210 protein-coding genes, 1 tRNA gene, 3 rRNA genes, 9 pseudogenes and 1 riboswitch (2 of these 224 only partly in view) are annotated in these 225,843 nt (G+C 70.5%); of the genes and pseudogenes, 107 read left to right on the forward strand and 116 right to left on the reverse strand.

The features are described 5' to 3' along the window. The 3 genes from ABR737_RS26275 to ABR737_RS26285 all read left to right on the forward strand — a co-directional run. A protein-coding gene (locus ABR737_RS26275) for a TetR/AcrR family transcriptional regulator (protein ID WP_350252763.1) crosses the window boundary here: on the forward strand, positions 1–132 show its end. Its footprint begins 525 nt before the window's first position; 132 of the gene's 657 nt are visible here — the last part of the coding sequence; its start codon lies off the left edge, out of view; it ends in the stop codon at positions 130–132. 321 nt (positions 133–453) lie between these two features. Next, positions 454–2,304, forward strand: a complete 1,851-nt coding sequence (gene ilvD, locus ABR737_RS26280; protein WP_350252764.1) for a dihydroxy-acid dehydratase — start codon at positions 454–456, stop codon at positions 2,302–2,304. A 164-nt stretch (positions 2,305–2,468) separates the two neighbouring features. Continuing rightward, entirely contained in the window at positions 2,469–3,185 is a 717-nt protein-coding gene (locus ABR737_RS26285) for an SDR family NAD(P)-dependent oxidoreductase (protein ID WP_350252765.1), read from the forward strand. 103 nt (positions 3,186–3,288) lie between these two features. Here the strand turns inward: ABR737_RS26285 and ABR737_RS26290 are convergent, their stop codons facing one another. From ABR737_RS26290 to ABR737_RS26300, 4 genes and pseudogenes are all read right to left on the reverse strand, one after another. Continuing rightward, a complete protein-coding gene (locus ABR737_RS26290; RefSeq protein ID WP_502964507.1) occupies positions 3,289–3,564 on the reverse strand; it encodes a DUF397 domain-containing protein in 276 nt (91 codons plus the stop codon). A 12-nt stretch (positions 3,565–3,576) separates the two neighbouring features. Next, a pseudogene (locus tag ABR737_RS43975) lies at positions 3,577–3,657 on the reverse strand (DUF397 domain-containing protein); the annotation flags it as partial. Positions 3,658–3,895: 238 nt separating this feature from the next. Continuing rightward, the gene (locus ABR737_RS26295) at positions 3,896–4,186 is read right to left on the reverse strand and encodes a DUF397 domain-containing protein (protein WP_350252769.1); all 291 of its coding nucleotides are present in this window, start codon (positions 4,184–4,186) and stop codon (positions 3,896–3,898) included. Beyond that, positions 4,168–5,010, reverse strand: coding sequence for a helix-turn-helix domain-containing protein (locus tag ABR737_RS26300; RefSeq protein ID WP_350252770.1), 843 nt, complete (start codon positions 5,008–5,010; stop codon positions 4,168–4,170). The genes ABR737_RS26295 and ABR737_RS26300 overlap by 19 nt, the downstream gene beginning before the upstream one ends. Positions 5,011–5,179: 169 nt before the next feature. Between ABR737_RS26300 and ABR737_RS26305 the strand changes: the two genes are divergently transcribed. Next, complete coding sequence (locus ABR737_RS26305; RefSeq protein WP_350252772.1) at positions 5,180–5,404, forward strand: hypothetical protein; 225 nt, start codon at positions 5,180–5,182, stop codon at positions 5,402–5,404. Between the two features lie 157 nt (positions 5,405–5,561). On the opposite strand, the gene ABR737_RS26310 is transcribed toward ABR737_RS26305, so the two are convergent. Continuing rightward, complete coding sequence (locus tag ABR737_RS26310) at positions 5,562–8,216, reverse strand: protein kinase domain-containing protein (RefSeq protein WP_350252773.1); 2,655 nt, start codon at positions 8,214–8,216, stop codon at positions 5,562–5,564. A gap of 180 nt (positions 8,217–8,396) precedes the next feature. Between ABR737_RS26310 and ABR737_RS26315 the strand changes: the two genes are divergently transcribed. The 4 genes from ABR737_RS26315 (at position 8,397) to ABR737_RS26330 (ending at position 12,055) form a co-directional block, all read left to right on the forward strand. Further along, positions 8,397–8,717, forward strand: a complete 321-nt coding sequence (locus ABR737_RS26315) for a peptidase (protein WP_350252775.1) — start codon at positions 8,397–8,399, stop codon at positions 8,715–8,717. A gap of 142 nt (positions 8,718–8,859) precedes the next feature. Continuing rightward, entirely contained in the window at positions 8,860–9,450 is a 591-nt protein-coding gene (locus tag ABR737_RS26320) for a hypothetical protein (protein ID WP_350252776.1), read from the forward strand. A gap of 208 nt (positions 9,451–9,658) precedes the next feature. Further along, entirely contained in the window at positions 9,659–10,813 is a 1,155-nt protein-coding gene (sigJ, locus tag ABR737_RS26325) for an RNA polymerase sigma factor SigJ (RefSeq protein WP_350252778.1), read from the forward strand. 90 nt (positions 10,814–10,903) lie between these two features. Next, a complete protein-coding gene (locus ABR737_RS26330; protein WP_350252780.1) occupies positions 10,904–12,055 on the forward strand; it encodes an NAD(P)/FAD-dependent oxidoreductase in 1,152 nt (383 codons plus the stop codon). A gap of 115 nt (positions 12,056–12,170) precedes the next feature. On the opposite strand, the gene ABR737_RS26335 is transcribed toward ABR737_RS26330, so the two are convergent. The 3 genes from ABR737_RS26335 to ABR737_RS26345 form a co-directional block, all read right to left on the reverse strand. After that, the gene (locus tag ABR737_RS26335) at positions 12,171–13,577 is read right to left on the reverse strand and encodes a M1 family metallopeptidase (protein ID WP_350252781.1); all 1,407 of its coding nucleotides are present in this window, start codon (positions 13,575–13,577) and stop codon (positions 12,171–12,173) included. 195 nt (positions 13,578–13,772) lie between these two features. Continuing rightward, entirely contained in the window at positions 13,773–15,491 is a 1,719-nt protein-coding gene (locus ABR737_RS26340) for a SulP family inorganic anion transporter (RefSeq protein ID WP_350252783.1), read from the reverse strand. A 409-nt stretch (positions 15,492–15,900) separates the two neighbouring features. Next, on the reverse strand, positions 15,901–16,311 hold the full coding sequence (locus tag ABR737_RS26345) for a hypothetical protein (protein ID WP_350252785.1): 411 nt from the start codon (positions 16,309–16,311) through the stop codon (positions 15,901–15,903). A 359-nt stretch (positions 16,312–16,670) separates the two neighbouring features. On the opposite strand from ABR737_RS26345, the gene ABR737_RS26350 reads away from it, so the two are divergent. The 3 genes from ABR737_RS26350 (at position 16,671) to proC (ending at position 19,308) form a co-directional block, all read left to right on the forward strand. After that, complete coding sequence (locus ABR737_RS26350; RefSeq protein ID WP_350252786.1) at positions 16,671–17,582, forward strand: ABC transporter ATP-binding protein; 912 nt, start codon at positions 16,671–16,673, stop codon at positions 17,580–17,582. Continuing rightward, complete coding sequence (locus ABR737_RS26355) at positions 17,579–18,397, forward strand: ABC transporter permease (RefSeq protein ID WP_350252788.1); 819 nt, start codon at positions 17,579–17,581, stop codon at positions 18,395–18,397. Before ABR737_RS26350 ends, ABR737_RS26355 begins: the two co-directional genes overlap by 4 nt. A 101-nt stretch (positions 18,398–18,498) precedes the next feature. Then, positions 18,499–19,308: a pyrroline-5-carboxylate reductase gene (gene proC / locus ABR737_RS26360; protein WP_350252789.1), complete on the forward strand. Its 810-nt coding sequence runs from the start codon at positions 18,499–18,501 to the stop codon at positions 19,306–19,308. Positions 19,309–19,534: 226 nt separating this feature from the next. Here proC and trpS read toward each other — a convergent pair whose 3' ends face one another. Further along, positions 19,535–20,584, reverse strand: coding sequence for a tryptophan--tRNA ligase (gene trpS, locus ABR737_RS26365; protein WP_350256928.1), 1,050 nt, complete (start codon positions 20,582–20,584; stop codon positions 19,535–19,537). Positions 20,585–21,542: 958 nt separating this feature from the next. Here trpS and ABR737_RS26370 point away from each other — a divergent pair. The 6 genes from ABR737_RS26370 to ABR737_RS26395 all read left to right on the forward strand — a co-directional run bounded on the left by ABR737_RS26370 (position 21,543) and on the right by ABR737_RS26395 (position 29,176). Further along, positions 21,543–23,071, forward strand: a 16S ribosomal RNA gene (locus tag ABR737_RS26370). Positions 23,072–23,375: 304 nt separating this feature from the next. Next, positions 23,376–26,498, forward strand: a 23S ribosomal RNA gene (locus tag ABR737_RS26375). Positions 26,499–26,572: 74 nt separating this feature from the next. Further along, positions 26,573–26,689 (forward strand): 5S ribosomal RNA (gene rrf, locus ABR737_RS26380). Together the 16S, 23S and 5S rRNA genes form the textbook arrangement of a ribosomal RNA operon. Before the next feature lie 109 nt (positions 26,690–26,798). Beyond that, positions 26,799–27,329 carry a GNAT family N-acetyltransferase gene (locus ABR737_RS26385; protein WP_350252791.1) on the forward strand — a complete coding sequence of 177 codons (531 nt, stop codon included), beginning with the start codon at positions 26,799–26,801 and terminating at the stop codon, positions 27,327–27,329. A gap of 120 nt (positions 27,330–27,449) precedes the next feature. Continuing rightward, complete coding sequence (locus ABR737_RS26390) at positions 27,450–28,514, forward strand: saccharopine dehydrogenase family protein (RefSeq protein ID WP_350252792.1); 1,065 nt, start codon at positions 27,450–27,452, stop codon at positions 28,512–28,514. 56 nt (positions 28,515–28,570) lie between these two features. Then, a complete protein-coding gene (locus tag ABR737_RS26395; protein ID WP_350252794.1) occupies positions 28,571–29,176 on the forward strand; it encodes a TetR/AcrR family transcriptional regulator in 606 nt (201 codons plus the stop codon). Between the two features lie 187 nt (positions 29,177–29,363). On the opposite strand, the gene ABR737_RS26400 is transcribed toward ABR737_RS26395, so the two are convergent. The 6 genes from ABR737_RS26400 to ABR737_RS26425 form a co-directional block, all read right to left on the reverse strand. Beyond that, positions 29,364–31,115 (reverse strand): type VI secretion protein, encoded by a 1,752-nt coding sequence (locus tag ABR737_RS26400; protein WP_350252795.1) that lies wholly within the window; start codon positions 31,113–31,115, stop codon positions 29,364–29,366. Continuing rightward, the gene (locus tag ABR737_RS26405; RefSeq protein ID WP_350256929.1) at positions 31,112–32,554 is read right to left on the reverse strand and encodes an ATP-binding protein; all 1,443 of its coding nucleotides are present in this window, start codon (positions 32,552–32,554) and stop codon (positions 31,112–31,114) included. The genes ABR737_RS26400 and ABR737_RS26405 overlap by 4 nt, the downstream gene beginning before the upstream one ends. Before the next feature lie 29 nt (positions 32,555–32,583). Continuing rightward, positions 32,584–34,146, reverse strand: a complete 1,563-nt coding sequence (locus ABR737_RS26410; protein WP_350252796.1) for an SCO6880 family protein — start codon at positions 34,144–34,146, stop codon at positions 32,584–32,586. Continuing rightward, positions 34,143–35,465: a hypothetical protein gene (locus ABR737_RS26415; RefSeq protein WP_350252797.1), complete on the reverse strand. Its 1,323-nt coding sequence runs from the start codon at positions 35,463–35,465 to the stop codon at positions 34,143–34,145. Before ABR737_RS26415 ends, ABR737_RS26410 begins: the two co-directional genes overlap by 4 nt. Then, positions 35,455–36,306, reverse strand: coding sequence for a DUF8175 domain-containg protein (locus ABR737_RS26420; RefSeq protein ID WP_350252799.1), 852 nt, complete (start codon positions 36,304–36,306; stop codon positions 35,455–35,457). The genes ABR737_RS26415 and ABR737_RS26420 overlap by 11 nt, the downstream gene beginning before the upstream one ends. 492 nt (positions 36,307–36,798) lie before the next feature. Next, positions 36,799–37,107, reverse strand: coding sequence for a DUF8827 family protein (locus tag ABR737_RS26425; protein ID WP_031067282.1), 309 nt, complete (start codon positions 37,105–37,107; stop codon positions 36,799–36,801). A 518-nt stretch (positions 37,108–37,625) separates the two neighbouring features. On the opposite strand from ABR737_RS26425, the gene ABR737_RS26430 reads away from it, so the two are divergent. Continuing rightward, the gene (locus ABR737_RS26430; protein ID WP_350252800.1) at positions 37,626–38,630 is read left to right on the forward strand and encodes a bifunctional lytic transglycosylase/C40 family peptidase; all 1,005 of its coding nucleotides are present in this window, start codon (positions 37,626–37,628) and stop codon (positions 38,628–38,630) included. Positions 38,631–38,835: 205 nt separating this feature from the next. Then, positions 38,836–39,555, forward strand: coding sequence for a phosphatase PAP2 family protein (locus ABR737_RS26435; RefSeq protein WP_350252801.1), 720 nt, complete (start codon positions 38,836–38,838; stop codon positions 39,553–39,555). 128 nt (positions 39,556–39,683) lie between these two features. On the opposite strand, the gene ABR737_RS26440 is transcribed toward ABR737_RS26435, so the two are convergent. Beyond that, positions 39,684–41,303 carry an FAD-binding oxidoreductase gene (locus tag ABR737_RS26440; RefSeq protein ID WP_350252802.1) on the reverse strand — a complete coding sequence of 540 codons (1,620 nt, stop codon included), beginning with the start codon at positions 41,301–41,303 and terminating at the stop codon, positions 39,684–39,686. 255 nt (positions 41,304–41,558) lie between these two features. Continuing rightward, positions 41,559–41,753 (reverse strand): hypothetical protein, encoded by a 195-nt coding sequence (locus tag ABR737_RS26445; RefSeq protein WP_350252804.1) that lies wholly within the window; start codon positions 41,751–41,753, stop codon positions 41,559–41,561. 172 nt (positions 41,754–41,925) lie between these two features. On the opposite strand from ABR737_RS26445, the gene ABR737_RS26450 reads away from it, so the two are divergent. Continuing rightward, positions 41,926–42,786, forward strand: coding sequence for an SCO4651 family lipoprotein (locus tag ABR737_RS26450; RefSeq protein WP_350252805.1), 861 nt, complete (start codon positions 41,926–41,928; stop codon positions 42,784–42,786). A 146-nt stretch (positions 42,787–42,932) separates the two neighbouring features. Beyond that, positions 42,933–43,151: a hypothetical protein gene (locus ABR737_RS26455; RefSeq protein WP_502964508.1), complete on the forward strand. Its 219-nt coding sequence runs from the start codon at positions 42,933–42,935 to the stop codon at positions 43,149–43,151. Positions 43,152–43,174: 23 nt separating this feature from the next. On the opposite strand, the gene ABR737_RS26460 is transcribed toward ABR737_RS26455, so the two are convergent. Continuing rightward, positions 43,175–43,591: a metal-sensitive transcriptional regulator gene (locus ABR737_RS26460; protein WP_350252808.1), complete on the reverse strand. Its 417-nt coding sequence runs from the start codon at positions 43,589–43,591 to the stop codon at positions 43,175–43,177. Positions 43,592–43,785: 194 nt separating this feature from the next. Between ABR737_RS26460 and ABR737_RS26465 the strand changes: the two genes are divergently transcribed. Next, positions 43,786–44,406 carry a DUF47 domain-containing protein gene (locus tag ABR737_RS26465; RefSeq protein WP_350252810.1) on the forward strand — a complete coding sequence of 207 codons (621 nt, stop codon included), beginning with the start codon at positions 43,786–43,788 and terminating at the stop codon, positions 44,404–44,406. Between the two features lie 9 nt (positions 44,407–44,415). Continuing rightward, entirely contained in the window at positions 44,416–45,414 is a 999-nt protein-coding gene (locus ABR737_RS26470) for an inorganic phosphate transporter (protein ID WP_260636392.1), read from the forward strand. 195 nt (positions 45,415–45,609) lie between these two features. Here ABR737_RS26470 and pstB read toward each other — a convergent pair whose 3' ends face one another. The 4 genes from pstB to pstS all read right to left on the reverse strand — a co-directional run bounded on the left by pstB (position 45,610) and on the right by pstS (position 49,819). Continuing rightward, the gene (pstB, locus tag ABR737_RS26475; RefSeq protein ID WP_328385308.1) at positions 45,610–46,386 is read right to left on the reverse strand and encodes a phosphate ABC transporter ATP-binding protein PstB; all 777 of its coding nucleotides are present in this window, start codon (positions 46,384–46,386) and stop codon (positions 45,610–45,612) included. Between the two features lie 36 nt (positions 46,387–46,422). After that, positions 46,423–47,502 (reverse strand): phosphate ABC transporter permease PstA, encoded by a 1,080-nt coding sequence (gene pstA / locus ABR737_RS26480; RefSeq protein WP_350252812.1) that lies wholly within the window; start codon positions 47,500–47,502, stop codon positions 46,423–46,425. A gap of 73 nt (positions 47,503–47,575) precedes the next feature. Beyond that, positions 47,576–48,574 carry a phosphate ABC transporter permease subunit PstC gene (pstC, locus tag ABR737_RS26485; RefSeq protein ID WP_350252813.1) on the reverse strand — a complete coding sequence of 333 codons (999 nt, stop codon included), beginning with the start codon at positions 48,572–48,574 and terminating at the stop codon, positions 47,576–47,578. Between the two features lie 132 nt (positions 48,575–48,706). Then, positions 48,707–49,819 carry a phosphate ABC transporter substrate-binding protein PstS gene (pstS, locus tag ABR737_RS26490; protein ID WP_350252815.1) on the reverse strand — a complete coding sequence of 371 codons (1,113 nt, stop codon included), beginning with the start codon at positions 49,817–49,819 and terminating at the stop codon, positions 48,707–48,709. A gap of 463 nt (positions 49,820–50,282) precedes the next feature. Between pstS and ABR737_RS26495 the strand changes: the two genes are divergently transcribed. Further along, positions 50,283–51,368 carry a C40 family peptidase gene (locus tag ABR737_RS26495; RefSeq protein ID WP_350252817.1) on the forward strand — a complete coding sequence of 362 codons (1,086 nt, stop codon included), beginning with the start codon at positions 50,283–50,285 and terminating at the stop codon, positions 51,366–51,368. A 329-nt stretch (positions 51,369–51,697) separates the two neighbouring features. Then, complete coding sequence (locus ABR737_RS26500; protein ID WP_350252818.1) at positions 51,698–53,137, forward strand: PP2C family protein-serine/threonine phosphatase; 1,440 nt, start codon at positions 51,698–51,700, stop codon at positions 53,135–53,137. Positions 53,138–53,184: 47 nt separating this feature from the next. Here the strand turns inward: ABR737_RS26500 and ABR737_RS26505 are convergent, their stop codons facing one another. The 4 genes from ABR737_RS26505 to ABR737_RS26520 form a co-directional block, all read right to left on the reverse strand. Then, positions 53,185–53,529 (reverse strand): DUF2516 family protein, encoded by a 345-nt coding sequence (locus ABR737_RS26505; RefSeq protein ID WP_350252820.1) that lies wholly within the window; start codon positions 53,527–53,529, stop codon positions 53,185–53,187. A 187-nt stretch (positions 53,530–53,716) separates the two neighbouring features. Next, on the reverse strand, positions 53,717–54,391 hold the full coding sequence (locus tag ABR737_RS26510) for a hypothetical protein (protein WP_350252822.1): 675 nt from the start codon (positions 54,389–54,391) through the stop codon (positions 53,717–53,719). Positions 54,392–54,424: 33 nt separating this feature from the next. Continuing rightward, positions 54,425–54,871, reverse strand: coding sequence for a helix-turn-helix domain-containing protein (locus tag ABR737_RS26515; RefSeq protein ID WP_350252824.1), 447 nt, complete (start codon positions 54,869–54,871; stop codon positions 54,425–54,427). 110 nt (positions 54,872–54,981) lie between these two features. Then, positions 54,982–56,040 (reverse strand): ArsR/SmtB family transcription factor, encoded by a 1,059-nt coding sequence (locus ABR737_RS26520; RefSeq protein ID WP_350252825.1) that lies wholly within the window; start codon positions 56,038–56,040, stop codon positions 54,982–54,984. A 68-nt stretch (positions 56,041–56,108) separates the two neighbouring features. Between ABR737_RS26520 and ABR737_RS26525 the strand changes: the two are divergent. Continuing rightward, positions 56,109–57,340 (forward strand): annotated as a pseudogene (locus tag ABR737_RS26525) (MFS transporter). On the opposite strand, the gene ABR737_RS26530 reads toward ABR737_RS26525, so the two are convergent. Further along, the gene (locus tag ABR737_RS26530; RefSeq protein WP_350252827.1) at positions 57,337–57,975 is read right to left on the reverse strand and encodes a TetR/AcrR family transcriptional regulator; all 639 of its coding nucleotides are present in this window, start codon (positions 57,973–57,975) and stop codon (positions 57,337–57,339) included. The pseudogene ABR737_RS26525 and the gene ABR737_RS26530 overlap by 4 nt on opposite strands. 307 nt (positions 57,976–58,282) lie before the next feature. On the opposite strand from ABR737_RS26530, the gene ABR737_RS26535 reads away from it, so the two are divergent. After that, positions 58,283–59,236, forward strand: a complete 954-nt coding sequence (locus tag ABR737_RS26535; protein WP_350252829.1) for an NAD(P)-dependent alcohol dehydrogenase — start codon at positions 58,283–58,285, stop codon at positions 59,234–59,236. 32 nt (positions 59,237–59,268) lie between these two features. On the opposite strand, the gene ABR737_RS26540 is transcribed toward ABR737_RS26535, so the two are convergent. Further along, positions 59,269–60,162 (reverse strand): putative protein N(5)-glutamine methyltransferase, encoded by an 894-nt coding sequence (locus ABR737_RS26540; protein WP_350252831.1) that lies wholly within the window; start codon positions 60,160–60,162, stop codon positions 59,269–59,271. A gap of 384 nt (positions 60,163–60,546) precedes the next feature. Here ABR737_RS26540 and ABR737_RS26545 point away from each other — a divergent pair, with 384 nt between their 5' ends. From ABR737_RS26545 to ABR737_RS26555, 3 genes are all read left to right on the forward strand, one after another. Further along, the gene (locus ABR737_RS26545; protein WP_350252832.1) at positions 60,547–60,966 is read left to right on the forward strand and encodes a hypothetical protein; all 420 of its coding nucleotides are present in this window, start codon (positions 60,547–60,549) and stop codon (positions 60,964–60,966) included. Then, on the forward strand, positions 60,963–61,280 hold the full coding sequence (locus ABR737_RS26550) for a winged helix-turn-helix domain-containing protein (RefSeq protein WP_350252833.1): 318 nt from the start codon (positions 60,963–60,965) through the stop codon (positions 61,278–61,280). The genes ABR737_RS26545 and ABR737_RS26550 overlap by 4 nt, the downstream gene beginning before the upstream one ends. 351 nt (positions 61,281–61,631) lie before the next feature. Continuing rightward, entirely contained in the window at positions 61,632–62,627 is a 996-nt protein-coding gene (locus tag ABR737_RS26555) for an aldo/keto reductase (protein ID WP_350252835.1), read from the forward strand. Positions 62,628–62,648: 21 nt separating this feature from the next. On the opposite strand, the pseudogene ABR737_RS26560 reads toward ABR737_RS26555, so the two are convergent. After that, positions 62,649–62,855, reverse strand: a pseudogene (locus ABR737_RS26560) (PaaI family thioesterase); the annotation flags it as partial. 15 nt (positions 62,856–62,870) lie between these two features. Then, positions 62,871–63,488: a LysE family translocator gene (locus ABR737_RS26565; RefSeq protein ID WP_350252836.1), complete on the reverse strand. Its 618-nt coding sequence runs from the start codon at positions 63,486–63,488 to the stop codon at positions 62,871–62,873. A 129-nt stretch (positions 63,489–63,617) separates the two neighbouring features. On the opposite strand from ABR737_RS26565, the gene ABR737_RS26570 reads away from it, so the two are divergent. The 3 genes from ABR737_RS26570 to ABR737_RS26580 all read left to right on the forward strand — a co-directional run bounded on the left by ABR737_RS26570 (position 63,618) and on the right by ABR737_RS26580 (position 65,561). After that, positions 63,618–64,070 carry an Lrp/AsnC family transcriptional regulator gene (locus tag ABR737_RS26570; protein WP_350252837.1) on the forward strand — a complete coding sequence of 151 codons (453 nt, stop codon included), beginning with the start codon at positions 63,618–63,620 and terminating at the stop codon, positions 64,068–64,070. A gap of 107 nt (positions 64,071–64,177) precedes the next feature. Next, the gene (locus tag ABR737_RS26575) at positions 64,178–64,588 is read left to right on the forward strand and encodes a VOC family protein (protein ID WP_350252839.1); all 411 of its coding nucleotides are present in this window, start codon (positions 64,178–64,180) and stop codon (positions 64,586–64,588) included. A 148-nt stretch (positions 64,589–64,736) separates the two neighbouring features. Next, positions 64,737–65,561, forward strand: a complete 825-nt coding sequence (locus ABR737_RS26580) for a class I SAM-dependent methyltransferase (protein WP_350252840.1) — start codon at positions 64,737–64,739, stop codon at positions 65,559–65,561. 23 nt (positions 65,562–65,584) lie between these two features. Here the strand turns inward: ABR737_RS26580 and ABR737_RS26585 are convergent, their stop codons facing one another. The 4 genes from ABR737_RS26585 to ABR737_RS26600 form a co-directional block, all read right to left on the reverse strand. Then, positions 65,585–66,151 (reverse strand): NADPH-dependent FMN reductase, encoded by a 567-nt coding sequence (locus ABR737_RS26585; RefSeq protein WP_350252841.1) that lies wholly within the window; start codon positions 66,149–66,151, stop codon positions 65,585–65,587. Between the two features lie 132 nt (positions 66,152–66,283). Then, positions 66,284–66,715, reverse strand: coding sequence for an ankyrin repeat domain-containing protein (locus tag ABR737_RS26590; RefSeq protein WP_350252842.1), 432 nt, complete (start codon positions 66,713–66,715; stop codon positions 66,284–66,286). Positions 66,716–67,212: 497 nt separating this feature from the next. Further along, positions 67,213–68,232: an asparaginase gene (locus ABR737_RS26595; protein ID WP_350252844.1), complete on the reverse strand. Its 1,020-nt coding sequence runs from the start codon at positions 68,230–68,232 to the stop codon at positions 67,213–67,215. Positions 68,233–68,283: 51 nt separating this feature from the next. After that, entirely contained in the window at positions 68,284–69,021 is a 738-nt protein-coding gene (locus ABR737_RS26600) for an RsiG family protein (protein WP_350252845.1), read from the reverse strand. 175 nt (positions 69,022–69,196) lie between these two features. On the opposite strand from ABR737_RS26600, the gene dtd reads away from it, so the two are divergent. After that, complete coding sequence (gene dtd / locus ABR737_RS26605) at positions 69,197–69,622, forward strand: D-aminoacyl-tRNA deacylase (RefSeq protein WP_128509918.1); 426 nt, start codon at positions 69,197–69,199, stop codon at positions 69,620–69,622. A 192-nt stretch (positions 69,623–69,814) separates the two neighbouring features. Here the strand turns inward: dtd and ygfZ are convergent, their stop codons facing one another. From ygfZ to ABR737_RS26620, 3 genes are all read right to left on the reverse strand, one after another. After that, complete coding sequence (ygfZ, locus tag ABR737_RS26610; protein ID WP_350252847.1) at positions 69,815–70,795, reverse strand: CAF17-like 4Fe-4S cluster assembly/insertion protein YgfZ; 981 nt, start codon at positions 70,793–70,795, stop codon at positions 69,815–69,817. 57 nt (positions 70,796–70,852) lie between these two features. After that, positions 70,853–71,290, reverse strand: coding sequence for a Fur family transcriptional regulator (locus tag ABR737_RS26615; RefSeq protein WP_350252849.1), 438 nt, complete (start codon positions 71,288–71,290; stop codon positions 70,853–70,855). Positions 71,291–71,381: 91 nt separating this feature from the next. Further along, entirely contained in the window at positions 71,382–71,969 is a 588-nt protein-coding gene (locus ABR737_RS26620; RefSeq protein ID WP_328385282.1) for a heme-binding beta-barrel domain-containing protein, read from the reverse strand. A 332-nt stretch (positions 71,970–72,301) separates the two neighbouring features. On the opposite strand from ABR737_RS26620, the gene ABR737_RS26625 reads away from it, so the two are divergent. Next, positions 72,302–72,667 carry a DsrE family protein gene (locus ABR737_RS26625; RefSeq protein WP_030085401.1) on the forward strand — a complete coding sequence of 122 codons (366 nt, stop codon included), beginning with the start codon at positions 72,302–72,304 and terminating at the stop codon, positions 72,665–72,667. 21 nt (positions 72,668–72,688) lie between these two features. Here ABR737_RS26625 and ABR737_RS26630 read toward each other — a convergent pair whose 3' ends face one another. From ABR737_RS26630 to ABR737_RS26660, 7 genes are all read right to left on the reverse strand, one after another. After that, positions 72,689–72,976: a DUF3099 domain-containing protein gene (locus tag ABR737_RS26630; RefSeq protein WP_086718475.1), complete on the reverse strand. Its 288-nt coding sequence runs from the start codon at positions 72,974–72,976 to the stop codon at positions 72,689–72,691. A gap of 177 nt (positions 72,977–73,153) precedes the next feature. Then, the gene (locus ABR737_RS26635; protein WP_030085405.1) at positions 73,154–73,441 is read right to left on the reverse strand and encodes a DUF1416 domain-containing protein; all 288 of its coding nucleotides are present in this window, start codon (positions 73,439–73,441) and stop codon (positions 73,154–73,156) included. 40 nt (positions 73,442–73,481) lie between these two features. Next, positions 73,482–74,327 carry a sulfurtransferase gene (locus tag ABR737_RS26640; RefSeq protein WP_350252852.1) on the reverse strand — a complete coding sequence of 282 codons (846 nt, stop codon included), beginning with the start codon at positions 74,325–74,327 and terminating at the stop codon, positions 73,482–73,484. Between the two features lie 197 nt (positions 74,328–74,524). Further along, complete coding sequence (locus ABR737_RS26645; protein ID WP_350252853.1) at positions 74,525–74,632, reverse strand: putative leader peptide; 108 nt, start codon at positions 74,630–74,632, stop codon at positions 74,525–74,527. Between the two features lie 295 nt (positions 74,633–74,927). Beyond that, positions 74,928–75,629: an LmeA family phospholipid-binding protein gene (locus tag ABR737_RS26650; protein ID WP_350252854.1), complete on the reverse strand. Its 702-nt coding sequence runs from the start codon at positions 75,627–75,629 to the stop codon at positions 74,928–74,930. Positions 75,630–75,811: 182 nt separating this feature from the next. Next, positions 75,812–77,305, reverse strand: a complete 1,494-nt coding sequence (locus tag ABR737_RS26655; RefSeq protein ID WP_350252856.1) for a hypothetical protein — start codon at positions 77,303–77,305, stop codon at positions 75,812–75,814. A gap of 10 nt (positions 77,306–77,315) precedes the next feature. Further along, entirely contained in the window at positions 77,316–77,561 is a 246-nt protein-coding gene (locus ABR737_RS26660; protein ID WP_350256930.1) for a MoaD/ThiS family protein, read from the reverse strand. A 206-nt stretch (positions 77,562–77,767) separates the two neighbouring features. On the opposite strand from ABR737_RS26660, the gene ABR737_RS26665 reads away from it, so the two are divergent. From ABR737_RS26665 to ABR737_RS26695, 7 genes are all read left to right on the forward strand, one after another. Next, positions 77,768–79,501, forward strand: coding sequence for an ABC transporter ATP-binding protein (locus ABR737_RS26665; RefSeq protein WP_350252857.1), 1,734 nt, complete (start codon positions 77,768–77,770; stop codon positions 79,499–79,501). Positions 79,502–79,614: 113 nt separating this feature from the next. Then, complete coding sequence (locus ABR737_RS26670) at positions 79,615–81,510, forward strand: ABC transporter ATP-binding protein (RefSeq protein ID WP_350256931.1); 1,896 nt, start codon at positions 79,615–79,617, stop codon at positions 81,508–81,510. Between the two features lie 1,252 nt (positions 81,511–82,762). Continuing rightward, positions 82,763–83,617 carry a response regulator transcription factor gene (locus ABR737_RS26675; protein WP_350252859.1) on the forward strand — a complete coding sequence of 285 codons (855 nt, stop codon included), beginning with the start codon at positions 82,763–82,765 and terminating at the stop codon, positions 83,615–83,617. 81 nt (positions 83,618–83,698) lie between these two features. Beyond that, positions 83,699–84,724 (forward strand): LacI family DNA-binding transcriptional regulator, encoded by a 1,026-nt coding sequence (locus ABR737_RS26680; RefSeq protein WP_350252860.1) that lies wholly within the window; start codon positions 83,699–83,701, stop codon positions 84,722–84,724. Positions 84,725–84,839: 115 nt separating this feature from the next. Beyond that, positions 84,840–85,988 carry a S1C family serine protease gene (locus ABR737_RS26685; RefSeq protein WP_350252861.1) on the forward strand — a complete coding sequence of 383 codons (1,149 nt, stop codon included), beginning with the start codon at positions 84,840–84,842 and terminating at the stop codon, positions 85,986–85,988. Positions 85,989–86,289: 301 nt separating this feature from the next. Then, on the forward strand, positions 86,290–87,027 hold the full coding sequence (locus tag ABR737_RS26690; protein WP_350252863.1) for a response regulator transcription factor: 738 nt from the start codon (positions 86,290–86,292) through the stop codon (positions 87,025–87,027). Continuing rightward, complete coding sequence (locus ABR737_RS26695; protein ID WP_350252865.1) at positions 87,024–88,547, forward strand: HAMP domain-containing sensor histidine kinase; 1,524 nt, start codon at positions 87,024–87,026, stop codon at positions 88,545–88,547. The genes ABR737_RS26690 and ABR737_RS26695 overlap by 4 nt, the downstream gene beginning before the upstream one ends. Before the next feature lie 184 nt (positions 88,548–88,731). Here the strand turns inward: ABR737_RS26695 and ABR737_RS26700 are convergent, their stop codons facing one another. Then, on the reverse strand, positions 88,732–90,135 hold the full coding sequence (locus ABR737_RS26700) for an LmeA family phospholipid-binding protein (protein WP_350252867.1): 1,404 nt from the start codon (positions 90,133–90,135) through the stop codon (positions 88,732–88,734). A 382-nt stretch (positions 90,136–90,517) separates the two neighbouring features. Between ABR737_RS26700 and ABR737_RS26705 the strand changes: the two genes are divergently transcribed. After that, complete coding sequence (locus ABR737_RS26705; RefSeq protein ID WP_350252868.1) at positions 90,518–91,375, forward strand: SDR family oxidoreductase; 858 nt, start codon at positions 90,518–90,520, stop codon at positions 91,373–91,375. Between the two features lie 44 nt (positions 91,376–91,419). Here ABR737_RS26705 and ABR737_RS26710 read toward each other — a convergent pair whose 3' ends face one another. Then, a complete protein-coding gene (locus ABR737_RS26710) occupies positions 91,420–91,962 on the reverse strand; it encodes a hypothetical protein (RefSeq protein WP_350252870.1) in 543 nt (180 codons plus the stop codon). Between the two features lie 124 nt (positions 91,963–92,086). Continuing rightward, the gene (locus ABR737_RS26715) at positions 92,087–93,895 is read right to left on the reverse strand and encodes a bifunctional metallophosphatase/5'-nucleotidase (RefSeq protein WP_350252872.1); all 1,809 of its coding nucleotides are present in this window, start codon (positions 93,893–93,895) and stop codon (positions 92,087–92,089) included. 224 nt (positions 93,896–94,119) lie between these two features. Here ABR737_RS26715 and mshD point away from each other — a divergent pair, with 224 nt between their 5' ends. After that, positions 94,120–95,058 (forward strand): mycothiol synthase, encoded by a 939-nt coding sequence (gene mshD, locus ABR737_RS26720; RefSeq protein ID WP_350252874.1) that lies wholly within the window; start codon positions 94,120–94,122, stop codon positions 95,056–95,058. Positions 95,059–95,291: 233 nt separating this feature from the next. On the opposite strand, the gene ABR737_RS26725 is transcribed toward mshD, so the two are convergent. Then, positions 95,292–95,897 (reverse strand): GNAT family N-acetyltransferase, encoded by a 606-nt coding sequence (locus ABR737_RS26725; RefSeq protein ID WP_350252875.1) that lies wholly within the window; start codon positions 95,895–95,897, stop codon positions 95,292–95,294. A 93-nt stretch (positions 95,898–95,990) separates the two neighbouring features. Here ABR737_RS26725 and ABR737_RS26730 point away from each other — a divergent pair. The 5 genes and pseudogenes from ABR737_RS26730 to ABR737_RS26750 all read left to right on the forward strand — a co-directional run. After that, a pseudogene (locus ABR737_RS26730) lies at positions 95,991–96,944 on the forward strand (ATP-binding cassette domain-containing protein); the annotation flags it as partial. A 395-nt stretch (positions 96,945–97,339) separates the two neighbouring features. Continuing rightward, positions 97,340–98,380, forward strand: coding sequence for an ABC transporter permease (locus ABR737_RS26735; RefSeq protein WP_350252879.1), 1,041 nt, complete (start codon positions 97,340–97,342; stop codon positions 98,378–98,380). A gap of 452 nt (positions 98,381–98,832) precedes the next feature. Further along, positions 98,833–101,115 carry an RNA degradosome polyphosphate kinase gene (locus tag ABR737_RS26740; RefSeq protein ID WP_350252880.1) on the forward strand — a complete coding sequence of 761 codons (2,283 nt, stop codon included), beginning with the start codon at positions 98,833–98,835 and terminating at the stop codon, positions 101,113–101,115. Then, positions 101,027–102,592, forward strand: a complete 1,566-nt coding sequence (locus ABR737_RS26745; RefSeq protein WP_350252882.1) for a CHAD domain-containing protein — start codon at positions 101,027–101,029, stop codon at positions 102,590–102,592. The genes ABR737_RS26740 and ABR737_RS26745 overlap by 89 nt, the downstream gene beginning before the upstream one ends. A 109-nt stretch (positions 102,593–102,701) precedes the next feature. After that, complete coding sequence (locus ABR737_RS26750; RefSeq protein ID WP_350252883.1) at positions 102,702–103,121, forward strand: NUDIX hydrolase; 420 nt, start codon at positions 102,702–102,704, stop codon at positions 103,119–103,121. 114 nt (positions 103,122–103,235) lie between these two features. On the opposite strand, the gene ABR737_RS26755 is transcribed toward ABR737_RS26750, so the two are convergent. Together ABR737_RS26755 and ABR737_RS26760 are read right to left on the reverse strand one after the other, a co-directional pair. After that, positions 103,236–103,433 carry a DUF397 domain-containing protein gene (locus tag ABR737_RS26755; protein WP_350252884.1) on the reverse strand — a complete coding sequence of 66 codons (198 nt, stop codon included), beginning with the start codon at positions 103,431–103,433 and terminating at the stop codon, positions 103,236–103,238. After that, a complete protein-coding gene (locus ABR737_RS26760) occupies positions 103,430–104,266 on the reverse strand; it encodes a helix-turn-helix domain-containing protein (RefSeq protein WP_350252886.1) in 837 nt (278 codons plus the stop codon). Before ABR737_RS26760 ends, ABR737_RS26755 begins: the two co-directional genes overlap by 4 nt. Before the next feature lie 107 nt (positions 104,267–104,373). On the opposite strand from ABR737_RS26760, the gene ABR737_RS26765 reads away from it, so the two are divergent. The 4 genes and pseudogenes from ABR737_RS26765 to ABR737_RS26780 all read left to right on the forward strand — a co-directional run bounded on the left by ABR737_RS26765 (position 104,374) and on the right by ABR737_RS26780 (position 106,776). Further along, positions 104,374–104,583 (forward strand): hypothetical protein, encoded by a 210-nt coding sequence (locus tag ABR737_RS26765; protein WP_350252887.1) that lies wholly within the window; start codon positions 104,374–104,376, stop codon positions 104,581–104,583. Positions 104,584–104,907: 324 nt separating this feature from the next. Then, positions 104,908–105,060: pseudogene (locus tag ABR737_RS26770) on the forward strand (ATP-grasp ribosomal peptide maturase); the annotation flags it as partial. Further along, entirely contained in the window at positions 105,053–106,222 is a 1,170-nt protein-coding gene (tgmC, locus tag ABR737_RS26775; RefSeq protein ID WP_350252889.1) for an ATP-grasp peptide maturase system methyltransferase, read from the forward strand. The pseudogene ABR737_RS26770 and the gene tgmC, both read left to right, overlap by 8 nt. Before the next feature lie 230 nt (positions 106,223–106,452). Continuing rightward, the gene (locus ABR737_RS26780; RefSeq protein ID WP_350252890.1) at positions 106,453–106,776 is read left to right on the forward strand and encodes a histone-like nucleoid-structuring protein Lsr2; all 324 of its coding nucleotides are present in this window, start codon (positions 106,453–106,455) and stop codon (positions 106,774–106,776) included. A gap of 342 nt (positions 106,777–107,118) precedes the next feature. On the opposite strand, the gene ABR737_RS26785 is transcribed toward ABR737_RS26780, so the two are convergent. Beyond that, entirely contained in the window at positions 107,119–108,126 is a 1,008-nt protein-coding gene (locus ABR737_RS26785) for an aldo/keto reductase (RefSeq protein ID WP_350252892.1), read from the reverse strand. A 242-nt stretch (positions 108,127–108,368) separates the two neighbouring features. On the opposite strand from ABR737_RS26785, the gene ABR737_RS26790 reads away from it, so the two are divergent. Further along, positions 108,369–109,256 carry a helix-turn-helix domain-containing protein gene (locus ABR737_RS26790; protein ID WP_350252894.1) on the forward strand — a complete coding sequence of 296 codons (888 nt, stop codon included), beginning with the start codon at positions 108,369–108,371 and terminating at the stop codon, positions 109,254–109,256. A gap of 168 nt (positions 109,257–109,424) precedes the next feature. Here the strand turns inward: ABR737_RS26790 and ABR737_RS26795 are convergent, their stop codons facing one another. Beyond that, positions 109,425–110,450 (reverse strand): class I SAM-dependent methyltransferase, encoded by a 1,026-nt coding sequence (locus ABR737_RS26795; RefSeq protein ID WP_350252895.1) that lies wholly within the window; start codon positions 110,448–110,450, stop codon positions 109,425–109,427. 178 nt (positions 110,451–110,628) lie between these two features. On the opposite strand from ABR737_RS26795, the gene mshA reads away from it, so the two are divergent. The 3 genes from mshA (at position 110,629) to ABR737_RS26810 (ending at position 113,839) form a co-directional block, all read left to right on the forward strand. Next, entirely contained in the window at positions 110,629–111,999 is a 1,371-nt protein-coding gene (gene mshA / locus ABR737_RS26800; RefSeq protein ID WP_350252897.1) for a D-inositol-3-phosphate glycosyltransferase, read from the forward strand. A gap of 138 nt (positions 112,000–112,137) precedes the next feature. Then, positions 112,138–112,656, forward strand: coding sequence for a type III secretion system chaperone family protein (locus ABR737_RS26805; RefSeq protein WP_350256932.1), 519 nt, complete (start codon positions 112,138–112,140; stop codon positions 112,654–112,656). Positions 112,657–112,900: 244 nt separating this feature from the next. Further along, complete coding sequence (locus ABR737_RS26810) at positions 112,901–113,839, forward strand: class I SAM-dependent methyltransferase (RefSeq protein WP_350252898.1); 939 nt, start codon at positions 112,901–112,903, stop codon at positions 113,837–113,839. A 230-nt stretch (positions 113,840–114,069) separates the two neighbouring features. On the opposite strand, the gene ABR737_RS26815 is transcribed toward ABR737_RS26810, so the two are convergent. Further along, positions 114,070–115,470 carry an alpha/beta hydrolase family protein gene (locus ABR737_RS26815; protein ID WP_350252899.1) on the reverse strand — a complete coding sequence of 467 codons (1,401 nt, stop codon included), beginning with the start codon at positions 115,468–115,470 and terminating at the stop codon, positions 114,070–114,072. 230 nt (positions 115,471–115,700) lie between these two features. Continuing rightward, positions 115,701–117,179: an MDR family MFS transporter gene (locus ABR737_RS26820; protein WP_350252901.1), complete on the reverse strand. Its 1,479-nt coding sequence runs from the start codon at positions 117,177–117,179 to the stop codon at positions 115,701–115,703. Between the two features lie 304 nt (positions 117,180–117,483). On the opposite strand from ABR737_RS26820, the gene ABR737_RS26825 reads away from it, so the two are divergent. Beyond that, positions 117,484–118,245 carry a phosphoglyceromutase gene (locus ABR737_RS26825; protein ID WP_350252903.1) on the forward strand — a complete coding sequence of 254 codons (762 nt, stop codon included), beginning with the start codon at positions 117,484–117,486 and terminating at the stop codon, positions 118,243–118,245. A gap of 137 nt (positions 118,246–118,382) precedes the next feature. Here ABR737_RS26825 and ABR737_RS26830 read toward each other — a convergent pair whose 3' ends face one another. From ABR737_RS26830 to ABR737_RS26850, 5 genes are read right to left on the reverse strand one after another with little or no spacing between them, the layout of a single operon-like run. Continuing rightward, positions 118,383–120,146 (reverse strand): WD40 repeat domain-containing protein, encoded by a 1,764-nt coding sequence (locus tag ABR737_RS26830; protein WP_350252905.1) that lies wholly within the window; start codon positions 120,144–120,146, stop codon positions 118,383–118,385. Beyond that, positions 120,143–120,994, reverse strand: a complete 852-nt coding sequence (locus ABR737_RS26835) for a nucleic acid/nucleotide deaminase domain-containing protein (RefSeq protein WP_350252907.1) — start codon at positions 120,992–120,994, stop codon at positions 120,143–120,145. The genes ABR737_RS26830 and ABR737_RS26835 overlap by 4 nt, the downstream gene beginning before the upstream one ends. Before the next feature lie 49 nt (positions 120,995–121,043). Continuing rightward, positions 121,044–121,634 (reverse strand): SUKH-4 family immunity protein, encoded by a 591-nt coding sequence (locus ABR737_RS26840; protein ID WP_350252908.1) that lies wholly within the window; start codon positions 121,632–121,634, stop codon positions 121,044–121,046. Positions 121,635–121,671: 37 nt separating this feature from the next. Continuing rightward, positions 121,672–122,544, reverse strand: coding sequence for a nucleic acid/nucleotide deaminase domain-containing protein (locus ABR737_RS26845; protein WP_350252909.1), 873 nt, complete (start codon positions 122,542–122,544; stop codon positions 121,672–121,674). After that, the gene (locus tag ABR737_RS26850; RefSeq protein ID WP_350252910.1) at positions 122,541–123,275 is read right to left on the reverse strand and encodes a WXG100 family type VII secretion target; all 735 of its coding nucleotides are present in this window, start codon (positions 123,273–123,275) and stop codon (positions 122,541–122,543) included. The genes ABR737_RS26845 and ABR737_RS26850 overlap by 4 nt, the downstream gene beginning before the upstream one ends. A 249-nt stretch (positions 123,276–123,524) precedes the next feature. Here ABR737_RS26850 and ABR737_RS26855 point away from each other — a divergent pair. Then, positions 123,525–123,695 (forward strand): annotated as a pseudogene (locus tag ABR737_RS26855) (transposase); the annotation flags it as partial. A 59-nt stretch (positions 123,696–123,754) separates the two neighbouring features. On the opposite strand, the pseudogene ABR737_RS26860 reads toward ABR737_RS26855, so the two are convergent. Next, positions 123,755–123,922: pseudogene (locus ABR737_RS26860) on the reverse strand (site-specific integrase); the annotation flags it as partial. 451 nt (positions 123,923–124,373) lie between these two features. Between ABR737_RS26860 and ABR737_RS26865 the strand changes: the two are divergent. Together ABR737_RS26865 and ABR737_RS26870 are read left to right on the forward strand one after the other, a co-directional pair. Then, a complete protein-coding gene (locus tag ABR737_RS26865; protein WP_350252911.1) occupies positions 124,374–124,781 on the forward strand; it encodes a hypothetical protein in 408 nt (135 codons plus the stop codon). 402 nt (positions 124,782–125,183) lie between these two features. Continuing rightward, the gene (locus tag ABR737_RS26870; RefSeq protein WP_350252912.1) at positions 125,184–125,816 is read left to right on the forward strand and encodes an alpha/beta hydrolase fold domain-containing protein; all 633 of its coding nucleotides are present in this window, start codon (positions 125,184–125,186) and stop codon (positions 125,814–125,816) included. A 29-nt stretch (positions 125,817–125,845) separates the two neighbouring features. On the opposite strand, the gene ABR737_RS26875 is transcribed toward ABR737_RS26870, so the two are convergent. From ABR737_RS26875 to ABR737_RS26885, 3 genes are all read right to left on the reverse strand, one after another. Beyond that, positions 125,846–126,109, reverse strand: a complete 264-nt coding sequence (locus ABR737_RS26875; protein ID WP_350252913.1) for a hypothetical protein — start codon at positions 126,107–126,109, stop codon at positions 125,846–125,848. Positions 126,110–126,674: 565 nt separating this feature from the next. Then, positions 126,675–127,385: a hypothetical protein gene (locus ABR737_RS26880; protein WP_350252915.1), complete on the reverse strand. Its 711-nt coding sequence runs from the start codon at positions 127,383–127,385 to the stop codon at positions 126,675–126,677. A gap of 187 nt (positions 127,386–127,572) precedes the next feature. Further along, a complete protein-coding gene (locus ABR737_RS26885; protein WP_350252917.1) occupies positions 127,573–128,850 on the reverse strand; it encodes a lanthionine synthetase LanC family protein in 1,278 nt (425 codons plus the stop codon). 501 nt (positions 128,851–129,351) lie between these two features. On the opposite strand from ABR737_RS26885, the gene ABR737_RS26890 reads away from it, so the two are divergent. Beyond that, positions 129,352–130,044, forward strand: a complete 693-nt coding sequence (locus tag ABR737_RS26890) for a hypothetical protein (protein ID WP_350252918.1) — start codon at positions 129,352–129,354, stop codon at positions 130,042–130,044. Positions 130,045–130,132: 88 nt separating this feature from the next. On the opposite strand, the gene ABR737_RS26895 is transcribed toward ABR737_RS26890, so the two are convergent. The 7 genes from ABR737_RS26895 to ABR737_RS26925 form a co-directional block, all read right to left on the reverse strand. Then, positions 130,133–130,345 (reverse strand): hypothetical protein, encoded by a 213-nt coding sequence (locus ABR737_RS26895; protein ID WP_350252920.1) that lies wholly within the window; start codon positions 130,343–130,345, stop codon positions 130,133–130,135. Further along, positions 130,342–130,689 (reverse strand): DUF6415 family natural product biosynthesis protein, encoded by a 348-nt coding sequence (locus ABR737_RS26900; RefSeq protein WP_350252921.1) that lies wholly within the window; start codon positions 130,687–130,689, stop codon positions 130,342–130,344. The genes ABR737_RS26895 and ABR737_RS26900 overlap by 4 nt, the downstream gene beginning before the upstream one ends. Continuing rightward, positions 130,686–130,886, reverse strand: coding sequence for a hypothetical protein (locus ABR737_RS26905; protein WP_350252923.1), 201 nt, complete (start codon positions 130,884–130,886; stop codon positions 130,686–130,688). Before ABR737_RS26905 ends, ABR737_RS26900 begins: the two co-directional genes overlap by 4 nt. Before the next feature lie 90 nt (positions 130,887–130,976). Further along, positions 130,977–132,179 carry a helix-turn-helix domain-containing protein gene (locus ABR737_RS26910; RefSeq protein ID WP_350252924.1) on the reverse strand — a complete coding sequence of 401 codons (1,203 nt, stop codon included), beginning with the start codon at positions 132,177–132,179 and terminating at the stop codon, positions 130,977–130,979. 110 nt (positions 132,180–132,289) lie between these two features. Next, the gene (locus tag ABR737_RS26915; RefSeq protein WP_350252926.1) at positions 132,290–132,928 is read right to left on the reverse strand and encodes an HAD family hydrolase; all 639 of its coding nucleotides are present in this window, start codon (positions 132,926–132,928) and stop codon (positions 132,290–132,292) included. Positions 132,929–133,489: 561 nt separating this feature from the next. Then, a complete protein-coding gene (locus ABR737_RS26920) occupies positions 133,490–133,777 on the reverse strand; it encodes a hypothetical protein (RefSeq protein WP_350252927.1) in 288 nt (95 codons plus the stop codon). Between the two features lie 340 nt (positions 133,778–134,117). After that, positions 134,118–134,867, reverse strand: coding sequence for an immunity protein CdiI family protein (locus tag ABR737_RS26925; protein WP_350252929.1), 750 nt, complete (start codon positions 134,865–134,867; stop codon positions 134,118–134,120). Positions 134,868–135,214: 347 nt separating this feature from the next. On the opposite strand from ABR737_RS26925, the gene ABR737_RS26930 reads away from it, so the two are divergent. Continuing rightward, positions 135,215–135,463, forward strand: a complete 249-nt coding sequence (locus tag ABR737_RS26930) for an SCO4226 family nickel-binding protein (RefSeq protein ID WP_086721184.1) — start codon at positions 135,215–135,217, stop codon at positions 135,461–135,463. 693 nt (positions 135,464–136,156) lie between these two features. Here the strand turns inward: ABR737_RS26930 and phoU are convergent. Beyond that, positions 136,157–136,834, reverse strand: coding sequence for a phosphate signaling complex protein PhoU (phoU, locus tag ABR737_RS26935; RefSeq protein ID WP_129294800.1), 678 nt, complete (start codon positions 136,832–136,834; stop codon positions 136,157–136,159). Positions 136,835–137,386: 552 nt separating this feature from the next. Between phoU and phoR the strand changes: the two genes are divergently transcribed. Both phoR and phoP read left to right on the forward strand, forming a co-directional pair. Beyond that, on the forward strand, positions 137,387–138,655 hold the full coding sequence (gene phoR / locus ABR737_RS26940) for a two-component system sensor histidine kinase PhoR (RefSeq protein ID WP_350252930.1): 1,269 nt from the start codon (positions 137,387–137,389) through the stop codon (positions 138,653–138,655). Positions 138,656–138,660: 5 nt separating this feature from the next. Next, positions 138,661–139,332 (forward strand): two-component system response regulator PhoP, encoded by a 672-nt coding sequence (phoP, locus tag ABR737_RS26945; RefSeq protein WP_467916441.1) that lies wholly within the window; start codon positions 138,661–138,663, stop codon positions 139,330–139,332. A gap of 388 nt (positions 139,333–139,720) precedes the next feature. Here the strand turns inward: phoP and ABR737_RS26950 are convergent, their stop codons facing one another. Further along, on the reverse strand, positions 139,721–140,365 hold the full coding sequence (locus ABR737_RS26950) for a copper chaperone PCu(A)C domain-containing protein (RefSeq protein ID WP_350252932.1): 645 nt from the start codon (positions 140,363–140,365) through the stop codon (positions 139,721–139,723). 1,064 nt (positions 140,366–141,429) lie between these two features. Between ABR737_RS26950 and ABR737_RS26955 the strand changes: the two genes are divergently transcribed. The 7 genes from ABR737_RS26955 (at position 141,430) to ABR737_RS26985 (ending at position 148,644) form a co-directional block, all read left to right on the forward strand. Further along, positions 141,430–141,912: a CarD family transcriptional regulator gene (locus ABR737_RS26955; protein ID WP_003953493.1), complete on the forward strand. Its 483-nt coding sequence runs from the start codon at positions 141,430–141,432 to the stop codon at positions 141,910–141,912. A gap of 405 nt (positions 141,913–142,317) precedes the next feature. Further along, on the forward strand, positions 142,318–143,064 hold the full coding sequence (gene ispD, locus ABR737_RS26960) for a 2-C-methyl-D-erythritol 4-phosphate cytidylyltransferase (protein ID WP_350252934.1): 747 nt from the start codon (positions 142,318–142,320) through the stop codon (positions 143,062–143,064). Continuing rightward, a complete protein-coding gene (gene ispF, locus ABR737_RS26965; RefSeq protein ID WP_350256934.1) occupies positions 143,057–143,602 on the forward strand; it encodes a 2-C-methyl-D-erythritol 2,4-cyclodiphosphate synthase in 546 nt (181 codons plus the stop codon). The genes ispD and ispF overlap by 8 nt, the downstream gene beginning before the upstream one ends. Before the next feature lie 168 nt (positions 143,603–143,770). Beyond that, positions 143,771–144,175, forward strand: coding sequence for a PPOX class F420-dependent oxidoreductase (locus ABR737_RS26970; protein ID WP_350252936.1), 405 nt, complete (start codon positions 143,771–143,773; stop codon positions 144,173–144,175). A 113-nt stretch (positions 144,176–144,288) separates the two neighbouring features. Next, positions 144,289–145,683, forward strand: coding sequence for a cysteine--tRNA ligase (cysS, locus tag ABR737_RS26975; RefSeq protein ID WP_350252937.1), 1,395 nt, complete (start codon positions 144,289–144,291; stop codon positions 145,681–145,683). A gap of 128 nt (positions 145,684–145,811) precedes the next feature. Next, the gene (gene rlmB / locus ABR737_RS26980; protein ID WP_350252938.1) at positions 145,812–146,768 is read left to right on the forward strand and encodes a 23S rRNA (guanosine(2251)-2'-O)-methyltransferase RlmB; all 957 of its coding nucleotides are present in this window, start codon (positions 145,812–145,814) and stop codon (positions 146,766–146,768) included. Positions 146,769–146,970: 202 nt separating this feature from the next. Beyond that, the gene (locus tag ABR737_RS26985; protein ID WP_350252939.1) at positions 146,971–148,644 is read left to right on the forward strand and encodes a DoxX family protein; all 1,674 of its coding nucleotides are present in this window, start codon (positions 146,971–146,973) and stop codon (positions 148,642–148,644) included. Between the two features lie 355 nt (positions 148,645–148,999). Here the strand turns inward: ABR737_RS26985 and ABR737_RS26990 are convergent, their stop codons facing one another. The 3 genes from ABR737_RS26990 to ABR737_RS27000 form a co-directional block, all read right to left on the reverse strand. Next, entirely contained in the window at positions 149,000–149,728 is a 729-nt protein-coding gene (locus ABR737_RS26990; RefSeq protein ID WP_350252940.1) for a nucleotidyltransferase family protein, read from the reverse strand. A gap of 30 nt (positions 149,729–149,758) precedes the next feature. Further along, positions 149,759–150,175 carry a hypothetical protein gene (locus tag ABR737_RS26995; RefSeq protein WP_350252942.1) on the reverse strand — a complete coding sequence of 139 codons (417 nt, stop codon included), beginning with the start codon at positions 150,173–150,175 and terminating at the stop codon, positions 149,759–149,761. A 253-nt stretch (positions 150,176–150,428) separates the two neighbouring features. Continuing rightward, a complete protein-coding gene (locus ABR737_RS27000) occupies positions 150,429–151,565 on the reverse strand; it encodes an ABC transporter ATP-binding protein (RefSeq protein ID WP_350252944.1) in 1,137 nt (378 codons plus the stop codon). A 176-nt stretch (positions 151,566–151,741) separates the two neighbouring features. Between ABR737_RS27000 and ABR737_RS27005 the strand changes: the two genes are divergently transcribed. After that, positions 151,742–151,815 (forward strand) — tRNA-Thr (locus tag ABR737_RS27005). Positions 151,816–152,312: 497 nt separating this feature from the next. On the opposite strand, the gene ABR737_RS27010 is transcribed toward ABR737_RS27005, so the two are convergent. The 8 genes and pseudogenes from ABR737_RS27010 to ABR737_RS27040 form a co-directional block, all read right to left on the reverse strand. After that, on the reverse strand, positions 152,313–152,639 hold the full coding sequence (locus tag ABR737_RS27010; RefSeq protein ID WP_350252945.1) for a MerR family transcriptional regulator: 327 nt from the start codon (positions 152,637–152,639) through the stop codon (positions 152,313–152,315). A gap of 776 nt (positions 152,640–153,415) precedes the next feature. Next, positions 153,416–153,667 carry an AdipoR/hemolysin III family protein gene (locus ABR737_RS43980; RefSeq protein WP_502964544.1) on the reverse strand — a complete coding sequence of 84 codons (252 nt, stop codon included), beginning with the start codon at positions 153,665–153,667 and terminating at the stop codon, positions 153,416–153,418. 41 nt (positions 153,668–153,708) lie between these two features. Then, a pseudogene (locus ABR737_RS43985) lies at positions 153,709–153,810 on the reverse strand (PAQR family membrane homeostasis protein TrhA); the annotation flags it as partial. Between the two features lie 658 nt (positions 153,811–154,468). Continuing rightward, positions 154,469–155,983, reverse strand: a complete 1,515-nt coding sequence (locus ABR737_RS27020; protein WP_350252947.1) for a DEAD/DEAH box helicase — start codon at positions 155,981–155,983, stop codon at positions 154,469–154,471. A 282-nt stretch (positions 155,984–156,265) separates the two neighbouring features. After that, the gene (locus tag ABR737_RS27025; RefSeq protein ID WP_069775160.1) at positions 156,266–156,469 is read right to left on the reverse strand and encodes a cold-shock protein; all 204 of its coding nucleotides are present in this window, start codon (positions 156,467–156,469) and stop codon (positions 156,266–156,268) included. Between the two features lie 683 nt (positions 156,470–157,152). Continuing rightward, entirely contained in the window at positions 157,153–157,749 is a 597-nt protein-coding gene (locus ABR737_RS27030) for a hypothetical protein (protein ID WP_350252949.1), read from the reverse strand. 142 nt (positions 157,750–157,891) lie between these two features. After that, on the reverse strand, positions 157,892–158,278 hold the full coding sequence (locus ABR737_RS27035; RefSeq protein ID WP_350252951.1) for a hypothetical protein: 387 nt from the start codon (positions 158,276–158,278) through the stop codon (positions 157,892–157,894). A gap of 499 nt (positions 158,279–158,777) precedes the next feature. Continuing rightward, positions 158,778–159,644, reverse strand: coding sequence for a LysR family transcriptional regulator (locus ABR737_RS27040; protein ID WP_350252952.1), 867 nt, complete (start codon positions 159,642–159,644; stop codon positions 158,778–158,780). Between the two features lie 259 nt (positions 159,645–159,903). Between ABR737_RS27040 and ABR737_RS27045 the strand changes: the two genes are divergently transcribed. The 4 genes from ABR737_RS27045 to ABR737_RS27060 all read left to right on the forward strand — a co-directional run bounded on the left by ABR737_RS27045 (position 159,904) and on the right by ABR737_RS27060 (position 163,492). Beyond that, a complete protein-coding gene (locus ABR737_RS27045) occupies positions 159,904–160,911 on the forward strand; it encodes an alcohol dehydrogenase catalytic domain-containing protein (protein WP_502964509.1) in 1,008 nt (335 codons plus the stop codon). A 109-nt stretch (positions 160,912–161,020) separates the two neighbouring features. Continuing rightward, positions 161,021–161,803 (forward strand): SDR family NAD(P)-dependent oxidoreductase, encoded by a 783-nt coding sequence (locus tag ABR737_RS27050; protein WP_350252956.1) that lies wholly within the window; start codon positions 161,021–161,023, stop codon positions 161,801–161,803. A gap of 42 nt (positions 161,804–161,845) precedes the next feature. Then, positions 161,846–162,949: a flavin monoamine oxidase family protein gene (locus tag ABR737_RS27055; RefSeq protein WP_350252958.1), complete on the forward strand. Its 1,104-nt coding sequence runs from the start codon at positions 161,846–161,848 to the stop codon at positions 162,947–162,949. Between the two features lie 6 nt (positions 162,950–162,955). Next, on the forward strand, positions 162,956–163,492 hold the full coding sequence (locus ABR737_RS27060; RefSeq protein WP_350252961.1) for a DinB family protein: 537 nt from the start codon (positions 162,956–162,958) through the stop codon (positions 163,490–163,492). Positions 163,493–163,954: 462 nt separating this feature from the next. On the opposite strand, the gene ABR737_RS27065 is transcribed toward ABR737_RS27060, so the two are convergent. Beyond that, complete coding sequence (locus ABR737_RS27065; protein ID WP_350252966.1) at positions 163,955–164,731, reverse strand: polysaccharide deacetylase family protein; 777 nt, start codon at positions 164,729–164,731, stop codon at positions 163,955–163,957. Between the two features lie 3 nt (positions 164,732–164,734). After that, positions 164,735–165,337, reverse strand: a complete 603-nt coding sequence (locus ABR737_RS27070) for a GNAT family N-acetyltransferase (protein ID WP_350252968.1) — start codon at positions 165,335–165,337, stop codon at positions 164,735–164,737. A 366-nt stretch (positions 165,338–165,703) separates the two neighbouring features. On the opposite strand from ABR737_RS27070, the gene ABR737_RS27075 reads away from it, so the two are divergent. Continuing rightward, a complete protein-coding gene (locus tag ABR737_RS27075; protein ID WP_350252970.1) occupies positions 165,704–167,014 on the forward strand; it encodes an MFS transporter in 1,311 nt (436 codons plus the stop codon). 7 nt (positions 167,015–167,021) lie between these two features. Continuing rightward, positions 167,022–168,029 (forward strand): glycosyltransferase family protein, encoded by a 1,008-nt coding sequence (locus tag ABR737_RS27080; RefSeq protein ID WP_350252972.1) that lies wholly within the window; start codon positions 167,022–167,024, stop codon positions 168,027–168,029. A gap of 414 nt (positions 168,030–168,443) precedes the next feature. Here the strand turns inward: ABR737_RS27080 and ABR737_RS27085 are convergent, their stop codons facing one another. The 3 genes from ABR737_RS27085 to ABR737_RS27095 form a co-directional block, all read right to left on the reverse strand. Further along, the gene (locus tag ABR737_RS27085; protein ID WP_350252974.1) at positions 168,444–169,868 is read right to left on the reverse strand and encodes an MFS transporter; all 1,425 of its coding nucleotides are present in this window, start codon (positions 169,866–169,868) and stop codon (positions 168,444–168,446) included. Further along, positions 169,868–171,442, reverse strand: coding sequence for an FAD/NAD(P)-binding protein (locus tag ABR737_RS27090; protein ID WP_350252975.1), 1,575 nt, complete (start codon positions 171,440–171,442; stop codon positions 169,868–169,870). The genes ABR737_RS27085 and ABR737_RS27090 overlap by 1 nt, the downstream gene beginning before the upstream one ends. Before the next feature lie 675 nt (positions 171,443–172,117). Further along, on the reverse strand, positions 172,118–173,569 hold the full coding sequence (locus tag ABR737_RS27095; protein WP_350252976.1) for an amidase: 1,452 nt from the start codon (positions 173,567–173,569) through the stop codon (positions 172,118–172,120). A 92-nt stretch (positions 173,570–173,661) separates the two neighbouring features. Here ABR737_RS27095 and ABR737_RS27100 point away from each other — a divergent pair, with 92 nt between their 5' ends. Beyond that, positions 173,662–174,336 (forward strand): TetR/AcrR family transcriptional regulator, encoded by a 675-nt coding sequence (locus ABR737_RS27100; RefSeq protein ID WP_350252977.1) that lies wholly within the window; start codon positions 173,662–173,664, stop codon positions 174,334–174,336. 318 nt (positions 174,337–174,654) lie between these two features. Then, entirely contained in the window at positions 174,655–175,536 is an 882-nt protein-coding gene (locus tag ABR737_RS27105; RefSeq protein WP_350252978.1) for a GNAT family N-acetyltransferase, read from the forward strand. Between the two features lie 90 nt (positions 175,537–175,626). On the opposite strand, the gene ABR737_RS27110 is transcribed toward ABR737_RS27105, so the two are convergent. From ABR737_RS27110 to ABR737_RS27160, 11 genes are all read right to left on the reverse strand, one after another. After that, the gene (locus ABR737_RS27110) at positions 175,627–176,163 is read right to left on the reverse strand and encodes a hypothetical protein (RefSeq protein ID WP_350252980.1); all 537 of its coding nucleotides are present in this window, start codon (positions 176,161–176,163) and stop codon (positions 175,627–175,629) included. Between the two features lie 92 nt (positions 176,164–176,255). Further along, complete coding sequence (locus tag ABR737_RS27115) at positions 176,256–177,149, reverse strand: phytanoyl-CoA dioxygenase family protein (RefSeq protein ID WP_350252981.1); 894 nt, start codon at positions 177,147–177,149, stop codon at positions 176,256–176,258. Between the two features lie 71 nt (positions 177,150–177,220). After that, entirely contained in the window at positions 177,221–178,507 is a 1,287-nt protein-coding gene (locus ABR737_RS27120; RefSeq protein WP_350252983.1) for an MFS transporter, read from the reverse strand. A gap of 14 nt (positions 178,508–178,521) precedes the next feature. Continuing rightward, complete coding sequence (locus ABR737_RS27125) at positions 178,522–180,081, reverse strand: amino acid adenylation domain-containing protein (protein ID WP_350252984.1); 1,560 nt, start codon at positions 180,079–180,081, stop codon at positions 178,522–178,524. Beyond that, on the reverse strand, positions 180,081–180,323 hold the full coding sequence (locus tag ABR737_RS27130) for a phosphopantetheine-binding protein (protein ID WP_350252985.1): 243 nt from the start codon (positions 180,321–180,323) through the stop codon (positions 180,081–180,083). The genes ABR737_RS27125 and ABR737_RS27130 overlap by 1 nt, the downstream gene beginning before the upstream one ends. After that, positions 180,323–181,447: an acyl-CoA dehydrogenase family protein gene (locus ABR737_RS27135; protein WP_350252986.1), complete on the reverse strand. Its 1,125-nt coding sequence runs from the start codon at positions 181,445–181,447 to the stop codon at positions 180,323–180,325. Before ABR737_RS27135 ends, ABR737_RS27130 begins: the two co-directional genes overlap by 1 nt. Next, on the reverse strand, positions 181,444–181,893 hold the full coding sequence (locus ABR737_RS27140; protein WP_350252987.1) for a GNAT family N-acetyltransferase: 450 nt from the start codon (positions 181,891–181,893) through the stop codon (positions 181,444–181,446). Before ABR737_RS27140 ends, ABR737_RS27135 begins: the two co-directional genes overlap by 4 nt. After that, positions 181,886–182,164, reverse strand: a complete 279-nt coding sequence (locus ABR737_RS27145; protein WP_350252988.1) for a MoaD/ThiS family protein — start codon at positions 182,162–182,164, stop codon at positions 181,886–181,888. Before ABR737_RS27145 ends, ABR737_RS27140 begins: the two co-directional genes overlap by 8 nt. 62 nt (positions 182,165–182,226) lie before the next feature. Further along, entirely contained in the window at positions 182,227–183,003 is a 777-nt protein-coding gene (locus ABR737_RS27150; protein ID WP_350252989.1) for a hypothetical protein, read from the reverse strand. 44 nt (positions 183,004–183,047) lie between these two features. Next, positions 183,048–184,187, reverse strand: a complete 1,140-nt coding sequence (locus ABR737_RS27155) for a YcaO-like family protein (RefSeq protein ID WP_350252991.1) — start codon at positions 184,185–184,187, stop codon at positions 183,048–183,050. Then, a complete protein-coding gene (locus tag ABR737_RS27160; RefSeq protein WP_350252993.1) occupies positions 184,180–185,550 on the reverse strand; it encodes a TfuA-like protein in 1,371 nt (456 codons plus the stop codon). Before ABR737_RS27160 ends, ABR737_RS27155 begins: the two co-directional genes overlap by 8 nt. Positions 185,551–186,392: 842 nt before the next feature. Between ABR737_RS27160 and ABR737_RS27165 the strand changes: the two genes are divergently transcribed. Beyond that, positions 186,393–187,736 (forward strand): hypothetical protein, encoded by a 1,344-nt coding sequence (locus ABR737_RS27165; RefSeq protein ID WP_350252994.1) that lies wholly within the window; start codon positions 186,393–186,395, stop codon positions 187,734–187,736. A gap of 21 nt (positions 187,737–187,757) precedes the next feature. On the opposite strand, the gene ABR737_RS27170 is transcribed toward ABR737_RS27165, so the two are convergent. Further along, complete coding sequence (locus tag ABR737_RS27170; RefSeq protein ID WP_350252995.1) at positions 187,758–189,191, reverse strand: sensor histidine kinase; 1,434 nt, start codon at positions 189,189–189,191, stop codon at positions 187,758–187,760. A gap of 1 nt (position 189,192) precedes the next feature. Next, positions 189,193–189,921: a response regulator transcription factor gene (locus ABR737_RS27175; protein ID WP_350252996.1), complete on the reverse strand. Its 729-nt coding sequence runs from the start codon at positions 189,919–189,921 to the stop codon at positions 189,193–189,195. A gap of 193 nt (positions 189,922–190,114) precedes the next feature. On the opposite strand from ABR737_RS27175, the gene ABR737_RS27180 reads away from it, so the two are divergent. From ABR737_RS27180 to ABR737_RS27205, 6 genes are all read left to right on the forward strand, one after another. Then, a complete protein-coding gene (locus ABR737_RS27180; protein ID WP_350252998.1) occupies positions 190,115–190,900 on the forward strand; it encodes a DUF3159 domain-containing protein in 786 nt (261 codons plus the stop codon). Between the two features lie 64 nt (positions 190,901–190,964). Next, complete coding sequence (locus ABR737_RS27185) at positions 190,965–192,182, forward strand: cytochrome P450 (protein ID WP_350252999.1); 1,218 nt, start codon at positions 190,965–190,967, stop codon at positions 192,180–192,182. A 51-nt stretch (positions 192,183–192,233) separates the two neighbouring features. Beyond that, positions 192,234–192,428 (forward strand): ferredoxin, encoded by a 195-nt coding sequence (locus tag ABR737_RS27190; RefSeq protein WP_350253000.1) that lies wholly within the window; start codon positions 192,234–192,236, stop codon positions 192,426–192,428. Further along, the gene (locus ABR737_RS27195; protein ID WP_350253002.1) at positions 192,428–193,609 is read left to right on the forward strand and encodes an NAD(P)/FAD-dependent oxidoreductase; all 1,182 of its coding nucleotides are present in this window, start codon (positions 192,428–192,430) and stop codon (positions 193,607–193,609) included. The genes ABR737_RS27190 and ABR737_RS27195 overlap by 1 nt, the downstream gene beginning before the upstream one ends. A gap of 149 nt (positions 193,610–193,758) precedes the next feature. After that, positions 193,759–194,862 (forward strand): M24 family metallopeptidase, encoded by a 1,104-nt coding sequence (locus tag ABR737_RS27200; RefSeq protein WP_350256935.1) that lies wholly within the window; start codon positions 193,759–193,761, stop codon positions 194,860–194,862. Between the two features lie 345 nt (positions 194,863–195,207). Then, on the forward strand, positions 195,208–195,852 hold the full coding sequence (locus tag ABR737_RS27205; protein ID WP_350256936.1) for a pentapeptide repeat-containing protein: 645 nt from the start codon (positions 195,208–195,210) through the stop codon (positions 195,850–195,852). A gap of 22 nt (positions 195,853–195,874) precedes the next feature. Here ABR737_RS27205 and ABR737_RS27210 read toward each other — a convergent pair whose 3' ends face one another. Together ABR737_RS27210 and ABR737_RS27215 are read right to left on the reverse strand one after the other, a co-directional pair. Then, positions 195,875–196,372 carry a hypothetical protein gene (locus ABR737_RS27210; RefSeq protein ID WP_093645067.1) on the reverse strand — a complete coding sequence of 166 codons (498 nt, stop codon included), beginning with the start codon at positions 196,370–196,372 and terminating at the stop codon, positions 195,875–195,877. A 183-nt stretch (positions 196,373–196,555) separates the two neighbouring features. After that, positions 196,556–196,945 (reverse strand): annotated as a pseudogene (locus ABR737_RS27215) (M24 family metallopeptidase); the annotation flags it as partial. Positions 196,946–197,090: 145 nt separating this feature from the next. Between ABR737_RS27215 and ABR737_RS27220 the strand changes: the two are divergent. Then, positions 197,091–197,360 (forward strand): helix-turn-helix domain-containing protein, encoded by a 270-nt coding sequence (locus ABR737_RS27220; RefSeq protein WP_350253004.1) that lies wholly within the window; start codon positions 197,091–197,093, stop codon positions 197,358–197,360. A 204-nt stretch (positions 197,361–197,564) separates the two neighbouring features. Here the strand turns inward: ABR737_RS27220 and ABR737_RS27225 are convergent, their stop codons facing one another. After that, entirely contained in the window at positions 197,565–198,140 is a 576-nt protein-coding gene (locus ABR737_RS27225; protein ID WP_350253006.1) for a TerD family protein, read from the reverse strand. A 203-nt stretch (positions 198,141–198,343) separates the two neighbouring features. Here ABR737_RS27225 and arfB point away from each other — a divergent pair, with 203 nt between their 5' ends. Beyond that, a complete protein-coding gene (arfB, locus tag ABR737_RS27230; protein ID WP_350253007.1) occupies positions 198,344–198,772 on the forward strand; it encodes an alternative ribosome rescue aminoacyl-tRNA hydrolase ArfB in 429 nt (142 codons plus the stop codon). An 84-nt stretch (positions 198,773–198,856) separates the two neighbouring features. Here arfB and ABR737_RS27235 read toward each other — a convergent pair whose 3' ends face one another. After that, the gene (locus tag ABR737_RS27235; RefSeq protein WP_350256937.1) at positions 198,857–199,417 is read right to left on the reverse strand and encodes a flavin reductase family protein; all 561 of its coding nucleotides are present in this window, start codon (positions 199,415–199,417) and stop codon (positions 198,857–198,859) included. 367 nt (positions 199,418–199,784) lie between these two features. On the opposite strand from ABR737_RS27235, the gene cdgB reads away from it, so the two are divergent. Together cdgB and ABR737_RS27245 are read left to right on the forward strand one after the other, a co-directional pair. Next, on the forward strand, positions 199,785–201,461 hold the full coding sequence (gene cdgB / locus ABR737_RS27240) for a diguanylate cyclase CdgB (protein ID WP_350253009.1): 1,677 nt from the start codon (positions 199,785–199,787) through the stop codon (positions 201,459–201,461). Positions 201,462–201,810: 349 nt separating this feature from the next. Then, positions 201,811–202,731, forward strand: coding sequence for a carbohydrate-binding protein (locus tag ABR737_RS27245; protein WP_350253011.1), 921 nt, complete (start codon positions 201,811–201,813; stop codon positions 202,729–202,731). Positions 202,732–202,883: 152 nt separating this feature from the next. On the opposite strand, the gene ABR737_RS27250 is transcribed toward ABR737_RS27245, so the two are convergent. The 3 genes from ABR737_RS27250 to ABR737_RS27260 all read right to left on the reverse strand — a co-directional run bounded on the left by ABR737_RS27250 (position 202,884) and on the right by ABR737_RS27260 (position 206,277). Further along, complete coding sequence (locus ABR737_RS27250; protein ID WP_350253013.1) at positions 202,884–203,822, reverse strand: 1-phosphofructokinase family hexose kinase; 939 nt, start codon at positions 203,820–203,822, stop codon at positions 202,884–202,886. Positions 203,823–204,100: 278 nt separating this feature from the next. After that, positions 204,101–205,312: an N-acetylglucosamine-6-phosphate deacetylase gene (nagA, locus tag ABR737_RS27255; RefSeq protein WP_350253014.1), complete on the reverse strand. Its 1,212-nt coding sequence runs from the start codon at positions 205,310–205,312 to the stop codon at positions 204,101–204,103. Then, complete coding sequence (locus ABR737_RS27260; RefSeq protein WP_350253016.1) at positions 205,312–206,277, reverse strand: ROK family protein; 966 nt, start codon at positions 206,275–206,277, stop codon at positions 205,312–205,314. The genes nagA and ABR737_RS27260 overlap by 1 nt, the downstream gene beginning before the upstream one ends. Before the next feature lie 372 nt (positions 206,278–206,649). On the opposite strand from ABR737_RS27260, the gene ABR737_RS27265 reads away from it, so the two are divergent. From ABR737_RS27265 to ABR737_RS27280, 4 genes are all read left to right on the forward strand, one after another. Continuing rightward, positions 206,650–207,915, forward strand: a complete 1,266-nt coding sequence (locus ABR737_RS27265; RefSeq protein WP_502964380.1) for an ABC transporter substrate-binding protein — start codon at positions 206,650–206,652, stop codon at positions 207,913–207,915. 97 nt (positions 207,916–208,012) lie between these two features. Further along, entirely contained in the window at positions 208,013–208,309 is a 297-nt protein-coding gene (locus ABR737_RS27270; RefSeq protein ID WP_350253018.1) for a DUF3263 domain-containing protein, read from the forward strand. A 99-nt stretch (positions 208,310–208,408) separates the two neighbouring features. Beyond that, positions 208,409–209,308: a trehalose-phosphatase gene (gene otsB, locus ABR737_RS27275; protein WP_350253020.1), complete on the forward strand. Its 900-nt coding sequence runs from the start codon at positions 208,409–208,411 to the stop codon at positions 209,306–209,308. Between the two features lie 190 nt (positions 209,309–209,498). After that, the gene (locus tag ABR737_RS27280) at positions 209,499–210,017 is read left to right on the forward strand and encodes a hypothetical protein (protein WP_350253022.1); all 519 of its coding nucleotides are present in this window, start codon (positions 209,499–209,501) and stop codon (positions 210,015–210,017) included. A gap of 84 nt (positions 210,018–210,101) precedes the next feature. Here the strand turns inward: ABR737_RS27280 and ABR737_RS27285 are convergent, their stop codons facing one another. Continuing rightward, the gene (locus tag ABR737_RS27285; protein ID WP_350253024.1) at positions 210,102–211,616 is read right to left on the reverse strand and encodes an alpha,alpha-trehalose-phosphate synthase (UDP-forming); all 1,515 of its coding nucleotides are present in this window, start codon (positions 211,614–211,616) and stop codon (positions 210,102–210,104) included. A gap of 75 nt (positions 211,617–211,691) precedes the next feature. Further along, on the reverse strand, positions 211,692–212,039 hold the full coding sequence (locus ABR737_RS27290; protein WP_350253025.1) for a hypothetical protein: 348 nt from the start codon (positions 212,037–212,039) through the stop codon (positions 211,692–211,694). Between the two features lie 167 nt (positions 212,040–212,206). On the opposite strand from ABR737_RS27290, the gene ABR737_RS27295 reads away from it, so the two are divergent. Beyond that, positions 212,207–212,962 carry a GntR family transcriptional regulator gene (locus tag ABR737_RS27295; RefSeq protein WP_350253027.1) on the forward strand — a complete coding sequence of 252 codons (756 nt, stop codon included), beginning with the start codon at positions 212,207–212,209 and terminating at the stop codon, positions 212,960–212,962. A 139-nt stretch (positions 212,963–213,101) separates the two neighbouring features. Here the strand turns inward: ABR737_RS27295 and ABR737_RS27300 are convergent, their stop codons facing one another. Next, on the reverse strand, positions 213,102–213,713 hold the full coding sequence (locus tag ABR737_RS27300; RefSeq protein WP_350253028.1) for a hypothetical protein: 612 nt from the start codon (positions 213,711–213,713) through the stop codon (positions 213,102–213,104). Between the two features lie 351 nt (positions 213,714–214,064). Further along, entirely contained in the window at positions 214,065–215,027 is a 963-nt protein-coding gene (locus ABR737_RS27305; protein WP_350253029.1) for a glucosyl-3-phosphoglycerate synthase, read from the reverse strand. A gap of 169 nt (positions 215,028–215,196) precedes the next feature. After that, a riboswitch (SAM riboswitch) is annotated at positions 215,197–215,355 on the forward strand. A 17-nt stretch (positions 215,356–215,372) separates the two neighbouring features. Between ABR737_RS27305 and thrC the strand changes: the two genes are divergently transcribed. The 5 genes from thrC to ABR737_RS27330 all read left to right on the forward strand — a co-directional run bounded on the left by thrC (position 215,373) and on the right by ABR737_RS27330 (position 221,041). Continuing rightward, positions 215,373–216,656: a threonine synthase gene (gene thrC / locus ABR737_RS27310; RefSeq protein ID WP_350253031.1), complete on the forward strand. Its 1,284-nt coding sequence runs from the start codon at positions 215,373–215,375 to the stop codon at positions 216,654–216,656. Between the two features lie 124 nt (positions 216,657–216,780). Beyond that, entirely contained in the window at positions 216,781–217,059 is a 279-nt protein-coding gene (locus ABR737_RS27315) for a MoaD/ThiS family protein (protein WP_350253033.1), read from the forward strand. 423 nt (positions 217,060–217,482) lie between these two features. Continuing rightward, on the forward strand, positions 217,483–217,686 hold the full coding sequence (locus ABR737_RS27320; RefSeq protein ID WP_003986833.1) for a cold-shock protein: 204 nt from the start codon (positions 217,483–217,485) through the stop codon (positions 217,684–217,686). Positions 217,687–218,212: 526 nt separating this feature from the next. Next, positions 218,213–219,838, forward strand: a complete 1,626-nt coding sequence (gene groL, locus ABR737_RS27325; protein ID WP_350253036.1) for a chaperonin GroEL — start codon at positions 218,213–218,215, stop codon at positions 219,836–219,838. A gap of 174 nt (positions 219,839–220,012) precedes the next feature. Next, entirely contained in the window at positions 220,013–221,041 is a 1,029-nt protein-coding gene (locus ABR737_RS27330; protein ID WP_350253037.1) for a S66 family peptidase, read from the forward strand. A gap of 136 nt (positions 221,042–221,177) precedes the next feature. On the opposite strand, the gene ABR737_RS27335 is transcribed toward ABR737_RS27330, so the two are convergent. Further along, a complete protein-coding gene (locus ABR737_RS27335) occupies positions 221,178–221,498 on the reverse strand; it encodes a hypothetical protein (protein ID WP_350253038.1) in 321 nt (106 codons plus the stop codon). 441 nt (positions 221,499–221,939) lie between these two features. Here ABR737_RS27335 and ABR737_RS27340 point away from each other — a divergent pair, with 441 nt between their 5' ends. Continuing rightward, positions 221,940–222,242, forward strand: coding sequence for a hypothetical protein (locus tag ABR737_RS27340; protein WP_350253040.1), 303 nt, complete (start codon positions 221,940–221,942; stop codon positions 222,240–222,242). 651 nt (positions 222,243–222,893) lie between these two features. Here the strand turns inward: ABR737_RS27340 and ABR737_RS27345 are convergent. Both ABR737_RS27345 and ABR737_RS27350 read right to left on the reverse strand, forming a co-directional pair. Further along, complete coding sequence (locus ABR737_RS27345) at positions 222,894–223,220, reverse strand: DUF397 domain-containing protein (protein WP_350253041.1); 327 nt, start codon at positions 223,218–223,220, stop codon at positions 222,894–222,896. After that, positions 223,204–224,043 (reverse strand): helix-turn-helix domain-containing protein, encoded by an 840-nt coding sequence (locus tag ABR737_RS27350; protein WP_350253043.1) that lies wholly within the window; start codon positions 224,041–224,043, stop codon positions 223,204–223,206. The genes ABR737_RS27345 and ABR737_RS27350 overlap by 17 nt, the downstream gene beginning before the upstream one ends. 120 nt (positions 224,044–224,163) lie before the next feature. Between ABR737_RS27350 and ABR737_RS27355 the strand changes: the two genes are divergently transcribed. The 4 genes from ABR737_RS27355 (at position 224,164) to ABR737_RS27370 (ending at position 225,563) form a co-directional block, all read left to right on the forward strand. After that, entirely contained in the window at positions 224,164–224,415 is a 252-nt protein-coding gene (locus ABR737_RS27355; protein WP_350253045.1) for a hypothetical protein, read from the forward strand. After that, positions 224,415–224,633, forward strand: coding sequence for a hypothetical protein (locus tag ABR737_RS27360; RefSeq protein WP_350253046.1), 219 nt, complete (start codon positions 224,415–224,417; stop codon positions 224,631–224,633). The genes ABR737_RS27355 and ABR737_RS27360 overlap by 1 nt, the downstream gene beginning before the upstream one ends. 463 nt (positions 224,634–225,096) lie before the next feature. Then, positions 225,097–225,354, forward strand: a complete 258-nt coding sequence (locus tag ABR737_RS27365; protein WP_350253048.1) for a hypothetical protein — start codon at positions 225,097–225,099, stop codon at positions 225,352–225,354. Continuing rightward, positions 225,351–225,563 carry a hypothetical protein gene (locus ABR737_RS27370; RefSeq protein WP_350253050.1) on the forward strand — a complete coding sequence of 71 codons (213 nt, stop codon included), beginning with the start codon at positions 225,351–225,353 and terminating at the stop codon, positions 225,561–225,563. The genes ABR737_RS27365 and ABR737_RS27370 overlap by 4 nt, the downstream gene beginning before the upstream one ends. 124 nt (positions 225,564–225,687) lie before the next feature. Here the strand turns inward: ABR737_RS27370 and ABR737_RS27375 are convergent, their stop codons facing one another. Further along, a protein-coding gene (locus tag ABR737_RS27375; protein ID WP_350253051.1) for a DUF8189 domain-containing protein crosses the window boundary here: on the reverse strand, positions 225,688–225,843 show its final stretch. Its footprint extends 1,191 nt past the window's final position; only the last 156 of its 1,347 coding nucleotides appear in the window; the start codon falls outside the window, past its right edge; the stop codon is at positions 225,688–225,690.

Here is a 225,843-nt window from a genome sequence, read left to right on the forward strand (position 1 = left end):
GCCGCCGGGCACCTCATCGGGATCGCCATGCTGCGCTACGTGATCAAGATGGACCCGGTCGCCTCGGCGGACGTGGAGGAGATCATCGCCATGGTCGCACCGACCCTCCAGCGGTATCTGACGCAGCCCTGACGGCCGAGGCCCGAGCCGGCTCCGGCGGCCGGATCAGGCCCGCCCCTGGCGCGGCCCTGACAACCGCCTACGGCGCCCGCTGCAGAGGCCCGATCGATACCCTGACCTGGAAGAACGCCCCGTCCCCCACTGTCCGCACTGCGGTCAGCCGTCTCACATTGCGGAGAGACTGTCCAGATCTTGGATGAGAGGCGTAATCTCGACGGGAGCTGATATATGACGCCACCCGGTACGAGGCACAGCCACGCAGCAGAGCTACGCGGCAGAGCCGGATACCGGCACCGGCGGTCGTACGGACGTAATCCCGAGGGAGTGACCATCGTGCCCGAGCTGAGGTCCCGCACCGTTACCCATGGCCGCAACATGGCCGGCGCCCGAGCCCTTATGCAGGCCTCCGGCGTAGCGCGGGAGGACTTCGGCAAGCCGATCATCGCCGTCGCCAACAGCTTCACCGAGTTCGTGCCCGGCCACACCCACCTCCAGCCGGTCGGCCGGATCGTCTCCGAGGCGATCCACGAGGCCGGGGGCATCGCCCGCGAGTTCAACACCATCGCGGTCGACGACGGTATCGCCATGGGCCACGGCGGCATGCTCTACAGCCTGCCCTCCCGCGACCTGATCGCCGACTCCGTCGAGTACATGGTCGAGGCGCACTGCGCCGACGCGCTGATCTGCATCTCCAACTGCGACAAGATCACCCCGGGCATGCTGATGGCCGCGATGCGGCTCAACATCCCGACGGTCTTCGTCTCCGGCGGCCCGATGGAGGCCGGCAAGACGACCCTCGTCGACGGCACCGTCCGCACCCTCGACCTGGTCGACGCGATCTCGGACGCCGTCAACGACAAGATCTCGGACGAGGACATCCTCCGTATCGAGGAGAACGCCTGTCCGACCTGCGGCTCCTGTTCCGGCATGTTCACCGCCAACTCCATGAACTGCCTGACCGAGGCGATCGGCCTCTCGCTGCCCGGCAACGGCTCGGTGCTGGCCACCCACACCGCCCGCAAGGCGCTGTACGAGAACGCCGGCCGCACGGTCGTCGAGATCACCAAGCGGCACTACGACGAGGACGACCACACCGTCCTGCCGCGCAACATCGGCACCCGTGCCTCCTTCGAGAACGCCATGGCCCTGGACATCGCCATGGGTGGCTCGACGAACACGATCCTGCACCTGCTCGCCGCGGCCCAGGAAGCCGGTCTCGACTTCGATCTGGACGACATCAACGCGGTCTCGCGCCGGGTGCCCTGCCTGGCCAAGGTCGCCCCGAACGTCGCCCCGGGCGGCACGTACTACATGGAGGACGTGCACCGCGCCGGCGGCATCCCCGCCATCCTCGGCGAGCTCTACCGCGCCGGACTCCTCAACGAGGACGTCCACACCGTGCACAGCGCCTCGATCGAGGAATGGCTCAAGACCTGGGACGTGCGCGGCGGTTCCCCGTCCGACGTGGCCGTCGAGCTGTGGCACGCGGCCCCCGGCTGCAAGCGCTCGGCGACCGCCTTCTCCCAGTCCGAGCGCTGGGACAGCCTCGACGTCGACGCCGAGGGCGGCTGCATCCGCGACCTGGCGCACGCCTACTCCGTCGACGGCGGCCTGGCGGTCCTCAAGGGCAACCTCGCCGAGGACGGCTGCGTCGTGAAGACCGCCGGCGTCGACGAGTCCATCTGGACCTTCGAGGGCCCGGCCGTGGTCTGCGAGTCGCAGGAAGAGGCCGTCGACAAGATCCTCAAGAAGCAGGTCAAGGAGGGCGACGTCGTCGTCATCCGCTACGAGGGCCCCAAGGGCGGCCCCGGCATGCAGGAAATGCTCTACCCGACCTCCTTCCTCAAGGGCCGCGGCCTGGGCAAGACCTGCGCACTGGTCACCGACGGCCGCTTCTCCGGCGGCACCTCCGGCCTGTCCATCGGCCACGCCTCGCCCGAGGCGGCGTCCGGCGGCACCATCGCCCTCGTCGAGGACGGCGACCGCATCAAGATCGACATCCCGAACCGCACCATCGAACTCCTCGTCGGCGAAGTGGAGCTGGAGTCCCGCCGGCTGGCCCTCGAAGGCGTCTACGCCCCGAAGAACCGCGAACGCAAGGTCTCCCAGGCGCTGCGCGCCTACGCGGCCATGGCCACCAGCGCCGACAAGGGCGCGGTGCGCGATGTGAGCAAGCTGGGCTGAGCGGCGCGACCGAGCGGCGGCTCGGTACGGCAAGCAGCGCGGCAAGCGGTGCGGCGGCCTCAGGGCCCGCCGCACCGCTTTCGTTTTCATGGCGCCGCTCCACCGCCTCGGTTGTGGTCTGACGCATGGACGCGGAGCCGGGAGCGGAGAGATCATGCTGAGCTATGACCAGTTCGGACGTAGCTGTGGTGACAGGAGCCAACCAGGGGATCGGCCGGGAAGTTGCCCGGCTGCTGGCTGCCGAGGGGATGACCGTCCACCTCGGGGCGCGCGACCAGGAACGGGGCCGCGCGGCCGCGCGTGAGCTGTCGGCCGACGGGGCCGATGTGCGGTTCGTGCCGCTCGACGTGACGGATCAGTCGCAGGTCGACGCGGTGGCGCGGCAGCTCGGGGAGGAGCACGGCCGCATCGATGTGCTGATCAACAACGCGGGGATCGGCGGCAGCCGCCCCGCGGTGGAGGACACCACGGCCGACGATTTCGCGGCTGTCATGGACGTGAATCTGCTGGGCGCGGTCCGTATGACCCACGCTCTGCTGCCCCTGCTGCGCAAGGCGGAGCACCCGCGCGTCGTCAACGTGACCAGCGGCCGGGGCTCGTTCGCCGTCAACGCGGACCCGGAGCGCATGGAGTCGCGCCTGGAGGGCTTGGTCTACCCCGTGTCGAAGACGGCCCTCAACATGCTGACGTACCAATACGCCCGTGCGCTGCCGGAGTTCCTGATCAACGCCGTCGACCCGGGCTTCACCGCGACCGCGCTGAACGGACACACAGGCACCAGCACTCCCGAGCAGAGCGCCACAACGATCGTGCGGCTCGCCCTCTCGGTGAGGGGGCCGAGCGGACGGCTCTTCGACTCCACGGGAGAGATCGGCTGGTAGCGCCTGGGCACGGAAGGGTGCCGGCGGTCGCGGGATGCGGCCGTCGGCACTGCGCCGTGGGCAGGTAGCAGAGGCCGGCCCGTGGGGCAGCCGAGGAGCTGCGTCAGGCGCCGGGCAGCGTCCCGCTCTTCACGGCGGTGACGAAGGACGACCAGGTGGTGGCGTGGAAGAGGAGCGCGGGGCCGTGGGGGTGCTTGCTGTCGCGGACGGGGACGAGGGCGGGGAAGTCGTCGGAGACCTCGACGCACTGGCCACCGTCAGAGTTGCTGTGGCTTGACTTGCGCCAGGAGGCGGTGGTCAGGAGGTCGTCGGAGACCTCGACGCACTGGCCACCGTCCTGGTTGCTGTAGCTGGACTTGCGCCAGGCGACAGTGGTCAGGAGGTCGTCGGAGACCTCGATGCAGGCCCCGCCGTCCGGATTGCTGTACGTGCTCTTGCGCCAGGTCACGGTGCTCAGGTCGATTGATCGCACGGCACTTCGCCCTCCCTCGTATGACCGCTTCCTCGATTCGGCTGGGCTGTGTGAACCGTGAGGCGGACGCCCAACCAGTTGTGCCTAGGGGCGATTTCAGCATGGAGAGTACGCGCGACACAGGCTGTGATCGGCCGTTCCGTTCCACTGCGTCGACCGCCCCGCGGTACGGCGACGGCCCCCGTCGCGGGCGAGCGGCGGGGGCCGGTATGGGGCCCGTTCTTGGAGCCGGGGTGCGTCAGGCGCTTGGGAGTTGCCCGCTCTTCACGGCGGTGACGAAGGACGACCAGGTGGTGGCGTGGAAGAGGAGCGCGGGGCCGAGAGGGTGCTTGCTGTCGCGCACGGGGACGAGGGCGGGGAAGTCGTCGGAGACTTCGAGGCAGGCGCCGCCGTCGGAGTTGCTGTAGCTGGACTTGCGCCAGGTGGCGGTGGTCAGGAGGTCGTCGGAGACTTCGATGCAGGCCCCGCCGTCCTGGTTGCTGTATGAGCTCTTGCGCCAGGTGAGGCTGCTCAGGTCGATGGCTCGCACGAGACGTCCTCCAACATCTGCCTGATGAACTTCCGTGACTCAGCCGGGGATAGGGCTAGGTCGCGAACCAGATCGTAGCTGAGCTGAAGTCGTTCGGCCGCTGCCGTTTCCTCGACGAGCTCGCCGGAATATCCGGTCTCCACCCATGCCACGGTGCGGCCGTCTGAGAGCCGCAGGAACGTGGTGTCGGTGTTCGACAGCGCATGGAGTCCGACTGCATGGCGAACGACCTGAACCATGACGTTCGGTCGCTCGCCCATGTCTAGGAGGAGTTCAAGCTGCTTCTGCCACTCCATGGAATCTTCCAACGGTGTGCGTAGTACAGCCTCGGAAAGAATCGTACGGAACCGTTGCGCGTCATCACGCTCCAGCAGTGCTCGGCGTCCTTTACGTGCTTCGACCTGCCGCGTTAGTTGTTCGCCGCTGAGGCCACCGGCCGAAAGTAGTTCGTGTGCGTAACTCGCCGTCTGGAGCAGCCCATGAATGGTGCTGACTCCGACGTGCCACATGCTCAGCGCTTCCGCTTCGAGCGTCATGTAACGCCGGTACCGCTCACGGAACTGCGTGGGATCTGCCGCCGCCAACTCCCACAACGTAAGCAGCAGATCCTTCGTCCCGTAGTACTGGTCCAGTGCCTGTGCGACCTCCGGGCTGCCGATCGTCTGGCCACCCTCCATCTTGCCGAACAGGGACCAGTCCCAACCCAGGGCTTCGCCGAGCTGTCGCAGGCTGTCGCCCTTCTGCGCACGCAGTAATCGCAGCTCTTCGATGAAGCGCTGGCGCGGCTCCTGGCTCCGACCGGTGACCGCTCGCCTCGGCGGCATCGCGACCTCCTCCGTGGAAGGTGTGGAACTAACGGTGCGTGGTTGCGAAATACGGCTCGCAAGCGGCATTCGCACCCTTTTCCGGGTCCATTCTCGTAAGGACCGGAACACACACAGTAGTTGCGCTCCGGTCCTCCAGGCAGGAAAACGGCAGACAGGAGCGGCGCAGATGGCGACGGAACCACAGGCAGCGGGCGACAAGCGGGTGGAGGCCGAGGCGGCCTGTGCCGAGCTGGCGGCCGTGCTCAAGCGGACGGGGATCGTGCTGCCGTCACTCGGCGTGGACCCCGTGTCGTACGGCTACGCGCAGCCGCGTCCGCTGATCGAGCTGGGGCGCTGCAACCTGGAGACGACGCACCGGCTCATCGCCCTGCTCGACCGGGCGGCCCGGTGACCCGGCGCGTCCCGTACGTGTCCCCGGCGTGCCATGTCGGGACGCATACGAGGTGCACCAAGGGCGGGCCGGTGCCGGAGGCCGCCGCCGTGCCGGGTGTCCGGCGGGAAGCCTGTACCTGTCGTTGCCACGCCCCGGGCGGTACGCGGCCCGGCGGTCACCAGGCGGCCGGGGCCCCGGTCGCCACGGCGAAGACCGTGCCGTTCGGGGCGGCCGCGTAGATCCGGCCGCGGGGCGCATCCACCTGCGGGGCGGGCAGCATCTGCAGGTAGCCGTTGTGGCGGCGGCCGTCGAGCCGTGGCGGGGTCTGGCCGAGCAGGCCGCCGTTGCGGGTGTCGACCGCCAGCAGCCGGCCGTCCGCCGCGGTGAAATACAGCCGGTCGCCGCTCACCACCGGCGCCGAACCCCGGCTGACCGACGTTTCGGTGTCCCACTTCCGTTCCCCGACGGCCTGCAGCGCGCCGCCCTCGGCGAGCAGATACACCGACTCGCCGTGCACCACGGCGGCCACCTGATCGAGCGGCGAGGCCAGCGGGAGACGCCTGGTGTGTCCGGTGGCGGGGTCGTAGCGGACGACGGCGGTGGTGCGGAAGGTGAACTGCGGGTCGGTGACGGTCAAATAGAGCGCCCCGGACGTACCGGTCCCGGCCACGGCGAGGGTGCCGGGCAGCCGCCGGGACCAGCGGACCGTGCCGCCCGCCGGGTCGAGGGCGGTGACCTGGGTGGCGGTCCCGTCGGGGGTGCCCTCGGCCGCATAGGCGGTGTGGGCCTCGCCGTAGGAGGAGAAGAGCGGCAGGTGGTGGCCGGGGAAGCGCTTGTGCCAGCGCTGCCGGTGGGTCGTGCTGTCCAGCGCGGTGACCGTGCCGTCCGCCGCGGTCAGCAGGATGCGGTTCCCGACGATCCTGGTCGCGCCCTCGTATCCGGAGACGTCCTTGGTCCAGCGGGTGGCGCCGCTGCCGTCGGCCGACGGGTCGAGGGCGCTGAGCTGCTTGCCGTCGGCGGAGAAGACGTACAGCAGCCCGCCGGAGAGCACCGGTGGGGTGGGGGAAGCGGCGAACTCCGCGGCGTTCTTGCCCTGGGCGCGGTGGTCCGTGCGCTGCCAGGCAGGCCGGCCGGTGTCCGGATCGAGCCGGGCGGCCGGGACGCCGGACTGGCCGCAGAAGACGGCGCCGGATCCGCTGGTGCAGAACGGCATTTCGGCGTCGTGGCCCTCGGGGCGTTCGACGAGCGAGGTCCGCCACGGGTGGAAGTCGGCCCGGCCGGTGTGCGAGGGGCGGGTCTGGAGGGCGGGGTCCGGCCCGCTCCCGCCCGGGGTCAGGGCCCGGACGCCCGTGTACGCCCCGGCACCGGTCACGACCAGGGCGAGCGCGGCCCAGAGGGGCCAGCGGCGGGAACGGGGACGGGTGGGGTGGCGGGGACCGGTTGGGGTGTCGGTGGTGGTGGGATTACCCGTGTTGGTGGGGCTGCCATTGGTGGTGGGGCTGCCGGCGTCGGTCGGACCGATGGGATCAGTGGGGCCCTTGGGCGCGGCCGAAGGCCCTGTGTCGGCGGGGCTCTCGGCGGTGCCTTGGGCGGAGCTTCCGACGGTGCCCTCGACGGAGCTTTCGACGGGCGCGGGCACGCGGACATGCGTCGTCTCGGGACGTGGCGGGGTGGCCTCGGCCCATACCGGCGAGAGCTGTTCGGGCGGGAGCTGATCCGGCTGCCGCTGCTGCCGCTGCTGCTTCCGCTGCCGCTGTTCCGGTATCCGTACCGGCGCCGCATCGCCCGCTGCCGCATCGCCCGCTGCCGCGTCGCCCGTCGCCGAGTCCGGCGACATAGCGCCCGGCGCTGCATCGCCTGCTGCCGTACCGCCCGGCGCTGCATCGCCTGCCGCCGTACCGCCCGCCGCCGTGCCGCCCGGCACCAAGCCCTCCGGCGGCATGCTCACCGGCAGCGCCGCGCCCATCGGTGCACCCAGCGGCGTACCCAGCGGGGCACCGTGTGCCGCATCCGTCCGCAGCAGCTCCATCAGCGTGCCCGGCGTCGGCCGGTCCGCCGGGGCCTTCGCCAGGCATCTCTCGATCAGCGGCACCAACTCGGCCGGTACGCCCGCCAGATCGGCGTCGTCGTGCACCACCTGGTAGGCGACGAGGTAGGGGCTGTCCGAGTCGAATGGTCCGCTTCCGGTGGCGGCGTGCACCAGGACCGAACCCAGCGCGAAGACATCCGCCGCCGGCCCCACCTCGCGCGGCCGCTGGAACTGTTCGGGCGCCATGAAGGGCGGCGTGCCGATCAACTTGCCGGTCTCGGTGCGCATTTCACTGTCGGACGGCCGGGAGATGCCGAAGTCGATGACTTTCGGCCCGTCGGCGGCCAGCAGCACATTTCCGGGCTTGAGATCGCGGTGCACCACCCCCGCGCGATGGATGTCGCGCAGCGCCTCGGCGAGCCCCGCGGCCAGCCGCCGCACCTCGTCAACCGCCAGCGGGCCCTTCCGCTTTACGTGGTCGGAGAGGGTCGGACCGGGAATGTGGAGGGTCGCCATCCAGGGGCGGTCGGCGTCCGGATCGGCGTCCACGACGGGCGCCGTGAAGGCCCCGCTGACCCGCCGGGCGGCGGCGACCTCCTGCCGGAACCGCCCGCGGAACTCCGGGTCCTGGGCGAATTCGGCATGGATGACCTTGACCGCGAGCAGCAGTCCGGACGACGAGCGCGCCAGATGGACCACGCCCATACCGCCGGAGCCGAGCCGTGCCTCCAGGCGGTACTGGCCGGCGTACTCCGGATGCTCCGCTTCCGGGCCGACCCCGGAACTGCGCAGCGATGGCATGGTTCCACCCCCGTGTTGTGCCCTTGCCATTCGGTCGCGGGTGCGACGCGCGGAGCCTAGTCGATGGCGCGTACGAAGTGAGTGAGGCTTGCTAGCGTGCCGTGGCAGAACCGCGCAGCCGCTTGGCCGCGGGCATCATCACGAGCGCCTTCACGCGCTTGGGCAACGGGGGAGAACAGCATGACGACTCAGGACGATCTCGGCTCCGTGAAACCGGCCGGGGAGCAGGTACTCGCCGCCGCGACCGGCGGCTCCACCTATCCCGTCGCACCCGGCTACCGCGTCAAGGTCCGCCAGGGCCCCGGCACCAACTACCCGGTGGTCCGCCAGCTGGCGGAGGGGGCCCGGATCCAGATCCGCTGCCAGCGGCACGGCCAGTCGGTCAGCGGCCCGTACGGCACCACGGACATCTGGGACAGCATCGGGGTCGGCCAGTATGTCTCCGACGCGTACGTCCGGACGGGCAGCAGCGGCATGGTCGCGCCGCGCTGCACGAACTGAGCTGCGGGACCGGGGCGCTGCGGGACAGGGGCACCGTGCGGCCGGAGCGCCGCGCGGCCGGGGCACGGAGTCCCGCGGCCGCGCCCGCACCACTGGCCACCGAGCCCGCCGGACACCCGACCCGCCGGGGATAATCGCTGCCATGAACGACAAGCAGACGCCCGGCGGAAATCCGGAGCCCGGCGGAGACCCGGAGCCCGCCGGAAAGCCGGAGCCCGCCGGTTCCGGGCCCGGTGCGCCCGAGCGTGGCGGCCCCGAGCCTGCGTCGATCCGGTTCTTCGGCACCACCTGGGTCCACCACGACAGCGGCTACGGCCTGCGCCGGGCCGGTGTCGCGGTGGGCTCGCTCGCGCTCGCCGCCGCCGGGGCGGTCGTGCTGCGCTTTGCGTTCCAGGGCCTGGAGATCGCCGCCGTCGGCCGGTTCGTCGGCATCCTCGTCGTCGCCGGCTTCGCCATCTGCAGCGCCCTGGCCTTCCGCCGCACCTGGGACGGCTTCGTCCGCCGCCCCGATCCGGCCGCCCGGAGCGCGGCGGACACGTCCTCCCAGGGCCTGATGCTGATCGGCTTCATCGGCTCACTGCTCGCCTATTTCTGCCGCAGCCTCGTCGAGGCCCCGGGGGAGGGGCTGCACCGCGCCGAGTACACCGCGGCCCGTGAGCGGTACGAACGCCGCCGCGGCGCCCGCACCGGCAATCCGGCCGCCAAGAAGTCCCGTCCGAAGAAGCGGCATTGAAGCAGCGCTGCTGAAGAAGCGAGATTGAAATTGAAGCAGCGTCCCTGACGAAGACTACGGTGACGGACCGGGCGCTACCGGCCGTCTTCCCGGACAGCACCGTCGAGGGGGCAGACCTGCGCGCTCGACCTGACTGTCACACTCCGGCCGCCTGCCTCGTCGTAAAGGGCGGAAGCCAACGGCCGGAACGGGAGCGGAGAAGCGGACGATGACGCAGCCGGAGACCGAGACGGGGACGAAGCCGGGGACAGGCCCCGGGCCGGGGACAGGCGCCGGGCCGGGGCCGGGGACGGTGACCGGCCCGGATGCGGGCGGAGCCAGGGCCGCGCGGGACGCCGGCCGGCTCGCGCAGTTCGAGGAGCAGCGTGGGCGGCTGTGGGCCATCGCCTACCGGATCATGGGCACGGTCACCGATGCCGACGATGCCGTGCAGGAGGCCTGGCTGCGCTGGCAGGGGCTGCCCGACGAGCCGCCGGTGGCCAGCCCGCGCGGCTTCCTCACCACCGTGGTGAGCCGCATCTGTTATGACCTGCTGGGCTCGGCCCGCGCCCGCCGCGAGACCTATGTCGGGCCCTGGCTGCCGGAGCCGCTGCTCGACGGCACCGGCGGCCGGCTGCCCCTCGGCGCGACAGGCCCCGGGAGCTCCGGGAGTGCCACCGGCCCCGAGGACCGGGTGACGCTCGACGAATCCGTCGGGATGGCGCTGCTCACCGTCATGGAACGGCTCACCCCGGCCGAGCGCACCGCCTTCATCCTCCACGACGTCTTCGCGGTCCCCTTCCCGGAGGTCGCCGAGGCGGTCGGCCGCACCCCGGAGTCCGTACGGCAGTTGGCCTCCCGCGCCCGCAAGAGGGTACGGGCCGAGGCCCCGCGCCGCACCGTCGACCGCGCGGAGCACCGCCGCACCGTCGAGGCCTTCCTGTCCGCCGTCATGGGCGGCGATCTCGATGCGCTGCTGTCCGTCCTCGACCCGGAGGTCGTCTGGCGTTCGGACGGCGGCGGCAAGGTGAGTGCCGCCCGCCGGCCGGTACTGGGCCGCGAGAAGGTCGCCCGCTATGTGCGGGGCCTGGTCACCCGAGGCACCCAACGGGCGGGGCTGCGGGTCGCGTTGGCGGAGGTCAACGGAGCCACCGGGCTGGTCTTCGTCGACCGGGTGGGCGAGCAGTCCGGGGTGTTCGCCTTCACCGTCCACGCCGGACGGATCACCGAGGTGGACGCCGTCATCAACCCCGACAAGCTCGGCCATCTCGACCTCGGCCTGCACCTCCCCGTCGACCTCGGCCCCGACGCCGACCCGGACGCCGGCCCTGAACTCGACCCTGACCTCGCCCCCGGCCCCGGCGCCGACCCTGACCGTTCGTAGAGGTGTCACACCGCGCCGCCCTGCGTCGTCCCCCTCCCGACGCGTCGCACGCAGCGGCGCGACGCCCCGTCCCCAGGAGCAGGAGGCAGCATGAAGAGCGTGGCACGGCAGCGGGTACGACAGCGGCTGCGGGTCGTGGTTCTCGGGGGTGGCTACGCGGGCACCATGGCCGCGCTCCGGCTCGCCCCGTATGCGCAGGTGACCCTGGTCGATCCCGGTGACCGGTTCACCGAACGGGTGCGCCTGCACGAACTGGCCGCCGGACGCCCCGCAGTGGACCACTCCCGGGCCGCGATGCTGCACGGCACCGGCATCGAGCATCTGGCCGCCCGCGCCACCGCGCTGGACCCGGACGCCCGTGCCGTGCACACCGACTGCGGCCGCACCCTCCTCTACGACCGGCTCGTTTACGCCCTCGGCAGCCACACCGACCTCCGCGGCGCCGGACCCTCGGGAGCCCCGGCCCGTGGGCCGTGGGAGCGGGCCTTCACCGCCGAGAGTGCCGCAGCCCTGCACAAGCGGCTGCTGGACGGCCCGGGCACGCTGGCCGTGGTGGGCGGCGGCCTGACCGGCATCGAGATGGCCGCCGAGATCGCCGAATCCCACCCGGGCTGGCAGGTCCGGCTGCTGACCGGCGGCGAGATCGGCGCAGGGCTGTCGGCCCGCGGCCGGGCGCATGTCCGTACCGTCCTCGACCGGCTGCACGTCCGCGTCGAGGAGGGCCGCCGGGTTGCCGACGGGGACGATACCGACGCCGACGCCGTGCTGTGGACCGGCGCCATGGCCGCCGCCGGGGGGCTCGCGAAGGACGCCGGGTTGGACACCGACCCGCTCACCGGCCGGATCCTGGTCGACGGGGCGCTGCGCTCGGCCAGCCACCCCGACATCTACGCCGCGGGCGACGCGGCCGCGGCCCGCACACCCCGCGCCGGCGCCCTGCGGATGGCCTGCGCCACCGCGCTGCCGACCGGCTCGCACGTGGCCGGCGCGATCATCACCGAGTCGCGCGGCGCCGCGCCCCGCCCGCTGACGTACGCGTTCTTCGTACAGTGCGTGAGCCTGGGACGGCACGACGGCCTGATCCAGTCGCTACGGCCCGACGACACCCCGCGCGAGCGCGTGCTGACGGGCCGTCCGGCCGCCCGCGTCAAGGAACAGGTGGTCCGCAACGCCGTCCGCGTCCTGCGGCTGGCGGCCCGCCGCCCGGACATCGTCGGCTGCATCCCGGGCATCGGCCGGTGAGCAGGTGTTGCTCGGCATTCCCGGGCCGGGGGACGCCGGCCGGGGGACGCCGGGTCGGGGGACACCGGCCGGGTGGCACCTAATCGGGTGCGCCTGGCCGGACGGCACCCGCCCGCTACTCCCGTTCCGGTTTCCCCTTGCCGTACAGCCACGTGTCGAACAGCCCGGTCAGATCCACATCCGTGTGTTCCTGGCAGAAGGCGATGAATTCCTTCGCGTCGGCGGTGGAGTAGCGGTACTTGGCGGGCCACTCCTTGAGGATCCGGAAGAAGGTCTTGTCGCCGACCGCGTTCCGCAGCTCCTGGAGCAGCATCGCGCCCCGCTCGTAGACGGGGGTCCCGGTCACATTCTTCGCCTTGCCCGGATTGCCCGGCGGGAAGGCCCAGCGCTGCGTGTCCTTCTTGTCCTTGTAGAGCGCGTCGAACTGCTGCTGCGGGGTCTTGCCGCCCTTGTGCTCCGTCCACAGCCACTCGGCGTAGGTCGCAAAGGCCTCGTTGAGCCAGGTGTCCTTCCAGGTCTTCGGGGTCACCGAGTCGCCGAACCACTGGTGGGCCATCTCGTGCACCACGGTCACGGTGTCCGGCGCCCCGGCGTAGACCGGCTTGGTCTGGGACTCCAGCGCCATCCACGTGATCCGGTCCGGGGTGTCATCGACGATCGCGCCCGCGGAGGAGAAGGGGTAGCGGCCGAACAGCCCGCTCTCCCACTTCAGGATCTCCGGCAGCTGGTCCAGCGGCCCCTTGCTCGCCTTGGCCTCCGCCGGGTCCACCGCGACGTACAGCGGCAGCCCGTCGGCTGTACGGGACCGGTGGACGTCGAAGCGGCCGATGGTGGCGGTGGCGAGGTAACTGGCCATGGGCTGCCCGTTGTGCCAACGGAAGGTGGTCCGGCCGCCGGCCGTTTTCTCCGACCGCAGATCCCCGTTGGCGACGGCCGTATAGCCCTTCGGCACGGTGATCGTGAAGTCGTAGGCCGCCTTGTCCTCGGGGTGGTTGTTGCCGGGGAACCAGGTCATGGACCCGGCGGGCTCGCCCGAGACGAACGCCCCGTCGGCGGTCTTGACCCACCCCTCCGTCGTACCGTCCGGGTCCTTCAGCTCCTGCGGTGTACCGCCGTAGTCGACGGTCGTACGGAACCGTGCGCCCTTCCTCAGGCCCTCGGCCGGCCGGACGACCAGCTTGTGCCCCTTACGGGAGAACGCGGCGTCCTTGCCGTCGACCCGTACGTCCGAGACCCGCAGCCCCTGCAGATCGAGCTGGAAGGACCGCAGGTCCTCGGTGGCCTCGGAGGCGATCTCGGCGGTCGCGTCCAGGTGCTTCTTCTTCACGTCGTAGCCGAGATCGAGCCCGTAATGGCGCACCTGGTAGCCGCCGTTGCCGAGCGCGGGGAAGAGCGGATCGCCCACCCCGCCGCTGCCCGCCGCCCCCCGGACGCCCATGGCGCCGTTCGTGCACGAGGAGAGCAGCAGGGCGACGGACAGGGCGGCGGTCGCACCGCAGCAGCGGAAAGGCCGGCGATTCACAGCGCTCCAGGGGTCGGCGGTCACGAGCATGCCGACCCTACGGTCATTTCCGCCGCAACGCCGGTCCTTTCCCACCGGGTTGTGTTGCCGGTCCTGGGTTGCCTTAAGGGCCCTGTGGTGCCTTACGAATCTGGGGTTCCGTTACGGGACTTGGGCCGCCTGTGGGTCTTGGGGCCCTGCGGGACTCGGTTCGCCTCACGGGGCGATGGACGGTGTCTTCTGCCGGGTGGTCCCGTCCGGTCCGCGCCGCTGCTGCTCCTCCCAGTTGCCGAGCGCCGCCGCACACGCATGGTCGAGATGCCGCAGCCCCGACAGGTCGAGCTGGATCTCCCGGTCCTTGGGCAGCGCCTCCAACTGGTCGAGCAGCTTCGGCAGGCGCAGGAAGGTGGCATGGCCCAAGGCCCTTACGAGGAGGGGGCGCCGGGGGCCGGAGCCGTCCGGCCCGCGGGTTCCGTGACCGTCCGGCCCAGGTGCCCCGGGCCCGTCCGTTCCGCGTCCGTCCGTTCCGTGTCCGTCCGCCGCGAGGCTGCCCTGGGCGCGCCCGCCCGCCCCGAGGCCGGCCGTGGCATCGCCGGCCTTGGCACCCCCGGCGCCCGGTGCCGCCGGCTCGTCCAGCCCCACGATCTCCAGGTGGACGTGCGAGGTCTCCCACGCCGACTTGGCCACCGCCATCAACAGCCCCAGCAGCACCCCCTCGAACATGTTGGTGGCCACGATCGCCACCGCCGTCGCGGCGAGCACCACGGCCTCACCCCGGTGCTCGCGCCACAGCGGACGCCACTGCTTCACCGGCAGCAACTTGCCGCCCGCATGCACCAGTACACCGGCCAGCGCCGCGAGCGGCACCACGCCCAGCGCCGCCGGGAAGGCCACCACGAAGAGCAGCAGCCAGACCCCGTGCAGCACCCGCGAGGCCTTGGTCCGGGCCCCGGCGTGCACATTCGCGGCGCTGCGGACGATCACCGCGGTCATCGGCAGCGCCCCCAGCAGGCCGCACACCGTGTTGCCCGCGCCCTGGGCCATCAGCTCCTTGTCGTAATCGGTCCGCGGCCCGTCGTGCAGCCGGTCCACCGCGGCCGCGGAGAACAGCGACTCCGCCGACGCGATCAGGGTGAACGCCAGCACGGTGCCCAGCGCACCGGCCACCGCCCCCGCCTCCGTCAGCCGCAGGAAGTCCGCGCCGCCCGGCGGCTGGACGACTTCCAGCAGGCCCGCCACCTCGACCCGGGCCACCGGCAGATCCAGCATCCACACCACGAACGTCGCCAGCGCCACCGCCACCAGCGGCGCCGGCACCACCCGCGCCGCGCGCCGCCACTTCGGCCAGAGCACCAGCAGCACAATGGTCCCCGCGCCCACCGCCAGCGCCGCGAGCGAGGCCCCGGATCCGGCGGTGTCCGCCGCCAGTTTCGGCAGCCCGCCCAGATTCGCCGGCCCGCCGCCCGGCGCCTTGGCGTCCACCAGGGCGTACAGCTGCCCGGCGATCAGCACCAGCCCGATGCCCGCGAGCATCCCCTGGACGACCGCCACGGAGATGGCCCGGAACCAGCGCCCGAGCCGCAGCGCCCCCATGGTCAGCTGCAGCACCCCGGCGATCAGCACCAGCGCACCCAGCGTGCCGAGCCCGTACTCCTGCACGGCCTCGTAGACCAGCACGGTCAGCCCCGCGGCCGGACCGCTGACCTGCAGACTGCTGCCGGGCAGTAACCCGGTGAGCAGCCCGCCGACGATCCCGGTGACCAGCCCCAGTTCGGCCGGCACCCCGGACGCGACGGCCACCCCGACACACAGCGGGACGGCGACGAGAAAGACGACGAGCGAGGCGGTGACATCGGCGCGCCAGACCGACAGCGCCTGCCGCGACGGTATGGACGGCCGGGACGGACGTTGACGGGCAACACGGAACCTACGCATGGGATGCCTCCAACGAGTACGAGATGCGGTGGCGCACGGATACACGCGGTACGCACGGACGCCAACGGACGGGATCGGACACGAGCGGACGCGAACGGGAACGGGAACGGGGACGGGGACGGACGCGCACGAGCGGACGCCGGCCCATGGCGATGCGCCCAGCGGCCGACGCTCGATGGCCCGTTGCCCGCGCTGTTCCTACCGCCGGGCATTACCGGGCGGCGCGCGCCATGAAGGGAACGAAGAGACAGGAAGAGACGCGAAGGGATACGACGGGACACGACGGGACACGACGAGCCCCGAAGGGAGATGACGGCTGGATCCGTCGGATACGCGGGCCGGGGAGGCCCATCGGAGACGCGGGCCGAGGAGGCCCTTGGGGTAGCTCCCGGCTGTCAGCTCCCGGCTCTCAGCAACGGAAGACGGCGTGCTGGAGCGGCAGTTCACCGGATCTCGTCAGAGGTACGGCCTGCCGGCCGGTCAGCGGGGCGGTCAGGCGCAGCCCGCCCTCGGTCCGCCCCCGGTCGGCGGTCGAGACGGTGGTGACCGGTGGCGTCGGCGCGGTCACCGAGGCCGTGGAACGCCCCTCGCGGCGCGGCGGGCAACGGTCACTGCCGGATTCCGGACTCTCCGCGGTCGAGGTGTCGGACGCCCGCGGTTCGGTACCTGACGGCGCCGTACGACCGGCGCCGTTCGCGGCCGGTGCGGCGGCCGGCGCGTGTTCTCCGTACACGGTGTCCGTCCCGAGGGACAGGGCCAGCACGACGGTCACGACGATCAACAGGAGCCGGCCGAGGCCGCGGACCCGGATCTTCGCCATCGTCGCCCCTCCCGGCGTGGCTGGACAGGTCACCCCCATTGTGTCCAAGCCAACGCGCAGGACCACAAGTCGGTTTGTAACCACCCTGTAAACGCGGAGTTATCGACCACGAACGGCCGGTTCTCTTCACTACGGCGCCCGCCGGTGCGCACAGTGCCTCGCCATGCGCCGTCCTCGCACCACACCCGGCCGCATCACCACCCCCACACCTCAGCCACCCCTCGCCCCCTCCTGGGCACGCCGCTCTCCCCGCCCTCCCTGTTCCACCCACCCCTCAGTACGCCCCTCGTCTCGTCCCGCCCCCACTCACCCCGTCCGATCCCTTGACGCCCCACCCCGCCCGGAGCACTATTCATCGCATGATGAATTATGGCCGCGACCCCGCCGATCCCGCCGATCCCGCCGACCCCGCGGTTCCCCACAGCACCGCCGACCCCACAGCCCCCGACGGCCGTGTCGTCCCCACCGTCCCCACCGACCCCGCCACCCCCGCCGTCCACGCCCACAACCTCACCGTCGTCCGAGGCGGCCGAACCGTCCTCGACGCCCTCGCCTTCGACGTCCCCCGCGGTCGGATCACCGGCCTCCTCGGCCCCTCCGGATGCGGCAAATCCACCCTGATGCGCGGCATCGTCGGCACCCAGGCCAAGGTCACCGGCACCCTCGACGTCCTCGGCCGGCCAGCCGGCGACCCCCGGCTACGCCCTCGCATCGGCTACGTCACCCAGAACCCGTCCGTCTACGACGACCTCACCGTCCGCCAGAACCTGGACTACTTCGCCGCCGTCCTGCACCCCGGCCGCGCGGCCCGCGCCCGGCGCCGCGAGAGCGTCACCCGCGTCATCGAGGATGTCGACCTCACCGGCCGGGCCGACGCCCTCGCCGGCAACCTCTCCGGCGGCCAGCGCAGCCGGGTCTCCCTGGCGGTCGCCCTGCTCGGCGCCCCGGAGCTCCTCGTCCTCGACGAACCCACCGTCGGCCTGGACCCGGTCCTCCGCCGCGACCTGTGGCACCTCTTCCACACCCTCGCCACCGACCGCGGCGCCACCCTCCTCGTCTCCTCGCACGTCATGGACGAGGCCGAGCGCTGCCACCGGCTGCTCCTGATGCGCGAGGGCCGCATCCTCGCCGACGGCGCACCCGACGCACTCCGTGACCGCACCGGCTCCCCGACCGTCGAGGCCGCCTTCCTCCACCTGGTCGACGAGGCCAGGGCCGCGGCCGGTCCGCCGGCACCCGGCACCGCCACCCCCAAGGAACCAGCACGATGACCACCGCACCTCTGCCCGAGCCCCGCCCCGAACCGGCATCGCTCCCCGCCACCGCGCCGCGCTCCGCCGCCGCGCCCTTCTCCCCGTCCCGCGCCCTGGCCACCGCCGCCCGGGTCCTGCGCCAGCTCCGCCACGACCCCCGCACCATCGCGCTGATGCTCGTCGTCCCCTGCGTGATGATCGCCCTGCTCCGCTACGTCTTCGACGCCCGCCCCGAGACGTTCAACAGCATCGGCGCCTCACTCCTCGGCATCTTCCCGATGATCACGATGTTCCTGGTGACCTCCATCGCCACCCTCCGCGAACGCACCTCGGGCACCCTGGAACGCCTGCTCGCCCTGCCCCTCGGCAAGGCCGACCTGATCAGCGGCTACGCCCTGGCCTTCGGCCTGCTGGCGATCGTCCAGTCGGCCCTCGCCACGGCCCTGTCCGTCTGGGTCCTCGACCTCGACATCACCGGCTCCGCCTGGCTGCTCCTGCTCGTCGCCGTCCTGGACGCTCTCCTCGGCACCGCCCTCGGCCTGTTCGTCTCGGCCTTCGCCGCCTCCGAATTCCAGGCCGTCCAGTTCATGCCCGCCGTCCTGATGCCCCAACTGCTGCTCTGCGGCCTGTTCACCCCGCGCGACACCATGCACCCGGCCCTGGAAACGCTCTCCGACATCCTCCCGATGTCCTACGCCGTCGACGGGATGAACCAGGTCCTCACCCACCCCGACCTCACCGGCGACTTCCTCCGCGACGTCCTCGTCGTCAGCGGCGGCGCCCTCCTTGTCCTCGCCCTCGGCGCCGCCACCCTCCGCCGCCGTACGACGTGACACCGTCCCGGCCCTCGATACGCCCCGGCACCGCACGCCCCCAGGTGCGAGGATGAGCGGAGTACCGACCAGGCACGCACCACGGCGAGGTGAACCGCAGCATGACCCAGAAGGTCGCCGTACTCGGCACCGGAAAAATCGGCGAAGCCCTGCTCAGCGGAATGATCCGAGGTGGCTGGGCCCCCTCCGACCTTCTGGTCACCGCCCGCCGCCGGGAACGCGCGGAGCAGCTGCACGCCCGTTACGGCGTCGAAGCGGTCAGCAACGCCGAGGCCGCCAAGTCCGCCGACACCCTCATCCTGACCGTCAAGCCCCAGGACATGGGCACCCTGCTGACCGAGCTGACCCCGCACATCCCCACCGACCGCCTGGTCATCAGCGGCGCCGCCGGCATCCCCACCTCGTACTTCGAGGAACGCCTGGCCGCCGGCACCCCGGTCGTACGGGTCATGACGAACACCCCCGCCCTCGTCGACGAGGCGATGTCCGTCATCTCCGCCGGCACCCACGCCACCGGCTCCCACCTCGCCCGCGCCGAGGAAATCTTCTCCGGCGTCGGCAAGACCCTCCGCGTCCCGGAGTCCCAGCAGGACGCCTGCACCGCGCTCTCCGGCTCGGGCCCGGCGTACTTCTTCTTCCTCGTCGAGGCCATGACCGACGCCGGCATTCTCCTCGGCCTGCCCCGCGACAAGGCCCACGACCTCATCGTCCAGGCCGCCATCGGCGCCGCGGTGATGCTCCGCGACAGCGGCGAACACCCCGTCAAGCTCCGCGAGAACGTCACGTCCCCGGCCGGCACCACCATCAATGCCATCCGCGAACTCGAAAACCACGGCGTACGCGCCGCCCTGATCGCCGCTCTGGAAGCCGCCCGCGACCGCAGCCGCGAACTCGCCTCCGGCAACGGCTGACGCGGACACCGGGACCGGCAGGAGAAGCCCGTCCGAGGACCCGACAGGAGAACCGGCGGAAGAATCCGGCGGGAGCACCGACGCGAGCACCGACGCGAGCACCGACGGGAGCACCCGGCGGAAGAAGGAACCCGCCCACGCGACGGGCGGGCCCCCTCCCCTCACACGAGCCCGGGAAGAGGCGGGCGCCCCGACGGGACGCCCGCCTCTTCCTACGGCCGGACCCTCACCCCCTGGGCAACAGCCCCACCGCCTCGTACGCGGCGTCCACCCGCGGCCTGGCCAGCTCCCGCGCCCGCTCGGCCCCGGCCAGCAGGACCGCATCGACCTGCCCCGGGTCCGCCGCCAGCTCCGCATGCCGTGCCTGCATCGGCCGGAACATCTCCACCACGGCCTCCGCGACGTCCTTCTTCAATGCCCCGCACGAGTCGTACTCCTCGGCCAACCGCTCCGGATCACCCCCGGCACACGCGGCCAGCACCTCAAGCAGATTCGCCACCCCGGGCCGCCGCTCCGGCTCGTACGAGACGTCCCGCTCCGAATCCGTCACCGCCCGCATCACCTTCTTCAGCACCGCCTCCGGCTCGTCCAGCACATAGACGACCCCCGAGGTCCGGGCGTGCGACTTCCCCATCTTCGACGTCGGCTCCTGCAGATCCTTCACCCGCGCCGCCACGGGCGGATGCACGGTCCTGGGCACCACGAACGTCGCCCCGTACCGCTGGTTGAACCGCACCGCGAGATCCCGCGTCAGCTCCACGTGCTGCGCCTGGTCCTCCCCGACCGGCACCTCATCCGTCCCGTACGCCAGGATGTCCGCCGCCATCAGCGCCGGATACGTCAGCAACGACAGCCGCACACTCCCGCCCCGCGCCTGCTCCCTGGCGGACTTCTCCTTGTACTGGATCATGCGCCGCATCTCCCCGTCGGAGGCCGTGCACTCCATCAGGTACGACAGCCGCAGATGCTCATCCACCTGGCTCTGCACAAACACCGTGCAGATCTCCGGATCCAGCCCCGAGGCCAGCAGCAACGTCGCGGCCTGCCGGCTGAGCCGCCGCACCCGCGCCGGATCGTGCTCCACGGTCAGCGCATGCAGATCCACCACGCAGAACAGCGCGTCCGCCCGGTGCTGGTCCACCTCGGCCCACCGCCGCATCGCCCCGAGGTAGTTCCCCAGCGTCAGATGCCCCGTCGGCTGCACCCCACTGAAGATCCGCGTACGCGCACCGGCCGACATCGCCATCGACATTTCTGTCGCCGTTGCCGTCACCATCTCGCTCATCCTTCGTCTCCCGAGCTCCCGCACTCCGCAAAGTGCGTGTCGAGACCGCCGACCTCGCCGGCCGGCTGCGGGAAGGAGATACGCGAACGGCCGCCGAAGCGGCGGCCGTGGTCATGCATGCGCTGCTGGTCGGCCGCCGTCAGGCGAGCCACCACAGCTGTACGAGCGCATGCGTAGTCATGGACCCAAAGTACCCGGCAAGCCCTTCCCCCGCACGGGTTTGAACAACCCCAACCCCTCGTGTAGTGTCCTCCGAGTTGCCACGGAGCCGACAGGCACCGGGCAGCCATCCCGCCGCAACAGCGGCACACCACTACTGCACGGCCCCTCACCGGGACCAATTTCTGCATGCCGAAATTCGACCGTGACGTGATTATGCGTCAACGAGGAATTCCGCTAAAGTAGTGATCACGCCGAAAGGCGCGGCAACGCAAGAAGTCGCACCCCAGGCGAACCCCCTCCGACGGGGAATCGGAAACGAATTCGGACCGGCAACGGAACGAAATCGGGTCTGCTAGAGTCGGAAAGGCCGGAAAGCGAAAGCCGGACGGCCGACCCGCTCCAACACGGGGCCGGAGACGGAAACGGATCTGGTAAGGTTGGAAACGCGAAGAAGCCGAAAGGCGGAAACGCACCGGCGAAAATCGGGCCCGCAAGGATCTGATAGAGTCGGAAACGCAAGACCGAAGGGAAGCGCCCGGAGATCCTGGTGAAACAGGAACAAAGGAAGCGTCCGTTCCTTGAGAACTCAACAGCGTGCCAAAAGTCAACGCCAGATATGTTGATACCCCGTCGACCGGAAACTTCCGGGAGATGAGGTTCCTTTGAAAAAGTCCACCACGGCCCATGCGGTCGGGGTGGCACACACAGCGAGGACGCTGTGAACGACCGGACTTATTCCGTCTGGTTGTTCCGCTCTCGTGTGTGTTCACCGGATTACCGGTAAACATTCACGGAGAGTTTGATCCTGGCTCAGGACGAACGCTGGCGGCGTGCTTAACACATGCAAGTCGAACGATGAACCTCCTTCGGGAGGGGATTAGTGGCGAACGGGTGAGTAACACGTGGGCAATCTGCCCTTCACTCTGGGACAAGCCCTGGAAACGGGGTCTAATACCGGATACGACTACCGACCGCATGGTCTGGTGGTGGAAAGCTCCGGCGGTGAAGGATGAGCCCGCGGCCTATCAGCTTGTTGGTGGGGTGATGGCCTACCAAGGCGACGACGGGTAGCCGGCCTGAGAGGGCGACCGGCCACACTGGGACTGAGACACGGCCCAGACTCCTACGGGAGGCAGCAGTGGGGAATATTGCACAATGGGCGAAAGCCTGATGCAGCGACGCCGCGTGAGGGATGACGGCCTTCGGGTTGTAAACCTCTTTCAGCAGGGAAGAAGCGAGAGTGACGGTACCTGCAGAAGAAGCGCCGGCTAACTACGTGCCAGCAGCCGCGGTAATACGTAGGGCGCAAGCGTTGTCCGGAATTATTGGGCGTAAAGAGCTCGTAGGCGGCTTGTCACGTCGGATGTGAAAGCCCGGGGCTTAACCCCGGGTCTGCATTCGATACGGGCAGGCTAGAGTTCGGTAGGGGAGATCGGAATTCCTGGTGTAGCGGTGAAATGCGCAGATATCAGGAGGAACACCGGTGGCGAAGGCGGATCTCTGGGCCGATACTGACGCTGAGGAGCGAAAGCGTGGGGAGCGAACAGGATTAGATACCCTGGTAGTCCACGCCGTAAACGTTGGGAACTAGGTGTGGGCGACATTCCACGTCGTCCGCGCCGCAGCTAACGCATTAAGTTCCCCGCCTGGGGAGTACGGCCGCAAGGCTAAAACTCAAAGGAATTGACGGGGGCCCGCACAAGCAGCGGAGCATGTGGCTTAATTCGACGCAACGCGAAGAACCTTACCAAGGCTTGACATACACCGGAAACGTCTGGAGACAGGCGCCCCCTTGTGGTCGGTGTACAGGTGGTGCATGGCTGTCGTCAGCTCGTGTCGTGAGATGTTGGGTTAAGTCCCGCAACGAGCGCAACCCTTGTTCTGTGTTGCCAGCATGCCCTTCGGGGTGATGGGGACTCACAGGAGACTGCCGGGGTCAACTCGGAGGAAGGTGGGGACGACGTCAAGTCATCATGCCCCTTATGTCTTGGGCTGCACACGTGCTACAATGGCCGGTACAATGAGCTGCGATACCGCGAGGTGGAGCGAATCTCAAAAAGCCGGTCTCAGTTCGGATTGGGGTCTGCAACTCGACCCCATGAAGTCGGAGTTGCTAGTAATCGCAGATCAGCATTGCTGCGGTGAATACGTTCCCGGGCCTTGTACACACCGCCCGTCACGTCACGAAAGTCGGTAACACCCGAAGCCGGTGGCCCAACCCCTTGTGGGAGGGAATCGTCGAAGGTGGGACTGGCGATTGGGACGAAGTCGTAACAAGGTAGCCGTACCGGAAGGTGCGGCTGGATCACCTCCTTTCTAAGGAGCACTTCTTACCAACCTCTGGTTGGTCAGAGGCCAGTACATCAGCGAATGTCTGATGCTGGTTGCTCATGGGTGGAACGTTGACTATTCGGCACGGTCAGATGAGGACTGTTAGTACTGCTTCGGCGTGGAACACAGGATTCGGCTGGTCGTGTCGGGCACGTTGTTGGGTATCTGAGGGTACGGACCGTTGAGTCTGGACCTTCGCGATGCCGGCCCCGGTGAAGCATCCTGGTAAGGGTGTGTGACGGGTGGCTGGTCGTTGCTTGAGAACTGCACAGTGGACGCGAGCATCTGTGGCCAAGTTTTTAAGGGCGCACGGTGGATGCCTTGGCACCAGGAACCGATGAAGGACGTGGGAGGCCACGATAGGCCCCGGGGAGCTGTCAACCAAGCTTTGATCCGGGGGTGTCCGAATGGGGAAACCCGGCAGTCGTCATGGGCTGTCACCCGCTGCTGAACACATAGGCAGTGTGGAGGGAACGCGGGGAAGTGAAACATCTCAGTACCCGCAGGAAGAGAAAACAACCGTGATTCCGGGAGTAGTGGCGAGCGAAACCGGATGAGGCCAAACCAGTCACGTGTGATACCCGGCAGGGGTTGCGTGGTTGGGGTTGTGGGAGTTCTCTTTCACAGTCTGCCGGCTGTGAGACGAGTCAGAAACCGTTGATGTAGGCGAAGGACATGCGAAAGGTCCGGCGTAGAGGGTAAGACCCCCGTAGCTGAAACATTAGCGGCTCGTTTGAGAACCACCCAAGTAGCACGGGGCCCGAGAAATCCCGTGTGAATCTGGCGGGACCACCCGTTAAGCCTAAATATTCCCTGGTGACCGATAGCGGATAGTACCGTGAGGGAATGGTGAAAAGTACCGCGGGAGCGGAGTGAAATAGTACCTGAAACCGTGTGCCTACAAGCCGTGGGAGCGTCGCTGTATGTGCTTGCACATGCAGTCGTGACTGCGTGCCTTTTGAAGAATGAGCCTGCGAGTTTGCGGTATGTTGCGAGGTTAACCCGTGTGGGGAAGCCGTAGCGAAAGCGAGTCCGAATAGGGCGTTGAGTAGCGTGCCCAAGACCCGAAGCGGAGTGATCTAGCCATGGGCAGGTTGAAGCGGAGGTAAGACTTCGTGGAGGACCGAACCCACCAGGGTTGAAAACCTGGGGGATGACCTGTGGTTAGGGGTGAAAGGCCAATCAAACTCCGTGATAGCTGGTTCTCCCCGAAATGCATTTAGGTGCAGCGTCGTGTGTTTCTTGCCGGAGGTAGAGCACTGGATAGGCGATGGGCCCTACCGGGTTACTGACCTTAGCCAAACTCCGAATGCCGGTAAGTGAGAGCGCGGCAGTGAGACTGTGGGGGATAAGCTCCATGGTCGAGAGGGAAACAGCCCAGAGCATCGACTAAGGCCCCTAAGCGTGTGCTAAGTGGGAAAGGATGTGGAGTCGCAGAGACAACCAGGAGGTTGGCTTAGAAGCAGCCACCCTTGAAAGAGTGCGTAATAGCTCACTGGTCAAGTGATTCCGCGCCGACAATGTAGCGGGGCTCAAGCACACCGCCGAAGTCGTGTCATTGCAGTAATACTCCCAACGGAGGCTGTGATGGGTAGGGGAGCGTCGTGTGCCGGGTGAAGCAGCCGTGGAAACGAGTTGTGGACGGTTCACGAGTGAGAATGCAGGCATGAGTAGCGATACACACGTGGGAAACGTGTGCGCCGATTGACTAAGGGTTCCTGGGTCAAGCTGATCTGCCCAGGGTAAGTCGGGACCTAAGGCGAGGCCGACAGGCGTAGTCGATGGACAACCGGTTGATATTCCGGTACCCGCTTTGAAACGCCCAGTATCGAATCCATTAATGCTAAGGCCGTGAAGCCGGCCTGGAGTCTTCGGACAAAGGGACGTGGTGGAGCCGCCGATCCAAGGTGGTAGTAGGTAAGCGATGGGGTGACGCAGGAAGGTAGTCCAGCCCGGGCGGTGGTTGTCCCGGGGTAAGGGTGTAGCCCGTCATCTAGGCAAATCCGGATGACATGCAGGGTGAGACCTGATGCCGAGCCGATTGTGGTGAAGTGGATGATCCTATGCTGTCGAGAAAAGCCTCTAGCGAGTTTCATGGCGGCCCGTACCCTAAACCGACTCAGGTGGTCAGGTAGAGAATACCGAGGCGTTCGGGTGAACTATGGTTAAGGAACTCGGCAAAATGCCCCCGTAACTTCGGGAGAAGGGGGGCCATTGCTGGTGATGAGTCTTGCACTCTGAGCTGGTGGTGGCCGCAGAGACCAGCGAGAAGCGACTGTTTACTAAAAACACAGGTCCGTGCGAAGCCGTAAGGCGATGTATACGGACTGACGCCTGCCCGGTGCTGGAACGTTAAGGGGACCGGTTAGTCACATTTCGGTGTGGCGAAGCTGAGAACTTAAGCGCCAGTAAACGGCGGTGGTAACTATAACCATCCTAAGGTAGCGAAATTCCTTGTCGGGTAAGTTCCGACCTGCACGAATGGCGTAACGACTTCTCGACTGTCTCAACCATAGGCCCGGTGAAATTGCATTACGAGTAAAGATGCTCGTTTCGCGCAGCAGGACGGAAAGACCCCGGGACCTTTACTATAGCTTGATATTGGTGTTCGGTTCGGCTTGTGTAGGATAGGTGGGAGACTTTGAAGCAGCCACGCCAGTGGTTGTGGAGTCATTGTTGAAATACCACTCTGGTCGTGCTGGATGTCTAACCTGGGTCCGTGATCCGGATCAGGGACAGTGTCTGGTGGGTAGTTTAACTGGGGCGGTTGCCTCCTAAAGAGTAACGGAGGCGCCCAAAGGTTCCCTCAGCCTGGTTGGCAATCAGGTGTTGAGTGTAAGTGCACAAGGGAGCTTGACTGTGAGACTGACGGGTCGAGCAGGTACGAAAGTAGGGACTAGTGATCCGGCGGTGGCTTGTGGAAGCGCCGTCGCTCAACGGATAAAAGGTACCCCGGGGATAACAGGCTGATCTTCCCCAAGAGTCCATATCGACGGGATGGTTTGGCACCTCGATGTCGGCTCGTCGCATCCTGGGGCTGGAGTCGGTCCCAAGGGTTGGGCTGTTCGCCCATTAAAGCGGTACGCGAGCTGGGTTTAGAACGTCGTGAGACAGTTCGGTCCCTATCCGCTGTGCGCGTAGGAGTATTGAGAAGGGCTGTCCCTAGTACGAGAGGACCGGGACGGACGAACCTCTGGTGTGCCAGTTGTCCTGCCAAGGGCATGGCTGGTTGGCTACGTTCGGAAAGGATAACCGCTGAAAGCATCTAAGCGGGAAGCCTGCTTCGAGATGAGTACTCCCACCCCCTTTGAGGGGTTAAGGCTCCCAGTAGACGACTGGGTTGATAGGCCAGATATGGAAGCCTGGTAACGGGTGGAGTTGACTGGTACTAATAGGCCGAGGGCTTGTCCTCAGTTGCTCGCGTCCACTGTGTAGGTTCTGAAGTAACGACCTGTGTTTTTGCCGGGTTGGTTAACTTCATAGTGTTTCGGTGGTCATTGCGTTAGGGAAACGCCCGGTTACATTCCGAACCCGGAAGCTAAGCCTTTCAGCGCCGATGGTACTGCAGGGGGGACCCTGTGGGAGAGTAGGACGCCGCCGAACAATCATTGTGGGAAAGCCCCGCACCTTATGGTGCGGGGCTTTTCTGCGTTCGGGGCTCGGAAAGCGGAAAGCCGGTTCGGCGGGATGGCGTGCTGGGATGCTGGGCGGCATGGGGTACGTGATCAGGCCGGTGACGGCGGATGAGTGGAAGAGGCTCAAGGAACTGCGGCTGGCGGCGTTGGCCGATCCGGTGGCCCGGGTGGCGTTCAACGAAACCCTGGCGGCGGCGGCCGGCCAACCGGATGAGTTCTGGCAACGGCGGGCCTTGTCCCCCGACGAGGGCGGTGCGGCGCTGACGCTCGTCGGGGAGGCGGAGGACGGCAGTTGGGGCGGCATGGTGGTGGTCCTGGTCGAGGAGGACCAGGAGGTGCCGCAGAGTCATGTGGTCGGGGTGTACGTGCGGCCCGAGCACCGGGGGACGGGGCTGGCGCGGGAGCTGTTCCGGGCGGCGATCGCGTGGTCGTGGGGGCTCGCCGAGCCGGCGGTGGAAGCCGTACGGCTGTGGGTGCATGAGGAGAATGCGCGGGCCGAGGCGCTGTACCGGTCGCTGGGATTCGTGGCGACGGGGCGGATCATCGCAGACCCGAAGAATGCCGCCGCCATCGAGCGGGAGATGGTGCTGACCAGGGGCAGGGGATAGCGGGGCAGGGGGCTTTCCCGTTGCGTCTGTCCCGTAGCGAGCGGTGGGCCGGCGCCGTTTGATGGGGCTGGGGCTTGGGTGTCATTGTGCTTCTAGGTCACGTGACCTAATCTCGGCGGCGTGGACGATGACATTCAGTTAGAGCTGACGGGCCCGGTGCTTGTGGTGGGCGGATACGGCACCGTCGGGGGAGAGTTGGCCCGGCTTGCGGCGCCTTGCTGGCCGCTGGTGCTGACCGGGCGTACCCCGGAGCGCGGTCGTGCGCTCGCCGAGGAGGTCGGGGCCCAGGTGCGACGGTGGGACCTGAGCGATCCGGAGCCCTTCTCGGCGAAGGTGCGGGCCGTGATCAGCGCGGTGAACGACCCAGAGGACCGGGCGCTGTTGGCGGCGATCCGGGGTGGCGTGCCATATGTGGACCTCACGCGGTGGACGACGCGGCTTCAGCGGGCCGTCGCGGTGGCGGCCGTGGAGAGGCCCAGGGCTCCGGTGCTGCTGTCGTCCGGCTGGATGGGCGGGGTGAGCGGACTGGTCTCCGCGGCGCTGGCGGCGGAGCTCGGCGGGGCCTCGGCGGTCGAGATCGCGATTCGCTACGACCTCAAGGACCGGGCGGGCGCCGACTCGGTGGAGTTCATGGACCGGCTCGGTCTCGACTATGAGGTGACCGAGGGCGGGCGGCGACGGATGATCATGCCGCTCAGTGGCGCGGGACATGTCGTGGTGGGCGGGCACCGGACCAAGGTGGCGCGGATCGATACGCCGGAGCAGTTCACGCTGCCGCTGGTGCTCGGCGTGGACACGGCCGTCACCCGGATCGGCTTCAGTGCCAACTCCTCGACATCCGTGCTGCTGGCGCTCAAGCGGACCGGGTTCTTTCGGTGGGGGCGTGGTGACCGGTTCGAGTCGGTGCGGCGGTCGATGCTGTATGCGCCGGGAGAGGGCGGGAGCGCGCTGTTGCGGATCGATGTGCGCGGGCCGAGCGGTGGCGGGCAGCGTACGGCGACCGTCTCCGATCCGGCCGGACAGGCCCATCTGACGGCTTTGGGCGGGGTGTTGGGGCTGCGCCGGGTGGTGGGAGCGGACGGTGCCACGGCGCCTCGTGGGGTGGTCTTTCCCGAGATGACGCCGACGCCGCAGGAGGTCATCCCCGCCCTGGAGAAGGCGGGCGTGCAGGTCGAGGTGTCGTGAGAGAGGGGAGGAGAGGGATGGAGGGGCAGGTCTCGGGTGAGGGGAGGGCTTCGGCGTTGACACGGCAGGGGAGTGCGCGGCGTACGCATCTGCTCGATGCGGCCGAGGCCGTACTGGTGGCCAAGGGGGCGGATGCCTCGTTGCGGGCCATTGCCGGTGCGGCGGGGGTGCGGGTCGGGCATCTGCAGCACTACTTCCCGGCCCGGGCCGATTTGATCAAGGCGGTGCTGGAGCGGGCGCTGGACCGGTCCCTGGAACGGCTGGCCAGGACGACGGGGCTGCGGGCGGTACGCGACGATCCGTCGGCCCTCGAGAGCCCGGAGGGGCTGGCGAAGCCCGACGAGGTGGTGGCGGTGCTCCTCGCAGAGCAGGATGATCCCCAGCTGGTGCGGCTTTATGTCGAGGTCTGGGCGCTGGCGGCGCGGGACGAGGACATCGCCGCGGTGGTCCGGGAGTTCTACCGGAAGTACGTCGCGTATGTGGAGGCGTTCGTCCGGCAGGGGCGGCCGGACTGGCCGGGTGAGTTCTGCCGGGCCCGGGCGGAGATCTTTGTCGCGCTCGTGGAAGGGGCGGCCTTGCTGCGGTCGGGTATCGCCGGCAGTCGGTCGGCCGCGATGGATGAGCAACTGGTGTGGTGTGCGGTGCAGTTGTTGCGGGACTGAGATCTGGGCGGGACTGAGGTCCGGACGGGGAAGGGGCGGCCCGGGCTGGGGGTGCGGGGCGGGCGCTTCCGCTGCATCAGACACTGCCGCGTCAGCGGGCACTGCCGCGTCAGCGGGCACTGCCGCCTCGTCGTGCACCAACCGGACCGGCGCAAGGTCCGCGGGCGGGCGTCCGGCCCTGGGCGGGTCAGGCCGGCAGGGAGTGGTGGGGCCAGCGGGCGCGGGCCTGTTCGCGGGAGCGCATCGTCGCCAGGGTGAGGAGTCCGCGGTGGCCGTCCCTGCCGAGGAGGCCAGGGAGCGCGGGCAGCGGGGCGAGGGCTGCGATGTCGTCCAGGACGAGGGTGAGTGGTGGGTCGAGCCGACCGTCAGATGACCGTTCGGCCATGCGGCGGCCGTGCTCGACCACGTGCGAGAGGAGTGCGGTGAGCAAGGGCATCGCACCCGGGTCGGTACGCGGATCCTCGATGGGGTCGCCTACCACGTAAAGCGTTCCCCCCTCATCGATAAATGATTCGAGGAGGGCCGAATCCGTTCGAAGTGGATTGCAGGCGTCCCGGATATGGATGGAGGAGAGGGAGGTCAGCGCCCGTCCCACCAACTGCTGGGCGGCTTCTCGGCGTTCGGGGTGGGCGGTGAGCACCGACTCCAGCTCGCCGGCCTGGCCTGCGGAGGCCTTGGCGCTGGTGCGCAGGATGCGTACGGGTTCCTGGGCGGCGCCGGTGGCGTGCGCCCAGCGGTGCAGCTGGCGGAACGGGCGGCCGTCCACCGCGGCGGCGTGCAGCCAGCAGCGCAGCAGGGTCTGGGCGGCGTCCGCGACGGCCGAGTCCAGTGCCCCGGCGGGCCGTACGGGGGCCAGCAGGGCCGTGGCGCGGGTGGTGGCGGTGGCGAGGTCCGTACAGCCGGCGGTTGGTGACCAGCGCAGCCGGGCCGGGGTGTCGAGGCGGTGCGTGGGATCGTAGGTCAGCAGCGGACCGAGCTTGGCGCGGGTGTCTTTGGTGTCGGACCAGAGGGTGGGGTCCGTCGTGGCGACGATCAGGGGGCCCGGGGCGGCGGCCGCGGTGGTGAGGGACGCCGCGAGGGCGACGGCGCGGTCGGTGGCGAACTGGAGGCGGGGGAGGGCGGGTTCGGTGCGCGGGCCGGTGCCGGGGTCGGTCGTATCGGCGCTCGGGAGGTACGGGGCGGTCGGGGGAGCGGTGCGTTGCTCGGGGACGGGGCCGGTGGCTGTGGCCGCGGTGTCGAGGGGAGGCGGGGGCGACGGCGTGACGGGTGCGGCCGGGACGGACGGACCGGTCGAACCAGCCGCATCAGGCGGACCGGTCGGCGCGTGCTCGCTGTGCGACGGGGGCTGTGTGGTGGTGCGGGCCATCCCGCGGACCTCCGCGCTCGCGCTGCTGGTGTCCGGTGCCTTCCCGGCGTACTGCGTCCCCGCGGCCTGCTGTGCGTCCCCTCCTGCCCGCTCCGCGCTCCGTTCCGTCGCGCCGTCGCCCTGCGCCGTCTCCCCGGCATACCGGGCCTCCCGGACCTCCCTGGCCTTCGCCCGCCGCGCCGCCCGTACGGCGCGATAGCGGGTGACGGTCCCCAGCGTGAAGATCGTCAGGACCAGCAGCACCATCAGCTCGCCGATGAGGATGCCCCAGAACAGGCCGTAGCCGGAGAGCTGGTCCTTGGGGGTGTCGGGCCAGGCGGCGGCCATGTCGTGGGGCGCCGAGACCAGATGCCGCAGCGCCATCGGCGTACTGGGGTAGCTGACGCCGTCGGGCCAGGCGCCGTGGGTGAACAGGCCGGCCAGGCCGGTCGCGGTCCACACCAGCAGGGTCAGGCCCAGCAGGAAGGCGAGCAGTCCGACCAGCAGGGAGTCGGGGATGCCGCGTCCCCGGCCACGGGGGGCGCGGTGGTAGTCCCGGTCGGTGCCTCGTTCGTCGTCGTATCCGCGCGTCACGCCACCGTCTCGCTCGACTCGTCTCTCCACTGCCGCTCCATCGCCATGGCTTCGGCGCGCGCCTCGGCCTCGGCGTCCGCGGCCGCCTGGAGGGCGCGCGCCTCATCCGTGGGCATGGCGGACGCCTCGGACATCGCGGAGGCCTCGGTCATCGCCCGGTCGGTGTAGACGAGGGGGCGTTCGGCCTCGGTGATGAGGTGTTTGACGACCTGGACATTGCCGTTGACGTCCCAGACCGCGATGCCGGGGGTCAGGGTCGGGATGATCTCGACGGCCCAGCGTGGCAGGCCGAGCACGCGCCCCGTGGCCCGTGCCTCGTCGGCCTTCTGGGCGTAGATGGTGCGGGTCGAGGCCATTTTGAGGATCGCCGCGGCCTCCCGGGCGGCGGCGCCGTCGACCACATCGCTGAGGTGGTGGACGACGGCCACGAACGACAGGCCGAGCCGCCGGCCGAACTTCAGCAGTCGCTGGAAGAGCTGGGCGACGAAGGGCGAGTTGATGATGTGCCAGGCCTCTTCCACCAGGAAGATGCGCTTCTTGCGGTCGGGGCGGATCCAGGTGTGTTCCAGCCAGACGCCGACGATCGCCATCAGGATCGGCATCGCGATGGAGTTGCGGTCGATGTGTGAGAGGTCGAAGACGATCAGCGGTGCGTCGAGGTCGATGCCCGCCGAGGTCGGACCGTCGAACATCCCGCGCAGGTCACCGTCGACGAGCCGGTCGAGGACCAGCGCCACGTCCAGGCCCCAGGCCCGGACGTCGTCTATGTCGACATTCATCGCCTCGGCCGACTCGGCCTCCGGGTGCCGCAGCTGCTCGACGATGTCGGTCAGGACGGGCTGGCGGTGGGTGATGGTGTCGGTGACGTAGGCGTGCGCGACCTTGAGGGCGAAGCCGGAGCGTTCGTCCAGGCCGTGGCCCATCGCGACCTCGATGATCGTGCGCAGCAGGGCCAGCTGGCCGGTGGTGGTGATCGACGGGTCGAGGGGGTTGAGGCGGATGCCGCCGTTGAGGGCGGCGGTCGGGTCCAGGCGGATGGGGGTTATCCCCAGCTCCTGGGCGATGAGGTTCCACTCGCCGACGCCGTCCTCGCCCTGGGCGTCGAGCACCACGACCTGGCGGTCACGGAACCTCAACTGCCGCAGGACGTAGGTCTTCTCCAGCGCGGACTTGCCGTTGCCGGACTCGCCGAGGACCAGCCAGTGCGGGGCCGGGAGCTGCTGCCCGTACAGCTGGAAGGGGTCGTAGATGTATCCCTTGCCGCTGTAGACCTCACGGCCGATGATCACGCCGGAGTCGCCGAGGCCGGGGGCCGCGGTGGGCAGATAGACCGCCTGTGCCTGGCCGGTGGAGGTGCGTACGGGCAGCCGGGTCGTCTCCACCTTCCCGAACAGGAAGCTGGTGAACGCGTCGGTGAGCGCTCCGAGCGGATCGAGCATGGCCATGACGTACGCGCCTCCCAGCGGCTTTAGCGGCGGATTCCGGTCGCGAACGGCAGGGTGTTGACGAACGCCCGGTGGTGCTCGCGGTCGCACCACTCCAGCTTGAGGTAGGACTTGCCGGCCGAGGCGCGGATGGTGCGCTTGTCGCGGGCGAGCGCTTCGGGCGACCGGGAGGAGACCGTGAGGTAGCCGACGAGGTTGACGCCGGCGGCGCCGGAGGCCAGGTCCTCGCCCCGCTGGTCGACGCGGCCGTGGTGGGCGACGTCCCGCGGGTCGACGACGCGGTTCATCTTGGCGGCGCGGCTGGCCTCGGCGTCGTCGTTCGTCTTCTCCGTGAGCATCCGCTCGATGGCGATCTCGGTGGGCTCCAGGTCCATGCAGACCGCGACCGTACGGATCACGTCCGGGGTGTGCACCAGGAGGGGCGCGAGGAAGTTGACGCCCACCGGGGTCAGCGGCCACTCCTTGACCCAGGCGGTGGCGTGGCACCACGGCGCGCGGGTGGTCGACTCCCGCGTCTTGGCCTGCAGATACGTCGGCTCCATCGCGTCCAGCTCGGCCGGCCAGGTGTTGCGCTTGCTCATCGCCTGGATGTGGTCGATGGGGTGGTCGGGGTCGTACATGGAGTGCACGAGGGAGGCGAGGCGGGCCTGCCCGAGGGGCTGGCGGACGCGGATGTCGGCCTCGGCGAGCCGGGCGCAGATATCGGTCAGCTCACGGGCCATGACGACGGCGAGGCCGGCGTCGCGGTCGAGCTTCTTGCGCAGCAGCCCGCCCCGGTGCATATGGGCGGCGCGCGCCATGGTGTGTGCCTCGGCGGCCAGTTCGCGGGTGTAGTGCATACAGGCGACGAGGTAGGCGCGGTGCTGCTCGGAGGAGGTGGAGACCATCGACTGGAGCTGGTCGTAGGAGTCCTGCAGCCAGTCGGGGGAGTTCCTGTCGCCGCGCTGGGCGACGTCCTTGGCGTGGGCGTCCGGGTCGGCCGGCAGCGTCCGGGCCAGCATCTGCAGCCGGGTCACGAAGCCGTCGCCGTTGGCCACATGCTTGAGCAGCGTCCCGAAGCGGTCGACCAGCGCCTCCTGGTCCTCGCTGTCGCGCAGGCCGACGCCCGGCCCCTCGATCTCGATGGCCGCCGTCACCGTCTTGCGGTCGGCGTGCAGCAGCACCGCGATCTCGTCCGGGCCGAACGGGGCGGAGAGCCAGTTGATCCGGCCGATGCCGGGCGGCGGGCCGATCTCGATCTCCCGGCCGTCCAGCCGGACGCCCGCCTCGGCGGCGCCGGAGCGGTAGGTGGCGCCGCGGCGGACCGTACGGCGGAAGCTGCGCCGGATCTCGAACCACTTGTAGAACGTACGGCCCTTGTACGGCACGTAGACGAGGGCGAGCGCCAGCACCGGGAAGCCGGTGAGGGACACGATCCGCAGCGGCAGCATGGGCACCAGCAGCCCGCACATCATGCCGAGGAACGCCCCCGCGATGATCAGCGCGATCTCACCGGTCTCGCGGTTCTTGCCGACGATCGCGTTGGGCCGGGCGCGGCCGATCAGGTATGTGCGACGTGGCGCGATCGGGTGGGACTGCGTGCTCAACGCCCCTCACCTCCTGCTGATTTGCCGGTGCGGGAGCTGCTGCCCGGGCCGGGGTTCGTACGGGGGGCGGGGGTGGCGGGGGCCGAGGAGCGGCCGCCGCCGGTGCGGGAGCTGTGCGCGGCGACACCGCCGGCCACCGCGTCGGCCGGCCGGGACTGGCCGCCCTGCGCGCCCTGTGGCTGCCCGCCGCCGTCCCCGCCCGACCGGCGGGAGCTGTGGGTCTTGATGCCCTGGGACACCAGCGCGGCGGGCGAGGAGATCATCGCGGCGGCCTGGCTGCCGTCCGTGGCCCGGCCCTTGTTCGTACGGGCCGAGACCATCTCGTCGCCGAAGCCGGGGACGAAGCGGTAGATCACCGCACTGGCGAAGATGGCGAGGACGATGATCGCGAGGCCGGAGACGACTGCGGAGAAGGCGTTCGGGCCCTTGTCGTGGGAGAGCGCACCGGCGATGCCGAGCACGATCACGATGACCGGCTTCACCATGATCACCGCGATCATGATGCCCGCCCAGCGGCGCACATGCCCCCACATGTTCTTGTCGACGAGCCCGGCGTAGACGACGGTGCCGAGCAGCGCCCCGACGTAGAGCAGCGCGGCCCGGATCACCAGCTCCAGCCACAGCACACCGGCGGCGAGCACGGAGACCAGCGACACCACGATCAGCATGATCGGGCCGCCGCCGATGTCCGTGCCCTTCGTGAGCGCCTGCGAGAACGCTCCGAAGAAGGTGTCGGTCTGCGCCCCCGTTCCCTTCGCGATGATCTCGGTGACGCCGTCGGTCGCCGAGACGATCGTGTACAGGATCAGCGGGGTGAACGCGGAGGCGAGCACCGTCAGCCAGAGGAACCCGACGGCTTCACTGATCGCCTCCGTGAGCCGCACCCCGCGCACCGCGCGCTTGGCGACCGCCAGGAGCCACAGGACGAGGGTGAGGATGGTGGAGGCGGCGAAGACGACCGCGTACTGGCGGAGGAACGCGGTGTTGGTGAAGTCCACCTGGGAGGTGGCCTTCACCGCGTCGGAGAGCTTGGTGACGATCCAGGCGGCGGCTTTGGCGCAGCCCTTGGCGAGGGAGTCGAGGGGGTCGAGGGGGTTGTTGTCGGTGAGGCCGCCGGGGGACTTGGGGGCGCCGGAGCCGGGTTTGTCGCCGGATTGGCAGTAGTTCTTGGCGGGGCCGACGATCAGGTCGCAGTTGTCCTTGGGAGACGGGCTGGGATTGGGTGCCGCCAGGACCCGTGTGGCCAGCAGGATCACAGTGGTCTGTACGGACGCCAGCGCAGCGGTGACGGTGAGGGCACGCCTTCGGTTACCGCGCATAGGTGAACCCTCCGTACTGCTCGACTGCCTTGGCGATCTGGTCGGCACCGGACGTCTTGTTGTCCCCGTTGACCGGGGCGGGGCCGTCCTGCTGGGAGAAGCCCTCGACCTTCCAGTCGCCACTTGCCCACGTCAGCTGGAGCCGCATGGTGAACCAGTCACTTGTCACCGGAGTGGTCGACTTGGCGCCGGCCGTACCGAACAGGCCCGTGCACCACACTTCGAGGTTCGCGGTGTCGCCCGTGCGTTTCACGAGCTTGGTGCCGACGGGAACCGTGCGTGAGATGTAGGTCATGCCCTGAGCCGCGTTGCCGTTCGCGTCGAGCCCGAGCTTCTTGAGGAAGGCGGTCGAGTACGCGGCGTCGAGTTTGCCCTGCATCTCGTCGACCTTGGCGGGGACGAAGGCCTGCTTGACGATCGAGTGGCGTTCGTTGGGCTTCAGGATGTTGGCGGAAACCAACGCCACCGCATAATTAGCCGCCGCCGACTGCGCCCCCTGCTCCGTCTTGGCGAAGCCCGACGCGATTCCCCCGTTCTTGCCGGTGACCGGCTTGGTGCCGGTGGGGGCGGTGGGCTGGGCCTGGTCGGTGTCCTTGGCGGAGTCGCCGGTGGGGGTTTCGCTGTTGCCGCTGCCGCCGCGGTTGGCGAAGGCGATGGCCGCGAGCAGCAGGACGATCACGCCGACGATGGTGACGAGGTTGCGGCTGGACATGCCGGCGCGAGGCCGTCGTCCCGAGCCGTAGAGGTCACTGTCGCTGCCGGGAAGTCTGGTCCGTGTCTGGCCCGTCTCGGGACCGCGGTGGCCGTCGCCGCCGTAGCCGCCGTCGTCACTGAGACTCATCGCGCCTGTGCCCCCTCTGCCGCCGTCGCCGTGCGTGCCGTAGTTGTGCCGCCCTCATATGACCGTAGCCGCGCGGGCGCCAGCTCGGGTGCAGCGATACGAGTACATCTCACCGTGACGGGTCCTCAGATGCGGTACGGCAGCGGCGAATGGGGGACTCTGGGTCATTTGTGCTCATCGCTCGCTCCGCGGTTGCCGTCGCCTTCTTGTGCCTTCTTGCCCCCGGGTCCACCTGTCCCCGCGCGGCGGCCCGCCCAATCGGTCCGCTGGTGGCGGGGGTGACCGGGGCGCGGGAGGCGGGCCCGTCGGGCCGGGCGTGAGGGGGCGTCAGCATGGGGCCTCGGCAGGGAGGTGGGGCCGGTGGGAGCGAGTGGGGGCACGGGGCGGCGGAGAGATGGCGGGCGGGGGCGCAGGGGGAGCGGCCCGGGGACGGGGCGGGGAAGGGGTGTGCCCCGCTCGGCCGGCCCCGGCAGGCCCTCGGGTGTGGCCGCGCTAGACCGCCATGCCGTAGACGATGGTGAACAGCGTCCCCAGGGAGCCGATGATGAAGACGCCGGTCAGGCCGGCCACGATCAGGCCCTTGCCCTGCTCGGCGCTGAAGGTGTCGCGCAGCGCGGTGGCGCCGATGCGCTGTTTGGCGGCGCCCCAGATCGCGATGCCGAGGCAGAGCAGGATCGCCACCGCCATGACCACTTCGACCATCACGCGGGCCTCGTTGCCCAGGCTCCCGAACGGTCCCCAGTCCGGGGCGATTCCGCCGATGATGGTGGTGATGTCGCCTTTTTCGGCCGCAATGAACATGTGAACTCACCGCCCCTTGGTGGGTAGTTGTGTGCCCGTGCCGGCGCGGCGCGGGTCGCTCTCTATCTTCGCTGACGAACGGAGCGTCAGCTGTCGTCTTGGCGGCTTTCTTTGACGGATCCCGTGGGAGTGGCGTGGACGTGTGGGTGCATGCCGTCCATTGGACCGGCCGGTCTCACTGTGTGTATCACGGGGCCCTACCCTGAGCAATGATCATCGGAAGAGGTAATGGCCGGTCCGGCGCGCCGTTGCGGCCGGGGCCGTTCGGGTGGTGGCGAGGCCCGGGTGCGGCGGATCGCGGTCCGGGTGCGGCGGATGCCGTCCGGTCCCGGGGCTCGTGTGCAGTGTCGCTCATCCGGCGGTGCTCCGGGCGTCGCGATGAGGGGCATCTCACACCGGGTCAGGAGCGCCCCTGCGCCGTGTCGTGCGCCGTCGTGTCGCACCGGGGGCGGCGCAACGCGCGCGGAGCGACCGGAAAAAGGCAGTGAACCGGGGCTGAATGGGGGAGGGTTGGGGGCGTGCGGAAATTCTGGGTGGCCGGTGGGCTCGGGACAGGGCTGGTGCTCTGCTTGCTCGGGCTGCTTGTGATCGGTACGTACACGGTGGCGGCCCGGCTGGCCGGGGCCGGCGGGCGGGCGCTCGGGCTGGCGAAGGGCGCGGTGCCGGGCGAGTACCAGCCCCTGGTGCAGAAGTGGGGGACGCTCTGTCCGGCGATAAGCCCCGCGCTGCTGGCGGCCCAGCTCTACCAGGAGAGCGGGTGGAACCCTCGGGCGCAGAGCCCGGCGGCCGCCCAGGGCATGGCGCAGTTCATCCCGGGGACGTGGCAGACGCACGGCGTCGACGGGAACGGCGACGGCAAGAAGGACGTGTGGGACCCGCAGGACGCGATTGCGTCGGCGGCCTCGTACGACTGCGAGCTGGCCGGCTATGTGAAGAGCGCGCCGGGCAACGCCACGCACAACATGCTCGCGGCGTACAACGCGGGGGCGTACCGCGTGATCCAGTACAACGGGGTACCGCCGTACCGGGAGACCCAGAACTACGTGAAGACGATCACGACGCTCGCGAAGAGCTTCGAGGCGCCGTCCGGTCCGGTGGCGCCGTCGAAGCAGGCCGCGGGGGCGATCTACTTCGCGCAGGAGAAGCTCGGCACGCGCTACCTGTGGGGTGGTACGGGAACGGCGGCGCAGGGCGGGCGGTTCGACTGCTCGGGGCTGACCCAGGCGGCGTACCGTTCCGTGGGCATCGAGCTGCCCCGGGTGGCGAACGACCAGTGGAACGCCGGGCCGCATCCGAAGCGGGACGAGCTGCTGCCGGGTGACCTGGTGTTCTTCGCCTACAACCTGAAGGACCCGCGGTCCATCCACCATGTGGGGCTCTATGTGGGGGGTGGGTACATGATCAATGCGCCGTACACCGGGGCCGTGATCCGGTTCGACAAGATCGATTCGCCGGACTACATCGGGGCCACCCGCGTCACGTCCGATGGCGCAAAAGCACTGCCCGGTACGAACGCTGCGTGAACATAGGGCCCTGAACTGCAGTGATGAATCAAGCTTCGATAACGTCCTGGTGATCATCCGGTAGAGAGTGGAACGGCTGGGGTGGACATCGCGTTTCCTTGGCACGGGGACGTAGCAGAGCTCGACGCAGCACACGCTCGACGACCACGGGGGCAGGCAGCACACGACGGCGCTCGCGCGCGCGAAAGATAAGGGGCCGCGGCAGATGGCTGGACTCGCACTCGAGGGGCCGAACCCCGATGTCGACGTGCTCGACGGCATCAACGGTCTCGCGAAGGACGCCCCCCACTGGGCCAACAAGGCCATGGAGTACATCGGCGAGTACGGCATCATCGCCGGTCTCGGGGTGCTGTGTCTGATCGCCTGGTGGTCCGCGCGCCGCCGGCCGGGCGCGCCGTCCGCCGTCGCGGGCCTGGTGTGGGCGCCGCTGGCCGCTGGCCTCGCGCTGCTGGCCAACATCCCGATCCGGAACTTCGTCGAGCGGCCCCGGCCGTTCAAGGACCACGCCGGGCTGGAAGTGCTGATCCCCGGCAAGAGCGACTTCTCGTTCGTGAGCGATCACGCGACGCTCACCATGGCGGTCGGCGTCGGCCTGTTCCTCGCCCACCGCAAGTACGGCCTGATCGGGATCGCGCTGGCGCTCGCGGAGGGCTTCTGCCGCGTCTACATGGGCGTGCACTACCCGACCGATGTGATCGGCGGCTTCGCGCTGGGCACCGCCGTCGCGCTGCTGCTCGCGCCGCTCGCGCAGGCGCTGCTGGTGCCGCTGACGACGGCGATCGGCCGGTCGAAGCTGGCCTGGCTGGTGCGGGCACCGGGTGCGGACGGCGCCACGGGGCAGGACGCCGAGGGCGGCCGGGTGGTGGCCACCGGATCGGCGGTGCCGCGGGGGCAGAAGGAGCGGGACAAGGACCTGGCGGCCTGAGGGATCGCCGGACCGGGTGGGACGCACCGGTCCGGCGGCCCCGGGAGCAATGACCTGGCGGATGCGGACGGCCCGGACCCCCTCGCGGGGCCGGGCCGTCCGTGTGTCCGCCGGTGTGCCGGGCGGTGTCAGAGCGCCTGCGGGAAGGTGCTGAACAGCCGCTGCGGGTCGTAGGCCCGCTTGACCTGGGCGAGCCGGGTGGCGGCGGCGCCGTAGTAGGCCGTCTTCCAGTCGCTGAGCCCAGGGTCGGTGTAGTTCTGGTAGGCGGCGCCGGAGGAGTAACGGCGCATCGCGTCATGGAAGGAATTCAGCCACGCTGTGCGCGTCGCGGACGAACCGCTCGCCGGCCAGGACGTCAAGTACTGGGCGAGGAACCGCGAGCCGCGGTGGACGAAGGCGGTGTCGGTGCGCCCGACACGGTTGATCGCGCCGCCCAGCGCCGTCAGCGCCACGTTCCCGTTGACGCCCTTGCGGCCGCCCGCCTCGATCTGGTCCATCAGCGTGCGGATGCCGGCCGTGGACAGCGAGCGGTCGAAGAAGTGCGAGCGGGCGGCGTAGGTCTCGCGGCCCAGCTGCCCGGAGCCGGTGTGGCCGGGCAGCGAACCCGGCATATGGCACTGGGCGGTGGACTTGGAGGAGCAGCCCGCGTAGGACTCCATGGCGTCCAGGTAGCCGGTCGGCGTGAGGTGGACGCTCTTGGCGGGGCCGGGGCCACCGGGCTGGTCGGCGAGCTTGTCGAGGGCGTTCTTCAGGTCGCCGTAGCTGCCCAGGGAGAAGGCGGCGACGGAGACGGACGGGGTGTTGCCGGGGCGGGCGTCGAGATGGCAGGCGGACCAGATCTCGTCGGCCTGCACCGGTCCCCACTTCTGCCAGGACGCCACGACCTTCGCCGCCTTGGACCACGGCCAGGTGAGGTACGCCATCACCGCGCGGGGCGCCGGATGCGTACGGAAGCGGAGTTCGGTCACCACGCCGAAGTTGCCGTTGCCGGCGCCGCGCAGCGCCCAGAACAGGTCGGAGTGGCGGCTCTTGTCGCAGTCGACGGTCTTGCCGTCGGCCGTGACCAGAGTGGCGCCGACGAGGCTGTCGCAGGTCAGCCCGTACGCACGGGAGGCCACGCCATGGCCGCCGCCGAGGGTGAGGCCGGATATGCCGACGGTGGGGCAGGAGCCCCCGGGTATCGTCACGCCGTGCGCCCCGAGGCCCTCGTAGACGTCGATGAGCTTGGCGCCGGCGCCGATGGCGGTGGTGCCGCCGGACGGCGCGCCGACCTTGGAGAGCGCGGAGACGTCGATGACGAGCTTGCCGTTGCCGCTGGACCAGCCGGCGTAGGAGTGGCCGCCGCTGCGGATGGCGACCGGGGTGTCGTAGCGCCGGGCGAAGGAGAGGCATTCGGCGATGTCCGACGGGTGCTCGACATAGGCGATGGCCGACGGCTTCAGCGTGTCGTAGCGGGTGTTGTACAGGCGGCGGGCGGTCGCGTAGGCGGCGTCGGAGGCCCGCACCAGCTTGCCGTCCAGGCTCTTGCCCAGTGCGGTCCACGAGTTCTGGGAGGCCCGGCTGTGGACGGCGGCCCCCGCGGAGGAGGCCGCATTGGTCTGTGCCGCAGCGGTGCCGGTCGCGGCGCCGGTGTCCGACGCGGCGGACCCCGCACCCGCCTTGCCGGTCTTGTTGTCGCAGCCGGTGGTCAAGGCGACCGAGGCCGCCGCCAGTCCGCCGCCCGCCTGCAGGAGTGTGCGCCGCTTCACTGGGATGAGTCCCCCTCGATGTTGTGGGTACGGTCCTGCCCCGCCTGCCGTCGGCCCGGCCGCAGGTCACGGGGCGCGTGCAGGGAAGGCCGCACCGGGCGGCCGCGGCGGTGCGCTGCCCTCACGTTCCGCTGTGCCCGGTAATGCTCCGCACTGTCCGGTGTCGTCCGTGCCGTCCGTTACCGGTGCGGTGCGCGTACTCCCCTTACTAGGCAGATGCAGCAGGGGCGTTGGGGGTTCCCGGGACGGACGCGCTCATTCCACGGGGTGCCCGGGGTCGGTGCTGCCCGTACCCGGTTCGGCGGCCACGTCGGCCAGATGACGCTCCGCGTCCGTACGCGCCTGAGAGCGGGCGCGGCGGGCCGGACCCCGCCACCCGCAGGTGCAGCGGGCCGAGCAGAAGGAACCGCTCTCGGTGGTGGAGGTCGCGTGGGGGGCTCGGTGGGGCACCCCGTCACGCTACGCGTCCCAGGTGCCTTGCGTGACGAGCCCCCTTGACGGTCGTTGAACCGGACGGTCGACGGAACGTCAGATGCGGCGGTGGCGGACCGTGTGACCCTCCCGAGCGGACCGGCCGGCCCAGGCCGTTCCCGAAGACAGCGGCCGAGGGGGCTCGTACGCGATGGTGGTGCAGGAGTGGCGAGGCGGCGGCGCGGTCGTCGTGGCCGTGGCGTGCGGGACGGGGCTGGCGGTCGGGCTGCTGACGACGGGCTGTTCACCGGACGGGGCCGCGGCCGACGATCAAGAGCCGTCCGGCCGGGCCGCTGCCGCCGCGGAGGTCCGAGGCAGCGCCGCCGCCCTGCTGCGGGCCGGCTCGGCCAGGGTCCGTACGTCCATGGAGACGGTCAGCGGCGGCACCCGGGTCGCCATCCGGGGCACCGGCGGCTACGACTTCGCCACCAGCACCGGGCGGCTGCGGGTCGTCCTGCCCGATCCCGCGGGCCGGACCGGCGGCGGCCATCAGCCGGTCACCGAGATCCTTGCGCCCGGTGCGCTGTTCATGAAGAACCGCGGGGCCGGGGTGCCCGCCGACAAGTGGGTGCGGGTGTACACCGCCTCCCTGAGCGACGGGAACCTGGTCACCGGCGGGGCGACCGATCCGCTGGCCGCGGCGGAACTGCTGCGCGGCGCGCGGGAGGTGACGTACCAGGGCGAGGAGCGGCTGGACGGCGTGCGGGTGCGGCATTACCGCGGGACGACGGATATCGAGGCGGCCGCCCGGGAGGCGTCACCGCGTACGAGGCCCGCGCTGGTGGCCGCGGAGCAGGGGTTCACCACCGACGCGGTGCCCTTCGAGGCATATCTGGACGAGGAGGGGCGGCTGCGCAAGGTGCGCCAGTGGTTCCGCTATGCCAACGGTGCACCGAAGGGCGCCTCGGTGACGTCCACCACGGAACTTTCGGATTTCGGGACGAAGGTCGTAGTCCGTCTGCCGGACGAACGCGACATCTATGCGGGGAAGATCGCTTCGCCCGCGCCGTAAGGCCGGGTGCGGCGGGACGGCACGGCATGTGACGGGGGCGCTTGCCGGATGGCGGAAATGGTCCATCCGTGCCATGCGCGGAGCGTGCGCCCGTCCTTACGCTGACGGTAACCACCCAAGGCGTGGGAAGGCGCTCGAAGGAGGAGGTGTTGTACGTGGCCGGACACCGCCCTACGACGGTCCAGGACTACGTAGCCCTCGTCGAGATCGACCTGACCGGTGAGTTGATGATCGCGGCCGCGGCCGCCAGCGAGGACCGGCTCAGCCCGGACCGCATCGACGAGGTGCTGGAGGTCGACGGGGAGGGCGGCGGCACGGACCGGGCGCGCCATCGGGCCGGACCCGCGGGGTGCGCTCCCGGCTGACGGGGTACGCCGCGCAGGACGGCTCAGGTGCGCAGCATCCGCTCGATGGCCTTGGTGGCTTCCTGGACCTTGGCGTCGATGGCCGCGGGGCCCTTGACGGCCGCGTCGGCGACGCAGTGCCGCAGATGTTCCTCCAGCAGCTGGAGGCCGAAGGACTGCAGGCCCTTCGTGCTCGCCGAGACCTGGGTGAGTATGTCGATGCAGTAGACGTCTTCTTCGAGCATCCGCTGCAGTCCGCGGATCTGCCCCTCGATCCGGCGCAGTCGCTTGATGTGTGCGTCTTTCTGCTGTGCGTAGCCGTGGGTGCCGGATGTCGCCGAAGTCTCTGCGTTATCGGTCACGGTTTGAGCTGCGTCCCGGGGGTCGGTGTCCGGCTGCCGGGGGTGGCAGGCCGCGGCGGCTGCGGCGCTGCCGGTGCTGTCGGCGTCCGTGGTCGTCATGGCCGTCTCCCGTGGTATCTAGGCGATCTATATACCCCTGGTGGGTATATGGTACCGAACTTTGCGGGCACCTGTGGTACCCCGTGCAGAGCATGCTGCACGATGGGCGACACTGAAGGAATGCCGGTTAGCTGTGGCTGGATGATGCGCCTAGCATCAACTCGACCGAATCCGATGCACCCCGAGGATTTCACGTGCGCTTTCGTCTGACCCCCAGGGAGACGAGCTTCTACGACATGTTCGCCGCCTCCGCGGACAACATCGTCACGGGCTCCAAGCTCCTGATGGAACTGCTCGGGGCGGACTCCTCCGCTCGTGCAGAGATCGCCGAGCGTATGCGGGCGGCGGAGCACGCGGGTGATGACGCGACCCACGCGATCTTCCACCAGCTGAACTCCTCGTTCATCACGCCGTTCGACCGCGAGGACATCTACAACCTCGCCTCGTCGCTCGACGACATCATGGACTTCATGGAAGAGGCGGTCGACCTGGTCGTCCTCTACAAGGTCGAGGAGCTGCCCAAGGGCGTCGACCAGCAGATCGAGGTGCTGGCACGGGCGGCCGAGCTGACCGCCGAGGCCATGCCGCATCTGCGGACCATGACCAACCTCACCGAGTACTGGATCGAGGTCAACCGCCTGGAGAACCAGGCCGACCAGATCCACCGCAAGCTGCTTGCGCACCTCTTCAACGGCAAGTACGACGCCATCGAGGTCCTCAAGCTCAAGCAGATCGTGGACATCCTGGAAGAGGCGGCGGACGCGTTCGAGCATGTCGCCAACACGGTCGAGACCATCGCGGTCAAGGAGTCCTGAGCGCCGCCCATGGAGACCTTCGCGCTCGTCGTGACCATTGCGGTCGCGCTCGGATTCACCTATACCAACGGCTTCCACGACTCCGCGAACGCCATCGCGACCTCGGTCTCGACGCGGGCACTGACCCCGCGCGCGGCACTGGCGATGGCCGCCGTGATGAACCTCGCCGGTGCGTTTCTCGGCAGCGGGGTCGCCAAGACGGTCAGCGAAGGGCTGATCGCCACTCCCCAGGGCAACCAGGGGATGGGCATTCTCTTTGCCGCGCTGCTCGGCGCGGTGGTCTGGAACCTCGTCACCTGGTACTTCGGCCTGCCGTCCTCGTCCTCGCACGCCTTGTTCGGCGGCATGGTCGGAGCGGCGCTCGCCGGTGGCACCAAGGTCATCTGGGGCGGCGTGATCGAGAAGGTCGTCCTGCCGATGTTCATCTCGCCGGTCATCGGCCTGGTGCTCGGCTATCTCGTGATGGTCGTCATCCTCTGGATGTTCCGTAAGTCCAACCCGCACAAGGCCAAGCGGGGCTTCCGCATAGCCCAGACCGTCTCGGCCGCCGGCATGGCGCTGGGACACGGTCTGCAGGACGCCCAGAAGACCATGGGTGTCGTGGTGATGGCCCTGGTCATCGCCGATGTCGAGGACGCGAACGACGCCATCCCGATCTGGGTCAAGCTGGCCTGTGCGCTCACCCTCTCGCTGGGTACGTACGCGGGTGGCTGGCGCATCATGCGCACCCTGGGCCGCCGCATCATCGAGCTGGACCCGCCGCAGGGCTTCGCCGCGGAGACCACCGCCGCCTCGGTCATGTACACCGCGTCGTTCATGTTCCAGGCGCCGATCTCCACGACCCATGTCATCACCTCCGCGATCATGGGCGTCGGCTCGACCAAGGGCCCGCGCGCGGTGCGCTGGGGCGTCGCCAAGAACATCGTGATGGGCTGGTTCATCACCATGCCGGCGGCGGCGCTGGTCGCGGCGCTCGCGTTCTGGCTGATCCGGCTGGCCTTCGGCTGACCGACCCGGCCACCGGGCACGCAGAGACAGCGCACAACAGCGCACAACAGCACGCACAGAGCACACAGAGCACACAGAATGGGCCCGCCCCCGGGAAGAGGGGCGGGCCCTTCGCCTTGCGGTGGCACCGCCATGCAGCACCGCAGGACGTGGTGGGGGCGGCCCGGCCGCAGTGGCCGGGCCCGCCCTTGCCGCTCAGCCGAAGCGGCCGGAGATGTAGTCCTCCGTGGCCTGGACCGACGGGTTGGAGAAGATCCGCTCGGTCTCGTCGATCTCGACCAGCTTGCCGGGCTGCCCGACGGCGGCGAGGTTGAAGAACGCCGTACGGTCCGAGACGCGCGCGGCCTGCTGCATGTTGTGCGTCACGATGACGATCGTGAAGCGCTCCTTGAGCTCGCCGATCAGGTCCTCGATGGCGAGGGTGGAGATCGGGTCGAGCGCCGAGCACGGCTCGTCCATCAGCAGCACCTGCGGCTCGACGGCTATGGCACGGGCGATGCACAGCCGCTGCTGCTGGCCGCCGGACAGGCCCGAGCCGGGCTTGTTGAGGCGGTCCTTGACCTCGTTCCAGAGGTTGGCGCCCTTGAGGGACTTCTCGACGATGTCCTTGAGCTCGCTCTTCTTGTACGAGCCGTTCAGCCGCAGACCGGCCGCGACATTGTCGAAGATCGACATCGTGGGGAACGGGTTGGGGCGCTGGAAGACCATGCCGACGGTGCGGCGGACGGCGACCGGGTCGACCCCGGAGCCGTAGAGGTTCTCGTCGTCCAGCATCACCTTGCCCTCGACGCGGCCGCCGGGGGTGACCTCGTGCATCCGGTTCAGGGTGCGCAGGAAGGTCGACTTGCCGCAGCCGGACGGGCCGATGAAGGCCGTCACGGAGCGCGGCTCGACGGTCATCGAGATGTCGTCGATGGCCTTGTGGCTGCCGTAGTACGCGGAGAGGCCGCTGACGTCGATTCGCTTGGCCATGGAAATCACTGCTTCTTTCGTGTGGACGGCGCGGGGTCAGCGGCCGGTTTTGGGGGCCTTCCAGCGGGCGATGCCGCGGGCCACCAGGTTGAGGATCATGACGAAGGCGATGAGGACCAGTGCCGCGGCCCATGCGCGGTCGTACGAGGCCTCGGAGCCCTGCTGCCACTGCTGGAAAACGTAGAGCGGCAGCGACTGCTGGGCATCTTCGAAGGGGTTGTTGTTGATCGTCTTCGCGCCCCACACCAGGAGCAGCACGGGCGCCGTCTCACCGGTGATACGGGCGATGGAGAGCATCACACCGGTGGTGATGCCGCCGATCGACGTCGGCAGGACGACCTTGAGGATGGTGCGCCACTTGGGCACGCCGAGGGCCAGCGAGGCCTCGCGCAGCTCGTTCGGGACGAGCTTGAGCATCTCCTCGGTGGAGCGGACCACGACCGGCATCATCAAGATCGCCAGCGCCATCGAGCCGGCGAAGCCCGACGGGCCGAAGCCGAGGATCAGGATCCACACGGAGAGGACGAACAGGCCGGCCACGATCGAGGGGATACCGGTCATGACGTCGACGAAGAAGGTGACGGCGCGGGCCAGCCGGCCGCGGCCGTACTCGACGAGGTAGATCGCGGTGAGCAGACCGATCGGCGCGGCGATCAGGGTGGCCAGGCCGACCTGCTCCAGGGTGCCGACGATCGCGTGGTTGATGCCGCCGCCGGGCAGCGCGTCCGGGGTGGTGCCCATGGAGTGCGACAGGAAGTAGCCGTTGAGGACCTTGGTGCCGCGGGCGACGGTCTCCCACAGGAGGGAGGCCAGCGGTACGACGGCGATCAGGAAGGCCATCCAGACCAGGCAGGTGGCCAGGCGGTCCTTGGCCTGCCGGGTGCCCTCGACGGCCGCGGCCAGCGCGAAGGTGCCGAGGACGAAGAGCAGGGCGGCGATCAGGCCCCACTGGACGGTGCTGTCCAGGCCGGCGCCCAGCCCGATGCCGCAGCCCGCACCGGCCGCGACCAGCGCGAGAGCCGGCGGGGTCCAGCGGGGGAGCCGGGCCTGCTTGAGCGAGACGGGCAGCGGGGAGTCGCCGTGGGAGACCGCGGGGCGGTCGGTCGTCATACTCATGCCGCCACCTCGCTTCGCGAGGCACAGCATTCGCAAGGCGCGCACCTTTTGTTGATTCCTTCGCTTCGCTCACTCATGCGGCAGCTCCCGAGTACTCCTTGCGGCGGGCGATGATCAGGCGGGCCGCGCCGTTGACGAGCAGCGTGATCACGAAGAGGACGAGGCCGGACGCGATCAGGGCGTCCTGGCCGAAGGTGTCGGCCTCGCTGAACTTGCTGGCGATGTTCTGGGCGAAGGTGCCGCCGCCCGGGTCCAGCAGGCTGGTGTTGATGAGGAAGCTGGGCGAGAGGACCGTGGCGACGGCCATCGTCTCGCCGAGCGCACGGCCCAGGCCCAGCATGGAGGCGCTGATGATGCCGGAGCGGCCGAAGGGGAGCACCGACATCCGGATGACTTCCCAGCGGGTGGCGCCGAGCGCCAGCGCGGCCTCCTCGTGCATCTTCGGGACCTGCAGGAACACCTCGCGGCTGACACTGGTCACGATCGGCAGGACCATGATCGCGAGCAGGATGCCGACGGTGAACAGCGAACGGGCCGCCCCGCCGCCGTAGGAGAAGATGCCGGTCCAGCCGAGGTAGTCGTCCAGCCAGGTGTAGAGGCCGCTCAGATGCGGGACGAGGAAGAGCGCGCCCCACAGGCCGTAGATGATGCTGGGCACCGCGGCGAGCAGGTCGATGACGTAGCCGAGCGGTGAGGACAGCTTGCGCGGGGCGTAGTGCGAGATGAACAGCGCGATGCCGACGGCGACCGGGACCGCGATGACCATGGCGACCACCGAGCTGACGACGGTGCCGAAGGCGAGGACCGCGATGCCGAACTTCGGGTCCGTCCCGGTGGCGTTCCAGTCCAGGGTGGTGAAGAAGTTGGCCTTGTCGCCGGAGATGGCGAGCACGGAGCGGTAGGTGAGGAAGCCCGCGATGGCGGCCATGATCACCAGGAGGGCGATCCCGGAGCCCCGGGAGAGCCCGAGGAAGATCCGGTCACCGGGGCGGACCGCCTTGCCGGAGACGGCCGAGCGGCCGTCGTTCCCTGGCAGGGGTGGGGTATCGGTTGGCGAGGTAGCTGAATTCATGGGTTCTCCGGTCTGCGGAGCCCGGCGGGGCTCCTGGCGCGGCGGTGCACCGGACGGGCGGCGGCCCGAAAGGGGCCCTGGTGAAGGGGCCCCTTTGGCCGTACAGCGGTCTGCGGGCCGCCGCCCGGTGGGTCAGGAGAGCGTGGTGACGGTCTTGCGGACCTTGTCGGCGATCTCGGGGGGCAGCGGGGCGTAGCCGAGCTGCTTGAGCGCGCTCTGGCCGTCCTTGCTCGCGACGTAGGTCAGGAAGGACTTGGTGGCGGCCAGCGTCTCGGGCTTGTTGCCCTTGTCGCAGGCGATCTCGTTGGTCACCAGGGTGATCGGGTAGGCGCCCTCGGCCTTGGTGGTGTAGTTGAGCTTCAGGGCCAGGTCGTTGCCCTTGCCGGCCTGCTTGGCCTCGGAGATCGCCTTGGAGGCGTTGTCGACGGTGGCGTCGACCGGGGTCTTGGCGCCGGTGTTCAGCTTGACCGTCGGGACCTTGCCGGCCGTGGCGTACGACAGCTCGAAGTACGAGATCGCGCCGGGGGTCTGCTTGACCTGCGAGGAGACGCCGGCCGAGCCGGAGGCCGCCTGGCCGCCCTCGCCCTCCCACTTCTTCGCCGGCTCGTGCTTCCAGCCACCGGCGGCCTTGAGGTACTTGGTGAAGTTGTCGGTGGTGCCCGAGTCATCGGAGCGGTGGAACGGCTGGATCTTGAGGTCCGGGAGCTTCGCGCCCGGGTTCAGCTTCTTGATCGCGGGGTCGTTCCACTTCTTGATCTCCGAGTTGAAGATCTTCGACAGGGTCGGGGCGTCCAGCACCAGGTTGTCGGCGCCGGGGACGTTGTAACCGACCGCGATCGGGCCGCCGACCATCGGCAGGTCGATGGCCTGGCCGCCCTTGCAGACCTGCTTCGACTTCTTGACCTCGTCGGGCTTGAGGGGGGAGTCGGAGCCCGCGAAGGCGGTCTGGCCCTGCAGGAAGGTGGTGACGCCGGCGCCGGAGCCCGTCGGCTGGTAGTTGATCTCGGTGCCCTTGCAGGCGCCCGAGTAGGCCTGCACCCAGACGTCCATGGCGTTCTTCTGCGCGGAGGAGCCGGACGCGAGCAGCTTGCCCTTGCCCTCGCACTTGATGTTCGACGGCTTGGCGGCACCGCCGCCGGCGCCGGAGGTGTCATCGGAGCCGCACGCCGTCAGGGCCAGGGCACCCGAGACGGCGAGAGCGCCAACGGCGAGGGCGCGAACCCGGTTCTTGCGCTGAAGCTTCACTGTCGAAAGTTCCTTCCTGGGGCGCGCCGCTTCGTCGGCGTGCGAGGTGAAGTGTGATCTGCGGGCTGTCGCGGTCTGCGATGCCGGATAGCCGTGTCGCGCTTGCGCATCAGGCGAAACGCGTACTCGGTGAGGCTGAAATTAGGCAGGTGAGGTGAAGCGGCCGATGGAGGGGAGTGAACGCACGGTGAACCTCGGCCATCGGGTGGGTGCGGCGGGAGAAGTGTTCGCCAACTCGTGCGAAACGGCCCGTCGCCCTGTTGAATTACCGGCCGGTATGGCAGCATCCGCGCCTGTAGGAATACGCGAATCGGTGCGGAACGACCGGAGGTGGCTGGTGGGGAGCCAGGGGGCACGGCAGGGCGTTCGGGACGTACGGGACGGGCAGGCCGGGTGGGGATCATGGGGCGCACGGGCGCCTTGGGGTGCACGGAGATCATGGGCCGCACGGGGCAGCCGGCTCGTGGCGTGCACCGCCGTCGTCCTGTGCGCGACGGGGCTGCTCGGCGGTACGGCGACGGCCGCCTACGCGGATGACCCGAAGAACCCGTCCGCGGACGCGGGGCAGGCCGCCGGCGCGGGAAAGGCCGCGGATGCCGACGCCGACGCCCGGCGCCTCGACGAGGTACGCAAGAAGATCGACGCCCTCTACCGCAAGGCCGAGCAGGCCACCGACGCCTATAACGCCGCCAAGGAACAGGTCGAGCTCCAGCAGAAGGAGATCGTCAAGCTGGCGCGCAGCATCGACAGCACCCAGCGCCGGCTGGCCGACCTCAAGCGTCGGGCGGGTGCGCTGGCCAGCGCCCAGTACCGCGGCGGCGGGCTGCCCGCCGAGGCGAAGCTGATGCTCAACGTCGACCCCGAGGGCTTTTTCGACAATGCCACCCTGGCGCGCAAGGGGCAGCTGGCGGCCAAGCGAATGATCAGCCAACTGTCGCATCTGGAAGGCGACTTGGAGGACTATTCCGACTCGGCCACGGACCGCTGGGAGAAGCTGGAGGCGAACCGCAAGAAGAAGGAAAGCGCCCAGCGGGACATCAAGAAAAAGATCGACGAGGCAAAGAAGCTGGAATCCCGGCTGGCCGCCAAGGAAAAGGACCGGCTGAAGAAGCTGGAGGACGACCTGGCCTTCAAGCAGCAGCAGAAGTGGCTGGACTCGGGCGTACTGAAAGACATCAGTAACAAAGCCTCGGCTCCCGGCAAGAAGGCGATTTCGTACGCCACCGCACAGATCGGCAAGGACTATGTGTGGGGCGCGGAAGGGCCGGACACCTTCGACTGCTCCGGGCTGACCCTGCGGGCGTGGCAGGCCGGCGGCCGGACCATTCCGCGGACCTCGCAGGAGCAGTGGCGGCGGCTGCCCCGGGTCGCGCTCAAGGACATGCGGCCGGGCGATCTGATCATTTATTTCTCCGATGCCAGCCATGTCGGGATGTATCTCGGCGACGGCGCGATCGTGCATGCGCCGCGGCCCGGCCGGCAGGTCACGATCACCGGCGCCGGCTCGATGCCGATCCTCGGTGTCGTCCGCCCCGATGGTGACGGCTGACACGATGGCGCGGATCACACGCGCGATAAATGACCGGATCGTTTCCTGTCCGAGAGTTGTCGTCGCGTAGCGGAAAGCATCCGGGCGGGGTGATGTTCGTCATTCCGCATTCCGCCCTCCCCAGGTCAAATGGCTTATTGGGTGCGGCATATGACGATGGCCGATTGCCGCCGGGCATTCCATCCCACTCCGTACTGGCGCTATGGTCGCCTGGCAGTGCCCGGTGTTGCCCCCGCTCCATTGACCGACGAGCGACGGGAAGCCGGGCACGGTGGTGCGCCGGTCGGCGCTCCGCCGCACCCCTCGGGGGGAGGGAAGGAAGCAGACCCATGCCCGTACCCGTACCGCACCAGCGGGCGGTCGTGCTGCCGCACCAGGCAGGACCGGTGGACGGCGCCTGCGCGGACACCGCGCGGGTCGCCGACGCGCCGGGCGCGGGGGACACGACGGCCCAGGGCGTCGGCGCCCCGGCGACCGCCGTGGGCCGGCCGTCGGCCCCTTTGGGCTCCCACGGCTTCCAGAAGCCCGAGCAACCGCAGTCGGCCGCACAGCCGGTTCCGGCCGACCATGCGCCCGCCCACCAGGGTCTGACCCTGCTCCTCATCGGCGAGGACCCCAACAGTCATGTCCCCGATATGTGGGACTGGGCGGGCCGCAAGGTGCGTCTGCGGACCGCCCGCAACCTCACCGAGGCCGGGCGGCTGCTCACCGACGATGTGCACTGCATCCTGCTCGACCTTCCCCCGCGGGCGCCCGGCGAGCGCACGGAACGCGACCCCGGCCACGGCGGCACCCCCGACGACGAGCTGGGCATGCTGCGCGAGGTGCTGCGGATGGCCACCTCGCACGCCGTCCTCGTCCTCACCTACGAGACGGACGCCGAGCGCGCCGCCGACGCCGTACGCGTCGGCGCCCAGGACTACCTCTTCCGCGACGAGCTGGACGGCGCGGTGCTCAGCCGCGCGGTCCGCTACGCCGTCGAGCGCAAACGCGCCGACCTCGCACAGCGCCAGCTCACCGAGTCGCGGATGCTTGCTCAGGAGAATGCCCGTCTGGAGCGCGGCCTGCTGCCCACGCCCCTGCTCGACGGCTCCAATCTGCGGTTCGCCGCCTGCTACCGCCCCGGCCGCAGCCGTGCGCTGCTCGGCGGCGACTTCTACGACACCGTCCGCACCCCGGACGGCACCGTCCACGCGATGATCGGCGACGTCTGCGGCCACGGCCCCGACGAGGCCGCCCTCGGCGTCGAGCTGCGCATCGCCTGGCGCGCGCTGACCTTCGCCGGACTCTCCGGCGACGAACTGCTCGCCACGCTCCAGAAGGTCCTGGAGCACGAGCGGGCGGACGACGAGATCTTCGCGACGCTGTGCACCGTCGACATCTCCGCGGACGGCCGCCGCGCCGGTCTGTGCCTGGCCGGCCACCCCGCACCGCTGCTGGCCCAGGCCGACGCGCCTCCGCAGCTGCTGCCGTACGAGTTCGGCGGCCCGGCGCTCGGCCTGCTGCCGCACGCCCGCTGGCCGCGCCGGCAGGTGGAGCTGGGCGGCTCGTGGAGCCTGATGATGTACACCGACGGCCTGATCGAGGGCCGGATCGGCCAGGGGAACCAGCGCCTCGGCCAGGAGGGTATGACCGAGCTGGTGAGCCGGCAGATGGCCGCCGGCCTCACGGGCGAGGAACTGCTGGACGCCTCGGTCAGAGAGGTACGCGATCTGAACGGCGGAGAGCTGACGGACGACGTGGCCGTGCTGCTGCTGGACCGGCGGTAGGTCGTAGCCGGGGGCCCCGGGGCCCGTGCCGGAGGCCGGGGGCTTTCTCAGCGCCCGCCGTTGTACGGCCCGTACGGCCCGTCCGAGCTGGAGCCCCCGCGCCGGGGCCCGCGGCCGCCGCCGGCGACCTGCCGGAGCGCCGGGCGTACGTCGACGGTGTAGACGATCACTGCGATCACGCCGATGACCGGCAGGAACGACATGATCGGGAGAATGAACAGCAGCGCCGTGGCCAGGGCGAGGAAGATCAGCCACATGCCCTTGGTCTGCTTGCTCGCGGCGCGATAGGCGTCCTCACGGCGCACGGCCGCATCGACCAGCATCACGGCGGCATAGACGCCCAGGGCGAGCTGCACCCAGCTCAGAATGCTCTGGAACCCGTAAATCAGCACGCCTTACACCGCCCGTTCGCCAGTCGTGTCGTCTCGGTCTGCGGCGGCCCGACTGCCGCCCGTGCGGCCCCACCGTACCCGGACAACGGGCCGGGCACCCGAAGTGTGCCCGGCCCGGCCCGTGAAACGGGGGCCTCGGCGAAAGGTGAGCGAGCTCACTTCGCCCGGTGGTGTGCGCCCGGTGTCCTTACTTGGCGGACGGCGGGGTGCTCTTCTTCGCCTGCGCCGGTGCCGGCTTGCGCTGCGGCGGCGCGGGGGTCGGCTTGCGCTGCGCGACGGGCTTCTTCGTCGTGGCCGGCTTGGGCTGTGCCGAGGGGGTGGCCTTGGTCTCCGCCTTGGTGCCGTTCGTGGTCTGGTTCTTCGTCGCCGTGGCGGTCTGGGGCTTCGTCCCGCTCTTGCCCGCCTGCTTCGGCGCCGGCTCCGGCTCGATCGCCACCGCAAGGTCCTCGACCTGGTCGGCGGCCTCGCCGCGCCAGGTCGCCACCGCGCCGCGACCGCGCTCGGCCAGCTCCTCGTAACCCTCACGGGTCTTCACGACGGCCTCGGCCGCGCGGCCCACGCCCTGCAGCGCCAGCTCCTGCGCCTGGTCACGGACCTTCTTGATGTCGCCGTCCAGCGAGCCCAGCAGCTCGGTCAGCTTCTCCTTGGCGTCCTTGGCCTGCTTGGTGACCAGGGCCTGGACGTCCTTGGGGTCGGTGCTGCGGACGGACTCGAAGCGCTTGGGCGCCTCGATCCGGATCTTCTCGACGAACTGCGGCACCTCGCCGAGCTTCTCGGCAGCCAGGTCGACGGTGCCGGCCAGGGCGTACAGCGGGGTCGCGTCGGTCAGGGCCTTGCGGAGGTCATCGGTGTTGATGGCCATGACGTTATTCCTCCTGGAAACGAAATCGGTTGCTCAGGTGGCGTGCGGGCCGCCGTCGGCCTCTGTCTCAAGGGAGTCCGTGTCGCGCCCGTCCTCAAATCCGCTCACAGCGGTGTCCTTGCCGCCGCTCCCGAGCCCGTTCTCCTTGCGGAAGGACTCGTAGATCTGCAGCAGGACCTGCTTCTGTCTCTCGTTCAACGCCGGGTCGGTGAGTATCGCGGTCTGTACCTCGACCCCGTCCAGACCCTGCCGTTCGTCCAGAATCCCGGCCTGGACGTACAGCGTCTCGGCGGATATACGCAGCGCCTTGGCGAGCTGCTGCAGAATCTCCGCGCTCGGCTTGCGCAGGCCGCGCTCGATCTGGCTGAGGTACGGGTTGGACACCCCGGCGGCATCCGCGAGCTGCCGCAGACTCAGCTGCGCCGTGCGCCGCTGCTCCCGCAGGAACTCGCCGAGATTGCCGACGTTGAGTGATGCCATACCTCGATGGTGCCCGGAAGTGCTAACTATTGCAAGCGCGGTGCTAGCAGAAGTGGTCCAGGCGGGTGGGCCGCGGGAGACCGAGGACGCGGGGCGTCACCGGCCCGGGGTCAACGTTCGGGCACCTCAGCGTGTGCCCTTTCACCGCCGGGCAACGCACCCGGCCAGTGGCTCCCCGGGTCCGTCTCCTGGTCACTCGTACCGGCCCCCGACGCCTCCACGAGGACGTCCCCGGCCGCCGTCCGCACATACAGCACCGACCGCCCGGCCCGCCGCCTTCCCGCCAGTCCCGCGTCCAGCAGGACCCGCAGATGGCGCCCCACCGAGCCCAGCCCCTGCCCGGTCACGGCGACCAGTTGGGTCGTGCTCAGGGGAGTTCCGAGCAGCACCAGCAACCGGGCCCGGGCGGTTCCGATGAGTGCCCCGAGGCCGGCCGGGACGGGACGCCGGTCGTGGTCCTCGGCGAGCACCCCGAGGCACGGATAGACGACGGCGTACCGCTCCCGCCCCTCCCATGACACCCACCCGGACCTCGGCGTCACCGGCATGAACAGCAGCTCGGCCCCGGCGGCGATCTCCCGTGGCGGATACGCGTGCAGGTTGACCTGGAACCGGCTCTCCCCGAGCCACCGCGTCCCCGGTCGCAGATCGTCCAGCACGGCCGCCCAGCCGCCCTGGCTCACCTGCGTGGTCCGCGCGACCATGTCGGCCTCCAGGACGCGCCGCCGGCGCTCCCAGTACGGCCGCACGGTCTCTTCCCAGACGTACGTCAGGAGCGCGGTCGCCCGTTCGGGCAGGTCGTCCCGCTCCAGGGCGGCGGGGAGCGGGCCCCGGAGGGACACCCGGAGATCGGCGCGCGCCTCCGCGGCCCCGGCAGCCCGCACCCGGGCCACGCTCTTCTCGAAACTCTCCCCGACGCACGAGGTGGGGCAGATGAAGTCGGCGATCCAGGACGTGCCGACCGCCGCCCGTACCAGCAGCGCGGTCACCGGGTCGGCCGCGAGGCGCGCGCGGTAGCCGGGCAGGTGCGCGCGCAGCCAGGCCTCCTCGCCCGGATGGGCGCCGGTTCCCGCGTGCAGCAGCTTCAGGCTCGCGAAGGCCTCGGCGAACGGTGAGAGCACGAACCGGCTGCGGGCGAGGGTGTCGGTGTCGATCTGCCATAAGCCCATGCGTACGACCTTTCGCGCGTCGGCGAAACAATAACCGGAGCCCCCGGGCCGCTCGGAGACTCCGACGCATGCGCAGCTACCGCACCCTGTTCCGCACCCCGGAGTTCACCCCGTTCCTGCTCTCCTTCGCCGCCCACGCCGCGGCCCAGACGATCGGCGGCCTGGCCCTCGGCACGCTGGTCTTCCGGGCCACCGGCTCCCCGCTCCTGTCGGCGGTGAGCATGTTCGGCCCGCAACTGGCGCAGTTGCTGGGAGCCACGTTCCTGCTCTCGGGCGCCGACCGACTGCCCCCGCGTGCGGCCCTCACCGGCCTCGCCCTCGCCTTCGCGGCCGGTACGGCGGTGCTCGCGCTGCCCGGCCTGCCGGTCCGGGCGCTCTTCGCCGTCGTGCTGGCGCAGGGCCTGATCGCGTCCCTGGGCGGGGACGTGCGCGCGGGGCTGCTCAACGACATCCTGCCGAAGGACGGCTATGTCCTGGGCCGTTCCGTGTTCAACATGCTCTGGGGCCTGATGCAGGTCGCCGGTTTCGCGACGGGCGGCGCGCTGCTGGCGCTCCTGACCCCGAGGGCATGCCTGCTCCTGGCGGCGGCGCTGTACGTGCTGGCGGCCCTCGGCACCCGCCTGGGTCTCACGGTCCGCCCGCCGCGCTCCTCCGGCCGCCCGTCCGTCGCGGCGACCTGGCGCACCAACGCCCTCCTGTGGTCCTCGCGCCCCCGCCGCCTGACGTACCTCGGCCTGTGGATCCCCAACGGCCTGGTGGTCGGCTGCGATTCGCTCTTCGTCTCCTACGCCCCCGGGGCGGCCGGGACGCTGTTCGCGTGCGGGGCGCTGGGCATGTTCGTGGGCGACGTGACGGTGGGCCGCCTGGTGCCGCCCGCGTGGCGCCCCCGCCTCGCGCTCCCGCTGCGCTCCCGCTGCGCTTGCTGCTGGCGACGCCGTACCTGTTCTTCGTCCTGCGGCCGGGAGTGGCGCTGTCGGCCGTGGCCGCCGCCGTCGCCGCCGTCGGCTTCGCCGCGAGCCTGGTCCTGCAGGAACGCCTGATGTCCCTCACCCCCGACGACCTCGCGGGCCAGGCTCTCGGCCTGCACTTCGTCGGCATGTCCACCCTGCAGGGCGTCGGCGCGGCCCTGGCGGGCACGCTGGCCCAACTGACCTCCCCGGCCACGGCGATGACGCTGCTGGCGGCCGGATCGGTCACCGTGACCCTGATCCTCGCGGCGCTGGGCCGGCGCGAGGGACGAGAGGCGGCCGCCTCCCGCGCGCGTCCGGGTGCCCTGCCGGAACCGGCCGCCATGGACTAGTCCTGACCCTGACCCTGTTCCTGGCCCTGGTCCTGGCTTTCGTCGAGCTTCCGGCCGTGCCGTCTTTCGAGTGTGGTGAGCCATTGGGTGACGACGGCGTCGATGAACCCGTCGGTCACCTGGCCGCGGTCGAGGAAGAGCCTGGCGAGCACCGGCCCGTAGAGCAGGGTGTGCTCGGTGTCGTCGATCTGGATGCCTGAGGGTTCCAGGAGTTTGTTCAGGGCTGCGCGGCGGTCCTGGCCGATGCGCACCAGGGCCTGGGCGCTGTCCGGATCGTGGTCGGCTTGGGCGGTGATGGCCAGTACCGCGGTGCGGATGGCCGGTTCGCTGATGCCGTCGCGCAGGCTCTTCAGCCAGTCGACGGCAACGGTGCGTACGTCGCTGCCCGGCTCGGGGTAGTTGCCGAGGTCGGGGCCCTCCAGGATCAGGTCGAAGAGCAGCGCGGCCCGGTTGGGCCAGTGGCGGTAGAGGGTCTGGCGGGTGACGTCGGCGCGCTCGGCCAGCAGCGCGTACGTCAGCCCGGTCGGACCGGCCTGGGGCAGCAGTTCACGAGCGACGGTCAGTACGCGGTTGCGGGTGCGCTGGACGCGCGGGTTGCTCGGGGTCGGCCGGCGACGGTGGAGGGGCTGCTGCATGCGTCCCATCCTATCCACGAATCATACGAGCCGTGTGATTCAAGCCATAAGGGCCTCCGTGTGAGCCATCAATCATCCATCATGCGTGATACAAAGAAATCACACGCGATGGATGATTGATGGTGTGTGCCGCTTACCGGTGTCGCTTCCAGGTGGCGCTTCCCGCTGCCGCTGCCGTCCCCCGCTCTCTCGCCGGCCGAGGCCGCCCGGGCCCACGCCCCCGCCGTCGAAGCCGGCCGCCACCACCACTTCCACAGCCCTGACCAGACCGGACCAGACCAGCAACTACCTACCGTGAGGAAATGAAATGAAGGCCGCTCAGATCACCGGCTACGGCACCCCGGATGTCCTCAAGGTCAACGACGTTGACCGTCCCGCCCCCGGTGCGGGCGAGGTCCTGGTATCGATCGAGGCGTCGAGCGTGAACGGGCTCGACACGATCGTGCGCGCCGGGGGATTGCGGATCGTGTCCGGACGCCGGTTCCCGATCGGTGTGGGACTGGACTTCGCCGGTGTCGTCGCCGCAACCGGTGCCGACGTCTCTCAGTACCAGGTGGGGGACCGGGTGTGGGGCACGGTGCCCCCGCTCAAGCGGAACGCCGTCGGTGGAGCCGCCGAATACGTCGTGGTCGCCGCGAGCCGCATCGGTCCCGCACCGGCAGACCTCTCGCCGGTGGAGGCGGCCTCTCTGGTCGTGGCGGGAACGACCGCGTTGGCCGCGCTGCGGGGCACCCTGCACCTCGCGAGCGGCGAACGCCTCCTGGTGCGTGGCGCCGCCGGCGGAGTCGGTACGGCCGCCGTACAACTGGCCCGGGCGATGGGTGGGCACGTCACCGCGCTGTCCCGCGGCCGCCATGCCGGGGCGCTGCAAGAGCTGGGAGCCGACGAGGTCTTCGACTACGGCACCACCACGCCGGACCGGGTCGGACCGTTCGACGTCATCTTGGACACCGTCGGCTCGGAACTGCACTCCTACCGGCGCCGGCTGACCCGCGACGGCAGGATGGCCACCATCGCGCTGTCGGCATCCTCCATGGCGGCCATCGCCGCGTCGAGCGTGCACGGCGCCCGCCGCATCCGCACCTTGAGCTCCAACCCCGACACCGCTGTGCTGCGTGACCTGGCCGGTTATGTGACCTCTGGCGCACTGCGGCCCGTCGTCGACAGCGTGTATCCGCTGGCGGACATCGCCTCGGCGCATCAGGCCTTCGAGCGAGGCGGGGTGGTGGGCAAGCAGGTGGTAGCGGTGTCCGGGAGGTAGGAAGCAGGAGGTAGGAGGTAGCAAGCGGGAGGCTACGGCGGTCCGGCTGCCCGGCCCTCCCCGGCGGCAGGCTCCCGGGTCCCTATGACCACCGTGGCGTAGAGCTCGTCGGAATCGGCCACCCGGGGGAGCAGTCCGTTGCGGGTGAAGGCCTCGACGGCCCGCGGTGCCTGGTGTTCGCTCGTCTCGACCAGCAGATGGCCCCCGGCGGCCAGCCACTGCGGGGCCGCCGCGGTCACCCGCCGCAGGACGTCGAGCCCGTCCGCGCCGCCGTCGAGCGCCACCAGCGGCTCGAACTCGCGGGCCTCCGGCGGCAACAACCCGACCTCCTCGGTCGGTACGTAGGGAACGTTGGCCACCAGGATGTCGATACGGCCCCGGAGGCCGGCGGGGAGCGCATCGAAGAGGTCGCCCTCGTAGACCCGGCCCCCGGCGTCGGTGATGTTGCGGCGGGCGCAGTGCACCGAGGCGGGCTCGATATCGGCGGCGTACAGCTCGACCCGGTGAAGGGCTGTGGCCAGTACCGCGCCCACCGCGCCCGATCCGCAGCACAGATCGACGACGACCGTGGGCCGCCCGGTGCGCTCGGCGGTCCGCAGGCCGAGGCCGATGGCCTGGTCCACCAGGAACTCGGTGCGGCGGCGCGGTACGAAGACCCCGGGATCGACGATGATCCGTCGGCCGTGGAACTCGGCCCAGCCGACGACGTGTTCCAGCGGCAGCCCGAAGGTGCGCCGCTCCACCATGGCGGCGAGTTCGTCCGCCGTCCGGGCGGTGGACAGAAGCAGCTCCGCCTCGTCCTCCGCGAAGACACAGCCGGCGGCGCGCAGCGTGGTGACGACGGCGGAACGGGAGAGCGGCGCAGAAACGGGGGCCGGGGAGGGGGAAACGCAGGAGAAGGAGAGAGGTGACGGACGGGACGACATCTGAAACGACGACATGTGAGCCTTTCGGGGCGCCGACGGCGCTTCCCGGGTCATCTGCGTCGGACGGTCACCTGCATCGAGGGGACCGCAGGGGCGCGTGAGCCCGGAGCACCTGCCTGGTCTGGCGGGGAATCGGTCTCACCTCCTGAGTCGGTCCACTACTGAGGGCGCAACATTACCTGACCTGGCCTCGGCGCACAGGTGGGCGGCCGCGGCAGGGCGACGGAGCGCCGAGACCGAGCGACGGAGAAACGGATCAACGGATCCCGGGCAGAGGGGAGTTCGCGCGGGAAGCGAATGGCTGGAAAGTACTTGTCATACCGGAAAGTACTTGTCACGCTGTATGCAGGAAGTCGGAGCAGTACCAGTTGCCGGGGGGACAACATGGCGGAGTACGCCTCGCAGGAAGCAGCGGCCGCACTGGACCGTGCGCAGATGCTGAGCTCGAAGGTGCGGAAGGGAACGAGGTGGTACGTCTGGTACTACCTGGTCTTCGGCTGCGCTACCGCGATCCAGGTGCTCTTCACCGGACTGCTGGGCCGGCCTCACGGCGTCGCGATCGGCAGCGGCTTGTGGTGCGCCACCATCGTCGGGTTGTCCGTCTACGTGGCCCGACAGCGCGTGGCCCGCCGGGGTTTCGGATGGCGGCTCGGCGTCATGATCGCGTCCTGGGGGCTGCTCTACAGTGCGGTGCTGGTCCTGGGCCTCATGTGGTTCCAGGGGGCCCCGGCGTGGTGGGTGCCCGGCGCACTGGTGGTTGCCCTTCCCGGACTGATAAGCGCTTACTTGGAGGCCCGGCGGTGACCGACCCGCATCGCGAGGCACATCCGCGTCACGCGCTCGACGACGTCATACACGCACCGGTCCGCTTCTCCATCGTGGCGACTCTCGCGGCTGCCGAAAAGGCCGAGTTCGCCTTTGTCCGCGACACCGTCGAGGTGAGCGATTCGGTCCTGTCGCGACAGATGACCACCCTGGAGAAGGCCGGCTATGTCGCCGTCGCCAAGGGGTATGTCGGCAGGCGCCCACGCACCTGGCTCTCCCTGACGCCCGCCGGCCGCACCGCCTTCGCCGCGCACTGTCAGGCGCTGCGGGCGATAGCGGGCGACGGCGGCTGACGGCGGCCGGGCGCGGCCGGCGGCTCAGGGAAGAAAGCCCCGCCAGAACGGGCGGGCTTCTCAGAGCACCGGGGCGGGGGAGGCTCGTCAGCGCAGACGGCCCCGTACCGACCCATACCGATGCCGTGTTGACTTGAAGTGCGCTTCAACTCATACCGTCCGGGACGTGACTCCGGTACAAGGCCGCCACGCGGGACCGGAGTTCAGCAATCAGGACGGGATCAGAGGCAGAGAGCCAGAGGCCGAGGCTCAGCGGCCGAGACTCACAGGCAGAGCGTCAGAGACAGAGAGACAGCGGCAGGGACTCAGAGCCCCGGATCCGTCCGCCGTATTCCAGGAGGTAGCAGCAGCATGACCACGAAGAAGAACGTCCCGTCGCGTCGCCTCGGCGAGCTGGTGGTTTCCGCGCAGGGTCTCGGCTGCATGGGGATGAGCCATGGGTACGGGGAGTCGGACGACGCGCAGTCGATCGCGACCATCAACCGGGCGCTCGACCTCGGTGTCAGCCTGCTGGATACCTCCGACTTCTACGGGGCGGGGCACAACGAGGAGCTGATAGGCCGGGCCATCGCGGGCCGCCGGGACGAGGCGGTGCTGGCGACGAAGTTCGGGTTCGCCAACCGGCTCGGTGAGCCGACCGCGATCCGTGGCGACGCCGCCTACGTACGGGAGGCCTGCGACGCTTCGCTGCGCCGGCTCGGGGTCGAGCACATCGACCTCTACTACCAGCACCGCGTCGACCCCGACGTGCCGATCGAGGAGACCGTCGGTGCGATGGCCGAACTGGTCGCGGCGGGCAAGGTGCGGCACCTCGGGCTGTCCGAGGCGAGCGCGGCGACCCTGCGGCGGGCGCATGCGGTGCATCCGATCGCCGCGCTGCAGAGCGAGTGGTCGCTGTGGACCCGCGACCTGGAGCAGGAGATCGCCCCGGTGTGCCGTGAACTCGGCATCGGCCTGGTGCCGTTCTCGCCGCTCGGACGAGGCTTCCTGACCGGCCGCTACACCTCGGTGAAGGGCCTGCCGGAGTCCGATCTGCGCCGCAGCCAGCCGCGCTTCGCCGACGGCAACCTGGAGCAGAACCTGGCCATCGTCGAGCAGTTGGACGCGCTCGCCACGCAGAAGGGCGTCAGCGCCGGACAGCTCGCGCTGGCCTGGGTGCAGCACCGCGGGGACGACGTCGTGCCGATCCCCGGAACCCGCCGGGTGAAGTACCTGGAGGAGAACCTCGGGGCGCTCGCCATCGAGCTGACCGCCGAAGAACTCGCCGCGATCGACGCCGCCGCGCCGGCCGCCCGGATCGCCGGTACGCGGTACGACGAGGCCAGCATGACCTTCGTCAACCGGTGACCGGCCCGGGAGCAGCCGTCGTCAACGTGCCGCAGCGGGGCTGTTGAGGCAGATCAGCGTCTGCTGCCCGTTCGCAACGAGCTTTCGCTGCTCACCCTGGACGCCGAACACCTCCAGTTGGCACACGGTCAGGGTGCGTCCGGACTTCAGGACCGTTCCGACCGCCTCTATGTGGTCGCCGACGGCGGGCGCGAGAAGGTTGATCTTGTACTCGACGGTCAGCACGTCGGGGCGGTGGGTCCGTCAGCCGGCCAGACGTTCCACCAGCAGGAGCCCGCCGATGGCGATCATCATGGCACCGGAGCCCCGGGTGACCGCCCGGGCCGCCGACGGCCGGGTCTTGAGGACGGTCCGGGCGAGCACGGCGACGCCGAGGTAGACGACGGCGCATGCGGTCATGTGGAGCGTGCCGAGCAATCCCGTCTGCGCGGCGACAGGCCAGCCCGTCGCCGGGTCGATGAACTGCGGGAACAGCGAGAAGTACAGCAGCAACGCCTTCGGGTTGAGGCCGCTGGTCCCGGCCCCCTTGAGCATGATCTGCAAGCGGGAGGAGCCCGCGGTCGTACCGGAGGCGGTCAGCGTGGCCGGCTGCCTCAGCACGCCCCAGCCGAGCCACACCAGGTAGACCGCACCCGCGACGGTCAGCGCGGTGAGCAGAGTCGTCGAGCTCGCCACGATCACCACCAGGCCCGCGACGGCGAGCAGCGTGTATCCCGCGTACCCGGCTATCAGTCCCGCGACCGCCGGCACGACCGACCGGTCCCGCAGCCCCGCCCCCATCGCAAAGGCCCAGTCCGCGCCAGGGGTGAACACCAGCAGGAGATCCACTGCCAGGAAAGCCGCCAGCGTTGTTGTTTCCACAGCCCGGTCCTTCTCTTCCTTCTCGCGCCGCTCTCGTTCTGCGCTACGGAGGGAAGGTTAGGCCGGATCCACCCAAAAATGTTTCCGCATTTACTCCATGATCGCCCTCCGGCAGGGAGAATCTTCTCCATGGATGCCTTGGACCGGAAGATTCTTACCGAGCTGCAGTTGGACGGCCGTCTCACGGTCACCGAGCTCGCCGCCCGCGTGCAGCTGAGCGTGTCGCCCTGCCACCGCCGCCTGCGCGACCTCGAACGAGGAGGCGCGATCCGCGGCTACCGCGCCGTGGTGGACCCCGCCGCCGTCGGCCTCGACTTCGAAGCCCTCGTCTTCGCCACGCTGCGCTGGGAGGACCGCGACACCGTCACCGCTTTCGAGGAGGCAGTGGCCGCCGTCCCGCACGTGCTCCAGGCCCAGCGCCTGTTCGGCGAGCCCGACTACCTCCTGCGCATCGCCACCACCGACCTGGCCGCCTTCCAGCAGCTCTACGACCAGCGACTGGCCAGACTGCCGGGCGTCCAGCGCCTGACCTCCACCCTCGTCATGAAGCACGTCGTCGACGACCGCCCCCTGCCCGAGTAGCCGCGCCGCGAGAACTCCCCATGCGGCCTAGACTTTTTGCAGCGTGAGCGGGCCGGTGCCGGCGGTCGCCGTTCCGGGCCGTTGCCCGTACGGAAGGACGGCGCGCCATGGACTGGAAGCTCGAACTGGTGCCGGTTCCGGTGACCGATGTGGAGCGGGCCAAGCGTTTCTACGGCGAGCAGATGGGCTTTGCCGTCGATCACGACATGTGCGTCGGCGACGCGGTGCGCATCGTGCAGCTGACGCCGCCGGGGTCGGGCTGCTCGATCGTGATCGGCGCGGGTGACGGGGTCGCGGAGGGAGAGCCCGGCTCCCTGCAGGGGCTCCAGCTGGTGGTCTCCGACATCGCCGCGGCCCGTGCGCAACTGGTCGAACGGGGCGTGGCGGCCGGCCCCGTGCAGCATGTGGAGGACGGGGCGATGGCCGACGGTCCCGGCGGCGCGTGGAACTCGTTCGTCTACTTCAGCGACCCGGACGGCAACGGCTGGGCACTGCAGGAGCGCCCATCCGAGGGCTGACCCGCGTACGCACCTGACCCGCCTGACTCGCCTGGCAGGCCCTGCGGCCCGGCAGGTCTGCCAAATCTGCCGGGTCTGCCAGGTCCCGCCAGGCCACAGGGCCACGGGCCTACAGGGCTACCGGACCGCGGGCTCATAGGGTCGCCGCATGGCGATGAACCGGGAAGACTTTCTGCGTGCCTTTCATGCCACGCATCCCGCGGTGACGGCGCGGGCGATGGCTCACGGGCGGTCCGGGGACGGCCGCTCCAGTTACGACCTCCTGCGGGACCGGGTGGCGGCGTGCCGCCGGGTACTGGATCTCGGCTGTGGCGACGGGCTGTTGCTGGAACTTCTCGCCGCCGGGGAGGCGGGCGCCCGGCGCCGCCTTGCCGGGATCGACCTGTCCGCCGAGGAGTTGGCGCTGGCTCGCCGCCGCCCGGGCGTCGAACGGGCGGACCTCCGCGTCGGCCGGGCACAACAACTTCCCTTTGACTCATCGCACTTCGACGGCTGCGTCTCCCATATGGCGCTGATGCTGATGAGCGACGCGGAACAGGTCGCGGCGGAGCTGGCGCGGGTGCTGGAGCCGGGCGGGACGCTGGCCGTCGTCGTGGGCGGTGGGGCGGCCGGCGGCGAGGCGTACGAGAGGTTTGTGCGGCTGGCGAAGCCGCTGTTCAAGGCGGCGCCGCCGGAGCAGCGGCCCCCGCCGCTCGGGGATCCGCGACTGCGCAGCCACGAGGGCTTCGACGAGGTGTTCGGGGCGGCCGGATTCGGTCCCGTGGAGTGGCAGACCGTACGGATCGATCTGTCCGGGCCACCCGAGCGGATCTGGCGCACCGTCGGCTCCTTCTACGACCTCGGACCGTTCGACGCCGCGGCCACCGCGGACCTACGGGCCCGATTCGAGGGGGAGTCGGCGGCGGCAGCGCTGCCGGACGGCAGCATTCCGTGCGCGATGAACGTACATCTGGCGACGGCGGTGCGGCGGTAATCCGGCAGCGGCTCCACGGCTGCTCAGCCGCCGTACGGGCGGGTCGCGCGGGCCTCGCGGAGGGTCACCGCCCACCAGGTCAGCTGGTTGAGCAGGGTGTCGGCGGCCTGTGTGGCGGGGGCCGGGTCATGCAGGCTGCCCGCCTCGTCGAAGAGGTTGCCGGAGAGCGCGAAGCTCACCGTTTCGCGGACCGTGGTGGCGTGCAACTCGGCGAAAACCAACCGCAGTTGCTCAACGGCGCGCAGACCGCCGGAGATCCCGCCGTACGAGACGAAGCCGACCGGCTTGGCCTGCCACTCGCGGTGCAGCAGGTCGATGGCGTGCTTGAGCGGGGCCGGGAATGAGTGGTTGTACTCCGGCGTGATCACGACGAATGCATCGGCCTCGTCGACGCGCTTGGCGAACGACTCGTACTCCTCGCTGCCGTAGCGGAGTTCGTACGGGCGGACGGCGTCGAGGTCGATGACGTCCAGGTCGATATGCGCATGGGTGGCGGCGTGCCGGGAGAACCAGTTCGCGATGACGGGGGCGAACCGGCCCTCCCGGGTGCTGGCGATGATCACTGCAAGGCGGTAGGGGTGCTCGGACATGCGGGGCCCTTCGTGGCGTGACACATGAGCGGCGGGAGCGCCGCTGACCACCGACGCTAGGACCTCAAGCGGACTTGAGGTCAAGCGCATAGGCCATGCCTGGGCCTCGTCCACGGGCGAGCAGCCCTCAGGTCACTCCGCCCCGAACAGCTTCAGCAGCTCCGACTTCTCGAACATCCGCGCCGTCTCGATGGCCGAGGGGGTGCCCGCCGACGGGTCCGCGCCGTGTGCCATCAGAACCTTGATGACCTCGTCCTCGGCCTTGAAGACCGCGCCGGCGAGCGGGGTCTGGCCACGGTCGTTGGGACGGTCGGCGTCGGCGCCACGCTGCAACAGGGCCTCCACGGTGGCGGGGTGACCGTGATACGCCGCCAGCATCACCAGCGAGTCGCCCTTGTCGTTCGTCAGGTTGGCGGGGACACCCGCGTCCACGTATGCGGCGACGGTATCGGTGTCGCCGTGCCGTGCCAGGTCGAACACCTTCGCCGCGAGCTGCAGCACCTCGGGGTCGTGCGCGTGCTCGATCGCCTCGGGCCCCTGCGGCTCGGAATTCGCGTCGCTCATGGTCGCCGGCCTCCTGCTGTGGTGGGTGGTGCGTGCCTGCACTGTGTCATCGCCACCTTATGCAGGCCACCGCTGTCGGGGCAGCGGGCGCGAGGAGGGGCGATGGTGGCTGCGGCTCTCGGCTGGGCATGGATGGGGGCCGCCCGGTGGCCCCCGCCCCGGAGGCCTTGGCCTGAGCTGGGGTGTGAGTGTGCATTTGATCGGTGACGGACAGTGCCACCGGCCGGCAGCCGGGAACGCACGAAGGCCGGAGGGGATGTACCGCGGGACCCGCCCGCAGGACCGGAGCGAACGCCGGGGTGCCCATGCCACGTACCAGATGCGCCCGCGCCGTGGGGGCACCTCCCGGCCGAAGGCTGGGGGAGGGTCGCGGTGCGTCCCCTCCGGCCCCAGCGGCACCCACGAACCCCGCAAGGCGCCAGCCACCACAGGCCGGACGGCGCAAACGAGCCCGCAGCCAAGCGCCAGCCCAGCCCACCCGAGCTAACCCCCACCCCTCAGAACGCAGCCCGGATCTCCCCCACCCGTACCCCTCCGCCAAAGAGCGGGGCATCCTCCAGCCGGGACAGCACCGCAGCGTCCACCCCCATGAGCCGCAGGGTCCGGCCGAGAACCGGGCCCAGAGCGCGGCCCGCACCATCGTCGACCTTGAAGGCGAGGGCACGGCCGTCCGGAAGCGCCAGAGCCTGGACCGCCTCGGCCCCCATCTTGGCGAGCGTGCCCGGAAGGGCTTGCATCAGCCAGGTGTCCGGCCGCCGCGTGCCCGCAACGTACTCAGGGTGGGCACGCATCGCATCCGCAACCCGTCGCTCAGGACTGCCGGGCTCGGCCAGCACGAAGTACCGGAAGGCGCGGGCCAGCCCGGTCAGGGAGAGCGAGAGCAGCGGCGCGCCGCAGCCGTCCGTGCCGATGTGCGCGACGTCCTCGCCGCTCGCACCACGCACCCCCTCGGCCACCAGCTGCTGCAGCGGATGCGCCTGGTCGAGGTACGAGTCGAGCGGCCAGCCGTTGCGCGCGCAAGCGGCCAGCATCGCGGTGTGCTTGCCCGAGCAGTTCATCGTGAGGCGGTCACGGACCCGGCCGGCGGCGAGATACGCCTCCGCCTCCTCGGGGTCCAGCGGCAGATCCGCCGGCGTCTGCAGCTGCTCCGCGGTCAGCCCGTGCTCGGCCAGCATGCTCCGCACGAGGTCGAGGTGGAACGGCTCGCCGGAATGGCTCGCGGCGGCCAGCGCCAGCCGCTCGCCGGAGAGCTCCAGCCCCGCCCGCAGAACCGCCGCGGCCTGCATCGGCTTGTTCGTGGAGCGGGGGAAGACGGGAGTGGTCACCTCGCCCAGCGACCACTCCACGCTGCCGTCCGCCGCGAGCACCACCAGGGACCCGCGGTGCCGGCCCTCGACGAAGCCGGAACGGACGACCTCGGCGAGCACGGGGGACACCGGCGAAGACGCGCCGGCTTCAGCGCCGGCCTCTGCACCGGCTTCCGGCGTCGGTGCGGATATCGGAGTGGGCGAGGTCATCGGCGGCCTTCCGGGGAGTGACCCGTCGCCCCCCGAAGGCTTGTGGCCCGGTCAGGACAGCAGGTCGTCTACTTGCGCTTCGCCTTCACGGTACCTGCGGGCAATTTCGGCGCTGCAATCGTCGGCCGTGCGCTGCAGTGACTGACGGCGACGCGACACCTGCTGTTCGTAGCGGATCAGCCGGCCCATGGCGTCCTGCAGCTCCTGGTCAGTGCGCGCGGTGAGGTCGGACAGCTCCACCTCGCCGAGGATTTCCTCGGCGAGCCTGCGGTACTCCTCGCTGTGCGGCGTGCCGACCGTCACATGCCGGGCCGACGAGCGGTGCCGGGACGGCAGGTCCGTCAGGATCTCCGGCAGCCGGTCGAGCAGCGGGGACTGCTGCGCGGACCGGCGGGCGATCTCGGCGCGCAGGATGTCGATCCGGCCCTGCAACAGCCGTCGCAGATAGCTGAGATCGGCCTCTTCCTGTTGTGAATCGCGCCGCACCACCCGCAGTTCGGGCAGCCCCAGGCCGGACAGCTCGGGCGCCGTGACCGGACGGCAGCGGTCGCGCTGCTGCGGGGGGCGGGGGTGCTGCGCCTGGCCTGCCTTGGGCATGGGGCCGTCCTCGGTGCCGGGGGGCTCGACGCGAGCCGATGCCGTGGTCGTCGGCAGGGCGGTGGGGGGTGGTGGGGTGCCGGCCGGATGGGCGGTGTCTGGCGTGGGGGCGGTGGAGGTCGTCCGGCCGGCCGGTGTCGTACGGGCGGTTGGTACGGGACCGGGTGTCTGTCCGGCGCCGAGAGTGCTCATGGGTCGTTCCGTCCCCTCGTCCGGTGCCGCTTCCTGGGCATGTTGTCCATGAAACGCACCACGTGCACGCATCGTGCCACTCTGGGCGGTCCTTCTGCAGGGCCATGGCACCCGAACGGCCCCCGGAGGGGCACGGCTGTCCGAAGGCGGCGGGCCGCCCGGCATGATGGCGGGTATGCGAGCTGTGGTGCAAAGGGTTGACGGCGCACGCGTCGAGGTGGCGGGCGAGACGGTCGGGGAGATCGTCGGTGAGGGGCTGTGCGTGCTGGTGGGGGTCACGCACGAGGACACCCCGGAGAAGGCGGCGCAGTTGGCCCGCAAGCTGTGGTCGGTGCGGATTCTGCAGGGCGAGAAGTCCTGCTCGGACACCGCCGCGCCGCTGTTGGTGATCAGCCAGTTCACTCTCTACGGTGACGCCCGCAAGGGGCGCCGCCCCACCTGGAACGCCGCGGCCCCGGGGCCGGTCGCCGAGCCGCTGGTCGACGAGGTCGTGGCGCAGCTGCGGGCGCTGGGCGCCCACGTGGAGACCGGCCGTTTCGGCGCGGACATGAAGGTCTCGCTGACCAACGACGGGCCGTTCACGGTGCTGGTAGAGGTGTAACCCCCTGCGCCGGAGTGCCGCCGTGCACCCAAGGCACGCCCAACGGCCGAAGCGCACGCCCCACGGCCGTGGCACGCCCTACAGCCGAAGCGCACGCCCTACAGCCGAAGCGCACGCCCTACAGCCGAAGCGCACGCCCCACGGCCGTGGCACGCCCCACGACCGTGGGGCGTGCCACGGCCGCGGCGCGCCCTACGGTTCGACGACCGCCTCCTGCGCCGCCGCCGTGCCGCCCGCCGTCAACTGCGCGTCCAGCGGCACATTCCGCTTGACCAGGGCCAGCGCGATCGGGCCGAGCTCGTGATGGCGGGCCGAGGTGGTGACGAAGCCGAGCTGCCGGCCCTCCTCGCCGTCCGAGGCGAGACGGACGGGGGCGCCGTGCGGCGGCAGATGGACCTCGCTGCCGTCCAGGTGCAAGAAGACCAGCCGGCGCGGCGGCTTCCCCAGGTTGTGGACCCGGGCGACGGTCTCCTGGCCGCGATAGCAGCCCTTCTGGAGGTGGACGGCGGTGCCGATCCAGCCCAGCTCGTGCGGGATGGTGCGGTGGTCGGTCTCCAGGCCCAGCCGGGGGCGGTGGGCCTCGACGCGCAGCGCCTCCAGCGCCAGGACGCCGACCGCGGGGCCGTGGGCAGCGGCGAACGGCTCCAGCTCGGCGCGCGGCAGGAACAGATCGCGGCCGTGCGCGGTCTCGCGGACGACGGCACTGCCGGGCGCCTCGGTGATGGAGCCGGCCGGCAGATGGACGACGGCGATCTCGTCCGTGCGGTCGGCGACCTCGACCCGGTAGAAGAACTTCATGCTCTCCAGGTAGGCGATCAGCGCCTCCTGCTGGCCTGGTTCGGTGTGCATCCAGGTCGTCTCGCCGTCGTCGACGAGGTAGACCGCATGCTCGATGTGGCCGTGCGCGGACAGGATCAGCGCCTCGGTGGCATGGCCGGGCGCGAGGTCGCTGACGTGCTGGGTGAGCAGCAGATGCAGCCAGCTCAGCCGTTCGGCGCCGGAGACGGTGACCACGCCGCGGTGGGAGAGGTCCACGAAGCCGGAGCCGTCGGCGAGGGCGCGCTGCTCACGGAAGAGGTCTCCGTAGTGCGCGGCGACGCCTTCGTCCGGAGCCTCGGCGGGGACGGCGCCGGGCAGCGACAGCAGGGGGCTGGCGGGTGATGGTCGCAGCATGAGGCCAGCCTACGACCCGCCCGCGACGGTCTCAGCCGTCGCCCTCGGCCGTCGCCCTCAGCCGTCGCCCCCGGCGGCCTTCTCACGGCAGGCCGCACAGCGTCCGAAGATCGCGAAGTGCTTCATGTCCGTCTCGAAGCCGAACTGGTCGCGCAACTGCGCCGTGAACGGCCCGGCCACCGACAGGTCCGCCTCGATGACGTCCGAGCAGTCCCGGCAGACCAGGTGGATGTGGTGGTGGCGGTCGGCGAGGTGGTAGGTGGGGGCGCCGTGTCCGAGGTGGGCATGGCTGACCAGGCCCAGCTCTTCGAGGAGTTCCAGGGTCCGGTAGACCGTGGAGATGTTCACCCCGCCCGCGGTCTTGCGTACCTCGGTGAGGATGTCGTCAGGGGTGGCGTGCTCCAGCCTGTCCACAGCCTCCAGTACGAGCTGACGCTGCGGGGTCAGGCGGTATCCGCGCCTGCGGAGGTCGCTCTGCCAGTCGGTGGTCACCACAGGGCCAGTGTAGGAGGACCGGCGGCGGGCGGGGGCGGGCCGCGGTATCAGCCTGCCGTCCGCCCGCCGTGGCGGGGCTCTCCCGTCGTGCTTACGGGTTGTAGGGCGTGCCGTCGGGCCGGAAGAAGGAGACGCCGTCCGGCGTGTCCTCGGGGAGGCTTTCCGCCCACTCCTTGAGGTCGGCGACCTTCTTCAGGTGCGCCGACATGTACGGCCGCAGCGGGACGTCCGGGGTGGACTTCTCGCCGACCCACATCAGGTCGCTGTTGACGTAGCCGTAGAGCCGCTTGCCACCGCTGTACGGGCCGGAGGCGGCGGTGCGGGCGATGGCGTCGGTGGCCAGGTCGATCTGCGGCTTCTGGTCGGCCAGCTCGCCGTACCAGACCTCCACCACGCCCTGGTCGCGGCACATCACGATCTCGACCTTGCGGTCCGCGTCGATGCGCCAGTAGCCGCTCTCGCTCTCCAGCGGGCGCACCTTCTTGCCCTCGGCGTCGAGCACCCAGCTGTGCGAGGTGTACTCCAGGAAGTCACGGCCGTCGTGGGTGAAGCTGACCTCCTGCCCGAAGTTGCACTTCTCGGTGCCGGGGAATTCGGCGACGCCGGCGCCCTCCCAGTTGCCGAGGAGGAAGGCGAGCGGCACGAGGGCCGGGTTCAGGTCGGACGGGATCTCGATCATGAGAGCTCAGGCGATCTATGTGGAGGGGAACCGACAGGGGCGCGCAGGGCGCTCCGTGGAGGCTGGTGGATGGGCTGGCACCCGCCGGGGGGGCTGCCACCCGCCGGTGGCTGGGGGAGCGAAGGCTCAGCGCTGGCCTTGGTACAGCTTCTTCCAGGTCAGAGCGGCGAACGAGATCACGCCGATGCCGACCAGAACCAGCAGGGTGGTGAAGAATGCCTCAAGCACGAGCGCGCTCCCTGAATGGAGTGAGGGTGTAACGGACCGCCTGAGAGTCTAGTCCGCGGCGGTGACAACGGCGCTGTGAGGTCCACCGCCCCTACTCTTGCCTCATGGCGAAGAAGCTCGTGATCAAGGTGACGGCGGGTGCGGATGCGCCCGAGCGGTGCTCGCAGGCGTTCACGGTGGCGGCGGTGGCGGTGGCCAGCGGTGTCGAGGTGTCGCTGTGGCTGACCGGGGAGTCGGTGTGGTTCGCGCTCCCGGGGCGGGCGGCGGACTTCGAGCTGCCGCATGCGGCGCCCCTGCCGGAGCTGATCGACGGGATCCGGGCCGGCGGCGGCGCGATCACCGTCTGCACCCAGTGCGCGGCCCGGCGGGACATCGAGCAGAAGGACCTGATCGAGGGGGCCGGGATCGCCGGTTCCCAGCTGTTCGTCAGCGAGATCATGCCGGACGACGTCCAGGCGCTGGTGTACTGAGGCCCGTGGTGCCCGGGGCGGCTACTGCGTGTGCTTGTCGTCGCCCCGGTCGTCCAGCTCGCGCCACCAGCGGTCGGACTCCGGGTCGCCGGACTCGTCCCACCAGCGCTCACCGGGCTCCCGGCGGTTGCCGATGATCGCCGCGACGGGCGGGATCACCATGGCGACCACACACATGCCCACCGCGGCCGGCACCGACCACAGCCGCACCACACCCCAGGCCAGGACGAACAGCACCAGGCACACGCCCATCAGGACGAAGTACCTGCGATGGCGGCGCTGTACGGGCGACCGGCGGTGCGCGTCCATAACTCCACGGTAAGTCCGTGCGGGGCAGGACAGAAGTCGGCGGGGGAAACGCCGTTCGCGCCCGGACGGCACGAAGGGCCGCACCCCGGCCAAGGCGTCCAAACCTCCGGGGTGCGGCCCTCCGGCCGTACGGATCGTGGCGGGGCCCCTGCTGCGGAGCCGCGGCCACTCCCGCCGTCAGACAGCGATGGCGACCTCCGCCAGGCCGCCCTGCTGGGCGACGACGGTGCGGTCGGCGGTGCCGCCCGGGACGAGCGCGCGCAGCGTCCAGGTGCCCTCGGCCGCGTAGAAGCGGAACTGTCCGGTCGCGGAGGTGGGAACCTCGGCGGTGAACTCACCGGTGCTGTCCAGGAGGCGGACGTAGCCGGTGACGGGCTCGCCGTCGCGGGTCACGCTGCCCTGGATCGTGGTCTCACCGGGCTTGATGGTCGAGGCGTCCGGGCCGCCTGCCTGTGCTCCACACATAGGGGTACTTCCTTGAGGGGTGAGGGAGAAGCTTGCTTGCTTACTTGGCCGCGCCGAGCTCGATCGGCACGCCGACCAGCGAGCCGTACTCGGTCCAGGAGCCGTCGTAGTTCTTGACGTTGCTCTGGCCCAGCAGCTCGTGCAGGACGAACCAGGTCAGCGCGGAGCGCTCACCGATGCGGCAGTAGGCGATGGTGTCCTTGGCGAGGTCCACCGACTCGCCCTCGTAGAGGGCCTTGAGCTCGTCGTCCGACTTGAAGGTGCCGTCGTCGTTGGCGTTCTTCGACCACGGGATGTTGCGGGCGCTGGGCACGTGGCCGGGGCGCTGCGACTGCTCCTGCGGGAGGTGCGCCGGGGCGAGCAGCTTGCCGCTGAACTCGTCGGGGGAGCGCACGTCGACCAGGTTGAGGTTGTCGATCGCGGCGACGACGTCGTCCCGGAAGGCGCGGATGGCGGTGTTCTGGGCCTTGGCCTTGTAGTCGGTGGCCGGGCGCTGGGGGACCTCGGAGCCGTCGACCAGGTCGCGCGAGTCCAGCTCCCACTTCTTGCGGCCGCCGTCGAGCAGCTTGACGCTGCCGTGGCCGTAGAGCTTGAAGTACCAGTAGGCGTAGGAGGCGAACCAGTTGTTGTTGCCGCCGTAGAGGACCACCGTGTCGTCGTTGGCGATGCCCTTGGCCGAGAGCAGCTTCTCGAAGCCCTCCTGGTCGACGAAGTCGCGGCGGACCGGGTCCTGGAGGTCCTTCTTCCAGTCGATCCGGACGGCGTTCTTGATGTGGTTCTTGTCGTAGGCCGAGGTGTCCTCGTCAACCTCGACGAGAACCACCTTCGGGTCCTCCAGGTGGGCCTCGACCCAGTCGGCGTCTACGAGGACGTCGCTACGGCTCATGTTCTTCTCCTCCGGGGCAGTTACGGGGGGTAGTGGCAGAGGTGGCACGCGGGTACGCCGGGTGCGCGCCGGTGACTTCCGGACGGGGTTCCGGGGCGGCGCTGCGCCGGGACGGGACGCGTGAGGGTGCGGCCTCAGTGGCCGACCGGGCTAGGGACACCTCCCAGCCGGAGCTGGGGGAGGGTGCGAAAAGCCCGTCAGACAGGGCGACAGAGCATGGCGGCGACGCGGCACAGGTCTACTGCCCGCCGCTTCGTCAGTACCGCACGTCCCCGCGGACGGAGACCGCTCAATGAGCTCTGCATGCCACCGATCGTAGGGATGCGGAGCGGCGCGTGTCACCGGCGTGTCGAATGGCGAGACGCGTTTGTCCGCAATGTGGGATCGATGGCGTTGTCATGTGTGGGTGTACGGGTCCCGGGTGCCCGTACGCCGGTGGGGGGTCTGGCGTACGGACTCGGTCGTCTCAGGAAATGGACGAGAGGCGGATCAGCCGGTGGACGGCGGGGCGGACCGGTGGGGCGGCCCGCCGCGGACGGCCGGTCAGCAGACGTGGACGCCCGGTCAGCCGGGAACGTCCGGTCGGTCTCGGAGGACCGGTCAGCCGGGGAGCTTGACGTTCTTGCCGGCGGCGGAGATCGACAGTCCCTCGGATGTCATCACGACCTTCTCCAGCTTCAGGTTGCCGGGCAGCTGGTCCAGCTTCCAGTCGTGGTCGGTCTGGGCGCGCACCTTGCTCTCACAGCCCGGCAGGGCCCTGCACACCCCCGGGAGCCCGTCGGCGCGCAGCCGGACGGTGTTGCCGCCCACGATCGTGATGGAGCCGGTCACGTCCAGCGAACTGAGGATTGGGATCTTCGGCGAGATCTTGACCTGGCCGCGGCCGCCCTTCTGCCCGCCGTAGCCGATCGTGACGCCGCCGCCCGCCGCCTTGGTCAGGTCGGCGTAGTTGATCCGGGCGTTGCCGGTGGCCGTGGCGGCGCTCTCGATGGAGGTGTAGTCGCTGGTCAGCCCGACCTCGTGGAACTGCGCCGACAGCCGGTCGATGCGCAGCGCATGCCCCTGGGCGCGGGCCTCGATTCCCCCGAGCTCGGCGTCCACCTCGTCGAGGCTGCGCCCGGCGACCTGGGTCAGGAACGGGAAGCCCTTGATCGAGACCTCGGGGGCCTTGTCGAGCCCCTGGCTGCCGCGGATCTTGTCCGCCGCCATGTCCTCGGCCAGATTCACCGCCACCCGGTCGGCGGCCACGAACAGCCCGCCGAATATGACGACGAGGATCACCAGCACACGTAGTGCACGCATCGAACCACTTCCCCCACCTGGGCCGGATCCCGGCCGTGTCCGTGCAGGCCCCCTGCCTGCGCTCCGGGGAGCCTAGACGACGTGTTCGGGGAAACGGCAGCGGCGGCCGCCGGAACGCGCCAGGGGCGCTTCCGGCGGCCGCCGCCCGGTGCCGCTCACGGCATCGAGGGGATACCCGGGGGTTACCCCAGCGCCCGCCCCAGGACGTACACCGCGGGCGCGGCCAGCGCCAGCGGCAGGGCCACCCCCGCCGTCAGGTGGACGAAGCGGGACGGGTAGTCGTAGCTGGCCACCCGCAGACCGATCAGGGCACAGCCGCCGGCCGCCAGGCCCAGCAGCGCACCGGACGCGCCGAGGCCGGTCAGCTGCCCGGCCGCGATGCCGGCGCCCGCGGCGGCCACCAGGCAGATGGCGATCGAGGCGGCGGAGGGCAGCGGCAGGGCACGGGCCAGGGTCGCCACCGCGACCGCACAGGCGCCTGCCACCACTGCCTGCGGGCTCGCCGCGAGGTGGCCGGCGGCCAGCACCGCGAGCGCGGACGAGGTCAGGCCGGCGGTCAGCGCGTACATCCGCTCGTCGGCGCTGCTGCGATTGCGCAGCTGCAGGACGAGGACGAGCAGACACCACACCCCGAGCGTGCCGATGCCGACCAGCGGCGCGCTCGCGCGGTCGGTGGCGAGCAGCGCGACATCGGTGGTCAGTCCGCCCAGGAAGGCGAGCGCGATGCCCTGGCGGGCCGGCCACATGCCGTTGAGCCGGAACCAGCCGGCGGCGGTGACGGCCTGCAGCAGCGCCACCGGTACGGCGAGCACCGGGCGGCCCAGCGACGCGGTCAGCGCCAGCAGCAGGGCGAGCCCGGCGGTCAGCGCGGCCGGCTGGATCCCGGGCGGGATGATCGGCGAGCGGCCCTCGGCACGGGCGCGCTGGTTGGGGGCGAGCGGCGCGGAGGAGACCGACGCGGTGGAGACCGGTGCGCTCGAGGCCGGTGCGGGGGCGGCCGGTGCGGATGCGGCGGCCGCCGCCGGCCGGGGCTGCTGAGGGTGCTGGGGGTGCCGGCGGGCGTACGGCTCGTCGGCCGGGCGGGCGGTCTGGTGCTGGAGGGGCAGCGGCGCGGTCTCCGCCGGGTGCGGGCCGCCGTAGCCGTCCTGGCCGTGGGCCGGCCGCTGCGGCTGCTGCTGCGGTTGAGGCTGTTGTGGTTGCTGCGGCTGCGGCTGCCGGTGCTGCTGCGGCTGCTGCTGTCCGTAGGCGTCGTACCCGTACTGGCCGCGCCCGTACGGGTCACGCCCGTACGGGTCGGGCCCCGGCCGGCCGTGTCCGTGCTGTCCGTGCCCCTGCGGTCCGTGCCCGTACTGCTCGGACCTCGGCGGCTGCTGCTGCGCGTCGGACCGCGGCTGCTGCTGCGCATAGGGGTCGTAGGCCTGCTGGCCCTGCCCGTAGGACGACGGCTGCCCGTGCGCTGCCTGGTGCCCGTGTGCTGCCTGCTGTCCCTGCGGCTGCTGCTGTCCGTAGGGGGCCTGCGGCTCGTACGGCACCTGCTGCCCGTAGGGGGCCTGTGCGGACTGCGGCGACTGTGGTGCCTGCTGCCCGTAGGGAGTCTGCTGCCCGTAAGGGGCCTGCTGGGCGTAGGGATCGTGCGGCTCGTACGGATGGCGGTGCTGCGGCTGGTTGTCGCTCATGGTCGTGTGTTCACCCTCCCGCGAACGGCGGCAGGACCTCGACGGTGCCGCCCTCGGCCAGCGGCACCGCCTGGTGGTCGCGGGTGCCGACCGGATCGCCGTCCACCAGGAATGAGCAGCGCAGCAGGACGCGCCCGAACTCGGGGTTCGCAGCATGCGCCGTGCGCGCCGCGTCGAGCGCCTCGGCGAGCGTCGCGGCCGCATACGGCTCCTCTGCCGTGCCGGCGGCGGCCTTGGCCGCGGCCCAGTAGCGCACGGTGCCAGTTGTTGTCACGGCGGCCTCTTCGTCGTGTCGGTCGGGGGACGCCCCCGTGGTGGCGGGGCCCCGTCGTTGCCGCCTCCATGATGGCCTACGCGGCGGGTGATCCGGCTCCGGCAAGTTCTGGCAAAGGCTCCGGGCCCGTGCAGGCCGTACGCCGGAAATTCGATTGCCGCGGGCAAGCGTTCGCCTAGGCTCATGTCGTGTTGGTCCGACTCGCACGGGCGCATTTGCGGCCCCACCGGCGCTCGATATCCGTGATCGTGCTGCTTCAGCTGATCCAGACCCTGGCAACCCTCTATCTGCCCACCCTCAACGCCGACATCATCGACAACGGTGTCGTGAAGGGGGACACGGGCTACATCCTCGGCGTCGGCGGTTTCATGGCCGCCGTCACCCTGCTGCAGATCGTCTGCGCGATCGGTGCCGTCTACTTCGGTGCCCGTACGGCCATGGCCCTCGGCCGGGACATCCGTGCCGCGGTGTTCGACCGGGTGCAGTCCTTCTCCGCCCGCGAGATGGGCACCTTCGGCGCGCCGTCGCTGATCACCCGCACCACCAATGACGTCCAGCAGGTCCAGATGCTGGTGCTGATGACGTTCACGATGATGGTCTCGGCGCCGATCATGTGCGTCGGCGGCGTCGTGATGGCGCTCAACCAGGACGTGCCGCTGTCCGGCCTCCTCCTGGTCATCGTCCCGGTCCTCGGGATTCTCGTCTCACTGATCGTGCGCCGGATGCGTCCGCTGTTCCGCGGGGTGCAGGAGCGCATCGACACCGTCAACCGCGTGCTGCGCGAGCAGATCACCGGCATCCGCGTCATCCGCGCCTTCGTCCGCGACGGGCACGAGCGCGAGCGGTTCGCCGGGGCCAGCACCGATCTCTACGACGTGTCGCTGCGCGCCGGCCGGCTGATGTCGATGATGTTCCCGCTGGTCATGCTGATCGTGAACCTCTCCAGCGTGGCCGTGGTGTGGTTCGGCGGGCTGCGGATCGACAGCGGGTCCATGCAGATCGGCGCGCTGACGGCGTTCCTCAGCTACCTGATGTACATCCTGATGTCGATCATGATGGCGACGTTCATGGTGATGATGCTGCCGCGCGCCGAGGTCTGCGCCGAGCGCATCCAGGAGGTGCTGGGGACCGACTCCAGCGTCACTCCGCCCTCGAACCCCGTCACCGAGCTCCGCCGCCACGGCGAACTGGAGCTGCGCGGCGTCGAGTTCCGTTTCCCGGGCGCCGAGCAGCCGGTCCTCAAGGACATCTCGCTGATCGCCCGCCCCGGTGAGACCACCGCCGTCATCGGCTCCACGGGCTCCGGCAAGTCGACCCTCCTGGGGCTCGTCCCGCGGCTGTTCGACGCGACCGGCGGCACGGTCCTGGTCGACGGCGAGGACGTCCGCACCCTCGACCAGGAGACGCTGGCCAGAGCCATCGGCCTGGTCCCGCAGAAGCCGTACCTCTTCTCCGGCACCGTCGCCACCAACCTGCGCTACGGCAACCCGGACGCCACCGACGACGAGCTGTGGCACGCCCTGGAGACCGCCCAGGCGCGGGACTTCGTCGAGCGGATGGAAGGCGGCCTGGACGCCCCCATCGCACAGGGCGGCGGCAATGTCTCCGGCGGCCAGCGCCAGCGGCTGGCGATCGCCCGCGCCCTGGTGCGACGCCCCGAGATCTACCTCTTCGACGACTCCTTCTCCGCGCTGGACTACGCGACGGACGCCGCGCTGCGGGCCGCGCTCTCCCGCGAGACCGACCGCGCGACGGTAGTGATCGTCGCCCAGCGGGTCGCCACCATCCGCGGCGCCGACCGGATCGTCGTCCTCGACGAAGGCCGGGTCGTCGGCACCGGCACCCACACCGAGCTGATGGCCGGCAACGAGACCTACCGGGAGATCGTGCTCTCCCAGCTCACCGAGCAGGAGGCGGCGTGACCACCGCGGACAAGGGGGCGGCTCCCCGGGCCGAGACCCCGGCGGCCACCGAGGAGACCCATCGGGCGGCCCCGAGAAGAGGCCCGGCCCCCGCGGCCGGGCCCGCCCGGATGATGGGCGGCCAGCCCACCGAGAAGTCGATGGACTTCAAGGGCTCCGGCAAACGGCTGCTGGCCCAGATGCGGCCCGAGCGCGCCATCATCTCCGTCGCCCTGGCGCTGGGCGTGCTGAGCGTGGCGCTCACGGTCGTGGGCCCCAAGCTCCTCGGCCACGCCACGGACCTGATCATGGCCGGCGTCATCGGCGGCCAACTGCCCGCCGGCCTCACCAAGGCCCAGGCCGCGGACCAGCTGCGCGCCCACGGCCAGGGCGGTCTCGCCGACATGGTCGCCGCGATGCCGGCCGTCCCCGGCCAGGGCATCGACTTCGGCGCCGTCGGCCAGGTCCTGCTCTGGGTCACCCTGACCTATGTGGCTGCCTCGCTGTTCGGCTTCGTCCAGGCCAGGATCGCCACCCGCGTCGTCCAGCGCACGGTCTTCCGCCTGCGCGAACAGGTCGAGGAGAAGCTGGCGCGGCTGCCGCTGAGCTACTTCGACCGGCAGCAGCGCGGTGAAGTGCTCTCCCGGGCGACCAACGACATCGACAACATCCAGCAGACGCTGCAGCAGACCCTCAGCCAGATCGTGGTCTCGCTGCTGACCATCGTCGGGGTGCTGGTCGTGATGTTCTGGATCTCGTGGCTGCTGGCGCTGGTCGCCCTGGTCACGGTCCCGGTCTCCGTCGTCGTCGCCACCAAGGTCGGCAAGCGCGCCCAGCCGCAGTTCGTCCAGCAGTGGAAGACCACCGGCAAGCTCAATGCGCACATCGAGGAGATGTACACCGGCCACAGCCTGGTGAAGGTCTTCGGCCGCCAGCGGGAGTCCGCCGAGCTGTTCCGCGAACAGAACGAGGCCCTGTACGCCGCCGGGTTCAAGGCCCAGTTCATCTCCGGGATCATCCAGCCCGCGATGATGTTCATCGGCAACCTCAACTACGTCCTGGTGGCCGTGGTCGGTGGCCTCCGCGTCGCCTCCGGGGCCCTGTCCATCGGCGACGTCCAGGCCTTCATCCAGTACTCCCGGCAGTTCAGCCAGCCGCTCACCCAGGTCGCCTCGATGGCCAACCTCGTCCAGTCCGGTGTCGCCTCCGCCGAGCGGGTCTTCGAACTCCTCGACGCGGAGGAGCAGGACCCCGACCCCGAGCGTCCTGCCCGGCCCGACCGCGTCGAGGGCCGGGTCGCGTTCGAGGACGTCTCCTTCCGATACGCGCCGGACAAGCCGCTCATCGAGGACCTGTCGCTGGCCGTCCACCCCGGCCAGACGGTGGCGATCGTCGGCCCGACGGGCGCCGGCAAGACCACCCTCGTCAACCTCCTGATGCGCTTCTACGAGGTGCGCGGCGGCCGGATCACCCTCGACGGCACCGATATCGCCGCGATGTCGCGCGAGGAGCTGCGCGCGCACATCGGCATGGTCCTCCAGGACACCTGGCTCTTCGGCGGCACGATCGCCGAGAACATCGCCTACGGAGCCCCCGCGGGCACCCCGATGGACAAGATCGTGGCGGCCGCGCGGGCCACCCACGTCGACCGCTTCGTCCGCACCCTGCCGGACGGCTACGACACGGTGCTCGACGACGAGGGCAGCAATGTCTCCGTCGGCGAGAAGCAGCTGATCACCATCGCCCGCGCCTTCCTCGCCGAGCCCGCGATCCTCGTCCTGGACGAGGCCACCAGCTCGGTCGACACCCGCACCGAAGTCCTCATCCAGCACGCAATGGCCCAGCTCCGCACCGGCCGCACCAGCTTCGTCATCGCCCACCGCCTCTCCACGATTCGCGACGCGGACGTCATCCTCGTGATGGAAAACGGGGCGATCGTGGAACAGGGGCCCCACGATGCGTTGTTGGCCGCGAACGGTGCGTATGCGCGGCTCTATGCCGCGCAGTTCTCCGAGGCGATTACGGGGTGACCCGCACGTTGTCGGCTTTCCAGCCGTGGGGGTTTCTCTCGCTTTCGCCTGGCGGCGGGCCGGTTCGCTGCGCTTTGCTGCCGCCCCGGGTTTCGGCTTTCTCGCCGTTGCGCCTGCGGCGGGCGGTGCCGCTGCGCGGGGCTGTCGGGGTGCGGTGACGGGCCTCCGCGGGTGGGGTGCCGGACTGCTTCGCTTTACGTCCGGCACCCCACCCGCTCCGGCCCGTCCCCTCCCGTTGGGTGGGTGGGAAGAAGGCCAGTGGGGGGTGGCTGTGGATGGTCCGGTACGTGTCGTGGATGTAGGGCACGGCCGTGGGCACAGGGCACGGCCGTGGCACAGGGAATGGTCGTGGCACGGGGATGGGCTGCGGCACGGGGGAAATGTCTGTGATCGACGCCGCCCCCACCCACGTTCACTTACTCACTCACGGGAGGGGACGGGCCGGAGGGGCCTGGTGTGTGGGCTTTGCTTCCGAAGGCTCCAAGAAAGAGCAAAGGCGGAGCGCAGCGGAGCGTAAAGCGAAGCAGTCCACACACCAGGCCCCGGAGGTCCGTCACCGCACCCACAGCCCCGCGCAGCGGACCTGGCCCGCCGCAGGCGAAACAAAGAGAAACCCCCACGGCGGGTCAGCCGAAAACGTGCCGAGGCAAAGCGCAGCGGACCGGCCCGCCGCAGGCGAAACAAGAGAAACCCCCACGGCGGGCCAGCCGAAAACGTGCCGAGGCAAAGCGCAGCGGAAGGCATTCCACATCGTGGGACGGCCCAGAAGAAAAACGCGACCTTCCGCCGCGCCCGGCGCAGCCACCGGCGGAGCCGGTCCGTGGAGCCCCGGCCGAGACGGCCGGATCCGCTTCAGATGGGGGCCGACCGGGGGCGCGGGAGCCCCCGGATCCGGCCGCCGGCAGCGGTCACCACACGGCCCCGGCGAGCACACGAAGTGACCGGCGGAACACAAGAAGCTGCAAAGTCGACCCCCGGTCGGGAGGCCACTTGGGATATCCTGCTGGGCAAGAAGGATCCGGGCAGCGTAGCCCCCGGGTCCTTTTGTGCTTTGAGCCGCTCCCGTCGCGCGGCTGAAAGGACCGTACGAAGCAGTGCCGCAGACTCCCCCGGCCGAGGCCGGGAGCCCCGTCGCAGGGACCGAGGAGGAACCAGACGTCATGGGCGAGCGAAGCAGGCAGGACCGCACGCAGGGCAGGCAGGACCGCACGACGAGGATGGAACGCCCCAAGATGAGGGTAGGTGGTCGCAAGTGAGTTCACTTCTGCTCCTGACCAACGCACTCCAGCCGTCGACGGAGGTGCTTCCCGCGCTCGGCCTGTTGCTGCACAGCGTCCGGGTGGCTCCCGCCGAAGGACCGGCTCTCATCGACACCCCAGGTGCCGACGTCATACTGATCGACGGCCGCCGCGATCTCCCGCACGTACGGTCGCTGTGCCAGCTGCTGCGATCCACGGGCCCCGGCTGCCCGCTGGTCCTGGTCGTGACGGAGGGCGGACTCGCCGCCGTCACCGCGGACTGGGGGATCGACGACGTCCTGCTGGACACCGCGGGGCCCGCCGAGGTCGAGGCACGGCTGCGGCTGGCGATGGGCCGCCAGCAGATCACGACCGACGACAGCCCGATGGAGATCCGTAACGGCGATCTCTCGGTGGACGAGGCGACCTACAGCGCGAAGCTGAAGGGGCGGGTCCTGGACCTGACCTTCAAGGAGTTCGAGCTGCTGAAGTACCTGGCGCAGCACCCGGGCCGGGTGTTCACCCGTGCCCAGCTCCTGCAGGAGGTGTGGGGCTACGACTACTTCGGCGGTACGCGGACGGTCGACGTCCATGTCCGCCGGCTGCGCGCCAAGCTCGGCCCCGAACACGAGTCGCTGATCGGCACGGTCCGCAACGTCGGCTACCGCTTTGTGACGCCGGAGAAGGTGGAGCGGGCGGCGGAGGCCAAGGCCAAGGAGGTCAAGGCCAAGGATGACGCGGCGAAGGCGGCGAAGCCCGCCCCGGACGCGGCGCCGGCCGAGCGCCGCGCGCCCGGGAGCGGTGACGGCTCCGGGAAGGCCGTCGCCACCGGCGACGACTCCCACGGCGTACGGGCCGGACGCAGGTAGCGCAGTGGTGGTGCGGCAGGCCCGTGAACCCGCGGAGAACTGCCGCACACGCCGTTGCACCACCCGCGTAGACTGCCGCGCGTGGCCAAGGTGACGCGGGATGATGTGGCAAGACTGGCGGGTACCTCGACCGCCGTTGTCAGTTACGTCATCAACAACGGACCACGGCCGGTTGCTCCGGCCACGCGCGAGCGGGTGCTCGCCGCCATCCAGGAGCTCGGCTACCGGCCGGACCGTGTCGCGCAGGCGATGGCGTCCCGTCGTACCGACCTCATAGGCCTGATCGTGCCGGACACCCGGCAGCCGTTCTTCGCGGAGATGGCGCACGCCGTCGAACAGGCCGCCGCCGAGCGCGGAAAGATGGTCCTGGTCGGCAACGCCAACTATGTCGACGAGCGCGAGGTGCACTATCTGCGCGCCTTCCTCGGGATGCGGGTGTCCGGGCTGATCCTGATCAGCCAAGGGCCCAGTGAGCACGCCGCCGCCGAGATCGACGCCTGGGACGCCCGGGTGGTGCTGCTGCACCGCCGGCCGGACGCCATCGACGATGTCGCGGTGATGACCGACGACGTCTGGGGCGCGCAGCTGGCGACCCGGCATCTGCTGGAGCACGGCCATCCCTACGTCGCCTTCCTCGGCGGCACGGAGGAGACCCCGAAGTCCGGCGACCCGGTCACCGATCACGTCGAGGGCTGGCGGCGGGCCATGCTGGAGTCCGGGAAGTCCACGGACGGCCGCTACTTCCAGGCGCCGTACAACCGCTACGACGCCTACCAGGCCGCGCTGAAGCTGCTGGCAGGTCCGGACCGGCCGCCGGCCATCATGTGCGCGACGGACGACCAGGCGATCGGGGTGCTGCGGGCCGCCCGCGAGCTGCGGATCGATGTGCCGGGCGAGCTGGCGGTCGCGGGCTTCGACGACGTGAAGGAAGCCGGGCTGACCGATCCGCCGCTGACCACGGTCGCCTCGGACCGCCAGGCGATGGCGCGCGCGGCGGTGGATCTGGTGCTGGACGACGGGCTGCGGATCGTCGGCTCCCGGCGCGAGCGGCTGCGGCAGTTCCCGTCGCGGCTGGTGGTGCGGCGCTCCTGTGGCTGTGGCGGCTGACGGAGCCGGGACGTACCGCTGATCCGGGCGCCTTTATATCGGTCATACCCTCTTCTGTCGGGTCTCTCAGGGCATTCTCAGGCCGTTCTCATGGACCGGCGGCAGAGTGATCATCATGACCGAGAGCTACCGCCGAAGCGGCGATGAGGTGCCACAGGACCGGCCGTACGCGTACGGCAACGATTTCGGTAACGGCCACGGCAATGAGCGTGGCGACGCCTACGGCAACGACTACGGCAACGATCACGGCCGTCCGTACGGCCACGGGGTGGGTCAGAGTGTGCCGGGCGCGGCGGGCGCCGGGGGCGCTGGGGAGCGGGCGTTTCCGCCACCGCCCCCGTACGCGCCCGAGCCGCGGCGGCGGGCCCGCCGGCCGGTCGCGCTGATCGCGGCGGTGGCACTCGTCTCCGGTCTCATCGGGGGTGGCAGTGCGGCACTGATCGCCGGTGCCACCACCCAGGCGACACAGAGCGGCCCCTCCACGCCGCTCGTCAACGCGGGCAAGACCGGCGGCAGCGGCGTCTCGGGGGTGGCCAAGGCAGTCAGCCCGGCGATCGTGGAGATCAAGGCGCGGACCGGCAGCGGCGAGTCCACCGGCTCCGGTGTGGTCGTCACCAGCAGCGGCGAGATCGTCACCAACAACCACGTGGTGGCCGGCGCCCGCACGGTCGCGGTCACCTTCAGTGACGGCAGCCGGAAGTCGGCCGAGGTCGTCGGCACCGACCCCGGCAAGGACCTGGCGCTGATCAAGGTGCGCGGTGCCAAGGGTCTGACGGCGGCCTCGCTCGGCGACTCCGACAAGATCACGGTCGGCGACCAGGTGGTGGCGATCGGCTCGCCCGAGGGCCTGACCGGGTCCGTGACCAGCGGTATCGTCTCCGCCCTCAACCGGGATGTCACCGTCCCCAAGGAGGAGGGACAGGGGCAGGGCCAAGGCCAGGGGCAGGACGGGCAGGGCGGCGGCGGTGGCTGGCCCTTCGAGTTCGGCGGCAACCATTACAACGGCGACACCGGCTCGTCGAAGACCTCGTACAAGGCCATACAGACCGACGCCTCGCTCAACCCGGGCAACTCCGGTGGCGCCCTGATCAATATGCAGGGGCAGATCGTCGGCATCAACTCCGCGATGTACTCGCCGAGTTCGGCGAGCAGCAGCACGGCAGGAAGCATCGGCCTCGGCTTCGCCATCCCGATCAACACCGTCAAGGATGATCTGGACTCTCTGCGTGGCGGCGGGAGCGGTGGCAGCAACAGCGGCGTCTGATCGTCCGCCCGTCCGCCCGTCCGCCCGTCCACCCGTCCTTCTCCCCAGCGGTCGCCGGGAAGTACCCCGGCGACCGCTGGAGCGTGCCACCGGCCCGTCCCGGCGCCCGACCCCGCCTCCGGCCGCCCCGACCCGTCCCCGCCCCGACCCAGCCCCGGCACGGGACTCCCCGGATGCCGTCCAGGAGTACCCTCTCGCGCCTCCCCCTGTCAGACGGCCCCCGCCGTGCAAGGCTGAGTACCAGCCGTTCCCGCCGTTCCCGCCGTTCCGCCGTTCCGTTTCCCACCCGAGGTAGTCACGCATGAGCCCCGCCGAGCACGGTGATCATCCCGCCCGCATCCTGATCGTCGACGATGAGCCCGCGGTCCGGGAGGCCCTGCAGCGCTCGCTCGTCTTCGAGGGGTACGTCACCGAGCAGGCGGTCGACGGTCTGGACGCGGTCGAGAAGGTCGCCGCCTTCGACCCCGAACTGATCGTGCTGGACGTCCTGATGCCCCGGATGGACGGGCTGACCGCCGCCCGCCGGCTGCGGGCGAGCGGGGTGCGGGTGCCGATCCTGATGCTGACCGCCCGTGACACCGTCGGCGACCGCGTCACGGGGCTGGACGCCGGCGCCGACGACTACCTCGTCAAGCCCTTCGAGCTGGACGAGCTGCTGGCCCGGATCCGCGCACTGCTGCGCCGCAGCTCGTACGCGGCGGCGGCCGGTGCGCAGCCCGAGGAGGGCGAGACGCTGAGCCTGGGTGATCTGCGGATGGACCTGGCGACCCGCGAGGTGACCCGGGGCAGCCGGCAGGTCGAGCTGACCCGTACCGAATTCACCCTGCTGGAGATGTTCCTCGCGCACCCACGGCAGGTCCTCACCCGTGAGCAGATCCTGAAGGCCGTATGGGGCTTCGACTTCGAGCCCACCTCCAACTCCCTTGATGTGTACGTGATGTATCTGCGCCGCAAGACGGAAGCGGGCGGCGAGCCGCGGCTGGTGCACACCGTGCGGGGGGTCGGCTACGTCCTGCGGGCGGACGGCGGCGCGGAATGACCGGGCCGGCCCCCGAGCACGGAGCGCACGGAGCACACGGAGCACACGGCACGGGCTTTGCGCGGAGCAGGATCGGCGCCCGGATCGCGCGGCTGCCGTTGCGCTCGCGGCTGACCCTGCTCACCGCGACCGCGGTGGCGGTGGCGGTGGCCGTCTCCGCGCTGGCCTGCTGGCTGCTCACCCGGGCCCAGCTGCGCGACGAGGTGGACAACTCGCTGCAGAACGTCAGCGTCCCCGCGGAGTACCTGCAGGTGACCTACGCCAACTGCCAGCCCACCGACCCGACCGAGAACAAGAACGCCCCGCCCTCGTACTACAACGTCCAGATCGTCCAGGTCGACGGCTCGCGCTGCATCGGGCCCAACTCCCAGCCCCTGCAGGTGCAGCGCTCGGATGTCGCGGTGGCTCGGGGCCTGCAGCGCGACACCCTGCATGACGCCGTCACCACCGACGGCACGGACGTCCGGGTGCTGACCAAGCACATCGGCGTCCAGGGTGTGCAGTTCGCGGTCTCCATCTCCCACCCGCTGACCGAGGCCAACAGCGCGCTGAACCAACTGGCGCTGCTGCTCGCGGCGGTCGCGGGGCTGGGCGGCATCGGCGCGGGCACGGCGGGACTGGTCATCGCGCGTTCCGGCCTCAAGCCGGTGGACCGGCTGACCGGCGCCGTCGAGCACGTCGCCCGCACCCAGGACCTGACCATCCGCATCCCGGCCGACGGCGAGGACGAGATCGCCCGGCTCTCCCGCTCCTTCAACGCCATGACCGCCGCGCTGGCCGCCTCCCGCGATCTCCAGCAGCAGCTGATCGCGGATGCCGGCCATGAGCTGCGTACGCCGCTGACCTCGCTGCGTACCAATATCGACCTGCTGGTGCGCAGTGAGCAGGCCGGCCGGCCGATCCCGGCGGCCGACAAGGCGGCGCTGCTGGCCTCGGTGAAGGCGCAGATGGGGGAGCTGGCGGCGCTGATCGGCGATCTGCAGGAGCTGTCGCGGCCCCCGGCTCCTGGACAGAGCGCCATCGAGGTCGTGGCGCTGCACGAGATCGTCGGCTCCGGGCTGCAGCGGGCCCGGCTGCGCGGCCCGTCCCTGACCATCGCGGCGGACCTCGCCCCCTGGTACGTACGGGCCGAGCCGGCCGCGCTGGAGCGGGCGGTGGTGAACCTGCTGGACAACGCGGTGAAGTTCAGCCCGCCCGGCGGCACCGTCGAGGTCCGGCTGGCGGGTGGCGAGCTGACCGTGCGCGATCACGGTCCGGGCATTCCGCAGGACGAACTCCCGCACGTCTTCGAGCGGTTCTGGCGCTCGCCGTCCGCCCGCAGCCTGCCGGGCAGCGGCCTGGGGCTGTCGATCGTGGCGCGTACGGCGGAACAGGCGGGCGGCGCCGTACGGCTGCGGTCCGCGGACCTCGGCGGCACCGAGGCGGTACTGACCCTGCCGGGCGCCGCGACGCCGCCGCCGGGGATGCCGGAGGAGCCGCCGGGGCCGAGGCCCCAGGGCCCGCTGCCGGGAGCGCAGTAGGGGCGCGGTAGCGGCGGAGCCCCGGGAAGGTAGTGAGGGCGGAGTCCCGGGAAGCCAGTGAGGGCGCAGTCCTGGGAACGGGACGCAGCCCGGAACGCAGTAGGGGCGGCGTCCCCAAGACGCCGCCCCTACTGCGTTCCTGCCGCCCGCCCCTGCCGGGGCGAGCCCTCACTTCTCCACGTCGCTACTTCTTCGCCGACTTCTTCGCCGACTTCTTCGCCGCGTCCCCGAACGGCAGGTTCGACCCCGAAAGGTCGGCGCGGATGCCGTCCCGCTCGACGGAGATATGTTGCAGCCGGACGTTCCCGGGCGTCTTGGGGAGCTGGAAGGACAGCGACAGCCGGTCCGCGAGCTGCGGCTTGGTGAGCCCGGTCAGCGTGCCGAGGATCTTCGGGTCGATGCCCACCTTCTGCAGCAGCCAGGGGTGGTCCGCGACCACATCGACGAGATTGACCTTCATCAGCTTCTGGACGAAGCGCGGCGACCCGGTCAGCTCGTGCAGCTTCTGCTCGTTGTTCAGCGCGTCCTGGATGTAGGCCTTGGGGATGCCGATGCGGTCGACGATCGCCGGGATGCTGAGCATCGCCTTGACCTTCTCGGCCTGCCGGCTGAGCTGGGCGGCGGTCTTGCGGGTCAGCCGCAGGCCCTCTTCCTTGCCGGTGCCGGGGCGGTAGACGGCGATGTCACCGATGTCCAGGCGCATCCGGCTGATGTCGGTGGAGATGCCGCGGTCGCCGGCCCGCTGAATGCGCGCCTCGGCCCGTACCCGCAAATCATGTCCGGCGACCGGCAGTTGCCCGACCGCGCGAACGGAATTCGGGCCCATCTCGCTGAATTTCACCTGCGAGGCGCCCAGTTCGCGGTTCATGTCGTCGAAGGCCAGTAGCACGCTGCCGTGCATTTGGCCGATCGTGGCGCCCTTGATGGAGCTGGGCAGATCGCCGTCGATACGGACGTCGTTGGCGGTGGCCTCGAATTTCGCCAGCGAAACCCGGTCGGCGGCCAGGTCGGGAATGGTGACCTTCACCTGGTCGACGTGCTTGTCCATGACCTGGGTGAGGAACGGGAATCCCTCGATATCGACCTCGGGAGTGGCGTTCAGATGCAGGGCATCCTTCACCTTTTCCGCGGTCTTGTTCTGCGCGTACAGCACCGCGAACCGGTCGAAGAGCCCGAGGAAGGAGGTGCCGACGACGACGGCGACCAGCAGCTTCAGGGCGAGCGGTATGGCGGCGAACCGGCTGAAGCCGCGCTTCTTGCGACGGTGGTTCGGCGGCTTCCAGGCCTCGCCGTCCGTCTCGTCGTCCGAGCGAAGGCCGAGACCCAGCGGGTCGTCGCTGTCGTCGCGCTCGTTGAGGTAGGTGCGGCGGTGGGGAGCGCCGACGGCGTCCAACGAGTCCGATCCCCACTCCGGTTCGGGCTCCGGCTCGGGATCGGCGAGGGCCGCCAGATCCGCGTACGGGTTGACCATGTCGAGCTTTCTGGTGTCGCCCGTGGAGTCGTCCGGGGCGCCCGTTGTGGCGGTGGCGGAGTGCGGCCGACTGACGGGCGTGGGTGAAGGTGAAGGTATGCGTGTGGGGGTTCGCATCCGTACATCTGACCACGGTCAGGACCCTTGAACGCAAGTTGTACCGGCGGTAAGTCGGATACGTGAGGGTTGTCCCGCCGGTCTTGATAAAAATTTGCCGCGCTTGTGGGGTGACCTGAACTACCGTCACCTCTCTTGGTGACCTGACCGACAGTGTGCGCCTTGTCGGGATCCGTCGCTCTCTCTCCGTCGTATCGGTCGTATCCGCCGCGTCGGCTCTACGGGCTGTATCAGCCGTATCAGCCGTACGTACCGGCCGTATCCGCTGTGGCGCACCTTCTTGGATTCCTCCCGCTCCCTCAGTCCGTTCGACTCATTCCACTCACTCGACCGACAAACCGAAGAGGGCAGTCATCCCATGACGTCTCACGAAGGCCGTTCCATGATCGTTGTTACCGGGGCAACCGGCAATATCGGCCGCAGCCTGGTCGGCCGGCTCCTCGCCGAGGGTGCCGCCGTACGCGCGCTGACCCGCGATCCGGCGCGCGCCGCGCTGCCGGCCGGTGCCGAAACGGTCGGCGCCGACCTCACCGGCACCGACGACCTCGCCCCGCTGCTGGCCGGCGCCGATGCGCTGTTCCTCAATCTCGCGGCGGGCGGCGAGCGGGCCGCGGCGGCCGTACTCGACGCCGCCGCCAGGGCCGGGGTCCGCCGAGTGGTACTCAACTCCTCGATGGCGGTGTCCGATACTCCGGCCGACGACGCGCATTTCGTCTCCCGGATGCACGCCGGCCTGGAGCGCGCGGTACGCGCATCCGGTCTGGAGTGGACCTTTGTCCGCGGCGGCAACTACGCCACCAACGCCCTTGCCTGGGCCCCGTCGATCCGCGGAGCGGGAGTGGTACGCGAGGCCCACCCGGGTGCCCAGGGCGCCCCCGTTCACGAGGCCGACCTCGCCGACGTCGCGGCCGTCGCCCTGCTGGACCGCAGCGGCGCACACCTGGGCAAGGCGTATGCCGTCACCGGCCCGGAGCAGATGACCCTCGCCCAGCAGATCGCCGAGATCGGGCGGGCGACCGGCAAGGACGTCCGGGTCGAGCAGATCTCCGAGGAGGAAGCGGCCGAGGCGATGTCCGGGCGGTTCCTGACCAAGGAGGACGCACTGGAACTCGTCCGGATGTTCGGCGGGACGGTCGACACACCGCTCTTCCCCGTCTCGGACGCCGTCGAACGGATCACCGGCCGCCCGGGCCGCACGTTCGCCCGCTGGGCACGGGATCACGCGGCCGACTTCTCCTGACCCCCCTGAACGCCCCTGAGGGCCGCCGGCGCCCCCGGCGGCCCTCAGGCGATTCCGCCGGCCCGCAGGAGCCTTCGGTGGAGCACGGCCAGCGGCACCATCACCACCGCACCCGCAAAGAAGTACCCATTGATCGCCATGTCCGTCCAGAACGTCCCGGACGCGAGGTCAGCCGGCCGCTCCGCGAGCCCCAGCAGGCCGTAGGGGGTGAGCCCGGTGACCATGGTGAGGTCTTCGACGAGCCCCGGCACACCCCGTACGACCAGCAGAACCGCCCCGAACCGCAGCGGCAGCCACACCGTCCACGGGGGAAGGCGGCGGCCCCATGGCCGCACGGTGGCCAGGGCGACCACGGCACCCGCCGCCGACATCGCGGTGATCAGCCCGTCGTACGCGAGGAACACCCACACGGGGACGGTGCCCCGCTCACCCATCGCCGACCGGTAGTCGACGCCCATCCACAGATGCCAGACGAACGAGACGGTCAGCCACCCGAAGGCGGCATACGCCCAGAACACCGCCCGCCGCCGCAGGGACCGCACCGCGACCGCCGGTCCCGCCGAATCCGTACTCCGCACAGAAGCCATGCCCCGAACGCTACGAACGCCCCGGTGAGCGGGCATCCTTCTCGGGGCTTGCCTGCTTCCCCCGTGGGGCGGAACCCCCAACTCGGCCTGGGGGTCCCGCCGCCCGCCGATCCGCTGCCGCGGTTTACTTCACGACCGTGATCCGGTCCGCCTTCGGCGGGGTGAGGGGGCTGTCGGCCGAGGAGTGGGCGGTCAGGTAGCCGGTGAAGGCGTCCAGGTCGGAGGGGCCGACGTACTTGTTCTTGCCGTCCTTGAAGGCGGCGAAGCCGTCACCGCCGCCGGCCAGGAACTCGTTCATCGCCACGCGGTAGGTCTTGGCGGGGTCGAGCGCGGCGCCGTCGAGCTTGACCGAGTCCTTGACGACGCGGTCGGCGCCCTTCTTGGTCATGTCGAGGGTGTAGGTCAGGCCCCGGGAGATCTGGAGGACCTTCGGGGAGGCCTCGTTGGGGCCGCTGACCTGCTGCTGGAGTGCGGTGAGGAGCTGAGCGCCGGTGAGGTCGACGACGTTCATCATGTTGGTGAAGGGCTGGACGGTGAACGCCTCCCCGTAGGTGACCACCCCGTCGCCCTCCGAACCGGACGCCTTGAAGGCGAGGTCGGAGCGCACCCCGCCGGGGTTCATCAGGGCGAGCTGGGCGCCGCCCTTGCCGTCCGCCTTGGTGGCCTCCAGCTGGGCGTCGGCGATGACATCGCCGAGCGGTGACTCGGGGGCGGCGGCGCCGCGCCCCGCGATGTCGGCGGAGATATGGCCGACGGGACGGGCCGCGACCGGCGCGGCCAGCTTGTTCCAGCGGGTGATCAGCGACGTCATGTCCGCGGCCTTGGGCTGGGTGCGGTCGACGACGTGGTTGACCGCGCCGGGTGCCTTGACGCTGGTCCGCACGATGTCACGGGTGCGGCGGTCATAGGTCAGCGTGGTGTCGGTGTAGAGCTTGCCGTAGGACGCGGCGGAGGTGACGGTGCGCGGCCGGCCGGACGGGTCCGGGATGGTGCAGCTGTACGCCTGGTGGGTGTGGCCGGTGACCAGCGCGTCGACCTTCGGGGTGACGTGCTTGGCGATGTCGGTGATCGGCCCGGAGATACCGTCGCCTGGCCCGGGGCTGTCGCAGTTGTAGTTGTACGAGGTGGAGGCGGGCAGGCCGCCTTCGTGGATGAGGGCGACGATCGACTTCACGCCCTGCCGGTTGAGGACCTTGGCGTACTTGTTGATCGTCTCGACCTCGTCGTGGAACTTCAGGCCCTTGACGCCGTTGGCGCTGACGATGTCCGGGGTGCCCTCCAGCGTCACCCCGATGAAGCCGATCCTGACGCCCTTGTGCTTCCAGACGGTGTACGGCTTGAGCAGCGGCTTGCCGGTCTTCTCGTCCGTGACGTTGGCGGCGAGGTACGGGAAGTCCGCGCCCCGGAACTTCTTGCCCTTCTCGTAGCAGCCGTCCTTCGGGTGGCAGCCGCCCTTCTGGAGGCGGGTCAACTCGGTCCGGCCCTCGTCGAACTCGTGGTTGCCGACCGAGGTGACGTCGAGACCCAGCTTGTTCATCGCCTCGATGGTCGGCTCGTCGTGGAACAGCCCGGACAGCAGCGGGCTGGCCCCGACCAGGTCGCCGGCCGCGGCGGTGACCGAGTAGGGGTGACCCTTACGGGCCGTCCGCAGGGACTGCGCCAGGTACTCCACGCCGCCCGCCGGGATGCTCTTCTTGCTGCCGTCCGGCTGGGCCTCCTCGACCGTGCCGGAGGAGCCCTGCGGCGGTTCGAGGTTGCCGTGGAAGTCGTTGAAGGAGAGCAGCTGCACATCGACGGTGCGGCCGGTGCGGGCGGCGTGGCCGGTGTCGGCCCCGGCCGGCAGGGCGGCGGCGGTGAGCCCGGCGGCGGCCAGTACGGCGGCGCCGATCGTCAATCTTCGCAGGGCGCGGCCCCGTTGCGGTGTCGCTGGCATGTGTTCCCCTCCTGGATGGTCCTGAGCGGACGGCAGCTTATTGTCGACGCGCGTAGTGCAACAGGGGTTGCCGGGTGACGAGCTGGTTGCGGGGCGAGGGAGCGGCTGGTTGCCGGGCAGGTGATGAGCCGGTTGCCGGGAAGGGCGGGGGAACCTGGGGGATGCCCCTCCGGGAACGCGGGTGGTGCCCCGCCGGGAACCCGACTGGGTCGTACGCTTCACACATGACTGACGCTGCACAGGAGATGGGCCGGGCCGGCCGCCGGATCCAGGTGGTCGACGAGCTCGCGCCGGAAGAGGCCACGGCCGTCGCCGAGCTGATCGAGCGGGCGGCTCGTACGGACGGGCAGCCCGCCGTGTCCGAGCAGGGGCGGCTGCAGCTGCGCGGGGGCGCACGCCCCGGCGTACGCCATGTGCTGCTCTACCTGCGTGACGACGAGGCCGAGGAGCTGGTCGCGTACGGGCAGCTGGAGGACACCGACCCGGTGGAGGCACCGGCCGCCGAGCTGGTGGTGCACCCGGGCTACCGCGGCCGCGGGCACGGCCGGGCGCTGGGCAGCGAGCTGCTGGAGCAGTCCGGGCGCCGGCTGCGGGTCTGGGCCCACGGCGGGCATCCGGCCGCCCGGCATCTCGCCCAGACCCTCGGGCTGACGATGTTCCGGGAGCTGCGCCAGATGCGGCGCTCGCTGACGGACCTGGAGCTGCCGGAGCCGGTGCTCCCCGAGGGGGTGTCCCTGCGGACCTTCCAGCCGGGCACCGATGACGAGGCCTGGCTGGAGGTGAACGCGGAGGCCTTTGCGCACCACCCGGAGCAGGGTTCGCTGATCCAGCGCGATCTGGACGACCGTAAGGGCGAGGCGTGGTTCGACCCGAAGGGCTTCTTCCTGGCGGAGAAGGACGGCCGGCTGGTCGGCTTCCACTGGACCAAGGTGCACGTCGACGAGGGCCTGGGCGAGGTCTATGTGCTCGGGGTGCGGCCGGGTGCCCAGGGCGGCGGCCTGGGCAAGGCGCTGACCTCGGTGGGGCTGCGGCATCTGGCCGGCCAGGGCCTGCCGACGGCGATGCTGTATGTGGACGCGGACAACGCGGCGGCGGTGAGCGTGTATGAGCGGATGGGGTTCGCCACGCACGAGACGGATCTGATGTACCGATCGGAGACGTGAGGGCGGGCGGAGAGGCGAGACCGCTCGGAGGCGTGTAGCCGGGCGGAGTCGTGAGATCGCTCGGAGAGGGCGGGCCGGGCGGCGGATGAGCGCGCGGCGTGCGAGCGCATGACGGACGAGCGCACCACGGACGAGCATGCAGCGGGGCGGGCCCATCAGGGTCCGCCCCGCTTGTCATTGCTGCCGCGCGTGCTCTTCCTGCTGCGCCCGTCCACTCGTGCTGCTGCGGACCGTCACTCCTGTTGCCGCTGCGCCCGCCACTCCCGCGCCAGCATCGCGTAGACGACCTCGTCGGACCATTCCCCGTCCAGCAACTCGTTCTCCCGCAGATGGCCTTCCCGGCGCATCCCCAGCCGTTCGAGGACCCGGGCCGAGGCGGTGTTGCGCCCGTCCAACTCGGCCTGGATGCGGTGCAGGTGCAGTTCCTCGAAGCCCAGCTTCAGCAGCGCCCGGCTCGCCTCGGTGGCGTAGCCGTGGCCGGTGTGGTCCGGGTGGAAGACGTAGCCGATGCCGCCCTGGCGGTGCGTGCGGCTCTTCCAGAAGAAGGTGACGTCGCCGACCAGGGTGCCGCTCTCGCGGACGACGACGGCGAGCTGGAGGACGTCGCCGGACTCGCGCAGCGCGGTGCGGGTGGTCTTGGCGGTGACGGAGGCCCGCGACCCGGCCTCGTCGAAGGGGCCCCAGTAGAGGTAGCGGCAGACCTCGGGGCGGCGCTGGTAGGCGTGGATCGCGGCGAAATCGTCGTGGATGACCGGGCGCAGATCCAGGCGTTCGGTGCGTATCGGGTAGTCGGGGGTGTACGGCAGCGGCGGCGTCACGGGCGCGGAAAGCGGGGGCACGCCGCCAGCGTAGGCAGCGGAGGTTGACAGGTGCAGCCCATTTCCCCCACCCTTTCACTACTTAATTAGTGGAATGGCGCAGGGGGACGAGTGATGCGGCCGACGGGTACGGACGAGGTGGCCGGCCGGGCCTCGGGGCGCACCGCCATCGAGGCGGTCGGCCTCGGCAGGCGCCACCGCCGCCGCTGGGCCCTGCGGGACTGCACCTTCCGGCTGCCGGCCGGCCGTATCTGTGCACTGGTCGGGCCCAGCGGCGCCGGAAAGAGCACCCTGCTCTCGCTCGTCTCCGGCCTGACCCGCCCCAGCGAAGGGAGCGTACGGATCGGCGGCGGGGTCGGTGACCGGATCGGTGACCGAATCGACGACCGGATCGGTGGCGGGGTCCCGGACGGCGCCCCCGTCCGCGGCCGGATCGCCCATGTCACCCAGGGCAGGCCCCTCTATCCGCGGCTGACGGTCGCCGAGACACTGCGGATGGGCCGCGCGCTCAACCCCGGCCGCTGGAACGGGTCGTGCGCCGAACGGATCGTCCGGGAGGGCGGGATGCCCCTCGACGCCCGGGTCGGCACCCTCTCCGGCGGGCAGCGCACCCGCCTCGGGCTTGCTCTGGCCTTCGCCAGGAGCCCTGAACTCCTGCTTCTCGACGAGCCGTTGGCGGGGCTCGACCCGATCGCCCGGTACCGGTTCACCGCGCTGCTGCTGGCCCAGGCCGCCGAGCACGGCACCACCGTCGTGCTGTCGTCGGACCTGCTCGCCGAGCTCGACGGGGTCTGTGACCACCTGCTGGTACTGGGCGGTGGCCGGGTGCGGCTCGCGGGCGCGGTCGATGACGTCATCGGGGCGCACGCCCTGGTGATGGGGGCGCACCGGGACGGGGCGCTGCCACCCGCGATCGCGGCGCACACGATCGTCGAGACGCAGGTGTCAGGGCGTCACTTCACCGCCGTCGTACGGCGGAAGGGCCCGGTCGCCGCCGGGCCCTGGGAGACCGCGGACCCGTCCCTGGAGGAACTTCTGCTTGCCTATCTGCGCGCGTCCGATGCGCCCCACGCGCCCCATGAGCCCGACGCGCCCGCGCTGATTGAGGCGAGCCCGGAGCCGGTCTCGGCAGGGTGGCGCCGCCGGCCCGGCAACAGGCCGGGGATCCCCGGTCTGCCGCGCAACGGACCGCCCGGCCCGGCAGGCCGTACGGGCGGACGGGAAAGCCCGTCGAGGGGATGGGGCAGCCTGCCGGGCGGACGGAGCAGCCCGCCGAGCGGATGGGCCAGCCTGCCGGGCGGATGGGAAAACCCGCCGGACGGACGGAACAGCCCACCGGACGGACAGAACAGCCCATCGGGCGGACGGAACAGCCCTCCAAGCGGATGGGAAAGCCCGCCGGCCGGCGCGGCGGCCACACGGGGCACACGGTACGACCACCACAGCGGCAAGGGAGCGGCAGCATGACCACTACGGCACACCCCGGTACGAAGGGGCGCGGCACAGCGGGCGATCCGGGCGGGACCCGGGAGGCGGGGCTTGCACCGCTGCGCGGTCTCGTCTGGCTGGTGTGGCGCCAGCACCGGCTGGTCCTCGGCGTGCTGCTGGCCGCGGCAGTCGCAGGCGCGGTCTGGTGCGCGGTGCTGCGCGGCCAGATGGCCGGATTCATCGACGCCCACCACATCGCCGGCTGCTCGCAGATCTCCCTCGATCCGCGCTGCGAGCACACCCAGGAGGCGGTCACCACCTTCCGCGACACCTACGGCTCGCCCCTACGGCTCGTCGAAGTGGGCCTGGTGCTGCTGCCCGTCCTGGTCGGGCTGTTCCTCGGCGCCCCGCTGATCGCGCGCGAGCTGGAGGCCGGTACCCACAAGCTCGTCCTGACCCAGTCGGTCGGCCCGCTGCGCTGGCTGGCGGCGAAGATCTGCTTGCCCGCGCTGGTCGTCCTGACCGCCGCCACGGGGCTCTCGCTGGCCTACGGCTGGCTCTGGCAGGTCGCCGGGAACGAGGTCTCCGGCTTCTACTGGTACTCGACCCTCGGTTTCCACTCGCTCGGCCCGGTGCCGGTCGCCTACTCCCTGCTGGCCCTGGCGGTCGGCACACTGGCCGGTCTGCTGCTGCGCCGTACGGTGCTGTCGATGGGCGTCACGCTCGCCGCCGTCGTGGCGCTGCAGGTGGCACTGGCCCAGCTCAGGCCCTATCTGCTGCCGGCCGTGACGACGAAGTTCCCGCAGAACCGCCCCGCCCAGCTGCCGGACGACGACTGGCTCGTCGGGCAGGGCAACTACACCCGCTCCGGCGCCCGGCTGTCCGACGCCCCGTGCGATCCCTCCCCCGGCTACGACGCCTGTCTGCGGCAGCACGATGTGGCCGGCCAGTACATGGAGCACCACCCGGCGTCGCACCACTGGCCGCTGGCGTGGATCGAGGCCGGGATCGTGCTGGCGGTGGCGGCGGTGCTGACCGTGATCGCCTTCCGGGTGATGCGGCGCCGGCACGGCTGAGACCGGGGGGCCGCAGGGCGGGGGCGGGACGGGGCGCAGCGGCTCTTGTCCCGGCGGCCCCGGCCGCACCCGCCCCGCCCCACCCCGCAACCCGAAAGACACCATGCGTGTGACAAAGGCGGCCCCGGGGGAGGCACAGAAGCACGCACCCCGGCGAGGGCCCCCGGGCCCGGGCTCCGGGCCGTACCGCCACAGGAGCCCGCCCGGCCGCGGCTCGGGGTACCGCGGCCGCAGGGGCTCTCCCCAACGCCCCCCAGCCGCCCCGGATATCGCCGGGCAGTAGCACCCCGCTTGCCTGGCCGCCATATCCGCGTTACCGGCGATTCAATATCGCTTGCGAGCATCGGTGAATGCAGCCCGCTGTGCCGAACGGCCCCCACCCGAGGCTCCATCTCGCGCCGCCGCCTCCGTCTGACGCGCCTGGAACCCCCCGGACGCGGAAGAATAGGTTCATGAACCAGCAGCCCAGCGCTCAGGCACAGGCCCAGCCCGAGGTGCCCACCCCGCAGCCCCCGCGGGCCGCGGCGCCCTCGGCCCAGCCTTCCGTGGGTTCTATCGCCGCGCACCGCCCGCAGGCGGTCCGGGGCACGGTGCCCGGCCTGGAGCCCGACCTGGACGCCGATCCCGATGCGTACGAGGACGAGGGCGTGGTCGGTGCGGACGGCGAGGAGCTGCCCAGCGGACGCTTCCTGGACCGTGAGCGCAGCTGGCTGGCCTTCAATGAGCGGGTGCTCGAACTGGCCGAGGACCCGGCCACCCCTCTCCTCGAACGGGCTAACTTCCTGGCGATTTTCGCCAGCAATCTGGACGAGTTCTTCATGGTCAGGGTGGCCGGACTCAAACGACGGATAGCCACCGGCGTCGCCACCCGCTCCGCGTCCGGACTCCAGCCCCGCGAGGTGCTGGACCTGATCTGGACCCGCTCGCGCGAACTCATGGCCCGGCACGCCGCCTGCTTCCAGCAGGACATCAACCCCGAGCTCGCCGACCAGGGCATTCATCTGATCCGCTGGCCCGAGCTGACCGAGAAGGAACAGGCCCGCCTGTTCACCCTCTTCCGCCAGCAGATCTTCCCGGTGCTCACCCCCCTGGCGGTGGACCCGGCGCACCCCTTCCCGTACATCTCCGGCCTCTCGTTGAACCTGGCCGTCGTCGTACGCAACCCGGTCAGCGGCCACGACCACTTCGCCCGGGTCAAGGTGCCACCGCTGCTCTCCCGCTTCCTGGAGGCCTCCCCGCAGCGCTACGTCCCCATCGAGGACGTCATCGCCGCCCACCTGGAGGAGCTGTTCCCCGGCATGGAGGTGCGGGCGCACCACATGTTCCGGGTGACCCGCAACGAAGACCTGGAGGTCGAGGAGGACGACGCCGAGAACCTTCTCCAGGCCCTGGAGAAGGAGCTGATGCGGCGCCGCTTCGGGCCGCCGGTCCGCCTGGAGGTCGAGGAGTCCATCGACCCGGCCGTGCTCGATCTGCTCGTCCAGGAGCTGAAGATCTCCGATGCCGAGGTCTATCCGCTGCCCGGCCCGCTGGACCTGACCGGCCTCTTCGGCATCGGCGCGCTGGACCGGCCCGAGCTCAAGTACCCCAAGTTCGTCGCCGGCACGCACCGTGACCTCGCCGAGGTGGAGTCCGCCTCCGCCCCGGACATCTTCGCCGCCCTGCGCGCCCGCGACGTCCTGCTCCACCACCCGTACGACTCCTTCTCCACCTCCGTGCAGGCGTTCCTGGAGCAGGCCGCCGCCGACCCGGACGTCCTCGCCATCAAGCAGACGCTCTACCGCACCTCCGGCGACTCACCGATCGTGGACGCCCTGATCGACGCCGCGGAGTCCGGCAAGCAGGTCCTCGTCCTCGTCGAGATCAAGGCGCGCTTCGACGAGCAGGCCAACATAAAGTGGGCGCGCAAGCTGGAGGAGTCCGGCTGCCATGTCGTCTACGGGCTGGTCGGGCTCAAGACGCACTCCAAGCTCTCGCTCGTGGTCCGCCAGGAAGGCGAGATGCTGCGCCGCTACTCCCATGTGGGGACCGGCAACTACCACCCCAAGACGGCCCGGCTCTACGAGGACCTGGGCCTGCTGACCGCCGACCCGCAGGTCGGCGCCGACCTCTCCGACCTCTTCAACCGGCTCTCCGGCTACTCCCGCCGCGAGACCTACCGCCGTCTCCTGGTCGCCCCCAAGTCCCTGCGGGACGGCCTGGTGCAGCGCATCAACAAGGAGATCGCGAGCCAGCGGGCGGGCGGTCCCGCCTACGTCCGCATCAAGGTCAACTCGATGGTCGACGAGGCCGTCATCGACGCGCTCTACCGCGCCTCCCAGGCCGGCGTCCCGGTCGACATCTGGGTACGCGGCATCTGCGCGCTGCGCCCGGGAGTCACCGGCCTGAGCGAGAACATCCGCGTCCGCAGCATCCTCGGCCGCTTCCTGGAGCACTCCCGGGTCTTCATCTTCGGCAACGGCGGCGAGCCCGAAGTGTGGCTGGGCAGCGCCGACATGATGCACCGCAACCTCGACCGCCGGATCGAGGCGCTGGTACGGGTCACCGACCCGGCGCACCGCGCCTCCCTCAACCGGATGCTGGAGACGGGGATGTCGGACACCACGTCCTCCTGGCACCTGGACCAGGACGGCGACTGGACCCGGCATGCGGCGGACGCGGACGGCGCGCCGCTGCGCAACATTCAGGAAATGCTCATCGACGCCCGGAGGCGCCGGCGTGGCCCAGCGACATGACCAGCCGACCGGAGGGCCCACGGGTCTTATCGGCACCGGATACGAGCCCGGCGGAGCGCCCGGAGCCCGTTCGGCAGTGGTGGACGGCCCGTACCCAGGAGTGGACGGCCGGTACCCAGGAGCCGACGGCACACCACGGCCGGACGACGCCACCCGCGGCCGGGACGGCGCCGTGTACCGGCCGCTGATGACCCACGACTTCGCCGGCGACTCCGCCCGTGACTCGGACCATAACTCCGCCCACAACTCCGCAGCTGACGGCCCGGGCACGGGCACTGGTCCCGGAATTGACCTCAGCCCCGTCCTCGCCGCCCGCACGGCCGAGGAGGTTCTGGCCGGCTATCTGCACCAGCAGTCGGCGGAATTCCTGCGCAGCCTGCGCCTGCACCGGGAGAGCGGTTCGGACGCGGAGGGCGCCGGCGAGGCCGCCCGTCAGCTGCGCCGCGCCGCCCGCCGGATCAGCGCCACCCTGCACACCTTCCGCCCGCTGACCGAGGAGGTCTGGGCCGACCAGCTCACCGCCGAACTGGGCTGGCTGTCCGGCGCACTGGCCCGCGAACAGGCCTGCGCCGCGCGCCGCGAGCGGCTGATGACGGCCCTGCAGCGGCTTACGGGCCGCTCCGAGCGGAACGACCGCGCCGACCGGAATGAGCGCGCCGATCGCCAGGGCCGGCCGGACCGCGGCAGACGGGGAGACCGCACGACGGCGGGCACCGCTACGGGCGCCGCCAGGGGAACCGCCAAGGGGCCCGCCACCGGTCCCGCTACGGGCCCCGCCGCCTTGACCGCCACGTCGTCCGCAACTCCCGCCACAACTTCCGCCGCAGCCTCCGCCACAACTTCCGCCACCGACCCGGATCCAGACGGCGCCCTGGCGGCCGGAGCGGCGCGGGCCGGAGCCCTGCTGGACCGCCAGCTCACCCTCGCCCGCACCCGCGCCCACACCGCCGCGCTGCAGGCCCTGGGCTCCTCCCGCTTCCACGCCGTCGCCGACTCGGTGGCGGTACTGGCCTCCGAGGCGCCGCTCGCCCGTAAGACCACCGAGCTGACCGCCGCCGAGGCGCTGCCACCGCTCGCCGAGCAGGCCCACCGCCGGCTCGCGGAGGCGGTCGCCGCACTGCCGCTGTCCCGCACCGGATACCCGTACAACGCCGCCGCGCTCGCCGCCGACCAGCGCCAGGACGCACCCTGGCACCAGGTCCGGCTGCTGGTGCGACTGAGCCGCTACGCCCGGGAGGTGCTTGCGCCGGAGTACGCCGACTTCCGGCTGGCGGAGGCCGGCGGGGCGCTGGAGTGGCACCGCGACGCCGCGGAGGCGGCCGCCGCGGCCGCCGCAGCAGCCCGTACTCCCCGGATCGCCCCGGCCACTGCCTACGCCCTCGGGGTGCTGCACGCCGACCAGCGCCACGAGGTGGAGGCGGCCCGCTTCGCCTTCGGCCGCGTGTGGCTGCCGCGCACGCCGGAGCGGACGAGCTGAGACCGGAGGAGCGGACTGAGGACACGGAGGAAAGCGCAGAGGAAGCGGAGGAAAGCGCAGAGGACACGAAGTTGTCGGAAGGTGTGGCAGACGGGAGAGGAGCGATGATGTGACGGTGCCCCTGAAGCCAATTCGAGCGGCGGGATGCGTCCTGTGGCGCCGCGCGGCGTCCGAGGACGGACTGGAGATCGCGCTCGTCCACCGCCCCAAATACGACGACTGGTCCCACCCCAAAGGCAAGCTGAAGCGTGGCGAGGACGCGCTGGCCGGCGCGGTGCGCGAGGTGGCGGAGGAGACCGGCATGGACTGCCGCCCCGGAGCCCCCCTGCCCACCTCGTTCTACCTGGCAGGCGGCCGTCCCAAGCAGGTCCGCTACTGGGCGGCAGAAGCGGTCGCCGGAGCCTTCACCCCGAACAGCGAGGTCGACCGCATGGTCTGGCTCTCGCCCACCGACGCCCGCCTCCGCCTGACCCAGGAACGCGACCGCCCCCTGGTGGACGCCTTGCTCGCGGCGCTGCATCTGGCGTGATGCCTGGCCCGGAGCCCCAGCCTCCTGGACGGCCTCGCTCCTGAGGCGTGACGAGGGCCCTTCCCCCGATACGCGGGGACACGGGGGAGGGCCCTCGGTTTCGGGTGTACGGGATCAGACGGACTGCTCCTTGGCGTACGCCACGAAGTGAGCCCACTGCGGGGCCGGGAAGAGGAGCGCAGGCCCCTGAGGGTTCTTGCTGTCACGGACCAGGAACTCGCCGGTGGCCGCCGCGTGCTCCGGTGCCCACTCGATGCACTGTCCGCCGTTGTTGCTGTACGAGGATTTGATCCATCGGAGGGATTCGGTCACGGGGTGCCCTTTCGCAACTCATTGATCATGGCTACGGTCGCCGCCTGCGAGCGGGCGTCGGCCTGTAGCTGATGGTAGGCCGTCAGTATGGGCAGCACCGAGGTGCTTTCCCGCTCCAGATGGCCCCGTTGGGCGGACTCGGCGTACGACATGAGCGAGCGATCCGGCAGCGTCAGCACGGTGATGGGCAGATCGAACGGCCGGTGCTCGCCCATGCCGAACGGGGCGACATGGAGCACCGTGTTCGGCAGCTCGGCGAACTCGACCAGCCGCGCCAACTGGGCGTCCATGACGGCGGATCCGCCGATGGGCCGGCGGATGCAGCTCTCGTCCAGCACCACGAACACCAGCGGCGGGGGCGTACGGACCAGCGCCGCTTGCCGTTCCGCCACGAGCGACACCCGCTCGTGCGCTTGCTCGGGCGTGATTGCTCCGCGTTTGACGGCGCTGCCGGCGAGCACGGAGGCGTATTCCGGGGTCTGGAGCAAGCCAGGAATGATGCCCACTTCGTACAGCCGGATTTCCGCCGCTCGGCCCTCGTGGCCGAGGTACTCCGGGAAGCCCTCCAGCAGGCTGCCCTGCCGGATCTCGCGCCACTGACGTTCGAAAGTGTCCACAGTGCCTTCGGTGCCGAACGCGCGGTCCGCGCTGCGCGAAAAGCGCAAAGTCGGGGGCTTCCGACCAGTTTCGACAGCGGACACGTGCGTACTGGAGTATCCCAGCCGCTCGGCAAGCTCATCTTGAGTCCAGCCACGCGCTTCTCGTGAGCTGCGTAAACGTGCCCCGAAGGCTTCCCGAGGGCTGCTCTCCGGCGTCAACTCCTTGCGATTCAAGAGGCTTTCACCAACGCTTCCTCCCGTTCTGACAGGTTGAACGGCTTTTGACTCTAGGTCACGCTGAATCGCCCCGGTAGTGGAATCACTACAGAGAGGAGCGGACGTTGGTTCGGAAGCACACTCCCCCTGATCCCCCCACTGCTCAGCACAGCAACGGCGCGGACGAACCGGCAGGTGTGGCTGCCGACGATCCGGAGCACGAGCGGGCCGCCGACAACGACAACGACAGCGAAGCCTTGACGCGCCTTCGCGCACGCATGCATCAGGACTACGCGCGGTGGCAGCAGTACGGGCCGCTGGGGCGGTCGCTGTGAACTGTGACGAGTGCCGGACGTTGCGCGCCGAGCTGGCGGATGCCGAACGGAGCGGCGACAGGACGAAGGCCGTTGACTGCCGCGTGTTGCTGCGGCGGCATCCCCGGCATGACGGAGTGCCGGTTGAGAGGAAGGGGGAGCAGTGAGTTCCCCGGACCTGGACAAGACTGCCGTTGCCCCCTTCGCCGGGACGGCATACGAGAACAGCCCCGAAGGGCCATGGACGTTGTACGGGGGCGCGCTGGACGTGAAGTCCGGCGTGGTCCACGTCCCCCGCCCCGGTGCCCTTGATCCGGACGACAGGCCTCTCCGCCATCGAGCTTCGGGAGCTTCGACCTCGCCGTGGACCAGGAGGGGGACTACTGGTGGCTGGAACTGAATCCGAACGGTCAATGGGGGTGGCTGGAGGGACCGACCGGACTCGACATGTCCGCCGCATTCGCCGATCTGCTGACGCAAGGGAAAACCCATGACTGATATCGCGCCCGAGCGCCGCGCCCTCGCCGATCGACTGGAGAAGGCCGGAGTCCTCACCACTCCTGCATGGCGAGCGGCGGTGGAAGCCGTACCCCGTGAGCTGTTCCTCCATCCCGGAGTGTTCCTGCCCGAGGAAGGCGGCCGGTGGCGACCGGTTACCGCACTCGGGTCCGAGCCGGCCGAGTGGGCAAAGATCGCCTACAGCGACCGGTCCCTGACCACGCAGCTCGACGGACACCTGACCGCCGATCAGGTCAGCGCCCTGGTGACGGGCTCCCCCACCTCGTCGTCCACCACTGCGGTCACCGTGGTGGACATGATCGAGCGCCTGGAGGTCGAAGACGGACACCACGTGCTGGAGATCGGCACGGGCACCGGCTATTCCTCGGCCCTGATGTGCCACCGGCTCGGCGAGGACAACGTGACGACGGTGGAAGTCGACCCCGAGGTGGCGGCCCGCGCGGACGCCGCGTTGGAGACGGCCGGATTCGAGACGTGGACCGTGACCGGGGACGGGCTCCTCGGCCACCCCCGCCGCGCCCCGTACGACCGGGTCATCGCGACCTGTGCCGTCCGCCGGATCCCCTACACCTGGATCAAACAGACCGAGCCGGGCGGCATCGTCCTGGCCACCGTCGGTGGCTCCTGGGGTTACGGCACCGGGCTGGCCAAGGTCACCATCGGCAAGGACGGCACGGCCGAGGGCCGGATCGTCGGCCGTTCCTCCTTCATGCAGGCACGATCCCAGGCCGCACTGCCGGTCGCCGGGGATCTGTCCGCCCGCACGGCCTACGCCGACAGCGAGCGACGGGCAGAGTTCCCGCCCACCCTGCTGGAAGAGTGGATGCCCGCCTTCCTCGCCCAGCTGGCCGCGCCGGGCGCACAGTTCGTCCGCGCTGCGACGCTCGAAGGCGGCCGGCTCCTGTACGTCTTTGATCCGGAACGCGAGTCCTTTGCCGAGTTCACCGCGGCCGGCGATGCCTGGACGGTCCGCCAGGGCGGCCCCGTGGCGCTGTGGGACGACATCGAACAGTCTCTGACCTCCTGGCAAGACGCGGGCCGCCCCGACATTTCCGCCGTACGGCTCCACATCACGGACAGGTCCCACACGTACTGGATCGAGGACGCCCCGCTGCTCATCTGGCAACACCGTCTCGCCTGAGTGAAGGCTGGCCGATGGCTGAGCGATGGCTGAGGGAGGACAGTCATCGGTGCACCACCCCTCCTGGGGACACCCCGCTGCCTGCCTCCTGCTCCCTGACCAACCCAGGGCTCGGCGGCGGCCTCCGGGCCGGCCGCGGAAAGCCGGTCCTTATACCGGCGACCAGTTCGTTGCATCAGCAGGCGGGGGAAAGGGCCGGTGGGTCTATTTCAGGGGTTTACACTGCCTGCATGGCACAGAAAGTAATCACCATCTTCACGGACGACCTCACGGGCGAAGAGTCCACCGAGGCCGCCACGCACACTCTTTCTCTTGACGGTGTGACTTACGAGATCGATTTGAGTCCGGACAGCTACGACCAGCTGCTGGAAGCCGTTGGGCCGTTCTTGAAGGCCGGCCGCAAGACCGGGAAGGGCCGTAAGCCGCGTAAGGCGGCGGCCAGCAGTGAGGACACTGCCGCGATCCGGGCCTGGGCCAAGTCGAGCGGCTACAACGTGAGCGACCGCGGGCGGGTGCCCGCTGAGATTCGTGAGGCGTACCAAAAGGCCAAGTGAATATTTTGGATAAACCGGAAGCCCCTCACCGCGTGTGAGGGGCTTCTTTGTGTCCGGTTCCGGCGGCGCTGTCGGCCGGGGCGGCAGCGGGACGGCGTTCCGGGAATGAAAAGGAACAATCGCGAAGCCGAAGCCATTCTTTTCCCGGACAATCCGAACCCAGGGCTGTCGCCGTCGATCTCCGCGGCGCATTGCCGGGCCGCGGGAGATATGGCGGAGGCCGCCGCGCCCCGGGCGGCCCAGGATCAGGTCCAGGTCCAGGGCCAGGGCCAGGCTCCGGCCCAGGCCCAGGCCCAGGCCCAGGCCCAGGCCCCGGCTCCGGCCCAGGCCCCCGCCCCCTGGTCAGCGCCGCCGCAAGGACGCGTCCGCGAGGGCCGGCGGCAGGTAGTAGTTGTCGGCCGGGTTGAGGTCCGTGCCGGGCGGCACGATCGCGTCGATCCGGTCCAGGACGTCCGCGCCGAGTGTGACCTCGGAGCCCTCCAGCATGCTGTCGAGCTGGTCCAGGGTGCGCGGGCCGATGATCACGGAGGTCACCGCGGGGTGGGACCGTACGAAGGCGGTCGCCAGATGCGGCAGCGTGAGGCCCGCCTCGGCCGCGACCTTCGACAGTGCGGCGACCGCCTCCGCCTTCCTGGCGTTCTCCGGGACCGACAGGTCGAACTTCCGGCTCTCCAGGCCGGCGCGCGAACTGACGGACAGATCGCGGCCGGAGAGCCAGCCGGCGCTGAGCGGGCCCCAGGTCAGCACGCCCATCCCGTAGCGCTGCGCGGTCGGCAGCACCGCGCTCTCCACGCCGCGCGCCAGCATCGAGTACGGCGGCTGCTCGGTGCGGAAGCGGACGTGGCCGCGGCGCTCGGCGGTCCACTGCGCCTCGACGATGTGCTCGGCCGGGAAGGTCGAGGTGCCGATCGCCCGCACCTTGCCGGACCGTACGAGGTCCGAGAGCGCGGAGAGCGTCTCGTCGATATCGGTCGCCGGGTCAGGCCGGTGCACCTGGTAGAGGTCGAGGTAGTCGGTGCCCAGCCGGCGCAGGCTGTCCTCCACCGCGCGCATGATCCAGCGCCGGGAGTTGCCGCCGTGGTTGGCGTCCGGCCCCATCGAGTTGAAGAACTTCGTGGCCAGGACGACGTCCTCGCGGCGCCCCTTGAGCGCCTTGCCGACGATCTCCTCGGACTCGCCCGCGGCATACACGTCCGCGGTGTCCACGAAGTTGATCCCGGCGTCCAGCGCACGGTGCACGATCCGTACGCAGTCGTCGTGATCGGTATTGCCCCAGGCGCCGAGCATCATCGTGCCGAGCGCGTACTCGCTGACCGAGATGCCGGTACCGCCGAGGATTCTGCGCTGCATGGGCTGCTCCTTGTGTCAGATGCGAGATGCGAGAGAGGAGGTACGAGAGAGGAGGTACGAGAGAGGAGTTACGAGATACGAGATGCGAGATACGGATTACGAGCTATGCGATACGAGTTCTCAGGGGCGCCCCCCGAGGGAGGTGTGCACCACCTTGCTGTCCGTAGGGGGAGCGGACCAGGCCCGTCGCAGCCTGGGTCCGGCGGAACCACCCGACCGGCCGTGCATCGCATACTGGACCGATGCTGCACGCGGAAATCGAGATCGGCTCGTTCCTCAAGGCACGCCGGGCGGCGCTCGACCCGGCGGCCCTCGGCCTGCCCGACGGGGTCAATCGCCGCCGGGTGCGCGGTCTGCGACGCGAGGAGGTCGCCCAGCTCGCCGGCATCAGCGTCGACTACTACACCCGGATCGAGCAGGGCCGTGCGCCCGCGATCTCCGACTCCGTCCTGGACGCGATCGCGCGGGCGCTGCGGCTGTCCGACGGCGAGGTGACGTATCTGCGCAACATCGCGGCACCCCGGCGCCGCCCGGCGGACTGCGTCGCAGGTCCGGGCCCGGACGGCGGCCCGTGCGCCGTCCCCCGGCAGACCGTGCGCCCCGAGGTCCAGCGGCTCCTGGACGCGATGGGGGACACCGTCCCGGCCGTGGTCCTCGGCCGCGGCCTGGACTTCCTGGCCTGGAACGCGCTCGGCGGGCGGATCGCCTTCGACCTCCCGGCGCTCGCCCCGGACCGGCGCAATGCCGCGCTGCTGGTCTTCCTGGACCCGGCGGCGCGCGCCCTGCACGCGGACTGGGAGGCGAAGGCCATGGAGGTGGTCGGCAATCTGCGCGCCGACAGCGGGCGGCACCCCGAGGACCCGCGGATCTGCGACGTGGTCAATGAACTCCTCGCGCACAGCCGGGACTTCCGGCGGCTCTGGGAGACGCAGTCGGTGCACGAGTGCCTGCGCGGCACCAAGACCCTCCTGCATCCACACGTCGGCGAGCTGGTCCTCACCTTCGAGAGCTTCCGGCTGAGCACGGATCCGGACCAGGCGCTGGTGACGTATACGGCCGCGCGGGGGTCAACGACGGAGGGACGGCTGCGGGAGCTGGCGGCACTCGGGGAGCCGGTGCTGACCGCGTAGCGACGGCGGTGCTGCTGATCGCGTTGCGATGGCGGTGCTGCTGATCGCGTTGCGATGGCGGTGCTGCTGATCGCTTTGCGACGGCGGTGCTGCTGACTGCGTAGCGACGGTGGCGCTCCCTCGGGCGGACCACGAGCGGCCGGGGCCGTACGGATCAGATCCGCAGCCTCAACGGACGGCGTTTCCCACCGGGCTCTTCGCCGCGTTTCCCACCGGGCTCTCCGCCGTGTTTCCCAGCGGTCTTGCCACCGCGCTCCCCACCCCGCTCCCCCTGGGGGCAAGCGCCTCCCACCGCACCGTGACCTCCCCCTGCCGCCGGCGCCGCGGGTCACCGGTCAGCGGCCAGTCCGTGGCCAGGGCCGCTACGGCGGCGCGCCACCGCTGGCGGGCGCCGAGCGCACCGAGCGGGGCGGCGGTGGCCCAGGCGCGGTCGAAGTCCCGCAGGAAGGCGTGCACCGGCTCGCCCGGCACATTGCGGTGGATCAGCGCCTTGGGGAGGCGTTCTGCCAGGTCAGAGGGGGTACGGAGGGAGCTGAGGCGGGCGGCGAAGGTGACCGTGCGCGGGCCCTCGGGACCCAGCGCCACCCAGACGTGCCGTCGCCCTATCTCGTCGCAGGTGCCCTCGACCAGCAGCCCGCCGGGCGCCAGCCGTGCGCAGAGCCGTTGCCACACGGCGGCCACTTCGTCCTCGTCGTACTGCCGCAGCACATTCGCGGCCCGGATGAGGACCGGCACCCGCTTGCGCTGTCCCGGCAGCGGCACCTCGAAGCCGCCGTGGAGGAAGTCCAGCCCCGCCCGCTCGTACGGCCGGGCGGCCTCGACCCGGGCGGGATCTATCTCTATGCCGACGACCCGGGCGTCCGGGCACACCGTCCGCAGCCGGCCCAGCAGCTCCACCGCGGTCCAGGGCGCGGCGCCGTAGCCGAGATCGACCGCCACGGGGTCGGCGGCGCGGCGCAGCGCGGCGCCGTGCTCGGCGGCTATCCAGCGGTCCATGCGGCGCAACCGGTTGGGGTTGGTGGTCCCGCGGGTGGCGTTTCCGACGGGCCGGGACTGCCGGGGTATCAGAGCGGCGTCGGCCGAGACCAGGGAAACGGGTGGGGTGGGAGAAGCGGGAGAGGCGGGAGAGAGGGGGGAGCGGGGGAAGGCGGGGGAGATGCGAGAGACGCGGGAGGCGCTGGGGCGGCGGGCCATGTCCTTGAGGGTATGGGGTGGCCGGGGGAAAGCCGTCCGCCCCGGCACCTGTGGCCCTCGCTTGGTCACGCTTTGGCAAAGTGCGGCCAGAGCGGGCCGGACGGAAATGGATGGCCGCGGTGCATTGTTGGAGGGGGTCGGAGGAGTGCCGCCCGCCCCGACCAGGAGGTAGCTCGACGTGAGCCCACACGTGTCCCGGCTCCGCAGTCGGCCGCAGGGCCAGTTCCCGGGTCAGGCCCGCCTGCGCCTGCCCGGCAGCGCGCGCCGCCCGCGCCGGGTGGCGATGCTGAGCGTCCACACCTCCCCGCTGCACCAGCCCGGCACGGGCGACGCCGGCGGTATGAACGTCTACATCGTCGAGCTGGCCAGGAAGCTCGCCTCGATCAACATCGAGGTGGAGATCTTCACCCGCGCCACCACCGGCACCCTCCCGCCCGTCGTCGAGCTCGCCCCGGGCGTCCTCGTACGGCATGTGGACGCCGGCCCGTACGAGGGCCTGGCCAAGGAGGAGCTGCCCGCCCAGCTGTGCGCCTTCACCCATGGCGTGATGCAGGCCTGGGCCGGCCACCGCCCCGGTTACTACGACCTGGTGCACTCCCACTACTGGCTCTCCGGCCATGTCGGATGGCTGGCCGCGGAGCGCTGGGGCGTCCCGCTGGTGCATGCCATGCACACCATGGCCAAGGTCAAGAACGCCGCGCTGGCCGCCGGCGACGCCCCCGAGCCGGCCGCCCGGGTGATCGGCGAGACACAGATCGTCCGGGCCGCCGACCGCCTGATAGCCAACACCGCCGAGGAGTCGGACGAACTCGTCCGGCATTACGAGGCCGAGCCCGGCAAGGTCGCCGTGGTGCACCCCGGGGTCAACCTCGACCGCTTCCGGCCCACCGGCGGCGAGGTCGCCGAGAGCCGAGCCGCCGCCCGCGCCCGCCTCGGCCTGCCGCAGGACGCGGTCATCCCGCTGTTCGCCGGCCGAATACAGCCGCTGAAGGCGCCCGACATCCTGCTGCGGGCCGCCGCCGCCCTGCTGGCCGAGGACCCCTCGCTGCGTTCCCGGATGGTCGTGCCCGTGGTGGGCGGCCCCAGCGGCAGCGGCCTGGCCAAGCCCGAGGGGCTGCAGAAGCTGGCCGCCCGGCTCGGCATCGCCGACCTGGTGCAGTTCCGCCCGCCGGTCGGCCAGGAACAGCTCGCCGACTGGTACCGCGCCGCATCGGTGCTGGTCATGCCCTCGTACAGCGAATCCTTCGGGCTGGTCGCCATCGAGGCCCAGGCCTGTGGGACCCCGGTCATCGCGGCCGCGGTCGGCGGTCTGCCGGTGGCCGTGCGCGACGGCGTCAGCGGCTTCCTCGTCAGCGGCCACGACCCGGCCGACTACGCCCGCGCGCTCGGCCGCTTCGCCGCGGACCCGGCCCTGCCCGCCCGGATGGGCACCGACGCCGCCCGGCACGCCCAGTCCTTCGGCTGGGACACCGCCGCCGCGGCCACGGGCGACGTCTACACCGCCGCCATGCAGGAACACCGCCGTCACCTACGATCCCTCCATGGGTGACGAGCGCGACCCCCTCCACGGGTGACGAGCGACCCCTCCATGGCCGGCGAGCGAGAGACGAGCGGTGCAGTGGGCAACGGCAACACCACGGACGGGACGGCGGCGACGCAGGCCGACACGGTTCCGGCGGCGCAGGTCGTGACGGTTCCGACGGCGCAGGCCGTGATCGAGCGGACCCTGGCCGACGCCGAGCTCGAATGGGAATCGCCCTCCGACGGCACCTACGTCATCAAGCTCCCCGGCACCCGCAAGCTCTCCACGACCTGCTCGCTCATCGTGGGCAGGCACTCCCTGTCCATCAACGCCTTCGTCGTCCGCCACCCCGACGAGAACCACGAAGCCGTGCACCGCTGGCTCCTCGAACGCAACACCCGCCTCTACGGCGTCAGTTACGCGATCGACAAGCTCGGCGACATCTATCTCGTCGGCAAGCTCCCGCTGGCCGCCGTCACCCCCGACGAGCTCGACCGCATCCTCGGCACGGTCCTGGAGAACGCCGACGGCAGCTTCAACACCCTGCTGGAAATGGGCTTCGCCACCGCCATCCGCAAGGAGTACGCCTGGCGGGTGTCCCGCGGCGAGTCCACCCGCAACCTGGACGCGTTCGCGCATCTGACGCGGGGGAGCGGCGCGGGGACGTCGGCCACTGAGTCGTAGGCCGCTGAGCCGTCGGCCGCGGGAACGCCGGCTGCGGGATCGTCGGCCGCCGAGCGTAGGCCGCCGAGGGGCGGGCCGGGGGAGCGCCCCTGCCCCTCCGCGCGCTCCGCCTTTTGCGGAAACGGCAACAATTCTTGCCGAACTCGGCAGCCCTGGCGCATGGTCGGCGCCAGGAGGTTCCCGCGGTGAACGCGGACCTGATCGAGGAAGCACCGGCGGAGTACCCATCACTGGAGAAGGTGCGATGACCGACAACGACCACACCCGCGACGGCAACCCCACTCAGAGCGGCAACCACACCCACACCCACACCCACACCCACACCCACAGCCACGCTCACGGCCACACCCCCGACCCCGACTTCGACTGGGCCGCCATGGCCGACCTGCTGGAGCTGGAGGGCGAGACGCACAGCCCCTACGTCCAGCAGGCCGTCACCGAGCTGACGCACCTCACGCCCCGCCGGATCCTGGACGTCGGCAGCGGCCCGGGCGTCGCGGCCTGCCGGCTGGCCGCGACGTTCCCGCAGGCCGAGGTCACCGCGGTGGACGGTGCGCCGGAGCTGCTGGCCCGGGCCGGGGAACGGGCCGGACGGCTCGGCGTCCGGCTGCGCACGCAGCAGGCCGACTTCCCCGAGGGGCTGGCCGGTCTCGGGCCGGCGGACCTGGTGTGGTCCGGGCAGGCGCTCCACCACGTGGGCGACCAGCAGGGCGTGGTGAAGCAGCTGGCCGGGCTGCTCGAACCCGGCGGGGTGCTGGCCGTCGTCGAGGGCGGCCTGCCGGCCCGCTGGTTCCCGCGCGACCTCGGTTTCGGACGCCCCGGACTGCAGGAACGGCTCGACGCGGCGCAGGCGGACCGCTTCAGCCGGATGCGGGCCGAGCTGCCCGGCTCGGTGGCGGTGGTCGAGGACTGGCCCGGCATGCTGCGCGCCGCCGGGCTCACCGACGCCCGGAGCAGGACCTTCCTCGTGGACCACCCCGCACCCCTGGCCGACGGACCCCGGCAGTTCGCGCGGCGATCCCTGGAACGGGCACGCCAGACGTTCGGCGATCTCCTGGACGCCGAGGACCGGGCGACCCTGGACCGGCTCCTCGACCCGGCCGACCCGGCAGGCATCGACCACCGTACGGACCTGTTCCTGCTGACCGCGAAGACCGTGCACTTCGGGACGGCGACTGCCTGAGCGCTGCGGCTTCTGTGCTTGCGCGCTTGCGCGCTTCCGCGTTCCCGAGCCCCTGCGCCCCCGGGGGCCGGCCGGAGCGATGCCGGTCGGCCCTTGGCCCCGGCCCCGGCTCGGCCCTCGGCCCTCGGCCGGGGGCCGAGCCGTAGCCACCGCCGCGCGGCCGCCCCCGTCCCGCTTCGCCTCGCCTCGCCCGGCCCCGCCCCGCCTCGCCCGGCTCCGCCCCTCCCCGCCTACGGCACGAACTGCACCTCCGGAAACCGCCCCGAGGGCCCGTCCAGCAGCCCGCCGTCGTCCCGCCCGCGCAGCCAGCGGTCGAAGAACGCGGAGACGTACGCCCGCTGCGCCGCGACCGCCCGCGCCGGGTCGACGGTCCCGATCAGCGCCGTCACGTCCTTGTGCGGCAGCCCCAACCGCCGCGCGATCTGCGGTACCAACGCCTCCGCATCCGTATAACTGGCGTGCCTGCTGCCGCGCAGCGTCAGATCCCGTAGCCAGGTGCCCGTACTGTGCCGCCACACCGCGCCCCAGGACGCCACCGTGTGATGGGTGTTCCCTGCCATCCCCATCAGCAGCAACGGCCGGTCCACGCCCTCGCGTCCGACCGTCGACGGGTTCGAGGGGTCGTCATCCCGCTGGGTGTAGCCCATCACCCCGTCCAGGTTCACCGCGGCCTTGATCCGCCGGTCGTCATGCATCGTCTGCACCGCCGTGAACCCGCCGGCCGACTGCCCCAACATCCCGACGGCGTGCAGATCCAGCGCCCGCCGAAGGCCGGAGGGCAACGGCGAGGCCGCACCCCGCCCGGCCAACTCATCGAGGACGAAACGGGCATCGGCCACCCGCACCCCGCTGACCTTCTTCAGCAACTCCGTGATCCGCCCGGTCTTCTGCGCCTTCGCCAACTCCGCCGCCAGCACGCTGCGCGCCAGCCGCCCGTCCGGGAACTCCACGGCGGGCGCCTCGTAGGTGTGGTCGATGGTGACCACCGCGTAGCCGCGGGAGGCCAACTCGTCGCAGAGCGTGCTGCCGAACGAGCGCGGATCGCCGACGCCGGGGGAGTAGAGCACCACCGGCAGCCACTTCCGGGAAGCCCGGTGGACGCCCGTCGCGCTTCCCGGCGCCAGGGGCGCCCCCACGTGCGCCGAGGTACGGGTGGCCGCCCACTGCACCTTCCCCGGCGGCACCTGCTCCGAGAGGTTGTTCCGTGCGTCGAACGCCGCCGCCTCGCGCGCCGACAGCTGCAGCGCGGGCGGATACCGCCCGGCGCCCGCCCGTGCCGGGTACCGGACGCTCACCATCAACTCCCGGTGCGTCCGCCCGCCGGCCCATGGATCGGCGCGCGCCCAGTGGGTCAGGTGAAGCGCGACCGTACCGACTTGGTACCGGCCGGTGGTCGCGGGCAGCGTCATGGCATCGGCCGTGGGCCCGTCGGCCGCTACCCGAGGAGTCCCGCCTCCGGGCCTGGCCACCCCGGCCACCCCGGCCATCCTGTTCGCCCCGGCCGTCCCCTCCGCCCCCGCCACCCCGGCCGACTTCCGGCCCCCCGCCGGCAACGCGACCAGCACCCCCGCAGCCACCAGCGCCCCGGCCACCACAAACCGCCGCACCCTCCGTCCCCCTGCACCGCGCACCCTCACCACTCCTCCACACCACACGTCGCACGCCACACGTCACCGTCGCCAACGACGGCACCCACGGCGGCGACACCGGCAGCGACACGGGTGGCGGTACGGGAGAGGGCACGGCCACCTGCGCGGCGGCCGGGCGGCCCAGCGACAGCCAGCAAGGAGGCGACCGAGGGCGCTTCCGTGGCCGTGCGCGCTTACAGGGGTGCGGTGCGTGCGCCCGCGTCCGTGCGGGCTTACAGGTGTGCGGCTGCTTCCGCGTCCGCAGGGGCTCCCGGGTGCAGGGGCGCTTCCACCTCGGTGGACGCTTCCGTGCCCGTCCCTGTCCCCGTGCCCGTGCCCGTCCCTGTCCCCGTGCCCGTGCCCGTGCCCGTGCCCGTGCCGGGGATCGTGTCCGACGGCTGTGGCGAGCGGGCCACCGTCGCCTCCTGCCCCGGCAGCCTCCCCTTCCGCCCCGGCAGGCTCCGCAGCAGCAGCCCGTAGCCCAGGGCCGCCACCGTGCCGACGGCCGCGCAACCGGCCCACAGCGCATCGGCGCCGTAGTGGTCGATCACCAAGCCACCGAGGAGAGGAGCCGCCAGAGAGGCGATGGACCACGACAGCGAGTACATGCCCTGGTAGCGGCCGCGGCCGTGCAGCGGCGAGAGGCGCACCACCAGGCCCATCTGCGTGGGGGAGTTGATGATCTCGCCGAGCGTCCAGACGGTCACCGCGAGCGCGTACAGGGCGACCGAGTCCGCCAGCGCGGTCAGCCCGAAGCCGTAGCCGGCGAGCAGGGCCGAGCCGATGAGGAGCATGGCCGGGCTGCGGTGCTCGATGAAGCGTGTCACGGGTATCTGCAACAGCACGACGAGGACGCCGTTGAGCGCGATGACCATGCCGAAGTCGGCGCTGGAGAACCCGTCCTGACCCATCGCCACGGGCATCGAGACGTACGCCTGTTGGAAGAGCAGCGCGAGCAGCAGGTTGAGGCCGACGACGGTCATGAAGCGGCCGTCGCGCAGGACGGTCAGCATGGAGACGGGGGCTGGGGCGCCGCCGTCGTCTTCCGGGCCGTTCAGGCCGCCGTCCGGGCCGTCCGGTGTGCCCGCGGCGGGCCGCGATTCGGGGAGTTTCCAGAAGACGACCAGCGCGCAGGCCAGCACCAGCACGGATTCGCCCAGGAAGAGGGACAGGTAGCCGTGCCGGGCAATGAGCCCGGCGGCGGTGGAGGAGACGGCGAAGCCGAGGTTGATCGCCCAGTAGTTGAGGGAGAAGGCGCGGACGCGGTCTTCCGGGGCGACGATGTCCGCCATCATCGCCTGTACGGCCGGGCGCGAGGCGTTGGTTGCCATGCCGACCACGCCCGCTACCGCCGCGATCGCGACCGGGTCCTCCATGAAGCCGAGCAGCGCCACGGACGCCGCCGTCGACAGCTGGGCGATCAGCATCGTGGGCCGGCGGCCGAGCCGGTCGGTCAGCACCCCGGCGCCCACCGACGAGATCACCCCGCCCAGGCCGTAGAGCGCACCGACCAGGCCCGCGTACGAGGCCGAGTAGCCGCGCTCGACGGTCAGGTAGAGGGCCAGGAAGGTGGCGACGAACGCGCCCAGCCGGTTGATCAAGGTGCTGGTCCACAGCCACCAGAACTGCCGGGGGAGACCGGACACGCTTTCAAGGGCGGCTCGCTTGAGACGAGCCGCCGGCCCGGAGGGTTTCGCTGTGGATGCGGACATGACAGTTCCCCCGTGAAGTGGTGACGGTGGTGATGGTGGTGATGCCGTGCGTGGAAGGGGCGCGGGAGGGTGGAAGGCCGCGATGAGGCAAGAGCCCCGGGCGCGCAGCGTGTGGAGGGCGACGGGCGGACGGCGGGAGGGCTCACGCACCTAGCTCATGTAAGTGGCTCTACCCGCATGCGCAACCTACACAAGGCCCCGCCCCCACCACCACTCATTTGACGGGAAACCTCAAACGACGCCGGAATGCCCAGGTCCTGGACCCGCGCAAGGCGCCGCACCGACTTGGATTACGCTCGACGCCATGGCCGACGCACCGTACAAGCTGATCCTCCTCCGCCACGGCGAGAGCGAGTGGAACGCGAAGAACCTGTTCACCGGCTGGGTGGACGTCAATCTCAACGAGAAGGGCGAGAAGGAGGCAGTCCGCGGCGGAGAGCTGCTCAAGGACGCCGGCCTGCTCCCCGACGTAGTGCACACCTCCCTCCAGAAGCGCGCCATCCGCACCGCGCAGCTCTCCCTGGAGGCCGCCGACCGGCACTGGATCCCGGTCCACCGCAGCTGGCGGCTGAACGAGCGCCACTACGGCGCGTTGCAGGGCAAGGACAAGGCGCAGACCCTGGCCGAGTTCGGCGAGGAGCAGTTCATGCTCTGGCGCCGCTCGTACGACACCCCGCCGCCCGCGCTCGACCGCGACGCCGAGTACTCGCAGTTCTCCGACCCGCGCTACGCCGGCCTCCCGCCGGAGCTGCGCCCGCAGACGGAGTGCCTCAAGGACGTCGTCGTGCGCATGCTCCCGTACTGGTTCGACGGCATCGTCCCGGACCTCCGCGTCGGCAAGACGGTCCTGGTCGCGGCCCACGGCAACTCGCTGCGCGCCCTGGTCAAGCACCTCGACGGCATCTCCGACGAGGACATCGCCGGCCTGAACATCCCCACCGGCATCCCGCTCGCCTACGACCTGGACGCCGACTTCCGCCCGGTCAAGCCCGGCGGCACCTACCTCGACCCGGAGGCCGCCAAGGCCGCCATCGAGGCCGTCAAGAACCAGGGCAAGAAGAAGTAGAGAACGTGATCATGCCTCCCACCTGCACAGACGGTGCAGGTGGGAGGCATTTTCATGCGCTGGAACCCGCCGTCGACTGCGGGACGCTCCCCTCGCCAACCTCGGCTGACCATCAGTTGCCGCCCTTGGGGGGCCGGTCAGTCCCAGAGGCGGGCAGTGTCGAGGCTGAGAGCGTAGGCGCCGTTGGGCCCGGCGACCGTGAGGCGGGAACTGGGGGACAGCGCGAGCGCACGGCACGGGACGAGGAGCGGGACCGAGCGCATGCGGCTGGTGGGGATGTGCCACAGATGAAGCGTCGCGTCGTTCCAGGCGACTGCGAGGACGGGGCCGTGGTGGGTGGGGGCGGCGGTCATGGCGGTGACGAGAACCGGGCGCTGTTCGACGGGGACCGGCATGGGACCGGCGGAGGTCTCCCAGAGGCGGACCGTGCCGTCCATGGCCGCGCTCATCACCAGGGTGTGCCCGTCGTCGGGGAAGGCCAGGCAGGCCACGGCGGTGACGGGGGCTGCGTGCAGGGAACGGGCGCGCGGGCCGGCATAGTGGGCGGCCGGATCCCAGACGTGGACGGTTCCCTGTTCGTCGCCGATGACCGTGATGCCGCTGCGGAGGCACTGGCCGATGGCCGAGGGCGTGACGTCCGGGTTCTTGAGAGCGGCCTGCCCGTGGTGGGTCGCGATGTGGTCGAGGGAGCCGGTGGGGTCGTCCCCGGTGGGGTGCAGGGTGCCGGTGTCGGTGAGCAGGAGCAGGGACCCGTCCTGGTGCACGGCGAGGCCCTGCGGGCGGGCCGAGCTCGGCGGGGGAGAGGGGGCGGGTGCGGTGCTCCGCCCGGTGGCCACGTCGAGCAGCGTCACGTCGCCCAGTGGGTCGGCGGCACACAACTCCCCTTGCCCGAAAGGCACTTGCGCCAGTGCGGTCATGGCCGCGTCCGGCCGGGCCCAGACGGCCGTGAACACGTGGTCTTCGGCGAGGGGCAGCAGATAGCGGGCGAGGCCAGGGCTGGCGCCCAGCGCCGCGGCGTGAAGAAGGGCGGCGCGCTCGGCGCTGCTGTGCTCGGTGTCCGACAGATGAGGAGCCGCCAGCCGCCAGGTGCGCCGCAGGCCCGGCGGGGCCGGTATGCGCTCGTCGGCCAGGCAGGCCGCGAGTGATACCGACGAGCCGTGAAGCAGGAACCCGGGGTCGGTGAGCAGGGCACGGACGGCGTGCTCGGCGTCGGGGGCGAGCAACGCCTGGTCGAGGGCGTGTTCGCGGAGGGCCTGCGGAGCTTGGTCCCAGAGCGGGCGGCCGTCGGAGGTGCGGGGGACTTGTGTGGTGAGGTCGACCTTCGGCGGCTCTGAGAGGGCCCCGGATGGCGTGTCGCCGACGTGGAGGGTCTCGACGGAAGCGGCTTTCGCCCAGCCATCGAGGAGGTCGCTGTTCCCGACCTCGACGAGGGCACGGGTCCCGGGAAGCTCCAGCAGAGGGACGAGGAGGTCCTCGACCAGCGTCGCCGGACGGGCCGGCGGCCGATCGGCGGGGCCGCGTCCGGAGCGGTGGAGGTCCGGTACGAGCAGCATCAGGGGCCGCTGATCGACCGCGAGACGGTCCAGCAGCCGGGCCGGCGAGAGCGGGCCGTAGCCGAGTTGTCGGCTCAGCTCCCAGGCGAAGGCGTCCGTGAACAGTCCCTCCGCAAGGACGGCCGCGTGGACGACGGTGCGGGGGTGACCGGCCGAGCCCATGAGGAACCAAGCCAGCAACTGACTCTTGCCACTGCCCTTCGCGCCCCGGACCAGGCAGACCCTTGGGCGCTCCGGGGAGGTGTCGGCCGCCCAGTTCAGCAGCGCCGGTCCGTGTGCCGCCGCGACTCCTTCCAACGGCGGCCAGGTAGCGATATCGGGGCCGGCCGGCGCGGGGGCAGTGCTCATCGTCCGGCCGCCGATGCGTTCGGATCGCCCTGTCCGTCGGCGTTCTCGCGCAGGCCCTGGATGCCTGCGGCCCGTGAGTCGGCGGACTCGCCGTAGGGGAAACTGTGTGTCATCTCCGCGTGCGGAAAGACCTGCGCCAGCCACATGGAGCAGTAATGGCCGGGCATGAAGCAGGGCTCCAGGTCGACGTGGATGCGCAGGACTTGTTCCGGCTCGACTCCGGCCGCGCTCAGGCTGTCCCACAGTCGCTCCTCGGGGTGGAGGGCGATGGCGCCGGACCGGGTGACGATCTGCTTGCTGCCGCCGGCGTCGAGGTACTCGAAGGCCGCGTAGTTCTCGACGCTCGCGGTGTCACGGATGTCGTCCAGTACCAACGGCCACCAGTTCTCCCGTCCCGCGAACGCCTCTGGATCGTTCGCCTTCAGGCGTTCCACCAACCTGTCGAAGGCCGAAGCTGCGGTCTGCGGCTGGTCGGTGGTCAGGATGACGCGCAACGCCTCGTGCAGCTCCAGTAGGCCGGCGGCGAAGGCTTCAGGCGAGGAACTGACGAACCGGTCGGCTTCCTCGAAGTCCAGCAGCACCGCGCGTACCGAGCCCTCGGTGTCGGCGCACAATTCGAAGCCCTGGTCGCTGCCCAGCCGCGCCCAGGCCGCGCATTCCGCGCGGCCGACGCGACGCCCGGCCGTGGCGGCGTACTCGCCCAGCGGCACCGGATCTTGCTGATGGGTGGCGAAATAGGGGCCGACCCGCCGCGGTACGGAAATTCCGGCAAGGCGGTGCGCCGGCGTGCCGACGGGCTCTTCGGGGACAGTCGGCCCGAACGTCCGCAGGGTTGCGTCTTCAGTCACCGGGGCGGCGCTCCTTGGGCGGGTGTTTTCGCATCTGCCGGACAGCTCATCAGTAGTCGTATTCGGGATCCACGATGGACGTAAGGACATCGAACCAGCGGGATTCCGGATTTTCCAGTGCGGCGGGGTCGACGGACCTCAGCGCGGCCTCGACGCGTGAACGAGCACCCTCGGGATCGAAGAGCTCGTCGTCGCCTTCCCATTCGAAGTCGAAATGGGGGCGCTCGGCCTGGAGGATGTACAGGAAGTGGACGAAATGCCGGAGCTTGCTGTTGAAGAGGTAGATCTCCCCGTCCTGGGGAAGGCAATGGACCTTGCCGGTTTCCGGGTCGAACGCGATGCCGTCATAGGGGATCTCGCCCAGCGAAATCCACGTTTCGGCGCCCAGCGGGACCTCGGAATAGCGATCTGCGAGTTCCCAATCGTAGTCTTCTTCGATCCGCCGGAACCGTTCTCCCAGCTTGTTGTCCAGGCCGAACCACGGGTTCTTCCCCACGGGGAGCCCCAGTGTGCGCAGTACCTCTCTGGCGTCCGGGTCCGCTACGGCGTCCAGTCTGCTCTCCGGGACGGTGATGAGCTCGGCCGGGGTGAACACGGTCTCAAGCGCTTGGCGGCTGAGATCAAGAGGGCTGGTGGTCATGCGCCGTTCCTGTCGCTGGGTAGGTGTGGCGAGAAGTCTATCTACTGGCTCTCAGTCCGTCGAGATAGTTCTCCATTGCCGTATTGCCGGCGGCTCTCGATGCCGTAGTGTTCCCGTATTCGACGCTGTGTGTGACCTGTACGTGGGAGAGTCTTTCGCCCATCCATGCCGAGCAATTCGCCGCCGGACCGCAGGGCGCCCGTTCCGTATAGAGCTCGCGTATTCGGCCCCCTTCGCCTTGTCTCAGGAACGGGGTTCCGATCATCCGTTCCGAATGGGCGCCGACATTCACGCCGTCGCTCCGGTGGCTTCGGCCGACGAGGATGAAGTCCCCCTTGCCGTTTGCACCGGTAACCCGGGCTGCCGCATAGTTGTTGCTCGTGAACCCACCGGGCTTTTTGGTGCCGTAGCTTTTGTCCGCGTGGCGGGCGAGCTGGGTGGCCTGGGCGAGGTCCGAACTCCCCAGCGGCACCTGGGTGGAGGACGCGGTGGGCCGCGGGTCGACCTTCCCTTCCTTGCTGTCCTTGAGGCGGGCGAGCCGCTCGCCTCGCTTCGGACCTCCGACCGACGAACTCTGGAGCCCCAGTCGTTCCTTGTCCTCTGCTGTCAGTGGCTGCTTCTTGTATTTTTCCTCCGGGGTCTTGGCATGGGGGTTGTGTTCCAGCCGACTGATCTTTCCCGAATCGTCAAGGTGGTATACCGGCTTCCCTTCGGTTCTTGGGCGCTTGGCAATTCTCTCCAGCTCCGCCGCGTGCTTGGCGTCGTTCTCCAGATGGTTGTCAGCGACCCGCTTCAGTCGTTTTCCGGTGTCGTGATAGAGGTTCTTGACGGCCTTTCCGGCATCCTCGCCCAGGGTTTTGGCGAGTTTGCTTGCGCCGTCCTCCAGCGCCTTGACGATTGGATTGGTCATTCGAAGCTGACCCCCGCGGCCTTCGTGCTGAATTCGGCAGCGTGCGAAGCCACTGTCCGCGCATGGCTATGAAAATGTTCCACGCGAGCGTGTACGGCCTCCGGGTGGATGGAGAAGCTCTCGCCCGCACGCCCGCCACCTCCGCCGGCGGAGACGCCGAGGGCGGACTCGGCGCCTTGGAAGACCAGGCCGCCCACCGCGCGCCCGACCGTCTCCACCAGCGGGTTGATGGCCGCCTCGATGACCTGGCCGATGATGTGCTGCTCCAGCTGCTGCACCAGGTAGTCCATCAGCTTCTCGGCCGCCTCGATGACCAGCGCCTCGGCCGCCTCGGCGAGCCCGAACGTGGCGACCGCGGCGGCCTGGTCGGCCACGAACGTGATCGCCAGCACGGTCAGCTCGGCGATCGCCTCCACCTTCATCCCCACGATCACGTCCGCCGCGATGTCCAGCGCGTCGGCCACCGTGTGACAGGCGTTGACCAGCTCCGTCATATGGCTGTCGGACATCTGGCCCCACTTGGCCAGCAGTGCCTCGTAGGACGCGCCCTGGTACACGTCCTCCAGCTGCTTGACCGTCGCGGTGGAGTCCTTGTGGGTGTCATCCACCTTCTGCGCGAAATCCCGTACATGGGAGGCGAATTCGCGGACCTTGTCCTCGTTGACGTTCGGCCAGTTCACCCCTATGAACTGAAGGAACGACACCACCTGCCCAGGCAGTTCGATCGCCAAAGTGGTCCCCCCCGTCACAACTTGACTGTCATAAGCGTCGCGCGCGGTCGGTCCACTAACGGCAAGATAGGGGCAAAGTTTCGACAAGGAAATGCACCTTCGCCCTCCCGGCCTGAAGCGCCGTCGGAGCACGCGCGACTCGTAGGTGCGGGCCATCCGTTCCGGGAGGGGAGGGGAGAGCGACCTGGACGCGAGCGACGTGACCTAGGCAGTATCTTCAAATGATCACCGCTGGTGGATCACGGTGTCGTGATACGTCGCCATGAACTATCTGATGCTGAGTGGGAGTTCGTCCGGCCGTTGTTGCCCGTTTCGTTGCGGGGGCGGAAGCGGCTGGACGACCGCCGGGTCCTGAACGGGATCGTGTGGAAGTTCCGGGCTGGGACGGCCTGGCGAGATGTGCCCGAGCGCTATGGTCCGTGGGCCACGCTGCATACGCGTTTCCGCAGGTGGGCGATGGACGGGACGTTCGACCGGATCCTGAGCGCGTGCATACCGTGCTCCCGTGCGGCGGCATGCTCGCGGCTCTTGGCCTTCGGGATGACGCCCGCCTTCGCGAGTGCGGGCTTCCAGTGGTCTTCGTTCAGCGACGTACGCCAGAAGTGTCCGGCGTTGGGGCCCGTGAAGATGAGGCGCCGGGTCACAGGCTGCTCGCGGCTGAGCGGCTGAGCGGCTGAGCGGCTGAGCGGCTGAGCGGCTGAGCGGCTCAGCGTGAAGCCGGGGGACTGCACGCTGATCGGGGACTGTGACAGACGTCGAAGCCGCTCGTGCCGCCGGAGCAATGTCCATCGGCTTTGCCAACAAGCCGCATAAGGGTCTCACTCTCGCTGAGGCAGGGGCCGATGCAGTGGTCACCGACATGACCAATGTGGCTGATGCTCTGGCATCGAGCCCTGGGTAGCGGCCCCTCTGGCCGGGCAGATGATCCATACGAGCCGGTGCTTGCCCTGAGCCTGGTGTACGGGAGTGGCTGGACTCGCCCCCGGAAGGAACCGCTCCGGCGAAGCCCGGCGTCCTCATGCTTGCGAACGGGTGAGCCAGTGTTCCTTCATTGCGAACTCGGATCGCCATAATGCACCAGCGTTAGGACTTACAGCCTTGAAGCACGCTCTCCGCACCGGACTGGCCGCCGCAGTAGCGGTCACAGCCCTCGCAGCAGCCGTCTCCCCAGCCGTCGCCGCCAACGCCAAGCCCGACCAACCGGCGAAGGTGCTTTATCAGCGTGACACCCGTGTGTCGGCAAACCCGAAGCAGATCAACGCCGGCGCGTACAACCGAGCCCGGAGCATCCTGGCACACGCCGGCAGCGTTTTGGCGGCCAAGTCTCATCCCATCCACGGCACTAGTTCCGTAGCGGCCCATTACGGCACCCACCTCCTGGCCGAATCGCGGGACGAGTTCCGGGGACTGGACGCCAGTGCTCCGATCAAGCACTCGGGCATGTCGACCTTCCACTGGGGGGCCATCCACGACGCGGCGCGGGCGATGGGCATCAAGAACTGGTGACCTTACCGACGGGGCACCGGCCCGGCCATGCCGTGGCCGGTGCGCCGCCGGCCATCTGACGACGTGCACGCTCGCGCGGCAGTGCGCCATACGCGAACGGGACAGCCGAACATCATGCACCACCAGCAGCGGTAACTACGGTCAACCAACCAGCAGTCCGCGTCTACGCAGGTGGAGCGGGCGGCATCCCATGCTCTTCCACACTTCGCCAGATCGCACGCTTGAGGGCGTCGGCGCTCCCAGGTTCATCGGAGGGTGCCAGAGGCCAAGCATGGCCGCACTGACAGAGCACCGTGACGGGGTCGCCCCATCGTCCCTGGAGAGTCAACTCAGCGGAGTTTTGGCAGGCAGGGTCGGGCGGCGGAAGGATGCGAACATGCCCAAGCCGAAGAGCTTTACCGCGTGGTTGAAGACCCATACAGATCAGCACAACGCCATCGGAAACTGAACGCCTACCGCGCCCGCCTCGACAGCGGCGAGGACCCTTCGGCCATCGCGTTCGCCGGGGACTCCGCCGGCGGCGGCCTCACCGTCACCACCTGCCTCGCCGCCCGTGACGCCGGCCTCCCGATGCCCGCCGCCATCGTGGCCTTCTCCGCCGGCCTCGACGCGACCCGGACGGGCGAGAGCATGGACACCAAGGCGGGCATCGACCCGTTCTTCACCCGCGAGAGCCTGCAACACACCGGGGCCATGTACCTGGCGGGAGCCGACCCGCACCAGCCCAGGCTCAGCCCCGCCGTCCACGCCGACCTGACGGGCTTCCCGCCGATGCTCCTCCAGGCGGGCACCAACGAAGTGCTCCTGGACGACTCCACCCGCATGGCCGCCCGCGCCCGCGCAGCCGGAGTGGACGTCATCCTCGACATCACCGCCGACGTACCCCACGTGTTCCAGGCCTTCGCCGGCGTTCTCGACGAGGCCGACCGGGCGCTGGACCGGGCAGCCCTCTTCCTCACGCAGCACGTACGCATTCCCGGCACACACGTCCACATTCCTGGCGCATCGGCCACGTCGGAGAACCCGTCCGGGTAACCCTGAGCCGTCCGACAACGATGCCGCCCTCAGGAGGCGGCAGTGACCTTGGCGGTCAGCCCGTAGTCCAGCTCCGCACCATCGACGAGCATCGCCTCGACCGTGCGCGTACGGGGGTCGATGTCGGCCACGATCCCGTGCCCGACGTAGCGGGGGTAGCCCGAGGCGCCCGACTCGCCCGTCGCCTCGACGACCGCCGACCGTACGGCTGAGTCCTCCACGGAGGCACCACCTCTGTCCTCGACGTGTTCGGGGACCAACAAGATCGTGAAACGCTGCGGCTCTGTAGTCATGCTCTGATATTTACGTGCCTGCCGGACCGGAAGCGTGACGCCACGGCGAACGCTTCCCGCCGGACGCCGGATTGCAGCAGACTCAATCCCCCACGGCCTTCGTGCTGGTCATGTGCCTCTTCAGTCGGAGCACAAGACCAGCACGAAGGCCGTGTTCACGTCCCCGGAGTCCTTGGGCGGGCGATCAGGTTCGGGGAATCGTGCGAGGTCGGACGGTGAAGAACGAGCTCAGCGCATCCACTCCGCGTAGAAGTTGGGGAGGCCGGGCTGGGGGTCGCTGACGCAGGTGGCCTCGTGGTACTTGGGGTTCTGTGACATGGGGAGACGCCGCGGCCAAGGCCGCCTGCTCTGTGCGCCCTTCAGCAGGTTTGATGCACGCACGGGGTGCAGCGGCACAGGTTTGACGTTCGTTCGTCATGGTCAGGTCGTGCCGGACGCGTGGTGTGCGTGACTGTGCAGATCGCTTCCGCCGCCGTGGCGGTGAGGCTGCACCGCCGGAGGGGGTTTCCCCACCGGCGGGGGTGAACCGCCGAAGGGCGGGGCCTCGCCGCAACCGGGCGGGTCTTTACGCGTGGGCGCTGATCACGCCGCCGGCGCTGAGCACGATGTACACGCCGTTGGCGTCGACGCCCGCGTCGTGCCCCTTCGTCTCCAGCGTGGCGGCCACGCCGTCGTGGCCGATGATCTGCGCGCGGTAGCGCAGCTCGCCGACCTTCGTGACCTTGGCCGTCCAGCCGCCCGCGAGCTTGAAGGTGCCCGGTCCCTGGTGCTCGCCGCCCATCCAGGAGTGGACCTCGCCGCCCATCGTGAGCACGACGTACATGCCGTTGGCATCGAGCCCGGCGTCGGCGTCCTGCCCCGTCGTCTCCATCGTGGCCACGACCGAACCGTCGCTGACGATCTCGGCGCGGTAGCGCTGGGAGCCGAGGTCGTAGATCTTGGCCGTGCTGCCGTCCACCAGGGTCTGGGTGCGGACCGGGGATGCCGTCGTGGCCCTGGCGGACTGCGCGCCGCCCGACTGCTTGTCCGTAGCGACGATCGACTTGGTGCCGCTCTTGGCGTCGGGGCGCTCCTTGCCATCGGAGCTCTGAACGCCGGACCCGCCCCCGGCGGTTGCCTTGGCGGCGGCCGAGTTCGTGTGGCCCGCGGACTTCGTGCCGGCGGCGTCCGAGCCGGAGCAGGCGGTCAGGGTGAGGCCGGCGGCCGCGACCAGGGTCGCCGCGGCAATGCGCAAGGTGCGGCGACGAGCGGTGCGGACAGTGGCGCTGGAGCTCATTACGGGGGTCCCCTGGGGCAGTCGGTGCGTTGTCTCCTCGGTACGTCACCCACTCTGGTCCGGGCCGCTATCGAGTGACTGCCGCTCCGCTAACAACCGGCTAACGCCGGTGTGAGCAGGGGAAGATGACACACGAGCCATCGGACACGTCCCTACGCCGCGCCGCCACCACAGCGGTGGACCGGGCCTAAGCGCGCACCGGGGCCTGAGCGCGCACCGGAGGCTGGTCGGGCCAGGCGAACGCGTATCGGGGGTCGCCGCCGCGGCTCAGCCGTACGAAGCGCAGGAGTTCGCGCACGATGCCCGCGTTGCCCGCCGCCCAGCCGGTGCGCGGTTCAAGGTCGCTCGGGGTGGGCCGGTACTCAAAGTTGGACCAGCGGGCGCCGTCGGCGTCCCGTATCGCGCGGGCGACGAGATCCGCGACGAGGACGTGGGCGAAGTCGTACGGGTCCTGCTGTTCGGCGAGCCGGTCGCAGGCCAGAGCCAGCACGCCCGCGGTGCCGCAGCAGCGGCCGTTGTTGTCCCAGAAGCCGGGGCGCAGCCGCTGGGGCAGGCCGGAGTGGGTGACCGTGTGCCAGGAGCGATCGGCCAGGGCGGGCCAGACGGGGTCGGCCGTGATGTCCCGCAGCAGCCGGAAGACCTGGGCGTCGCCGGCCGGTCCGTGGCACCAGCCGTAGCTGATGGGCTCGACCACATCGGGGCGAAACTGCGGCGTGGAGTGCAGCACCAGAAAGCCCTCGGGCCCCGCTTCGTCACGCGCCACCACGTCTGCGGTACCGGCCAGCGCCAGCTCGAGCAGGTCCTCTCGGCCGGTGGCCCGGCCGACCCTGGCAAGTGCGAGGGCGATGCCGAGCGTGCCGTGTGAGAGGTGGTGCAGACGGGCCTCGACGCCGGTGCGGTGGGGCCAGTGGACGCCTGCCGGGGTCTGCTCAGCCGTCCGCAGATACGGCTCCAGGGCGAGAACGGCCAGTTCGGCGTCGCCGGCCACAAGCGCGCCGAGGCCGATCCCCGCGTTGCCGCCCATCAGCTCGTACAGCTCGCCCCAGCGCGCCCCGTCGAAGCGTGACCGCACGAGTTCCAGCGCGCGGTCCGCGGCGGCGCCGGCGGCCGTGTCGCCGAGTTCGTCGTGAACGGACCGCAGGACGAGGGCCATTCCGGTGCGACCGAAGTAGAGGGAGTCGTCGTCGACGCCGTCGACGGAGTCCGCGAGGCTGCGGGCCGCACGCAGGGCGGTGTCGGCATACGTGTCATCGCCGAAGTGCCGCCACGCCTCCAGGAGCACGGGGACGATCCCGGCCGTACCGTCGTAGAGCATCGGCTCGAGCTCGTCGTCCGAGGGCCTGGTCGGCCAGCCAAGGCCTCCGCCGGAGGTTTCCCGCGCTGCCCCGGTAAGCCACCGCAGGCCCTCCACCGCGAGCCCTTCGACCTCGTCGACCGCCACAACCGTGGCCTCTGGTGCCGTCATGGGGCCACTCTCGCATGATCTTTCGGCCCCGCCCAGCGGAAGGCGGGCCTCCGCAGGGAGCCACAAAACAGCATCGAAGGACGGGAGTTCGGCTCCGCACGGGGCTCACTGGGCTCACGGGGCTCACTGGGCTCGGCAGGGCTCACGGAGCTCACGGGGCTCCAGGGTGCACAGGTGTCCCAGAGCTCTACGGACCAGAAGGTTGCAGGTGCGCATCCTGCCGAGCGCACGGGGACATCAGCAGGCCAAAGCCCCCGCTGGGGCATCCGGACGAGGGCTCAGTCGTGCCGTGTGGCAGTGGAGTGCAGCACCCCGCTGGGCTGCAGCGCGGAAGCCGGCCTTCTCGCAGACAGCCGCCCGACCTGGGTGTATTCCTGTCCGTTGATGGAAGCTGGGCGGAGGGGGCTAGGGATGGCAACAGCGCGGGCGAGGGCTCACAACACGGGCAGACCGCCCGGCAAGGACGGTGCCGGCCGGCGGTCGCCGGGTCGGGCGCGGTTCATGGGCGTGCTGCTGATCCTGCTGTCGCTGATACCGGCGGCGCTCTGCTACGTCGCGTTCGCTGCGTGGTTGCCCGCCGACAGGGAGCTCTACCGGGACTACCGGGCAGCCGAGCCGTGTCCCACCGGCGCGACGTTGCAGGTGGGGAGTGACTGCCTGAGCACCTGGCCTTTCACCGTCGTGAAGACGGTCGTCAAGAACGGCGGGAGGAATCCCACTTACGAGGCGACCCTGAAGGACGAGGGCTCCTGGCGGGGAGTCGTGAGCTTCGGTGACCCGGGACCGCTCCTCGATCGTCTGGAGCCGGGCGACCGGGTCACCGCCACCCTCTGGCGCCGTGGCATCGTGGTGCTCAGCAAGGACGGGGTCCGGCAGAACAGCTCCGATGCGCCTCGTGACGAGCTTCAAATGAACGCCGCCCTCGGCACGCTCGCCGCGCTCCTCGCGGCTCAGGCCTTCACGTTCGGCGCGGTACGTCTCCTCCGACCGCGAGACTACGAGCCGTTCACTTGGAACCCGTACGGCAGGCGCCAGCTCTTCACGGGCATCGGCGTCTCCTTCGGGGTGGGGCTCCCGGCCGTGTGGATCGGCATCCCGTGGTGGACCGTACCCGCCGTCGCAGTCCCCGTAGTGGTGTGCACGGCGGCGCTGATGCACCAGAGCCTACGGCCCCGAGCCGCAGACGGAGTGTGACGCCCAAGCACCTCCGCACCGGCCGGGCAGGGGGGCTTGACCGCGGGCCCGCGCACTGGAGCAGCGGATGTCGCATCGCCGCGGGAGTTCAGGGACGGTTCGTCGGCGGGTCGTCCGGCAGGCGGACGCCGGCCCGCCGGGCGAGGATCTTCGCGACACCGGGCGGTACCGGTGGCACCGCGCGGGGGGCGCACTGGCCGCAGAAGGTGATGACGACGCACGGGCCCGACGCGGAGTCGAGGATCACGTCCCGAAGGTCGAGGGTGCTGCCGCAGTCGCAACGGGGGGAGTCGGTGGTCACTGCCCACCCCCGGAGATGTCGACGGTCCCTGCGCTGTGCTGCTCCGCCAGCCACTGGCAGTCCCGGGCGAGGGCACGGACCTGCATGTGGGCAGACATCAGGCCGTCGCCCAGACCGACAGATGTCTGGTATCGGATCGAGTTCATCCGGGCACGTCCCCGGCCATCTGCGGCCTCGCCGCGCTGCTGTCGCTCGACCACGCCGTACAGCTTGGCGATGACAAGGAGCAACGTCCGCTCCAGCGCAACCAACTCGGGGTAGGGCGGAGGCGGCCCGGGGCGCAGCGCGTGCCGGATCGCTTCCTGGATCTCCCGCCGGCCTGGTGTGCCGGTTGCCGCAGTCACTGCGACCTCCGGTGCCGGTGCTGCAGGCAGCCCACGATGAGCCGGACCCGCATGCCTTCGCCGATCCGCGGGGTGACCTTGTCGGGTGGGATGGTGAGGGGGCTGCGGGCGGCGCCGCACCAATAGCGCGCCTCGTCATGCGGCCGGACGATGCCTACGTCGGGGTCTGCAGCAGCTGGAGCAGTCGTTGCGGTCAAGGTGTCTCCCTGTGCCGTTAGGCTCAAGGAGAGAGTGATCCCGCGGGAAGCCCTCAAGTACCCCTGCCAGGGATACTTGAGGGGTACCGTTCAGGCGCCTGCCCCAGCGTGGCACCACTCGGCGAAGCTGCTGAGAGATTCGGCATCCGCGCGCTTCAGACGGCGCAAGGTGGCGGCGTCCTCGCGCACCCACCGGTGCTCCCGGGCGTGCTGCGGCGCGATCCGGCGGGCCATCTTCAGCGACTCGAAGGCAGCATCGGGCCGACCCGACCAGAGTTGGGCGCGGCCGAGCTCGATGTAGAAACCCGACCGGCGCTCGGCCGGCAGATTCAGTGGCGGCTTCCATTCGCGGGCCAGCCGCAGCGCGCGCCCCACATGGCCGTCGCCCAGGCTCACGGCCACCGACACCTCGTGTACGCGGACGCTTCCCGGCCCGAATGCCGTGCCCTGGTAGACCCCCTCCGACACCCGGTCGCCGAGCTCCCGCGCGTCGTCGAGGTGTACGTCTGCAGCGTTGCCGTCTCCGGCGCGACCGGCGAGAACCGCGGCCCGCATGTGCAGCGCGCCGCGGGCTGCCAGTGCCTCTGCAGAGTCGGTGCGCGGAGCGCGGTCGAGCGCACGCTCAAGGGTCCGCAGACCCACCGTGTGTGTCCCGGCGCCGAAGTGCAGTTCGGCCCGGACGTACGCCACCGTTGCTGCCACGATCGGATCATGGGTCTGCGTCCCGGCCCACCTCATCAGGTCGAGAAGACGCGCCGAAAGATCCTTCGCCCCGTGCTTGAACGCCACCGCGTCCGCGGCCCGGCAGGTGTCCACCACCAGCCGCGCCACCTCGGGCCGGTCGCCGGGCGCCGCGGTGCGCAACGCGCGGCACAGCTCGGCGAGCAGCCCCGGCGCGGACCGGGCGATACGCGCGTACTGTGCGCTCAGCCTCTGCCCAACGACCATGGCTGCAGCCGCGCGCAACTCGGACAGGTCGTGGCACGGCCCGCCGTCCGGCTTCTCGTCCAACTCCTCATAGGAGGCGAGGACGGCCGACAGCCCCGGCATCGCCTGGTGCATGCGGTCGTCCGGCCGTTCCCGCTCCGGTAAGAGTCTGCTGGGGTCGATGCCGAGCGCGTGGGCGATGGCTTCCAGGACCGCATCCGACACCCCCCGCTCACCGCGCTCCACCTTCCGAATCGTTCCGAGCGAGACACGGGCGCCGCGGGCAAGATCGGCCTGGCTCAGGCAGGCAATCCGACGTTCGTAGGCGATGCGTGGGCCCACCCCGTGATACACGATGCTGGCCATACGGTCTCTCCGTTCGGTGCAGCCACTCCGCACCGTACCCGCGCCGCCACGGCCCGGGAGTGCGAACGGCCCCGCTCACATCTCATGTGCGGACGAGCGCAGTTGCGTCATCACAGCCTCAGCGCATCAACCAGCTCGGACAGGTTCGTGAACCGATAGTCCGCGACCTGCGCGGCATCGCTCTCCGCCCAGAGGTGCCCGAGGGGGCCACGGCGCAGGTGGGCGGCCCGCATCCCGGCAGCGCGGGCCGGCACGACGTCGTTCTGAGGGTGGTCGCCTACATACACCACTTCCCCAGCCGGAGCACCTGCCAGCTCGACGACGCGTGCGAAGAACTCCGGGTCCGGCTTGGCCACGCCCCACTCACCGGACGTGGCCAGGCCATCCACCGGCAGTTCGAGCGCGCGCAGCAACTCGCCTGCCCTGACGGTCTGGTTGCCGGCCACGACCACACGCATCCCGGCAGCTCGGAGAGCTGTCAGCGACGGGCGGACATCGGGGTACAGGTCCGACTCATCCAGGAACTCCCCCTGGCCGGCCCGCTCCATCGCCGCCCGTTCGGCCTCGATGTCGATGCCCGGGCGCACGAGTCTCAGCGCGTCGGAGTTGTCCCGCCCCCGGGCAACCACAGCACCCACCAGGGCGGACAGCGTGTGCCGGTTTACGCCGAGCCAATCGGCCCACGCCCCCCACCCACGGTCGTCCCTGATCAGCGTCTCTCCAACATCGAACGCCACCACACGCATCATGCAGGCAGCCTACGGCGGACCAACTCACCAGCGTTTGTCGGCGAGAAGCCGTGCGCTCTTACGGGGCCGAGGCGGCCCGCTCCGCTCGCCGCGCGAAGCCTGTCCCCCCGTCTGGGCCTGCACTTCTGCCTCCGCCCCGCTCCACCCCAGTCCAGACTCGGGCGCCGGTCCGTCACCCCAGGGACGCCGGGAACTCGCCTTGCTCTGCTTCCTCGGCTGTCGCAGAGACCTTGCCGCGGTGCGAGACCTCAACCTGGTAGAACTTCTCGCCCTTCGGCACATCGGGCACCCTGACGTCGAACTCGCACGCCCCTGAAACGTCGCCGGAGTTCCCAACTGCGCCGGAGTTGGCCGACCGTCGGCTGCCGCACGGTCGCTCGGCCTCTTGCCGGCGGTCTTCGGGCTGGCTGCCCCATTCGCCCGGGCGAGGCCTACAGGCTTCGGCGACTGCGCCGCCGTTAGTGCACAGCGAGGCTGTCGTACGTCTCCTGCCGAAAGGGCTGCCGGGGCATGGAAACCCGGACAGGCCTTGACGGGCGGGTTGAGTTCTTTTGCAGAGAGCTACTTGCCGAAGGTCATCCGGGGGCTGTCGAGCAGCCCGGTGTGGGTCGCCGCGGCAATGATCAGCGAAAGGATGAGGAACCCAGCGAATGGCTGGTCGCTGTCGGCTGGCCTCATGGCCATTGCTCCGCCGATCAAGACGAGTTCGCCGACGACGTACGTGACCGGTACCCATGGTTTGACTACGCCCTTCGCGGCAGCGACGACGAAAGGGACGGCGGCGGCAAGGCCCATGGTGATGATCGGTACGAGAACCCACACGGCCTTGGCCGCGGTGCTGTTGAACATCCGGGGGCGACCGACAGGCCGTCCAGAAAGGTAAGGGCTCGACTGATATGGGTTGTTAGAGCTCATGAGTCCCCCTATGAGGTACGTGCTGGGAGCGTAGTGGCGGACGCTGGCCGCGCGAGTCGGTGTGACCGGCTTGTGACGTGACCTCACGCGGGCGGATTGCAACGAGGGGGTCGGCATCCCCGCTGCGGCAATCGCGTGCCTGGTCGATCGACTGAACCGCCGCCATGTCTGGCTGATGTCCGCTGAGGCTCAGGCGGATGGCATTGGAGACGCTCGTCCTCGATCGCGCATGGCCCGCGCTGGGCAAGGCCGGGCCCCACCCGCTGCCTTTGGCTCACGCCGGCAACTCTCGGTCCCCCTGCCACACCACGTACGTCATCGCGGCGAGGCCGCCGTTCGCCAGGCCCTTGTAGGTGACCGTCCGGGTGGGGCCGAGTTCGTGGGCGAGGTGTTGGGCCAGGTTTCTGCCCTCGTGGAACAGGCGCTGCCAAGCGTCGTCGTACTTGCCCTCCACCCGGTCGCGGACGTCCAGGTTCAGGGTGGTGTCGATCTCGTCCGCCCAGCCGTACAGGGCAGTGACGAGGCCGTCGGACAGGTTCAGGGCGGCGGCCGGGTCGTCAGGGAAGAAGTCCCCGAATCCGTCGGAGCGCAGCGGGCCGTACTGGAACTCGCCCTCGACGGTGAGGTCTACCGGGTGCGGTGGCGTGCCGTGGCTGTCGCGCTCCCAGTGCAGGCGCTCGCAGCCCCAGCACACCCACTTCGATGTCCGGTGGCGCTCGTCCCAAGAGCGCACCGCCCACGACGGACCGAGGTGCCGGGCCAGCCGCTGTGCGGCCGCCAGGCCCTGCTTGACGTGCTTCCGCAAGTCCGGGCGGGAGGCGAAACCGCCAGGCGGACGGGACAGCGACCATGAGCGCAGCGTGTGGGCCAGGTCTTCCGGCAGGCCCATGGCGGGGTCGTCCAGCGGGACGTTGCCGGTGAAGGCCTCGATGTCCTCGTACGTCCCGCGCCCGTACGGCTCGTACAGGGGGGAGGGCTCGGAGCGGGCCTGCACGAAGAGGTAGCGCGGTCCTTCGAGGGGCATGCGGATCTCCGCGATCGGGTCGGGAGGCGGACCGTAGGCGTAGATGTGGACATAGGCATGGACATAGACATGGACATGGACGTAGACGGCTGTCGAACCAGGTGGCGAAGCCCCACCTGCGGGGACACCCCACCCTGCGGGGAGGGCTTCGGCCCCGCCTCGCGGGCCGAGTTGCCCGGCGGATCGGAAGCTTACGGGGCCGGGTCGGGGCCGCGGTCGCCGCCAGGCCGGGCTGGGCTCGCCCGCGGTCGCGCCACGGCCGGTGAGTCGTGGGGGCGAGGACTGCGGTGTTCGGATGCAGCATGGAAGAGGGGGCGTATTCGTCTGCAACCGGAAGGATGAGCGCGATGCCCAAATTCATGGACATCCATCACGGTATGAAGGGCGTGACGCCCGACGAGCTCAGCGCGGCGCACCAGGCCGATCTCGCCATTCAGAGCGAAGAAGGCGTGACCTTCGAGCATGCCTGGGCCGACACCGACTCCGGAGATGTCTTCTGCCTGTCGGATGCGCCGTCGGCGGGGGCCGTGCAGCGCATTCACGAGCGGGCCGGCCACAAGGCCGACGAGATCCATCCGCTGTCGATCTCCCTCTGATCTACCCCGCACCTTTCTCGGACCGACCGCTGACCCCTTTCTGGCCGACCGCTGCTGGTCTCTCTAACCAGCCGTTGGCCTCTCGCGGAAGGGCCGACCGACCGGCAACGGCCCCGGCCGGAAAGAATCCAGCCGGGGCCGCAATGGCGCTGTGCCGTAGTGCCGCTGTGCCGTGGTGCCGCAGCGGCGCCGTGCCGTAGTAGAGCCGTGCCGCCGGGCCGCAGTGGAACCGTTGCGCCGTGCCGCAGTGGCGCCATGCCCTGCGGTACTCCGCGGTCCAGCGGTCCGGTGCTCCAGTACTGCAGTGCTGCAGCGGTCCAGTACTGCAGTACGGCTAGCAGCCGCCGCCGCACTGGCACGGGCCGCCCGACTGGCAGCCGCAGCTGCAGCCGGAGCCGCAGCCGCAGGCGCCGAGCAGCGGGAGCAATGGACGCCCGACGGCTGTCGGGGCGTCCTGGAGTGCGGGGCTGGGGGAGTCCGCCATGGGTGCCATGCATTGCCTCCTAGGGGTCACCTGGTGCCCATTGCAAGCCCGGGCGACGAGGCGCGTCAACGGCGCGTGGAGGCACACGTCAACGGCGCACGACGGCTCACGGGGCGGACTCGCGCCCTCCTCGCGCTGCCGCAGCTATGGCTCCCGCTGCCGCGACCAGGCCCCCGCTGCCCCGCCCCGGCTACGCCGCCCCGCCCCGGCTACGCGCCTTCCACCGCCGTCGGCGGGGCGATCTCGTCGGCGTGCTCGCCGGTCACGAGGTAGACGACCCGCTTGGCGACGGAGACCGCGTGGTCCGCGAAGCGCTCGTAGTAGCGGCCCAGCAGCGTCACGTCCACGGCCGTCTCGATGCCGTGCTTCCAGCGGTCGTCCATCAGGTGCTGGAAGAGGGTGCGGTGCAGCATGTCCATCGCGTCGTCGTCCTGCTCCAGCTGCAGCGCGAGGTCGACGTCCTTGGTGATGATGACCTCGGCGGCCTTGGCCATCAGGCGCTGCGCCAGCTGCCCCATCTCCAGGATGGTGGCGTGCAGGTCCTGCGGAACGGCCGACTGCGGGAAGCGCAGCCGGGCCAGCTTGGCCACATGCTGGGCCAGGTCGCCGGAGCGCTCCAGGTCGGCGCTCATCCGCAGCGAGGTGACGACGATCCGCAGGTCGGTGGCGACCGGCTGCTGCCGCGCCAGCAGGGCGATCGCGCGGGCCTCCAGATCGCGCTGGAGGTCGTCGACCTTCTCGTCGGCGGCGATGACGTTCTCGGCCAGCTTGAGGTCCGCGTCGAGTATCGCCGTGGTGGCACGCCCGATCGCGGAGCCGACGAGCCGGGCCATCTCGACCAGGCCCTCGCCGATCGAATCCAGCTCCTCGTGGTACGCGTCCCGCATCTGTGACCTTCTCTCGCATCGATGTGGTGGTGTGGCGTGGAGGGGGGAGGTGGAGCGGGGTGCAGGGTGACCTGTGCCCACGCTCTCACGGTCGGTGCCCGCGCGGCCCGTGCCCCAAGGGGGCGGTGCTCCACGGACCCGGCCCGGAGCCGGCCGCCACGGTGCCGGTGCTCCACAGGGACCGTGGCCCCGCGGTCGCTCAGGGTGTCCGGCCGCGCGCCGGTGCCGAACCGTCCGGCACCCGCACCGTCACCCTGCGGGTACCGCGCGACCTCCGGTGCCACCGGGGGTGAACCGGCGCCGACGTGAAGGTGAACTCTGGGCGACGCATCCACGGCCGCGGGGGCGGGGGCGCGGTTCACCTGGCCGAGCTCCGCGGCGGCATGGTGCGCGCGGCGGTTTCCCTAGGGACATCTGCCGGGCAGCCGCCCGCCCCGCACCGGCCTCCGGAGTGAACCAGCACGGACGGCACGGTGAACTCTGGGCGACGGCTGTTCGAGCAGAGCCCCGCATGGCTGGGGAAGTGTCCGACCCGGCGCATAGCCTGGAGTCATGAACGTGGACGCGGCCGTCGCCGCAGTGGCTGCGATCGCCGGGCTCTGTACCGGTGTCTTCGCCATGCTGGCGTTCCGCTGGAGCGAGCGAGACCAGGCCAAACCCACCCGTACCTCCCTGCACACGGAAGCCGTGCTGCCGCCCGGGGTCGACACCGTGCTGTCGGTGCTCCGCTCCTCGGCCGTGGTCCTCGACGAGGCCGACGCCGTCGTCAAGGCCAGCTCCGCCGCCTACGCCCTCGGGCTGGTCCGTGGCGGCAAGCTCGCCGTCGAGCCGATGATGCAGATGGCCCGCGACACCCGCAGGGACGGCGAGATACGCCAGGTCGAGCTGGATCTGCCGCGCCGCGGCACCGGCCGCGGCGAGGCGCTGGCGGTCTCCGCCAGAGTCGCCCCGCTCGGCTCCCGGCTCGTCCTGCTGCTGGTCGAGGACCTCACGGAGGCCCGCCGCATAGAAGCGGTCCGCCGCGACTTCGTGGCCAACGTCAGCCATGAGCTCAAGACACCGGTCGGTGCCCTGTCGCTGCTCTCCGAGGCCGTGATGGACGCCAGCGACGACCCCGAGGCCGTCGAGCGCTTCGCCGGCCGGATGCAGAACGAGGCCACCCGCCTGACCAACCTCGTCCAGGAGCTCATCGACCTCTCCCGGGTGCAGAACGACAACCCGCTGGAGGACGCCGAGCCGGTCCGGGTCGACGAGCTGGTCGCCGAGGCGATGGACCGCTGCCGCCAGCAGGCCGGTACGAAACACATCACCATGGCCGTCGGCGGCGCCGCCGACCTGCACGTATGGGGAAACCGCGGCCAGCTCGCCGCGGCCCTGGGCAACCTCGTCGAGAACGCCGTCAACTACTCCCCGGCACGTACCCGCGTCGGGATCGCCGGACGCCGGGTCTCCGCGCCCGGCGGCGACCTGATCGAGATCGCGGTGACCGACCAGGGCATCGGGATATCCGAAAAGGACCGTGACCGCGTCTTCGAGCGGTTCTACCGTGTGGACCCGGCGCGCTCGCGCGCCACCGGCGGGACCGGCCTCGGCCTCGCCATCGTCAAGCATGTGGCCGCCTCGCACGGCGGGGAGGTCACGGTGTGGAGCGCTGAGGGACAGGGCTCCACCTTCACCCTGCGTCTCCCGGAAGCCGGAGCCGTACGCGACCGCGAACGGCCCGCCGACCCCTCCGCGGAGGGCCTCGACGACGAGGACCGCCCGTACGAGACCTTCAACGATCCGCTCCCTGCTCACCCAGCCCCGGAGGTCCTTCCGTGACCCGAGTGCTTGTCGTCGAGGACGAGGAATCGTTCAGCGACGCACTGTCGTACATGCTCCGCAAGGAGGGTTTCGAGGTCGCCATCGCGGCTACGGGCCCCGACGGACTCGACGAGTTCGAGCGCAACGGCGCCGACCTCGTCCTGCTCGACCTGATGCTGCCGGGCCTGCCCGGCACCGAGGTCTGCCGCCAGCTGCGTGGCCGCTCCAACGTCCCGGTCATCATGGTGACCGCCAAGGACAGCGAGATCGACAAGGTCGTCGGCCTGGAGATAGGGGCCGACGACTACGTCACCAAGCCCTTCTCCTCCCGCGAACTGGTCGCCCGCATCCGCGCGGTGATGCGCCGCCGCGGCGAGCCGGAGGAGGTCACCCCGCAGGCGCTGGAGGCCGGCCCGGTCCGGATGGACGTGGACCGCCATGTCGTCACCGTCTCCGGCGGCAAGGTCGACCTGCCCCTGAAGGAGTTCGACCTCCTGGAGATGCTGCTGCGCAACGCCGGCCGCGTGCTGACCCGGATGCAGCTCATCGACCGGGTCTGGGGTGCCGACTACGTGGGCGACACCAAGACCCTGGACGTGCACGTCAAGCGACTGCGCGCCAAGATCGAACCCGACCCGGGCGCGCCGCGCTACCTCGTCACGGTCCGCGGCCTGGGCTACAAGTTCGAGCCGTAAACGGCCCTACGCCCCGCTGCCCAGGGCCGTCGAGGCCTTACGGCACGGCCGGCCACTCCCGGCGCCGCCACTCCTGCCTCGGCCGGCCGCCCTCGCCTCGGTGTGAGCCTCCGCGGGGGGCTCGGTGATGCCGCGCTACGTCGCTCGGCGATGCCATGCGAAGTCGCTCGGTGACGCCGCGCTGCGGCGCGCCGTTCAGCGGTCACCCGCCCGTGCGCGGCGGAAGCACGCCTCAGGGGCGCCACTCCGATCCGGAGGGGCGCCCCTGAGGCGTTGCTGTGACGGCCGGCCCTGGCCAGCCTGCCGACCTTGCCGGCTGCCTGCCTGCCGTCGCGCCTGGCGGTGTCGCTGACCCCCGAGAGGGTGTCAGCGAGCCCCGCGAGCGGTGTCAGTGACCGCCGTGCGCCGAAGCGGAGGGCGAGCCGGAGCCGGAGGGGCTGGCCGACCCGGACGGCTTGCCCGACTGCGACGGCTTGGCGGAGCCGGACGGAGACGCCGAGCCGGACGGCTGCGGCAGCTGCGAGGGACCGTAGCCCTCGAAGAAGTTCTTCGCGGGGACGACGAAGGCGCTGGCCTTCACCTTGCCGATCGAGGTGAAGGTGAACGTCAGGGGCTGCACGTTCCCGTCCTTGACGGCCTCGCGGCCGCTGGTCAGGACGGCCGAGGCGTTGTTCTTGCCGCCGATCACCACGGAACCCCCGGCCGGCACGGTGATCGGGCCCGAGCCACCGCCGGCCGGCGAGAGCTTGGCCGACTGGCCGGTGCCGTCGACGGAGATCCCGGTGAGCTTCTGGTCCTTGTCGCCGTTGTTGAACACCGTCGCGGCCACCACGGCCGGACCCTTGGCGTTCACATCGGGCTGGGTGATCACGTTGATGTTCTGGATCTTGATGCCGTCGACGGAGGTCGCGGCGTTGTCCGGCTTGACCTGAAGCGTCTGGGCATCGTTCCCGGCCCCGCAGGCGGACAGCGTGGCGATCGAGAGCGAAAGGACGGTAGCGGCGAGGACGCCGCGTCGAAGGCTGCGGCTCACGGCGGCGGCATCTCCTTGACGAGCTACGGCGGCCGAACGTTCGTGCCCGGTCGCGGATGGGCGGCTGGGACGGCCCTGCGTACGCGTCATGACGACGGGTGCGTAAAGCCGCCCTAAGGGTGTGTCAGCGCCGCTAGGTTACCGAGCCGTCCCCGCGCCGCCGCACCCGACCCGCCCCCAGCGCGCTCGGCAGCTCGCCACCGCCGTCCGGGCCCGGCCCCCCGGCCCCCGACGCGACAGCCCGCAGGAATAGCTGACGGTGGATCAAGATCAGCAGTTCAAGATCCGCCGAGCGCCGGTCCGGGGAAACACGCTGCCCGGCACGCCCGGCACCCGGCCGGGCAACGCACCCCGCCGGGCAACGCGCCCCGCACGCCGCGGGCCAACACGCCCGGCCATCCACCGGAAAACGCAGGCCTGCCCCCACTGACATCCCCCACCGACCCCCCGCCGAGAGTCTCCTCAAGACCACCCCTCAAGCCCCTCAAGATCACTTCTCAAGATCACCGACTGAGATCAGCGACCGGGGTCACCCACCGGGGTCACCCACCGGGATCACCCACCGGGATCACCCACCGGGATCACCCACCGAGATGGTTCTCAAGAACCGAGGCCAACCCCCGAGAACGGAGAAGGTATTTTCGGCAAGCGGCCGTTCGGGTGGAAGCCCGTGCGTTTCTCGCCGGGGAAAAGCAGTATTCGCAGGGAATGTGAAGGGCTCGCGGAATTGATCACCCTCTTCGGGGCACCGGATCGTGATCAATTCCGGAATCGTCCTCGAAGGGCCGGGAGCAGCCGAACGGAGTAGCGGAACTCGCTCATCTGGATCCACACAAAGCGGGACATTACGCCTGTCGATCACTGCGCTCCCGGTATGTGACGGGCGGGTTTCCGCTCACCCGTGCAGCCCCTCCGACCTGCGAATACCCGCCTTCCAGGACCCTTCGCAGCACGTTCCGGTCATGGTTGTCAAGCCCCGAGATATGCCCTGACCTGCGAAAACGCCATTCAGAACGGTCCGTTCCCGTGTTAGCATGGATAGCCACGGAAGGGGTACCTGTCACATGACGTTCAAGGTTGGCGACACCGTGGTCTATCCCCATCACGGGGCCGCGCTGATCGAGGCCATCGAAACTCGCCAGATCAAAGGCGTGGACAAGACCTACTTGGTGCTGAAGGTCGCCCAGGGCGACTTGACTGTTCGTGTTCCAGCGGACAATGCGGAGTTCGTCGGCGTACGCGACGTGGTTGGCCAGGACGGGCTGGACCGGGTCTTCGAGGTGCTTCGTGCACCGTACGCCGAAGAGCCGACGAACTGGTCCCGTCGCTACAAGGCGAACCTCGAGAAGCTCGCCTCCGGTGACGTCATCAAGGTCGCCGAAGTGGTGCGTGACCTGTGGCGGCGTGAGCGGGAGCGCGGACTGTCCGCCGGTGAGAAGAGGATGCTCGCGAAGGCGCGCCAGATTCTGGTGAGCGAGCTTGCTCTTGCGGAGAACACCAACGAGGACAAGGCCGAGGCCCTGCTCGACGAGGTACTCGCGTCCTGACGACGTATGCGTGGGCGAGAGCCGACGCAGCGACGACGTAGCAATGCCGCGGTGCCCGAGTGACGACCGCTTCCCAGTGAAGCGGCCTGTTGCCGGGCGCTGCGGCATATCTGCTGCTGTGTCATGAGCCTCATGCACCGGGTCATGTGAACCGGGTCATGAGCTGTGCGATCTTGACTTATGAGGTGGTGACCTGCCGGGACCGGCAAGCGCCGACCACCTGTGGTGTGTGCCGGGCCCGGGCAGTTGCCTCGACCGGTGTCACGGAAGGGGCCGGTCAAGGCGTCGCGCCCGGCACTTCCCCAGCCTCCGGCCGGGGCTACCCCCAGGGCCATACCCACCTCTCCCGAGGAAACAAACCTGTCTGCGTCAATTCCGGGCTCGCCCCGGACTCCGGAGCCGTCGATGCCAGATTCCTCCCGTCCGATCCGCACCGCCGTGGTGATCCCCGCCGCCGGCCGTGGTGTCCGGCTCGGTCCCGGCACCCCCAAGGCGCTGCGCGCGCTGGGCGGCACCCCCATGCTGGTGCACGCCGTCCGCGCGATGGCCGCCTCACGCGCCGTCTCGCTCATCGTGGTGGTCGCCCCGCCCGACGGCGCCGCCGAGGTCAGCCACCTCCTCCACGAGCACCCGCTCGCCGAGCGCACCGACCTCCAGGTGGTCCCCGGCGGCCAGACCCGCCAGGAGTCCGTACAGCTCGGGCTGGCCGCGCTCCCGGACACCATCGATGTCGTGCTGGTGCATGACGCCGCGCGCCCGCTGGTCCCGGTCGAGACCGTCGACGCGGTGATCGCCGCCGTACGCGACGGTGCGCCCGCCGTCGTCCCGGCGCTGCCGCTCGCCGACACCGTCAAGCAGGTCGACCCGCAGCCGCACGGCACCCCGGAGCCGGTGGTCGGCACTCCGGAGCGGGCCCTGCTGCGCGCCGTGCAGACACCGCAGGGCTTCGACCTGGCGACCCTGCGCAAGGCCCATGACACCGTCGTCGAGGGCGAGGGCGCCACCGATGACGCCGGGCTGGTCGAACGGCTCGGGTCGCCGGTCGTGGTCGTCCCGGGGCACGAGGAAGCGTTCAAGGTGACCCGGCCGCTGGACCTGGTCCTGGCCGAGGCCGTACTCGCCCGCAGGAGGGCCACCGATGGCTATGTCTGAGCAGCACGCAACCCGGCCCGCCGGGGACGCCCCGGCCGCGGTCCCGCCCGCCGTCCTCCCCCTCGTCGGCATCGGCACGGATGTGCACGCCTTCGAGCAGGGCCGTGAGCTGTGGTGCGCCGGGCTGCTCTGGGATGCGGCGGAGAGCGACGGCTACGGCCTGGCCGGGCACAGCGACGGCGATGTGGCCGCACACGCCGCCTGCGACGCGCTGTTCTCGGCGGCCGGCGTGGGCGATCTGGGGGCGCACTTCGGCACCAGCCGCCCCGAGTGGTCCGGTGCCTCCGGGGTGACGCTGCTCGCCGAGGCCGCCCGGATCGTCCGGGCCGAGGGCTTCACCATCGGCAATGTCGCGGTGCAGGTCATCGGCGTCCGCCCGAAGGTCGGCAAGCGGCGGGACGAGGCCCAGAAGGCGCTGTCGGCGGCCGTGGGCGCGCCGGTCTCGGTCTCCGGTACGACCTCGGACGGACTGGGGCTGACCGGCCGCGCCGAGGGCCTGGCCGCGGTCGCCACGGCGATCGTCTTCCGCACGGCCTGAACCGGCGGGCGCGTCCGTCCTTCCGTATGCGGCGCCCGGCATCCCCCGTATGGCGTGGGAATGCCGGGCGCCGCACGGGTGTTGGGGGGAGGATCGGGGTATCGCCGTCCCCGGGAAGCCTCCCGAAGGCCCCCGGAAGCCCCGGAAAGCCCGCAGGAAGGACCGCTCGTGACTGCCACCCTGTCCGACGACCTCAAGCAGCTCCTCGATACTCCGGTCTTCGTGACCGTGGCGACCGTCCAGCCCGACGGCAGCCCCCAGGTCTCCCCGGTCTGGGTGAAGCGGGACGGCGGCGACCTGCTGTTCTCGACGACCGTCGGCCGGCGCAAGGAGGCCAACCTCCGCCGTGACCCGCGGGTCTCGGTCGTCGTCCAGCCCTTCGACGCCCCGTACACCTACGCGGAGGTCCGCGGCTCCGCCTCCCTCACCACCGAGGGCGGGCAGGAGCTGATCGACGAGCTGTCGCGGAAGTACACCGGCAAGCCGTACGCCGAGTTCAACCCGGAGTCGGGCAAGGACGCCGAGCGGGTGGTCGTCCGGATCACGCCGCGTAAGGTGGTCGGCAGTATCTGACGGGTCCGCCGGAAGCGGCGGCAGGTCCGGCGAATCGGACGCCGATGACGGATACGTCACCCTGTGGCCCAATGGGTCGCGGGGCACTGCCTCGTTCCGACTACCCTGGTTCCGTGACGATTCGCCTGTACGACACCAGCGCCCGGCAGATTCGCGATTTCACCCCGCTCACGCCGGGCTGTGTCTCGATCTACCTGTGTGGTGCGACCGTGCAGGCCGCCCCGCATATCGGGCACATCAGGTCGGGGCTGAACTTCGACATCATGCGCCGCTGGTTCGAGTACCGCGGCTATGACGTGACGTTCGTGCGCAATGTCACGGACATCGACGACAAGATCATCAAGAAGTCCGCCGAACAGGGCCGCCCGTGGTGGTCCGTGGGCTATGAGAACGAGGTCGCCTTCAATACGGCGTACGACGCCCTCGGCTGCCTGCGCCCGACCTACGAGCCGCGTGCCACCGGCCACATCCCCGAGATGATCGAGATGATGCGCGGCCTGATCGAGCGCGGTCACGCCTACGCCGCCGACGGCAACGTCTACTTCGACGTGAAGTCCTTCCCGGGGTATCTCCAGCTGTCCAACCAGGAGTTGGACAACCTCCTCCAGCCCTCCGGCGAGGGGGAGACCGGCAAGCGGGACCCGCGCGACTTCGCCATGTGGAAGGCGGCCAAGGAGGGCGAGCCCAGCTGGGAGACCCCCTGGGGCCGCGGCCGGCCCGGCTGGCACCTGGAGTGCTCGGCGATGGCCCACAAGTACCTGGGCGCCGCGTTCGACATCCACGGCGGCGGCATCGACCTGATCTTCCCGCACCACGAGAACGAGATCGCCCAGGCCAAGGCCTTCGGCGACGACTTCGCCGCGTACTGGACCCACAACGCCTGGGTGACCATGAGCGGCGAGAAGATGTCCAAGTCGCTGGGCAACTCCCTGCTGGTCTCGGAGATGGTCAAGCGCTGGCGCCCGATCGTGCTGCGCTACTACCTGGGCACCCCGCACTACCGCTCGATGATCGAGTACAGCGAGGACGCGCTGCGCGAGGCCGAGTCCGCCTTCGCGCGGATCGAGGGGTTCGTCCAGCGGGTCGTCGAGAAGGCCGGGACCGTCGAACCGGCGCCCGACGTGCCGCCGGCCTTCGCCGAGGCGATGGACGACGACCTGGGCGTCCCGCAGGCGCTGGCGATCGTGCACACCACCGTCCGCCAGGGCAATTCCGCACTGACCGCCGACGACAAGGAAGCCGCGGTGGCCCGGCTGGCCGAGCTGCGGGCGATGCTCGGGGTGCTCGGTCTGGACCCGCTCGACGAGCGCTGGTCCGGCGGCGGAACCGGCCGCGGAGAAGACCTCCACGGCGTGGTGGACTCCCTGGTGCGCCTCGTCCTCGAACAGCGCCAGGCCGCCCGCTCCCGCAAGGACTACGCCACCGCCGACGCCATCCGCGACCAGCTCCAGCAGTCCGGACTCGCCATCGAGGACACCCCCTCGGGCCCGCGCTGGTCGCTGTCCTGACCCTGGCCCCACGCCCCGCCGGCCACCCGGATTCGCCTCGCACGGCGGCCGCGGGCGACACTCAATCCATACGTTCGTACCCACTCCACGTCGCGAGACGTCGAGAGCAGTGAAGAAACAGGTGACCCATGGCCGGCAACAGCGAGCGCAGGAACCGCCGCACGTCCAACAAGAAGGGCGCGCAGGTCGGCAGCGGCGGTAAGCGGCGCCGGAGCCTGGAGGGCAAGGGCCCGACCCCGCCCGCCTCCGCTCGCAAGGGACACGTCAAGAACCGCGTCGCCAACGCCCAGGCGAGGCAGGCCGCATCGCGCCGCCCGGCCCCGCGCCGCGGCGGTGCCAAGGGCACCGCCGAGCTGGTCGTCGGCCGTAACCCGGTCTTCGAGGCGCTGCGCGACGGCGTGCCCGCGACCACCCTCTACGTCCAGCAGTTCATCGACACCGACGAGCGGGTGCGCGCCGCACTCCAGCTCGCCTCGGAGCGCGGCGACATCAACCTGATGGAGGCGCCGCGCCCCGAGCTGGACCGGATGACCAACGGCCTCAACCACCAGGGCATGGTCCTGCAGGTCCCGCCGTACGACTACGCGCACCCCGAGGACCTGGCCGCGGCCGCCTTCGACGTCGGTGACGACCCGCTGATCGTCGCGCTCGACGGCGTCACCGACCCGCGCAACCTCGGCGCGGTCGTCCGCTCCGTGTGTGCCTTCGGCGGCCACGGCGTGGTCGTGCCGGAGCGCCGCGCGGCCGGGATGACGGCAGGCGCGTGGAAGACCTCGGCGGGCACCGCGGCCCGTACGCCGGTCGCGCGCGCCACCAACCTGACCCGGACCCTGGAGTCGTACCAGAAGGCCGGCCTCACGGTCGTCGGGCTGGCCGCGGACGGCGAGCTGGAGCTGCAGGACGTCGAGGCGCTGGACGGTCCGGTCGTCATCGTCGTCGGCAGCGAGGGCAAGGGCCTGTCGCGGCTGGTCGGCGAGACCTGTGACGTCCGCGTGCGGATCCCGATGCCGGGCGGCGCGGAGTCGCTGAACGCCGGTGTCGCGGCCGGTGTCGTCCTGTGGGAAGCGGCGCGCCGCCGCGCCTGAGTCACCGGTGCCCCGGGGCGGTGCGCACCTGTGCGCCGCACCCCGGGGCACGACCTGACCCTCTGTGCGCCCTCCCCGTGTCCCGGAGGGCGTCTGCCCCGTCTCCCGTGCGGCGTCTCTCCCGGCTCCCGTGATCCTTTGACGGGTCTCGGACAGATCGACCCGGTCAAGGCAGTGTCTTAACCGGGGGTCACTCGGTTAGATGAGCGTGGACACCAGAACACCCCGCACGCCTACGGGGGGACGCTCGCCGGGCTTCGATGACGAGCCGGGCCTGAGCTCGGTCAAGGTGCCGTGCGATCCCGCGCAGGTCATCGTCAACCACGCCAGTTTCCGCGTACAGCTCGCCGCGCCCGCGGCGCGCGGCGCCCTGGCCGACGCCGCGCGCATCCCCGCCCTCCGCGGCTCGGCCCCCGGCGCCAGACGCCGGACGCCCGTGGTGTGGAGCGGCCGCACCGAACCGGGCGGCACGGCCGGCGCCACCACCCAACTCCTGCACGCGGTGCGCAACGCGGGCGTCGGCCTCGACGGCGGCCAGGGCGAGGACGTCGGCACGACCCAGGTCCTGCCCCGGGTCCGCCTCGGCGACGCCGCCCCCGCCACGACCGTGATCGGCCAGCGCGGCCCCGCCGACTCCGACCGCACCCCGCTGCTGCGCGGCGTACGCCCCGTGGGCAGCGCGTACGGCGACACCTACCACGACCACCCCTACCGCGGTCCCTACGACGGCCGCGGCCAGACCGACGACGGTCACGACGACGGTTACGACGACGGTTACGACGACGGTTACGACGACGACCGGTTCCAGGCACCGGACGGCTACGACCCCGGCGCCAAGCGGCGCGGCACCGACAGCGTGCGGCACGCGTACTACCCGGGCCGCCGGATGAACCTCGGCGTCGTCCTGCTGCCGCTGCGCATCTTCCTCGGACTGATCTCCGTCTACGCCGGCATGGGCAAGCTCTGTGACCCCGTCTACTTCGACGGCGGTGAGCGGGGTTCGATGGTCAAGTGGCTGCAGGGGCTCGACCCCTGGGCGCTGGCCGTGCCGCTCCGCGACTTCGCCGTCTCGCACCCCGTCGGCGCCGGCCTGACCGTCGCCTTCCTCCAGGTCGTCGTCGGCGTCCTGACCATCTGCGGACTGTGGCAGCGGGTCGCCGCGTCCATCGGCGCGCTGCTCTCCGCGGTACTGCTGATGACCGTCAGTTGGCGCACCCTCCCCGCCTACGACGCTCCCGACATCATCTACCTCGCCGCCTGGAGCCCGCTGATCATCGCGGGTGCGCCCGTCTACTCCATGGACGGGCGGCTGGCCGGCGAGGCCTGGCGGCGCCTCGGCCCCCGCGTCGAGGTCGCCGACCTGCGGCGCCGGGTGCTGCGCCGCGGCGCGGTGATGACCGCGGTGGTGGCCGGACTGACCCTGCTCATCGGCTCACTGCTCGGCGGCGCCGTACGCTCCGCGACGGTCGCAACCGTCCCGCGGCCCGGCGAGCCCGCGATCAACAACCTCCCCGGCTCCCCGCTGCCCCGCCCCGGCAAGCACACCGCCCGGCCCGGCCAGCGTCACAAGGGCAGCGCCGCACCGCGCCCCGGAACCCCCTCGGCGAACGCCTCGCACAAGGCGCGTAAGCCCGGCACCCCGTCCGCGTCGACCTCCGGCACGGGACGGTCGGCCGGCAGCGGCGGCCTCTCCCGGCAGCCGGGAGCGACCACCAGCGCACCCCAGCAGACCGTGCCGACCCGCGACCCGGTACCGAGCCACGTGCCGACCTCGGCGGGCGGCACCGGCGGCGGCACCACCGGCACCGGCAGCACCGGCTCCAGCGGCTCGGGCAGCGACTCGGGCGGCGGAAGCCTCGGCGGGCTTCTGGGCTGACCCGGGGGCCTGGGCCTGTCGCCGGCCCTGGGCCTGTCCCTGATCCCTTACCTGTCCCCGATCGTCCCGCTCCTCGTACGGCCCGGATCCACCGGCTGTGAACGGGGAGGGGGAGCGGTCGGGGACAGGTGTGTGTGTGGGGCGGGGGAGCGGGGCGGGCGCGTGTGGGGTGGGTGAGAACGGGGCGAGCGCGTGCGGGATGGATGAGGGGCGGGGCGAGCGCGGCGGGCGGCAGGGGGAGCGTGCCCGGTGCCGGTGGGTGGCAGGAGGGAGCGTGCCCGGTGCCGGTGGGTGGGGGCTTGAGGGGTCTGCGAGAGGGGCCTACGGGGGCTCAGGGGCCCGGGGGCCTCCCTCCTCAACCTCCGTGCGCGCTCAGCTCCTTGGCGGCCTCGGTGAGGTCCTTGGCGGTGTCGATGGCACGCCAGTAGGCGCCCTGGGGCAGCGGGAAACCGGCGAGCCGGCGTTCGCGGGCGAGGCGCGGGAAGGTGGTGCGCTCATGGTCGCCGCGGTCGGGCAGGAGCTCGGCGAACGCGGCGGAGAAGACGTAGACACCGGCGTTGATGAGATACGGCGAGGGCGGCGACTCGATGAAGTCCAGGACGTGTCCGAACGCGTCGGTCTCCACGGCACCCCAGGGGATACGGGGGCGGGCCAGCGCGAGGGTGGCCTCGGCATCGCGCTCGTGATGGAAGGCGGCCATCTCCCGGAGCGGGAAGCGGGTCCAGATGTCGCCATTGGTGGCGTACCAGGGCTCGTCAGGGCGGGGGAGGGAGCCGGCCGCGTACTTGAGGCCGCCGCCGCGGCCCAGCGGCTCGGTCTCGACAACGGTCGTGACGCGCAACGGCAGTTGGGCCCGGTCCAGCCATTCCTGGAGTACCCCGGCGAGGTGCCCGCAGGAGACGACGGCGTCCGTGACGCCTTCCTCGGCCAGCCAGTTCAGCTGGTGGCCGATGATCGGGGTCCCGGTGCCGGGAATCTCGACCATCGGCTTGGGGCGGTCGTCGGTGTACGGGCGGAGACGTGAGCCCTGGCCGCCGGCCAGGACCACGGCCTGCGTGGGGTGAGGATGCTGGGCACCTGTCATGGTTCGCACCCTATGCGGTGCGAGCGGGGGTCACTGGGCGGCGGCGACGCCGGTGGCGAAGGAGGTGTCGCAGACCGGGCGGGAGAAGGCCTGGGCGCGGTGTGCGGCACCGTACTTGGCGACCGCGGCACGGCCGAGGTCACGGGCGATGGAGACGCAGTGCTTGGCCAGCGAGGGCCGCTTGGTGGTCGCCTCCTGGAGGTGGGTCAGGGCGACGCCCGGATCCTTCTCCTGGAGCTCGACCAGGAGGCGCTTGCGCAGGGCCTCCTGGGGCGCGAGCGGGCCGGCCTTGGTGGAGGCCCTCCCGGACGATGCGGTCAGTACCTGGGAGTCGGTGGCCGTCGACGCCCACGGGACGCGGGTGACCGCGAGGGTTCCGGAGAGCACGAGGACGACGGGAAGGACGAGGGCGAGAGTTCTGCCGATGCGGCGGGCTGCGGAGTTCACGGTCGCGATGGTAGCGAGGAGTGATGATTTGGCGACATTTGGTCACCTTATCGAGGGACGCAATGGCTCGTCGGTGCGGTTTCGATGTTGACGCACGGATACGAAAAGCACGGTTATGTCCCTATGGTGCCGCCACGGCGCCACCGCCCAACGCAGCGGCGGCGGTGGTGGTGGGTAGTACCGGGTACTACCCACCACCACCGCTCTCGCGCGCCGGTTGTCCCGTATCAGTCGGGCCGGGCCGGGACCCGTATCAGTCGGTCAGGCGCTCCCCGGACGACGTCGAGAAGACGTGCGTCTCGCCCGGCCGCGGAACGACGTGCAGCCGGGTGCCCTTGTCCGGGACCTGGCGGCCGTTGACCCGTACGACGAGGTCCTTGACCTCGCCGCCGACCTCCGCGGTGCCGTAGACATAGCCGTCGGCGCCCAGCTCCTCGACGACATTGACCGTGACGGCCAGGCCGGCCGGTGCGTCGGCGGTCTCCTTGGACAGCGACTTCGCGGCGGCGCCGTTCTGCTCGACGATCTCGAAGTGCTCGGGGCGCACGCCCACAGTCACCGTCGTGTCGCCCTTGTCGGCGGCCGCGGTCAGCGCCTCACGGCTGACGGGGACGACGCTGTTGCCGAACTTCACACCGCCGTCCGTGATCGGCACCTCGACCAGATTCATGGCCGGCGACCCGATGAACCCCGCCACGAAGAGATTCGCCGGCCGGTCGTACATGTTCCGCGGCGAATCGATCTGCTGCAGCAGTCCGTCCTTGAGCACGGCCACCCGGTCGCCCATGGTCATGGCCTCGACCTGGTCGTGGGTGACGTACACCGTCGTGATCCCGAGCCGGCGCTGCAGCCCCGCGATCTGCGTACGGGTCTGGACGCGGAGCTTGGCGTCCAGGTTGGACAGCGGCTCGTCCATGAGGAAGACCTGCGGCTCCCGGACGATCGCACGCCCCATCGCGACCCGCTGCCGCTGACCGCCGGACAGCGCCTTGGGCTTGCGCCCCAGATACTCCGTGAGGTCCAGGATCTTGGCCGCGTCCTCCACCTTCTGCCGGATCTCGGCCTTCGGCACACCGGCGATCTTGAGCGCGAAGCCCATGTTGTCGGCGACCGTCATGTGCGGGTAGAGCGCGTAGTTCTGGAACACCATGGCGATGTCCCGGTCCTTCGGCGGAAGGTGGGTGACATCGCGGTCCCCGATGCGGATGGCGCCTCCGTCGACGTCCTCCAGCCCCGCGAGCATCCGCAGAGAGGTGGACTTGCCGCATCCGGAGGGGCCGACCAGGACCAGAAATTCGCCGTCTTCGATGGCGATGTCCAGTTTGTCGACGGCGGGCTTGTCGGAACCCGGGTAGATGCGGGTTGCCTGGTCATACGTGACCGTAGCCATGGTGAAGTCCCTTCACCGGCAGGAACGTGCCGGACGATCCGAGTAAAAGGAGTGGTGTAGTCCACTGATATGGACTCTCCGTGACGCTACCCGCAGCCGCCCCCGGTGTCAGTAGCCCCGCACTCACGAATTTGGGAACCCGCACCCGGCCCACCTGGGTACACTGCTTCACGCACGCCTCCTTAGCTCAGCTGGCCAGAGCACCGCTCTTGTAAAGCGAAGGTCGTCGGTTCGAATCCGACAGGGGGCTCTGAGCATGTCGCGCTGAACTGGGGTTTCTCCCTGGGGAGGCGTCTTGTTCGGCCTCGGACTCCTCGTCCGGGGCCGTTTGCGTGCGTGGTGCGTGGGCGGACGGGGCACCAGAGCCGCGCTGAGCCGCGGATTCCCCGGTGCCGTCCGCTGCGGGTTCGGCTCCGGATTCCTCGTCCGCTTCGAGGTCCGCCTCTGCCTCGGCGGCCGGGCTCACCCGATGGACCGGCGTGGCGCGGCGGCCTTCCCTCCTTGCCCCGGACCACGCCACCCGGGCGGCAGCATCGGAGCCTGCCCGGCCCTCCAGGGCTGCCGGTGGTCGGCCATGGGCTGGGGCGTGGCGAGTTGGCCAGGCGAGGCAAGGCCCTCTTGAACCTCGGTGCGGCGGACGGGCCTGGTTCACGGTGTTGGCCCGGCCGCCGGGGCAACGTCTGCCGCCGCGGGTCAGGTCGCGGCCGCAGCGGTGCTCAGCTCGGGCAGTTCGGTCTCGAAACGCTGTTACGAGGTGGCGCCACGGGTGCGCAGGTCTTCGTTGATGCGCTGGGCTTCTTCGAGTTGGTCTTCGAGGATGATGATGCGGCAGGCGGCTTCGATGGGGGTGCCGGCGTCGACGAGTTCGCGGGCCCGGGCGGCGATGCGCAGCTGGTAACGGGAGTAGCGGCGGTGGCCGCCCTCGGAACGCAGAGGGGCGATCAGTCGGTGCTCGCCGAGGGCCCGGAGGAAGGCGGGGGCGGTGCCGATCATTTCGGCGGCCCGGCCCATGGTGTAGGCGGGGTAGTCGTCGTCGTCGAATTTGTCGACGGGGCGGGAACTGCGAGGGGGCATAGACCTCTTCTTTCGGGGACGCGTCGAGGGGCCCGAGTGCCGTACTGGCACCCGGGCCCCGAGCTTTAACACCATCTACCGGCTGACTGCACCGGCCTTCTTGTTCCGCTGGTCCGCCTGGGAGGGCGGAAGTGCGGGGATCGCGGATGCGTGACCGGGGACCACCTTCCAATCCGGGGTCTGCGGTACCCGAGCGGTGTTCTTCCTCGCTCGGGCGATCCTGATGGCGTCTGCTCCTTACCTCATTCGGTTACTCGGTTGTACTGCTGGATATCGCGGGTACTGCATGCGGCCCCTGGGGTCGCTCGGCCCGGCAGTCAGTGAAGGAACCCACCATTTCCGGTCCCGCCACTCCACTGCCGTTCCGCATCCTGCCTGACCTGCTCGCACGGCAGTTCATCTCTGCCGTGCCCTCTTCGACTTCTTGGGTACGGGAAAACACTAACCCCCGCACACGCCCATGTCTACTCCCGGCGTGACAGATTTTCTCAACAGTCAGTGAGTGGACTTCTGCCTCATGCACGCCCCGAAGAGTGCCATCCGGGGTGAAGACCGGCCGGGCGCAAGCTGAGCCCGGCCGCACAACCGACCCAAGCGGGGTGTGAGCGCATGAATGACACGGCGGCAACCAGCACGACAGCTCCGAGGCCCCCTGTCGCCACGGGACAGCCCTTAAGCCGGCAGATGGTGTCCAAATCCCGCGGGGCCCTGGTGTGTGCTCGGCACCAGGGCCCCGCGATGCATTCCCCGATCAGAGGTGCAGATGTCCGCAGAACTCAGACGGTGGGGGAGATGCCGATGTCGTGCGCGGTGAAGCCTGCCACGGTCAGGGCGCGTACGGCCGCTCCACCGGTGTGCAGCAAGTCGGGCAGGTGGCGCACCGGCGCCTGGCCCAGGGCCAGGTAGCAGGGGGTATGCAGCCAGCGGGGAGCTCCGGCCCAGAGGGCGCGGAAGGCGATGCCGGCCAGCGCACCCGTCCACACGATCCACAGCGGGACGGGCCGCTGGGCCGAAGGGAGGAGGAGCACGGCCGGGGGCAGGTGCCGGCGATGATGAGGAAAATGTTGGCGTGGTCGAGCCGACGCAGAGCGGCCTCGCCGAGCGACTCCCAGGTGCCGCGGTGGTAGACGGTGCTCGTCCCGAAAAGCAGCACGGCGGTGACGGAGTACACGGTGCACGCCAGGGCAGCCTGCGGGGTCCGGGCCAGGCGGATGAGGGCGACGCCTTGTCATCAGCGCGGCGGGGACCGTTGCGGCGTGGAGCCGGCCACGAGGCGTCGGCTTCATCGGCTCCACCAGGCCGGCGGCCCGCTTCACCAGAGCGACAGCCGGGTGAGGGCCCTCCCCGGCACTGTCACGGTGCGCCTCACGGGGTTGGCCGGCTGGAGCACCTTCTCCCCTCGCCGGAGCGAGGGGCACACCTTCTCCCCTCGCCGGAGAGAGGGGCACACCTACTCCCCTCACCGGAGCGAGGGGCATACTTCGGATTCGGCAGCGTCGCGGGACACAGCCTCCGCCCGCCGTCGGGCTGTTGAGCCTCGCTGACAACCAGGTAGCCATGCCAGGAGCCTCCCCCAACAGCGTTTGGGGTGTCCGCCGCGCACTCCCCCACGCCTGCACGGCGCGGGGGACCTCAGTCCGCGTTGTCGGGATCCTCCTGGTACACCCAGTACCGGGACGATCCTCCGTCGTGCGATCGCGCTCGGCATCCGGTGGCCGATGTGGAGCCGAGACGGATGGGGCACAGCGAACGAAGTGCACCAGACACCGCGAGGCCCGCCCTGCGGGCGAACGACGGGACTTTGAAGACAGGCCCTGGCCAGGCGATGGCTAGGCGGCCGGGGCCGAGGAGGTCTGCCGCGCAGTCGGTGTCGCGGTTCGGGCTGATCCCGTGGCACGGCGGGCCTGGGCGGGGCGGCTGCGGCGGCCGCGGGTGGAGGAACCGCTGCGCTTGGGCCGCTCGACGACCGGGGCGGCGATGGTGACGGGAACCCCGGAGGGTGCCTGCGCGCCGGTGATGCGGCTCAGTTCGGCCTCGCCGGAGCGGACCTGGGTGGACTGCGGCGTGATGCCCGCGTCCGCCATCAGGCGGTTCATGGTGCGGCGCTGGTTGGGCAGGACGAGGGTGACGACGCTGCCGGACTCGCCTGCGCGCGCGGTGCGTCCGCCGCGGTGCAGGTAGTCCTTGTGGTCGCTGGGCGGGTCGACGTTGACGACGAGGTCGAGGTTGTCGACGTGGATGCCGCGGGCGGCGACGTTGGTGGCCACCAGGACGGTGACATGGCCGCTCTTGAACTGGGCCAGGGTGCGGGTGCGCTGGGGCTGGGACTTGCCGCCGTGGAGCGCCGCGGCGCGGACACCGCTGTTCAGCAGGTGCTTGGTGAGGTTGTCCACGGCGTGCTTCGTGTCCAGGAACATGATCGACCGGCCTTCGCGGGCGGCGATCTCGGTGGTGGTGGCGTGCTTGTCGGCGCCGTGGACGTGCAGCACGTGGTGCTCCATCGTCGTGACCGCACCCGCCGAAGGATCGACGGAGTGGACCACCGGGTCCGTCAGATAGCGCCGGACCAGCAGGTCGACGTTGCGGTCCAGGGTGGCCGAGAAGAGCATCCGCTGCCCCTCGGGACGGACCTGGTCGAGCAGAGCGGTGACCTGGGGCATAAAGCCCATGTCGGCCATCTGGTCGGCCTCGTCCAGCACCGTGATGGCGACCTGGTTCAGCCGGCAGTCACCGCGTTCGATGAGGTCCTTGAGCCGTCCCGGCGTGGCGACGACCACCTCGACCCCGCCGCGCAGTGCGCTGGACTGGCGGCCGATCGACATTCCGCCGACGACGGTGGCCAGCCGCAGCTTGAGCGACCGGGCGTAGGGGGTGAGGGCGTCGGTGACCTGCTGGGCCAGTTCACGGGTGGGGACCAGGACCAGCGCCAGCGGCTGGCGGGGCTCGGCGCGCTGCCCGGCGGTACGGGCCAGCAGGGCCAGACCGAAGGCGAGCGTCTTGCCCGAGCCGGTGCGACCGCGGCCGAGAACATCGCGTCCGGCCAGCGAGTTCGGCAGCGTGGCGGCCTGGATGGGGAACGGGGCGGACATGCCTTCCGCGCTGAGGGCCGCCAGCAGCGTCGACGGCATGTCCAGCTCGGCGAATGTCTCGGCCGGGGGCAGGGCGGGAGTGTGGGTGACGGGCAGGGCGAACTCTCCCTGCGGTGTCGCGGGACGCCGTCCGGGGCCCCCGGAACGACCCGTGCCCGAGCGGTTCGGCCCGCCGGAGCGGTAGCCACCGCGGCCTGAGCCGGACGAGCCGGCAGAGCGGGAATAGCGGTCATTCGTGCGAACTGTGCGGTTCATGGAGAACCTTCCTCGATGCGGTACGTCGAGGAATTCTCGGCGGCAATGAGCCGCACACAAAGAATCGCAAGAACGAACCGATGAAATGAGAGGGAACGAAGCGGGGCGGAAATATGTCGACCCTGCTCGCCGGAGCAGGACCGGCAACGCCGCAAAGAAGTGCAACTCGCTGCCCGCACGCCGCGTGTGCGGCCGTTGTGGGGCAGGCGGGAACACCGAAACGCAACGAGCTGGGGCCCGCACCCAAGGTGCGGGCCCCAGCTACGGTGTTACGCGTATGCGTCAGGCGGGAACGATGTTCTCGGCCTGCGGGCCCTTCTGGCCCTGCGTGACGTCGAAGTTCACCTTCTGGCCTTCCTGCAGCTCGCGGAAGCCCTGGGCGGCGATGTTCGAGTAGTGGGCGAAGACGTCGGCGCCGCCACCGTCCTGCTCGATGAAGCCGAAACCCTTTTCCGCGTTGAACCACTTCACGGTGCCAGTAGCCATGTCATATCTCCTTCGGGGCAGTGCCCGGAGCTCACGCCGTGCGAGCTCCGTATCGCTGCGTTGATTGCCCGTCCGGAAATAAACACCCGGAAATACGAAAGCGCTCCGCCATCTACGACAGCGAGCGCGCTTGAAGTCTTGGGAACCACAACTGCAACTGAGATCGACGGTAGCACGGTATCGGCGGCCCTGCGCGGCACATGATCCCGACGCTTTCGGGAGCGTAAAAATCCCTTACCGCCCCGGTGGCCATTTCTGTAGTTGCGGCGTGAGATATTCAGCAGCGGCGCACGCCCGTATTCGACCGGAAATGCATCGGCCTCCCCGGCCGCCGCCCTGGCTCCGCAGGCGCGGGCCGGGCACCATCCGTGTCTGGGCGAACCGCACCGCACGACCGTCGGGGACAGTTCCGCGGCGCGGCGCGTCGGCAGCGGCGCGCCGGGTGAGCTCGCGGGGGCAGGGCATGACGTCCCTTTCCCGCTCGGCCCGCTGGGCATCTCCGGAGTCATGAGCTCATGCAAGCACCCGTCCCATCCTGGAGGACGGGTGCCGGCGAAGCCGCAGCCGTGCGGTCGAGGGCAACGCGAGCGCGCAGCGGGACGGAGGAGCGCTGCCCACAGGCCGGCCCGGGGCGGCGGAGCCAACCCGGCACGCGGCGCTCGGCCATGGGGGAAGTCTTGCTTCTATTGCTGCAGCAGAGGAAAAACTACACCAGTAACAGTAGATATTCGTAGTTTGCGTGGATAGTTTCTGGCATGGCGGACGAAGCCAGATGAGAGTGGCAGGCGCAAACTGAGGCCCGCCGGGCACACCACGGGAAGAGATGGTGGCCGTCCAGCCGTACCGGTGCTGATTCTGCGCGCCACGTGCGCGGTGCGGCGCAGGCGTCGGGTGAGGCCCGAGGCGGTGTACAGGCCGGCGGTGAGGGTCAGCACGAGCGCGACGGCCGCCGAGCCGATGATGGCCTGGTCCAGCCCGCGGAGGGAGGCCGCATGCCGGCTGTAGTCCTGCCGGACGGCCAGCGCCTTGCCGTTGGCCGGGGCGACCGCCCACATCGTCGGATCGCCGTTGTGCCGGCCGAGCTGGGTGCCGCGCTCACCCCGCCGCGCCATGTCGTGCAGCTCGGGGGGCAGGCCCGCGGGGTCCAGCGCCGCACCGCGTCCGAGGGGTGTGCCGGCGATGTACGCCTTGACCGTGCCGTCCAGTCGGCTCAGAGCCTCGTGGCGGGCCTGGTTCTCGGTCTGCAGGCCGACCAGTACATGAACGAGGACACCGAGCACCGTGGCGAGAAAGACAGCACATGACCACGATGAAGAAGGCGGCCTTCCGGCGCAGCGTCGCCGTGAGGGCGGAAAGGCGTGGTCCTATCCCGGACCGGCCGGCGCTCACCGCGTGCTCCTCGGGGTGGCCGTCGGGTCCGCGTCATCGCTCGTGGAAGTCGTGGTCAATGGCCTGCCTCTGCTCGTTCCACGAGAAGACCAGGCGTCTGTCGTCACCGGCCGGCTCCCGAAGGATCAGATCGTGGCCCGCCACTTCCACCGACTCTGGAACGCCACCACTGTCAAGGATCTGGGTCATCACCCCGTCCTTGATCGTGAAGACCCACAGGGCCAGGGAGTCAGGCCCGTCTCCGGTCCGGTCTTCGATGCCGACGATCAGCTCATCCTTCCCGTCGCCGGTCAGATCCTGGTACTGGGGAGCCCGTACGGGGCACTGCTTCCGGTCGGTGTCACAGCCGTAGATCTTCTTCTTGAAGTCCGGTTGGAGCGCCGCGCCCGTAGGGTTCACCCCCGCAGCGGTCTGCGCCATGCGGCGAGCCTACTCAGGCCTGGCAGGACAGCGCGTACGCCTCCGCCGCTACAACGGTGTCCCGGAAGCGCAGGAACTCCGCAAGCGGGCAGCCCGGTTGGCGGTCGGCACTCAGGTCATTTGAGGGGGCGGCTCGCGCCGATGATGTGCGCGATGGCCCGCTCGCAGGCCCAACAGGCGCAACCTCGTGATGCGTTGGGGGTTGGTTGCGGTGTCGGACAGAGGGTTTCGTAGGTCCGGATCTCGGGGTTCCGCGGTGGCACCGGGCACCGTGTCGAGGAAGGGCTGCTGGTGGCGCTCGTGGACCGTGGCAGCCGCGGGGCGGTTGGCTTGCTCCACCTACAGGGTGTTTCGAAATAAGCCTTGGTTATGTCTTTCCCTGCGGCCCGCAGGATCGGTTCGGGCGGGCGGCTCGCACAAGCTACGTTGCGCCGCGGTCGGCTGATAGAGGATCACGAGTGATGGCGCCATAAGCATTGCTCATGACCGGTATTGAGCCCTACGGGGTGAGGGCGTCGATGAGCTGGTCGAGGTCGGCGCCCAGGGGCGTGTCGCAGTTCCACACCGCTTCGTAGGCGATCTCGACGGGCCGGCCCGCCTGCACCAGGGGGCGGCAGGAGGAGTGGGGGTGCGCGAGCTTCGACACCGGAAGCAGTGCGGCCCCGAGGCCCATGCCGACCCACTCCTCCAGGACCCGGTAGTTCGACGCCTCTCCGGGATAGGTCTGCAGGGGCAGCTGCTGTTCGCGGAAGAGGTCCGTGGTGAAGGTGGTGAGTCCGCAGGTGTCGGGCACGAGGATGTACGACGCGCCGGCTGCCGCCGCCAGCTCCAGGGGAGCGTCGGCGACGGTGGAGTTCGGGTCGACGACCACGACCGCCTCACGTGCGATGACCCGGTGCTGGAACTGCGGCATGGGGGCGACGGCCGGTGCCAGCATGATGTCCAGGTCCCCTGCGGTCAGCTCCGTGCGCAGGTCGTCGAGATTGGCTTCCCGCAGGACCAGGCTGCGCGGCTTGTCGAGCGCTCGGGCAGCTCCGAAGGCGCGGGCCACCAGATCGGGGCCGATCAGCGGGGAGACGCCCATGCGGATGGTGTGCGGCGCAGGGTTCGCCAGCTGCTGCGCCTCGGCGCTGACGGAGTCGAGCGCCGACAGTGCCCGGTCGATGAGCGGCAGGATCCGGGAGCCCGCCGGGGTGGGCTTGACGCCGCGCGGGGAGCGGTCGAACAGCTTCAGGCCGAGCTGCTCCTCAAGGCGTGCGATGCCGTTGGACAGCGCCGGCTGTGTCACGCCGTAGGCGCGTGCGGCCGCGCTGAAGGACTTCGTCTGTGAGACGGCCTGTGCGTACCGCAGTCCCTCGACATTCATGGGCTTCACCCTCCTCAGCCATACACGCTGCCTATGGCCATATTCACGATGATCCTCTACCGCCGCACCGTGGGCCGATCTACCTTGGGCGGCGACGACAGACACCATCCAGTGTCCCTCACGCCGGCGGGCAAGGCCCAAGGTCATAGCCAATGCCTATTTCTTTGAGGCGAGGGACCGTCGATCAGCACATACAGCACATACAGCACATACCTAGGAAGGGGTCATCGTGGTCACTGACGTCCCGCAGCACCGGGCCATGCAGGTCACAGGGGCAGGCGAGAAACTCACCCTCAATCGGGTGGAAGCCCCGTCCCTTGCCGCCGGCCAGGTCCGTGTCGCCGTGCATGCCTGCGGTGTGTGCAACGCCGACGCAGGCACCGTCACCGCCGACCGTCCGGAAGCCGGTTTCCCCATCACACCCGGGCACGAAGTGGCCGGCGTCATCGAAGAACTCGGCGAGCACGTCACCGGCTGGCAGCGGGGTGACCGCGTGGCCGTCGGCTGGTTCGGCGGGAGCTGCGGCCACTGCACCGCGTGCCGGCGGGGCGATGTCGTGCACTGCCCCGAGCGGCAGATTCCCGGCCTGTCCTACCCGGGCGGCTGGGCGGAGTCCCTCACCGTTCCCGCTTCCGCACTCGCCAGGATCCCCGACGGTCTGAGCATGGCCGAGGCCGCACCGTTCGGCTGTGCGGGGGTCGCCACCTTCAATGCCGTACGCAACGGCGGAGCGCGACCTGGCGGCCGGGTCGCGGTGCTCGGCATCGGCGGACTCGGGCACCTCGCCGTCCAGTTCGCCGCCCGCATGGGCTACGACACGATCGCGATCGGCCGCGGCCCCGAGAAGGAGGACCTCGCCCGTTCCCTCGGCGCCCGCCACTACATCGACAGCACCGGCCGGCAGCCCGGGGCCGCCCTGCGCGCCATGGGCGGGGCCGACCTGATCGTCTCCACCGCGGCCGCCACCGCCCCGCTGGCAGAGGCCATCGACGGTCTCGCCCCGCACGGTCACCTGGCCGTCGTCGGGCTCGACGGGGAGCCGCTCCCCGTCCGCCTGGACAAGCTCATCCTGCACGCGCGGACCATCGGCGGACACCTCACCGGCAGCCCGGCCGACACCGAGCAGGCCATGCGCTTCGCACTCACCAACGGAATCCGCCCCCGGATCGAGACTCTCCCCCTCGACGGGGCCAACGAGGCCCTGGACGCCGTGCTCGCCGGCCGAGCCCGGTTCCGCATGGTCCTCACCACCGGCGGCCGGGCATGACAGCGACTCCCCTGCCCCGCCGCGACTGCCGCTGACCCCGGCCGCGAGCGCCTCCGGCACGGGCACCGCCACTCATCCACCCACGCACCACGAAACCAAGGAGCACCTCATGTCCACCACCGCGCCCCCCTTCGGCGGCCGTAAGGCCCTCGTCATCGGCGGTACCAGCGGTATGGGCCTGGCCATCGCGCGCCGCATCGTCCAGGGCGGCGCAAGCGCCGTCGTCGTGGGCCGCCGCCAGGACAACGTCGACACTGCCGTCAAGGACCTCGGCGGCCTGGGCACGGTATGGGGCATCGCCGCCGACATCACCGACGCGTCGCAGCGCACGGCCCTGCAGGAGACCCTCCGTACCGAGCACGGCGACGCCACGCTGCTGGTGAACGCCGCCGGTGTGTTCTCCCCCAAGCCGTTCCTGGAGCACACCGAGGCGGACTACGACGCCTACCACGACCTCAACAAGGCCACGTTCTTCCTGACGCAGACCGTCACTTCCCGGATGGCCGAGGGCGGGCAGGGCGGCGCCGTCGTCAACCTCGGCTCCATGTGGGCCCACCAGGCCATCGCCGCGACGCCGTCCTCCGCGTACTCCATGGCCAAGGCGGGCCTGCACTCCCTCACCCAGCACCTGGCCATGGAGCTGGCGCCGCACCGCATCCGCGTCAACGCCGTCGCTCCTGCCGTGGTCCGCACTCCGATCTACGAGGCGTTCATCCCGAAGGAAGAGGTCGACACGGTCCTCGACAGCTTCGACGGCCTGCACCCCATCGGCCGGGTCGGCACCCCAGACGACGTCGCCGCCACCGCCGCCTTCCTCCTGTCCGAGGAGGCCGGCTGGGTCACCGGCGCGGTCTGGGACGTCGACGGCGGCGTCATGGCCGGACGCAACTGACCCCCTTACCCACACGCCCGACAGGAGCAGGAGAGCAGCGGCATGCAAGGGACCCGGCCCCACGACGTGGACGTGGACGTGGTCGTCATCGGCGCAGGCATCGCAGGACTGACGGCACTCGGCGCGCTCATCGCGGCCGGGCAGAACGCCATCTGCGTCGAAGCACGCGACCGCGTCGGCGGCCGTCTGCTCTCCGCTCCCACCGCTCACGGCCCCCTGGACCTGGGCGCCACCTGGTTCTGGAGCCACGAACGGCGCGTGACCCGTCTGGTGGACGATCTGGACATCGACACCTTCGGCCAGCACATCGCCGGTGACGCGCTGTTCGACGACGGTAGCGAGGTGCGCCGTTTCGGCGGCAACCCCATCGACGTACCCGCCTACCGCTTCACGGCGGGCGCCGCAGCCCTCACGGACCGGCTGGCCGCCACCCTGTCCACGGACGCGGTACGCCTGAGTACGCCGGTGACCGCCCTCCGCGCGGACAACGGCGCGGGCATCCTGGTCTCCACCGCCGAGGGTCATCTGCGTACCCGGCACGTGATCCTCGCCGTCCCGCCGGCTCTGGCGGTGGCCCGTATCGACCTCCCGCCGGCGCTTCCCGACTCCCTGATACGCCTCGCCCGGTCGACTCCGGTGTGGATGGGGGCGGTCGCCAAGGTCGTCGCCCAGTACCCGGCGCCTTTCTGGCGCGAGGACGGGCTTGCCGGGGCAGCGGTGAGCAGGAGCGGCCCGTTGCAGGAACTGCACGACATGTCCGGCCCCGGCGGCTCGCCCGCGGCACTGTTCGGATTCGCGCCGGGGGCCTCCATGCGGCCCGGCCGCAACCTCGCGGACGATGCGGTCTCCCAGCTGGTACGCCTCTTCGGTCCGCAGGCGGCAGCTCCCCAGAACGTGATCGTGCAGGACTGGAGCCAGGAGCCCTGGACCTCACCCCCACGCGTCCGCACCCAGACGGCCCACTCCCGCTTCGGGCACGAGCTCTACACCCGGCCCGCGCTGGACGGCCGCCTGCACTGGGCCTCCACCGAGACGTCCACGGAGCACGCAGGCCACATCGAAGGAGCCGTCGCGGCCGGTGAACGGGCCGCCGCGGCCGTACTTGACCACGCCCGGCCCACCACCCAGACGACCCGGAACCGGTGACCCACCATGTTCGACATCGAGGAGCTCCTGCGCGAGTACGACCGCGCCCGCGCCTACACCGACCAGCTGTGGCGGGACCTGACGGGCGACGAGGTGCTGTGGCGCCCGCACCAGGAGTCCAGCGCGATCGGCTGGCACCTCGGCCACCAGGCCCACGTCGCCCACTTCATGGTCCGCAACCTCACCGCTGCCGAACCCAGCCCCGATCCGGCACTCGACGCGCTGATGGACGCGGCCACACCAGAGTCCGAGCGCGGCTTCCTGCCCGTCCCGCAGCGCCTGGCCACCTTCCGCACCGCCGTCGCCGAACGCGTCCACGCCCGGATGAACGACATCGCCGACGGCAGGGTCGGCGCGCCGGGACAGCTGACGATCGTCGCCCAGCACCTGCTGACGGCCCTGATCAACCACGAATACCAGCACGACCGGTGGATCGGCGAAGTCCGCAACCGCGATCTCGGGCACGCCCTGCCACCGCACCCCGAATCCGACAAACTCACCCTCGTCGATGGCTATCTGATGGTGGCTCCTGCCGCACCCTAGCCCCCGCGACATCCCGCACTTCAGACGCCGTTGAAGGCCGTCTCGGCAGCCCCCCAACCGCCTACGTGCCGTACGACTGTGTGCCGATACGCCCGAGCCGCCGAGCCGCGGAGCATCTTCAGCGAGACGGGCCACCAGCGTGCCTCCGCTCACGGTCGAGTGCGCGCGGAGTCACCACGACAGCAATCGCCGCGGAGGCTGTCAGCGCGGTGTCGTTGAGCCCCACCGTTTCTGTCAAGAACTCCAAAGGGCCGCGGCCGGAAGCCCAAACGACGCGTCGGTGCAAGGCGGTGGAGAAACCCACAAGCCACGGCACCGGGCGGCGGCCTCGGCGATTGCGCGGTCGGTCTCCGGCAGCGAGCTCGTGTAGGTGTCCGCGTCGGTTCCGCCCGTAGGGCAGCCCTTCTGCTTGCCGGTCGGCGAAGCGGCGAAGGGCTGCCGCCCACTGCGTGGGGCGTGACGTCATCGCTCGGTCGTGGCCGGCCGTTCGCCCGTGGGAGCCGATGCGTGAGCGGTTGTCCCGTCGAGGAGCCGGGTGAGGGTGACCGGGGTCAGCCCCGCGGCGCGCAGGCCGTTGAGCACGCGTGGCAGAGCGTTGGCGGTCTGTGGGGCGTTGGGCCCCCCGAGGTGCATGAGGATGATGGAGCCGTTGGTCGCCCGGTCGAGGGTCTGTTCGACGATCTTGTCGGCGGAATCGCAGAACGCGTCGCCTGACACCACGTCGAAGTCCACGACCGTGACGGCCGCCGGCGCGATGGCGCGCAGTGCCGTCTCGTCGTAACAGCCACCGGGGAAACGGAAGTAGCGGGTGTACCGCGGTGTCGTTTTCCGGAGGTGTTCGATCGGCCGGACGACTTCTTCGAGCATTTCCTCGGGGGGCGCGTATCCGAGGGTGAAACACTTCCTCCGGAAAGCACGGTGGGTCTGTGAGTGCGTCGCCAGATCGAACAGCTCGTCAGCGGCCAGATAGCGGGTTTCGGCCGGGTATTCCTCCATCCAGAGGCCGGTGAGGAACATCGTCGCGGGCACATTCGCCCGCTGAAGTTCCTTGACCACCTGCATGTTGGCGTACGAGGCGACCTCGCCGGACGCGAGGCGCTTGCGCATGTGCGCCGTGAGGTCCGCGTCGAATGTCAGCGCCACCTCGCGCCTGGTGCGAGGACCGTGCCGCACCACCGGGGGAAGGGAGTCGGGAGCTGACCAGCCCGGCGTGCTCTCGTCGTGAGTGATCCGCGTCACCGCTCAGCGCCTCCGGTCGTACACCGGAAGTCGAAGCCGCCGGTGGAACTCGGCCTCACGGTCGTCGTGCAAATAGCGCACCATCTTGACCTGCGGGCCCCACCGTTCGTCGACGTTGTAGCCCTCTATGGTGAATCCCGCGCGGAGTTGCAGAATGATGATGGCCCTGTTGTTCGGGTGGTGTTGGGACGTCAGCCGTTCGTACCCCAACGCCTTGATGTATCCGAGAAAATGAGGGTAGAAGCGCTCGGTAATTCCAGTGTGGCGATACTCGGGGACGATACCCACGGTGCGCACGTAGAACGTCTCGTGGTCCTCCACCTCCCCGGTCAGCCAGCCGGCCACGGACCCTTTGCCGTCCCGGAGCAGCAGGTACTCCCGGTGTGTGTCGTCGCGCTGCGCGCGAATCCGATCGACCGCCTCGCGACGTTCCGGTGGTATGGCGAAGGATCGCTCGGATTCCGGGAAGACGCTGTCGTAAATCCGTCCGGTCTCCGCCCTGAAGTGAGCGGCATCGGTGCAGACGGTCACCTCGGCATCGATGTCGGGTAGGGCAAGCGGGAAAAACGCATTGCGTGTGTGGTTGAGATGGTGCGTGAACGACATGGCGACAGGTTACGACCAGGCATCCGCTGATGGGCAGTCCATGACGGTGCGGACGACACCTTGCGTATGACGCGTCGTCAGGTAGTTGTCGACGCGGGCCTCCGTAGCCAACATGCGTACACCAAAGCGTTGTTGCTGAAACTTGACGCGCCTGAGTGGAACCTACCGGCGCTGAAGTCCATGAAACCAGGCGGGGCTGCCGACGCGCCCTCGATGACCGGAGTCTCCCGACGCCTGAGGAACCATGCACGCAACTCGCCCCACATTCGCCGCCACCGTCCGCGATTCATCCCGTCGTTGCGAAGCGAGAGCCGCCCGAACAATGCGCGATCTGATTCCCATGACCGCCGCCTGACCGTGGTGAGTATGCGTTCGCAGCGGCCGGAAACGAAGGAGAGCAGCCTGTTCTCTTTCCGGAACAGCAGGCTCTTCTTTATCGGCCAACTGATATCCCAGATCGGCTCCAGCATGCAGGTGGTGGCGCTGGGTTGGATCGCACTGCGACTGAGCCACAACGGCTTTGTCCTCGGACTCGTCACCGCCGCCCCCATCTTCGCCATGCTGGTCGCGGGACCGTTCGGCGGCTTTGTCGCCGACCGTCTGCCCGCGCGTCCCGTACTGATCGGGACCAGTGCGGCCCTGGGGGGCCTGTCGGCAGTGCTCGGCCTGCTGGCCTCGCACAACGCGCTCACCGTGTGGCAACTCGTCGTCAGCGCTCTGCTCGTGGGCGCGGTGAATGCGGTGGGGGTGCCCACCACTCAGGTGTTCGTGTCCGAGATCGCGGCGGACAGACATCTGCGCCAGGCGATCACCGTCAACAACGCGATACTGGACCTCTCGGTGGTCGTGGGGGCCGCGCTGGTGGGGCCCGTGATCGGATGGCTGGGCACGGCCGGAGTGATCTCGGCGAACGCCGTGTCCTACGTCGCGGTTATCGCGGCGCTGCTCTTCATGCGGCCCGGGGAACTGCACGAGCGGCAGAAGGCACCCAAGGAGCGGGCGCAGTTGTGGCGCGCCGTGGGCTACCTCGCACCGCGGCGCGATCTCCTCCTGCTGTTGGCCATCACGGCGGTGGTGAGCGTTTTCGCGACCAGCCTTCCGCCGTTGCTCCTGCTCCTGTCGGACCAGCTCGGCAAGGGGGCGGACACCTACGGCACGCTGCTGACCGCCATCTCGGTCGGTGCGCTCACGGGAGCCTGCGCCATGTGGCGAGCCAAGCCCGCGCTCGGCACCGTGCTGGTCGGCACCCTGCTGCTCGGTGTCCTGGAATCAGCAGCAGGGGCGATGCCGACCGTCGTCACGCTGATCGCGGTCCTCTTCCCGATCGGAGTGATATCCGTGGTCCTGCGAACCGCCTTGCTCACTCTGGCGCAGCTGTGGACCGACCCCGAACTCCGGGGCCGTGTGCTGGCGCTCTACCTGTCGGTCTACCGAGTCGGCTGGCTGCTGGGCACGTTGACGTCGGGCTGGCTGGCACGTCTCTGGGGACCCCGAGCCGTCCTCGGCCTCAGCGGGGGCGCCGTGGCCGTCACCGTGCTGGTCATCGGCATCGCCCTGGTGATGGCCCGCGCCCTGTCGGTCACGCGCACCGCCACGGGATTCCGACTCGTACTTCCGACACCAACGGCAACTCTGGTCGGCCCTGCCACAGTCCGGCCGACACAGGACAATGTATGAGGAAACAGTGCACATAACCTATCTGCTCGCTGCCGGCTCCAACTCGATCTACGACGGGAAACACAAGCAAGGCGGGCGGTACCACACCTACGGCCAGCACAGCTTCATCCTCGACCTGCTCAGAGTCATGGGCCGGGAGGGGCACGACGTCCGCCTCGTGGTCGACGATCTGCGCAACTTCCCCCTTGCACCGATGCTCAGGGGCACAGACTCGATCTCCGTGACCGAGGACATCGGGCCGCCGGGTGAGACCGATCTGATCCTTGTCGACGAGGACGCCGACCTGCTGCTCAGTCAGTTCCCCGTCTCGGTCCCCGCTTTCCGGGTCGTGCACCATCCGGGCCGCCGTTCGTCGGACTACGTCGTCTCGCGCTGCGAACGCTTCATCTGCATGACGGAGAACTCGCTCACTCTTCAGGAGGCATATCTCCCTGCGGGAAAGGCGGCACTGGTCCGCCAGGGCGTGGATCTGGACCGCTTTCCGGAGGTCTCCCGCGCGAGCACTCCGGAACGGCCCCGGGTACTCGTCTACTGCCGTATGGATTCGGGACGTGAGGCACTGGTCGGCCAGGTCATGGAGAACCTCGATCGGGCCGGTCTCCTCGTCTACGCGGCGGGTGACGGACCGGGCTTCTGGGACATCAGCGACCGCTTCGGCAGCGAGATCATTCTGATCAACCACGTGCCCTGCCACTCCATACCGAATCTGCTGGGCGAAATGGACGTGGTCGTCTCACTCGGCCGTGGCGCCATGGAGGCGATGGCGACGGGAATACCGACCATCTGCGCGGGCTACGGTTATGCCGGCCTCGTCACCGAGGACAACGTCGACGCCCTGATGCACTACAACCTCACCGGCGCGTACTGCGGTCAGGACGCCACGCAGGTCATGGCGGACGTCCGGAACGCCTTGCGGACCGACCGTCGTGAGGTGCGCCTGCTGGCCGAGAAGTACCTGTCGGCCGAGGGCTTTGTGAACGGCGTGTGCGATCTGTACGCGCAGGTGCGCTCTTGAGGGACGTCCGGCCAGGACGACGTTCAGCTCGCGGGATGCGGTGAGTACCGCTTCGGGGACGATCATCTGGGCCTCGGCGTAGCGGTCCCGGCAGTCCCGCCGGCCCTCTTCGACCCGGGCGCGGTCGTCGTCGGTGTAGACGCCGTCCCGCAAGCGGTGCAGGGCGTCCTTCAGCATGGGGTGGAAGTGGCGGGAGGCTCGGTTCATCGCGGGAGGGGACCCTACGGGGGCGGCCGGCTTTGGTGGTCCCGGAAGCCGGCGAAATGCAGTGGCAGGTTCGTCTACGTTTCTTTGTCTCTTTCTGTGGCTATGGCAGGGCGCCCGACCACGGCACGTCGTGCTGTGGCCGGGCGCTTTCCGAGATGGGTGCGGGTGTGTCTGGTTCCGGGCTTTGTTGATGTGGGGCGGCGTCGGTCAGGAGCCTTGTGTGTTGTGGTGAATTGCTGCTGCCGTGGCGGCGGATGCTTCTGGCTGTCCCGGTGTCTGCTCGGGATGTGGAGTTGGGTGTGGTTCGGGTATCGGGGGTGGCGCGTCTGCCGGGGCATGTGGTTGTGGAGAGCGGCCTGCGGCAGAGTGCATGAGGGCGGCGCATACCAGTAGCAGGGCGAGTGCGGGCAGGGCGATGGCCACGGCCAGTCCTGGGAATTCCGGGTCACCGCCCAGTCCGGTCACTCCGGTGTAGGCGGCGCCGGACGCCATCTGCAGCGCGAAGAACAAGCCGGAGGCGGCGCCCGCGTGTTGGCCGTCGTAGCGCATCATTCCGGCCTGGCAGGTCGGGAACATCGCGCCGACTCCCACCATGCAGAACGCCATGGGGACGACCAGGCTCAGGGGCTCGTCCGGCCAGATCCGCACGCTGACGGACATCACGAGCGCCGCGGCCGCCGCGACCGAGGACGCGAGCCGGGCGACCAGCTCCAGGGAACGCACCCGGCCCAGGCGCTTGGCCACGCTGCTTCCCGTCACGTAACCGGCGATCACCAGCGTGTACAGGGCCCCGTACTCCACGGGGGAGGCGCCGAGGCCGACCTGGATGGCGTGGCTGGAGTAGGTGGTGAAGGTGAAGTACGCGCACCAGGCGAGGCTGATGGCGGTGGCGAACACGGTGAAGTCCCGGTTGCCGAGGACGCGGCGGTACGCGGTGAGGGGGCCTTCGGAGGAGGTGTGGGGCGAGGGGTCCGCTGCCGGTGCTGGTCCCGCCTCCGGTCCCGTTCCCGGTCCCGCTGACGATCCCGTCGTGCGCCGTCCGGCGGCCGTCCCCGGCCTGGTGCGCGGCTTGTCGGAGGGCAGCAGGAACAGGGCGCCCACGAGGGTGCCCACACCGAGTGCCGTCATGCAGGCGAACAGCACACGCCAGGAGGCGTACTGCACCAGAAGGCCCGCGAGCGGCGGCGAGACGGCGGGGGTCACCGCGATCACTGTGGTGAGCGCGGTGAGGACATTGAGCCGTTCCCGTTGCGGCAGGTCCTTCTGGACCCAGAGCCGGGCGATGACCGTGCCCGCACCGGCGCCCAGCGCCTGGAGGACCCGGCCGGCGATGAAGACGGTGACGTTCGGGGCCAGGAGGCAGAGGGCGGAGGCGCCCGCGAACAGGGCGAGGGCCGCCAGCTGGGTCCGCTTCGCCCCGTAGCGGTCGGCCAGCTGGCCGGTGACCAGCATGGAGATGGCGTACGCCGCCATGTAGCCGACCATCGAGCGGCTGAGGTCCGACTCGCCCGCGCCGAAGTGGGACCCGATCTGGGGGATGGCCGGAACGAAGGCGGCGAGGGCGAGTTGGGGCACACACACCAGTGACATCAGGCACAGGGTGAGTCCCCGGGAGAGGCGGATGTCGGTCATCAGACCGCCTGCAGGGCGTACCGGTCGTGCTCGTCGACGCTGTACCGGGCGACCCGCGCCGCCTGCCGGGCGACGTACTCCATGGAGCTGGAATGGAAGTGAACGCCCGAGGCCAGGTCGCCGACCACATGGAAGCCCGGCCGGGGGGTGCCGTCCGGACGGAGCGCACGGTTGCTCTCCGGTTCCACCTGGATGCCCCCTGCCGGGTGCGCGGCCACCAGGGACCGGCGCGCGAGGTCCCGCAGCAGGGAGCCTTCGGGGGCGGCGGTGAGGTCGTTGGTCCGGCCGACGGCGTTGACGACACGGTCGTACCGCTCGGTGGAGCCGTCGGCGAACGCGGCCGTGAATCCGCCGCTCGGGTCCCTGCGTACCGCGGTGACACCGCGCCGGAAGCTGACGTCCCCGGCCTCGGCGAGGGTGACCAGCTTGCGTGCGTTCACCGGCGGCATGGGGTTCCGCAGGCAGGCGAAGGCACGGTGGTGTCTTCGCAGGAAGGCCCGCTGCTCCGCCGGGGGCAGGGCACGCCAGAGCGCGGAGTACGCCGGGGTGAGCGCGGTGACACAGCGCTGGAGCAGGCCGGCGGGGCCGGGGTCCGCCAGCCGCGACCGCAGCAGCTGCGCCGCGGGCCACCGCTCCGCGTACGGCCGCACCGCGTCCCGCAGGCTGGTGCCGTGGTCACGGAGCGAGGAATCGATGAGGGCGTAGATGTCCCTGAGCGTCACGGAGCCCCGGGCGGCGAGTTCCAGGCCGCCGAAGGGGTGTTCCGGATCGTCCCAGCGCGATACCGGACTGGACCTCACATCCGGTACGAAGCCGGAGCGGGAGGCCAGGGTGACCCGTACGCCCTGCTCGGTGAGCACGAGCGCGCTGTCGACGGCGGTCAGTCCCGTGCCCAGGACCAGTACCCGGTCCGCGGGATCCACGCAGGCCAGCGACGGCGCCAGCGGGTAGGGCTGGGCGATGAAACCCGGTGCGCCGGCCAGTCCGAAGACGTCGACGGGAGGCAGCGTGCCCACCGCCAGGATCACGCTGTCGGCGGTGAATCTCATGCCGTCCGCGGTGGTGATGGTGTAGGCGTCCGGTCCTTCGGTGGCCTCCGTGATCCCGGCGGCCCCAGCAACCCTGGCGGCCTCGGTGACCTCGGCGATCTCGGTGACCGAGCTGCGTACGGTCGTCACCCGGGCTCCGAGGTGTTCGAGATCGTCGCACGCCCCGGCGAAGACCCCTTCCAGGTAGTGGCCGAAGGCGGCGCGGGGCGCGAAGGCCGAGGCAGCCTTCCAGTCCAGGGGGATGGCGGTGGAACGCAGCTGCTCAGCGGAGCGATTGAGCCATCGGCGGAATTGGCCCGGATCGTTGTAGTCCACGGACATTGCCGACATCGGACGGTTTAACAGGGCGGCGTGGGTGTCCCGTGCGTAGGCGACGCCCGGACCGAATCGGTCCGTCGGGTCGAAGACATGGATGTCCGCGGCGAACTCCCGGCTGTCCGCGGAGAGTTCACGGGCGCAGGCGGCCAGGAAGGCGGTTCCGGCGGCACCACCGCCTATGACGGCGATGACGGGGCGAGATGTCACAGAAGTCTCCAGCAAATCATGAAAAGCAGCAGGTCGGCGATCGCGACGGCACGCCACGGGCGGCCCTCCCGATCAAGGCCGGTGGGGGCCGGTGGTTCCATGAAGCAAGAAGCAAGGAGTACGGGGCTGTTCGCGGATGACCGCGTCGGCCGTGGCGGGCCGTTGGCCGGCCCGGTCCTTCCGTACCCAGGTGCCGAGATGACGGCGCACCCCGCCCGCCGTGGTTCTCCGCACACGTCATTGAGTGCCGCCATTCCAGGAATGGCGGCACCCGATAGTTCTCCCCCGGAACCGGTGCACGGCATCGGCCAGGCGGGCGACCGGCCGATGTGGCTGATTCTAGGCTGCTGGTCGTCGATCGCCATCCGAATTTGGCGGTCCAAGTGGCTCAAAAATGCCATGACGGCGGCTTCACGCCACTTATGGCCAAATCGCAGCGCAGGGGCGGTAGTTGACCGTCTGAGTGGAACCGGAGCTTCCGTACGGCCGGGCCTCTCCGGCGGCCGCGGGCCCGGCCCGGCCCTCTGGGCGGGCATGCACCCGGGCCCCTGCTCCTGTCAGCTCTCCTCTCCGTCAGCTCTCTTCCTCCGGCCGGCTCTCCCCTCCGGCCGGCTCTTCTCTCCGCCGGCTCTCCCCTCCGTCCGGCTCTTCTCTCCGCCGGTTCAGCGGCCTCCGTCAGTCCGACGCCCCCCTGCCGGCCCGGTGGGTACGCGGGTCCAGCGGAGCGAGTACCCCCAGGCGTTCCTCGATCCGCTGTGCCGCGGCCAGGCACCGGTCCTCGCGGTACATCCCCGCCACGACCTGCACGCCCTGTGGCAGGCCGGCCGCGAGACCGGTGGGCACGGCCACGGCCGGCACCCCCACGTACGTCGTCGCCGTCAGCAGCCGCATCGGCGACATCATCGCGTCGCGCTCCTCCGCGGTCCGCGGTATCACCGGCTCCGGTGCCGGCTGGGTGGACACCGGACCGAGCAGCAGCGGGCAGTGCTCGAAGAAGCGGGCCCAGGCGCGCTGGACGCCGAGGCGTACGCCGGTCTGCCGGAGGTATTCCTCCAGGCCGACGGCCGGGTGACGTTGGATGTCCAGCCCGATATGGCGGGCGCTGTCGTCGGTGAGCAGCCGCCTGAGCATGGGCCAGGCCAGGGTGAACTCGGCGCGCAGGAGCGCGCCGTAGCCGTCGAGGGCGTCCTGCAGCCGTGGCACCTCGACCTCCTCGACCGGGTGCCCGGCGTCCTCCAGGGCGGCGGCCGCCGCCTCGATCGCCGCGCGCACATCCGGGTGGACGTCGCCGTGGCCGCCGGGGTCCATCACCACGCCGACCCGCACCGGCGCGTCCGGCCGCGGTCCGTACAGCGGTGCCGGGACCGCCCGCGGGTCCTGCGGGTCCGGGCCCGCCAGCACCTCGTAGGCCGCCCGCAGGTCCGCCACCGACCGGGCCAGCGGCCCGTCCACGGGGAAGAGCTGGTGGCCGAGGACCGGCTCCTGATCGCTCATCCGGTGGTCGGCCGGGAACCGCCCGTAGCTCGGTTTCAGCCCCGCGACGCCGTTGAACGTCGCCGGGTTGCGCACCGACCCGCCGGAGTCGTTGCCCAGGCCCAGGGGCGCCATGCCGGTCGCCACCGCGACCGCATCGCCGCCGCTGGTGCCGCCGGGAGTGCGCCCCGGGTCCCACGGGTTGACGGTGTCCCCGAACAGCTGGCTGACCGTGTGCACTCCGGCGAGCGCCAGGTCGGGCATGTTGGTGCGGCCGACCGGGATCGCCCCGGCCGCGCGCAGCCGCCGCACCGGGGGAGCGTCCGACTGCGCCACCCAGTCGCGGAAGTACGGCACGCCGTGTGTGGTCGCCGAACCGGCGACGTGGATGTTCTCCTTCACCGTGAACGGCACCCCGGCCAGCGGGCCCAGCCGCTCCCCGGCGGCCCGGCGCCGGTCGGTCTCCCGCGCCGCCTGCCGGGCGCTGTCCTCCAGCAGCCGGGTCACCGCGTTCACCTGCGGGTTCACCGCGGCGATCCGTTCCAGGTGCGCCTCCACGGCCTCCGCCGCGGACACCTCTCCACGGGTCACCAGCTCCGCCAGCTCCGACGCCTGCAGCGCCCACAGGTCCGTGGTCGTCGTCGTGATCCCCATCGGGCCCTCCCTTCGCTCGAATCATTAAGATACAGACCTGTATTTGGATACAGAAATGAATATTGAGCCGGGGCGCGCCGTAGGATGCCGTCGTGACACCCGAACGCAAGCGACTGACCCGCGAAGAGAGCCGGCAGCAGACCCGCGGCCGCCTGCTGGACGCCGCCGCCGAACTGTTCACCGAACGCGGTGTCAACGGCACCTCCGTCGAGCAGATCGCCGAGCGCGCCGGCTACACCCGCGGCGCCTTCTACGGGAACTTCGAGGACAAGAACGCCCTCGTCGCCGAGCTGCTGCAGCACCGCACCCGCCGCGAACTGGACGAAGTCCGCGCCCTCACCGAGGGCGCCACCTCCTTCGCCGACGCCCTCGACAAGCTCAGGGCCTGGAACCGCGACCGCGCCCCGCACCTGCCCGCATGGCTCGCCCTGCGCATGGAGCTCGTCCTGCACGCGCTGCGGAACGAGGAACTGCGGCCGCTGCTCGCCGAACGTGAACTCCTCGCCCGCGACGCCCATGCCTCCGGCCTGCAGCAGGCGTTCGCCGCCCGCGGCGTCGAGTCGCCGGCGGACCCCGCCTTCCTCGCCCTGATCGTCCACGCCCTGGAGGACGGTCTGCTCATCCAGCGACTGCTGGCCCCCGCCGGCATCCCGGACGACGTCGTCGTCGACGCCTTCGACCTGCTCCTGCGCTCGTGGACCACGCTTGCGCAGCATCCGGCCGGGGAGGGCGACGACGGTCAGGGTCCCGCGTCAGGGCGGGCCTGACCGGGGCGAGGGGCGGGGCGAACGGCTCTCCCGGGAACCCATGGGGAGCCCAGGGGGAGCCACTGCGGAGCCGCTGTTGAGCCGCTGTGGAGCCACTGCGGAGCCGGTCGGGAGCCGACGGACAGGCCGTGAGGGGCCGTTGGGGAGCCGCCGGGCGGGTAAAGCCTTTGCCGTTCCGGACGGGAGGAGCTACGTTCCCCGGGCCGCCGGCCGCCCAGGCCGACGCCGTCGCCAAGGAGGTGTGCCGCACATGCGCACGACCGGTCAGCAGTCGCCCCCGGATCCCGGCAGCTTCCCCCTCTCTACGACGGAGACACCTTGTCCGTTCGCCTCACTGCACTGACCGACCCCGACACCGGTGCGGCCCACCGCCGCCTGGCGTGGCTGGCATCCGACTCCGACGGAACCCCCGTCGGGTCGGCGTTCCTGCGCCTTTACACCACGACCGGGCAGGACCACCTCGCCGCACTGGAACTCCACGTCCATCCGGCCGAGCGGCGGAACCGCACCGGCTCCCGGCTCCTGGACGCGGCGGTGGCCGCCGCTCGCCGGGACGGCCGGCGCTGCATCATCACCGAGGCCGAAGCCGGCTCTCCCGGTGACCGGTTCCTGCCGGCCCGGGGCTTCCGCAAGGTCCTGCCCCTGATCCACACCCGGCTTGCGCGGACGGAAGCGGACATCCCGGCTCTCACCGGCATCGCCGAACGGCCGCATCCCGGCTATCGGTTGGCATCGTGGGAGGGCATGGTCCCCGACGACCTCGCCGAGACGTTCGTGGCGTCGCGTCATGCCATGGACGACATGCCGATGGGCGGCACCGACTTCGGCACGGTGGCCTGGGACCTGGACCGGGTCCGGGCCGCGGTGGCGGCCGTCGAAAAGCGTGGCGACCTGCTGCACACCGTCGTTGCCCTCGACGCGTCGGACGGCTCGATCGCCGGCTTCGCCGAACTGGTCGTGCCTGGTGAGGGCAAGGGCGATGGCCAGCACTACGGCACCGGCGTCCTGCCAGGGCACCGCGGGCACGGCCTCGGCCGATGGATGAAGGCCGCCTCGATACTGCAGGCCCTCGAGCGGCATCCGGCCCTTGGCGGCCTGCTGACCGACACCGCTGACACCAACCCGCACATGAGGCACATCAACGACGCGCTCGGCTATGCGCCGACGCACACGACATTCGAGTACCAGCTCGACCTGTAGGAGGGCAGGGCCTCACCAACCGGGCCGCACATCCAGCCGGGTGGTGCCGAGCTGCACGGACAGCACCACCCGGCAGGAGCCGTGAAGGATTCAGCCCCGCACCTCGGAGAGGGAGTGGAACGTGCGGACCCGGTCGGGACGTGAGGTCTCCGTGGCCGGGCGTAGATGCCAACGGGCCGCCGGCGCACGGTCGTTCCGGTTCGGGAACTCGTCGGTCACGGCGACGATGTCGTCCTCGTACACCTCGGTGAACGCATAGCCCATGGCCGGGTCGCCGAGTACGGGGCAGTACTGCACGGCCAGGCGGAGACATGCGGGATGGATGGCGGCGGAGGAGACCACCGCCGACCCCTCCGCGGGCTCCTTGAGCGCCACCCAGGCCGTGCTGTCGAGGTCGTTCCCGCACACCTGGCAGCCCCAGAGCCGGCGGCAGAGCTCCGCCTTCACCCGCTCGATCTCACGGAAGAGCGGCTTGCCGTCCGCCATGGGGGTGACCCAGGGGAAGGGCAGTCCGCCCACCACGGGGCGCGGCAGTCCCGCGGGATTCGGGAACTCCTCGCCCCGGTAGCTGGGCGGATGGACATAGACGACGTCCTTCATCCGCTGGCCGTCGCCTCGGTCCTGCATATAGACAACTCTCTGCATTTGCTGGTCCGCCCTTCCCCCGGCCCCGCCGCGGAGCCCTCTGTGCATTCGTCGAGTGCCTGTGCACGCCCGGTTCAGCGCGCGACAGTGCCTTCCCGCAGCCGCTCGATCATGCGCTCGGTCGTGGTGAGGGGCGCTTCCCCGGCCGGGGAGCCGGCCGGGGTGACGCCGGGCCGGTCGTTCCACGTCTCGTGGCCGGCGAACGCAATGGTCTCGCCCGGTGAGTAACGCGGCAGGTCACGGTAGGTGTTGACGCCCTCGGCGGGCGTGCCGCGCACCAGCACGGGGTCCAGGTAGAGCCCGTCGCTCTCGATACGGGTGGTGGTGGAGATGTAGCCGATGTCGAGTCCGCAGCGCCGTTTCGGTGAGGTGTTCGCCTCCGAGCAGTGCAGCAGGTGTGGATGGTGAATCGAGACATCGCCGGGGTTCAGCTCGATGTCGACGATGCCCTGCTTCTCGGCCCATTCGCCCACCAGCCCGCTGTCGGCCTCCGAGAAGAGCATGTTGGGCCGGTCCGTGCGCAGGCTCGGTTCGTACAGCGGCAGCTTGTGACTGCCGGGGATCATCCGCAGGCAGCCGTTTCGGGTGGTGCTCTCGTCGATGGCCAGCCACACCGTGAGGGCGTTCATCGGCGCCAGCTTCCAGTACGCACCGTCCTGGTGCCACAGCACGGGATGGCCGTCGTAGGGCGGCTTGCAGACGTAGTGCGCCGTGAAGCAGGCAAGGTCCGGGCCCAGGAAGTGCTCGCCGATGTCCACGAGCCGCGGGTCCGATATGAGGCGGACCCAGAAGGCGTCATTGCGGATCAGCGGGTGGTGGAAGTGCTCGGGCCGGAGCTCCGGGTACTTGGCCGTCAGCCACTCGACATGGGCGCGTGCCTCTGCGAGCACGTCCTCGGGGATGACATTGCGGATGATGGCGAAGCCGTGCTCCTCATATGCGGCAGCGGCCTGATCCAGTGCGGTCATACGGGATTCTCCAGGTGAACTATGCGGTGGTGGGGGGGGAGGGCGACGCGGCTTGTCGGCGAAGAGGGGGATCAGACCTCCCACTCGGCGGGGAGCGTGCGGTAGCGGCGCAGGGGGGAGAGCAGCAGCAGGACGAGGGGGACGCCCATGGTCAGTCCGCCTGCCCACAGCGCCGTACCGGTGGACCACTGGTTGGCGATCAGGCCGCCGGCCAGCGCGCCGAGGGGCGTGGCTCCCTGCACGACGACGCTGTACGCCGCCGTGACCCGGCCCATGTACGCGTTCGGTGTCACCCGGGCCCGCAGTCCGGCCGTGGACACCGACCGGCCCACGAGGGCGAAGCCGATCAGGACCTCCGCCAGCGCGATCAGCGGCACGGCGGCCTCGCGGAAGACGCCGGCCAGCGGTGCCGCCAGGACCGCGACCGGGGCCACGGCGGAGAAGACCAGCGTCATCCGTATCTCACCGAACCGGCGCCGGAACCGGGGGGCCACCAGTGAGGCGGTGAGTCCGGCCAGCGCACCGAGCGTCGACAGCAGCCCGAACTGCCAGGGGGCGACGCCGATCTCCCTGAGGAGGAACACCGGCAGCATCGCCAGGATGATGCCCGCGCCGATGTTGTTCAGGGCCGCCTGGTTGAGCAGCAGGCGCAGCAGCGGCTGCCGGAAGAGGATGCCGATGCCGTCCGCGATCTCACGCCGGAACTTCCGCCCGGGCTCGCCCTTGCCGCGGGCGATGTCCCCGTCCGGCCGGATACGGCGCAGCAGCACGACCGACGTCAGGTGGCAGAGGGCGGCGAAGCAGTAGAGGACGGGGGCCGCGACGCTCTGCGTCAGCACACCGGCAACGCTGGGGGAGACCGCCTGGAGGGCGCTCTCGGACGTCTGCAGCCGGGCATTGCCGTCCGACACCCGGCGTCTGGGCAGCACATAGGGCAGCACGCTGCTGTGCGCCACGTCGAAGAAGACGCCGGCCAGGCTCACCATCAGTGCCACCACGAGCAGTTGGGCCACGGTGAGGACGTGGAGGAAGTAGGCGGCAGGCACGCTGCCGAAGGCCACGGCGTAGACCACATCCGCCCAGATCAGCACCGGCTTCTTGCGCCAGCGGTCGATCCAGACACCGGCCGGGAGCCCCATCACCAAGAACCCGGCCCGGCTGCAGACGAAGATCAGACTCATCATCAGCGGCGGTGCGTGCAGCAGAAGCAGCGCGGTGAGGGGCAGCGCGAACCCGGCAACCTCGGAGGCCGCGTACCGGAATCCGTTCGCGGCCCACAGCAGCCGGAAGTCCGGAACCTTGAGGACCTCGACGGTCTCATCGGCGGGGGCGCCGACGTCGGCGGAGGGGAGCGTCACAGTTCTGTCTTCCTTCAGTGGACGACCGTCAGCCCGGGGGTCTCACCGAGCTCCGGCCGGGCGGCAAGCTCCGACAGAGCCTTCCGGTCGGCCTTCCCGTTGGAGTTCCTGGGCAGCTCATCCGCGACCAGGACAAGGCGCTCCGGCACCATGTAGTGCGGCAGCCGGGACCGCAGCACCTCGGGCAGCGGCTTGACGTCGTCGAGGTGATCCGCCGTCACGAACGCGGTGATCACGTGGGAGAAGACGGCGTCCGGTGTCGCCACCACGACACATTCGTGGACGCCGTCGAGCGCGTGGAGGTGCCGTTCTATCTCCCCCAGCTCGACCCGGAAGCCACGCGACTTGATCTGGGCGTCCTCGCGGCCGATGAATTCGAGCTCGCCCGCGGGGTTCTCCCGGACCAGGTCACCGCTGGCGTACCACCGCCGGCCGTCAGCGGTGCGGACAAAGGCGCGGGCGGTCTGCTCGGGATCCAGATAGCCCTCCATCAGCATGCTGCCGCGCACCAGGAGCTGGCCTGGGCAACCGGGCTCCACCTCTTCCAGCCGCTCGTCCACCACGGCGATCTCCGCGCCCGGCAGCACCCGCCCGATCGGGATCACGGCATCGGGCCGCCGGCGGCCACGGATCTCGTAGAACGTGCAGACGTTGCTCTCGGTCGGTCCGTACACATTGAGCAGCCGGATCCCCGGCAGGGCCGAGAGCAGCACATTCACCTCGTCCGGCGGCAGTACCTCGCCGCCGGTCACGACCGCACGCAGCCCCCGCAGTTCCGGCAGCAGCTCCTTGCCCCTGCGGGTGAGCCAGGCGAGGGTCGAGGTCACCGCGTACCAGACGGTGCCGCCGACCCGGCGGCAGAAATCGATGTGTGCGGCGGGGAAGGGCGCGGCCGACGCGGGCATCAGGGCGACCGCGGCGCCTACGCGGGCGGCGCCGAAGAGGTGGAGCGTGGTCGGGTCGAAGTGCAGCGGTGCGGAGTTGATGATGACATCGCGCTCCGTGAGCCCCAGCTCCCGGACCGACCAGTCGACGAACGCCGAGGCGCTTGCGTGGGTGTGGACGACGCCCTTGGGAAGGCCGGTGCTGCCGGACGTATGGAGTACGTACGCGAGGTCTTCCAGCGGGGGGCGTGGTGCGTCCGTGGGGACTGCGCACCACAGTTCACCGGCCGGTTCGGGGCCGAGGGGCAGCTTCTCCCATACGAGCCCGGGTGCGACCGTGCGCCACTGGTCCCGGGCCGCGGCGTCCGCCACCACGGCGCGGGGGAGGCAGCGGCCGGCGATGAGCTCGGCGCGGGCGATGGGCCCGTCCGGATCGACCGGGACGTAGCCCGCCCCGGAGCGGAGTATGCCGTGGACGGCCGCCACCGCCAGCGAGGATTTCGCCCCGTGCCAGACGACGCAGTCGCCGGGAGTGACGCCCACCTCGCGCAGTGCCTGTGCGAGGTGTTCCGCGATGCCGTCCAGTGCGGCATAGCTGAGCGTGAGGGTTCCGTCGATGACGGCGGTACGGTCGCCGTGGCGTGCCGCGGTCGCCCGCAGATCGTCGGCAAGGGATCGGCCGGCCGCCATCAGCAGCCCTTGGACTTCAGGAAGGCCCGGACGGCGAGCGGGCTCTCGAAGTGGGCCGGGAGGATTTCCGAGTCCCTGATGGTGACGGAGAATTCCTTCTCCAGGAGCGAGACCAGGCTGAGCAGGGACAGCGAGTCGATGACCCGTTCGGCGATGAGGGCGGTGTCGTCGGAGACCTCGGCCCTCGGCGCCACCTCGCGGACCGCGGCGAGGACGGCCTTGAGTACGGAGTCTTCTGTCATCACAAACCCAGCCCTTCAGCAATGATCTTCATCTGCATATCGGAGGTGCCGGAGTAGTACCGGCTGGCCACCGCGTCGGCCGTCAGCGCGAGGGCGCCCGTCTCCGGCAGCAGCGCGTAGCCGCCGTACAGATCGGGCAGCTCCTGGCAGAACCGGTTGAACTCCGTGCTGACGTGCAGCTTCGTCAGGGACGACCGGCTGTGTTCGAGCCGGTTCCCGTCGGCCGCCCGGGCCGTGGCGTAGAGCAGTTCCCGCGCGCTGGTCAGGCTCAGGTGCATCCGGACCAGGCGCTGGCGGATGGTGTCGTACGAGCCGAGCGGGCGGCCGAACTGGCTGCGGGAGCGGGCGTGTTCGACCGCGTGGCGCAGTGCGCCGGCCATCAGCCCCAGGGCAGGCGCCAGGATGAAGGCGCGCTCGTAGCGCATCGCGTGCATGAGGACGGCGAATCCGCCGCCGGCGCCGCCCAGCCGGTCGGTGTCGTCCACCACGCAGTCGTCCATGAGCAGCGAGGACAGCTGCGCGCCCGCCAGCGCGGACTTCTCGATCACCTTGCCGATCCGCAGGCCCGGGGCGTCCCGGGGGACCAGGAAGGCGGTGAGGCCGGAGAGCGCGCTGCCCTCGGCGGTGCGGGCGATGATCACGAAGATATCGGCGGTCGGGCCGTTGGTGACGAAGGTCTTGGCGCCGTTGAGCCGCCACCGCCCCTCGGCGCCCTGCTCGGCACGGGTCCGCAGGGACAGCAGGTCCGAGCCCGATTCGTACTCGGTGGCGGCGAAGGCACCCACGGTCGTGCCCGCCATGAGGGGGCGCAGGTACCTGGCGTGCTGGGCCTCGCTGCCGAATTCGAGAAGGGGCTCCTGGCAGGCCCACATCTGAGCCGCCATGGAGAAGGGCAGCCCGCTCAGCCCGCTCTCCTCGGCGAACGCCTCCAGGGCGAGGCAGGCCGCCTCGTAGCCGGCCCCGGTGCCGCCGGTGCCCTCGGGGACGGCCAGGGACAGCAGCCCCTGAGCGCCGGCCGCACGCCAGGCGGTGGCTTCTTCCGGGTTCTTCCCGGCCCAGGACCTGAACCCCGAGAGCCAGTGGGTGAACTCCTTGCTGTGCAGGAGTTCTCGGTCCTCCGTCATGTGGGGATGCCTCCGTCCCGGACGGGCCACTTGAACGCCTGGTGGGACTCCGTCAGCCCGAACCGCTGGAAGCTGGAGGGCTGCTGGCCCAGCGGAGCCAGCGTGAGCAGCTCCCGCTCGGTGCCCACGCCGAGGCCGCTCGCCAGCCAGCCGAGGATGTCCTCGGCGACGCTGGTGCCCCGGTAGCTGGGCCGGAGTTTGATCTCGTGCAGCATCAGCCGGACCTTGCCGCCGGGCCGCAGCCGGCCGAGCGCGGTGAGCGCGAAGGCCGCGACGATCTGGCCGTCCGACTCGACGACGTAGTGCGTGGTGCCGGGCGCCGTGTGCCGGTCCGCCAGCCGGCGGGCGAACTCCTCGGCCTCGCCTGCTCCGTAGAGCTCGCGGACGGCGCCGGCGTCGCCGGTGGCGGCCTGGCGGATGGTCCGCCGGGCTCCGGGACTATCCACCGGCCACCGCCGACATGATCATCACGGTGGTCTGCGGGGACACCTCGATGTCCGGGGCGCCGAGATCGCGGATGTTGTCCTCACCGACGTAGACGCTGACGAAGGGGAGCAGCGTCCCGGCGCCGTCCGCCAGGCGCAGGCGCAGCGCGGGGTGGCGCTCGTACACCTTGTCGATGACCTCTTGGAAGGTGCCGGCCGGCACCTGGAACTTGGTCTCGCCGTCGGCGAACCGGGCGAGCGGGGTGGAAAGGATGACCTTTACCTCGGGCACTGCGTACTCCTCTCTGCGATCCGGCGGATGCGTCATGCGGCGGTGCGTCACTCGGCGGTGCGTCACCCGCCGGTGGCCGCCGCGGCGGCGGAGTGCCGCGCCCGGTGGGTCTCCCAGCGGTGGATCGCCTCGTTGAGCTGGGAGTCGTAGTCGGCGTCCTTGATGAATCCGTGGCCCCGGCCGTCCCGGAGCATGACCGCCCGGGCGCTCTCGTGGCCGTGCAGGCTCCGCATCAGGGGGCGCAGGTGCTCCAGCGCGAAGTAGGAGTCCTTCTCCGACACCAGCGCGTGCAGGAAGCGCGAACTGCCGGGATCGGTCCAGTCCTTGATGATGTCGGTCATGGTCTCCGGCGCGGCCATGCCGGGCAGCCGGCGGAACGGCACGGCCTCCTGCTCCCACTGGGGGAGAACGGTCGGATCGTTGTGCGGCGAGATGACGAACGCGAGGTCGTCGCCGCCCGCCCGCATGCAGTGCTTGAGTGCCGCGTATCCCCCCGACGACAGGCCGTGCCAGACGGTGCCCTGGAGCCCGTGGCGCTCCAGCAGGGAGGCGCGCAGCGCGTACATCTTCGGTACGAACTCCTCCTCGCCCAGCAGGAACCAGCCGCAGCACGAGTCCCGGGTGAAGCGGTGGATGGGGTCGGAGAAGGAGAGGCACACGGACCGGTCCGCCTGCTTCCACTGCTTGCGCGCGAACACCGGCGGGACGTGCTTCTCGATGCGGCTGAAGCCGTGGAAGAGGATGTGCAGATAAGGGCCGGCAAGGGTCTCGGGTTCGGTCACCTCGTACTCGAGAACGTAGCCTTCCGAGTGCTGGAAGCTGCCCCGCTGAATGTTCACTGGAAACCTCGCATCACTGATCCTGCACGTCATGGCCCTGGCGGTCAGGGGGAGAGAGTGCGCCCTTCCGCATAGGAGAGCCCGGGGCAGATGACCCGTACGACACTGAACGGATCGGCCGGCCCGGACAGCCGTACCGCGAGGGGGGCGTGGCCGGTCGCGTCCGTCAGCCGTTGGGTGACCACCGCCAGCTCCTCCTCCAAGTCGTCGTAGCTGCCGCCGTGTCCGCTCAGCGCGTCGTCGGCGCTCACTCCCTCGGCGTGTGGCCGGAAGCCGGGGTCCGCACTCGCGTCCCGCGTCGTGTCCTGGTCCGACGGAATGTCATCGCGGGTGGCGCTGATTTCGGTCAGCCGGCTCTGTACGGCCTCGGTGAGCGCACGGGACAGCGCGACATCGGGGTCCATGTGGCTGCCGGAACCGGCGCACACGATGGGGAAGAGCGGCGACCAGACGAAGGCGGCGAACGTGGGTATCCCCAGCCGGTTCGGAATGCAGGTGATCTCGAACGCGACCCCGGCGTCGGTGAGCCGGCGCATCAGGGAGCGCAGATGCGCGTCGCGGACGGTCGCCGGGTCGATGAAGAGGCGTCCGGGGTCGGTTCGGGACGGGTGGGCGGCCAGCACGTCCCGTTCGGCCGCTTCGTACAGCCCGTGGAGACAGGCCTCGGGGAAGGTGTTCCCGGAGGCGAGCCCGGTGCTGCTCGTCTCGAAGAGGCGGCGGCGCCAGTAGTGCTCTCCGCTGTACGAGAGCCGGACGAGGTCCAGCGGAACCGGCACCGGCCGGCCGTCGGCCAGCGAAGAGGCCCGGATCCAGTCCAGTTCGAGCTGCTGGATCCACTCGCCCGTCGTACGGAGGTTCAGATTGGTCAGGGCATACGGGAGACCGAGGCTTTCGGCGGTGGCGGTGAAGGTGTCGAGCGCCGGGCGCTCGGCGTACCAGAGCTCGACGGACTCCATCACGGCGGAGAGCTTCGCGAGGATCGGCGAGGCGCCCTTGCCCTGGGAGACGGCCAGGGTCTCGGACTCGGGCCGTACGGCGAGGAAGACGGGGATGCCGATGTTGTCGAGGCGGGTGACGTCGGCGACCCGGCTGATGCCGTACTGGCGCAGCCGGGGGGCGAGCCGGGCCCAGGTGGTCTCCGGCGCTACCGCGCGGTGCGTCCCGGGCAGTCTGACCTTAGGCATGGCCGCGCGCTCCGCTCGTCCGGGCTGCTGGTGCCGCTGGGGCTACTGGGGTTGCTGGGGCGGTTGGCGCCGTCGGTGCCGTCTCGGTCGTCCGGGCGGTCCGGGCCGTCTGGTCGGACAGGTAGCCGAGGGCGAACGGACGGAAGGCACCGGCGGCTTGGCGCAGCGAGGGGAATCCCCGCCGGCCGCACTCCACGGCCAGCTCGCTGCCGGCCGCCACGCCCCAGATCCGCGCGAGCAGGCGGGTGCACACCGCTTCCCTGATCTGAACGAGGCTGCGTGCTGGATGGGTTTCGAGGTGCTGCCGCATCTGGTCCAGCCAGTCGGCGACCCGGGCCCGGTCCTCGGCCGATTCACCGCGCAGCAGCAGCTTGGCTTCCCCGGGATCCGCCAGGTCGGGAAGCGGGCAGATGACGGCGGTGATCCGGGCCCGCAGCGCGGGGTCGTCGAGCCACTGGACGGCCACCGGGCCCAGCTGCTGCCGCACATGGCCCCGGAAACCGTCGGAGGCGGCGGGAGACCCGGCGGCGGACGAGCCGTTCAGGAAGTCCCACCAGACGTCGGGGAATCCGGGGTCGAATATTTGCCGGTAGGCGAGCCGGTGGTGCAGGTCGGGGGTGGCCGTCGCGAAGCGGTTGCGCCAGCGCCGGTGGTACTCGGTGCGCCAGTCGCGTGCGCCGCTCGCCACGCCGGGTGGCGAGGGCTGCGCCGGGGAGTCGAGCCGTTCGGCGAGCGCGAAGGCCTCGAGCGCGTCGGCCCGCTTCTGGTCGAAGGCGTCCGGCTCGGCGGCCAAGCGCTGCTCGTACCAGTCGGCGAATGCGGTCTCGCCGCACTGCTTGATGAGGGAGCGCACACGCTCGGGGGTGCGCAGCGGGTAGTACTCGCTCTCCAGCCGCGCCATCAGGTGCTGGGCCGCGTCCCGTCCCAGGACTCCGGAGTCGCAGCCGGCCGCCATCGCGGCGTGGAGGTTGACCAGGGGGATGTTGAGGCCGGCCGGCGAGCCCGTTTCGCTGTGGGCCACGCTCACCGCGTCATCGCCCTCGAAGACGCCGGTGCGGTACCAGTGGTGGACACGGCCGACGCCGATCATGCCGAACCCGTCGAGTTCGGCCGCGCGCAGAGCGCCGATGCTGGCTGCCCCGAGCACGGTGATGCCCCGCGCCAGGACGTCGAGGATCTCCTTGTGGCGCAGTGCCAGACGGTGGTGGTAGATCCCGTCCACGATCACGACGACATCCCCCTCGGTGAGCCCGGCCGAGAAGAGGTCACCGTGTTTGACCGGCCCGTGCAGGATGAAGCCCGGGTGACTCCGCAGTGCGAGAGGTTCAGGGCACGACGGCCCGACGAACACATGAACCGCCATGCCCTGCCCCCCTTATGTCAGCGCTGTGCCGGTCGAACCACATGGGGCAGTTCCCTCAGCACGAACCGCCTGGCGTGACGTGATCAGTCACGGACCTCGCTGTCGGTGATGACCAGCGGGGCGTCCGCGAACAGGCCCTCGAAGTCCTCGCCGGAGAGCTCCGCAACGTCACTGGCGGTGTCGAGAATTACCTCAGCCATGTTTTTCTCCCAATCATTAATTGAGGGAAGTGCCGACGCTTCGGTAAGCGCCGATGGCACGCTACCCCGGGCTCAGATCAGTAGTCCAGAGATTTATTGGATGCCTGTTCCCGCCCGCTGGTGGACGTCAGTATTCCGTTTTCGTGTCCCGCTTTATTCGCGCGAATAGCACGTTCAAAGAAAATGGCGACGCAGTTTTGGAGTTGTTTGCCGAAGCCGCGGACTCGGCGATCATCTCTTGGTGGGAATCTTCCATTCCGTGACCAATGACAGAAGGGGGAAAGGGGCGAATTCGGCGAATCCGCAGGTCAGTGGCAGTGCGTGGGCCCGGAGAGGGGCCCGGCGGGTTTCGGTCGGAGCTCGGTGGACCTCGATGGGCCGCGGCAGGCCCTCGAATAGGCCCCAAACAGGACGCAATCGGACCCGAGTCGCGGTGCGTCGGCAGCGGGGCGGGTGAGTCCGCGGCGACCCGCAGGACTCTTGACGACCGGCACGACTCCATTGCAGGATCTTGAAGCCGTGGAAGTCGAGCATCAGCCACGCGGGGTTTTGCAGCATGCGCGTGCGGCCAAAGGGCTCCTGTGTGCCGCCATATGGCATCCACCCCGAAGGCGCAAAAGGTAACCCATCGGGGGGCTCGGAATGACTTTCCAGATCACGCCCATGGCGCTTGTCGTGGCCAGTCTGCTCTTTCATCAGGTCAATAGGCACTGGGAATATGGATTCTCCGGAGTGGGGCACCACTTTGCGCCGGTATTCGGGGTGAGGCTGCCTCGCGCCGCGGCGGTGTTCGGTCAGGTGGCGGCCCTTCCGCTGGCTCTGGCGGCCGTTCTGACCGTCCCCTCGCCCGTCGGGCGTGCCCTCGCTGTCGTACTCGCCTTCTCCTGGATGCTCGCGACACACCGGCGGCTTTCCGACCATTCCTGGCTCGGGGCGGTGGTGGCAGCGGTCATGGCGTTCACCCCGGTGCACCTGCACCCCGTTCTTGCGCAAGACGTCCTGGCCGGCGTGTACCTGACCGCGGCACTGCTCAAGGTCAATGACGAATACCTGTTCACCGAGCGGAGCGCGGGCCGCGTCGTCACCGCCCACTACTTCCGTCTGCTCGGCGTGCCGGTCCACCGACGGCTGCTGAAGGCCGTACCAACCGGGGTGATCGTGGCGGAGTTCGCCGCCGGCCTCCTGCTGTGCGTCCCGGGCGGGGAGCGCTGGAGTCTGTGGCTGGCGGTCCTCATGCACCTGGTCTTCGGAGTCTCGGGCAACTTCCCCTTCTCGGTGGTGGCCATGGCGTTGTGGGTGACCGCGTTCTCCCCGGACGGCCGGGTCGGGCTGTCCGGTGGCTCCGGCGCCGTCTGGCTCGCGGCGCTGTTCACCGGCCTGCTCGGGCTGGTGGCCGGGCGCACGGCCACCGGCCGCCGGTCACCCAGCTGGCTGTACAAGGACTTCTACCAGGGGGCGGTCTACGGGGCGCTGTGCGCGGTCGCGGTGTCCTCCCAGGCGCTCGGCACTGCGCCCTCGGGCGGTGGGGACACGCTCGTCCACGCGCTGGTCGCACTGGCCTTCGTCCTGAACTTCCTGCTGGTCATAGCAGGGGTGAAGCTCGAATGGAGCTTCGCGATGTTCACCAGCCTCCGCCCCTTCGGCCGCTCCTGGCTGGAACGCCACCGGCTGAAGAACTGGCCTCGTTACTACGCTCTGACCCTCCCGGCCCGGATACCGAAGCCCCTGCTGCGCGAGATCGATCCGCAGTTCGTCTATCTGGCGACCCGGGAGGAGAACGTCGTCCACGAGGGCGTGGTCTACCACCTCGAGGCAGCGGCCCGGAAGTTCCACGTCTCGTTCGCGCCGAGGGTGATGACGGTCGACCCCCTCGTCCGTGAGCTCGTCCCCGCTCCCACCGAACCGCCCCAGCCCGCACCCCGCCGGCGTTTCCTCGGCTATCCGGCCCTCGCGCCGAAGAGCCTGGACCAGCGCTACCTCGTCTGAGGCGGGGACGCCGCCGGCCGCTCATCGTGGCGCGGGCAGGGTGACGGTGAAGGTGCTGCCCTCGCCCGGGGCGGTGCGGACCGTCACCGTGCCGCCGTGTGCTTCGGTGATCGATTTGACGATGCTCAGGCCGAGGCCCGTGCCGCCGGCGGCCGGATCGCGGGACTCCTCGCCGCGGTAGAAGCGTTCGAAGATGCGCTCCGCGGTCTCGGGGGGCATACCGGGGCCCTGGTCGCGGACCGTCAGCTCCACCGTGTCGCCGGGCAGCGCACGGGCGCCCACCGATATCGGCGTGCCCGGCGGGGTGTAGCGCAGCGCGTTGCTCAGGAGGTTCTGCAGCACCTGCCGGAGCCGGTCCTCGTCGCCGCAGGCGAAGACCTCGCCCTCCACCTCGACGGTGACCGGCTTGCCGGGGTCGCGGACCCGGGCATCGCCGACGGCGTCCTCGGCGAGCGTGCCGAGGCTGACCGGTGCGCCGGCGAGCGGGCGGCCCTGGTCGAGCCGGGCGAGCAGCAGCAGTTCTTCGACCGTGGCGTGCATCCGGGCCGCCTCGCCCTCGATGCGCAGCATCGCCCGCTCGATGAGTTCGGGATCCTGGGCCAGACCGTGCAGATGCAGTTGCGCCCAGCCGCGGATCGTGGTCAGCGGGGTGCGCAGTTCGTGCGAGGCGTTGGCCACGAACTGCCGCAGCTGTTCCTCGGACCGCTGCCGTTCGTCGAACGCCCGGTTGAGGGCGGTGGCGACCTCCCCCACCTCGGAGTGGCGGCGGGCGACCTCGATGCGCTGGTCGATGTCGCCGTCGGCGACGGCCGTCGCGGTGGCGGCCATGTCGCGCAACGGCCGCAAACCCACGCGGAGTACGCCGCGGCTGAGCAGCACGATGCCGCCGAGCGCGGCCAGCGTGGCGGCGGCATCGGCGCCGACCAGCCAGTAGACGACGTCCTCCGCCGGCTGGAGGCTCTTGGCGACCACGACCGTGCTGAACCGCTCGGGCGGCGCGCCGGGCGCGGGCCGGACCGTGGCGGACGGGCCGACGGGGAAGCTCAGGACGCGGTAGCGGGGTACCGGCGCTCCCTTCGCCGACAGGGTCAGGGGCTGGTCGGCGAAGCCGTCCGGCACCGGTGCCGGCAGGTCGGGTCGGGCCCGGAGCTGCCCGTTGAGGTCACGTGACGGGGTCTGGGCGACGACCCGGCCGCGGTCGTCGGCCAGCGCGACGTACACGCCGTCGGGGATGAGGGAGTTGAGGCCGGCCGAGTTGACCGGGGCCGCCCGGTCACTGACCCGGTGCTGCACGGTGGTGCGGGCCTTGGCGAGCGTGGCGTCGGCGACATCGATGAGGTTGAGGCGCAGCCCGATCAGCGACACCGCGTTGACGGCCACCATGCCCCCGGCCGCCAGCAGGACGACCCCGATCATCAGCCGCGCCCGCAAGGAGCCGCGCCGGGCGGCGGCCACCTCAGCCGGCTCCGGGCAGGCGCAGGCTGTAGCCGAAACCGCGCATCGTGTGGATCAGGGCGGGGGACCGGTCGTCCACCTTCGCCCTCAGCCGGGACACCAGCTTCTCGACGACGCCCGCCCCGAAGCGGTGCTGCCAGACGTGGTCCATGATCTGTTCTTTCGACATCACCTGGTCGGCGTTGATCAGCAGATACCGCAGCAGTTTGTACTCGGTCGGGGAGAGCGCGATCAGCCGGTCCCCGCGGCGCACCCGCCTGCTGCGCTCGTCCACGCTCAGGTCGGCGAAACGCAGCAGCGGGCTCTCCTCCGCGGACCGGCCGGCCCGCCGCAGCAAGGCGTGCACCCTGGCCAGCAGCTCGGGGAGGCTGAAGGGCTTGGTGAGGTAGTCGTCCGCGCCCATGGCGAAGCCCGTCACCCGGTCCTCGACGGAATCCCGCGCGGTCAGGAACAGGACCGGCAGCCGCGCCCCGTTCTCCACCAGCCGCCGGCACACGGCGAAGCCGTCCATGTCGGGCAGCATGACGTCCAGCACCAGCAGATCCGGGGGCTGCGCCGCGTACGCGCTCAGGGCCTGCGCACCGCAACCCGCGGTCGCCACCGAGTAGCCCGCGAGGCCCAGGGTGGTCTCCAGCAGCTCCGCCATCCGCGGGTCGTCATCCACGACGAGCAGCCGTTGCCCGGTCCCCCGGGGCAACGGCGCGTCACTCGTCGGCGAGGGGGTGGGCATGGCGGGCACCAATCGGTCACGGAGTCTGCGAGGACAACGAGTCGCCGTGGTGGGCGGTTCCCTGGACGTCCCCCGGCCCGCGGAGGCTGTCAGGAAACGGTCAGGTTGCTGACCGCGACGGGTCAGCGAGGGCGGTTTCTCTTGAGCCACGACACCGGAAAGAGCACCGTCCGTCGAGAAGCCTGGAGACCCCGTGGACCCTGCCGCACATGAGGAAGCCGGCGGTGTGGATGCCGTCCGGGCCGCCGTGCGGGGCCGGTTGCGCGGCACCGTGATCGATATCGCGCCCGTCTTCGGCTTCACCTTGACTTTCGCCCTCACCCACCGGCTCGGCATCGCGCTGACGCTCGCCTTCACGGCCGGAGCCGCCGGCTTCGTGCACCGGCTGGTGCGCAAGGAGCCCGTGGGGCGTGCGCTGGGGATCCTCGGATTCGTCTGTGTCCAGGGCGCGTTGGCCGCACGGACCGGGCAGGCCACCTCCTTCTTCCTCCCGCACTTGCTGCTGCACTGCGCGATGGCCGTGGCGGCGCCGGTGCTGATTCTCCTCGGGTGGCCGCCGTTGGGGGTGATGGTGGGGCTGCTCACGGGCGAGCGGACCGCGTGGCGCCGCTGCGCGGTGCGCCGCCGGGCTTTCACCAAGGGCAGCTTCGTCCTCTTCGCGGGGAACGTCCTGATGCTGACCATCCAGCTCCCGCTGTACCTGTCCGGCCAGGCCGTCGCCCTCGGCTCGGTCGATGTCTTCGGGCCTCTCGTCTTCGCGCTCGGCGCACTGCTGGGCTGGCGCGTCTACCGGCGCGCCCTCGGTGACCACCGCTGCGACGCCCCCCTTCCCTCGAACGTTCCCGCGAACGCCGGCCTGAGCACCGGGCCGGCACGCCCCAACGGCCCCGCATGCCCCGCCGATCCGGCACACCCCACCGATCCGGCATGCCCCGCCGACCCGGCGCACCCCACCGACCCGGCCCGCACGCCCCACTGACCCCGCACACCCCACCGACTCGGCACACCCCACCGACCCGACACCCCATGGAAAGGACCGTCCGATGACCGACACCCAGCCCACCACCCCGCCGCGGCCCGACGCCCGGCCCCAGCCCACCGAGCGGACCTGCCCGTTCAGCCCGCCGGACGGGTACCGGACGCTGCGCGAAGAGGCCCCGATCGCGCCGGCGACCTTCTCGGACGGTACGGAAGGCTGGATGGTCACCCGGCACGAGGACGTCCGGGCGGTGCTCGCCGACCCACGGTTCGGCGCGAACCGCCGGCCTGCGCGGGCCGATGCCTTCGCGCCCACCGGCACACCGGTGCCGCCGCCCCCGCCGGGGATGTTCATCATGATGGACGGCCCGGAGCACACCCGGATCCGCCGGCTGCTCACCGGCCAGTTCACGGTGCGCCGGATGCGGAAGCTGGCGCCCGCGGTGGAGCGGATCGTGGCCGAGCACCTGGACGCCATGGCAGCCGCCGAGCAGCCGGTCGACCTCGTCCAGGACTTCGCCCTGCCCATCCCCTCGCTGGTGATCTGCGAGCTGCTGGGGGTGCCGTACGAGGACCGCGACGACTTCCAGCGCAATTCGAGCGCCATGCTCCGGCTGGACGCGAGCCAGGAGCAGGTCCAGCAGGCGCACCTGGCGATGAACCAGCACATCCACGAACTGGTCCTCGCCAAGCGGGCCCGCCCCACCGACGACATCCTCAGCGGTCTGGTGCAGGACGGCCGGCTCACCGACGAGGAAATGGCCGGTGTCGGGGCGCTGTTGCTGCTAGCCGGGCACGAGACGACGGCGAACATGATCGCGCTGGGCACCATGTGCCTGCTGCACCACCCCGACCAGCTGGCGACGCTGCGCGCGGACGCCTCGCTCTGGGACAACGCCGTCGAGGAGCTGCTCCGCTACCTGACGATCATCCAGTTCGGTCTGCGCCGCGTGGTGCGGGAGGACCTGGAGCTGAACGGCCACCGCATCGAGGCCGGCACCACGGTGCTCGCCTCCCTCACGTCGGGCAACCGTGACGCCGTCAAGTTCACCGGCGACCCCGACCAGTTGGACGTGCGCCGGCCCCACAGCCCGCACCTGGCTTTCGGACACGGTGCCCACCAGTGCATCGGCCAGCAACTGGCCCGCGTGGAGATGAAGGCCGCGCTGTCCGCCCTCTTCGACCGGTTCCCCTCGCTGCGGCTGGCCGTACCGGCGGAGGAGGTGCCGATGCGCAGCGACATGCTCATCTACGGCGTCCACGCACTGCCCGTGACCTGGTAGCCGGCGCCACGGCCGGCACCGGGACCACAACCACCCGAGAAAGGAATCTTGATGAAGGTCGTCATCGACGAGGACAAGTGCGTCGGCGCAGGACAGTGTGTGCTGGCCGCCGAAGAGGTCTTCGACCAGCGCGAGGACGACGGCATCGTCGTCCTCCTGGACGCCCTCCCGCCCGAGGGGCAGCACTCCTCGGTGGAGGACGCCGCCGCCCGTTGCCCGGCGCTGGCCATCGAGGTGCTGAAGTAGTGCCCGAGAAGGAACGGATCGTCGTGGTGGGCGCCTCGGCCGCGGGGCTCACCACGGCCGAGGCCCTGCGCCGCGAGGGTTTCGCCGGGACGCTGACCATGGTCGGGGAGGAACCCCGGATGCCCTACGACCGGCCCCCGCTGTCCAAGCAGGTCCTGGCCGGTGCGCGGGAACCGGAGACGACCGTGCTGCGCCAGGACGCGGACCTCGGGCGCCTGAAGGCCGAGCTGCGCCTGGGCTGCCGGGCGACCGGTGTGGACACGACGGCCCGCACCGTCACCCTTGAGGACGGGGACCGGCTGCGCTACGACGGCCTGGTCATCGCGACCGGGCTGCGGCCCCGCGAACTGCCCTTCGGCCACGACCTGGCCGGGGTGCACGTCCTGCGCACGCTCGACGACGCCCTGACGCTGCGTGCGCAGTTGCTGGGCGGCCCGCGGGTCGTGGTGATCGGCGCCGGGTTCCTCGGCAGCGAGATCGCCGCTACCGCACGGGGGCTGGGACTGGACGTCACCTTCGTCGATATCGCGCCCACCCCGCTGGCCGCGCAAGTCGGCCCCTGGGTGGGGAACTTGGTGGCCGGTCTGCACCGGGACCACGGGGTCCGGCTGCGGATGGGCCGCGGCGTCGCCGGCCTGACCGGCGGGAACGGCCGGGTCACCGAGGTGGTGCTCGACGACGGGGACCGGCTCCCCGCCGAGGTGGTCGTGGTCGCGATCGGCTCGGTGCCGGCCACCGACTGGCTGGCGGATTCCGCGATCTCCCTGGGGGACGGGGTGCTCTGCGACAGCCACTGCCGCGCCGCCCCCGGGGTCTATGCGGCAGGAGACGTCGCCAACTGGCCGGACCCGGTCACCGGCGGCCGCGTCCGCCTCGAACAACGCACCAACGCCACCACCCAGGCCCTCGCCGTCGCCAGGAACCTCCTCGTCGGGCCCGGGGACGCGGTGCCCTACGCGCCGGTGCCGTTCGGCTGGACCGACCAGTACGACGCCAAGATCCAGTTCCACGGCCGGTGTCCCGTGGATGCCCGGGTCACCTGCGTCGAGGGCGATCCGCAGACGGGCAGGTTCGTCGCGCTCTACCAGGAGGGCGGCCGCATAGTGGGCGTACTCGGCTGGAACAGCGCCCGCGCCCTGCACGCGTACCGCGGCCGTATCGGCGAGCGGGTGCCGGAGTAATCCGGGGGCAGGCGTCCGTTCGGCGCTGCGCCCGTAGGGGGCAGGGGCGGACGGCCGGGTGAACTGGAGGAGGAAGGGGCGGGCGGGAGAGGGATTTTGACGGGCCGGACGGCGCGTACCGGCGTAAGTTCACCGGCATGGTGACTTCGATGACGCACGAGGACTACGAGCGGCGGATGGACCGGGCGGGCCGGGCCGCCGCCGATGCCGGGCTGGCCGGGCTGATCGTGACGCCGGGTCCGGATCTGGTGTGGCTGTGCGGCTACCGCCCGCCCGCCGCCACCGAGCGGCTGACCGCCCTGGTGATCGAGCCGGGGCGGCGCCCGCGGCTGCTGGTGCCCGTATTGGAGCACCCGGATGCCGAGCACTCGCCCGGGGCCCCGGCGATGGAGGTGTCGGGGTGGACCGACGGCTCGGAACCGTATGCGGAGATCGCCAAGTGGGTGGACCCGCAAGGGCGTTACGGGGTGTCCGACGCGACGTGGGCCTTGCATCTGCTGGGGCTGCAGCGGCGTCTGCCGGGGACCGCCTACACCGCGCTCACGGAGGCGCTGCCGATGCTGCGCGCGGTCAAGGACGCCCATGAGGTGGCGCGGCTGGCCGCGGCCGGCGCCGCCGCGGACGCGACGTACGAGGAGATCCTGGGGGTGCGCTTCGGCGGCCGGCAGGAGCGGGAGGTGGCGGCGGACCTGGCGCGGCTGCTGACCGAGCACGGGCACAGCCAGGTGGACTTCACGGTCGTCGGGTCGGGCCCCAACGGCGCCAATCCGCACCACGAGGCCGGGGAACGGGTCATCGAGGACGGCGACATGGTCGTGCTCGACTTCGGCGGCCTCAAGGACGGGTACGGCTCGGACACCTCGCGGACCGTGCACGTCGGGGAGCCGGGCGCCGAGGAGCGCAAGGTGCACGACATCGTGCGGGAGGCGCAGCAGGCGGCGTTCGAGGCGGTGCGGCCGGGCGTCGCCTGCCAGGACATCGACCGGGTGGCCAGGAAGATCATCAAGGCTGCCGGGTACGGCGAGTACTTCATCCACCGCACCGGCCACGGCATCGGGGTCACCACGCACGAGCCGCCGTATCTGGTGGAGGGCGAGCACCTGCCGCTGGTACCGGGGATGTGCTTCTCGATCGAGCCGGGGATCTATCTGCCGGGGCGGTTCGGGGTCCGTATCGAGGACATCGTGACGTGCACGGAGTCGGGCGGGCGGCGGCTGAACGGGACGGCACGGGAGATGGCGGTGGTGCGGTAGGGGCCGGCCGCTCCGGCCGCTCCGGTCGCTGCCGCCGCAGCGGCCGGGGCTTCGGCAGGGGGCCGCGGAGGCACGGGGCCTGCCACTGCGGCACGGGGCCTGCCATCGCGGTCTGCTGGCTATTTCTGCAGGTCAGGGTGCGTTGTCAGTGGTGTGGTTCACGATGGGGTGTGCAGGCGTGGACCGGAACCCGGGCATGGACCGGAGCGGCGGGCATGGATCGCGATGGCGGGCGTGGGCCGGAACCCAGGCCTCGACCGAAGCAGCGGGCGCGGGGCCGGAGCGGCGGACGGGCTCGGACGGCAGGAAGGCGGTGGCCCGGTGGCAGGGCGCGGTAAGGAGACACTGCGGGCGGTGCGGCGGCCGGAGGTGCGGCTGCCGGAGCTGGCGGCGTACGACGGCGGGGAGCTGGAGGCCGAGGGGGATTACGACGGGCTGGAGTTCGCGGACGCCGACTGGGCCGGGCAGTCGGCACGCGGCGCGCGCTTCCTGGACTGCGCACTGCGGCGCTGCGCGCTCGACGAGACCGTGCTCAGCCGGGCGCGGATCCTCGACAGCGTGCTGAGCGGCGTACGCGGCGTCGGCACGGATCTTTCCCAGGCGTCCCTGCGCGATGTGGAGGTGTCGGACGCCCGGCTCGGCGGGACGCAGCTGCACGGGGCGGTGCTGCAGCGCGTCGTGGTGCGCGGCGGGAAGATCGATTTCCCGAATCTGCGGAGGGCGAAGCTGCGGGATGTCGCCTTCGAGGGCTGTGTGCTGGTCGAGGCGGACTTCGCGGGGGCGGAGCTGGAGCGGGTGACGTTCGACGACTGCACGCTGGCGCGGGCGGACTTCTCCGAGGCGCGTATGAAGGACGTCGATCTGCGGGGTGCGGCCGCACTGGATATCGCCCGGGGGATCGGCCGGCTGTCGGGAGCGGTGATCAGCGCGTCCCAACTGCTCGATCTGGCCCCGGCGTTCGCGGCCCAGATAGGGGTGCGGGTGGAGTGAGCCGCCCGGCCGGCCGGGCGCCTCAGACGCGGGGGAAGCGGGCCTGGAGGTCCCAGATGGCCGGGTTGTCGCCGAGGCCGTCGTGCATATCGGTGAGGTCGGCGATCAGGTCGTGCAGGAAGTCGCGGGCCTCGCGGCGCAGCGCGGAGTGGTTGAAGGTGAGCGGGGCCTCGTCGGCCGGCATCCAGTCGGCGTCCACGTCCACCCATCCGAAGCGGCGCTCGAAGAAGATCCGGTCCGCGGACTCGGTGAAGTCCAGCTCGGCGTGGACGGGGCGGGCGGAGCGGTTGCCCCGGGGGTCGGTGTCGAGCTGTTCGACGATGTCGCACAGCGCCCAGGCGAAGTCGAGGACCGGTACCCAGCCCCAGGCCGTGGACAGCTCGCGGTCCGTCTTCGTGTCGGCGAGGTAGACATCGCCGCAGAAGAGGTCGTGGCGCAGCGTGCGCACGTCCGCGGTCCGGTAGTCCGTCTGCGGCGGGTCCGGAAAGCGGCGGGAGAGGGAGTAGCCGACGTCGATCACGTCTTGATGGTGTCACGCCGGTGCGGCGCGGAGACGCCCGCACCGGTTACACGGAGAGACGCCCCGGCCCGCCCGTGCGGTGCCCGCCTCCGCCCCTGCCGCGCCCGTCGCCGCCCGCCCCGGCCCGCCCTTGCTCGTCGCGCAACCCGCGTCACTCACCACCCCCGTCGCCCCCCACTCCCGCTACAGCGCCGTCATCGCCCGCGGACCCTCCTCGGTCACCGCCACCGTGTGCTCGAAGTGGGCGGCGCGGGAGGCGTCGGTGGTGCGCAGGGTCCAGACGTCGCTGTCCTCGCCGTAGGTGTCCTTGCCGCCGGCCAGGAACATCGTCTCGATGGCGAGGACCAGGCCGTGGCGCAGGACGAAGCCGCGGTGCGGGCGGCCGTCGTTGGGGACCGGCGGGTCCTCGTGCATCTGGCGGCCGATGCCGTGGCCGCCGAAGTCGCGGGGGATGCCGTAGCCGGCCGCGCGTCCGATGCTGCCGATCGCATGGGAGATGTCGCCGATCCGGGCGCCGACCACGGCCGCCGCGATGCCCGCCTCCAGCGCCTGCCGGGTGGTGTCCATCAGCCGCTGGCCATCCGTCTTGATCTCCACCATGGGGCTACCTCCCGCTCGCCGCCTCCCGCACCGCACCGCACCGCACCGCGCGGCGGCGGCAGCGGCAAAGGCGGTATTTATTTACCGGTATTTGTTTACCGGTATTAGTATCACGGGCATGGTGCGCACTCCACTGACCCCTTGGGAACGCGAACGCGGTGAACGGCTCGGCGCGCTGCTGCGCAGGGCGCGCGGCGAGCGGAGCATGGTCGATGTCGCGGCGGCGGCGGGGCTGTCCGCCGAGACGCTGCGGAAGATCGAGACCGGCCGGGCGCCGACCCCGGCGTTCTTCACGGTCGCCGCGCTGGCCGGCACGCTCGGCCTGTCACTGGACGAGGTGGCGGCGCTGGTCACGCCTCAAGTGGAGGCTGAGGCCGCGGTCGCCTGAGCGGGGCCGCGGGCGTGGCGGTTGCGGCTCCCCGGCCCCCCAGAACACGCCGAGGGCCGGCCCCCCCATGGGGAACCGGCCCTCCGTTTGCGCTGACCCGGCCGCTCCGGGCGCCGACGTGGCTCAGACGTTGACTCAAGCGTCGAACGTTGACTCAGGCGTCGGCCGTTGACTCAGACGTCGAGCGTTGGCTCGGACGTCAGGTCAGACGTTGACGCCGAAGTCCTGCGCGATGCCGACGAGGCCCGAGGCGTAGCCCTGGCCTACGGCGCGGAACTTCCACTCCGCGCCGTTACGGTACAGCTCGCCGAAGACCATGGCGGTCTCGGTGGCCGCGTCCTCGCTGAGGTCGTAGCGGGCGATCTCGGTGCCACCGGCCTGGTTGACGATGCGGATGAACGCGTTGCGCACCTGGCCGAAGTTCTGGCTGCGGTTCTCGGCGTCGTAGATCGAGACCGGGAAGACGATCTTGTCGATGTCGGCCGGCAGCGCCGCCAGGTTGACGTTGATCTGCTCGTCGTCGCCCTCGCCCTGGCCGGTGACGTTGTCGCCGGTGTGCACGATCGACTGGTCGGGCGTCGCCTTGTTGTTGAAGAAGACGAAGTGCTGGTCGGAGTAGACCTTGCCGCTCGGGTTGACCGCGATCGCGCTGGCGTCGAGGTCGAAGTCCGTGCCGGTGGTGGTCCGGACGTCCCAGCCGAGGCCCACCGTGACGGCGGTCAGGCCCGGTGCCTCCTTGGTGAGGGAGACGTTGCCGCCCTTGGACAGGCTTACAGCCATGGGATGTCCCTTTCCTTGTCGACTCGTCGAAGCGTCGGGCTCCGTACTGCGGACGAAGCTACCGTCACCCACCACAACGCCATCAGGGGACCGGGAGGTTCCAGCACTCTTTACTTTCTTTGCCGAATCCTGATGGCGAATGTGCCGCGATGGACCAGGAAAAGCGGGTGACGGGTCCCGTGGCGCGCGAGATCATAGGACGCATGTCCGGGCCTCATGTCATCCGCGGTGCGGTCGTCCTTCCCGAGGCCGAGCTCGTCTGGCGGTTCTCGCGTTCCTCGGGTCCGGGCGGCCAGCACGTCAACACCAGCGACAGCCAGGTCGAGCTGCGCTTCGACCTCGGCAAGACGCAGGCGCTGCCGCCGGTGTGGAAGGAGCGCGCCCTGGAGCGGCTGGCAGGCCGGCTGACCGACGGCGTGCTGTCCGTACGGGCCTCGGAGCACCGTTCCCAGTGGCGCAACCGCGAGACCGCCGCCGTCCGGCTGGCCGCGCTGCTGGCCGAGGCCACCGCGCCCCCGCCCAAGCCGCGCCGCAAGTCGCGGATCCCACGGGGCATCAACGAGCGGCGGCTGCGGGAGAAGAAACAGCGCGGCGACACCAAGCGCGGCCGCTCGGGCCGCGACTGGGGCTGACCGGCTACCGACCGGTGCTGACCGGCCCGCAGGCGCCCCCCGGGCGTCACGCGGCCGCCCCGCCCTCACGCGGCCGTCCCGCCCTCACCCCAACTGCCGGTACTTCCCCCGGAAGTACGTCAGCGGCCCGTCGTCATCGGCGGGAAGCGACGTGGCCAGGACCCGCGCGATGACCAGCGTGTGATCGCCGGCCACGACGCGCTGCTCGGTACGGCACTCCATGGTGGCGAGCGCCCCGCCGATGAGCGGGGCACCGGACACCTCGCCCCGTACGAACGGAAGGTCCTCGAAGAGCAGCCGGTCGCTGATCCGCCCCTTCATCGCGAACCGCCCGGCAACCTGCCGCTGATGTCCCGAGAGCACCGACACGGCCCAGAGCGGCTGCAGCTCCAGCAGGTCGTCCATCCGTGAATCGTTGCGAACGCTCACCATGACGAGCGGCGGGTCGAGGGAGACCGACAGGAATGCCGTGGCGGTCATACCGACGTCCTCGCCGTGCGGCCCGTAGTCCGGGTCACGGGCGGTGATCAGCACCACGCCTGCGGCGAGGCGGGACAGGGCGGCACGGAATTCGTCGTCACTCACTCCCACAGAATGCGGGATGGGCGCATCATCCGGCGCGGAAGTGAGGGCGACGACGGGCACGGAAGGGGCGGTGGGCCCGGAGGCCGCCGTATCGGCAGGGCTTTTCGTGAACACGCCATAAACGCTAACTTCGTCGGCCCCCGCCGCGCATCGGGCCCGGGGACCAGCCGCGTCCTAGGTCTGACGACGGAAGTCCGGAACACTCGGAAATTTGCGTTCAGCAAGTGTAGAAAGAGTGAAGGCGCGCTCCCGTGGCGGGTTTATGGAAGATCGCCAAACATCCTTCCGACTTTGTGACTTGAGTCACAGGAGGCGCTAATTGTTGACCCTGTGTACCGAGTGAACAGCTCACTGTGATTCAGTGAGCGTGGAATCGGACGACAAAGAATCGTGGAGTTTGCTGTCGAGGTCTCAGGGAGAGCGAGCGATGGAGACCGAGTCGGAGCCATACGTCCGTCTTGCGACCCTGCGGCAGCTGCACCAAGTGGTCGCCGAGCTGAATACCGCACGTAGCCTCGCGGACACCCTGCAGACGGTCGCCGACGGCGCGATCAACGGGCTCGGCTACGAGCTGGCCGCGGTCAACCTCGTCCGCCCCGACGGCGATCTCGTGGTCGCCGCGGTCGCCGGCAGCGCGGGCGCCGAGGCGCTGATGGCCGGGCGGGCCGGCTCCCGCACCTCCTGGGAGCGCCGGCTGTCCATGGGCGAGCGCTGGGGCGACCTGGTCTTCATCCCGCACACCGAGGGCTGGGTGCTCGATGACGACGACGTACCGCAGTGGCACACGGCCGGGCCCGCGCCCCGCTTCCCCGACGAGTGGCACCCCATGGACCGCCTGCTCGCGCCCATGTACACCACGTCCAACGGCGGCGGCGAACTGCTGGGAGTGATCTCCGTCGACCGGCCGCGCAACGGCCGGCGGCCCGGCCCCTGGGGCCAGGAAGCCCTGCAGATGTACGCCTTCCAGTCCGCCATCGCGATCAGCAACGCCCGGCTGCGGGCGAACATGCAGCGCGCCCTGGTCCGGCTGGAGCGCGATCAGCAGGCGCTGCGCGCCAGCGAGGAGAGCTTCCGGCAGGCCTTCGAGTACGCGCCGAGCGGGATGGCCGTGGCCGAAATGGGCGGGGACCAGCACGGGCGGCTGCTGCGCACCAACGACGCGCTGTGCCGGCTGCTGGGCCGCCCGGCCTCCGGGATGCGCCGCTACTCCTTCTCCGACCTGGTCCACCCCGAGGACATCGGCACGCTGCTGCGCACCTCCGCCGAGGGCGGCCGCGCCGAGCTGCGGCTGGCCCGCCGGGACGGCACCTACGTGTGGGTCTCGTTGCGCAACTCCGTCGTCGCCGACACCGCCGACGGACCGCGCTTCCTGCTCACCCACGTCGAGGACATCGAGGAGCGCAAGCGGCACGAGCTGCAGCTCGCGCACCGCGCCAGCCACGATTCGCTGACCGGACTGCCCAACAGCGCGGAGCTGCGGGCCCGGCTCGGTGCCCGGCTGTGCTCCCGCGCGCCCGGCTCGATGGCGGACGCCTACGCCTCCTCGCGCGTCCTGCACACCGATCCCCACGAGGCCCCCGGCTTCCGGCTGGACGGCAAGGAGCCCTTCGACGGACTCGACGGCTTCGAGGGCGGGCCCCCGGCCCCGTTCGACCACCACGTCCACCTCGTCGCCCCCGCGGACGGGCCGGCCGACGACGGCTCCAAGGGGCTCGCGGTCCTCTTCTGTGACCTCGACGGCTTCAAGTCGATCAACGACCGCTTCGGACACAACACCGGCGATGCGGTGCTGATCGAGGTCGCCCGCCGGCTGACCAGCGGCGTCCGGGACGGCGACACGGTCGCCCGGCTCGGCGGCGACGAGTTCGTGGTGCTCGCCGACGGTCTCGGCACCGCAGACGCCCAGGATCTCGCGGTCCGGCTGCGGAACGCGATCATCCCGCCGATCCGGGTGGAGGGCCGGGCGGTCCGGGTGGGCGCCAGCTTCGGCATCGGCTGGGCGAACTGCGGGATGACGGCCGAGGAGGTCCTGGAGTCGGCCGATCAGCGGATGTACGTCGAGAAGCGCTCCCGCTCGAAGGCGAACCGGCGGGCGGCAGGATGAGCCGCGGGGGAGCGGCCGGCGCCGGCGGGCGGCCGGGGCGCTCCCGTCGCTCCCTCGCCTGGAGCGCCCGCGTCGCCTCCGTGGCCCGGAGCGCCCGCGTCGCCCGCCTTCCCCGTGCCGGATGCCGCGTATCTCACACCCGGCACCCCGCAGCCCCCACACCAGCAGTTCACCGATCCGTAGCGATCTCGTGGCCCTTCGGGCTCGGTGTGCGCAGGCCCTGAGGGGGTAGGCTGCGCCGATGCGGCGCGGTGCCGCCGGGGGCCCGCCAGACAGTTCGCGCAGCAGACGACAGCGCACGCGGGAAGACGCGTCCAGACGCGCACAGATCGCTTGGGAGTGACACGGAATGACGGCCGGCAACAACGGCGCGGACACGCCGGAGAACGACGACCCGTTCGCCTATCTCTACCGCTCGGAAGGCGGCGAGGGCGGCGCACCGGGCCCGTCGGGCGACGGTGCGGCGGCGCGGCAGCCGGGTGTCCCGCGTACCTCCTACAACCAGGTGCGGGCGGTCGGCCAGCGCCAGTACGGACAGCAGGCCCCGCAGCAGGTGACCTACGGGCAGCAGAACGCCCACTACGCCGCGCCGGAGACGCTGCCCGGCGGGGACCGCGCGCGTCCGGCCCCGGGCAACGGTGGCGGCGGCCAGGAGCCGCGCCGCGGCCGCAACGGCCTGCTGATAGGCGCCGTCGCCGTGGTCGCGGTGGTCTGCATAGGCATCGGCGTCGCGATGCTCACCAACGGCAGGGGCTCCCAGGACGACACCGCGGGCAAGTCGGAGCCGTCGGCCGGTGGCACGGTGCACTCCGGTGACAAGCCCAAGAAGCCCGCCCCCGGCAAGCTGCCGGCCCAGGACGCGGGCAGCCTGCGGCTCGAGGGCGGCGCGAGCACGGCCAAGGATGTGCCCGGCGCCCGCTCGGACGGCGGGACGTATGTGGCGGGCATGAACACCCCTGGTGCGTCGGCCACTTGGAGTGTCGATGTGCCCCGCTCCGGCGACTACACGCTCTTCGTCGGCTACGGCGTCCCGGGCAAGGACGCCGACTCCTCGCTGACCATCAACGGGCAGCCGCGCTCGACGAAGCTGAACATGGAGAACTTCGCCCGGGCGAAGGAGGGCGAGTGGGACAAGGGCTGGACCCGTACCTTCGCCTGGATCCACCTGAACAAGGGCACGAACACCATCAAGATCTCGTGCGAGCAGGGCAACAACTGCGACTTCAACCTGGACAAGGTCAGCCTCAAGGCGGGCCAGGTCAAGCGCTGACGGCGGGGCCGGCGAAGGCCCGGTAGACACCGGCGGTGTGCCGCGGGGAGCACGATCCCCGAGGCACACCGTTTGTCGTGGGGCGCGCGAGCCGTCCCGCGCGGGCCGTCCTGCGTGCGACGTCCGGCCGCGGCGGGCCGGCGCGCTGCTGCTCAGCGGGCAGGGCCGGACGCGGAGTGAGCGCTCGTCACCACCACCCGCCCCAGCAGCTCTTCATACGTCGCCGCGTCGAACTCGCCCGCTGCCGGGGCCCGTACGGTCGCGGCGGACAGGGCCACCGCACGGGCCAGCCGGTCCGGCCAGGGCAGCTCCTCCACCAGCCCCGACAGCAGACCGGCCACCGCCGAGTCGCCGGCGCCCGTCGGGTTGCCGGCGATCCGCTGTGGCGGCGCGGCCTGCCAGGCGCCGTCGGCGGTCACCGCGAGCATGCCGTCCGGGCCCAGTGAGGCGGCGACCGCATGGGCACCGCGGCGGCGGGCGTCGCGGGCGGCGCGCAGCGGTTCGGTGCTGCCGGTGAGGGCGGCGAGTTCATCGGCGTTGGGCTTGGCGAGGTCAGGGCGGGCGGCCAGGCCCCGGCGCAGCGGCTCGCCGCTGGTGTCCAGCAGGACCGGGACGCCGGCGCTGCGCGCGGCCCGGGTGAGCCGGGCGTAGACGTCGACCGGCACGCCCGGCGGCAGGCTGCCGCACAGCGCCACCGCCCGTGCCTCGCCCAGCAGTTCGCGGTAGGTGCCGAGGAAGGTGTCCCATTCGGCGGGGGAGACGGTCGGGCCCGGCTCGTTGAGCTGGGTGGTGTCCCCGCTGCTCGCGTCGGCGACGGCGACGGTGCGGCGGGTGGCGCCGCCGACCGGGACCAGTGCGTCGGTGACGTCCGTCTCGGCGAGCAGCGCGCGCAGCGCCTCGCCGGTGCCGCCGCCCGCGAAGCCGGTGGCGACCGTGCGGTGGCCGAGGGCGGCCAGCACCCGGGCGACGTTCAGGCCCTTGCCGCCGGGGCGTTCGGACACCTCGGTGATCCGGTTCGTGGCGTGGGGGCGGAGCCGGGGAACGCGGTAGGTGATGTCCAGGGCGGCGTTCAGCGTGACCGTGAGGATCATGGTCGCCCCTCCGGGCAGTCATGGCCGGGCGGCCGGGCGTCGGGCCACCGCGCACGGCGGCGGCATACGGACAAGTGCGCGAGCGATCATGCCATCGCTGGTGCTCATTGGCCCAGACCCGGACCCGCTCCCGGGTGCACCGGAGCCGTCCCCGGACGCCTCGGGCCCGCCTCCGGGCCGCACCGCCGCCCCGGTCCTGTCCCGGTCCTGCCCTTGCCCGCCGCCCTGCCGCTGCCCCCGCCCGTTCACCTGCCCGCCGCCCTTCGCCCCGCCGAGCGTCAGGCGCCCTTCGGTCGCACCACCCACTCGCCCCGCCGCATGACCCCCACCAGCTCGTACGCCGCATCCAGCACCACCAGGTCGGCGTCCTTGCCGGTCTGCAGGGAGCCGGTCCGGTCGTCGATGCCCAAGAGGCGGGCCGGGGTGGCCGAAAGTGCCTGTACGGCCTGGTCGATCGTGAGGCCGTCGAGGGTGACCGCGCGCCGGAAGGCCCGGTCCAGGGTGAGGGTGGAGCCGGCGATCGAACCGGCCGTGGGGCCTGAACTGATCCGCGCGACGCCGTCCTTGACCTCGACCTGCATCGGGCCGAGCGGATACATCCCGTCGCTCATCCCGGCCGCACCCATGGCGTCGGTGATGAACGCGACCCGTCCGGCGCCCGCCTCACGGACCGCCAGCTGCAGGATCGCCGGGTGCAGATGGGTGCCGTCGTTGATGAGCTCGACGGTGATCCGCTCGTCCTCCAGGAGGGCCGCGACCGGGCCCGGCGCGCGGTGGCCCAGCGGGGGCATCGCGTTGAAGAGGTGGGTGGCGACGGTGGCGCCGGCCTCGATGGCCCGGTGCGTGGCGTCGTAGTCGGAATCGGTGTGGCCGAGCGCGGCGATCACCCCGGCGTCGGCGAGCAGCCGTACGGACTCCAGGCCGCCGGGCAGTTCGGGCGCGACGGTCATCATCGACGCGGTGCCGTGCGCGGCGTCGATCAGCTTGCGGACGTCGGCCGGGTCCGGGTCGCGCAGCAGCTCCGGCTGGTGAGCGCCGCAGCGGTGCGCGGAGATGAACGGGCCCTCGAAGTGGATACCGGTCAGCTCGCCCTGCTGGACCAGCTCGGCGAGCACCGCGGCCTGCCGGGCGAGGTCGGTCAGTTCGCCGGTGACGGTGGAGGCGACCATCGAGGTGGTGCCGTGCCTGCGGTGGGTCTCGGCCACCGTCATGCACTCCTCGGGGTCGGCGGACGAGAACGAGCCGCCGCCTCCGCCGTGGACGTGCATATCGACGAAGCCGGGGACGATGAGGTGGTCCGTCAGGTCCACCACCCGTCCGGCCGCCGCCTCGTCCGGGTCGAGGTCCCGGCTGTGGACATCGCCGATCCGGCCGCCCTCGACGGTGATCCGGCCGCGCTCGACGACGCCGGAAGGACGGGCGATCCGGGCGCCGGTCAGAACGGTGCGCCCGGGGTCCGAGGGCCGCTGCGCAAACTGTTGCCGTGCCATCAGGCGGTTACCTCCGTGGAGAGAAGATCCCAGGCGAGCAGGCCTGCGCCCAGGCACCCGGCGGCGTCCCCCAGGGCCGCGGGAACGATCGAGGGGAGCCGCTGGAACGTAACGCGGCGGCGGACCGCTTCCCGCAGAGGCGTGAACAGCGTGTCGCCCGCCTCGGCGAGTCCGCCGCCGATGATCAGGGTCTGCGGGTCGAGCAGGGTCAGCCCGGTGACCAGGCCGTCGGCGAGGGCGTCCACGGCGCTGTGCCAGACGGCGCGGGCCCGCTCGTCGCCGGACTCCACAGCCTTGGCCGCGTCCGCCGCGCCGGCCTGCGGATCCTTGCAGACCGCCGCCCAGTCACGGCCGACCGCGGCAGCCGAGGCCACCGTCTCCAGACAGCCGCGCCGGCCGCAGCCGCAGACGCGTCCGCCGGGCCGTACGACGATGTGGCCGATCTCTCCCGCGCCGCCGTGCGCGCCGGCCTCGATCCGGCCGCCGATGCCGATGGCGCCCGCGATCCCCGTGCCCAGCGGGACGAACAGGAACCGCTCCGCGCCCCGTCCGGCGCCGATCCGGCCCTCGGCCAGGCCGCCGGTGCGGACATCGTGGCCGAGGGCGACCGGCACCCCGCCGAGCCGTTCGGACAGCAGCGCCCGCATCGGTACGTCCCGCCAGCCGAGGTTCGCGGCGTAGACGGCGGTGCCGGAGCGCTCGTCGACGATCCCGGGGACGGCGACGCCGGCCGCCTCGGCGGGGACGCCGAAGCGGTCCGTGCCGAGGTCACGCAGCTCGGCGGCGAAGCCGAGGATGGCCTCGACCACCGCGTCGGGGCCCCGCTCGCGGCCCGTGGGGCGCCGTGCCTCGTACAGCAGCGCGGGAGGACCGGGGGAGGTCCCCCCGGAAGGCGCCGTGTCCACCCCTACGAGGGCGGCCTTCATTCCGGTGCCGCCCACATCAAGGGCGATGACGTGTCTCACGGGAACAGTTTTGCGCGTTCCGGCCCGAAAGGTCTAGTCCACTCACCGATCGGGTCACCCGGAGGGGCTGCCCGAAGGGACTGCTTGAGGGAACTGCCCGAGGGGGCGGGCTGAGGGGGCCGCCCGGCAGGGTCGTCCGACGGGTCCGCCCGAGGGGCTGGGAGGGCTGAGGGGAGTGTCCGGAGGCCGGCCCGAAGGCCTGGACCTCCGCGAAACGGGGGGTGGTGTAGACCTTGTCAAGGCCGCGGGGGAGACTCGGTAACGGACGGTGGGCCAGGCCCAGCTGTTCATGCCGTTGGAGGGGGACTCCACAGACGGCGGGGCGGACGCCCGGCAAGCACGGATTTTCAGGACAAAGGGCGGTAAACAGCGGTGCAGCGGCGGTACTTGAGCCTGGCGGCGGTCATCACCACCACCATGACGCTGACTCTTACCGGCTGCGGCAGCGGCTCCGGTAGCGACGACGTCACTCTCAAACTGATCGCGGCGGACTACGGCGACAGCCGGTCCAACAGCTCCCAGGACTACTGGAACGAGCTCGCCCGCGCCTACGAGAAGAAGAACCCCGGCACCAAGGTCGATGTCGACGTCTACAGCTGGACCGATGTCGACAAGAAGGTCGAGGACCTGGTCAAGGCCGGCCACGCCCCCGACCTCGCCCAGATCGGCGCTTACGCCGACTACGCGGCCAAGGGCCAGCTCTACAGCGTCGACAAGCTGCTGAACGTCACCACCCAGGCCGACTTCACCCCCTCCCTCGCGGAGGCCGGCGAATACAAGCGCATCCAGTACGGCATGCCCTTCGGCGCCAGCACCCGGCGGCTCTTCTACAACAAGAAGCTGTTCGCCCAGGCCGGCATCACCGCCCCGCCGAAGACGTGGGACGACATAGCCCACGACGCCCAGTTGCTGAAGGCCCACGGCGTCAAGATGCCCTTCGCGCTGCCGCTCGGCCCGGAGGAGACCCAGGCCGAGACGATGCAGTGGATGCTCAGCGGTGGCGGCGGCTACACCGACAGCATCGGCAAGTACACGATCGACTCGCCCGAGAACGTCAAGACGTTCAAGTGGCTCAAGGACAACCTCGTCGGCAAGGGCCTGACCGGCACCGACCCGGCCAAGCTCAACCGCAAGGACGCCTTCCAGGGCTTCGCCGACGGCAACGTCGGCATGCTCAACGGCCACCCCACCCTGATGAAGCAGGCCGCGGCCAAGGGCATCGACTACGGCACCGTCGAACTGCCCGGCACCAACGGCAAGGCCAAGGCCACCATGGGCGTCGCCGACTGGATGATGGCGTTCAAGCAGGGTGGCCACCGCGCCCAGGCCGGCAAGTTCCTCGACTTCGTCTACAGCGACAAGAACGTCGAGAAGTTCTCCGGCGAGTACGGCCTGCTGCCGGTCACCACCTCCGCCTCCGAGGCGATGCAGGCCGACGACAAGTACGCCAATCTGCACGGCTTCCTCGATCAGCTCCCCAACGCCGAGTTCTACCCGGCGAACAAGACCTCCTGGCCGCTGATCTCCAAGACGGTCAAGGCGAAGATGGGCGCCGCGGTCGACCCCCGGGGCAACCCTGACGGGGTGCTCACCGACATCCAGAACACCGCGGACGCGGCGGACAACACCGGCGAATGACGGTACTGATGCGGGGGCGCGGGCGGGCGGCCGGGCCCGCTCGGTCCGGGGCGGCGGGCCGGGCGTTGTCCGACCGTGCGCTTATCGTGGAAGCGTGATGAGCGGCGGTACGGAGAGCGCGGGCGGCCCGGCCGGTTCGGGCGGCGGCCCCGGAACCGGCGAGAGCTCCTCGGGCCTGTCCGCCCGGGACGAGGCGGTGCTCGCCGTCGAGCGCCGCTCCTGGCCGGGTCCCGGCCCCAAGGAGCGCGCCATCCGCGAACAGCTCGGCATCTCCCCGACCCGCTACTACCAACTCCTCAACGCCCTGCTGGACGACCCCCGGGCGCTCGCCCACGACCCCGTCACGGTCAACCGCCTGCGCCGCGTCCGGGACGCCCGCCGCGCCCGCCGCTGACGCGTGCGCCCGCCGCGCCCCGGTGCTCCCGTGGAGCGCCCTGCGGCGATGGCCGGGAGGTACCCGCGCCGTCCGCCCCGCGCCGGTAGGGTCGGCGCCATGGGCAGCCCCCCGAACGCCGCGCCGCACTCCCAGCCGACACCCGGACCCCTACCGACCCCGCGCACCGCTGCCGGCCGCGAAGGCCTCGCCGCGCTGCTGGCTCACCCGGAACGCGCCGTCATCGCCCTCGACTTCGACGGCACCCTCGCCGATATCGTCCCCGACCCGGAGAAGGCCCGCGCCCATGACGGCGCCGTCGCCGCCCTCGGCCGCCTGGCGCCCCGGCTGCGCGCCGCCGTGGTGATCACCGGCCGCCCGGCCACCGTCGCGGTCCGCCTCGGCGGCTTCGCCGAGGCACCGGGCCTGGACCATCTCACCGTCCTCGGCCACTACGGCGCCGAGCGCTGGGAAGCCGCCACCGGCACCGTCCACGCGCCCGCCCCGCCGCCCGGCATCGCCGCCATACAGGCCGAGCTCCCCGGCGTCCTGGATGCCTCCGGCGTCTGGCACGGCACCTGGGTCGAGACCGCCATCGAGCGCAAGGGCGGCCGCGCCATCGCCGTCCACACCCGCCGCGCCGCCGACCCCCAGGGCGCCTTCGACCAACTGCGCGGCCCGCTCACCGCGCTCGCCGAACGCCACGGCTTGATCGTCGAGCCGGGCCGCCTCGTCCTGGAACTCCGCCCGCCGGGCATGGACAAGGGCGTCGCCCTGGCCGACTGGGTCCGCGAGACCGGCGCCACCACCGTCCTGTACGCCGGTGACGACCTGGGCGACCTGGCGGCCTTCGCCGCCGTCGAAAAGCTGCGCTCCGACGGCCTCCACGGCGTCCTGGTGTGCAGCGGCAGCAACGAGGTCGCCGAGCTGGCCGACCGCGCCGATCTGGTGGTCGACGGCCCGACCGGCGTCGTCGCACTGCTCGCAGCCCTCGCCGACCGGCTTGAAGACACCCCCTAGGGGCGCCCGGCCCGCCGCCGCGGCCTTCCCGGCACTGGGGCGACGGGCCCCTGTGACGTACGTCCTGTTGCCGCTCGGAGGGCCGCCTTACGCTGGTCGGCCACCCGCGCCACGAGCGCGCCGAGTGCTCGCGACCGGATCACGTACAGGTGACAGAACGACGGCGGGCACGTGTGAAGGACGGATTCCCATGCTCACCGATCTCTCGCCCGTCATCGCTGCCTCCACGCGCTGGCTGCTGTTGGCGTTCCCGCCGGCGGCCGGCCCGCTGGACCACGCCCTGGCCGAGGCCCAGGCGAGTCACGCGGCCACCATCGCCGCTGCCCTGCGCTACCCCACCGCGCTCGACGCCGAACTGCTGAACCTGCTCGGCCCCGGCGGCTCCGCCCGGCTGGACTCCGTCACCGGTGCCGATGCCCACCCGCTGGAGGGCGCCGACGCCTGGCGCACCTCGGTGGACGAAACCGTCGTGAGCTGGGCGGCCTGCCTGCTGGCCGACGCCGAGCTCGCCGTCGTGGCAGCGGCCTGCCTGGCCGCCACCGATCACGGTGCGCACACCGTGGGCGAGGCCCGTCGGCTGACGATCCCCAGCCCTCGCGATCACCGCGCGGCGCCGCTGCTGCGCCACCCGGACCTGCTCGGCCCCATCGCCGGCCTCCACCGCGAGACCCTGCACGCCCTCCTCGGCGCCGCCCCGGCCGAAAGCTGATCCGCGCGCCGGCCGAAAGCTGATCCGCGCCCCGGTCACCAGGTGATCCGCCCGCCCGGCGGCACGGCCGTCGCCGGAGACGGCTCAGGGGGCGTCCCGCTTAGGGGTGGCCTCCCTCAGCGCCCGCAGCTGCTCCAGGAACCACTGCGCCGGCGGCAGCGCCGTAGCGGCAGCGGCCAGCCGCGCCGTGCGCTCGCCGCGTTCCCCGGCCTCCATCGACAGCGCCTCGTGCAGCGCCCGCGCGGTGTCGCTGACGTCGTACGGATTGACCGTGAGGGCGTCCTTGCCCAGCTCCTCGTGTGCCCCGGCCTCTCGGGAGAGCACCAGCGCACAGCCCTGGTCGGAGACCACCGGGATCTCCTTCGCGACCAGGTTCATCCCGTCCCGGATCGGGTTGACCAGCGCCACATCCGCCAGCCGGTACGCGGCCAGCGAGCGCGCGAAATCATCCTTCACGTGCAGCACGACCGGCTGCCAACTCTCCGTGCCGTACTCGGCGTTGATCTCCTCGGCGAGCCGTCCGACCTGCGCCGTGTACTCCCGGTAGACGGCCAGGTCCTGGCGCGAGGGGTAGGCGAAGGCGACATGCACGACACGCCCGTGCCACGACGGGTGTTCCGCCAGGAGCTCCCGGTAGGCGAGCAGCCCCCGCACGATGTTCTTGGACAGCTCGGTCCGGTCCACCCGGACGATGGTCTTGCGCGCGGTCCCGTCGGGCCCCGTGCCGACCTGCTCCCGCAGGGCGGCCAGCCGCTCGTGGACGTCCGCCTGCTGCGACCGCTCCCGCAGGAACCCGGCGTCCGCCCCGAGCCCGTGCACACCGATCAGGGTGTTCTCGGTGCCGCCGGTCACCTCGGCGCAGCACGCGCGGAACGCATTCGCCCAGCGGTGGGTGAGGAACCCCAGCCGGTCGGCGCCCAGCATCCCCCGCAGCAACTGCTCGGCGATGTCGTCCGGCAGCATCCGGAAGTACTCCGGCGGAGCCCATGGCGTGTGCGAGAAATGGGCGATCCGTACGTCGGGCCGCAGCGCCCGCAGCATCCCCGGGACCAGGGAAAGGTGGTAGTCCTGCACCAGCACCGCCGCACCCTCGGCGGCCTCGTCGGCGAGCGCCTGGGCGAAGGCGCGGTTGTAGGCCTCGTACGACGCCCACTGCGCCCGGAACTCCGCGTCGAAGACCGGCTCCAGCGGTGTCTGGTAGAGCATGTGGTGGACGAACCACAGCACCGAGTTCGCGATGCCGTTGTAGGCGGCGGCGTGCACCTCGGCCGGAATGTCCAGCATCCGCACCCGCTGCCCGCCGGTGTCACCCGGCTCCAGCGCACCACCCGTCCGCCGTACGGCCTCCCGGTCACCGTCACCGAGCGCCGCACACACCCACACCGCGTCCGCCCGCCCGTCTCCCGACTGCCGCCCCTCATCGACGGGCTGCGCGCCGCGCGCCGACTGCCCGATGGCCGACAGCCCGGACACCAGCCCGCCCCCGCCCCGCTTGGCGGTGAGCGTGTCGTCCTCCGCCAGGCCGTACGAGACCGGCCCGCGATTGGACGCGACAAGAACCTCGGCACCCGCGGGGGCCGCACTGCACTCGGAGACCATGTCGCGAAGGTAACCCGCCACAGATCCACGCAAACGTACGGAAGCAGCCAAGCCGCGCGCCCGGACGACCGCCCCTCACCCGTCGCCCGGCCAAAAGGAGTCGAGGGGCAACGACGGCTCACCCTCCGCGGGTTCCGGATGCCCGTAGCCGAGACGGTCGCCGCGGCTGCGGGAGATGCGCAGTGTGTCGCCGAGCGCGCCCGTCAAGCAGCAGGCCAGAAAGCGTAGTTCGGGCGTGGTGGTCCCGTTGTCGTGGAGGAGGGCGCGGGCGTGCCCCAGAAGGACCTCACCGGATGCGAGCTGGGCGCGCTCAACGGCGTCCGCTTGGCGGGTGACCGGGCCGTCCCCCTCGGAGAGCAGGTAGCACGGTTTCCCCTCCGGACTCGACCAGGGAAGCAGGCGTGGACGCGCAGGAGGCGTCATGGCGACTCCAGTTCTCTAGAGAAGTTGGATCGCTACATGTTGAATCGGGGCGAGTGCATAGCGTCAACTAGTTCTCTAGAGATGTTGAGGTTGAGGTAGGTGGTGCCGCCGTGGCACTCGAACGGATCTCTAGGATGTCTAGAGATCGCCAGGAGGGATGCATCGCCATGGCCGCACCGGAAAGCTCGTCGCCCAAGTACCGCCGGATCGCCGACGCTCTGAAGCGGGCGATTGCGGAGGGGGAGTTCGGGCCCGGAGACCGGCTGCCCGGGGAGAACGAGCTGATGGACCGGCACGGCGTGGCGCGGATGACGGCCCGGCAGGCGCTCGGTGTGCTCACTTCGGAGGGGCTTGCCGAGGCCCGCAAGGGCGCCGGGGTCTTCGTGCGGGCGTTCCAGCCGATCCGGCGCCGTGGCGTCCCGCGGCTGGCCCGGGAGCAATGGGGTGAGGGGCGGTCGGTCTGGTCGGCCGATGTCCCGGACCGTGACCTGGTGGTCGACGAGGTCACGGTGAACGAGGAGCCGGCGCCTGAAACCGTCGCGTCGCAGCTCGGCATAGCGCCCGGAGGCGCTGTGATCGTGCGGCGCCGCAGGTTCGTGCTCGACGGTAAGCCGGTGTTGCTGTCCACCTCCTCCCTCCCCGCTGCCCTCGTCGCGGGATCGGCGATCACGCAGCCGGATACCGGGGCCGGCGGCACATACGCCCGGCTCGCCGAGTTGGGTGCGGGGCCCGCCCGCTTCAGGGAAGAAGTGCGGTCACGCATGCCGGCGCCGGATGAGGCCGTTCGGCTGCGCCTTCCGCCGGGCACGCCCGTTGTCCTCATCAGCCGCGCGGCCATCACCGCGGACGGGCGGACCGTCGAGGTCAACGAGATGATCCTCGACTCGTCCGCCTACGTGCTGGAGTACGACTTCGACGCCTGAGCCGTCAGACCGCAAGCGCCGCGCCGCAGACTGCGGTCTTGGCGCGCGCCTCTGGCTCCTGGTCGGTCCGGACCGACCAGGAGCCAAGGGCGCAGCGGTAGCGACGGGCCCCCTCCGTGGAGGCTCATCCGTAGGGGATTCAGTCGAGTTCGACGCCCATGTTGTGGGCGAAGCCCTGCCACTTCTCCACGGCGAAGCGCTTGTTGAGCGAGTCGGGCACGCTCGGGTTGGTGACGTAGCCCTCGACGTGGAGCCGCAGGTAGCCCTTGGAGTCCGTGTAGAAGTTGAAGTAGACCTTCGACCCCTTGCCGTCGAAGTGGCCCTTCTCCGCGGTGAAGTACCAGGCGTTCTTCATGGAGCCGATGCCGTGGTAGCGCACCGGAGCGTCCTTGCAGGCGAAGAAGACGGCGCAGGCCTCAAGGTTGATGCGCTGGTTCTCCTTCGGGAACTTCTTGGGTGCTCCCTTGACGGGGAACGTGCAGTTGAAGCAGTGCTTCAGAGACTTCATCGCCTTGGCCGGGCTCACCTTGAGCCCCGGGTAGCGCGCGTTGTTGGGCTTGACGGTGAAACGCTCGTCATACAGCTTGCGCAGGCCCGCCGCCGCACTCTTGGTGCCCACGGACTGGGTGGCGGCAGCCTTGGTCACGGGCTGCTGTGCCGAGTCGGCCGACTGCGCCTGAGCGGGCGTCGCAGTGGCCAGTACGCCCACTGCCGCCACGGCGGTGAGGATCTTCCCCGTAGAGATGCGCATGAACAGACTTCCCCCTGGTCAGAAAGAAATGATCAAAAACGCTGTCACCCTACCCGGCCCGACTACTCGCCGGTAATGGAATAGGTGTTCCCATCTCGGAAGTTCGGAGAAGTGGGCCGCGGCCGCGTGGCACCCGGGCCGACAGGCCAGGGGGCGCCGGGCCGCGGATGGCGGCAGGACTGAGCCGCACGCACGCCTGGTACGGCCGTCCGTGCGTGCGTTCGACGGTTCGCAGTCTGCGTCTGCGTCTGCGTCTGCGTCTGCGTCGGCGTAGGTACCGGCACTGGCACTGGCACCGGCACACGCCCGGGCACGGGTTCGGCTGCCGTCAGCCGAGGAGGCCGCGGACCCTCAGGCCGCCCGTCGTGCCGCGTACTCCGGGATTTCGGCCATCGGGGGGCGCTCCTCGGTGTCCACGTCCGTCGTACGGGGGACGAAGCCGTCGGCCCCGCGGTCGAACTGGGTGAGCCGGGGGCGTACCAAGTGGCCGCGGGCCAGGCGGAGTTGCGCGGTGCGGTAGATCGCGGCGGCCATCCGGCCGAGGGCCTGGCCGTCCTGGTGGCGGTGTTTGCGGACGCCGACGTCCACCTGGGCGAGGGCGTCGAGGCCGACGGTGTGCAGGGCGTCGACGAGCAGGCCGAGCTCGACGCCGTAGCCGACCGGGAAGGGGAGGCGTTCGAGGAGGGAGCGGCGGGCCGCGTACTCGCCGCCGAGGGGCTGGACGAAGCCGGCCAGCTGGGGCCAGTGGAGGTTGAGGAGCGGGCGGGCGACCAGTTCGGTGACCCGGCCGCCCTGGCCGGCCCCGGCGCCCTCGGTGCCGGTCTCCAGCGGGCGGTCGTACATCGCCTTCACGAACTGGATGTCCGGATCGGTCAGCAGCGGGCCGACGATCCCGGAGACGAAGGCGGAGGAGAATTCGCGCAGGTCGGCGTCGATGAAGCAGACGATGTCGCCGGTGGTGGCCAGCAGGGAGCGCCACAGCACCTCGCCCTTGCCGGGGAGGGCCGGCAGCCGCGGCAGGACGCTGTCGCGGGGGATGACCCGGGCGCCGGCCGCCGCCGCGACCTCGGCGGTGCGGTCGGTGGAGCCGGAGTCCAGCACGATCAGCTCATCGACGAGCGGGACCGGGCCGGTCATCAGCTCGGCGCGGATCACCGCCACGATCGCCCCGACGGTGGCCTCCTCGTCGAGGGCGGGCAGTACGACACTCACCGTGCGGCCCGTCTGGTGCTTCGCCTCCAGCAGCCGCCCCAGCGGGCGGTCCGCGGCGGACCAGGAGCGGCTGCTCAGCCAGCCCTCCACCTCTTCCAGCACGTCTACGACTCCTCGGTCGCCGCCGGTGGGCGGCCTCTGTGATCCATCTCGCGCATCGGACGACTATCTCAACCGTCAGTGCCTTCGGTTACAGTCTTGAACAACGCGGAAGACCGTTGCATGTCGGGGTCCGCGCCACAAACGCCTGGGTTTCGGCCCAGCGCCATACCGCTCATCCAGAGGGGCAGAGGGATACGGCCCGTTGAAGCCCCGGCAACCCTCCAGCCGGTCTTGCCGCAAGGACGCTGACGTCCCGCGCGCGAGGCTCCCGGCTAGGGAAGGTGCCAAATCCGTCTCGTGGCGAGATTCGTCGCGAGGAAGATGAGGAGAAAGGGCCTCGCCTCCATGGCTGTGCAAGTCACCGAAAACACCCCCACCGTCGCTCTGGGCCCCGCCGCAGCCCTGTCCTGCCGCGAGTGCGGACAGCGCTTCGCGCTCGGCCCGATCTTCGCGTGCCAGGAATGTTTCGGGCCGCTCGAAGTCGCGTACGACCTGCCGAGCGGCGACCCCGAGGGCCTGAAGAAGCAGATCGAGGCCGGTCCGGACAACATCTGGCGCTACGCCCCGCTGCTGCCCGTCCCCGCCGACGTCGCCGACAAGCCCAACCTGAACCCCGGCTTCACCAAGCTCGTCCAGGCCGACCGGCTCGCCGCCGAGCTGGGCGTCACCGGCGGTCTGTACGTCAAGGACGACTCCGGCAACCCGACGCACTCCTTCAAGGACCGCGTCGTGGCGATCGCCGTCGAGGCCGCCCGCGCCTTCGGCTTCACCACCCTGTCCTGCTCCTCGACCGGCAACCTCGCCGGCGCGGTCGGCGCCGCGGCGCGCCGGGCCGGTTTCCAGTCCTGCGTGTTCATCCCGCACGACCTGGAGGCCGGCAAGGTCGTCATGGCCGCGGTCTACGGCGGTGACCTGGTCGGCATCGAGGGCAACTACGACGACGTCAACCGCTTCTGCTCCGAGCTCATCGGCGACCCGCTGGGCGAGGGCTGGGGCTTCGTCAACGTCAATCTGCGCCCCTACTACGGCGAGGGTTCCAAGACCCTGGCGTACGAGATCTGCGAGCAGCTGGGCTGGCGCCTCCCGGACCAGATCGTCATCCCGATCGCGTCCGGCTCGCAGCTCACGAAGATCGACAAGGGGCTCAAGGAGCTGATCGCCCTCGGTCTGGTCGAGGACAAGCCGTACAAGATCTTCGGCGCCCAGGCGGAGGGCTGCTCGCCGGTGTCCACGGCCTTCAAGGCCGGGCACGACGTGGTCCGCCCGCAGAAGCCGAAGACCATCGCCAAGTCGCTGGCGATCGGCAACCCGGCCGACGGCCCGTATGTGCTCGACATCGCCCGCCGTACGGGCGGCGCGGTCGAGGACGTCAACGACGAGCAGGTCGTGGACGCGATCAAGCTGCTGGCCAGGACGGAAGGCATCTTCGCGGAGACCGCGGGCGGGGTGACCGTCGGCGTGACCAAGAAGCTGATCGAGAACGGTGTGCTCGACCCGTCCCTGACGACCGTCGTCCTGAACACCGGTGACGGCCTCAAGACGCTGGACGCGGTCGCCCCGACCTCAGGGCCCACGGCCACGATCCGTCCGGACCTGGACGCGTTCCGCGCGGCCGGTCTCGCCCGCTGACGCTGCCGGCCCCGTCCGCGCACGGGGCCGCGCCACCTCCCGCCACGAGGCCGCCGGCCCGTCCGCAACGAGGCCACGCCACCGCCCCCGAACACGTACTCCGCAATACCCGGAAGGCAGAACCATGAGCGTGAAGGTCCGCATCCCCACCATCCTCCGCACGTACACCGGCGGCCAGGCCGAGGTCGCGGCCGAGGGCGCGACCCTCTCCGAGGTGATCGCCGACCTGGAGCAGAACCACCAGGGCATCGCGGCCCGGGTGCTGGACGACGCCGGCAAGCTGCGCCGCTTCGTGAACGTCTACGTCAACGACGACGATGTGCGCTTCGAGCAGGGCCTGGAGACGCCGACCCCGGAGGGTGCGGGCGTCTCGATCATTCCGGCGGTGGCCGGAGGGTGCTGATTTGCGCCAATTCTTGGCCTGCTTGACCGGAATTGCCCCGTCCGCCAGAAAGCGGACGGGGCAATTCCATGTTGTGAAAGGAGATACCATTGAGGCGATACCCCTCCCCTATAGCGCGTGCGTGTGCCGAACGCATATGAGATCGCGATCAGTTGTGCCCAAAGTGTGGGCAAGATTTGTCGCTTAGGTGAGCTATGCCCGGCCCGACTTGCCCGGGAGAAGCGGGATTTCACCGCATATTGCCGATTTTCCGGCCCCAGATTTCTCGTCCGATTGACCTGTTGCGCTGGGCATCTGTGCAGATACATTCAGCGGCGGTCGACGCGTTCCGGCGCACACCCCACAGGGCTTTCGCGGGGTGAGGTCTGACCCGGGTCCGCGGAGTGCGGTCCTGCGCAAGGGCCAGTAATAGGGGAGTTAGGCATGGCTCAGGGCACCGTCAAGTGGTTCAACGCGGAGAAGGGGTACGGCTTCATCGCGGTCGACGGTGGTGCGGATGTTTTCGTCCACTACAGCGCGATCCAGATGGACGGCTACCGCACCCTTGAGGAGGGTCAGCGGGTCGAGTTCGAGATCTCGCAAGGCCAGAAGGGGCCGCAGGCGGACATGGTCCGGGTGGCCGGCTGAGGCGCCGACCGACTGCTGCGTAGTGAAGGCCCGTACCCCCCTGAGGGGTGCGGGCCTTCTGCTGTCCGTCGCGGTCTGCCGGCCGCCTCTCGCCGGCCGCCCCTCGCCCGCCGTCTCTCGTCGGCCGCCCCTCGTCCGCTGCTCCTCGTGCTGCCCCTCGTCCGCTGTCCGCTGCTCCGCTGTCCGCTGTCGGCGGACGGGGAGGTGCTGAGTGCGGGCGGACCCCGGGGGACCTGCGCTCACCCGTGATTCACCCGTCACCCGGGCGCCACCCCGATGGGAGGCATCTTCGAAGCCGCCTTGCACTCAAGGGGTGCGAGTGCTAATCATTGCGTTAGCACTCTCCCAGTGAGAGTGACAAAGAAGGACCGGGTCGGTGAGGCCCGTAGGCCGGGTGGGGCAAGGAACCACGCAGGTCTGCAGGTCGTCCGTCGCGGGCGCCAGCGCGGTCCGGAGCAATCCTTCCCCAAGCTCTCAACTGCGTTCGAGCAGGGGAGACCCCATTAGTCCGGGAGGACCACTTCACATGGCCAAGATCATCGCGTTCGACGAGGAGGCACGGCGCGGTCTCGAGCGCGGGATGAACCAGCTCGCCGACGCCGTCAAGGTCACCCTCGGCCCCAAGGGCCGCAACGTCGTCCTCGAGAAGAAGTGGGGCGCCCCCACGATCACCAACGATGGTGTATCCATCGCCAAGGAGATCGAGCTCGAGGACCCGTACGAGAAGATCGGCGCCGAGCTGGTCAAGGAGGTCGCGAAGAAGACGGACGACGTCGCCGGTGACGGCACGACGACCGCGACCGTCCTGGCCCAGGCTCTGGTCCGCGAGGGCCTGCGCAACGTCGCCGCCGGCGCCAACCCGATGGCCCTCAAGCGCGGCATCGAGCGCGCCGTCGAGGCCGTCTCCGCCGCCCTGCTGGAGCAGGCCAAGGACGTGGAGACCAAGGAGCAGATCGCTTCGACCGCCTCCATCTCCGCCGCTGACACCCAGATCGGCGAGCTCATCGCCGAGGCCATGGACAAGGTCGGCAAGGAAGGCGTCATCACCGTCGAGGAGTCCCAGACCTTCGGTCTGGAGCTGGAACTCACCGAGGGTATGCGCTTCGACAAGGGCTACATCTCGGCGTACTTCGCGACCGACATGGAGCGCATGGAAGCCGCGCTCGACGACCCGTACATCCTGATCGTCAACTCCAAGATCAGCAACGTGAAGGACCTGCTCCCGCTCCTGGAGAAGGTCATGCAGTCGGGCAAGCCGCTGCTGATCATCGCCGAGGACGTCGAGGGCGAGGCCCTGTCGACCCTGGTCGTCAACAAGATCCGTGGCACCTTCAAGTCCGTCGCCGTCAAGGCCCCGGGCTTCGGTGACCGCCGCAAGGCCATGCTCGGCGACATCGCCATCCTCACCGGTGGCACCGTCATCTCCGAGGAGGTCGGCCTCAAGCTGGAGAACGCCGGTCTCGAACTGCTCGGCCGCGCCCGCAAGGTCGTCATCACCAAGGACGAGACCACCATCGTCGACGGTGCCGGCGACAGCGAGCAGGTCCAGGGCCGGGTCAACCAGATCCGCGCCGAGATCGAGAACAGCGACTCGGACTACGACCGCGAGAAGCTGCAGGAGCGCCTGGCGAAGCTGGCCGGCGGCGTGGCCGTCATCAAGGCCGGTGCCGCCACCGAGGTCGAGCTCAAGGAGCGTAAGCACCGCATCGAGGACGCCGTTCGCAACGCGAAGGCGGCCGTCGAAGAGGGCATCGTCGCCGGCGGTGGCGTGGCCCTGCTCCAGGCTTCCTCGGTCTTCGAGAAGCTGGACCTCGACGGTGACGAGGCGACCGGCGCCAACGCCGTGAAGCTCGCGCTGGAGGCCCCGCTCAAGCAGATCTCCGTCAACGGCGGCCTTGAGGGCGGCGTTGTGGTGGAGAAGGTGCGCAACCTGCCCGTGGGTCACGGCCTCAACGCCGCGACCGGCGACTACGTCGACATGATCGCCGAGGGCATCATCGACCCGGCGAAGGTCACGCGCTCCGCGCTGCAGAACGCCGCCTCCATCGCGGCGCTGTTCCTCACCACCGAGGCCGTCATCGCCGACAAGCCGGAAAAGGCCGGCGCGGCGGGCGCTCCGGGCGGCATGCCGGGCGGTGACATGGACTTCTGATCCCTCGCGGATCAGACACCGGTCCTCCCGGACCGCAACGTCCAGACGTACGTCGGGGCGGCACCCTCCTCCCAGGGGGTGCCGCCCCGGCGGCGTTTCGGGAGGGGGCATCCGGGCCGTTCGGAGCGCATAAAACCCGGTGTCCCAGGGGTTCACCGTGTCAAAATCCGGCGCATGACTGTTCGATACCCTTCCCCGCTGCGTCCCGGTGACCGTGTCGGTGTCACCTCTCCGTCGGGCGGCGTCGCGGAGGATCTGCGTGCGCGCCTCGATGTCGCCGTCCGTGACGTTCAGGACCGCGGGTACGAGGTCGTCATCGGCCGGTGCATGGACGGCTCCGGGCACGTCAGTGCTTCGGCCGCTGACCGCGCCGACGAGCTGATGTCGATGCTGATCGACCCCTCCATCAAGGCCATCGTGCCGCCGTGGGGCGGAGAGACCGCCATTGACCTGCTACCACTGCTCGACTGGGACCGGTTACGGGAGGCGGAGCCGACCTGGATCGTCGGGTTCTCCGACATATCGACCGTGATCACACCGATGACCCTGCTCACGGGCACGGCGACCGTCCACGGCAACAACCTCATGGACACGCCCTACCGGGTGCCCGAAGGACTGCAGTCGTGGTGCGACATCGTCGCGGCGCCCCCGGGGCACCGGTTCGTCCAGACCCCGCCCGGTCGCCACCGGAGCGTGGCCTTCGACGACTTCGCCGCCTTCCCCGGCATTCGCGAGTACACGCTCGACTCCGTGGGTGCCTGGACCCGGCTCGACGGGGGCGGTGACGTGGAGGCCGAGGGAAGACTGATCGGCGGCTGCATCGAAACACTGTGCAATCTCGCGGGGACAGCCTTCCTCGACACCTCGGCCTTCGCTCGCGACGAGTCACCGAATGGGCTTCTCGTCTATGTGGAGGCAACCGGCGACGATGCCTTCACCATCTGCCGGAACCTGCACGGCATGAGACTCGCCGGGTTCTTCGACCGGGCGAACGCGGTTCTCGTCGGCCGGACCTCCGCACCGGACAACGATTCGCTCAGCCAGCACGAGGCCGTCCTCGACGCACTCGGCCCCCTCCATGTGCCGATCATCGCCGACATGGAATGCGGGCACGTCCCGCCCTACATGCCCATCGTCAACGGAGCGTACGGCCGTATCGTTCACTCCCCGAGCCGGAGCGAACTGACGCAGACTCTGGGCTGACGGCTGACGGCTGACGGCTGACGGCTGACGGCTGACGGCTGACGGCTGTCGGCTGACGGCATACGGCACATCAGGCCGGTGGCTATCTCTGGCCGGGGTGGGCCGCAGGCATCATCGCCCGCTCTATGGCCTGCGCCTACTCCGTGGCCCGCGCCTGCTTCTGCATGCCCTGCTGCCCACGGCGGACGATGAGGCAGCCCGCGAGGCACAGGGCCCCTGCCGCGGACAGCATCGCGGCGCCGCAGAGGGTGGCGGGTGCGGGCGGGGCCTCGCGGTCGAGGGTGCTTTCGAAGGCGACTTGGATTGAGAGGTGCGGCCCGTGCATCTGGGGAAGTGGCGGGTAGGAGGGCGGTGTCTCGCCCCACAGGATCAGTGCCGCCCCGCCCGCGGCCAGTACGAGAGCCGTGAGGGCCACGATCAGCCTGCCGCGCCAGGGGCGCCGTAATCGGATCAGCATGGCGCCGACCCTACTGACTGCTACTGACCGCCGCGCCACGGTGCGGCAGGATCACGGTCGGCCGGCGGCGGCCCTACTACGGCTGGGGGCCGGTGGCCGTGCGACCGCGCGCAAATGCTGCACGCGGGCGCGGACTTGGGCGGCCGTCGCCTCCGCCGCGAGACGCCGCCGGTCGTCCGGTGGCGCCTCGCCCCGGCAGGGGCCGCAGACACCCCCGGGGAGCGCGGCGGGCCGACCCGGGGCGCGGCAGACGGTGCACTCCATGATCCGGAGGGCTCTGCGCGACGGCCCTTGGGCGGGGCGGCCTGGCCCAGCGGCTTCTGCGTCTGCCTCTGCGTCTGCGTTTGCATCGGCTTCGGTGCCGGTGTCCGTCCCGGGTTCGGGTGGGGGCGGCATCTTGGCGAGCAGCCGGGAGCGGGCGAGTCGGCCCGGGTGGTGGACGTGTGGCGGCAGCCCGGAGGTCAGGGCGGACAGGAGCTGGTCGCGGGTCGCGCCGCGCGCCAGCCATTCCTCCGCGAACGCTTCGAGGGACGCGCAGTCGGCGGCGGACAGCGTCATACGGGGTTCGGCACGGCCGAGAGCGGCGAGGGCGGCGTAGCCGGGGGAGTGCGGTGGACGGGGCTGGACGTGGGTGTGGACGTGTGGGGCATGCGGGCGCGGTGGCCCGGCGGCGGGAAGTGGGGCGCCACTGCCGCCTTCACCGCCAACGTCGTCGTGGGTCATCGGAACGTTCCCGGCGCATAAGGCCATCCACCAGGCGTCGTCCCGTGCCGTACGCGAGAAGTACGTACGCGTCACCCAGAGCGGACTGCCGCCGTCACTCATGTGTGTCTCGGTGACCCGCCGCAGATGACCGGCCTCCGAGAGGTGGCGGAGCGCGGTCCGCAGGGCGCACTGCCCGTAGTCCGGCAACACCTTGGCCAGCGTCTTCACGGACATGTCGGCACCCTCGGGCAGCCGGTCGAGGTAGGCGGCGATGGATGCCTCACGACGGGGGAGGTTCGCGAAGTCGCCGGGGCGGGAGGGGCGTTGGTCGGGCGCTTCGCGTTTGCCGTAGCCGGGGCGGGCGGAGGGGTGGTTGCCGTGGGGGAGTGCGGGGGCGCACGGGACGGCGTTAAAGTTGGAGCTAGCCATGAGATCGTCGCGCTTTCGATCTTGGTGGTCAGACCCCGGTCGGTGTTGGTAGCACCTGCCGGGGTTGTTTTGTTGCTGCGCACGCTAGACCGGGGCGACGTGATGTCGCAAGCCGGTCACGGAATGTCATCCGCGCTGGTGTGTGCGGGAGTTGGCGGCTCGGGGGAGGGTGGGTGGGTGTCCTTCCGACCGCCCGTTCCTTGGAAAGAGGGCTCGGGGTCCGCGGCTTGAGCCCCGGACCCCGAGTGGACGCCAGGCGCCTTAGAAGGAGCTGGACTTGATGCCCTCGATGAACGCTGCCCACGCCGGCGCCCGGAACGCGAGCGCCGGACCGTCCGGGTCCTTGGAGTCCCGGACGGGCACGATGCCGGGGTGATCGTCGGAGACTTCGAGGCAGTCGCCGCCGCTGCCGTCGCTGTGGGTGGACTTCCGCCAGGTGGCGACCTCTAGGCAGTCTCCGCCACTGCCGCCGCTGTGGCTGGACTTGTGCCACGTCGCGATTTCGAGGCAGTCTCCGCCCTCGCCGCCGCTGTAGCTGGACTTACGCCAGATGGCCATGCTCAGGTCGTACTCAGGGCTGATCTTCATTCGCGTAATCCTCCGCCACTGATTCGATCAGGGCCAGGGAATCTTGGGGTGACAGTGCGCTGGCCCCGAGCAGATCGTAAGTCAGTTCGTGACGGGCGACAGTCGCTGGGTCGTCCTCCAGCTTGCTTGCGTTCAGCACTTCTAGGTGAGCGAGCGTGGGCGCGTCCTCGAAGTTCATCAACTTGAGCGCGCCATTCATCGACGCATGAGCACCTGCCGTGAACGGCAACACCTGCACGATGATCCGGTGCTTCCGGATCAGCTCCACCACGTGCCACAGCGCCTCCGCCATCACCACCGGGCCGCCGGTATTCCGACGCAGCACAGCCTCGTCCAGCACCACCCACAACAACGGGGTCGTTGGATGGTCGAGGAGGCGCGTGCGTTCGAGTCGTGCCGTGACCGTCTCGTCGATCACGTCGTCGGGCGCCGTCGGCTGGTACGCGCGGCAAACTGCCGACGCATAGGCCTTGGTCTGCAGCAGTCCTGCAATCAGCTGCGGCGCGTACTGTCTGATCGCCGTGGCGACGGCTTCCGCCTCCGCCGCCTCCGCGAAGTGATCCGGATACTTCGACCTCGTCGCGGCCTCGCAGTTGCGGGTGAAGTAGCCGTCCGTTCCAAGGACCTCGTCGATCTTTACGGCGTACTCCATCTGCATCCGCCGCGTCCCTGCCTCCAGCTGGCCGATGAACGACCCGCTGACGAAGAGGGGCTTGCCGAGTTCTTCCTGGGTGAGGCCGGCCTCTTCGCGCTTGTGCCGTAACTCTGCGCCGAGCATCGCGCGGGGGGACGAGGACGGGTCGAGGGGTTTGGGTCCGGGCATCGCAGCAACTCCCTGTTACACACGATCGGTTGTTGGGTCTGCGCCTCTATGCAGGCTAGACCCGTAGTGGCCACGCTGTGTGCGCAATGGCAACACTCAGTGTGGAAGGTGATGAGGCGAATGCTGACGGCGCGTGAGCGGATGCGGCAGGCCGAGGGCGTCACGGCGGAACTGCGGACCGCCCTCCGGGAAGCGGGGATCACCCTGCCCTCCCTTGGCGTCGACCCGGTGTCGTGCGCGAGTGTCCATATGGCGCCGCTGGTCGAGCTGGGGCGCTGCAATCTGGACACGGCCCGGCGGCTCGCCGGCGTACTGGCGGACTACGCCCGGACCGCCGAACCGGGACACGGTGAGGAGGAGCCGCGGCCGTGATGCCGGTCCCCGGAAGCTACGCGGTGGACGGGCGGGACGGCCGTGTCGGCTTGGTCATCGGCGTGGTCGGCGGCCACGAGGGGCCGTTGGTGCAGCTTCGGCCGCCCGGTGGTGGTGTGCCGTGGGACTGCCCGCCTCATGCGCTGTGCGCCGCCCCGCCGTCCGCCGTATTGGTGGCCCGCGTCAGAGAACTGAACTGGCAGAGCCGGATGCCGTGAGGGGTGGGCCGCCCACCAGGAACGTGCGTCCTGCGGGCGGCGCGTGGTGGGTGCCGGGGCGGTGACCCGTGCGGATGTACGGCTGACGGTCGTACGGTCGGCTGCCCGCGCGGGGGGCGGCTGCCGGGGCGTGGACCGCTGGGGTGTGTGGGCGGGGGCGTGGGCGGCGTGCGGGGTTGTCGCCCTGCGTAAGTGCTGTACACGGGCGGGAACGGGGCGGACGGCTCGGGGGCGCGCGGCTTGAGCCGTGGGGCACGGGTGGACATTCGCCGGCGCGATAGCCCGGCCCCGAGCATGGCGCGGGGTGACGAAGGCGGGGGTGAGAGGCCGGGGCGCGGGCCGTTTGGCAACTCCCTGTTACACACGATCGGTTGTTGGGCATGCGTCTCTCTGCAGGCCGGGCCGGTAGCCGCCACGCTGTGTGCACGACGGGGACACTCAGCGTGGAAGGCGATGAGGCGAAATGTTGACGGCGCGTGATCGAGTACGCCAGGCCGAGGGCGTCATGGCGGAACTGCACACCGCACTCCAGGCGGTCGGGGTCACCCTTCCCTCCCTCTGCGTCGACCCGGTGTCCTGCGCGAGCAGCGTCATGGCGCCGCTGGTCGAATTGGGGCGCTGCAATCTCGACACCGCCCAGCGTCTGGCCGAGGTCTTGATGGACTACGCCAAGACCGCCGCCCCCGGGCACGGGCACGGCCCGGAGGAGGGACAGCCGTGAAGTTGTCGTCCGGCAGCTATGCGGTGGACGGGCGGGACGGGCGCGTCGGCCGGGTCGTGGGCCACCAGGGGCCGTTGGTGCAGCTCCGCGAGCCCGGCGGCGGCCGGCCGTGGGCCTGCCCGCCGCACTTACTGCGCCCCGCCCCGCCATCCGCCGTACTGGCGGCCCGCCTCAGAGAGCTGAACTGGGAGAGCCGGATGATCCCTTGAGGAGGGGACCGGGGTGCTCTCCTCGGGCCGGTGGACCGGTGCGGGTGGCGCTCGCCGGTGGACCGGTGCGGGTGGCGCTCCCGGCGACCGGTGATCAGGGTTGGTTGGCGGGAGCGCCGGTGGTTCAGTCGGCGGCTTCCTCGGCGGCGATCCGTGCTTGCGTTTCGTCGCTGTCGGTGCCGGCGGCGCGCTTGCCGTAGCCGCGGTGGACGACCATGAGTTGGTCTTGCGTGCCGTTCTTGTCGCGGTAGGCGATCACGGCTGGTCCGGCGCCGCTGGT

The sequence above is a fragment of the Streptomyces sp. Edi2 genome (assembly GCF_040253635.1).
In the GTDB taxonomy this organism is placed as follows: domain Bacteria; phylum Actinomycetota; class Actinomycetes; order Streptomycetales; family Streptomycetaceae; genus Streptomyces.

Bases quoted from the DNA above. Each gene is read 5' to 3' on its own strand.
- ABR737_RS26920 (WP_350252927.1), bottom strand. From the start codon at position 133,777: ATGTTCAACAGCACCGCGGCCAAGGCCGTGTGGGTTCTCGTACCGATC.
- ABR737_RS26880 (WP_350252915.1), bottom strand. From the start codon at position 127,385: ATGAGCTCCAGCGCCACTGTCCGCACCGCTCGTCGCCGCACCTTGCGC.
- ABR737_RS27280 (WP_350253022.1), top strand. From the start codon at position 209,499: ATGCTCACCGATCTCTCGCCCGTCATCGCTGCCTCCACGCGCTGGCTG.
- ABR737_RS27355 (WP_350253045.1), top strand. From the start codon at position 224,164: ATGCTGACGGCGCGTGAGCGGATGCGGCAGGCCGAGGGCGTCACGGCG.
- ABR737_RS26840 (WP_350252908.1), bottom strand. From the start codon at position 121,634: ATGACCACCAGCCCTCTTGATCTCAGCCGCCAAGCGCTTGAGACCGTG.
- ABR737_RS26510 (WP_350252822.1), bottom strand. From the start codon at position 54,391: ATGGCCATCAACACCGATGACCTCCGCAAGGCCCTGACCGACGCGACC.
- ABR737_RS26630 (WP_086718475.1), bottom strand. From the start codon at position 72,976: ATGGACGCGCACCGCCGGTCGCCCGTACAGCGCCGCCATCGCAGGTAC.
- ABR737_RS26315 (WP_350252775.1), top strand. From the start codon at position 8,397: ATGACGACTCAGGACGATCTCGGCTCCGTGAAACCGGCCGGGGAGCAG.
- ABR737_RS26405 (WP_350256929.1), bottom strand. From the start codon at position 32,554: ATGCTCGATCCGCTCGGAGCGCTCACCGACGCGTTCACCAGCTTCCTG.
- ABR737_RS27315 (WP_350253033.1), top strand. From the start codon at position 216,781: ATGAGCGTGAAGGTCCGCATCCCCACCATCCTCCGCACGTACACCGGC.
- arfB (WP_350253007.1), top strand. From the start codon at position 198,344: ATGTCCGGGCCTCATGTCATCCGCGGTGCGGTCGTCCTTCCCGAGGCC.
- ABR737_RS27040 (WP_350252952.1), bottom strand. From the start codon at position 159,644: ATGAATGTCGAGGGACTGCGGTACGCACAGGCCGTCTCACAGACGAAG.
- ABR737_RS26355 (WP_350252788.1), top strand. From the start codon at position 17,579: ATGACCACCGCACCTCTGCCCGAGCCCCGCCCCGAACCGGCATCGCTC.
- ABR737_RS27185 (WP_350252999.1), top strand. From the start codon at position 190,965: ATGACCGACACCCAGCCCACCACCCCGCCGCGGCCCGACGCCCGGCCC.
- ABR737_RS27200 (WP_350256935.1), top strand. From the start codon at position 193,759: ATGACGCACGAGGACTACGAGCGGCGGATGGACCGGGCGGGCCGGGCC.
- ABR737_RS26845 (WP_350252909.1), bottom strand. From the start codon at position 122,544: ATGACCAATCCAATCGTCAAGGCGCTGGAGGACGGCGCAAGCAAACTC.
- ABR737_RS26470 (WP_260636392.1), top strand. From the start codon at position 44,416: ATGGAGACCTTCGCGCTCGTCGTGACCATTGCGGTCGCGCTCGGATTC.
- ygfZ (WP_350252847.1), bottom strand. From the start codon at position 70,795: ATGCTGCGACCATCACCCGCCAGCCCCCTGCTGTCGCTGCCCGGCGCC.
- ABR737_RS26535 (WP_350252829.1), top strand. From the start codon at position 58,283: ATGAAGGCCGCTCAGATCACCGGCTACGGCACCCCGGATGTCCTCAAG.
- ABR737_RS26790 (WP_350252894.1), top strand. From the start codon at position 108,369: ATGCTGCACGCGGAAATCGAGATCGGCTCGTTCCTCAAGGCACGCCGG.
- ABR737_RS27050 (WP_350252956.1), top strand. From the start codon at position 161,021: ATGTCCACCACCGCGCCCCCCTTCGGCGGCCGTAAGGCCCTCGTCATC.
- ABR737_RS27360 (WP_350253046.1), top strand. From the start codon at position 224,415: ATGCCGGTCCCCGGAAGCTACGCGGTGGACGGGCGGGACGGCCGTGTC.
- ABR737_RS26735 (WP_350252879.1), top strand. From the start codon at position 97,340: ATGACCACTACGGCACACCCCGGTACGAAGGGGCGCGGCACAGCGGGC.
- ABR737_RS27125 (WP_350252984.1), bottom strand. From the start codon at position 180,081: ATGGCGGCCGGCCGATCCCTTGCCGACGATCTGCGGGCGACCGCGGCA.
- ABR737_RS27130 (WP_350252985.1), bottom strand. From the start codon at position 180,323: ATGACAGAAGACTCCGTACTCAAGGCCGTCCTCGCCGCGGTCCGCGAG.
- ABR737_RS27350 (WP_350253043.1), bottom strand. From the start codon at position 224,043: ATGCCCGGACCCAAACCCCTCGACCCGTCCTCGTCCCCCCGCGCGATG.
- tgmC (WP_350252889.1), top strand. From the start codon at position 105,053: ATGACTGATATCGCGCCCGAGCGCCGCGCCCTCGCCGATCGACTGGAG.
- ABR737_RS27295 (WP_350253027.1), top strand. From the start codon at position 212,207: ATGGCCGCACCGGAAAGCTCGTCGCCCAAGTACCGCCGGATCGCCGAC.
- ABR737_RS26930 (WP_086721184.1), top strand. From the start codon at position 135,215: ATGCCCAAATTCATGGACATCCATCACGGTATGAAGGGCGTGACGCCC.
- ABR737_RS26635 (WP_030085405.1), bottom strand. From the start codon at position 73,441: ATGTGTGGAGCACAGGCAGGCGGCCCGGACGCCTCGACCATCAAGCCC.
- ABR737_RS27020 (WP_350252947.1), bottom strand. From the start codon at position 155,983: ATGAACCGCACAGTTCGCACGAATGACCGCTATTCCCGCTCTGCCGGC.
- ABR737_RS26830 (WP_350252905.1), bottom strand. From the start codon at position 120,146: ATGAGCACTGCCCCCGCGCCGGCCGGCCCCGATATCGCTACCTGGCCG.
- ABR737_RS27175 (WP_350252996.1), bottom strand. From the start codon at position 189,921: ATGCCCACCCCCTCGCCGACGAGTGACGCGCCGTTGCCCCGGGGGACC.
- ABR737_RS26300 (WP_350252770.1), bottom strand. From the start codon at position 5,010: ATGCCGCCGAGGCGAGCGGTCACCGGTCGGAGCCAGGAGCCGCGCCAG.
- ABR737_RS27245 (WP_350253011.1), top strand. From the start codon at position 201,811: ATGACGGCCGGCAACAACGGCGCGGACACGCCGGAGAACGACGACCCG.
- ABR737_RS26820 (WP_350252901.1), bottom strand. From the start codon at position 117,179: ATGTCCGCATCCACAGCGAAACCCTCCGGGCCGGCGGCTCGTCTCAAG.
- ABR737_RS26385 (WP_350252791.1), top strand. From the start codon at position 26,799: ATGGGGTACGTGATCAGGCCGGTGACGGCGGATGAGTGGAAGAGGCTC.
- ABR737_RS26460 (WP_350252808.1), bottom strand. From the start codon at position 43,591: ATGACGACCACGGACGCCGACAGCACCGGCAGCGCCGCAGCCGCCGCG.
- ABR737_RS27070 (WP_350252968.1), bottom strand. From the start codon at position 165,337: ATGTCGTTCACGCACCATCTCAACCACACACGCAATGCGTTTTTCCCG.
- ABR737_RS27320 (WP_003986833.1), top strand. From the start codon at position 217,483: ATGGCTCAGGGCACCGTCAAGTGGTTCAACGCGGAGAAGGGGTACGGC.
- ABR737_RS27155 (WP_350252991.1), bottom strand. From the start codon at position 184,187: ATGCCTAAGGTCAGACTGCCCGGGACGCACCGCGCGGTAGCGCCGGAG.
- ABR737_RS26330 (WP_350252780.1), top strand. From the start codon at position 10,904: ATGAAGAGCGTGGCACGGCAGCGGGTACGACAGCGGCTGCGGGTCGTG.
- ABR737_RS26990 (WP_350252940.1), bottom strand. From the start codon at position 149,728: ATGACAGGTGCCCAGCATCCTCACCCCACGCAGGCCGTGGTCCTGGCC.
- ABR737_RS27290 (WP_350253025.1), bottom strand. From the start codon at position 212,039: ATGACGCCTCCTGCGCGTCCACGCCTGCTTCCCTGGTCGAGTCCGGAG.
- rlmB (WP_350252938.1), top strand. From the start codon at position 145,812: ATGGCCGGCAACAGCGAGCGCAGGAACCGCCGCACGTCCAACAAGAAG.
- pstA (WP_350252812.1), bottom strand. From the start codon at position 47,502: ATGAGTATGACGACCGACCGCCCCGCGGTCTCCCACGGCGACTCCCCG.
- ABR737_RS27115 (WP_350252981.1), bottom strand. From the start codon at position 177,149: ATGACCGCACTGGATCAGGCCGCTGCCGCATATGAGGAGCACGGCTTC.
- phoU (WP_129294800.1), bottom strand. From the start codon at position 136,834: ATGCGGGACGCGTACCACGAGGAGCTGGATTCGATCGGCGAGGGCCTG.
- ABR737_RS26555 (WP_350252835.1), top strand. From the start codon at position 61,632: ATGACCACGAAGAAGAACGTCCCGTCGCGTCGCCTCGGCGAGCTGGTG.
- ABR737_RS26705 (WP_350252868.1), top strand. From the start codon at position 90,518: ATGATCGTTGTTACCGGGGCAACCGGCAATATCGGCCGCAGCCTGGTC.
- ABR737_RS27225 (WP_350253006.1), bottom strand. From the start codon at position 198,140: ATGGCTGTAAGCCTGTCCAAGGGCGGCAACGTCTCCCTCACCAAGGAG.
- ABR737_RS26695 (WP_350252865.1), top strand. From the start codon at position 87,024: ATGACCGGGCCGGCCCCCGAGCACGGAGCGCACGGAGCACACGGAGCA.
- ABR737_RS27060 (WP_350252961.1), top strand. From the start codon at position 162,956: ATGTTCGACATCGAGGAGCTCCTGCGCGAGTACGACCGCGCCCGCGCC.
- ABR737_RS27010 (WP_350252945.1), bottom strand. From the start codon at position 152,639: ATGCCCCCTCGCAGTTCCCGCCCCGTCGACAAATTCGACGACGACGAC.
- ABR737_RS26640 (WP_350252852.1), bottom strand. From the start codon at position 74,327: ATGAGCCGTAGCGACGTCCTCGTAGACGCCGACTGGGTCGAGGCCCAC.
- ABR737_RS27045 (WP_502964509.1), top strand. From the start codon at position 159,904: ATGCAGGTCACAGGGGCAGGCGAGAAACTCACCCTCAATCGGGTGGAA.
- ABR737_RS26345 (WP_350252785.1), bottom strand. From the start codon at position 16,311: ATGGCGAAGATCCGGGTCCGCGGCCTCGGCCGGCTCCTGTTGATCGTC.
- ABR737_RS26925 (WP_350252929.1), bottom strand. From the start codon at position 134,867: ATGCCCCTCGAAGGACCGCGCTACCTCTTCGTGCAGGCCCGCTCCGAG.
- cdgB (WP_350253009.1), top strand. From the start codon at position 199,785: ATGGAGACCGAGTCGGAGCCATACGTCCGTCTTGCGACCCTGCGGCAG.
- ABR737_RS26520 (WP_350252825.1), bottom strand. From the start codon at position 56,040: ATGGGCTTATGGCAGATCGACACCGACACCCTCGCCCGCAGCCGGTTC.
- dtd (WP_128509918.1), top strand. From the start codon at position 69,197: ATGCGAGCTGTGGTGCAAAGGGTTGACGGCGCACGCGTCGAGGTGGCG.
- otsB (WP_350253020.1), top strand. From the start codon at position 208,409: ATGGGCAGCCCCCCGAACGCCGCGCCGCACTCCCAGCCGACACCCGGA.
- ABR737_RS26715 (WP_350252872.1), bottom strand. From the start codon at position 93,895: ATGCCAGCGACACCGCAACGGGGCCGCGCCCTGCGAAGATTGACGATC.
- ABR737_RS26625 (WP_030085401.1), top strand. From the start codon at position 72,302: ATGGCGAAGAAGCTCGTGATCAAGGTGACGGCGGGTGCGGATGCGCCC.
- ABR737_RS26795 (WP_350252895.1), bottom strand. From the start codon at position 110,450: ATGGCCCGCCGCCCCAGCGCCTCCCGCGTCTCTCGCATCTCCCCCGCC.
- ABR737_RS27160 (WP_350252993.1), bottom strand. From the start codon at position 185,550: ATGGCGGTTCATGTGTTCGTCGGGCCGTCGTGCCCTGAACCTCTCGCA.
- ABR737_RS26515 (WP_350252824.1), bottom strand. From the start codon at position 54,871: ATGGCATCACTCAACGTCGGCAATCTCGGCGAGTTCCTGCGGGAGCAG.
- ABR737_RS26425 (WP_031067282.1), bottom strand. From the start codon at position 37,107: ATGTTCATTGCGGCCGAAAAAGGCGACATCACCACCATCATCGGCGGA.
- ABR737_RS26320 (WP_350252776.1), top strand. From the start codon at position 8,860: ATGAACGACAAGCAGACGCCCGGCGGAAATCCGGAGCCCGGCGGAGAC.
- ABR737_RS26530 (WP_350252827.1), bottom strand. From the start codon at position 57,975: ATGCAGCAGCCCCTCCACCGTCGCCGGCCGACCCCGAGCAACCCGCGC.
- ABR737_RS27300 (WP_350253028.1), bottom strand. From the start codon at position 213,713: ATGCGCATCTCTACGGGGAAGATCCTCACCGCCGTGGCGGCAGTGGGC.
- ABR737_RS27250 (WP_350253013.1), bottom strand. From the start codon at position 203,822: ATGATCCTCACGGTCACGCTGAACGCCGCCCTGGACATCACCTACCGC.
- ABR737_RS27035 (WP_350252951.1), bottom strand. From the start codon at position 158,278: ATGGCGCAGACCGCTGCGGGGGTGAACCCTACGGGCGCGGCGCTCCAA.
- ABR737_RS27220 (WP_350253004.1), top strand. From the start codon at position 197,091: ATGGTGCGCACTCCACTGACCCCTTGGGAACGCGAACGCGGTGAACGG.
- groL (WP_350253036.1), top strand. From the start codon at position 218,213: ATGGCCAAGATCATCGCGTTCGACGAGGAGGCACGGCGCGGTCTCGAG.
- ABR737_RS27270 (WP_350253018.1), top strand. From the start codon at position 208,013: ATGAGCGGCGGTACGGAGAGCGCGGGCGGCCCGGCCGGTTCGGGCGGC.
- ABR737_RS27110 (WP_350252980.1), bottom strand. From the start codon at position 176,163: ATGCAGGACCGAGGCGACGGCCAGCGGATGAAGGACGTCGTCTATGTC.
- thrC (WP_350253031.1), top strand. From the start codon at position 215,373: ATGGCTGTGCAAGTCACCGAAAACACCCCCACCGTCGCTCTGGGCCCC.
- ABR737_RS27330 (WP_350253037.1), top strand. From the start codon at position 220,013: ATGACTGTTCGATACCCTTCCCCGCTGCGTCCCGGTGACCGTGTCGGT.
- ABR737_RS26310 (WP_350252773.1), bottom strand. From the start codon at position 8,216: ATGCCATCGCTGCGCAGTTCCGGGGTCGGCCCGGAAGCGGAGCATCCG.
- ABR737_RS26285 (WP_350252765.1), top strand. From the start codon at position 2,469: ATGACCAGTTCGGACGTAGCTGTGGTGACAGGAGCCAACCAGGGGATC.
- ABR737_RS27075 (WP_350252970.1), top strand. From the start codon at position 165,704: ATGCGTTCGCAGCGGCCGGAAACGAAGGAGAGCAGCCTGTTCTCTTTC.
- ABR737_RS26575 (WP_350252839.1), top strand. From the start codon at position 64,178: ATGGACTGGAAGCTCGAACTGGTGCCGGTTCCGGTGACCGATGTGGAG.
- trpS (WP_350256928.1), bottom strand. From the start codon at position 20,584: ATGGTGACGGCAACGGCGACAGAAATGTCGATGGCGATGTCGGCCGGT.
- ispF (WP_350256934.1), top strand. From the start codon at position 143,057: ATGTCTGAGCAGCACGCAACCCGGCCCGCCGGGGACGCCCCGGCCGCG.
- ABR737_RS26710 (WP_350252870.1), bottom strand. From the start codon at position 91,962: ATGGCTTCTGTGCGGAGTACGGATTCGGCGGGACCGGCGGTCGCGGTG.
- ABR737_RS27345 (WP_350253041.1), bottom strand. From the start codon at position 223,220: ATGAAGATCAGCCCTGAGTACGACCTGAGCATGGCCATCTGGCGTAAG.
- ABR737_RS26690 (WP_350252863.1), top strand. From the start codon at position 86,290: ATGAGCCCCGCCGAGCACGGTGATCATCCCGCCCGCATCCTGATCGTC.
- ABR737_RS26955 (WP_003953493.1), top strand. From the start codon at position 141,430: ATGACGTTCAAGGTTGGCGACACCGTGGTCTATCCCCATCACGGGGCC.
- ABR737_RS26910 (WP_350252924.1), bottom strand. From the start codon at position 132,179: ATGGCCAGCATCGTGTATCACGGGGTGGGCCCACGCATCGCCTACGAA.
- ispD (WP_350252934.1), top strand. From the start codon at position 142,318: ATGCCAGATTCCTCCCGTCCGATCCGCACCGCCGTGGTGATCCCCGCC.
- ABR737_RS26305 (WP_350252772.1), top strand. From the start codon at position 5,180: ATGGCGACGGAACCACAGGCAGCGGGCGACAAGCGGGTGGAGGCCGAG.
- pstC (WP_350252813.1), bottom strand. From the start codon at position 48,574: ATGAATTCAGCTACCTCGCCAACCGATACCCCACCCCTGCCAGGGAAC.
- mshD (WP_350252874.1), top strand. From the start codon at position 94,120: ATGACTGACGCTGCACAGGAGATGGGCCGGGCCGGCCGCCGGATCCAG.
- ABR737_RS26350 (WP_350252786.1), top strand. From the start codon at position 16,671: ATGATGAATTATGGCCGCGACCCCGCCGATCCCGCCGATCCCGCCGAC.
- ABR737_RS26655 (WP_350252856.1), bottom strand. From the start codon at position 77,305: ATGAGCGACAACCAGCCGCAGCACCGCCATCCGTACGAGCCGCACGAT.
- ABR737_RS26685 (WP_350252861.1), top strand. From the start codon at position 84,840: ATGACCGAGAGCTACCGCCGAAGCGGCGATGAGGTGCCACAGGACCGG.
- ABR737_RS27190 (WP_350253000.1), top strand. From the start codon at position 192,234: ATGAAGGTCGTCATCGACGAGGACAAGTGCGTCGGCGCAGGACAGTGT.
- ABR737_RS27085 (WP_350252974.1), bottom strand. From the start codon at position 169,868: ATGACCGACATCCGCCTCTCCCGGGGACTCACCCTGTGCCTGATGTCA.
- ABR737_RS27135 (WP_350252986.1), bottom strand. From the start codon at position 181,447: ATGACGGAGGACCGAGAACTCCTGCACAGCAAGGAGTTCACCCACTGG.
- ABR737_RS27000 (WP_350252944.1), bottom strand. From the start codon at position 151,565: ATGGCTACGGTCACGTATGACCAGGCAACCCGCATCTACCCGGGTTCC.
- nagA (WP_350253014.1), bottom strand. From the start codon at position 205,312: ATGGCACGGCAACAGTTTGCGCAGCGGCCCTCGGACCCCGGGCGCACC.
- ABR737_RS26500 (WP_350252818.1), top strand. From the start codon at position 51,698: ATGCCCGTACCCGTACCGCACCAGCGGGCGGTCGTGCTGCCGCACCAG.
- ABR737_RS26825 (WP_350252903.1), top strand. From the start codon at position 117,484: ATGGCCGACGCACCGTACAAGCTGATCCTCCTCCGCCACGGCGAGAGC.
- ABR737_RS26580 (WP_350252840.1), top strand. From the start codon at position 64,737: ATGGCGATGAACCGGGAAGACTTTCTGCGTGCCTTTCATGCCACGCAT.
- ABR737_RS26435 (WP_350252801.1), top strand. From the start codon at position 38,836: ATGGCTGGACTCGCACTCGAGGGGCCGAACCCCGATGTCGACGTGCTC.
- ABR737_RS26875 (WP_350252913.1), bottom strand. From the start codon at position 126,109: ATGACTACAGAGCCGCAGCGTTTCACGATCTTGTTGGTCCCCGAACAC.
- ABR737_RS27365 (WP_350253048.1), top strand. From the start codon at position 225,097: ATGTTGACGGCGCGTGATCGAGTACGCCAGGCCGAGGGCGTCATGGCG.
- ABR737_RS27025 (WP_069775160.1), bottom strand. From the start codon at position 156,469: ATGGCTACTGGCACCGTGAAGTGGTTCAACGCGGAAAAGGGTTTCGGC.
- ABR737_RS26645 (WP_350252853.1), bottom strand. From the start codon at position 74,632: ATGCAGAGCTCATTGAGCGGTCTCCGTCCGCGGGGACGTGCGGTACTG.
- ABR737_RS26570 (WP_350252837.1), top strand. From the start codon at position 63,618: ATGGATGCCTTGGACCGGAAGATTCTTACCGAGCTGCAGTTGGACGGC.
- ABR737_RS26915 (WP_350252926.1), bottom strand. From the start codon at position 132,928: ATGATGCGTGTGGTGGCGTTCGATGTTGGAGAGACGCTGATCAGGGAC.
- ABR737_RS26785 (WP_350252892.1), bottom strand. From the start codon at position 108,126: ATGCAGCGCAGAATCCTCGGCGGTACCGGCATCTCGGTCAGCGAGTAC.
- sigJ (WP_350252778.1), top strand. From the start codon at position 9,659: ATGACGCAGCCGGAGACCGAGACGGGGACGAAGCCGGGGACAGGCCCC.
- ABR737_RS26450 (WP_350252805.1), top strand. From the start codon at position 41,926: ATGGTGGTGCAGGAGTGGCGAGGCGGCGGCGCGGTCGTCGTGGCCGTG.
- ABR737_RS26810 (WP_350252898.1), top strand. From the start codon at position 112,901: ATGACCGACAACGACCACACCCGCGACGGCAACCCCACTCAGAGCGGC.
- ABR737_RS26420 (WP_350252799.1), bottom strand. From the start codon at position 36,306: ATGAGTCTCAGTGACGACGGCGGCTACGGCGGCGACGGCCACCGCGGT.
- ABR737_RS26670 (WP_350256931.1), top strand. From the start codon at position 79,615: ATGGGCGGCCAGCCCACCGAGAAGTCGATGGACTTCAAGGGCTCCGGC.
- ABR737_RS26985 (WP_350252939.1), top strand. From the start codon at position 146,971: ATGAGCGTGGACACCAGAACACCCCGCACGCCTACGGGGGGACGCTCG.
- ABR737_RS26540 (WP_350252831.1), bottom strand. From the start codon at position 60,162: ATGTCGTCCCGTCCGTCACCTCTCTCCTTCTCCTGCGTTTCCCCCTCC.
- ABR737_RS26415 (WP_350252797.1), bottom strand. From the start codon at position 35,465: ATGCGCGGTAACCGAAGGCGTGCCCTCACCGTCACCGCTGCGCTGGCG.
- ABR737_RS27165 (WP_350252994.1), top strand. From the start codon at position 186,393: ATGACTTTCCAGATCACGCCCATGGCGCTTGTCGTGGCCAGTCTGCTC.
- phoR (WP_350252930.1), top strand. From the start codon at position 137,387: ATGAACGTGGACGCGGCCGTCGCCGCAGTGGCTGCGATCGCCGGGCTC.
- ABR737_RS26620 (WP_328385282.1), bottom strand. From the start codon at position 71,969: ATGATCGAGATCCCGTCCGACCTGAACCCGGCCCTCGTGCCGCTCGCC.
- ABR737_RS26700 (WP_350252867.1), bottom strand. From the start codon at position 90,135: ATGCGAACCCCCACACGCATACCTTCACCTTCACCCACGCCCGTCAGT.
- ABR737_RS26740 (WP_350252880.1), top strand. From the start codon at position 98,833: ATGAACCAGCAGCCCAGCGCTCAGGCACAGGCCCAGCCCGAGGTGCCC.
- ABR737_RS26890 (WP_350252918.1), top strand. From the start codon at position 129,352: ATGGGCGTGCTGCTGATCCTGCTGTCGCTGATACCGGCGGCGCTCTGC.
- ABR737_RS26340 (WP_350252783.1), bottom strand. From the start codon at position 15,491: ATGCGTAGGTTCCGTGTTGCCCGTCAACGTCCGTCCCGGCCGTCCATA.
- ABR737_RS26745 (WP_350252882.1), top strand. From the start codon at position 101,027: ATGCGGCGGACGCGGACGGCGCGCCGCTGCGCAACATTCAGGAAATGC.
- ABR737_RS27095 (WP_350252976.1), bottom strand. From the start codon at position 173,569: ATGGGGATCACGACGACGACCACGGACCTGTGGGCGCTGCAGGCGTCG.
- pstB (WP_328385308.1), bottom strand. From the start codon at position 46,386: ATGGCCAAGCGAATCGACGTCAGCGGCCTCTCCGCGTACTACGGCAGC.
- ABR737_RS26595 (WP_350252844.1), bottom strand. From the start codon at position 68,232: ATGACCTCGCCCACTCCGATATCCGCACCGACGCCGGAAGCCGGTGCA.
- proC (WP_350252789.1), top strand. From the start codon at position 18,499: ATGACCCAGAAGGTCGCCGTACTCGGCACCGGAAAAATCGGCGAAGCC.
- ABR737_RS26780 (WP_350252890.1), top strand. From the start codon at position 106,453: ATGGCACAGAAAGTAATCACCATCTTCACGGACGACCTCACGGGCGAA.
- ABR737_RS27285 (WP_350253024.1), bottom strand. From the start codon at position 211,616: ATGGTCTCCGAGTGCAGTGCGGCCCCCGCGGGTGCCGAGGTTCTTGTC.
- ABR737_RS27055 (WP_350252958.1), top strand. From the start codon at position 161,846: ATGCAAGGGACCCGGCCCCACGACGTGGACGTGGACGTGGTCGTCATC.
- ABR737_RS26585 (WP_350252841.1), bottom strand. From the start codon at position 66,151: ATGTCCGAGCACCCCTACCGCCTTGCAGTGATCATCGCCAGCACCCGG.
- ABR737_RS26650 (WP_350252854.1), bottom strand. From the start codon at position 75,629: ATGCGTGCACTACGTGTGCTGGTGATCCTCGTCGTCATATTCGGCGGG.
- ABR737_RS26545 (WP_350252832.1), top strand. From the start codon at position 60,547: ATGGCGGAGTACGCCTCGCAGGAAGCAGCGGCCGCACTGGACCGTGCG.
- ABR737_RS26590 (WP_350252842.1), bottom strand. From the start codon at position 66,715: ATGAGCGACGCGAATTCCGAGCCGCAGGGGCCCGAGGCGATCGAGCAC.
- ABR737_RS26885 (WP_350252917.1), bottom strand. From the start codon at position 128,850: ATGACGGCACCAGAGGCCACGGTTGTGGCGGTCGACGAGGTCGAAGGG.
- ABR737_RS26600 (WP_350252845.1), bottom strand. From the start codon at position 69,021: ATGAGCACTCTCGGCGCCGGACAGACACCCGGTCCCGTACCAACCGCC.
- ABR737_RS27335 (WP_350253038.1), bottom strand. From the start codon at position 221,498: ATGCTGATCCGATTACGGCGCCCCTGGCGCGGCAGGCTGATCGTGGCC.